Here is a 230686-nt window from a genome sequence, read left to right on the forward strand (position 1 = left end):
TATTAGCGTCGGCGTAATTTAACCACCTACGGGTCGGTCGTCATAGCCATTTCAGAGTCAGTCTAAAATGACCAATACAACAGTCAGCTTTGTTGACCAATAACCCAGCTTCGGCTGTTAGTTAGCCTTATCTAAACACTATTTATCTTCATTGTTCAGATTGTCAACCTGAACATTTACTACTTTGAGCTTCCGGCCACGGTAACTTTTTCCCTTAAGGTTAAAGACTATGGCGTTATCAAATATACGGTCCAGTGAGCAGAGAAGAGCATCTTCCTCCTCAAAGCACTCCTTCCACTGGGATGGCTGCTTATTACTTGTAAATACCGTATTGAACATGCCCTCTTTATTATACCGTCTGTCAATTACATCAAAGAATAGCATTGTATTTTCCTTGTCGAATTTACAATGGCCAATCTCATCTATAATTAGACATTGGTATCTAACAAGGGTATTAACACAGCTGGCTGTTGAACCGGATTTTCTTGCTCTGTTGAATTTATCCCTCAGCTCAGTTGCCTTAATAAAATATACTTTTATTCTGCGCTGCGCGCATTCATAACCATATGCTTGGGCAAGATGAGTTTTACCAATACCAGGTGGGCCTACAAATGTAATATTGGAGCCAGAGTAAAGTGTTGCCAAACTGCTTATGCCTTTTATACGCTCCACATCCTGTCCCCTTATACGTGTGAAGTCGAAGTTATCAAAGGTTTTCGGAGCACTTTTAGGCAATCTGCTTTTGTTTAATATATCCTGAACCATGGCTGCATCTTTTTTAGTCGAAAGATACGTGAAAAGATGTGACAAGGCTTCCATTGTTTCTGCTGTATAGTTTCCATCCACGGCAATCTTTGCAAGCTCAGCTCCGCAGAGATCAATCTTGAGGTTTACACAACAGTCATTAATATTTTCAAACATATCAGTCATTCCACATATCCTCCGTATCACCGAAATTGAATTTATCGAATGTTACAGAGCTTTCATGAGGAAGCTGACGTATAGTGGTTTTTACTTTTGCTGTAGGAAATTCTTCAGGTTGTTCAATATTTTCATACTGTCCAATACAAAATGAATCCTTACGGCTCCATGTAACATCATGAGTAGTAAGGTGCTGCTTTAAGTCATCTGAATAGATGTATAGCTTGTCACCCTGCCTCATCACCCTTGCAAGCCTCCTGGTATAGGTATATGGTACACCAAAGCGCCTGCTCTCATAGTTTACAAAGCCATCGAAGCTAATCGTTCGAAGCGGTGCTAAATAAAATTTAAGGTTATCGCTGAGCTCCAGTGCATGAAGAAAGCATGAACATTTTGTTGCATGTATATCAGCAGGTTTGCCCTCAAGAAATGTACGGTAAACGTTATTCTTGTTATCACACCAATTAAGTGCTGCCATATTGAGGTCAGTTATGTTCAGAAATTCCCTTCCTGCAAGGAAGTTATCCTTTACGAACCTGACTAGGCGCTCCACACGTCCCTTGGTAAATGGATGTCTGGGCTTACATAGCTTGGTCTTAAAGCCAACAGTATTCATAAAGTCTTCATAGTCATTGTTCCAGATAGGATGGCCTTCAATATCGCGTTTTAAAACAACACTTTTCATGTTGTCTGTAAGGATATATTCCGGAACCCCAAGCCGGTCAAATGCCCTTACCAGACCAATGAATAGATTCTCCTGTTTGGCACTGGAGAAAAACTCTATATAGGCTGAGCAGCAGTGGTGGCAAACAACGGCAAAGCATGCTACTTGGTATTCTTTGCCCAATGGATCAACAACCTTGGTAAAGCCCCAGTCCATCTGGAATGCTTCTCCTGGTTGTGTGTTATACCGTCTACCACGACTGCCTTGAGGGGCCACTAAAATACGTTTAGCAGGAACAAGGTCTTTATTGCTGGATATATAGTTTTTTACAATAGTAAGACCGCCAGTGAAACCTTCTTTCTTAAGCTCGGAGAAGATAACAGCTGAGTTTGTTACTCCTTGCTTCAAGTACGTATTAATAACTTCTTTAAACGCATCAAGTTTCCCTTTACGCTTAACACATGGTAATTTAGATTTGATACCGTTTTGGAAGCCATTCTTTTTTAGAGTACGCAGCTTGCTGCGAGATAATCCAGTTAATCTGCCAAGCTCTGCAAGATTTACCTTATCTAAAGGTATATTGTGGCCTGCTTTGGCTTCCATTACTTCTAAGGCTTGTGCTATAATTGGCACTAAGCCATTACCTTTTATATCATTCAAATTGTCTCCTTCCAGCTGGGTTAATTGGTCACTATCCAGTTTAGAGGAAACGAATGAAAAAAGGAATGGCTATTTATATACCGACTAAAATTGGTGAATTTTGACCGACCCTGAGTGGCTAATTTCGGCCGACTCTAACAATGGCTTTGGCTCCTTATCTTTAGGCGGTTTTACTTCCTTTTTATCATGGTCAATGTGTTGAGCTTCCGTCGAAATGTGATGTGCCGGTGTATTATCGTGGGGATGTGAAGTAGCTGCAAAGGCAGGAACCGTACTTAACATCATAATACTCATAATCCCAGCAACGATAGTTTTCTTGTTCATAAAATCCCTTCTTTCTTTTGATGGGTTTATTATATGGGGGGAATATAAACAAAATCTAAACTGAATCTAAAAAGAGTATAAAAAGGTGGTACTTGAAGCTAGGTGAATAATAGAAAAGCAGAGCCGCTGGGCTCTGCTTTTTGCTTGCTGACAATTATTTTATTGATAACCTATTTCCATAACAGTTTATTAATATATTTTGTAAGTTGTTTTCTGTCATAGAACTGGTCAGGAGTTGGTAATACGAAATCTGGTGTCACACCCTGATCTATGTCATAGAAGGAACCATTCTTTGTATAGGCCAGACGATACGGACCGGAAATATTAAACACGCAACCGTCAGCGGTGGTCATATTCTGTACTACGCAGGCGCCACCACCGGAGGTCTGTCCAAGAATAGTTACACGATGGGAATTTTTCAGCGCACTTGGCACCAAATTTCCGCAGGAGAAGCTATTCGGCGAGGTAAGGCAGAACAAATTATAGCCCAGCAAATTATCCCTTTCATCAAATAGTCTGTCCATATTCAGATCGGCTTTGAAGTTCTGGCAGACCATGGCCCCCGTCAAAGGATTGGCGATACTGATAGACCCTTCTCCCAAAAACATACTAATAGTGTAAGCAGCAGAAGGTGCTGTACCGCCCCCGTTATTTGAAAGATCCAGTACTACATTTTTGATTGGGCTGTTTGGCCGTTTGATTTGCCCAAGGGAATAAATCATCAATCCCATTGTATCTGACAGATGTTCTTCCGCCTTTTCCTCGTAATAATCTACGCCTTCAATCACAAACTGATCAAAAGTTATATATGCTGTATTGCCAATTTCTTCATAACCTGGGGTACCATTTGGATAGCGTATTGCCCGTGCATCAGCATATCTTTGCATATCTGCAATGCTCTGTCTGCATGATGGTCCATATCTGCGGGTTGGATTTTCCTTCATGCGGTAGGAACGGTTTGCAAAGGAGCTGTGAAGATCATCGAGATACATAAAGGTCAGATCCCATAATGCCTGCCCAGCTTCCTGTGGGTCTGCACTTAACAGCTGGTATTTTAATCCAGCCTGCTGGAACATGGTATCAAAGTTCTTGATGTTGTGTTGCTCTTTCAGGCCATAGAGGGAATCCAAAGCAAAACAAAGTTCATTATAGTTAAAATTAGCCAAGGCTTCACTTCTGCTTGATGGAAGCAGATTATTGTAGTAAAGCTCTTCAAATGGCTTTAGATTGCCACCCAGCAGCAAGAAAACATTTTCGCCATTATACAGTGTATTCATGCCATTTTGGGAGAGGATTATATCGCTGAAGAGCTGGAGTGGTAAATAATATTCCTCATCCTGATAAAACATATCTATGCCATAATCTCCGGGACGGAATGTAATAGCATTACCGTACAACTGGAAGGAAGTATCTGTTCGTTGAAACAGCTCAGCCTCACCCTTGTCATTGAAGCCTGACACCGCTACAAGATCCATCAGGGTAGCGTTGGGATTTGAAGTCATAAACGCATCATAATCCCAAAAAGTTATGGTATCTTCCTTGCAGTCAAAGGTAACAGGGTAATATGTTTCCCGGCTGAGGGTGATCTTTTCTCCCTCTTTTTTCACAGTGAGGTCATAGTTCGGGGCTTCAAGTTTTCTTACATTGTTGACAAGGATATTCTTGGCGGTTTCCACTGTAATATAAGGAACATCCTTCACCCCATCAACAAAAAACAGGTCTACTTCCCCTTTGTTCTCCGGCTCCATATCAGTATAATAAATAGGTGTTGTCTGTTTCTCTATTTGATGTGCAGATTCGGCGCAGCAGCATGCTGTAAACAACATCATACTTCCTGCCAGTAGCATAGATACGAGTTTTTTTCTTGCTTTCATGATACGCATTCCTCCTTAAGCATCAAAAATGTCACACAGAAACTATTTAGCCATAATTTCTATATTCATTATTTATTTTCCTGCAAAAGCAGATGCTTTTTTGGCCGTAAAAATCTGCTGAAAAACACTGTCTTTTGTTAGCAGGTTTTATTCCCTCGATAAGTCACCGGATAGGGGTTAAATGGATAAAAAAATGAACAGCACTTTGTTGGAAAAACTCATGTGTTATACTATTATTAACTCAACAGTAAATGAGTCGCTGGTGTTGCGAAGCTGGCTGCTATTATTTTTGGAGGGTATGTATGAAGATTTTACATTTGGGTGATTTGCATCTGGGCAAATCCTTGTTGGATTTTGATTTGATTAAGGACCAGGAATTTATTTTAAATAAAGTTATTGAGATTATTGAAAAGGAATCTGTTAGTGCGGTGTTGATTGCTGGTGATGTTTACGACAAATCTGTTCCCAGTGAGGCTGCCACCAGATTGCTTGATTATTTCCTCGGGGAGCTTGCTGCCCGAAGGGTAACAACCATTATGATAAGTGGTAACCATGATTCTGATGACAGACTGAATTTTGGCAGCTCTCTTTTTAAGCACAGCCATGTTTTTATTTCAGCCAAGTATAGCGGACAGTTGGACAGATGGGTGGCTGATGACGGGAAAACTAAGGTAAATGTGTATGCCCTGCCATTTGTAAAGGCTTCTCAGGTGAAGCATTATTTCCCTGATGCTGGTATAGAAAATTACGAAGATGCAGTACGGACCATTTTGGAAAATACAGAAATTGATGATACACAGACAAATATATTGGTGGCTCACCAGTTTGTGGCAGGAAAGAGCGGAGATCCTTCTCTGGGAGGCTCAGAGGGGGCAGGGACTCAAAGCGTTGGTCTGGTGGAAAAGATAGGCTGTGATCTCTTTGATAAGTTTGATTATGTAGCTCTGGGGCATATACACTCTCCGCAGAAAATCGGCAGGGAAACAGTACGTTATGCCGGTTCACCTCTGAAATATTCCTTAAGTGAAGTCAATAACAAGAAAACTGTTCCTATTATTTCCGTTAATGGGGTAAAGGATATTGACGTTCAGCTTTTTCCATTAACACCATTGCGGGAAATGAGGCATATAAGGGGCAATATGGCGGAGCTGTTAAAGGCATCGGCTGATTTTTCCAAGGAAGATTTTGTATATGCTACCTTGACAGATGAGGACATAGTAAATGACGCCATGGGGATTTTTCAGCAGATTTATCCCAATACAGTAAAGATTGATTATGATAATTCACGGACAAGGGCCGTGGAACAGGTGGACATTTCCCAAATAGCCCGTAACAAGTCCTTTGGTGAACTGATAAGCGAGTTTTACAGACTTATGTATAATTGTGAAATAAGTGATGAGGAAATGGATGTTATGCGAATGGCAGCCAGAGAGGCAGGTGTGCTGAATGAAGCCAATTAAGTTAATAATAAGTGCATTTGGACCTTATGCTGCTACCATGCCTGAAATAAATTTTGAGCAGTTCGAGGATAAAGGCTTATTTCTGATTTCCGGTGATACTGGCGCCGGGAAAACCACTATTTTTGATGCTATCAGCTTTGCTTTGTACGGAACCACCAGCGGCAGCTATCGGGATACCCAAAATCTTCGCAGCGAATATGCCAGGGATGACGTGGAAAGCTATGTGGATTTTTATTTTTCCCATCAGGGGAGCAACTACCATATTAAGAGAAATCCTTCATATCAGCGGAAAAAGATACGTGGAGAAGGGTATGCTACCGTGAAGGAGCAAGCTGTTTTGTATAAGGACGGGGAGCCACTTGTGGAGGGACTTACCAGGGTTAATGGCGCTGTCAGGGAGTTGCTGAAAATTGATGACAAGCAGTTTAAGCAGATAGCCATGATAGCACAGGGCGAGTTTTGGGCCCTGCTTAATGCCAAAACAGACCAGCGCACAGAAATTCTTCGTACGATTTTTATGACCGATGGATACAAAAATATAGAGTTTAAGCTAAAGGACAGGCTGGATTCTGTCAGGGCAGGTCTCACTGAGGGGAAAAGGAGTATTCTGCAGCATTTTAATGATGTGGCAGCCCCTGAGGAGGACGAGAATTTTACGGAATTGCAGGAGCTTAAGTCAAGGGCTGAAAAGGCTGACAGTGTTTGGAATCTGGATGAGATATTACAGATTATTGACAGAATAATCGACTCTGATAATAATAGGTCGGCAAATATTAAAGAGCAGCTTCAAAAGGCTGAGGCAGTGCTAAATGGTAATAAGACGGCTTTGGCAACGGCGGAAACCAATAATCAATTTATTAGGAGAGTAGGTCAGCTTGAGCAGGAAAGGGCCAAGTTGAAGGAGCAGGAGCCACGTATTAACGAGCTGAATGCCTTGCTGGAACGTCAAAAGGCGGCTACTCATGGGGTTTATCCTGCCTATGAAGCCTGGACGAAAAAGCATAAAGAGGTTACCTACACGGAAGAGCTGATTTCCAATAAAAAGACTGAACAGGAACAGGCGCAGAAGATAGCTGTTCAGGCGGCCAAAAAAATGGCAGAGGCAGAAAAAAGCAAGCCTGAGATGGAAAAACTCACTATTAGTGCCAATAAACTGAAAGAGGATGAGCCGAAATACAAGAAGCGGGATGAAGTGAACTGCCAAAAGACAGTCCTGGAGAAACAGCGGCTTCAGCTTGCTAAGGAAGAGGCTGCTCTTACTGAGTTGGATATTGAGCTGAAAAGGAAAATTGCTACATTAAAGGAGACTGTAGCTGACCTGAAGGAAAGCCCTAATGAGCTGCTTAAAATCCAGCAAAAGGGCAAAAAACTGTCTGATTTAGAAAATTCTATTAATGATATTTTGGAGAATCAGCTGGGGGAAAGAGCCCGTCGCCAGAAGGATTTGGCAAGCAAGCAGAAGGCCTATACAAAATCCTTTGAGGAATATGAAAAAGCCAATGCCACCAGAATAGAGGCTGAAAGAATTCTTGATGGCTGTAGGGCTGGTATTTTGGCCAAGGGTCTGGAAGAAGGAAAGAAGTGCCCCGTATGCGGTTCCACCTACCATCCGGAATTAGCTATTTTGCCAAAGGAATCCGTCAGTGAAGATGAATTTGAGTTACTGCGAAAGAAAGAGGAGGAGCTTCAGTCCAAAAAGTCCAAGGCAAGTACAGCTGCGGAAACAGCCAAAATTTCCCTTATGGAGTATGAAAACCAGATGAGAGGCGCACTTCTTGCTTGTCTGGAAAATGAGGAGCTGGGAGGTAAGTCTGACGGCAAGGAGCTGGATGAGCTGATTTCTGACATTCGGGAGGGTTACAGCCACTTAAAGGATGAAATTCAGTTGAATAGCCAGCAGCAGAAGGCTTTGGTCGAGAAATGTAAACTCTTATCGCAGTCAGAGAAGGATTTGGAAAAAGCTACTGGTCATGATAGTGAAGAGCTGACAGCCAAGCGGGAAAAAGTATTATCTGATAAACAGGAAACGGAGGCTGGATTGGCCGGAGCCATGGCAACCTTGGCCGGCCTTGAGGAGCTGAGCTTTGCAGATTGGAAACTGGCTTCTGTGGAGCTGGATAATACATTGAAGCGTATTAGTGATTTAAATCAATTGCTGGACAGTGTGACCCGTGCAAGGGAAGCAGCCGACAAAGGAGTGACTGCCATAGCGGCTGAGCTGAAAACACTTTCAGAAAGCCTTGAAAGCCAAAAAGCAGCGGAAAATTCCTTAAAGGAAGCTCTGGATAAAAAAATGGCAGAGAATAGGTTTAAGGACATTTCCGCTATGAATGAGCTGGTGGTATCAGAGGATGAGCTTTCCAGCAGGGAAAAGGAAATCAATGGATATAAACAGGCAGTGGCTACCAATGAAACTCAGCTGACTCAGGCCAAAGCCGATGCCAAGGGGAAAGAGCTCGTCGATGTGGCGGCGTTACAGGAGCTTTGTCAGCAACAGCAGCTTGCGGTTGATTCCATCAGAAAGCAGGAAAATGCTGTTTCAAATCGTTTGGGTACCAATCTTGATAAGAGGGAAAGTATTATTTCCAGAAGGGATGAGCTGGAAAGAGCCCAAAAGGAGTACGGCATTTGTGACAGGCTGTACAAATTGGTGCGGGGGACTACTGGTAATGGGAAAATTACCCTGGAGCAGTATATTCAGGCCGCGGGATTTGATGGAATTATTGCTGCAGCGAATCGGCGTCTGATTCCAATGAGTGATGGTCAGTTCGAATTGTATCGCCAGGAGGATACTCTAGGAAAGAAAAGCAATAATTTCCTGGATTTGGAGGTGCTGGATAATTCTACTGGGCATCGGCGCCCTGTGGGAAATCTGTCCGGCGGTGAGAGCTTTAAGGCTTCCATGAGTCTGGCTCTGGGCCTTTCTGATACAGTCTCCTCAAATCTTGGTGGCATTCAGATGGATGCTTTGTTTATTGATGAGGGCTTTGGTACTTTGGACCGTAAATCTATAGACAGTGCAATGGACATTTTGGTTAATTTGTCCGGTGCCAATAAGCTGGTGGGTGTTATCAGTCATCGTGAGGAGCTGGTGGAGAATATTCCACAGCAAATTCATGTTGCCAAAACCAAAGCAGGCAGTGAAATCACTGTAGATACCGGAATTTAATATTGTTAAAAAACCATTTTAAAAACGCTGGAATCAAATTTGATTCCAGCGTTTCTTAGTTGTGCAAGGTGTGTTAAGCTAACTTATAGTTTTTGTTTGATATCAGTGATATCAGCAATATAGACGAAGTAAACCAGCCTCTCGCCGTCAAATACCTTATAGCCAATATCTGCCAGGTGGCGAATGGCGCCGTCTTTTCTTATGATGTCATAGTCCACCAAATCAAGATTCAGAGAGGAGGACTCCTGCTGCTGATTGATGGCTTTTTGTACCTGCTCAATATCATTGGCATGGACCATTGTTTTAAAGGTACCTCCCACCAGATGCATAAAATCTGCTGCATTTTCACAGCCGAAGATTTCTGCTGTACCCTGATCTGCGTATGTGATTTTTTCGTCCCAATCCACGTTGTAAATGAAGAAGCCACATTTGCAGCCAAGGTTGGTATATTTTTTCCTGAAGGTTTCCAGACCGTCTGTCTGAATGTAATAATTTTTATGGGCCAGTACATTGAAAATAGTGGCATAGAGCTTATCCACATCAAATGGCTTTGCCACATGGGCATTCATGCCCACCAAGAGAGTTTCGCGTTTATCTCTATCCGATGCGTTGGCTGTCATGGCAATGATAGGGATGGTACTGTGTGCCGGGTTTCTCAATTTACGAATGATTTTTGTGGCCTGATGACCGTTTACATAAGGCATCTCAACATCCATGAGAACAATGTTATAATAGCCCGGCTCAGAAGCCTGCATCATATCCACACATTGCTTTCCGTCAGCAGCCCTTTCCACAGTAAAGCCTCTGTCCTCCAAAAGAGCAATAGCGATATCAGCATTTAGCTCATTATCCTCAGCCAAAAGAATACGCATATCCTTTGTAATCTGGGTATTTATGCGGTGAGGAATGGTGACGATGAAATTCGTTCCCTGGCCGTCACGGCTTTTTACATCGATGGTACCATTTAAAATAGTTACCAGCTCTTTTACGATATGCATGCCAAGTCCGGTGCTTAAAACTCCCCCTTGTGGCGCTGAACTACTAGTGGCGAAAGCATCAAAAATAAATGGCAGAATATCCTGGGGAATGCCTTTACCTGTATCTGAAATGGTGGTCTGATAAAGGGCATAATCTGGCTTATCATAGTCCAGTTCCTTTATAGTGACTGTTATTTGCCCTCCCTCAGGAGTGTATTTGTGGGCATTGCTGATAAGGTTTAATAGTATTCCTTTGACCTTGGTAAAATCCACCATAATATCCGGGTGCTTTACGTCAATATTGGTAGAGAACTGGATATTTTTTTTCTTCATCAACCCTTGGAATTCTTTTGCCACCGCTTTCATCAGGATATGGACATTGCCGTAGGCCTCTTCCACCATGGCGATACCGCTTTCCAGGCGGGCGGTTTCCAGAATATTGTTGATGAAGGAATGCATGAACTCGCTGGATTGTTTTATCTTTTTGATGCATTCCCTTGCCTGTTCTTCATCATCAAGATTGTTTTCCAGTAAGTTGGTGAACTCCGTCATGGCGTTCAGTGGAGTCAGCATTTTGTGGGCAATGTTGAAGATGAAGGAGGTGTTGGCACTATTCTTTTTCTTGCTCATAGTCTTTCTCCTGTGCTATGAAATTTTAGTCTTATTTAGTTATATTATATCAATAAAACATCCAAGCGCCAGTACTTTGGATATTGCTCATCATAACCTCTGTCAGTGCTGTCTGGAGCTGCTTGCTCAGGTCCTGGGCAAGCTGTGGATCCATGTTGTAGCTGTATAGCGGGTTGTTGAGCAGATTCAGCTTCAGTACGCCAGTGGTTATGGCCCCCATGGCTTCCTGGGTGTAGGCCCGTTGGTGGCGCTGAGTGTAGTTTCTCAGATACTTCATGGCATCGGCCTGGTCTGACCAGAAAGCGTCCTGCAAAGAGAGCTTGTACTGTGCCAAATCTACTTTATCCAAAATGTCCTGAAATTCCTGCTGCTCCTTTTGAATTTTACTCCAAATATCTGCAAAGGATTTGCTTTCTTCTGTTTCTTCTGTGGAGGTATTTTTTTTACTTTTGGTGATGCTGCCGACCTTGCTGTTGGCTATAAGACTATTTAGCTGCATCATTATGTCCATGCTGTTATCAATATAAGCCATAGTGCACCATCCTTTCCTACCTTATGTAATTATATCGTCAATAATTTCAGTTGACTTAATGGCTGTATATTATTACATTTAAAAGCCATTACAGTGAATTTTGTGGTATAATTAACAGAATATATTAATTATCATTTCCCAATGAGGATGAGTGTGTATAGGGGAGATTAATATCAACAAGGAGTGTACTATGGTAATGATACCAGATAAATTATTTGATCTGGCTTTTGAGTTTAAGTCTGCAAAGCCATGGAAGATGCTTCATCCGGCTCAGTTCTTTGCTGTTATTTTATCCGACGGCAAACCACGTTTTTGTCAGGTCTTTGGTGGGTCTTCCGGAAAGCCCGCGTTATGGATTCATAACAGTGAGCAGAGTGTACAGGCGTATTTGCGGATGGTACATTCAAAGCAGGTAAATTTTTATAGCAAGGTAGATTATCTGGTGGAGCAGGAGGCTTATATCCTTACCTTTGAAAATAAGGCCGCTATGGCACCATCTGAGCTTGAGACCATGCAGAAATATCTGAAAAAGAGGGAGCTGAAGCCAAGCGGCAGTGGCTTTTATCCTGTGTTCCGCGTCACCACGTCCCGTCATAGGACCTGGATGTATCGAGACAAGGCGGAAGCTGATAATACCTTGGCTTGTCTGGAGATTATTATGAAGCTCTTGGAGCACATAAAGTCCGGAGAGGAAATAGATAAGTTTGTGCTGGATTTGCGGCTGCATACCCACGATAAGCATTTATCCATTCCTGCTGTATCCTTCAATGGGCAGGAGCTTTCCAACGAAGTGGTGGACTTTACTGTTGGCAACAAGCCTAAATACTACCAGCCAAGGTGGAATGATTTGCAGGTTGCCCGCATGAAGAAGGCAAAGAAAACTGGTGCTATTTGGGTGGCGGATCAGGGGCCGTTACCAGAAGCACTCATTAACGAGGATGCTCAGATGAATGAGTATGGTGAGGCCATAAAGGCTCCGTATTTTCCAGAGATGATGGCGGTATTTGACGAGGCCAGCGGAGAGCTGCTTTTCATGGAAACTAGTACATCTGATAGGGATATTTATGGGAATATTGCCAAGTGCCTGATGAACACCATTATTGATATGGGCTGTCCTATGACCGTCAGAGTTCGTAACGATGCCACAGAGGCTATGTTTAAGGGCCTTTGCAGCAAGTTGCACATAAAGCTGGACCGTCGAGAGTCAATTCCGGAGCTGGATGATTTCCGCTGTGATATTCATGCCCAGTGGATGGAGGGCCAGGGGTTTACCGAGGAAGAGATAAATCAGGAGCTGGGCAAGGTCTTTGATGATCCTGATTCTGTACCGTCAAAGCGCAAAAGAGAGAATAATCGGACAGAAATGCTGACTTCCATTGCAGATAGCTTAGTGGAGGACCAGAGTGCTGCAGAGGAATTTATTAAATATGCGAGCAGCAAGGGCATTATGGACAAGGTGCCGGATATGGTTTTTGATAATCTGGTGGATGCGGTACTGCTTTTTGATATTGATCCGGCGCTGGAAAAGCTGGTAAAGGCAGAATTCAGACGTCGCTACTATGAGGACGATTTTGATGATGACTTCGATGATGGTGAAGACGAATACTAAAAGAAAACGTAGGCTTCTGTCATGCATTTGGTTGCTGACTGTGCTTTTTTTGGTGCTGGCACTCACCGGATGTAAGAGCAATCAGCCAAGAGATTTTAAGACAATAGCTGCTGACGGCAGTATGACCCAGGCCCAGAAGGTGGAGGAAATACTGTCGGGCATGAGTCTGGAGGAAAAGGTGGGACAGATGATACTTGCCGGTGTGACTGGCAAGGAGCTGGATCCCACAGCCCAGGGGCTTTTTGACAGGTATCACTTTGGCGGCGTGGTGGAATTTGATTTCAATATGGAAACGATTCCTCAGGTGCAGGCCCTCAATGAGCAGCTTCAGAAGGTAGGCGGTGAAAAGCTACCCCTTTTTATTGCTATAGACGAGGAAGGGGGACAGGTGGCCCGAATGCGACATGCCTTGACGCCACCACCATCACAGTTGTCAATTGCTCAGTCCGGGAAGCCTGAACTGGCCAAGGAATGGGCTATGAAGATTTCTCCTAAGCTAAAGGAGCTGGGCTTTAATACTAATTTTGCTCCTGTGGCGGATTTGGGTTCCTTCAAGGACCGCCATTACAGCAATAATCCTAAAATAGCTGCTGATTTTGTGGAGCAGGCGGCTATGGGGTATGAGGAAAGTGGTATGCTGTATTCATTGAAGCATTTTCCGGGCATTGGCCGTGGAAAGACTGATACCCACAAGGATACTGTGGTGGTGGATGCTACACTGGAGCAGCTGAACGACGCGGATGTTGCCCCATTTGTCAGGGTGATAAACAGAAATACCAATGATAAGCAGATGATTATGGTTTCCCACGTGGTATATTCGAAGGTCAGTGGTCAGATTCCTGCCAGCTTGTCGCCGGAAATTATGACAAAGCTGTTAAGGGAGAGGCTGGGCTATAAAGGAATTATTATTACGGATGACATGGGCATGGGAGCAGTTTCCAGACACTACAAGCCGGGTGAGGCGGCAGTGGCCTCTGTAATGGCCGGTGCGGACGTGGTGATGTCCTGTCATATATATGAAAATCAGAAGGAAACGGCTGAAGCCTTGTTATCAGCGGTGAGAAGCGGTAAAATATCAGAGGAGCGGATAAATGAGTCCCTCAGACGGATTATCCGTGCCAAGCTGAATTTGGCGGCTCCTAGAATGGGACTAATTATCAAGAGAAGTTTTGATGAATAAAGTGTATAATTAAAGAGTTATTTTTTAGTATGGAGATGATGTTATGTCGAAATTTTGCCCAAATTGTGGAGAGAAAGTGGAGGATACAGCAGTGTTCTGTCCTGAATGTGGACAGAATTTAAATACTCAGAGCCAGTCTGCAGCTCAGCCACAGCCAGTGGTACAGCCTCAGCAGCCTTTCCAGGCTCAGCCACAACAGCCTATGCAGCAGAATCCATATCAGCCTGCCCAGCCACAGCAGCCAATGAACGGCTACAATCAGGGACAGCCTAATGGCTACAATCCTTATGGACAGCAGGGTGGATATCAGCAGCCTGGCTACCAGCCACCTCAGTACGGTGGCTATAATGCTGGTCCAAAGCCAGAGAATATTATTCAGGCCTTTAAGTGGACCACCTATACTGGTCGCTTGAATCGACAGAGATATTTCCTTCGTGGTCTTGCCTTTGGACTTGCAGCCTTTGTTTTGGCAATGATAGGTGCTATGATTGCACTGGCTATGGATTTTACCGAGGATGCTGCAGAAGGATTTGGTTATATTGTTTGCTTGCCAGTATTTGTTCTTTCCTATATGAATGCCATGAAGCGTTGTCATGATTTGGATAAGTCGGGCTGGTTGGCAATTTGTACTTTGATTCCAGTTGTGAATTTAATTGTAGGTATCTATCTGCTGTTCTTCAAGGGTACCGAGGGACCTAACCAGTATGGTGACGATCCACTTATGTTCCCGTGATGATATGAGTGGAAATAATTGGTTATTTACGTTATAAGCTGGCTTATAGCGTTATGTGAAATAATAATTTATTGAATTATGTGGAGGTAAACATGTCAAAATTCTGTAAAAACTGTGGACAGACCGTGGAAGATAACAGTGCTTTTTGCCCAAATTGTGGCGCCAGTGTTCAGGACAATGTTCCATCTACTGATGTGAACAGCTCCAATGATTATCAGCAGAATAATCCTTATCAGCAGGGTGCTCAGTTTGATCAGGGAGATTATCAGCCTATGGGTAATGCTGGTACCGCCTGGGGACTGGGTGACAACAAGAAGCTGGTAAACAAGGTTGCCTATGGTATTTTGGCAATTCTGTTGGGTGGAATTGGTATTCATAAGTTTTATGCAGGTAAAACCTTGTGGGGCATTATTTATATTCTGCTCTGCTGGACTGGTATTCCTTCCATTCTGGCATTGGTAGAGGGCATTATTGGCCTTACCACCAAGGATGACGGCCAGGGCAACATTTATGCCTAATATATTCTGTTAAAATGTAAAGCTCCATCAAGTCATGGAAAGTGATTTGATGGAGCTTTTATTTGTGTATTAAATAATTGTGTTTTACCCGTGTTTCCTATATAATATACGGGTATATTTTTAATGACGAGATTTTTAAGACAGTGGAGGAATAGACTTTGTCACAGTTGACTGATGAAATAAAGAGACGGCGGACCTTCGCCATAATTTCCCATCCGGATGCAGGTAAAACCACCCTTACAGAGAAGCTGCTTTTATATGGAGGTGCTATCCATTTGGCTGGCTCTGTAAAGTCCAGAAAGACTGCCCATCATGCAGTATCTGACTGGATGGAAATCGAGAAGCAGCGTGGTATTTCCGTTACTTCATCCGTATTGCAGTTTAATTATGGCGATTATTGTATCAATATCCTTGATACCCCAGGCCATCAGGACTTTTCCGAGGATACATACCGTACTCTTATGGCCGTGGACAGCGCCGTAATGATTATCGACGTGGCAAAGGGTGTAGAGGCACAGACCAAGAAACTCTTTAAGGTCTGCAAGCAGCGTGGTATTCCAATTTTTACCTTTGTAAACAAGCTGGACCGTTTCGGCAAGGCTCCTATTGATTTGATGGATGAGCTGGAGAACGTGCTGGGCATACGTTCCTATCCTATGAACTGGCCAATCGGCACTGATGGCAAGTATTTCGGCGTTTATGACCGCCAGAAGAAGCAGATTGAGCTTTTCGAGGACGATACTACCCACGGCCAGAATACCCGTGCATCTGTTACCGGTTCACTGGATGATCCTGAGTTTGCCAAGATGCTGGGGGCAGAAGCTCATCAGACTCTCATGGATGATATTGAGCTTTTGGATATGGCTGGTGAGGATTTCGATTTGGAGAAGGTGGCCCGTGGTGAGCTGACTCCTATGTTCTTCGGCTCTGCCATGACCAACTTTGGCGTGCAGAATTTCCTTGAGGAGTATTTAAAGCTGGCTCCTGAACCACAGGCAAGACAGTCCTCTGATGGTCTCATTTCCCCTGAGGATGATAAGTTCTCCGCCTTTGTGTTCAAGATTCAGGCCAATATGAATCCTGCCCATCGTGACCGTTTGGCCTTTATCCGCATTTGCTCCGGCAAATTTGAGCGCGGTATGAGCGTTTATCACAAGCGCAGTGGCAAGGCCATTAAATTGGCTCAGCCACAGCAGTTCATGGCTCAGGACCGTCAGATTGTGGAGGAGGCATATCCTGGGGATATTGTGGGCCTCTTTGACCCGGGCATTTTTGGTATCGGCGATACCCTCTGCGATAACTCCAAGAAGTTTGAGTATGAAGCATTCCCAGTATTCCCACCGGAGAAGTTTGCCCGTGTAAGCGCCAAGGATACCATGAAGCGCAAGCAGTTTGTAAAGGGTATTGAGCAGCTGACCCAGGAGGGTGCTATTCAGCTTTTCAGACAGGCCGGAGCCGGCATGGACTCCTTTATTGTGGGGACTGTAGGTACTTTGCAGTTCGAGGTATTGGAATATCGTCTGAAGAACGAGTATGGTGTTGACATTGAAATGAACATGCAGCCTTATGAGGTGGCCCGCTGGATGACCTACGAGGATGGCCGTGAGGTTACTCCTGCCAGCCTTCGTGGTGCTGACCGTGGTATGTTCGTATATGACCGCCGTGAAAATCCAGTGCTTCTGGTAAGCAATGAGTGGGCTCTGGGCTGGATCACCGACAACAATCCTGATTTGGAGCTTCATACTGTGCCTGTTGACAGAAAAGAAGTTTAACATAGGTAGGTAAGAACGTGGCAAATTTTTATATTGATTATGAAAATGTTCATAATGAAGGACTGAAGGGCGTGGAAAGACTCACCCCTGATGACACTATGTATCTGTTTTACAGCGACAAGGCAGATACCCTTAAAATTGATGTGGTGCAAAAATTGCTGGCTACTCAGGGCAATATCCGTTTTATGAAAATAGAAAACGGTGTGGAAAATGCCTTGGATTTCCAGCTTATTACGGCCCTTATGTGCGATTATTCCGCAGATAACAATTATTACATTATTTCCAGGGATAAGGGCTATGATGCAGCCATTAATATGGCGCAGCAGCGTGACCGCAAGGAAATTTTCCGCTGCAAGGACATTAACTGGGCTTTGAAGCACATGAATAACGAGGCTATTGACGAAAGTGATCCTGAGGTAATTACAGAAATCACTGATGAAATTGAAATTATTCAGACCGTGGAGGAGCTCCTTTCGGACAATGATTACGGCGAGAATGTAAATGGTGCGGATGATAATTCCCAAAATGTGGAATCGGCTGAGGAAAATGTGAAGTCCGATGGCGCAACTGCTGAGATTCAGCCTGAAATTTCTGCGGAGGAAAAGGATAAGCGCTCTTATCAGTCCATCTGTACGAAGATTTTAAATACCATTAAAATCAACCATAAGGTTCCCCTTAACTACCATCAGGCGGAGCAGGTTTATAAGGCCTTGAAGCAGACATCTACCAAGATGGAGTTTTATCGCAGACTGAATAGTATCATGGGACGCAAGGAGGGCAGCGAGCTTTATCAGAAGATAAAGGCCATTTATAAAACTCTCCGTGGCATATACAAGGCATCGGTGGCTGCAGCGGAAATGGCAACGGCAACCCCTGAGGCCATGGCGGCAGCCATCGAGAAGGAGCCGGCTGTACGTGAGATAAATCTGGAGGGCATTGATTCCCAGCAGACCATGATGGAAATCGTCATGGAGGCATTGTCTGAGGAAGCTCTGGCCGGTGAGGATGTGGAGGCAGAGGCGGCTGCTATTGTGTCGGCTGTGATGCTGGCATCCAAGGGACAGCAGAGTCAGTCAGAAGAACAGGGGACTGAAGCGGCAGATAAATTGGCTGAGCCTTCAGCCAGACCAAAACGGACATATCGTCGCCCACGGTCAACCAGGAATTCTGCGCCAAAGCGGGAAGTAAAGCCTGCCAGCGAGCAGACTGAGGCACATACAAAAAACGAGGAGAAAACAGTACGTCCGCGCCGCACTTATCAGCGTCGTGGTACCCGTCGTACAGGTACTACTGCCCGCAGAAAACCGGCTCAGGGTAGTGAAAAAACATCCTCATCTAAAGAGTAATATTTTTTGCAGGTAATATTGCAAAAATATAACGAGCTTTAAGATGTCCCCTTCCTCTTTAGGTGGGGGAAAACAAACTACAACAGCTGGTGAGCATATCTCCCAGCTCGTTGAAACGCTAATTGGAAGATTTTTCTTCTAAAGAAGAAAAATTTGAACAATGGCGTTATCAAAAAACAAAAAATGGGGCCCGATGGAGGGAAATCTGTCGGGTTTTATTTTTCTTTAATAAAATGCAGGAATAATAGGTCTTTATAGAGAATTCAAAATTGTATTTATTTTTTGCAAGATTGGGGGACCTAAATATGGAAATTAATAAAATTAGCTTTATTGGTACCGGGGTAATGGGCAGCTCTATGGCCCGTCATCTGAAAAATGCCGGTTTTGATGTTTCAGTGTATAACAGAACCAAGGCAAAGGCCCAGCCTCTTATTGATGAAGGCATGAAATGGTGTGATACACCGGCAGAGGCCGCAAAAAATGCTGATGTGGTTATTTCCATAGTTGGCTACCCAAAGGATGTGGAAGAAGTATTCCTTGGGGATAAGGGTATTCTTTCCACAAAGGAGGGAGGCATTGTCATTGATATGACTACCTCCAGTCCTGCACTGGCCAAGAAAATATATGAAGCCGCCAAGGCCAAGGGGGTCAGCTCCCTTGATGCACCTGTATCAGGCGGTGATTTGGGGGCTAAGAATGGTACCCTTGCCATTATGGTTGGTGGCGATGAGGAGGCATTTAATACTGCCAAGCCTGTATTTGAGGCTATGGGAAAGACCATTAATTTCTTTGGCCCCGCTGGCTCCGGTCAGTATACCAAAATGGCCAATCAGATAGCTATTGCTTCTGGTATGCTGGGTGTGGCTGAGGCACTTTTCTATGCAAAGAAAATGGGCCTGGATCCACAGAAGGTACTGGAAACTATTGAAACTGGGGCCGCTGGTTCCTGGTCTTTGTCCAATCTCGGCCGTCGTATGCTTAAGGAGGATTACGCTCCGGGATTTTATATCAAGCATTTTATTAAAGATATGCGTATTGCCATTGAGTCGGCTGAGGAGGCTGGACTTGAGCTGCCGGGACTTTTGAAGACCAAGGAGCTTTATGATATTCTTTCCCAAAAGGGGATGGATGATAACGGCACTCAGGCGATTATCAAATGGTACCTTAATCAATAACTGGGAGGGAACCTAAACACATTGAATGTAGAAATTCAAATATGCAGTCTTATTGTTGTATTGCTGCTGTCTACACTTTACTTCAAGAATAGACGGCTGCAGCTGTATAAGGGACAGCTGTTTGTGGGCGTGCTGCTGATTTCCATCATAAATCTGTCATTGGATATTATTTCTCTGCTATCTATACATTTCAGGGATTATTTTACTTTGCCTGTCACGGAGCTGGTATGTAAAGCATATCTTGTGGTGCTTATGCTGGAAACCTGGATGGCTATGTGCTACACCACCTGTGATTTGATGACGGAGAGACAGCACAGGAGATTTTGCCGCAGACTTTTTGCTGCAACTCTGGTTTTTGGGGCAGTAGCTATGCTTCAGAATATTGGGATTTATGATGAACAGGGTGTGGTATATACCTATGGACCTGCGGTGTATGTGACGTATTTTTATGCCCTCATTATGCTGCCGGCAATTATACTCTGTACATTTATTTATAAAAAGAGGATGAACCGGAATCGCTGTACCGGGCTACGATATTGGATTACGGCCCTGGTGGTGGCGGCCATTATTCAGTTTGTCTATAACGATCTGCTGTTGGTGGGGTTTGCCACATCTTTGGGCATAATTGTATTGTTCGTGAGCCTGGAAAATCCAGAGCTGCAGCTGGACCGCCAGTACGGATGCTTTAATGGAACTGCCTTGTCTGAGTATTTGAACCAGCTTCTTGAGCGGGGAGAACAATTTGTTATTTGTGATATTTCTCTGGATAATGTAAGCATTCTGAAAAATAAAAGCGCAGATATTGCAAAAATCCGCAGGCTGGGCAATAAGGTTCTGGCGAAGAACCCTGATGTGCTGGTGTTTAATAATCTGGATATGAATATTATTCTTATTGCAAAGGATATTAATGCGATAAGAAGGCTTTTAAAGGATTATGTCAAATATTTCTCCGGCATGTCCCCTGGGGGCATGGAATCCATGATTAGTATTATGCCAAGGGGCAATCAGATTAATTCTGTGGATGACCTGTTAAAGCTCTTTAGCTATTGCCGCAACCAGAAGAGTATGTCTATCAGCAATAATGTACTTTTTGTCACGGAAAAGGACGTAAAGGAGTTTCATCTTATTGATGGAATGAAATCCGAGATTACTACGGCTTTGGTTGAGGACCGGGTGGAGATTTTCCTTCAGCCCATTTATGATATTAAGACTGGTAAATATTCGGCGGCTGAGGTCCTGGTGCGCATCAGAAAGCAAAATGGTGAATACCTTATGCCAAGCGCGTTTATACCGGTTGCTGAGGCCAACGGCATGATTATTGAGCTGGGAAAACGGGTGGTGGATAAGACCTGCTCCTTCCTGGCAGATGGCAAGGCAGTGGCCCTGGGCTTGGAAACTGTTGAGATTAACCTTTCCATTTTGCAGTGTGAACAGCCTGATTTGCTGGAGGATGTGCTGGCAGTCATTGCCCGCCACGGCATTGAGCCTAATTACCTTTGTATGGAGGTTACGGAAACAGCCTCTATCCGTTCCAAGAAGCTGATTCTCAGCAATATGGAGAGCTTTAAGAATATTGGTATTCGATTTGCATTGGATGATTTTGGCAGTGGCCAGTCAAACTTCACGTATTTGGCCGATATGCCATTTGATATTTTAAAGCTGGATATGAACCTTATTAAGTCATATCAGGTAAGTGAACGGGCTCGCCATGTTATACAGGCTGTGGAGCGTATGGCTCATGAAATGGGGCTTAGTGTTGTGGCAGAGGGCGTAGAAACCAAGGAAGAATTTGACAACATGCGTAAGTGTGGTGTAGACTCCATTCAGGGCTTCTATTTTTCCAAGCCGTTGCCTGTTTATGAATTTATGGACTTTATTCGGAGGCACAATAGCCCATAATTCCGTATCAGAAGTGGGATAGTACCATAAATGGACATTTTTTCCCATTTTTTTGATAAATATTTAGTCTTAATTGGACAAAACATCTTCACTATGCTATTATACTAGCAGTGTAAGTAACTGAGAGGAGAAATGAACACTATGACAAAAGCAGAATTAGTTGCAAAGATTGCAGAAAAGGCAGAGTTAACTCAGAAGGATGCAGGCGCTGCATTAAAGGCTACCATGGAAGCTATCCAGGAAGCTCTCGTTGCTGGCGACGCTGTACAGATGGTAGGCTTTGGTACCTTCAAGGTAAATGAGCGTGCTGCTCGTACCGGCCGCAATCCTCAGACTGGTGAGGAAATCAAGATTGCTGCCGCAAAGGTTCCTGCTTTCAAGGCTGGTAAGGCTCTGAAGGACGCAGTTAACAAGTAATTTCTTTACTACACTGTAAACATGGCATTTGCCGTGAAACCCCTGATTAATATCAGGGGTTTTTGTTTTGCTTTTTTGCAGGACTTTCCTACCTGTTGTCGAATTGTATTACGAGAGAATAATGTTCTTTAAGGACGGTGGTACCTGTGCAGGACACAGCTGAATATAAACATACTCTGTTAGTAGTGGAGGACAATGTTGTAAATAGGGAAATCCTCTGTAATATTTTGGAGGAGAACTTTAATATAATCACGGCTTCCAATGGTTTGGACGGTCTTAATTTTATGCGGGAGCATTACAAGGAAATTTCCGTCGTTATTCTGGATATTAATATGCCAGTTATGAACGGTTATGAGTTCATTGAGGTAGTGAAGGAGGATATTAAGCTATCCAAGATACCTATTGTGGTTACGACGGTACATAGCTCAATAAATGAGGAAATACGTTGCCTCGATATGGGAGTTTTTGATTTTATTGCCAAGCCATATATTCCAAAGCTGATTCTTACCCGTATCAACAATATTATTCGTCTTTTGGAAAGCGAAAAGTCCATAGTGGATTCTACCACTGATGCTCTTACAGGTGTGAAAAACCGAAAGGGTTATTACGAAGATCTTGAGCGCTTTGCTGCTTTGCCGGATGCCGCCAACAGGACTGTTGGCATTGTGTATATGGATATTAATGGGCTCAAGGAGGTAAATGACGAGGAGGACCACACTGCTGGTGATCTGCTCATTAAGAATGTGGTGGAAACCGCTAAACAGGTTTTTTATGATGCAGAGCTTTATCGTATGGGTGGAGATGAATTTATCATACTCTCCTTTGATGAAAGTGAAAGCTCTCTTGGGAAAAAGGTGATGAAATTAAAGACCTGCTGGACAGAGAACGTTTCCGCCTCATTGGGCATGGTGTTGACCAAGGGCATGGAAAATATTGAAGCTGGTGTGGCTGCTGCTGACAGGAATATGTACGAGGAAAAGACCAAATACTATGAGGAACGGGCAGACCATAATAAATTCTTCAGAAAAATCCTCAACAGTGATATGCTGCGGCTGGCAGGAGCCATGACGGAATTTCTGCCTGGCGGTTTTTTGGCCTTCCGTCTGGATACCGGCGAATTGATTCACTATAACAAGGATATAGTGAATATGCTGGGCTACAAGTCTTCAAAGGAAATGCGTCAGATGGTGAACAACAATATTAAGAATGTGGTTCATCCAGATGATTATAATCTCCTTAGAGCCGGGGTCAATGTGGTAAAGCACAGGGCCAGCGGGATAAATACTGTGGAGCTTAGGCTTACTATGAAGAATGGTAATCTTAGGCTGATAACAATGGGCATTAAGGCTGTAACCACCGTCACCTTTGGTGAAATGGCCTATGTTTTTATCATTACGGATAAGTATTAAAGGAGGTGCATGAAGGTGGAAATCGGTGGAATTAACGGATATATGTCTAACCCTTATGCTGCCCAGGGGCCTCAGGCGACTGATGGAAAGGGCGTTGGTCCTGAACACCAGATAAAGCCTGGCAAGAAGTCATCTCCGGCAGAGTGTCAGACCTGTAAAAATCGCAAATATACTGATGGCTCCGATGAAATGGTGTCCTTTAAGGCACCTGGTCACATTGATCCCAACAATGCGGCAGCGGTGGTGCTGGGCCATGAGCAGGAGCATGTTTCCAATGCCTATAATAAGGCCAGAAATAACAATGGCCATGTGGAAAGGGCTACGGTTCGCCTGAAGACGGATATTTGTCCGGAATGTGGCCGCTCCTATATTTCCGGTGGGGAGACCAATACCCAGATTAAGTATTACAATGAGGATAATCCTTATCAAAAGGATTTAAAGCAAACCGATGCCGTGAAGTATCGGGGAGCAAATGTGGATATTGCCGCATAATTATTTTAAATTTTTCACAAATTAAAAGAACAGCAATCTCAAGTGGTGGTATACCAGTCGGGATTCTGTTCTTTTTTATATTTTGATATGTTGCTAATCCACATGGAAAAATATGGAATCCAGTAGAGATACAGGCAGCTTTGGCAGCAGCAGGAAGATAGCCTTGCCGTTATCCTTTAGCCATTGACGATGCAATTTGTATTCAGGATCGTATTGGGCAACCAGCTTCCAAAAAGCGGAGGAGTGGTTCATTTCCTTTAAATGTGCCAGCTCATGGATAAGAAGATAATCTATCACCTCATCCGGTGCCATAATAATGCGCCAGTTAAAATTAAGATTTCTAAGTGACGAGCAGCTTCCCCAGCGGGAATCCTGGTCCTTGATAAAAATTTTATTGAAGGATAACCCCATTTCCTCAGACCAGTAGGCAGTGCGGCTTATGATGTAATGTTGCGCCCTGCGGCGATACCATTTCACCAAAGGCACCTGTACAGGCACTTCAGGATGTTCCCTATAAAAATTAACTGTAAGTTTGTCCCCATCTATTTTTACTTGTGGCTTGTCCAGTGTTTTCCTTATTTCCAGGGAATAGGTTACTCCCCGATATGGCATGGGGTGACCAGCGGCAAGATTGCGTATTGCTTTTCTCATTTTATTGAGGTGTCCATGAATTTATGGAGAAGTCTGTGAAGGGTCTGCAAATCTTCTAAATCCATGTCGATGCATTTTCCTATAGCCTCTGGAATATGAGCAGCCCTGTCCTGCAAGTCACTTCCCTCCGGGGTGAGGGAAATAATCAGACTGCGCTCATCATCCTTGGAACGCTGGCGTTCTACGAAGCCCTTTTTTTCCAGAGTCTTCAGCACAGGGGTCAGGGTACCGGAATCCAAATAGAGGATATTGCCCAGCTCCTTGGCAGAAAGCTGCTGGTGCTCCCACATGGCCATCATTGTAATGTATTGGGTATAGGTAAGGTCCAGTTCATCCAAAAGGGGCTTGTATTTGCGTACAACCTCTTTGGAACATACATATAATGGGAAGCATAGCTGATTGCGTAATCTAAGCTGTTCGTAGTTTGCCACGTTATTATCTCCTTAGGGTGATTGATATTCCTAAAATTTTATTTGCAAAGTTCAGGAGCATGCTCTGCCAAAAGCTCCGCCAGAATCTTGCCGTGATTCATTTCCTGAGCCATGAAGGTATCCAGCTCATCAGCAGCTTCATTAACTCCCAGCTTGCGGAGACCCTCAATCATTTCAGGCATCTTCTCATCGGCAGAGGCTTCCAGCTTCTGGATTTCTGCCACCAATGGCCAGAAATTCTGGTCATATTTTCCGTTTAATGCAGAGAAGAAACCGGAATGAATGGACTCCTGCATAGCAATATTGTAAAACTTTTTTGCTACTTCAGGCAAGCCCTGTTCTCTGGCCATACGGGCAAGGAACTGATACATCATTGCACCATCGCTCTCAGCCTTTGCCATATACTCAATAACCTGCTCCATCCCAGTACCCTTAGTTTTTCCGAAAATACTCATAATATACATCTCCTTGATTTAAATTTAATTGTGTACAATTTATCTGATGGGTTAATAATAACCGAAGGGGAAAATAATGTCAAGTATAAAATTTAATTTTGTACAATTTATTTTAAGAGTATTCGTATTTTCGGTCATAAAGCAGAGCTGCCAGTAGTACCACAAAGCAGGAACCAGCATTATGGACGAGGGCTCCGGTAGTTGGGTTTAATATACCAAGTACAGATAGTGTAACAGCAACGAAGTTTATGCACATGGAAAGGGTAATTGCGGTTTTTATAGTTTTGATGGTTGTATTGCTTAGCCACTTTAAATATGGTAGCTTGGAGGTGTTGTCATCCATTAGAGCCACATCAGCAGCATCTACTGCAATGTCACTGCCCATTGCTCCCATGGCAACACCCACATCGGCAATTTTGAGAGCCGGAGCGTCGTTTACGCCGTCTCCAATCATGCAAATTTTTCCATTACCCTTGAGAAGTGTAATATTTTCCACCTTTTCCTCTGGGAGGAGATCTGCCCTTATCTCGGTAATGCCAACCTGTGAAGCCAGGTATTCAGCAGCCTTCTGATTATCTCCCGTAAGTAGAACGGCATTTGTATTCATAGCACGGAGCTGTTTAATCATTTTCGCTGCTTCGGGGCGAATGGTATCTGACAAGGCAATAATTCCTATTATTTTTTTATCGCGGGCAGCAAGAACGGCTGCCTTTCCTTCACCTCTAAGCCGCTCCAAAATGTCCGCGGTGCTGCTATCAGCTTTTATACCAATTTCATTTATGTATTTTTCGTTTCCAAAGAAATATTCCATTCCCTTAATGCGGGTAGAGATACCTTTTCCGGGAACCATTTTGAATTTTTCAACTTCCTCAAGGGTTATTTCGGCAGAGGATGCTTTTTCTGTAATCGCCTTTCCAAGAGGGTGTTCACTTCTGCTTTCGGCAGATGCCGTCAGGGTCAGCAGCTCCTTTTCGGATAATTCGGACAATGGAATGATGTCACTTACCTGCAGCTTGCCATAGGTAAGGGTACCCGTCTTATCAAAGGCAATGGTATCCACTTTTCCCATCTTTTCCAGAGCTTCGCCGGATTTGATAATAACACCATGCTTTGTGGCCTGTCCGATTGCTGCCATAATGGCCGTCGGCGTGGCAAGGACGAGAGCACAAGGGCAGAAAACAACCATCACTGTTACGGCTCTGATAATATCATTTGTAACGATATACGCAATGATGGCAATAAGCAGCGCAAAAGGAACCAGCCAGCTTGCCCACTTGTCTGCAATACGCTGGGTCGGTGCCTGATTTTTTTCCGCATCCTCTACTATACGTATCAACCTCTGTAGGGAACTGTCTTCTCCGACTTTTGTGGCTTCAATGTCAATAGAGCCGAATCGGTTAATTGTGCCGCTAAAGACTACATCTCCCACCGATTTGTCCACTGGCAGGCTTTCGCCGGTCATAGCAGACTGATCAATAGAAGTTTCTCCGGAAATAATCACACCATCAACTGGAAGGGTTTCTCCAGGAAGGATGCGAAGGATATCGTGTTTCTTGATTTCGGATACGGGAATAACAGCTTCCACACTGTTTCTGATGATTCTTCCTGTATCAGGAGCAAGAGATATCAGCTTTTTTAGACCTTGCTTCGCCCGGTTAGTGGTCATATCCTCAAGCAGGGCACCAATTTCCATGATAAATGCAACTTCTCCTGCTGCAAAGAGATCGCCGATGCAAATTGCGGCAATCATTGCCATTGAAATTAAAAGAGCGGAAGAAATCTTGCTTATGCCTTTGTTGTATATGATTCGCCAAATGGCCAGGTAAAGCAGTGGAATGCCACAAATTATTACACAGACCCACGCCAGATTTTCTCCCCATGGCTGACCGCTTCTCGGCAGAATGAAGGATGCCAGCAGAAACACACCACCAACGATAGTCATAGGCCATCCGGCAAGAAAGTCATTGATTTTCTTAATCATAAAACGCCTCCTATTGATATGCACTTTTTAAAAGTGTATAATCTATATGATAATGAACAAAGTGTTCAGTTATGATTATACTGTTTTGTAATCCTAAGACAATAATCAGTTATGTTTAAATGTCCATTATCGAACAAGAAATTGTTGTTTGTTCAGGAGGCTTGACATGGATAGACGCCAGCAGAAAACAAGACAGGCTGTGTTTGATGCCTTTGCCAGATTACTTGAAAGAAAGAACTATACCAATATTACGGTGCAGGATATTATTGATGAGGCCAATATAGGTCGCAGTACATTTTACGCTCACTTTGAAACAAAGGACGAGCTGCTGAAGACTCTTTGTTCTGAGATATTTGACCACGTCTTTGCGGAAGAAATATATAGGGAAAAGACACACGACTTTTCAAAAAATGGCCATAATATAAAGGCTGAAATAACGCATATACTTTATCATCTTCAGGAAAGCAGCCGATATATAAAGCGCATTCTTTCCTGTGAAAGCGGTGAAATGTTTATGCGATATTTCAAGGAACGCATGACACTGGTTTTTGATGGAGAATTGGAAAAGCAGAAATCTGACATTCCAAAGGAATACATGCTGAATCACATGGTGTGCGATTTTGCAGAAACCGTTCGCTGGTGGATGAAAAACGATTATTATTCACCTGAAGAAATCAGCAGATTTTTCTTCAGCACTACACCCTTTGCATAAATTAAAAGGACGGCAATCTCAAAATTGAGACGGCTGTCCTTGTTTTATTTGCGTAAAATTAACGTCATAATTCGCAGGATAACGGAGATGAGCGACGAATATATACAGCAGTATAGAAAGGCATAGGAATGTGTGTAAGGAGGGTTTTCCTATGAAAAGTAAGATTGCCGAGGCCATTAAGCTAAAAAATCATCCTGTGGCGGTGATTCGTACAGACGAAAAGCCAGATGGGGCGTTAATGTTTAAGGAAGGTAGATGGGGTTGTGTAGTGGCCATGATTAATGCCGCGTCCAAAGGAAAGACAGTAGCCCTGAGCAATGCAACGGTTGTGTGTCAGGGAGGACACGCCGGCTGTGGCTTTGGGCCTTATGAAGAAGGCTTCGTGGACAAGTTTTTGGCAGATGGTGAAGGACTAAAGGTGGAAGGGGAGCGTTATAAGGCCTCCCAGGAGCTGGCACTGAAGTTTATGCGCTGGCAGGTGGTGCCTAAGGACCAAAAGGAATTTGTGGTAATGAAGCCACTTTCTGAGGTTACAGAAGCTGATAGCCCTGAAGCCGTAATATTTTTGGTAAATGCGGACAGACTATCGGGGCTTGCTACTCTGGCAAATTTTGATACGGAAAATCAGGACAACGTAAAGCATTATTTTGGCGCTGGCTGCGGCCAGTCCATAGGCAATGTGCTGGCTGCTTCGGAGCGTGGCAGCAGGGAGTGCTTTATCGGCATGACAGATCCGTCAGCCAGAAAGGTATTGCCGGCTGATATTATGTCCTTTAGTATTCCGTTTAAACGCTTTTTGGAAATGGAGGAGAATGCTGATAAGAGCTTCTTCCATACTGGTACTTGGCAAACCATTTGCAAGCGGCTGTAGTAGCAAATCTAGTTTATTTCACTTCAATAGACAATACTTCCTCAATGGCTCCTGGTTTTTCCTGGAAAAGCTCCAATACCAGCCCGTCTGGCAGCTGTATCCATTTTTCCGGCTTTCCTTCAATGTGGGTAACGCCATCATAGGTGAGCATTTCCTGTATGGTTGCCTTAAAATCCTGTACCACGATGCCTAAATGATGGCCCTGACCTGCTTTAGGGTTTTCCGGAGACGCAACCAGCTGCAAGCCGCCTTTTAGCCATATTTGTTGCAGCTTTCCGTCCTTTTCCTTGCGTCTGGTTTCTGTCATTCCCAGAACATTTTTAAAAAATTCGATGCTCCAGTCAATATCTGCCACTGTTACAGCGGCATGCTCCAGATAAGATTGCTTAGTTCCCATAATGTTCTCCTTTCTGTTGGTGGTGATTTACTGCCTGTTTTGTTCGGCAGTATTTATATCGTTAAGTAAATCGGCCAATGTTATCTTGGCAAAATCATTCAGCATGTGATTTTTGACTACGGATAATTTATTGCCCAGCACCTGCTGTATATTTCTTCCTACAGGGCATTGAGGATTAGGATTCTCCTGAATATGAAATAAGTCTTCATCTTCTTCCACAGCATTAAATATTTCCTGTAGTGTAATCTCACATGGCTCTTTTACAAGCCTTGCACCGCCTACACCAGCAGCAACTTCAACTAGTCCGGCAGCCTTTAGTTGGCCAAGGGTTTTGCGGATAATAACCGGATTAATATTTACGCTGGAAGCCAGAAAGGTAGAGGTGGTTTTGAAGACACCATCAAATTTGGCGATACACAACAATATTTGTACTGCTACTGGCATGCGAAATGAAAACTGCATAATAATTCTCCTTAAAACAAAAGACTCATTGTAAATCATGTTATTACAATGAGTCTTTATTGTCAATTGAGCTTATTTTTCAATAGCAGCATCATCAGCGGTATATTCCTCCAAGGAATTCTCCCTAACCTGAATGCAAACATAGCTGATACCTTCATCAGCAGCCGCAAAAAACTGACGGCGGGCAGCAGGGGAGATACGAAGCCAGTCACCGGCTGTCAGTTCAACAGCTTCACCGTCTATTACGGCCTTACCCTTGCCGTTGGTGATAAAGTAGATTTCTTCATTCTTTTTGTGATAGTGAACAAAAGGAACGCTGGCCCCGGCTGGAAGGTTATTTACGCTGATTTCAGCACCGGTAAGCTGTAAAGTGTCGTGTAATTCGGTTCTTGCATCATTTGCTACATTAGTTTTGTTGAAATTTCTCATTTTGTTTTCCTCCTAAAATGCTTTTATGTTGTAACTAACTTGATTACAATGAGATAGTAACATTAATTTGCTGTAACGTCAATAGTTACAACAAAAAATTTTTGCAGGACAATGGGGAAGTAAAAACGTTTAGGCCATAGTAATCTTAGTAAATAAGCAATATAATATTTCTGTATATATTAGTATAAAGATATCTATATGGGCAGAGAGGATAATAATTACAATGGTAATTGAAGGAAAGCATATATACATATATGGAGAAAAATCGGATTCAAAGACCTTGGTTATTATAAACACCTTTCAGGGGGATGGCAGCGGAATCTATTCGGCTCTAAAAGGTATGACAGATAGGGAAATATATCTGGGGGTTGTCAGTGATATAAATTGGGCTGATGAAATGTCTCCATGGGCATGTCCGCCTGTTGGCAAGGGGGAAGCACCATGCACAGGTGGAGCAGATAAGTATCTAAGCGCACTGACCAAGAGTATTGTACCGGCTATAAAGTGTAAAATATCCAGTGAACCTGAAGAAATAGTGATTGGTGGATATTCTTTGGCTGGGCTGTTTGCTGTCTATAGCCTGTACAAGACCGATATGTTTAGCAGGGCAATAAGTGCATCGGGTTCCATGTGGTTTCCGGGCTTCAAGGAATATACAGATACACATCTGTTTTGCAAAAAGCCAGATAGGGTATATTTTTCCCTTGGTGATAAGGAGGCAAAAACAAAAAATCCTATGTTAGGAACCGTCGAGGACAGGACACGGGAAATGGTGGAAAGCTATAGAGGCTTTGGTGTAGATACAGTGTTTGAAATGAATCCGGGAAATCATTTTAAAGATCCTGATATACGCCTTGCCAAGGGTATTTTGCGTTGTGTTACCTAATTTTTATTTAGAGGAGATATGATAATCGAGTTAATTTTTTATATACTAACAATTTGAAGTGTAGTATAATTATATAAAATATTTTAACGATAAGTTTATACATAAAATAATACATAAAATCAGGTGTCGTTAGACTTGATAGAGAAGCCGGAAAAAAACCGGCGCGGTCCCGCCACTGTATTGGGGAGCTAATTTGCAATTATGTCACTGAAGGGGGAAAAGCCTCTTTGGGAAGGCGCAATGCAGCTATGAACCAGAGCCAGGAGAACTGCCTGATTTATAATCACCGTTAGACCTACGAGAGATGGGGAGGGGATTTTCGCTTTGACAGGATAATTCTGCGCTCTTGATCTACGTGGTCAAGAGCTTTTATTTTTTTTATGGAGGTGCATTTTGCGGAAATCTGTTTTTGGTATAGCTGCCATATTGTTGGTTTTATTATGCATCACATTGCTTTTATCCTTGGGGGCTGGTTCTGTCATGATTCCATCTGATGTGGTTTGGCAGCAGGTGGTGAATGGATTTGAAGGCGAGAATGCCCAAGTGTCACGGATTTTATTTGATATCCGATTGCCACGGAGTTTGTTTGCTGCTATGGCTGGGGCGTCACTAGGATTGACGGGATTATTGATGCAGACCATATCCCAAAATGACTTGGCAGATCCATATATTTTGGGTGTTTCTTCAGGTGCCGGTGCCGGTGCTGTAATTTGTATAGTGACTGGTTTATCGACAATGCTACTGGGATATGGAGTTTATATTGGAGCCTTTGTGGGGGCGGCTTTAGCCACGGCTTCGGTGTTGTTGCTTTCTGGAAGAAATGATAATCCGCTACGTTTGGTACTTATGGGTATCGGTGTGTCAGCTATTTTTTCGGCATTGACCATGTTTGCTATATATGCGGCAAAGGACGAGGCCCAGGTCCGTAGCGCCATGTTTTGGTTGTTAGGTAGTTTGACAGGGATTCAATGGAAGGTTGTTCCTGTAATGATGATATCCCTGGCGGTTTTAATGCTTTTTTGCTGGCTTTACCGCCATGAGTTGGATATTATGCTTTTGGGAAGTGAGGAAGCTCGATCTCTGGGAATGTCGTATCAGCGGTTGCAGCGTATGTCGGTTATTATGGCCTCTGTATCCGCTGCTGTAGTGACATCTATTGCAGGCGTTATCGGATTTGTTGGTCTCATAGTACCCCACATGGCGCGGCGTATTGGGCGTCCGGACCATGCCTCCATGCTTTGGGTCACTGTTTTGTTGGGAGCACTGGTGATGGTAGTGGCAGACGCATTAGCGCGGAGCCTTTTCCGTCCGGAGGAATTACCTATAGGTATTCTCACCTCTTTTTTGGGAGCACCGGTTTTCTTGTGGATTATATGGAGGCAGTATGCACGATAAAGATATGTTGCTTGAGACAAGGAATTTGTCCCTTAATATCGGGGGTAAAAATGTATTATGTGAGGTTTCAGCCCATTTTGCTGAAAACCAGATTACTGCCATTATTGGTCCGAATGGTTCCGGCAAGAGTACCCTGCTGTCCTTTCTCACCAGAAAGCGTGTGGTGGGGGAGACCGGGGGTACCGCTGGTGAGGTGCTTTTTCGGGGAAATCCCTTGGCAGATATGAGCTCCCAAAGCTTTGCCAGGCTGGCGGCTGTGCTGCCACAATTTCACCACACCATTTTGGATTTTTATGTTGAAGATATTGTGCTGATGGGGCGTTTTCCCTTTAAGGAAAAATTTCAGGATTATACAAATGAAGATCGTGAAAAGGTTCGTATTGCCATGGAAAAGGCGGGGGTATCCCATCTGGCCCTACGCAAGGCAGGGGGCCTTTCAGGTGGGGAGCTGCAGCGTGTCATGATTGCCAGAACACTGGCTCAGGACACAGATCTGTTGTTTCTTGATGAGCCTACAAATCATCTTGATGTAAAGCATAAGCTGGCCTTGATGCACCTTTTACGGGGGTGTGACAAGACAGTTGTAGCTGTGCTTCATGATTTATCATTGGTGGCACAGTATACGGATTATGTTGTCGCTATGAAAGACGGTAAAGTCTATGCCAAAGGCAAAACAGAGGAGGTTTTAAAGCCAGACATTTTGGAAGAAATATTTGAAGTGCCGTTTTTACGTTTTGAGCAGGATGGAAAAATTTATTTGAATTACTGAAGGGAGCGATTGATTTGAAGATGAAGCATTGGCTGAAAAAAGGTGCGGTTGCTGGTATGCTGATGGCTGCATTGTTGAGTGTGGCCGGATGTGGCAATCAAAAAAATGAACAGGCGGCATCCTCCTCAGGATATCCTGTATCCTGGACAGAAACCTTGAATGGACAGGAGACCAAGGTGTCTGTTGACAAGGCACCGGCCCGTGTTATTTCCATGTCTCAGGCCACCAGCGAAATGCTGTTGACATTGGGGTTGGAGGACCGCATGGTTGGTACAGCCATGAAGGAGGAAGAAGTATTTGGTCCTGTAGCAGATGCCTATGGCAAAGTGAAGGTTTTGTCGGAAAAATGGCCTTCCTATGAGACATTTATGGCAGAGAAACCAGATTTTGCAACTGGCTGGGAGGTTGCTTTTACAAAGCGCGGCATTCCGTCAGATTCCATTACTTCCCAGGGAGTACCAATTTATATCCCTTCCTCCATGCAGAAAACGGATGCAGATCTGGAAACAGTTTTTACAGATATGCTGAAATTGGGCGACATTTTTGGCGTTCAGGATAAGGCTAAAGCATGGGTGGATTCCCAGAAGAAGGAATTGGAGCAGGTTCAGAAGGACTTGGGCAAGCAGCCGAAAAAACGTGTATTTGTATATGACGCTTCTGATGGCAAGCCATTTACAGCCTACAAGGGCTACACTACCAATATCCTGAAACTGATTGGCGCAGAAAATATTATGGAAAACGCAGGCGTTGACAAGACCTGGGCCGCAGCCAGCTGGGAATCTGTTGTAGCAGGTGATCCGGAATACATTATTATCTGCGATTACAGTAGTGGTGTTCGCAATGAGGATGATTTCAAGGAGAAGGTCGCAACAATCCGCAATAATCCACAGCTGAAGGATGTTAAGGCAGTTAAGGAAAATAAATTTATCAAGGTTCGCCTGTCTGAAATTACACCAGGCGTGCGTACAGTAGATGCATTGAAACGTCTTGCTGCTGAAATGAACAAATAAAAATTTTTAATATGAAATTAAAAAGGACAGCAATCTCAAATTTGAGACGGCTGTCCTTGTTTTTATTTACCTAGCAGCTCTGCCAAATCCTGTTCAGGAGTGGTAATTGGTGCAATACCATAATTTTCTACTAAGAAATTAAGAATATTAGGGGAAACAAAGGCTGGAAGGGATGGCCCCAGTTTAATATTCTTGATGCCAAGGTGGAGCAGGGTGAGGAGAATGCACACAGCCTTCTGCTCGTACCAGGAGAGTACGAAGGAGAGAGGAAGCTCGTTTACACTGCAGTTAAAGGCTTTTGCAAGGGCAACAGCCACCTGAATGGCTCCGTAGGCATCGTTGCACTGGCCCATATCCATAAGGCGTGGAAGTCCTCCAATTTCACCGAGGTTAAGATCATTGAAGCGATATTTGCCACAGGCCAAGGTAAGTACAATGCTGTCCTTTGGAGTCTGCTTAACAAATTCCGTATAGTAATTTCTGCCAGGCTTGGCACCATCGCAGCCAGCCACAAGGAAGAAATGCTTAAGGACGCCGGATTTTACGGCCTCTACCACAGTGCTTGCATGTGAAAGAATTGCAGCATGGCCAAAGCCGGTGGTTACCTCTTTTCCACCATTAATACCAGTGAACTCAGTATCTTTTGTAAAGCCTCCAAGTGCCAGGGACTTTTCAATTACAGGGGTGAAATTCTTGTTGTCATCAATATGAACTGCCCCAGGGAATGCAACCACCTCAGTGGTAAATACCCTGTCTTCATAGCTCTTTCTAGGCGGCATGAGGCAGTTGGTGGTGTAAAGAATAGGTGCAGGGAGGTTATCAAATTCCTTCTGCTGGTTCTGCCATGCAGTACCGAAGTTGCCCTTGAGATGAGGGAACTTCTTAAGCTGAGGATAGGCGTGGGCTGGCAGCATTTCACCGTGGGTGTAAATATTGATGCCCTTGCCCTCAGTCTGCTCCAATAAAAGCTGCAGATCCTTTAAATCATGGCCTGTAACTACGATGAAAGGCCCCTTTTCCACTGTAAGGGAAACAGTGGTAGGCTCTGGTGAACCATAGGTTTCAGTGTTGGCCTTATCGAGAAGGGCCATACACTTAAGATTGATTTCACCAACCTTTAAAACAACTGGCAGCAGAGTATCCTGATCTTCGCCGTAGCCAATCATAAAGAGAGCCTCACAGAAGAACTTATTTACTTCTTCATCAGTGTATCCCAGCACATTGGCATGATAAGCGTAGGCTGCCATGCCACGGATACCAAATAAAATCAGGGACTTCAGAGAGCGGATATCTTCATTGGCTGTCCACAGATCATCCATGTTGAATTCACTGTTCTTGCCGCATGGTGATGCACAGCTGCCACAATCTGGGGCGAGAGCCTGCTCAAGCTTGCGAACCTTGGCAATCATTTTTTCAAGTGATTCGTTGTCGAAGCTCACATTTGTAATTGTGGTAAAAAGTCCCTCAATTATAGTATTGTAAACTTCTTTGGTTGCTTCACCATTGCTGTCAACGGCTCTGGCCAAGCCAATCAGGGCACCCGTCAGCTCATCCTGCAGCTTTGCTGTATCGGATTTTTTGCCGCATACACCAGCCTTGCCGGTACATCCTGTACAGCCTGCAGTCTGCTCACACTGGAAACAAAACATTTCATTGCTCATAATTAAAATCCCCCTTGTAATACACACATTAAGAGTTTTCCTATTGTTTGATTTGCTTTTGCAAGTTTAATATAATACAATAAATCAAACTTGTATGTTGTAATTACAACATTTATAGAAAAGAAAAACCACAGAGAAGATTGGCGGTGTTATGACCAATCTTCTCTGTGGTTTGGATAATTTTGAATGTGTGTACGCCAATTAGTCACTTTACAAATTAACTAAGCAAATTGTAGGCAGCGTTAGGGTTATGCGTGTACAGCTCACCCAGGGAACCTACTTCTTTACTGAGGGCCTGCATACCCTGCTTTACGGCCCATAGGGCAACCTGACTTTGGGCATTGGCACTGGCATTGTTTACGGACTCAGCAGCAATATCAGTATCATCAATGGTAGATACTGCCTCATAGAGATTTTCCTCCATGGTGGTGTAGTTGGCAGATTGATATTCCAGACCCTTTTGGGCGGTACCAATGCTGGTAGCCTGGTCAAGGGCAGTGTTTAAAGCAGTGTCAACTGTATCAATTGCGGTGCCTAAATCAGACAAATCCCCCAGTGTGATGGTGCTGTTACCTTCACTGTCTGTAAGCCCAAGGCCGGCGGTACTCATATCCCCAAGATTAATGGTTTCATAGCCATTGTCACTTGCCACCTGAATGGATTGACTGCCGTCTAGAAGACTTTGCCCGTTATAGGTAATCTGGGCGTTGGAATCAATCTGGGAAAGGGTTTGATTTACTGATTCCTGCAGGGCGGCAACATCGGAGTTGCTGTTGGTTCCATTGGCGGCGCTTATCAGGGTCTGCTTTAGTGTGGAAAGGGAATTTATAGTGTTGCTTACGGCCCCGGCAGCCACATTCAGCATGGCATTGGTTGTCTGGGTATTGCTGTTGGACTGTGTTACACTGCCAATATTGTTATACATCCTCTGAACAATGGCATATTCTGAAGCACCATTGGAGGGACTATAATATTTTGTTCCTGTTGCAATTCGTTTTATGCTTTCTGCCTGTGAGCTTTGGGCCCGGTTTAAATCATTTAAAGAGGAATTGATTACACTCATTACACTGCCAATACTCATATTTTTGCTCCCATCTTTTTCTAATCTAAATTTACTACGAAATCTTAGTGAATCGAATTTGAAAGATGAAGATGAACTTTAGATTTCGTGTAAGGGCTGATGAAAGCCCGTATGCTTTCATCTTGCTTAATGGGCTCATTATATTGGCCAAATATAAATTTTTTATAAACTGGAAATTAAGAAATGATAAATAGTTGATATTGATATTCTTCATTTTAAGAAAAGTTTAGCATTATGCCTTCTTTGTTTAATGTATATTTAGATTTATGCTCTATTATGTGTTCATGAAATTCAAAGGAGGCATATTATTATGAAGAAATCTAAAATATTGGCCTGTATGTTGGCCACCTCGATAGCTATTGGCAGTTACGGTGCTATTAATTCTGCTTATGCAGCAGATACAGATAATACTCAAGTTATAATGTCTTCAGATCAGGACAGACCGGCTGGTCCGCCACCTGATGGGAAACCACCTATGGGGCCGCCACCTACTGGCTCTGCACATCATGGGGCACCACCAAATGGTATGCCGGGAGGCTTTGGCGGACATGGGAGCATGTCAGAAGTGAAGTATTCAGCTTCTACGGAGATAAACTCTGCCTCTAGTCAAAACGATAAAGCGTATGCCAGTGATACAGCGGAAAAGAGTGCTTTAATTATAAGCACTGCAGATAATGTAAATATTACTAATCCTACAATAACAAAAGCCGGTGATTCCGATGGACGGGATAACTGTAATTTTTATGGACAGAATGCCACTGTACTGGTAAAGGGCGGCTCTACCACAACCATTATCGGTGGCACCATAACCTCTGATGCTTCTGGCGCCAATGGGGTATTTTCCTATGGAGGTAACGGCGGACAGAATGGTGCAGAGGGTGACGGTACCAAGGTTATTATCAGGGATACAAAAATCACCACCTCCGGCAGCGGTTCAGGTGGTATTATGACCACAGGTGGCGGTATTACTGAGGCCTATAACCTTGATATTACAACAAATGGCCAGTCCTCAGCCCCAATCAGAAGTGATAGAGGCGGCGGAAAGGTTATAGTAGATGGTGGTACCTATGTATCCCATGGTTTGGGTTCACCTACTATTTATTCCACTGCGGATATCACCGTGTCCAATGCAACTTTGGAGTCCACTATGTCGGAGGGAGTGTGTATTGAGGGGTTAAATTCCATCACTTTGAATAATTGTGATATGACTGCCAACAATAGGGGCTGCAATGCCAATGCAACCTTTAATGATATGATCATGATCTATCAGTCATTTTCCGGGGATGCGGACAGCGGCACATCATTCTTTAATGTAAATGGTGGCAGTCTGACCAATAAAAATGGTCATGTATTCCATGTGACCAATACCAATGCGGTTATAAATCTTGATGGAGTTAAAATTGTAAATCAGGATGCAAATAATGTCCTTATGTCCGTATGCGATGATGGATGGAATGGAGGCTCAAATGTTGCAACTGTAAATGCAGCCCATCAGGTGATGGAAGGAAATATTTTGGTAGGTGAAAATTCCAAGCTGATCTTAAATATTAAGGATAATTCAACCTTTACTGGCTCTATCTGTGGCAATATTACCAATGTAAAGGGAGAAACTGTTTCCACTAATGTGGGAAATGTGTCAGTTTCCCTTGATAACACCAGTAAATGGATTTTGATGGATGATACCCATATTTCCAGCTTTACAGGGAATATCAGTCAGATAACCGCTAACGGACATAGCCTTTATGTAGATGGAGTCAAAGTTCTTTAAATAGCCCCAAATGTAAGATTTATTCTGTTAAATGGAATGATGTGTAAAAAATATTGGTAAGAAATGATTCATCATGGTATAATGAGCATAAGAAAAGAGGCAGTTGACGTTTGCTCCGCCAGCTTCCTTGAAGTTGATTCAACCCAAAGTATAGCCGACCATTGCAGTGGTCGGCTGTAGTTTTATATAAGAGGAGTTATCTCTTAATACTATATATGGTAACGGCAAGAGTTAAAAGGGCTATCAACAAGGATAGCTGCTCGTAAAGACTCATAGGCCATCACCTCCTCGAATGTGAGGAAGCCGACACATCAATGCCTCTCGCAGTACATTATACCAAAAATATGTTCCCAACTCAAACGAAAGAGGAGTGCCAATCAGGGCAATCGAGGAATTTAAAGACTTCTTTCAAGTGTATTTACAAATTACCCTCGCCCCATTTTTTCAATTCCAGAAGAATGGGGATGAGGGTTTTTGTTTTTTCTGTAAGGTTATATTCAACCCTTACAGGCATTTCATCGTACTGCTTTCTTTCCACTAAGCCGTCTGCTTCCAGCTCTTTCAGGGAATTGGCAAGCATGGTGTTGGTAATGCCGTGAATGGAGCGTCTGAGCTCCCCATAGCGCACGATTTCATTTCGGTCAATAACGCAAAGTATCATTATTTTCCATTTGCCCCCCACGGTGTCAATAACCCGCTTCAGACCGCAATCCTTTCCTGCAATATCGTCACATAATGGTTCTCTGTTTTCGTTTTTCTTCATGGTATCATTTTCCTTACTAGATAAATAAAAACTGCGTACTTGATATATTTTTTATACCACATATAATATAACTATCAGCTGATAAATGCAACATAATCAGAGTTAAAGATAACTAATAATTTATTATGATGAAAGGCATCCAGCAGGATGAAGTGGTGAATATTATGGAATACAAGTTTACTAAGGATAACTTTGACGCAGAGGTATTGAACAGCGATGTACCAGTGCTTATTGATTTTTATGCAGATTGGTGCGGCCCTTGTCAGATGATGGGACCGGTGGTGAAGGAGCTGGCCTCAGAGTATGACGGCAAGGTAAAGATTGGCAAGGTCAATGTGGATCAGCAGCCGGAGCTTGCCAGCAAGTACGGCGTAAGGAGTATTCCTTATTTTGCATTTATTAAAGAAGGCAATCTCTGTGATGATATAACGGGTTCAGTTCCAAAATCCAGACTTGTCAGCAAGTTAGAGGCAATGGTATAACTGAAAGTAAAGAATGTAAAAAGCAATAGAAGAAATTGAGGAATTTGCGCTTTAAAGGAGGTCCGGGAGATATGATATATGATGCAGCAATCGTTGGAAGCGGGCCGGCGGGGTTGTCGGCGGCTACTGTGCTAAAGGCAAGAGGAAAGAATATAATATGGTTTGGCCCTGAAGAAATGAGCTCCAAAATTGAAAAGGCTGAGAAAATCTCCAATTATCCCGGACTGGGTATTATCACCGGGCATGAGCTAAATGAGCATTTTCGTAAGCATATCAAGGAGCTGGATCTTGAGATTACCAATAAATTCGTTTCCAAGATTTCAGATTTTGGCGGTAAGTTTACCTTGTTGGCAGACAATGAGATGTTCGAGGCAAAGACTGTTCTGCTGACCACCGGAATAGCCGTTGCCAAGGGCTATGATGGGGAAAAGGAGCATCTGGGGAGAGGTGTAAGTTACTGCGCCACCTGTGACGGTATGTTTTACAAGGGAAAGACTTTGGCAGTGTATTGTGGTGACAAAAGCTTTATTCCCGAGGTTTCTTACCTTGCTAATATAGCTGAAAAGGTGTATCTGTTTTCCACTGATGGCAAATTGACAGTGCTGGAGAATAATGTGGAGCTGGTCGACGGCAGACTGGTGAAAATACTGGGTGAGCAAAGAGTGGAGGCCATAGAGCTAAGTAATGGGGACAAAATTGCCGTTGATGGTGTATTTATTTTGCGTAACGCCATTCCACCAGAGGAGCTTCTGCCAGGGCTGGAGCTTAATGGTCCCCATGTGACTGTTGACCGCCAGCTTCACACCAATATAGAAGGCTGCTTTGCTGCTGGGGACAACACAGGAAGACCGTACCAGATAGCCAAGGCCATAGGTGAGGGCAATGTGGCTGCCCATGAAATATTGGAGTATCTGGCAATTAGCTGTACATCTCGTGACAGGTGTTAATAAAAAGCTCCAAAGTAGATGTAATATATTTATTTACATGATGGACAATACGGAAATTTCGGCGAAAATTAATATGGGGGACGGATATTTCAATAAGAGATCCGTCAATTATTTCCTTTTCCACAATTTTTTTGGAAAGAACGGTTATACCAAGACCAGCCATAACTGCTTGCTTGATGGTGGAAGAATTGTTATAAACACCGGAGATACGCGGGGTTATATTATGTTCTCTCATAATCTGTTCAAAAAGATTGCGGGTACCGCTGCCCTCCTCCCGTACAATAAAGGAGCATTTCGCTATTTCTTTCTTGGACATAGTTTGCTTGCTGTCAGGTGAAGCTACGAATACCAGCTCATCTTCCATGAAGGGGATTTCACGCAGGTATTCTGATTCAAGGGTTCCCTCAACCAGCGCAATATCCAGTTCATCTTGAAGTAGGTATTGCTCCAAAGTGGTGGTATTGTGAATACGGGAAAAAATCACCTGCTCCGGCAGTTTTGCTTTAAAATGGCACAGCAGGGGAACGAAAACACTTTCGCCAACTGACAAGGTGGCACCAATGCGGAGCGGGGAGTGACTGGAAAAACCGCGTAGTGTTGATTCTGCCTTATTAGTCAGACTAAGTACATGGCGGGCATAGTGCATAAGCTCCTGTCCGGCTGGAGTAATAAACAATCTTTTTCCCAGTCTTTCAAACAATTTAACTTGGTAATGTTCCTCAAGTTCTTTGATGGCCTGGCTCACAGAAGGTTGTGAAATATGTAGCTTTTCAGCAGCTTTGGTCATTCCTTCCTCATCACAAACATTTAGAAATATAAGAAAATGTCTAAGCGTCATGGAAAAATCCTCCATCTATAGGTATATGCCTATGAAATCATTAAATAATAGTATTTTACATTTTTTAATTTAGTGATTAGAATTTTGGTTGTCAATCAAAAATACAATTACATATGTTTTTGGGTGCTCGCGAGAGCCTAACAGAGAAAACGGTGAAAAGCCGTTGCGATCCCGTCACTGTAATGTGGAGTTCCTTTCATGATGTCACTGGCTATTGGTAGCTGGGAAGGCGAATCGAACGATGAAACAGAGCCAGGAGAACTGCCCAAAAATGGATTTTACTTGCATCTTGCGAGCGACAGGAGAGCAGGCGACTACAATGCGTTGTTTTTGTGCCGTTTCGTATATTGCGAAGCGGTTTTTTTATTGCCAAGGTTTTCGGTTTGTGGGGAGATGATGGATAGCAGCCTAAAGTAAAGAATTTTAGATGTATGATTGTTGAAAGGATGGAACGATTATGAAGCAACGAAGTTTGTTTGTGGTATTATTGGTGCTATGTATGGCTTGCTTTACATTGTTAACGGGTTGTGGAAGTGAGAAAAATAATGCAGCCAAAGATGATAATGGAAAGATAACTATAGAAGATGTAAAGGGCAATGTTGTCGAGGTCCCAAAGGATATTAAGAAAATTGCCGTGGTACCATTGCCTTGGGCTTCAGTGGTTACCGCACTGGATGGCAATTCTGAGCGTATTGTTGCAATTCATCCGGGTGCTATGTCTGCGTATAAAGGCCATTTTTTGGCAACCAAGGATAGCCATTTTGGAACCCTGAATACTGAGCTTATCGGTCAGGATTTTTCCGTAAATGTTGAAGGAATGCTGCAACAGGGGGGTGAAGCTGCAATTATTTGGCAGCATCAGGAGGACGATGCCGCCAAGTTGAAGCAGGTTGGCATTGTTCCTATTATGATTAACAATACTACTGTTGAGGAGTTGCAGAAAAGCTTCCTTATTGTGGGCAAGCTGCTGGGCAAGGAGGATCGTGCTAAAAAGATAAATGACTACTATCAGAAGACTTATGACCAGATAAAGAGTAAGTCCAATGATGTGGCTAAGGCAGACAAGCCAAAGATTCTCTTCCTGCGTACCCAGAAGCTGCGTCTTCAGGGCAATGATAATTTCATGCGTGAAGCTATTGAGATTGCCGGCGGAGATAACCCTACGGAAAAAACTGATTTGAAGAGCAATCAGAACCAGAATCAGACCATTACTATGGAAGAGGTATTGAAGATTGATCCGGATATTATTTTGCTCAGCAACTTTGACAAATTTGTTCCGGATGATCTGTATGAGAACCGTATACCTGGACAGGACTGGAGTACTGTTAAGGCTGTTAGGGAACATAGGGTTTATAAGGTACCTCTCGGTATTTATCGTTGGGATGCCCCAGGCGTAGAAACTCCTTTGATGATGCGTTGGCTGGCCCATCTTTTACAGCCGGGGATTTTCAAGGATATCAATATTCGTCAGGATACAAGAGATTTCATGAAAGATTTTATGAATTATGATTTAAGTGATGAGGATTTGGCGGTTATATTTGCGGATGAGGCAAATAAAAACAGCGTAAAGGTGCAGTAATGAAGGTGCTGAAGCAATTTACAGCAGGGGGATATGCAGCTATAATGCTGCTATTCCTTTTTCTGCTGGCTGCCATGACGGTTTTTAGCATAGGTTCGGGGCGGTTTGATATTGGTCCGGGCGATGTAGTAAAGATATTGTGTCACTCACTTTTGGGGATTGAGAGAACTTGGAGCGAGCAGGCAGAGAATGTAATTTTTTCTCTTCGCCTGCCCCGGGTTTTGGCTGCTGTTATGATTGGTGCTGCGCTGTCTCTTTCCGGCGCAGCCTATCAGAGTGTGTTCAAAAATCCTTTGGTGGCCCCGGATATGCTTGGGGTGTCATCAGGAGCCTGTGTGGGTGCATCTGTATGCATATTGCTTGGTTTGTCCCAACTTGGAATTCAGGTTGGGGCTTTTTGTGGTGGTTTACTGGCTGTATCTGTGGCGGTAATGATTCCCCGTATAGTTGGTAGAAATACAGTAGTCATGCTGGTTCTAGCCGGCATTATAGTAGGGGGCTTTATGAGCTCATTACTGGGCATCATAAAGTATGTTGCTGATACAGAGACGGAATTACCACTTATTACATATTGGCAGCTTGGTTCCCTGACAAGCGTTATGTGGGGAAATCTATTGTATAATGGTCTGCCGATAATTGCCTGTGCAATGATAATGCTTTTTTTGCGCTGGCGCATGAATATCTTGATGTTGAGTGACGAAGAGGCTCATATGCTGGGACATAATGCTGTCCGAATTCGTTACGCAGTTATATTCTGTGCAACTGTACTTACGGTCAGTTCGGTATGTATGGAATCGAGCATATAGAATGGGATGGATACGGAGCCATGTTCCCGAAAGACAACCTCTTAAACAGTTGGGGCAATTTAAACAGTGTAAAAATGAATTGGGTGGTTTCTGCCCAGGGAGTCTTTTTGGCACAAAAAATTCAGGAAACGCAAGGAATTCCTTATATTGCCGCTATTCCTGTAGGCGCCCGTTCCATGAAATTGTGGCTGAATAAGATCAATGGATATATGAACAGCAATAAAGCATTGGCGGAAGTGCCGGAAAAGACTTCTCTTCGCCGTGAAGAGAAGGTGCTGCTTTTAGGAGATCCGGTGCTCACTCTTGGAATATATCGTTTCCTACGGGAAATGCTGGGTTTTCACCAGATTGAACTTGCTTTATATGCGCCTTTCCACTCATTACGGGAATGGTACAACCAGGCTGTGCCGTTGATTATGGCCAATGGACTTGGAGATTGTCAGAGGCCGGAGATACATTTATTTTCTGACCGTGAACAGTGGCTGGAATTAGCATCGGGGTGTGACATCATTATCGGTGACAGCACATTTAATATTTCCGGAGCACTGTCAGATAAAATTTGGATAAATATTACTGATCCTTCGCTGTATGCCGGTGAAAAGGAAATGAATGACAAATATTTGTTTTTCGGCAAGAAGGGTGCTGCCTGGCTGGAAACAAAATACATAGGCAAAAACCTATATAAATAATAAGACAATAGTATTTTCCATATAATGCCCTTAATGATAATATATTTCTTGTCAATTAAGAATTTATTCTGTGGAGGATAGTTGCATGAAACAAGAACACATTAAGGGTATTTTATTTGCGTTGATTTTCGCTATACCAGCTTGGTTTTTGGGGCAGGTGTTTCCCATAGTGGGGGGACCGGTGTTTGGAATACTATTGGGAATGATGTTTGCATCATTAAGGCGGCCTAAATCGATGGAAGTGGGCATAGCCTTTACCGGGAAGAAAATCCTTCAATATTCCATAATACTTCTTGGCTTTGAAATGAATCTTTTTCATGTACTTAATGTGGGCTCCAGGTCTTTATCTGTTATGATTTTTACACTGCTTACCGCCTTTGTTGTGGCTTGGGGGGCAGGAAAAATGCTGAAGCTGGAGAAAAATACCACTACCCTTATTGGTGCCGGTACAGCTATTTGCGGGGGATCAGCTATTGCAGCGGTGGCCCCGGTCATTGGTGCCAAGGATAAGGATATTGCTTTTTCTATTTCTACAATTTTTCTTTTCAATGTTTTGGCAGTATTCATTTTTCCATTTTTGGGTCATGTTATGAATATGTCGGATTTTGGTTTTGGAATGTGGGCCGGAACGGCAGTTAATGATACTTCTTCTGTGGTGGCGGCTGGGTATTCCTATAGTGAAGAGGCGGGGGCATTTGCCACTATCGTTAAACTCACAAGAGCATTAATGATAGTACCGGTGTGCCTCATTTTTGCGTGGCTCACTGCCCGTGAAAGAAACAGTCAGGGACAAGGATTTAAATTGGCTAAAATTTTTCCTTTTTTCATTATGTGGTTTGTGGTTGCTTCCATAGTGAATACCACCGGCATATTGCCCGAAGTTCTCTCCCACGCCTTGGGGACTGTGGGAAAATTCTGTATTGTGCTGGCTATGTGTGCCATAGGCCTCAATACAAAAATAATGGAACTTTTGCGTAACGGCGTGCGTCCAATTTTCCTAGGATTTTGCTGCTGGGTGGCTGTGGCCTGTATGTCTCTTGCCGTCCAATATGTGGTGGGGATCTTGTAATCCGTTTGTTGATTTTAAAAAGTTAGACAAATAAAAATAACACCTACCATCATATAAGTTTGATGATAGGTGTTATTTTAATGTTTTAATAATACTAAATATTACTGAAGGGCTTCCTTCAAGGTGTTCATGTTTTTGCGCATGGTTACCAGATAAGCGTCCATGGCATCTGCATTGGCCTCGCCAGTTACCACTGGGTCAAGGGCGTAAATTTTGGCTCCGGTTTCACGGGCAATGGTCTGGGCTGCATTAGGAGAATACTGTGGCTCTGTGAATAAAACCTTTGTGGAAAGAGGCTTTATCTGTTTGATTACCTCCTGCAGCTCGCTTGGTGTTGGTTCGCTGCCTGGTTCACGCTCCACAACGGCAATAATATTCAGACCAAATTCCTTGGCAAAGTAAGGGAATGCCTCATGGAAGGTGACAATATCCTTGTGTGGAACCTTATCAAGGGTATCGTGCATTTCCTTTTTCAGGGCCTCTAGCTTCTGAATATAAGCATCTGCATTGGCCTGATAAGCATCGGCATGCTTAGGATCAGCTTTTTTCAGCTGATCAGTGATGTTTTTCACCTGCTGAATGTCGGCAGTGACACTAAGCCAAAGATGTGGATTCTTTTCACCGTCAGTTTCCAACAGCTCCATGTCCTTGGACGCATCAATTACGGTGAGCTTTTTCTGCTCTTTGATAACCTTGTCCAAAAAGCTCTCCATACCGGCACCGTTGGCGATTAGAATATCAGCCTTTTCCAGAGTCTTCATGTCTTCAGTAGTCAGCTGATAGTCGTGAAGACAACCGGTTTGAGGCTTGGTCATGTTAGTTACAGTGACGCCATCTATTCCCTTGGCAATGTTGATAGCATCTATGTACATAGGATAAAAGGTGGTTACAATGCGTACAGAGCCATCCTTGTTATCGGATTTATCTGATGAGGTGTTGGCAGAGTTGGAACCACAGCCTGTAGCAATGAGGCACAAGACTGCGATCAGACATAATAAGAGCGATTTGATGTTCAATATGATTACCTCCTATAAAGAAAATGTGTAAATAGTAATATTACTATTTACGATTATACCACGATAAAGAAAAAAGACAAGAGTGAGTAATACAATAATTATTATCACATTTGTCTCTTATGGGTATTATTTTTTGGATTTTTTCTTTTGGCATTCGCTGCACAGTCCATACAGCTCGAAAACATGGCCAGTAATTTTAAAGCCCTTTTTATCTGCTTCCTGTTGATATGAATTGATCATGGGACATATGTCGATACATTCTGTGTGACCGCATTCCGTACATACTAGATGATGGTGATGGTGATCGGCGTCCACCAGCTCATAGACATTGCCTGAGCTGCGGAATATTTCGTGTACTATATCCAATTCTGTCAGCAGGGCAAGGTTTCTGTATACGGTGTCCAGAGATACATCAGGCTGCTGCTTTTGCACTTCATCACGAATTTGCTGTGCCGTGGTGAAGGGGGGGCAGACTGCTAATGCCTGTAGAACAGCGCGCCGTTGTGGTGTTATTTTGTAGCCCTTGGCCTTGAGCCGGTCCAGCGGCAGTTGCTTTGGTGTCATAGATAAATCACCTCGTAGAAACCGAAAACTTTTAAATCATCGTAAGTTATACTATTACAATAAATTTTCAATGTCAATGATGATATGATTTCGTTTATTTTCTTGCAAGCAAAAATACAGTCCCGATAATAAGTGCGGTGCCAATCATATCAATCAGACCAAAACTGGTATTTAGGAACAATATGGACAGAATTATAGCGGATAGTGGCTCGATGGAGCCTAATATACTGGCCTCTGATGGCTGGATGTGCTTTATGCTGCCCAGGTAGCAGCCAAAGGCCAGCACTGTGCCAAAAATAATAATATAAGCGTAGATGAGCCCGGCAATAATGTTCCATGTCCCCACAAACTGCCATGGGGGATTAATTGGCATTAGTACAATACCACCAATAAGCATGCCCCAGCCAATTATAAGGGTAGCCCGCCATTTTCGGATAAGCCTTTTGGGCTGTACTGTATAAAAAGCGGCAGCAACTGCCGATAGCAGACCCCAAACCAGAGCGGTAGGGGAAATTGACAAGTAGTCCAGTCTGCCGTGAGTCACCAGCAGAAAGGTTCCTGCCACAGCCATGATTACACAGATGATTTCTATTAATCTGGGGAGCTTTCGGGTGCTCAAGGTTATATACACAATGATAAATACAGGCATTAAGTATTGCAGCACAGTGGCCGCTGCCGCGTTACCATATTTTATACAGGCGAAATAAGTATATTGCACCGCCAGCATACCAAATGCAGCAAATAACAGTACCTCCAAAGCGTCTTTTTTGTCATGCCAGATGGAAAGGATGCTTTCTTTATACATAATTCTATCTGCCAAAAGGAGTATTAATCCTGCTAAAATCATGCGGGATACCACCAACCATTCCGTGGAAAATCCGCAGTCCTGCAGCAGATACTGTCCGGCTACACCGCTACCACCCCACATGGAGGCACCAAAGCTCACCATGAGCAGCCCTTTGTTTCTGTTTGTCATATCCACCACCCGCCAAACACTTTAAGACCAAATTCAAGGGGACAGCGAATTTCTTCTTCAATCTTTTTTACATACATAAAAAACTCCTTATACTTGCTCTAAGGTTATTTCATAAAAATTAATATAACACGCAGCTAACAAAAAGAATAGTACTGTATTCAAAACAATTTTTGCTTTGTCATGGCTCCTGTTTTGTTCTATTTGCTTTGTTTATTCCTTTACTTATACGGATAATGGGGCGTATAATTAAACATGTTGCCAAAGCAATAATATTTAACATATTAATAGTGTATTATAAATATTTAGGGGGATTATCTATATGTCAGAATCATGTAATCACGACTGCAGCTCCTGTGGTACAACCTGTGGGGAGGATACCCGTAAATCCGGGGATATGTTTGAAAAGCCAAATGACCTGAGCAATATCCGTCATACCATCGCTGTAGTCAGCGGCAAGGGGGGCGTTGGCAAATCCATGGTAACTGGTCTGCTTTCAGTAGCAATGGCCAGAAAAGGCCGTCATGTTGGTATCATGGATGCAGATATTACCGGCCCGTCCATTCCTAAAATGTTTGGGGTTACAGGTGAGGTTCGTGGCAGTCAGGCCGGAGCATTTCCAGTGGCTTCTGCCGGGGGAATTGATGTGGTCAGCATGAACCTTTTTCTCGAAAGCACTACAGATCCTGTAGTATGGCGTGGCCCGGTTATCAGCGGCGTTGTAAAGCAGTTCTGGTCTGATATTATCTGGAATGACGTGGATTTTCTCTTTATTGACATGCCACCGGGAACCGGTGATGTGCCATTGACAGTAATGCAGTCTATAAAGCTGGATGGTATTATTATTGTCACCAGTCCTCAGGAGCTGGTTTCCATGATCGTTGCCAAGGCTGTAAAGATGGCCTCCACCATGAAAGTGCCTATTTTGGGTCTGGTGGAGAATATGAGCTATTTTGAATGTCCTGATTGTGGTAAGCATCACCATATTTTTGGCGAAAGTCATCTGGATAACATTGCCAAGGAGTACAACCTTGATATTTTAGGCCGTATTCCAATGAAGCCTGAGCTGGCCGCAAAATGCGATGCTGGACAGATTGAAACAGTAGAAGATATATATTTACATGATGCTGCAGAAAAACTGCTGGCTTTGGAAAAATAAATCATTAAAAAAACACCTATTAGGGACAAGAAATCCTTAATAGGTGTTTTTGGTTGCATAAATTTAGTCAAAGGTAATAATTTCACCGGTGGCATTGGAGCCATGGGTGCCGTCTGCCACCTTTACCCCTTGAGCATTGAGCTTTTTACAGATATTAATAATGGTAGGGCAGCGCACCGGAATGCCATCATCATTTTTCTTGGCAGTGCAATGGGAAATGTGTACTGCATCAACTCCCTTGTCTGCCATACGGGCAATCTTCTTTTCAATGCCTTCCTGATTTTCCAGCATACTTTTTCCGCAGCCGTTGCAGGTCCACATACCGATTAGCTGAATATCCTCACCCTCATATTTTCTGAAGCCTTCACTTTTTTCATTGAAGGCCCGAAGACATCCTGTACCTGCACAGGCGGCAGAGGTTTTAAGACAGCGCAAAATAGCAATTTTCTTCATAATATTAGCTTCTCCTAAATTTTAAATATATTAATCTTAGTTAATTTTATAAAATAATAAATCAAATTTGTATGTTGTATTTACAACAAAGACACGCAATAATTTATTTTGCCTCCTTAAGGAAGAAGGTGGTAAGCAGTCCTGTAAGGGCAAATAGAGGCAGGATATAGAAGACATATTCTAATCCATGAGTATCTGCTACCCAGCCAAGCATTGGGGCAATGACACCGCCGGCACTGAAGCCTATGCCCAGTGTTACTCCTGAGGCCATACCAATATTTTTCTTTAGGTAGGTCTGACCCAATACCACCATTGGCCCCACACAGGCGTAAAGGGCAAAGCCGGCGCAGCCAACAATAATATAGAGCAGGGCCAGATTTTGGTTGAAATTGAAGGCCAACAGTGCCAGCCCCATAACGAGCATGCCGATTCTCAGCACAAAGCTATTGCCCCATTTGTCTGCGGCATAGCCTCCCATCCAGTTTGTAAAGATTCCAACCATGGCCAGAACAGTAATGGTAACACTGCCCACCGCTTCACTTTGGTTAAGAATGTTAACACAATACAGCGGCAAAAAAGTGGTAAGGGAGGTGTAAAGGGCAGCTCTTACAATAACAAAAACTGTAAGGCGGCTAAAGGCGTTCCAGTCATTTTCTTTATTTTCAGCGTCATCATTGGCTTGTTTTTTGGCAATATGCTTTACCATGCGTCTCATTTTTGGCATCAGAAAAGCTATTAATGAGCTCATAATGATACAGAAGCCACCGAAGAAAATAAGGGCATCCATTCCCCAAATGGTTGCCAAAGAGGCACCCAATATAGGTCCGATACAAAAGCCCGCACTGCCTCCAGTGGAGAAAATACTCATACTGAGGGCTTTATTTCCCTCTGATAGGCCGTTTACCATTCTGGCCGCTTCAGGGTGGAATATGGCATTGCCTATTCCCATAAGGGTTACGGCCACAAAAATAAGGGTATAGTCATGGATAAAAGCCACGGAACCCAGGGACAGACCACTGAGGAGAATTCCCAGGGGCATAAGATAGGCATAGGATTTTTTGTCAGAAATGTAGCCTATAAGCGGTTGAATTATGGAAGACAGGAAGCTGGAGGCGAACATAAGGCCAGCGGCCAGCTTGTAGTCCATGCCATATAATGTAACGAAAAATGGCAATAGCCCCGGCAGGGCACCTGTATTTATGTCACAGCTGAAGTGACCAGCTGATAAAACATAAAGATATTTTTTATTCATGAACGAGTCTTTCCTTTCATGTAACAGTATACTTTAAAGCATACGTCAATAATAATGTTATTTATATCAGATGTCAAAATAAGTGCTTGAAAGATAAAAAGCAGGAATAAGAATATTTGCTGTTGAATAATATGAATTATCCAACAACAAATATTTAAAAATGAAATTAAAACAATTAAGGGGTGTTTTTGATGGATAAGTCTATGAAGTTTAAAATATCAAGGCGAAATTTTTTAAAAATGGCTGGTGTTGCTACCACTGGCATTATGCTTTCTAATATACCTAATAAAAGTATTGCCCATGCCAAGGCAGTTGCAAAGGGCTCCTGTTCCTATGGTGGGCGGGATATTCCATTGCTTTATGAAGCTGATGTCTGTGTACTGGGAGGCGGGTCATCCGGTATGGCAGCTGCTGTAAGTGCCGGGAAAAAAGGCGCAGAGGTTTTGCTGGTGGAAAAGGGAATAACCTTGGGGGGACTTCAGACCATGGGCAATGTTATACCTTGTATGACCACCTGGGCCCCGAACAGTGATACCTCTTTTGTGACAGATTTGAAAAAGCATTTGGAAAAGTATGGCATAGATTATGATGACCATAACGAAAAAAGTGAAGTAGGAATATGGACCAATCCTGAGGCCCTTAGCTACATTTACGATGAAATGTGTCTGGAAGCTAATGTGGAGGTGCTGTATAACACCACTTTTGTTGATGTTTTAAAGAAAGGCTCTAGTATAACCCATTTAGTTGTTCAGACCATAGACGGCTTGAAGGCCATAAAAGCCAAAACCTTTATTGATTGCTCCGGGGATGCCATTTTGGCTCGTACTGCCGGTGTCCCAAGTGAGCATGGCTTTGAAAAAACCGGGAAAAATCAGCCTATGAGTTTTCGCTTTGAAATGGGCGGCATAGATTTGGAAAAAGTTTATCAGCATGTAACGGTGGAGCTGGGGGATGATTTCTGTCCTACCAAGCCACCTCATTATGAATTTGCAGAAGCCCGTCATCGTACCAGACAATTTGTGCTGGAAAAATTCATGGTGGACGGCATAGCCTCTGGGGAACTTACCGAGGAGGATGCAGAGTATATGCAGGCCTTTGCTATTGTGGGAAAGCCTGGTACTATATCCATGAACTGTCCTGAGCTGCCTTTGCAGTACAGTGCATCAGATCCCTTATCCTACAGTCGCGGCGTAATTGCAGGACGGCAGATGATACATCGTATTAGCCAGTATTTCATTAAACACATGCCAGGATTTGAAAAGGCTTATCTGGCCAAGGAGGCATCCATGCTGGGAGCAAGGGAATCCTGGAGAATTAAGGGGAAATATTATCTGGTAGAGGATGATTACCACAATCAGAGCCGATTTAAGGATGCGGTGGCTAGAACGGCGTGGTTTATTGATGCCCATGGGGAGAAGGTAAGTGAGAAGCTGCCAAAGGGGGCTTATTATGAAATCCCTTATCGGTCCCTTGTAGCTGATGAAATTTCCAACCTTATCGTGGCCGGTCGTTGTATAAGTGCCAGCTTTATATTACAGGCCTCAATGAGGATACAGCTTACCTGCATGAGCATTGGCGAAGCTGCCGGTATTGCAGCTGCTTGGGGTATACAGAACAATATAGCTGCCAATGACATAAAATGGGATGAAATACCAGCCAGCCTCCGCAGCTATGTAAGTAAATAAATCGTATGTTTACGGTCTAACGGCGTGCCGCGGCACGCCTTTTCGTATGCATATAATAGCAGAACGGACAAACTAAATGTCTTTTAATGACCAGTGTTCAAGCCATCTTGAAAAATCTTTTTCTATCCATTCTCCACTAGCCAGTGAATATACAGCCAATACAGCTTCCGCTTCTGGGGCATTGAGCTCATAGCCATTTAACCGTAAAAAAATGTAGGCCAACAAAAAGCCAGTGCGTTTGTTGCCATCGATAAAGGGATGATTTTTTATAATCCCGTAAGCGTATGCTGCCGCCAAATCAAATATATTAGGTTTTGGATTACCATAAGCCTCTATATTCTGTGGCCGCGCCAGGGCTGATTCAAGGAGTCCCTGATCCCGCACCCCACTGGTACCACCATGTTCAGCAAGCTGTTCTTCGTGAACAACATATACAAGACGAGGAATAATCCATTTTATCATTTTGCCAGCTCCCGCAAGGTATTTTTGTATTTTGACATGCCCTCAGCAGCAACTGCCAACTGTTCTTCAAAATCAGGTGAATATGCAGAAATCATAATGCCAGTTGGGGTTTCTGTTACAAATACTTCATCTCCGGCCTTTACCTTTAGTCGTTGTAAAATTTCTTTGGAAAAAATAACACCAGTTGAATTACCAACCTGTCTTACCTTTAATTTCATGTCCACATCTCCCTTCATTTTTCCTGTTATAACTAAAGTTATAACAGTTTGTTCCGTATGTCAACATCTTACCTACAGAAGGTGCAGAAAAAATTGGATTATTACATGATTGCTGGTTGTGGGGAATTGTCCTGATTGACATCAATTTCCTGACAATATACAATGAATATCAAAAAGGAGGCGATGTTATGGAGGTTGTACTTAACAAATGGGGCAATAGTTTAGGCCTTAGGATTCCCCGTGAGTTGGTGGAAAACTTTAAATTTCAGCCAGGGTCACGTGTTACTATTACTTCCGACGAGTCAAAAATCGTTATAAAACCGGCTAAAAGTATAGAAACTCTTTTCGAATCACATTATGGAAAACCAATGACTTCTATATGCCGTGAAGAGGTTGGCACCTATAATGAAGAAGCTTGGGGCTCTGATATTGGAGGAGAAATAATAGAATGAGGCAAGGAGATATTATTTTAGTTAATTTAAATCCGACTAAAGGGCATGAACAGGGAAATTATCGTCCAGCTATGATTATCGATCGCGATGATGTCCCTTTACCAAGCAATCTGCATATTGTGGTTCCTATAACTTCTAAAAATAAAGGCTATCCACTGGAGCTTCCGTTGCCTTCTGGGCTGAAAACTATTGGTTATGCTTTGCCGTTTCAGCTTAGGGTTTTGGATGTAAACTATCGAAATGCAAAGCTGGTAGAGCATGCACCACAAGAGTTTGTCGATCAATGTTGTGATATCGCTGTTCAGCTTATTAAAGCATAATATTCACACATAATGGAGGAATAGGAATGAATCTTCCCTTTAGTGTAACTCAATCGGAGCTGTTTGAATTGCTCCTAAATCTTGCGCCAAGCCGTCAAAAGAAACTACGCTAGGCCAAGTCGTAGGCAGGGAAGTACACCAGATATTCCAAGACCACGCTATGTCATTGTAGAAATGTTGGAACACGACCGGACTTTCGGCGTAGTGGTCGATACCTCAGGTTCAATGGACACAAAAATGCTTGGGTATGCCTTAGGGGCCATTGCCAGTTATTCTGCAGCCCGTGAAGTTCCTTATGCCAGAGTTGTTTTTTGCGATGCTAATGCCTATGACGCAGGATATATGGCACCTGAGGATATTGCAGGACGAGTTGCTGTTAAGGGGAGAGGCGGAACAATCCTTCAGCCTGGTGTAGATCTCCTGCTTGCTGCCAAGGATTTTCCAAAGGATGCCCCGATTTTGCTCATTACAGATGGTTATATTGAAAGTCAGATGAGGATTCCGCGGGAACACGCATTTTTAATACCAAAGGGGCATAGACTTCCTTTCAGGGCGAAAGGCAAAATGTTTTATTTTTCGGTTTAGAAATGATTTGGAGTTTGAATGTAATAGGTATAAAAAAGGTCGACAGAACAATCGCTGTCGACCAAAGAAATTTTATATTTTTTTACTGTCCTCTTTACGGGTAGCCTTGCGTTTGCAAGGTGCTGTTTCCTTCAAGTTGATTAATTTACAAAGTATTCCTTCATGGATTCCAATGTGATTTCGGATTGGTATTTTTCATTAGCCTGCTTCCAAGGATCCTGTCTGGTAATAATATCTCGTAACTGAGCCAAGGACTTCCTGTTGCACTGCTTTACAACTTCATCGATCAGGGAACTATCACCAATGTCAGGAATCTCCTCTCCATCATGTGGGATAAGTCCGCCTTCATATTCTTTATATTCATTGTAGACATCTGTAACTATTACGCCGGAGCTTGCAATCTCCATGGTCTGTTCAAAGCACGGCTTGTTGAGCTCCAATAAGTATTTCGCTTGTATGAAATACAAAACATTTTGCAGTTTATTGTTATTAATATAGTATTTATTTACAATGTAGTCCGCGACTTTCCTTGCGTCCATTGGAGAAAACCAATCCTTTCATTAATCACTGTCATTATTTAATTTCTATAATTGATGTTAATTATATCAAAAAATGCTTCATTTACAAGTTTTTGATAATTTGCAGAAAATATATTATAAAAATATTTGTCTGCTGTCAAGGGGATTGGCCCTATAGAATGCAACAATACTTAATAAATGATTTTTCAAAAAATGTGTTGAATTATTCAATTTAATATTGTATAATACATCTTGTTTGATTTCCTATGGGGGCGTAGCTCAGCTGGGAGAGCACATGCCTGGCAGGCATGGGGTCAGGGGTTCAAGCCCCCTCGTCTCCACCATAAGAAAAATAACCTCGAAACCTTTAGTGATAAGGGCTTCGAGGTTTTTTGTTTTACTGACGGGCTTGATATCCTTATTCTTCTCCCAGCTCAAGCATCATTCTGGTAACCATAGCCTCGCTGGTGAGCATACCACCGGAAACTACGCCGTGTTTTAGGGCAGTGATGCCTACCTCATAGCGGTCCATGTGAACGCCATCGTTTATACATTGGGTGGCACCGATGATTTTTACTCCCTTGGAGATGGCATAATCAATGGCTGGCAGAAGATTGCCAGGGGATTTTTCTCCTGGGATTCCACCAGAACCAAAGAGATTTAACACTATACCACGACAGCCCGCGTCCACAAGGGCCTTGAGATACTCCTGCTTGTAGCCGGGAACCAGGTCTACAATGACAACTCTGGTATCCATTTTATCCCGGACCTTTAATGCTTCCCCCGTAGCCGGGTGTGGATTATCTGTCAAATATTTGTCATACTCAGGATTAAATTCCAATTTTCCATTTTTTAGAACTGCAACTTCAGGGGCATTTATGCTCTTAAAGGCGTAGAACTCCTCTGTATGAAGTTTTTTTGCAGTGTTTCCCTGTATAAGTCTGCCGTAAAATGCCAAATATACACCAGGACGTCCCTGGGCGGCAGCAGTAAAAGCAGTAATGAGATTATCGGGGGCATCGGAGCCTTCCTCAGTCAGTGACAACTGTGAGCCGGTTATTATGACCGGCTTTTTTAAATTCTCCAGCATATAGTAGAGGGCTGAAGATGTAAAGGCCATGGTGTCAGTTCCGTGACTGATAACAAAGCCATCGTATTTATCGTATTGGGATTCCACTGTGCGGGCCATGCTTTTCCAATGCTCTGGCTGGATGTTGGTGCTGTCCAGCTGCATCAGCTCCATGGTATCAATTTCACAGATTTCTTTAAGGGCTGGTACCCGCTCAATAAGACCTTTTCCATCAAGTCCTGGCATCATGCCATCTGCAGTTTGTACGGAAGCAATGGTACCACCGGTTGCAATAAGTAAAATCTTCTTCATAGGGCAAAATATCCTCCTTCTCCATCTGGGGTATTCATTCCAATGAAAATTATACAGCTATTGTCCAAATTTTCCAAAAAATATATCTATAGGCAGGAATTATAGGTGTTCGTAGTGAATAATAGAAACATGCTGAGAGTGTGTCCCGTTTGAGTTTATCTACGTAATATATTAACTGCAATAATCTATAGATAGGAGTGATGTGTATGGCAGAACCTATGGTTGAGGTCTTCATATTTGAGACCAGGCAGTTCCTGGAACAGCTGGAACAAATTGCTCTTGGCAGTGAAGAGCAGGGCGGTTTCAGCGAGGAAGACGTCAACGAAATCTTCCGTGCCATGCATACTATTAAAGGCTCAGCGGCCATGATGATGTTCGATCAGGTATCGACACTGGCCCATTCCGTAGAGGATATTTTCTTTTACATAAGAGAGCTTAAGCCGGCGAAAGTGGATGCAACTGCCATTACCGACATTGTGCTCAATGCCGTTGATTTTATGCGCATTGAAATGGAAAAGCTGGATGCTGGCGGCACCCCTGACATGAGCTCTGAGGAGCTGCGTAATTATACCAAGGATTTTCTCAGGAATATGAAGCTGGATAACGGTCATGATCCTGATATTGATTTGCGTAAGGCGAAGAATGCCAAGAAAGCCAGTGAAGCAGGGGGAGATGCTGCAGCACCTGCGACCGAGCCGGAAAAAAAGCAATACTACATCGGTGCAGCAAAGCCTGCGACACCTGCGCCAGCGGCTACGGGAGCCACCAGCGGCGGACAGCATATATTTGAGGCAACAGTTTTCTTTCAGCAGGGATGTGAAATGGAAGAGGTTCGTGCCTTTGGCGTTGTAAACAGCTTGAAGGAAAAGGTTAAGGAGCTTCACTATCTGCCAGAAAAGATTTTGGAGGATGAATCCGCAACGGATACCATTCGTAATATGGGCTTTCGCCTTTTCTTTACAACGGATATGAATTTTGATGAGGCCAAGGCAGAGCTGGACCAGACCATATTCCTTGATCGTTTGGAGATAAAGGAAGTGGCCAATGTAGCTGAATTGGAGTATTGGCCTTCCCAGGAAACTATTGCTATCACAGCACTGGAAAATTCCGAGCCTATAAAGCCTGCTATGCCACCAGTACAGCGGGATCTGACACCTGCTGCCAGAAAGCCGGCTCCTGCTAAGGGCGGTGATGGGGCTCAGATGATTACAGTTCGTGTTGATAAGCTGGATAAGCTGATGGATCTGGTGGGGGAAATGGTCATAGCCGAAGCCATGGTTACCCAGAATCCGGATTTAAAGGGCATGGAGCTGGACAATTTCGCCAAGGCTGCCCGTCAGCTTCATAAGATTAACGGAGAGCTTCAGGACAGTGTAATGGCCCTGCGGATGGTTCCTTTGGAGGGTACCTTCAAGAAGATGAACCGTATTGTCCGTGATATGACCAAGAAGCTGGGGAAGAAGGCCCGTCTGGTGCTGGTGGGAGAGTCCACCGAGGTGGACAAGAACATCAACGAGCATATTTCCGATCCCCTTATGCATATAGTCAGAAACTCTGTCGACCACGGTATTGAGATGCCAGAGGTGAGAGTGGAGGCGGGGAAGGAAGAAACGGGGACAGTTATCCTTTCCGCAGAAAATGCCGGTGGTGAGGTAGTTATTAAGATCAAGGACGACGGTGGCGGCCTTAACAAGGAGAAAATTCTTGAGAGAGCCCGCAAAAACGGCATTCTTACAAAGCCGGAGTCAGAGCTTACAGATAGAGAAATTTATTCCTTTATATTCGCGCCGGGATTTTCCACCAAGGAAGCGGTTACAGAGTTTTCTGGCCGTGGTGTAGGTATGGACGTAGTGGTTTCCAACATAAAATCATTGGGTGGCAAGGTTATAGTGGACAGTGAGCCGGGACTTGGCAGCACCACCACAATTAAAATTCCGTTAACACTTGCTATTATTGAGGGTATGTCGGTTTCTGTTGGCGGTTCCCGTTTTACGATTCCAATAAATTATATCAGTCGATCCTTCCGTCCGGATGAGGGGGCCATTTTCAGGGATCCGGATGGTTCCGAAATGATAATGGTGCAGGGCACATGCTGCCCTGTGATAAGACTGTATGATATGTATGATATCCCTGATGCAATTCACGAGCCAACAGAGGGTATATTACTGCTTCTGGAGGCTGGTGATGCCCGGTTCGGGGTGCTGGCAGATGAGCTGCTTGGGGTGCAGGAGATCGTGGTTAAGCCTGTTCCAAAGTACATCAGTCGCATGATGAAAACTACCGGCATCAGTGGATGTACCTTGCTGGGTGATGGCAGTATCAGCCTGATTATTGATCCGCAGCAGGTGCATAATATTATTTTTGACTAACCGGGAGGGATAATCGTGGAAGATGATAAGCTGTTAATGGAAGACGAGGATACCCAAAAGGATAAATACCTCACTTTTACTCTGGGAAATGAAGTTTATGGCATCGATATAAAGGTAGTTATTGAGATTATTGGTATTCAGAAGATTACCGTGGTGCCAGAAGTGCCGGAATACGTTAAGGGCATCATAAATCTCAGAGGAAAGATTATCCCGGTGGTGGATATGCATCTTAGATTTAAACGGCCGGGGAAGGAATATAGCGACAGAACCTGTGTTATTGTCATTGACGTTAATGATGTGTTGATTGGCCTTATTGTGGATGGAGTTTCCGAGGTGCTCACAATTCCTGAAAAGAATGTGGTACCGCCTCCTGAGCTGAAGGCATCCCAGAACAAGTATATCCGCAGCATTGGCAAAATCGGTGAGGGCGTTGTGCTGCTCCTTGACTGGATGAAGCTCTTTAGTGAGGATGATCAGAGTCTGTTCGATGATATGAGTGCAGAGGAAGCAAGCGAGGAGGCAACTTGATATGATGTTTTTCAAAAATCTCACAATAGGTGCTAAACTAATAACGTTGGTGGTTGTCCTTGAACTGATGATCGTTGCTGTATCCTGGCATGGTATTTCCAATACTGTGAGTACAGCTGAACAGTATAACAACGTGATTAAGATGGATTCCAAGGCGGCAGTATGTGCAAATTCTTTGGGAATGCATCTGAATGCTGCCCGTATTAATTATCTTATTACATTGGGTAAAACGGACAATAGCGCAATAGAGGCTTCCTATGCTACAATGAAACAGGCCCTTGCTGACTGTGACAAGGACATGGTTGAGTTGAGTGCCATGGCCGAAAGTCCTGAGGGAAAACAGAAAATGGCTGCCGTTCAGAAGGATTATGATGACTATAAGAATGTAACGGCTGCCATTATAAAGAAAAAGCTGGATAATTCAGCAACCATTGACGAAGAAGCCATGAACAGCGACATGATCAAGCAGTCAAAGCTTGCGGAGAAGCTGTATGCTGATATAAAGGCTATTGCTGATATGGGTGAAGGAACTGCAGATCGGGAAGTGGCGCGAATTGCCGATGAGAACAGAAGTGGTATTGTTGCCAATATTGTGGTGGCTGCTATTTTGATAATTATTTCTCTGGCAGCAGGTGTTTATTTTTCCAGGGATTTGTCAGCTCGCCTGAAGGAGCTGGGGGCTGCCGCAGCACGTATTGCCGATGGTGACCTCGTTACTGAGGTGAAGACAAGTACCGGTGATGAGCTGGGGGATGCAGCGGCCAGCTTCGAGATTATGCGTCAGCGGGTTCATGAATCCGTTTCGGATATCCATAATGTGGCAGATCAGGTGGCTGCAGGGGCCAAAAATGTATCTGATGCCAGCATGGGACTTTCCCAGGGGGCTACTGAACAGGCGGCTTCTGTGGAGGAATTGTCTGCCTCCATCAGTGAGATTGCTTCCCAGACAGCCAGCAATGCTGAGAATGCTGAGCGGGCCAATTCTCTTACCCACAATTGCCGCAGTCATGCTGAGCAGGGTAATGAGGACATGAAGGCCATGCTGGATGCCATGGAGGAAATCAATAATTCTTCCAACAACATTTCCAAGATTATTAAGGTTATTGATGAAATAGCCTTCCAGACTAATATTTTGGCCCTTAACGCTGCCGTTGAAGCTGCCCGGGCAGGTCAGCACGGCAAGGGATTTGCAGTGGTGGCTGAGGAGGTTCGCAATTTGGCTGCTCGCAGTGCCAAGGCTGCCAAGGAAACCACTGATATGATTGAGGGCTCTATTGAAAAGGTTAATGTGGGCCGCTCCATTGCCAACAAGACAGCTGAGGTTCTTGGTGCCATTGTAGGCAATGTGGCTGATGTGGCTGATATTGTTGAAGGCATTGCCAAAGCCTCCAACGAGCAAAAACTGGCAATAGACCAGATAAATCAAGGTGTTAATCAGGTTTCCCAGGTGGTTCAGTCCAATTCTGCCACTTCTGAGGAAGCTGCATCTGCCAGTCAGCAGCTCAGTGCCCAGGCTGACCGTATGAGAGAGAGGGTAAGACACTTCAAGCTCAGCTCATCTGTGGTAAATTTCAGGACTACAGATATGCCAAAGGCTGTTCCTGTATACCCTGATAAACCGGCTGAGACGGAGGTACAGAGCAGTGCCCAGAAGGCTGAAGTAAGGCCAATGGTTAAGCCGGCGGCTCCTGGCGTAAAGCCAAAGACTATTGCTCTTACAGATGATGAAGGCTTCGGAAAATACTAACTCATAGGATAATTTGGAGAAGACCACGATATGAACCAGTCCTTGTTTCAGCAGTTTGCGGCTTTGGTGACACAGAATTTTGGTATTCAGCTGCCACCGGAGAAAAAGGCCCTTTTGGAGAGCCGATTATTTAAACTGAAAAATGATAACATGGGCAGACCGGAGCTGGCCAGTGATGAGGCCTTTCTGAAGTATATAAGGGAGGATAAAACCGGCAAGGGGCTGGCCATGCTGGCAGAGGCTATCACCACCCATCATACATTCTTCATGCGGGAGGCAGACCATTTCTCTTTCTACGAGAAGGAGGTCCTGCCATATCTGGAGAAGTCTATTCGTGATGGGGATGTGAGGACTTGGTGTGCCGCTTCTTCCACAGGAGAGGAGGCTTATACTCTGGCTATGATGCTGGAGGACTATTTCGGCTCCATGCCGGGCTGGGAGACTACCTTGTTGGCTACTGATTTATCAAAGGACGTGCTGGAAATCGGCAAAAATGGTGTTTATTCTGCCGAATCTGTGAAGACACTGCCCGCTTTATGGCAGAACAGTTACTTCCACCGCACTATTGATGGCAAATATCAGGTGGTGGACACGCTGCGCCAAAAGGTACTGTTTCGTCGGTTTAATCTTATGACGCCTGTTTTTCCTTTTAAAAGGCCTTTTCATGTAATTTTTTGCAGAAATGTTATGATATATTTTGATACTCCGACAAGGGATAATCTGGTAAGGAAATTCGCTGAATTTTTGGAACCAGGGGGTTATCTCTTTATTGGTCATTCCGAAGTTATTGACAGACATAAAAGTGATTTTGATTATGTTATGCCATCCATTTATAGAAAGAAGGGAGCGTTCACATGAGTGACTTAAAAATTCTGATTGTGGATGATTCCCTGTTTTTTAGGGAAGCACTGGCAAGGGGCCTGGCATCAAATATTTCAGGCACCATTGAGGTGGAAAAAGCTGAAAATCCATTTGAGGCAAGGGACAAGATTTTGTCATTTGACCCGGATGTTATGATACTTGATGTGGAAATGCCAAAGATGAACGGCATTGAATTTCTGCGGCGTCTTATTGTGCAGTACGCACTGCCTACGGTGGTGTTGAGCTCAAGGCCGGCTTATAAGAACCTTGCTCTGGAGGCGGGAGCCTTTTCCTTTATCGAAAAGCCTTCCATGACCCTGGGTAGCGGTGATTTTATGAAAAAGGTGGCTGAGGAGGTTTGTCGGGCCAAAGCCCATGGGGATAAGCTAATCGCGGAAAGCCAGGAGGTTGCTTCTACATCACCGGAGCCACCAAGACAATCAGTTCAGCCAACTACTGTTGCTGCTCCGCCTCCACCAAAGCCACAGCCAGCGCAGCAATTTACTGCTGCTTCGCCTTCAACGGCGCAGTCTGGTTCTCAGCAAGTGTCTGCATTCAAAAGCTATGGCAGTCACGAACAGGTTTCACAGCACCTTAGTAGGGTTGTATCCAATATGAACGCCATGAAGGCAATTGCCCAGCAAATGAAAAGTGACAAGCCGGAGCCTCAATCGGTGCCACTTAGCTCACTGAAGACACCTGTGCCCCCAAGGAAGGTGGAGCTTATTGCCATAGGCGCTTCTACTGGTGGAACTGAGGCATTGTCCAAGATATTAAGAGATTTAAAGCCACCGCTTCCGCCTATAGTCATTGTACAGCACATCCCACCGATGTTTTCCAAGCTCTTTTCTGACCGACTGGATAAAGAGTGTGTTATTCATGTAAAGGAAGCAGAGGATGGGGACAGACTGGAGCCTAATTCCGCTTATGTTGCCCCTGGCAACAAGCAGATGCGGGTAAAAAATGTGGGGGGCTTGATGTCTTTGGATGTCAATCCGGGGCCAAAATATGGTGGACATTGCCCTGCAGTTAATGTTCTGTTCAAGTCCGTGGCCGAAAATGTTGGTGATAGGGCCATGGGAGTTATTCTCACCGGTATGGGTGAGGATGGTGCCGAATATATGGTTAAAATGCGTGAGGCAGGCTGTGTGACACTGGGGCAGGACGAGGCCAGCAGTGTGGTTTACGGAATGCCAAGGGTTGCCTTTGAAAAGGGTGCTGTTATGCAGCAGGTGCCATTAAACGGCATGGCCATGATGATAACAGCTGTAGCTAATTATAAGTAAGGGGGGAGACCATTATGGAAAAATCAGATATGGTAATCGATTATGGCTCTCTCCAAAATTTGCTTGGTGGTCTTGGTGACAGTGTGATTATGACTGATGTAAAGGGTATGATCATATTTATGAACAAGGCCGCAGAGGAGCTTTTTGAATACAGCTATAACAGCGATGAGCCTGTCAGTGTCAGCGATGTTATGAGACTGGAAAATGTCGACACAAGGGAAAAAATTATAAGCCCTGTTATTAGGGCCATGCGCTCTAAAAAGACCATGGGCCTTTCCAAAAATATCGGCTTTACCCGTTCAGATGGTGCAGTGTACTTGTCTGCCACATGTTCACCGATTTTGGACAGCAATGGTGCTGTAAAGGGCTGTACGGCCATTATACGAGATGTTACCAGAATCCGTACTCTGGAGCGCAAGGTGGAAACGGACCACTATTATATGCGGTCTGTATTCGAGGCAGCAAAAATAGGTATCATTACCCTTAATGTCCGGGGAGAAATAATGGACATCAATGACCCTGCCCTGGAAACCCTAAATGAAGATTATATAGATATAATGGGAAAGCAGTTTGGGGATGCCATTCATTGTATCAACAGCATTGAGGGTGGCTGCGGCAAATCGGACAACTGCAAGTTTTGTGTTGTTCGTAATAATATTGAGTCAGCCATTTTGGATGACACTTTTACGGTGGATTTTGTGGTGGCTGTTCAGATTCAGGGGGTTAAGGAGCCAGTATGGCTTCAGATGTTTATTACCCAGCTATGGAACGGAAAACAAAAGCAGATAGTGCTTACAATGCTGAACATTTCCAAGCGGAAGCAGAAGGAGCACGAGCTTCAGGAGGCCCGCCGACATGCGGAGGTGGCCAGCACTACCAAAACTCAATTCCTGGCCAATATGAGCCATGAAATCCGAACTCCGATAAATGGTATGTCCGGTATGATTGATCTTACCCTAAAGACATCTCTCACTGATGAGCAGCGGGAGAATCTTACTGCCGCCAAGCAATGTTCCGAGGATCTTTTGAGGATTATCAACGATATTCTGGATTATGCCAAATTGGAAAATGGCAAGATGCGTCTGGAAAATATTGATTTGGATTTGCACGAGCTTCTTGACAGGGTATGTAATCTCCATGGGCAGACAGCAGAAAATAAGGGGCTTACCTTTACCCGACCAAATGTTGATGGCTTGCCGAGATTTGTTCGGGGAGATCCTCTCCGTATACGGCAGATACTCCATAATTTGCTTACCAATGCCTTGAAGTTTACCATGGAAGGCGGTATTACACTGGGGGCTTATGTTTATGACAGAGGGCAACAGCCATATTTGGAATTTTATGTTGAGGATACGGGTATCGGCATGACCATGGAGGAACAGGCTAAGCTGTTCAAGCCTTTCAGCCAGGTGGATGGTTCCACTACACGCCGGTTTGGCGGTACTGGTCTGGGGCTGATGATAGTAAAGGAGCTTGTTTCCAGTATGGGAGGCGAAATTGGTGTCAGCTCAAAACAAAACAACGGAAGCCGGTTTACGGTGCTGATTCCGCTGGTATTGGCTAAAAAGGCTGATATGGAGTTAAAAGATCAAACAGTGTTTATGAATCCTTATTCACCATCAACAACCAAGGACAGTAAGGAAGATGAAGAAGAAGCTTTACTGCCGGGGCTTGGCAATGATGATGAAGATGATATCAGCGAGCTTCTTAAATACTGTGAAGATAAATTGAATGACTAGGGGGGTATATATATGAGGATATTAATTGCGGAAGATGACAGAATCAGTCGTTCTTTTTTACAGAAATTCATGGTCACCTATGGTGAGGTTGAGGTTGCCGTGGATGGTATGGATGCCATTGACATTTACATGGATGCTATCAAGGAGGGCAAGCCATTTGATCTTCTTTGCCTGGATATTATGATGCCGAAGGTAGATGGTCTTAAGGTTCTGAAGGTAATTCGTCAGCTGGAGAATCAGAATGAAAAGGCTTCTAACAAGAAAATTAAGATTATTATGATGACAGCCCTAGCTGATATCGGCTATGTGGATGAAGCCTTCCGCCTTGGCTGTGATGCGTATGCTTCCAAGCCTGTAGATACAGAAAAGGTGGAGGAAGCCATGAGAAATCTGGGACTTATTACAGATGAAAAAAGTGAGTAAGTCTGAGCAAGTTTTATGTTGGGAGTTTGTAAGTTTATGCGTATTGTGACCGTTGAATTAGGAGAAAATAGCTACGATATTTATATAGGTAATGATTTACATTTAGAGATTGTGGAGTTTTGCAAAAAAAGTAGCTTTTCCCGTCAGGGGCTAATTATTACCGATACCAATGTAGGTCCAATTTATGGCAGGAGATTGAAGGATATGCTGGCTGAAGGCGGTCTGGAAGCCGATATATATGAGATCCCTGCTGGGGAAAGCTCCAAATCATTAAAGCAATTTGAGGCAATTATGACCCGTTGTATAGAGCTGGGCCTTGACAGAAAATCTCCTATATTTGCCCTGGGTGGCGGTGTGGTAGGTGATTTGGCAGGCTTTGCAGCAGCATCATATATGCGGGGGGTACCATTTGTACAGGTTCCTACCAGTCTTTTGGCACAGGTGGATTCCAGCGTAGGGGGCAAGGTCGCCGTCAATCACCCGTTGGGCAAGAACCTCATTGGTGCCTTTTATCAGCCAAAGGCGGTATTTATGGACCTTGACTGGCTCAGGACTCTTCCAAAGCGGGAGATTTATACCGGCCTTGGAGAAATCATCAAATATGGAATTATATATGATAGGGGATTTTTTAAATTCCTCAAAGAAAATACCAATGATATCCTCAATTTAAAGGATGAGGAGACAGCTTATATGATTGCCCGTTCCTGTGAAATTAAGGCAGCGGTGGTAAGCGAGGATGAAAAGGAATCTGGTCTGCGGGCTATTTTAAATTTCGGCCACACCATGGCCCATGCCATTGAGAAGAATACTGGCTACACCCGGTATAATCATGGGGAGGCAGTGGCTATTGGCATGGTTTGTGCGGCTCACATTAGCAGATCCATGGGACTTATAGATGAGGAATCCTTTGCTGAAGTAGAAAATTTAATTAGAATAATGCAGCTTCCGGTTAAAGCCCAGGGCTGTGATATAGATACATTGTATGAAGCCATTTTCCATGACAAGAAAACAGTTAACGGTCAAGTTAAATGGGTTTTGATGGATGGGGAAATCGGCAAAGTCAGAATTTCCAAAGAGGTTTCTGAGGAAGATGTGAAAAATGCCATGAAGTATTGTTTGGCATAAAAAAAGTGTTATTTTTTCCTTGCTTTTTGAAAAATAACATGATATTATATTCGGGTATCTGAGTGGTCCTCTGGACAAGGCTATATTAGAATTCAACACTTGCCAAGAACACTTGAATAGAGGAGGATATACAATGAACATTATTCAGGAATTAGAGAAAGAACAGCTCAGAAATGACATCCCAGCATTCCAGCAGGGTGACACTGTACGTTGCCATGTAAAGGTTGTCGAGGGTTCCCGTGAGCGTATCCAGGTATTCGAGGGCGTTGTTATTGCACGTTCCGGTTCTGGCGTTCGTGAGACTTTCACCGTTCGTCGTATCGCTAGCGGTGTTGGTGTAGAGCGTACATTCCCAGTACACTCCCCAAGACTCGATAAGATCGAAGTTAAGCGTCGCGGTGTTGTTCGTCGCGCTAAGCTGTACTATCTCCGTAACCTCACTGGTAAGGCTGCTCGTATCCGCGAGAAGCGCTAATGCAAGAATTAAAAAGGGACTGTTTTTTCAGTCCCTTTTTTTCTTCTCCCAGTAGAGAACTAATAAGAGGTGATTTATCATGGGTCAGTTGGGTACTGAAATTAGAGATTGGGTTATTTCCATAGCTGTTGCCGTGGCATTGGCTATGTTTATTCGTACATTTGTGGTGGAATTGTATCTTGTGGATGGTCCGTCAATGATGCCAACCCTGGAGCATCAGCAGCGCCTTGTAGTAAATAAATTCATTTACAAGATGCGTGCTCCTGAGCGTGGTGAGATACTTATATTCCAATATCCTAGAGATAAAAGCCGTGACTTTATCAAGCGTGTTATTGCTGTTCCTGGCGATACCATTGAGATTAAGGATCACAATGTTTATGTAAACGGTGAGCTGCAGAATGAGGATTACATTCTGGCTAAGAGCCGTATGGATTATCCTAAGACTACTATCCCAGAGGGACATGTCTTTGTTATGGGAGATAATCGTAACAATTCCGAGGATAGTCGCTTCCCAGATGTGGGCTTCGTGCCATACGAGCTGTTGAAGGGGAAGGCAATGCTGGTATTCTGGCCGTTATCTGCTTGGAAAACACTGCCTTAATGGGGAATTTTATACGGGATTGATACACCAGGCTTTCCCTGGTGTATTTTTTATTAAACTTGAATTTAGGACTATAAGACTAGATTTTATTGTGTTAATTAACAATGATTTTTGATAAAATATCGTTGTCGATAAAAGACTAATATACATGTGTACATATCTGTGGAGGGAAAAGGGTATGCATGATGCACAGGAGATGCGTCAACTCTTTGTAAAGAGAATTCTGGGGAGCTGTTATAATAAGGTCGTACATGTTAATTTGCGAAAAGATAGTTTTCATATTATAAAGCTTGATGATTTTGAGCGTGAATATACGACAATTGACCTAAAAAAAGCAACATTAAGTGAATGGTTTAATGATTTCGTAAACAGTGGAATGTGTCACGAAAGCGTTCGTCAACGATTCGTGGATTTTGCCAATCCTTCTAATTTAAAAAAGCTTTGTAAAAGATGTGAAAATGGCTCGGTGCAGATTGTTTACCTTCGCCTGATTGGCAGGGAGGGAAATTATCAGCCAGCTATTATGGAATTCTTCCCTGATGCGGATGATCGTTTTTCAGGGTTTGTTACAGTGCGTTCTTTTGTAGCCAATTCTTCCATTGGTCAGAGCAATACTCTGGAGGCAATAGAGGAAAGGATGAATGGTGATGATTCCCAAATTGATTGTCTTACAGGTCTTTTGAATCGTCGCGCTTTTTGTGAAAAGGCTGACCAGATTATGGCGGCCAACCCTGAGAAAAAATACGATATTGTAGTGTCTGACGTGGTGGATTTTAAGCTGGTTAATGAGCATTTTGGTTATGAGACCGGTGATAAGATTATTACTGAGATTAGTGAGTGGTTGCAGTGCAGTACAGGAAGCGACTTCCTTTTGGGGCGCTATGGAGGAGATCAGTTTGTAACCCTTATGGAGCATACCGGGATTCTCACTGACGAATTTATTCGCTATGTTCATCAGTCTGCCAAGGAAGTAATTTCCATAAAGGATCTTGTTTTCCGATTGGGCATTTATGAAAATATTGACAGCTCCATTTCAACTGCCATTGCCTGTGACCGTGCTATTATGGCACTGCAGCCTATTAAGCACAAGTATGGTAAACTTTACGCCTTCTATGAGGATAAGATGCTGGAGGAGCTGGAGCGTTATCGCCGCATGGAAAATGATATGCGTGAGTCTCTCCGTACGGGAGAATTTTATCTTGTTTTCCAGCCTAAGCATAATGCCTTTACAGGGGAGCTGGTAGGGGCAGAAACCCTTCTTCGATGGAATCATTCAGAGCTTGGGAGCCTGTATCCATCCGAATTTATTCCAATTATGGAGAACAGTGGCTTTATTGTGGAAGTGGATATGTATGTGTGGGAGGGAACCTGCAAGTGCATCAAGCGTTGGGAAACATTAGGAATAAAGCCATTCCCAATATCAGTGAATTTTTCCCGCTTGAATTTCCGCCAGCCGGATTTTGTCAAGAAAATATTAAGTATAACTAATAAATACAGAGTGGACCGTTCCTTGCTTCATCTGGAGGTTACGGAAAACATTTTTGAGTCAAGCCTTACGGAGATGCAGCATACCCTGCAGGAGTGCCAGAAGTATGGCTTCAAGATTGAGCTGGACGATTTTGGCTCCGGATATTCTTCCCTTAATATTTTAGGGGATTTACCACTTGATATTATTAAGCTGGATAAGTCCTTTATGAATGAAATCAGTGATAGGAAGCGCAGCAGTATTCTTCACGGCTGTATCAACCTTGCCAACAGTCTGGAGTTAAATACTGTGGTTGAGGGTGTTGAGTCAAAGGAACAGCTGGATGTTCTCAGAAAATATGGTGCTGACATGATTCAGGGATATTATTTTTCAGAACCTATAAAAGAAGAGGATTTTGTAAAGTACATACTGGATAACGGTTACTGCTCCAATATTTAACAGTACATTGGTTAATTTTGGAATTTTTAGACATATTGAGCCCTATGCTGCTGGTTATTAAATAGCAACCCGGCATAGGGTTTTCTTATACACATTTAATGAAGATAATTTCCATATATGGTATAATGTTTGACGTGTTAAAAGGATTTTTCAGAGGAGGTATTTTTATGCTGAGCAAGAAATTTTACACATTGATGCTGTGTTTTATGCTGTGTCTGGGTATTGCAGCTGTAGCCAGTGCTGCTCCGGTTGGACAGTATGCAGAGCCTTCTGTTATTTCCGTAAGTGGCCAAGGAAAGGTTGTCACCAGCCCAGATGTGGTAGATATCCGTATAGGTATTGAAACCACAGCCAGGGATGCCAAGGCAGCTCAAATGGAAAATGGCAATAAAATGTCCTCTGTGTTGACAGCTATAAAAGAGTTGGGGGTAAAGGAAAGTGATATTAAGACAGCCTTTTTTGACTTAACTCCAATATATAATTATCCTGAGGGAAAACCTGCTGAGATGGTAGGCTGTACCGCCACTAACTATATAGCAGTACGGGTAGATGAGGTGGTTAAGGCAGGCAATGTTATTGAAGCAGCGTTAAATAATGGTGCCAATCGCATTGACAGCCTCAGCTTTGATGTGAAGGAGCCTGAGTCCCTGCGCCGGGCAGCCTTAAAGGAGGCTGTAAGGGATGCCAGAAACAAGGCTGATATTCTGGCTGGAGCCCTTGGGGTGCGTATTACCGGTATTAAGCTAGTAACGGAAAATGTCGGTTCTGTTACCTCTAGAGATAATACCAGACTGGGAAAAAATGCTATGGATATGGTGGCCGTCAGTGCAATGGTTGCTCCTTTGGAGGCAGGTACCATAGATGTCAGCGCCACTGTTCATGTAGATTATATTGTAGAATAAATAATAATTTGGGAGTTTTTTGATGAAAAAGCCACGTTTAGAGGCCATAGAATTTATTCGGGGTATCTCCATGCTGGGAGTTATCGGTATCCATATTGGCTCAGCTTATTTGGGACAGCACCTGACACCGGAAGCACCGGGCAATGCCCATTTGGTGGCATTGCTGGAGATATTTACCAGATTCAGCGTACCTATTTTCTTCTTTATTTCTGCCTTTGGGCTGTTTTATAACATGGACATGACCAAGCCTTTTGTATATAAGGACTTCTTAAAGCGCCGCTACAAGGCTGTGGTTGTACCTTATGTGGTATGGTCCCTGTTTTATATCCTTCATTACTGTGTTTTGTGGAAGGATTACAGCCCGCTAAAGCCAATTACAATACTGTATGATTTGTTTTTTGGCCTTGCCAATTATCAGCTGTATTTCATGGTTCTACTAATCTGGTTCTATTTGCTGATGCCTCTTTGGGTGTGGGCAGTTAAGCGGTTGAATATCTCGAAGCTGGCTTTACTGCTGGTATTCCAGATAGCCGTTAACTATTATCTGTGCTTTATGTGGAATGCCTGGGCTGTTGATAATCCTTATCTCAGGCCATTTGCCATGTACCATTTGAATTATTGGGTGATTCACTATGTATTTATCTTCCTTTTGGGAGGGTATCTGGCAGTAAATATGGATAAATTCATGGGCTTTATGGTTAAGTACCGCAGCTCTATTGTGGCCTTTTTCTGGCTATCATTGGCGGCTCATTTAAGCTACTATTATTATTTGTTGCACAGCAAGGGCTATACACCGCTGGAGGGAGTAAATACAGCCCATCAGCTTTGCCCAACGGGAATAATTTATACGTTGGGAGCCTGCCTGTTTTTCTTTACGATTTTCACCATCTGGAGATTGCCGGATAAATTAAAGCCGGTGCTTTCCCTTTTGGGCAAGCATTCCTATTTTATGTATTTGGCCCATCCTGTGGCTATAACCTATATTTCACTATTTTATGAGAAAATTGATCTGAAGATTAACGCGGTGCCTGCCATAATCATGTATTTTGAAGTGGTTCTGGTGACCTTGGTGGTTGCTGTTGTTATGCGCCGACTTGGTGATATTTTACCATTTATTAATAAGGGAACTATTGGGGTATATCCAAAGAAAACACTGTGACACATGGCTCCCTGCGGGGAGCCTTTTATGTGGAGATTTTGAGGTAGAAATTTATGGAGAATTCATATATTATAATAGTGCTTTTGGTTATTATTATTGCCATGCTGGCAGTATTAATTATGAAAAAGCCTGATAATTCCAGGGCTGAACAGGTATTGTGGAATATGCAGAAGGCTCTTGGAGATGGCCAGCAGATGACCAAGGATGACATTTGCCGTAATATTATGCAGATGGACAATGCCAACAGCCAAAGCCTGAAGGAAATAAAGGATAGTGTGAATCAGGGGCTGGTATCGGTTCGTCATGAAACGGAAAAAGGCATTGCTGATTTGCGGGGAGAGCTGGATAAAAATCTAAAGGAAATAAAAGGGGCAGTGGATGAGCAGCTACAGACCGCTTTGGAAAAGCGCATTACGGCTTCCTTTAAGGCTGTAAGTTCCCAGCTGGAGCAGGTATATAAGGGGCTGGGGGAAATGCAGGCTCTGGCCAATGATGTAGGTAGTCTGAAGCAGGTTCTCAGTGGAGTGAAAACCCGTGGCGTGCTGGGAGAATACCAGCTGAAAAATATTCTGGTGGATATTTTAACAGCTGATCAGTTTGATGAAAATGTGGAGACGGTACCTGAAAGTGGGAAACGTGTAGAATTTGCTATTAAGATGCCGGGCATGGATGGGGATACGATATATCTTCCAATTGATGCAAAGTTTCCCATGGATTCCTACAACCATTTGCTGGATGCGCAAGCCGCCGGCGATAAGGCGCTTATTGAACAGGCACAGCGGGAGCTGGAAAAGCGTTTGGACAGTGAGGCCAAGGATATCGCAACAAAATATCTGAAGCCACCTTATACTACTAGCTTTGCCATTATGTTCCTGCCAACAGAGGGACTGTATGCTCATGCAGTGGACAGCGGTATGGTGGAGGGACTTCAGCATAAATACAAGGTTAATATTGCTGGTCCTAGCACTATGGCGGCCCTGCTGAACAGCCTGCAGATGGGCTTTAGAACCTTGGCAATTCAGAAGCGTTCCAACGAGGTCTGGAAAACACTTGGAGAGGTCAAGAGCGAGCTGATAAAATATAATGAGGCCATGGAGGCTATTTACAAGCAGTTTGGACAGGTTAGCAATAAATTTGAGGCTCTTGTTAATACCCGTACTAATGTGCTTATGCGAAAATTCCGTGATGTGGAAGCATTGCCGGAGCAGGAGGATTAATACTATATGTACGATATATTGGTAAATCTGGCCATAGTGCCTGGATTGGCATTCTTGTACTATATTTATACTTTGGATAAGATAGAGAAGGAACCACCGGAGCTTCTAATGAAGCTCGTTGGCTTTGGTGCTATTTGCTGTTTTCCTGCTGTATTATTGGAGTTTATTGCAGGAGGTATATTAGACCAGTTTCTTTATTCCGGTACTGTAGAGTATGCCTTTTTCGAAGCTCTGCTGGGGGTGGCCCTTATGGAGGAGGGCTGCAAGCTATTTGTACTGAAAAAATTGACATGGACCCATCCAAAGTTTAACTATCGGTTTGATGCTATTTTATATGCTGTATGTGTCAGCATGGGCTTTGCTATTTTGGAAAATATTATGTATGTGCTGGATGGGGGCATTGAAACTGCCGTTGGACGTGCTTTTACATCCATTCCGGGGCACGGAGTATTTGCCATATTCATGGGTATTTACTATGGGCAGGCCAAGGAATATCTTCATCGCATGGATAGGAAGGTAAAGGACAGGAGCCTGAAGCTGGCCCTGTTTATTCCAACAGTGTTGCATGGTTTCTACGATTTCTGCCTGCTTACTGAGGATGATATGATGGTAGTGGTGTTCTTTATCTTTATTTTGGCCCTGTATGCCCATGCTTTTTTCAAGGTTAGAAAGATGTCCAGGGAAGACCATCGAATTTATTATTAATATATATAAAGGGCAGGTAACTGTTGTATAGTGCAGTTACCTGCTTTTTTTATATAAAAAAACAGTATTGTGTATATATGGGCTGGGATGTTATACTTTAACTGTAGGTAATTATAATTACCTACAGTTAAAGTATAACTACCTACTCGAAATACATAACCATTAATACTTTACATACACACTAGGAGATCTCACCATGATAACTGAAGCAGAATTCATCCAAAACATTGAGCAATATATCATCCCATGCATTGCCAAAGGAAATCCCAGTCCGGATACCCTGGAATCCTATATGAAGCATATACGCATTTTTTTAAAATGGTGCCATAAAAATAACCGTCAGCCCTTGAAGATGACGGAGCAGCAAATTAGGATTTATTATCAGGAATTGCTGGACAATGGCTACAAGCCTTTGACCATTCATATAAAGATCTCAGCCCTAAAGGCTTTTTATAGGGCTGCCATTTATCAACACCTCATATTTGATAATCCATGCAGCAGCATACAAACCCAGGGTGGAAATCCGCCAACCCTGCGTTACTATCTGGATATGAACCAGCTGCAGGTGGTATGTAATGCCTATAATGATGAACCGGATGACTTTGTACGAAATCGCAACACATTAATATTATATCTTTTCAGCGTAGAGGGACTGCGCCCTGTTGATATATTCAGGCTTAACATGCAGGACATCAATTGGGAAAATTATACAATCGAAATTAGCTCATCTGATGTTAGTGATGTGACCCAGACGCAGCAGATTTATCCCTGCCAGGAAACTATTAATGTACTGATGGATTACATTAACAGTATTCCTGCGTCTATAGTTGATGAACTGATAGGCAAGCTGGCACCCTTAATTATTTCCAACTCCAAGAATAATTTTGCCGGCAGGCTTTCCAGAAACGGCATGCGGCTTATTATAAACAATGCCCTTGATAAAGCCGGATTAAAGGTTTCCGGATCATCAGCAAATCTTTTAAGAAACAGCTGCGGAACTAATCTTTTTAAGGCCACTAATGATATTAAGCTAGTGCAGCAAACCCTCAGACAGCAAAACATAATATCAGCCATGAAATATATGGAAGATAACCCGGTACTTAGCAAACGGGCAACAAATATTATAGCCCCAAAACGAAGCAAATGAACCCCATATATCCCCAAAATATATTGCGAAAATTTACTTCCGATAAATTTTAGTTATCGGAAGTAAAAATCAAAATAATAGCCTACTCCACAATGCAGGAAAAACATATATCAAGGTCGAATAATCACAAGAAGGAATTATTTGCCTATAAATTATTTGTTTGACGAGAATTATCTTTCTGTTTTTCACAGGGAGTGGTTATATATGAAATTCTATAATTTCAAATATATAAGAAAATCATTTCTCATTATAACAAGCCTTCTTTTGGTGGCTGTGCAGCTACTTTCCTATTGGATAATGCCTGCTTATGCCAACCAGGGAGAAGATAATAACCAGCGTAAGACCGTTAGGGTTGCGGCCTACGATGCTGATGAGCTTTTCATCTTAAATGACGGCAATGACAGAAAGAACGGCTATGCCTACGAATATATTGAAACCATTGCCCGATATTCTGGCTGGGATCTGGAATATAAAATCTATCCTGGCTTTACAGCCTGTATCAACGCAGTAAGAGATGGCGAGGCAGATTTGGCCTACGATGTAAGCTATACTGAAGAACGGGCCAAGTATGTGGCATTCCCTAATGAAGCAATGGGAGTAGAAAATTATTATCTCTATTTTCTGGACCATAACAAAGAGATTGTTTCTGGCAATCTTGATACACTCCAGCACAAGAAAATAGGCGTCTCCAAGGGTACAAAGCAAATTGGTCTTTTAAAGGAATGGCTGGCCAAAAATAATGTGGATGCTGAAATTGTAGAATACCCTAACAGTGCTGCCCGCCGGGCTGCTCTATGGTCCGGAGAAGTGGACCTGAATCTTATTGCCAACAGATACAATAAACCGCATTTTATCGCCTTTGGCAGTATAGGAGAAGACAACTTTTACCTTGTAGTAAATAAAGCCCGCCCTGATATTTTGAAGGAGCTTAATGATGCCCACCGCCTGATGATGTCCATCAATCCTTATTTTATTACTGACATCAGTAAACGGCACTTTGCCTATGCTTCCATCAGAAAGAGTCTGTCCACTTCGGAGATGCAATGGCTTGCCCAACATCCGGTTATTCATGTTGGTTGCCTAGCTAATGACCCTCCATTCATTTACCGCGATCCTAAAACCAATGAATTAAAAGGTGCTTCTATTGATACTATGAACCGCATATTTAAGGTTCTATATATCGATGACGTACAATTGGAATTTTCCATGTTCGACAGCCGGGAGGATATGCTGGAAGCGTTACGCAATGATGAAATAGACCTTATACAGTATTTCTTTGATTATGACCGGGCCGCTCGTGACAATGTTATTATTTCAACGGATATATATGATGTACAGCTTGGTCTGGTTAGAAAGGCTGGCACGTCCTACAATGATGCTTTTGAAAATCTTGCCTATCTAAAAAAATTAAATGTAAAAAACTATACCTTTAACAATAATAATATTAACAATTATGTACCTTGCAATAACCTCTCTGAATGTATGGAGGCAGTTCATAATGGTAAGGCCACAGGTGCCATTGGCTTAGGCTCCACCCTGGCCATCTATTCCCAGGCCTATCCTGACCTGGAATACACACCAATGATGGTAACTGTTCCCCTTTGCTTTGCCACCACCAAGGATAATGTTCCTTTAATTTCCATGATTGATAAGGGACGTGGACTAGTAAATAATGGTGAAATTGATGCCATGATAGGGGCTCACCAGCCAATAGCTCCATTTTCTATTAATAAATTCATTTCTACAAATCTGGCGACTTGTATTCTTGGTCTGGTGCTGGTAATGTCGGTAATACTTGTTGTTCTCTTTATGACCATTACAAACCGTCGCCTTAAGGCAAAGAATCAGCTTATTGATGAGCAAAATACTGCCTTGAAGGAATATCAGGGAAAGCTGACCCAATCACTGATAGATGTGAGAAAAGCCGATAAAGCAAAAACCTCCTTCCTTTTCAACATGTCCCATGACATAAGAACACCTATGAACGCCATTATCGGTTTTACCACCCTGCTGGAAAAAAATATCGATAATAAGGAGCTTGCCCTTAGTTATATTGAAAAAATCCAGTCCTCTAATAAATTCCTGCTTTCCTTAATAAATAACGTACTGGAAATGGCCCGTATTGAAAGTGGCAAGGCGACAGTAGAAGAATCCTGCATTAATCTGGAAAAAATAGTGCCGGAGGTTTATGCTGTTTTTGAGGCACAGATGAAGGAAAAGGGGCTGAATTTCACCTACTCACTTAATGTGGAACATAACCATATTATGGCTGATGCCACCAAAATCAGAGAAATATTGTTAAATCTCATAAGCAACGCCCTAAAATATACCCCTTCCGGCGGCAGTGTATCCTTCCATGTTTCCGAGGAATCTTCAGATAGTCCTGACACAAGCATCTTTAGGGTTGTTATTGCCGATACTGGTATTGGCATGCCAAAGGATTTCTTGGATACCATATTTGATGCCTTTACCCGAGAAAAAAATACCACCCAAAGTGGTATTATCGGTACCGGGCTGGGTATGCATATTGTAAAAAAATTAGTGGATCTATTGGGAGGCAGTATTACCGTAGAAAGTGAGCCTGGAAAGGGAACCAGCTTTACGCTCCTCATGCCAAACAAAATTGCGCCGGAACATCTGCACCACAGCTTGGATGATGATAAAAAGGAGATTGATACCTCAAAGTTCCATGGTATGCGAATCCTTCTGGCTGAGGATAACGAACTGAATGCCGAGATTGCCCAAACAGTTTTGGAGGCACAGGGCTTTAAGGTTGAACATGCAAAAAATGGTGTCGAAGCTGTAAATATGCTGGCTAATTCTGATCCCGGGTATTATAATTTGGTCCTGATGGATGTGCAAATGCCACAAATGGACGGCTACAAGGCCACCATCACCATTCGCGGTATGCAGGAGCCTGCCCACTCCGGCATACCTATTATTGCCATGACGGCCAACGCCTTTGACGAGGACAAACGCGCTGCCCTTTTGGCTGGAATGAATGCCCATATTCCAAAGCCTTTCGATATTCATAAGCTCTTTGGCACCATTGAAATGGTAATGGAACATAAGGATTATTACATCCGCAGCAACATAATGGACAGCTTTAAGGAAAAATATAAACGCATGGGGCTGGAATGCGGCTACTATATCTTCCGACCAAGCAAAAAGGCTGAAACCCTATACGCTGACGAAAAAGTCTTGGATATTCTTGGCTGTGACACCTTTGATCACTTCGCAGCCTTCTCCGATGGGTCCATTAAGAATATCGTTATCGTTAAGGAACGGGAAGATGTAGCCAGCAAGGTTGAGGACATGAACGCCAGCTCCTCCTATATTGGTTCCTTCAAATTCAGCATTACCCGTCGGGACGGTGAAACCCGTCATCTGGATTCCATTGGTTGCAGAGCCTATAACGGCGAAGAAGTCGTCTGCTTTGTATACGTCGTGGACATAACCGACATAATTGAGTAGAGTTCTAAGCAAAATAAAGGCATATACCCTTCATCAAACTGGGTATATGCCTTTTCTGTTGGTAAGCTTAAGTCTGCTTAATCAGCAAGAATGGATTTTAAGGTGGTAAACAATTCACGAGTATCAATAGGCTTGGATACATGACCATTCATACCTGCGTTCATAGCCTTCAGCTTATCCTCTGCAAATACATTTGCCGTCATAGCTATAATAGGTACTTTCTTGCAGTAATCATTGTCAAGTGCCCTTATTGCCTCAGTAGCCTCATAGCCATCCATTACTGGCATCTGAATATCCATAAGGATAACATCATATTGGCCATCCTTAGCTTGCTTTATCTTTTCCAATGCCTCGGAGCCATTGCCTGCTACATCCACCTTAAAGTTGACTCCCTCCAGCAGAGCGGTGGCAATTTCCTGATTTATCATATTATCCTCTACCAGGAGCACCGACTTGCCTGTAAAGTCATAATTATCCTTGGTCCTGACAGTGACATCCACATCCTGATGCATAATAGTCTTAAACTCTACAGAAACTATAAATTTAGTTCCTTTATTAGGCTCACTATCAACGGTAATGGTACCTCCCATAATATCCACAATACTCTTGGTAATGGACATGCCCAAGCCAGTTCCCTGAATACCGCTTACTGTACTATTACGGGCCCTTTCAAATGGAACAAAGAGTCTGTCAATAAAGTCCTTGTCAATGCCGATGCCTGTATCCTCCACATGGAACTCAAAGATTGAGCGATTAGCATCACTGGCAGGCTTCTGAAACAGCTTAATGGAAACCAGACCACCTACCGGAGTGAATTTCACCGCATTACTGAGAAGATTAAGGAGAACCTGCTTCAGACGCAGGCGGTCACAAAGTACAGTATCGTCCATAATTCCATTGGTATCCACCTGAAATTGCAGCTTTTTCGCTTCCACATCGGACTGGAGAATGGATTTAAGCTCATCAACAAGAGAAATCAAATTAGTAGGCTGCGGCTCCAGCTCAATACGTCCACTTTCAATCCGACTCATATCCAAAACGTCATTTATAAGACTAAGGAGATGCTTGCTTACCAGCTTAATTTTCTCCAGATATGTCTTTACCTCAGCCTCATTACTTATATTTTCCTCAGCCAGAGCTGTATACCCCATGATACCATTCATTGGAGTACGAATATCGTGTGACATATTATTAAGGAATATACTCTTGGCCTGATTTGCCTGCTGGGCCTTTAAAAGTGCCTCATCCTTCTGGGATATCATATCCTTGTATTCCGTAATATCCTGCAATACGCCATACAATCTCAGAGGCGTGCCATCACTTCGTCTGGACAGACGGGCATAGGCCCGGAACCACACATAATCCCTGTCCTTTGTCTTTATTCTTATTTCATGGTCAACAATATTAACGTCATTGTCATAGCCATGCAAAACTTCCCATAAATACTTGCCACCCTCCAGACGATCTTCCGGATGAATGAGACTAACCACAGCCTCCAGTGCATCAGGAAAATCATTAACATCCTTATATCCTAAAATATGACGCAAACCGTCACTCCAATTGACATTATCCACATTGCCAACCGGATCAAAATCAATAATCCAGTTAGCGGATTTCAAGGCCTCATGATTGTGTTCAATAATAGAAATAGCCTTACGCTGCTTATCCAACAGCTCCTTTACCTCATCATTTCTGGCCAGCAGCTCCTCATTGGCATACGCCTGATGCTCATTTGCCATCATCAGCTCGTCATTGGCTACCTTTAGCTGATCCGTCTGAACTCTCAGAACCTGATTTACCTTGGAAATACGCTTACGACTACGGTTCAAAATGTACATATTAATCAGAATCAGCAGGAATACAACGCCCAGAATAACCAAAATCCACCAATAATCCTGCAATAAATCATGCACATTGGAACGAACACTGGAGAAAACATTGGCTGAAAGCTCTTTTTCTATCTCGCGCTGATCAAGGTTGACAATACCCCTCTCGAAAATAGATAGCATGTGAGTATTGTTGCGATTTACAGACAAGCACACCCCTGCATCAGAAAAGGTATCCACCTCTTTCAGACCGCTATACACCTTATTCTTCTGAAGGAATTTTCGGGCCACATATTCATTGGATATGGTCGCATCCACTTTTCCCTGTTTTACCGCCTCATAACAGTCGGATACGGAATTATAATATACATATTCGTAATTTCCATTAAAAATTCCCGCCAACATAAGGGAGGTCGGAGTTGGCTTATTCTTGGCAATGGCAATCCTCTTGGCATTATTAACGTCAAAGTCATCCCTTATAATCATTCTGAGACCAACGGTAAAAATATCGTTAGTCTGGGATAGCCCCACCTTTTCTGCCCACCACAAATCCTTGTAGAAGCCAAAGGCAGCATCCACATCTCCCCAAATCAAAGCGTTTTTAAGACTATCGCTGTCATCAAAAGGTACATAGGTAATAATAGAAGGATCCACTTCAATATTCTTGCAAATGGCATTCATTACAGCAGTAATAACACCATCCGGAGTTTCACCGTTGGCACCTTTATCACACAACGGCAAATGATTGTTAAAATAACCAATACGAAGGTACTTCTTGTTATTCAGCCATTCCCTGTCATCAGGGGAAAGTCTTGGGTCCACCATGGCATCCTTGAAATACTTATATTCCATATCATTCCAAAAATAAGGATGAGATGCCATAATTTTAGGCTGAACAAGATTTAGCTCATCCAAAAGGTCCGTGCGTTTTTTGGAAGTGGCAAGATAATAATCGGAATCCCCCAACATCACAATATTGGATATTCCATTTACCTTCCCCCGGAAATGGGTTCTGACAAGTGCGTCAATCTTTCCCTCCATCAGAGCCTTGATTTTATTATCCGTTCCACTGCCCATAGGGACAATTTCGCAGTCAAGATTGTTATCTCTTATCCAATCTTCCAGGTACTTTATCTGAATGGATCTTTCCTCTACACCAATTTTCTTCCCATTAAAAGTGCTTAAATTCGTACCATCTATCTGATTATTGTCCGTTTTTACGGCAATATAATAGATTTCACGGCCCATGCCATCTTTAGGATAATTAATTAGCCCGGCCCGTTCCGGAGTATAGGAAACGTCAGTCATAAGGTCTATCTCACCGGAAAGGAGCTTCTTATATAACTCCGACCAGCTACCATAAACATACTCATAGCGCCATCCCGTATAATTTGACACCGCCTGAAGATATTCATAACCATAGCCGGATTTTACTGCACCCTGGGAGGCTCCACTCATAAAATTGCCATCATTAAAGTAACCCACCTTTACTACCTTGCCCGTTAAAGGTGCGCTACTGTCCATATCTGCTGGAGAAACTTCTACTGGCTGAGGACTACAACCGGTGAAAACACTCAACAGCAAAAAAACACATATTAAAAGAAGGTGTTTCATCATTTCTATCACCTTTATCATTGCAGCAATCCCTCTGGCTTTACGTTCATGAGGATTTCCTTAACCAGTTCCTCCTCCAGTTTGTTTTGGAATTCTGCCATGGCCTTTTCCTCTTCTGCCTTAAATTCCTTGCGTCCAATGACATTGCCATCCTTCAGCCCCTCATCGTAGCCACTGTTATAGCCCATAGAAAAACAGTCCTCCGCTACAGAACGTATAACATCCTTTAGACTAGCGCGAAAGACTTGCTGAAATTCGGCATCCACCTTGTTGTGCACGAAAAGACTGGAAAGCATCTTTGCCACCAGCTCCTGCTTACCCATGGTGTCCTCGGACAAAAGCTCCTTTAATGAAACCTTTTTAACATTCTTGGTCTTTACAATCTTTGATTTAGCAACCATAATAATCCCTCAATTCTGTGTGTACGGGTTGCCTTTCTCTACTATTCTTTTCCTATCTTCCTTAATGTGGTATAGTTTCGACACGAGGGCCCTTTTTTCCTGCAAAAATTGTATTTGTAAACTTGTATACCTATATGTTAAAATATTCAAGTATGATTGAATTTTTGTAGGGGGTCTTTGACTAATGGAGAGAGAATCCTTCCAGTCCAGACTGGGATTCCTGCTGGTAAGTGCTGGATGCGCTATCGGCATTGGTAATGTATGGCGTTTTCCATACATCTGTGGTGAGTACGGCGGCGGATTGTTTGTACTTATCTACTTATTATTCTTATTAATCATGGGTGTGCCTGTACTGGCTATGGAGCTGTCAGTAGGACGTGCAAGTCAGAAGTCTGCATACCTTGGCTTTAAGAAGCTGGAGCCTGAGGGCACCAAATGGCATATTCACGGTCTTACCAGTATCGTGGGTAACTATATCCTGATGATGTTTTATACTGTAGTTTCCGGCTGGATGCTGGACTACTTCTTTAAGTTCATCCGCGGTGAATTTACACCGGGTATGAGCACTGAACAGATTGGCAACGTATTTGGCAATATGCTGGCGGATCCTGTGGAGCTTGTTTTTTGGATGCTCCTTGAGGTTGCCCTCTGCTTTATTATCTTAAGTGCCGGTATTCAAGGCGGTCTTGAAAAGGTAACCAAGATTATGATGGGGGCTCTGCTGATTCTTATTATCGTTCTTGGACTTCACAGCTTGGTGCTGCCTGGCGGTATGGAGGGTCTTTCCTTCCTGCTCTTGCCAAGTCTTGACGGTATTCATCAGCATGGTTGGTGGACCGTTATCTCTGCTGCCATGAATCAGGCCTTCTTTACCCTTAGTGTTGGTATGGGTTCTATGGAAATCTTCGGCAGCTACATTGACAAGCACCATTCCCTGCCTGGTGAATCCGTTCGAATTGCAGCTTTAGATACTATCGTGGCTATTATGGCTGGTATGATTATCTTCCCTGCCTGCTTTGCGTACGGTCTTAGACCAGATGCTGGGCCTTCCCTGTTGTTTGTTACCCTGCCTAACGTATTTATGGATATGACCGGCGGTCTTATCTGGGGAGCCCTGTTCTTTCTCTTTATGACCTTTGCCAGCTTCTCCACTGTACTGGCAGTTTGCGAAAATATTATTTCCTTCTGCATGGATACCTTCAAATGGGGCCGAAAGAAGGCCGCTATTATCAACGGCTTCATGGTGGGCCTTTTGAGTATCCCATGTGCTTTGGGCTTTAACGTATGGGAGAACCTTACCATTATTGGCAATCGTGGTGTGCTGGATACTGAGGACTTCCTGGTAAGTAATCTGATTCTGCCAATCGGTTCCCTTATCTTCCTGCTATTCTGCGTTACCAAATACGGCTGGGGCTTCAAGAACTTCTTTGAAGAGGTGAACACCGGTGACGGCATGAAGTTCCCTACCTGGGTAAAGGGCTATTTCCAGTGGATTCTGCCAATTATGCTCTTTGTTATTATCGTACAGGGATTAATACAGTAAATAAAATGAAAACCTCGAAACCTTTTACTATGAAGATTTCGAGGTCTTTCTTTTTTTAAAGTATTCTTTTTTAAATTATTATAAGCGAGGTGTACCCCCATGAACAGAAACAAGGAAGCCTGTCATTGTAAAAATGTGACCTATGGCATGATTGAGGATGCTATAAAGGACGGCTGCACAAGCTATAAGGACCTTCAGGAGAAGCTGCGGTTTGGCACCTCCTGCGGCAAATGCAAGGAATTTATCCAGCATCTGATTAAAGAGCTAAGTGCCAAATCATAGGCTATTTAGTTCCTTGGGTCTGTCTTTTGTTACAATTATTTTCATGGTTGTATCAATTTGAGAATATTTTGTTTAATTAAATTCATTAATTTCAGTTTTAAGTTCATCGCTCTGCTTATGCACCTTTGGTTAACACATTATACTTAAATTCCTTTTGAAGCTCGTTATTGCCTTGAGAGAAACCGAAAAAAGGATTTTATAACGCCATTGTTCAAATTTTTCTTCTTTAGAAGAAAAATCTTCCAATTAGCGTTTCAACGAGCAGGGAGAGGAAGTGGACATCTTAAAGCTCGTTATATTTTTTTATAGAAGGTATATGTGCGTTAAGATTTGTCATGGAGGTGGATAGTTTGAATGTGGAAATATTTTTCTGTGTTGTTTTGCTATTATGGTTTATGTTTCCAACTACAGTGAAGGCTTCCGCCTCTGTTATGCTCCAAGGGGCCATGGCCTGCGAAACCGATAAAATGATTTCTTCCCTTAGAAATCCAAAAGAGGAGAAGATTGGTTCTTGGCGATTTATCAGTGGTGACTATCAAGGGGTCCCCCTGATAGTCGCCGTTACCCATGCAGGTGTTAGCTATGCTGCCGCTGCAACTGCTGTAGGTATTGAGCATTTTAATCCTGCTGCAGTTATTAACCAAGGAACCGGTGGAGGCCACGCCCCATCCATGCATACCTTTGATCTGGTGATTGGAGCTGATTCCTTTGATGCAAGTGCCTGGATCAGTAAAATCGAAAAAGATGGTGCCGACTGGCGGCATATACGCTTTTATGCCGTTAAGGACGATTATTATTTAACCGATGGTTATAGAATTTCAGCCGATGCCAATTTGTTGATGGTGGCGAAGGATATGTCCAAAGACTATCATAAAGGCAACACTGCCGTGGGCACTATTTCCACATCCAATAACTGGAACCGCCAAAAGGAAAGAATACTTTTTCTTAATAAGGAATACGGCTCATTGTGTGAGGACATGGAAACCCATGCCGTAGCTCAGATTTGCCGAAGCTATGGTGTACCATTTATAGGACTTCGGGTTTTGTCAAATACAGAGCTCCACGATGAAAAATTCAATCCTGAGGCTGGACACACCTGTCAGGAGTTTTCCCTTTCAGTAGCAAAGGCATATTATGAGAAATACTTGAAATTTATGGTAGAATAACCAACTTATTAGAATAATTACCTTTTTACTTAAAACAAAGCCGACCACACTAATGGTCGGCATCCATTTTTTAAGAGCTGATATTCCCTTTATTTCCCCTTAAACACCGGGGCACGTTTTTCTGAGAAGGCCTTTATACCCTCCTGGAAATCCTCTGTGCCCAGCAGCATGGCCATAGCCATGGCTTCGTAGGTCAGGGTTTCATCCAGTGAAGCCCCGTAGTTGTTTATTTCCTTTTTCATCATGGCCAGGGCCAATGGGGCTGCCCCTGCAATCTGCTTGGCTACAGCCATGGTTTTTTCACGTAATTCCTCCGGAGAAAATACATCATTGACCAATCCCAGAGAATGGGCTTCATCAGCCAACAATGGACGGGCCGTAAACATTAATTCCTTTGCCTTTGCCATTCCCACAGTTTTAGCCAGAAAATAATAACCGCCACAATCCGGAGCCAGTCCTATATTGGCAAAGCTCTGAATAAATTTTACCCCCTGAGCCGCATAACACAAATCACAGGCAATAGCAATATTGAACCCAGCCCCTGCAGCTACACCATTAACCATAGCTATAACAGGCTTTGACATACTGCTGATGAGCTTAACCACCATTCCCGCCTGGGCCACGAAATTACGCCGCTCCTCAGTGGTCTTTAAATTATCAAGGGAAGGCAAATCACCGCCAGCACAGAAGCCTCGCCCTTCACCTGTTATTACCACCACCCGCACATCCGGGTCATGCTCAGCAAAATGCAGCTTCGCCAGCCACCCGTTAATCAGCTCCAAGCTCATGGAGTTCAGGCTTTTTGGGCGGTTTAAGGTTAAAATTGCTACCCCATCACTCTTTTCATACTTTACGACGTCCTCTGACACATATACCCCTCCCATCAATGTATTGACAGTAAATATATCTGCCAATAAAAATATCTAATCTTTAAAATTTCTTCAATGCCGCACCGTTGAGATAATCACAGCAATCCCCCTGCTTAAAGCCCTGCTCCTCCATCTGCCGAATAATGCCGTCACGGATTTTGAACCAGCCCGTAGACCAGTTGCTGAATAGGGTATTTTCTGCCGGAGCACGGCCTATTACACGCTGTAAAACAATATTCGGGGATAAATGACGTAAAAATAGAATTACCCGCTTTTGGTATTCATCCCTGCCAATAAGCTCCAGTTCCCCCTTTTCGTACTGCTCCGCCATGACTGTACCCTTTACAATATAAAGGGCATGGAGCTTCACCTGATCCAGCTGGAGAGCAGACATTATATGGGCCGCCTCAATGGCATCCCTGTCCGTATCCCAAGGTAGATTTAAAATCAAATGGGCACAGGTTTGGAGCCCATATTTTTTTACCCTTAAAATAGCGTCAATAAATTCTGCCAGACTATGCCCCCGATTAATTTTATCCAAAGTATGGTAATTCACTGTCTGAAGCCCCAACTCCACACAAATATCTATACGATATTTTTTGGCTATATCCTGCATGGACTGCAAATAATCATCCCGAATACAGTCTGGTCGGGTGGCAATATATACCGCCACTACCCCCTCAGCCCTGGCTGCTTCTTCAAGATAGGCTGTAAATCTGTCCAAGGGCATATAGGTGTTGCTGAAATTCTGAAGATAGGGAATAAATTTTGTTGCCTTGTACTTGGGAACGATATGGGCCTTGTTGGCCACAATCTGCTCTGTTACGGTCATGTCAGCCGGCAAATTCTCATAGCCAGTACCAATTTCCCCACAAAATGTACAGCCATCTATTCCACAAGAACCATCCCTGTTTGGGCAGCTGACCGGAAGTGCAACAGGCAGCTTGTAGGTCTTCTCCCCATAGCGATTTATCAAGTATTCGGAAAATGTATTGTATACTGAGTTAGTCATAGGTTATTTTCTCTCCAAAGGAATTTTATAAATGACTTCGGTGCCTTCACCCTGCTTGGAGTTGAGCTCCAGAAGTCCCCTGCCTGAATACAGGTTGGCAATGCGTTGACGGACATTGGACAGACCGATACCACCAGTCTGCTCCCGCATCAGCTTTTCACATTCATCTGCCGTCATACCAATACCATTATCAGCCACCCGAACTACAAGCTTGTCATCCTCCGCCTTAATGCTGATATCCAGCTGACAATCTGCTGGTTTGGAAAACAGGCCATGAAGCAGGGCATTCTCTACTATGGGCTGCAGAGAAAAGGTTGGCAGCAAATACGAGTCGAGAGCCGGATTCACGTCAAGATTTACTGATAAGCGAGAGCCAAAGCGAACCTTTAAAATTTCAATATACGCAGCCACGCTGGAGAACTCTTCCTCCACCGTCACCTTGTCCTCATGCTTGGCAAAGCTGAAATGGAGCATTTCCGACAGCTCCTCCAGCAGCATCCTAGCTGTATCCGGAGCTGTGCGGCAAAAAGACATAATATTAGATAAAGTGTTAAACAAAAAATGAGGATTTATCTGGGCCCGCAAAGCCTTTAATTCTGCCCGTTCCGCCAGAGTCTGCTGCTGATCCAGCTCATGAATGGCCAACTGACGGGACAGAAGCTGTGCCAAATCCTTTACCAGCTGCACCTCAGATACTGAAAGACTGTTTTTGTGGCTCCGATACAGCTTTAAGGTACCCACAGCCTTATCCTTGGGCATTAAGGGTGCCACCACCCCACATACCAACGGACAATGTGGCTCCGGACATTGGGCCCCATCCTGAAATACCACAATTTCCCCTGTAGTAAGGGCTTCCGTGGTAGCTGACGATAAAATTTCCCCTCCTGGCAAATGATGGTCACTGCCTACGCCCACAAAGGCCAAAATTTTCTTGTCATCTGTTATGGAAACGGCATCTACCTTGGTCAAACGGTAAATCAGCTCCACCACCCTTTGGGCACTGTCCGTTGATAGTCCTGCCCGTAACCATTTTAATGTCTGCCCAGCTATAGTCAGGGCCAAATGAGCTGAACGGGCTCCACTCAGCTCGGATTGGAGCTGCATATCCTTTAAAATCATTACAAACAGGGTGGTTCCTACTATTGTTACCATGGTTGTGGGAATTGCAGCGGTTTTCTCAAAGGCCAGGGCAGCCTCAAAGGGCTTGGCAAAGGCCAAGGTCAGCCCCTTTTGAATAAGCTCTGCCATTAAAGCCATCCCTGCTGCCATACGCCAATCCAGACGATGAAATCCTACCTTCTGGCGTAGCAATCCGGCCAGGATACCCACCATAAAGGTAGCTACAGCACATGATGAGGCCGTAAAGCCCCCCAGACTGTAACGATGCAGGGCACCAATCAACCCCACGCTGGCTCCTACCCAAGGTCCGCCTATAATGCCTCCCATAAGGGTACCCACTATGCGGGTACTGGCCAGGGCTCCCTCCAGACGAGTACCATAATACGATGAAATAATTGATAACAGAGAAAATACTGCTGTGAATACCGCCCAGGACTTCCACGTCACTGGCGCCATGGCCATGGTCATGGCCTTGCGGTTGCGTCCCAATAAATAGGCAACTACCGTGGAAATGCACACATCCCCCAGCAAGTCAAACAACAACTCCATTATATCACTTCCAATCCCCCGGGAATTTCAATCTCACTTGATTCCCAAGACCTGTCGTACCTCTGATATATGCTTGCGACTAACTGGTATTTCCGTACCAGCTCCATCCCTCATGTTCAGAACGTAAGAGCCGTGGAACCACGGAATTACCTTGGCTATAGCCTCAGTGTTCACTATATATTGCCGATGCACCCGCAAAAACAGCTCAGGATCCAGTAGCTCCTCCAATTCCGCCAAGGTCATGGAAAGCTGAAAATCACCATCCTTGGTTCGCAGGAAAACCAGTTTTTCCTTAACATAGGCCAGCAGAATATCCCGCTGCTGAACAGGAATCAATGCCTCACCCTTTTGAACACTTATGGGGTGATAGTGATGTGCCTCTACTGCGGGCACGATCCTCCCCGTTGATTCATTATTTTCCACCAAAGAAAACAGAGACCTCACCTTTTTTAGGGCTTTGGTGAGCCTTGCCTGTCCCAGTGGCTTGGTAAGATAGGCCACTGCAGAGGTTTCAAAGGCCGGTAGGGCATATTCCTCATAAGCCGTAACAAAAATAATCATAACATTTAATTTTAAGGTGCTCAAACACTCGGCAAATTCCAAGCCGCTCATGCCCGGCATTTTTATATCCAAAAACAGGAGATCACAGGGATTTTGCTGCAGATAGGCCAAAGCCTGCTGGCTTTGCTGAAATGTGGCCACCACCTCAATATCCGGATGTGCCTCCAGCAAATACGCAATATCATCGCAAATAGGCTGCTCGTCATCAACTATCACTGTACGTAGCATCTATCCTCACCCTTTCCTGTACAAAAAAACTACCTTTGCACCCACTTCCATTCTATCACCTGACACAGTGCAATTCAATTAACTAAAGGGAGAAAGCCTAGCTTCCTCCCTTTAAAAATAAAACGTATTTTATCTTTATTTTGTATTGAATACCTATCAGAATATCCCCAAGAACTTCCAATAGGTCTGTGAAAACAGCAACAGCAGCAGGTAACCAATAATAGTAATTGGCAAACCTACCTTTATGCAATCCTTGGCCGTAAAGGTCTCAGTGGCAAAGGCCAGAATACCCTGTGGCGAATTAACCGGCAAAATAAATCCGAAGCTTACTACAAACTGCAGGACCATGGTAATGCCCACAATGTTCAACAGAGGATTATCCAATCCCTGCAGCACTGCAATCATTATTGGAATCATAGAGGAGGCTACAGCTGTGGCGCTGGCAAAGCCTATATGTACAACAATAAGGAATAGGGCCAAAATAGCAAATACCATAAATACACTCATACCGGCCAGACCAAAGCCCATGGAAAGCTGATTAGCCAACCAGGAGGCTGCCTGGGTTGATAGCAGAGCTGACCCCATGCTGATACCAATACCGAACAATACCAATGTGCCCCAGGAAATACGGGACTGTGCTTCCTTCCAGGTCATAATACCGATTCCCGGCATAAACATCAATGTAATGGCAATTACTGTGGATGTGGTGGTGTCCAACGGATGGACAATTTTTTCTGTTACCCAGAGGAACAGCAAACCGATGGAAATCAGCATCAGCTTCTTCTCTGAGGTCTTCATTGGACCCAATTCCTTCCGTGCTTCCTTAACTGTGGCATCCCCGCCAGCCACCTCGTTCATCTCCGGTGGTAAAATCTTCCAGCAAAGGAAATACAGAACCACTGACATAATAGCGGCATAAGGGGCCGCTGCTATGAACCACTCAGTCCAGGTGATATTAGCACCCAACTGCTTGTCGATAAAGCCAAGAGCTACCATGTTCTGGGCCGCCGCTGTCTTAATACCTATATTCCAGATACTGGCCGCGTGCACTGTGGCAATCATCAAAAGTGCTGCAAAGCGGCTGTTACGTTCCATCTTAAAGGCTGCGATTATGCCGAGAACGATTGGAACTATACACCCTACACGAGCTGTGGTACTTGGAACAAAAAATGCCAGGACAAAGCCTACAAAAATCATACCTGCTAAAATTCTGTTGGTTTTCGCTCCCACCTTGGACAAAACAAACAAGGCTATCCGCTTATCAAGTCCCGTGTGCATCATACCAGCTGCCAAGAACAGCGCCGCACCTACCAGAACCGTTCCACTGGCACTAATTCCTGTAAAAGCTGTCTTGATTGCATTAGAGGTCCCCATAAGAGTTGCTGGATCCTGAGGATTCGGTGACAAGCCCAAGCACAGAATCATTAACGTGGCAATAATAGTGGCACTAACTGGATATGATACCGTTTCTGTAATCCAGATAATAACCGCAAAAACCAATATACCCAGCATACGATGTCCCGCTGTAGTAAGATCTGCTGGTGTTGGCATCATAAATATACCGGCCATTGCCAAAAAGCCAATTAGCAGACCATACTTTTTAAATATTGATGACATAGAAACTGGCTGAAATGCCATCCCTCTCATTTCATGGGATAATTCCATACTACACACCTCCTAAACATAATTTAATTGATTCATTTCATAAATCAGTGCACTTTTCTTATGGTTAGTATAATATTCCGGTATAGCAGAAACGATAAATTTTCGCTCATTGGTCCAAATTCGCCCCTGAATAACAAAAAAGAGGTGCTGAATTTTCAGCAACCTCTTCAAAAATCCAATTATTAAGTTTGAAAACTAATCCGTTTTCTTGACTTGTAACTTCAAATTAATCTCCACTACCCTGTCAAATACCCTGTGTTCATACATAAACAATAGGGCCTGTTGATGGCACACAGCACTCAGTCCATCAGCCGGAACATCAACTACCACATCAAAGACCTCTATGTGATACTTTTTATTAAGCTCACGCCAGTTGGTGAATTTAAACCCATTAATGACATCAGATGCGCCTTGGCCGGCTGGCAGCTTATCCCGCCAAAAGGCCGCTGTCTGCTCCTGATACTTTTCCTTGTTCCAATTAAGAAATTCAGGCCTGTTCTGGCCACTATCCGCAGTAAGGGCATCATAGCGCATCAAATTATCCATAATGAGGCGGTGATTCTCTGCCGACCTATCCATTACATCATCCCTTGGACCATTGTCCACATTGGCATTTAAAACCATTTTAAAGAAATCCCACAAATATCCATAGAGATTTTTGGCACTGATGGCCCGCCTGTGGTTACCAAGCTTTTCCCAATAGTCAGTAAAGCGTGAATAAAACTCAAAGGCGTTACCACCAAAGAATTTTTCAATCATATACTCCATGGACTTCAGACAGCGTCCAGCGTTGTGATAAAGCTCAAACACCTGCTCAAAAATATGGAGCCAGCGAATCTCACCATAGTCCATCACATCATTGGACAATACCTCATAGGGGCCAATATCCATGTATTCATAATTATACCTCTCCACCATATCCATCATGGCAGAACCCTTTAAGAATTTCAAAAAGCCCAGCTGCAGCATATCGGTATGGAGAGCGTACAAATCATTAAAGGACTGGCCAAAGGAGTCCAAATCCTCTCCAGGTAGGCCAATAATCAAATCCGTGTGGATATGCATATTATGGTTTTTCTGCAGTGCCTTTATATTTCTGCAGATATCCTCCCAATGATTTACCCGGGAAATTCGCTTCAAAACCTCTTTATTGGTGGTCTGAACCCCTATTTCCAGCTGGACCCTGCCCTTTGGCATGGATTGCAGTACCTCTATGGTTTCCTCATCAAGATAATCCACTGCCACCTCAAAATGGAAATTGGTGCGACAGACCGCTGGCAAATCCCTAATATATTCAATTATTGGTAAAAAATGGGATTTTTTAGCGTTAAATGTACGGTCCACGAATTTCACCTGCCGCACATCATGGGAAACAAAGAAATACAGCTCTTTAAACACCTCCTCCAAGGGACGATAACGAACCCCGGCGGTGGCACAGGAAAGACAGTAGGCACAGGAAAAGGGACATCCACGGGAGGTTTCATAATAGAGAATCTTCTCCTTAATATCCTCCATTTCCTCATCAACATAAGGAAATGGCAGCTTCAATTTAGAAGGCTCCAGCCGATTCATAACCGTTACAGCCTTACCTGCGTGAATTACATCCTCATCTACAGCCTCCAATGTCCCTCCCCGCCAGGCAATTCCGGGATTTTGGGGCTCAACGATGAGCTTTCTTTCATTATTAACTGCCCGCCGATTAATAATAAGGTCCAGAAGCTCCATAACTGCTTCCTCTCCCTCACCCCGAACCACGAAATCCACAGCTGGATTGATCCTCATAAAATCAGTTACTTCATAGGAAACCTCCGGACCGCCGCAAATAATCAGTGTATTAGGCAAAACCTTCCTCACTAGTGGGAGAGTATGTTTTATTAATTCAATGTTCCATATATAGCAGGAAATGCCAATAATATCCGGCTTGTGCTCATATATTTCACTGAGAATATCCGGCACATAATTATTTATGGTAAGCTCCAAAATATCCGATTCAATATTAAGCTTCGCCGCCGCCTGACGCAGATAGCGAACTGTCAGGGATGTATGGGAAAATTTGGCATTGAATGCCAGCCAAAGAATTTTTTTCATAATCTTACTCCATTGGAAAAGCCCATCAGAAAAATTTTGCCTATAGCATATTTTCACCAGTTGGGTTATAATGTGAAAGGATATGTACCGTTGTGAACGAATACATACGACGGAATATGATAAAAAGGAATGTGATTAATAATGATACCTGAAAAGTTTATGCAGATTGGTGCTGCAATTATGCAGAACCCTGAGATGCTCCAGAAGCTCAGCGAGGCAAAGAGCCCTCAGGAGGCTTATGAAATCGTAAAGGGCCTGTTGGACGGCATGACCATGGAGGAATTCATGGCTACCGCTGCAACCCTGGCTCCACTTATCCCAGCTGACCTCACCGATGAGCAGCTGGCTGCTATGCCTGCCGGCAACATCATTAAGGCCTTCAAGGGCTGGGTAAAGGATTTGCCAACAGCATAATCCAATTGTAATTTTATCTGTCTATACTAAAGGGACTGCCTAAGCAGTCCCTTTTATTTTTTATTCCTTACCAGTCCAGCAATAGGTGCAGACCTTGTCTTTATCAATGCCGATGGCTTCAAGAGTGCCTTCCAACGACTGATAGCCCAGAGAATCAAACTTGAACATTTCACAGATACGCTTCAGCATACACTGCCCACGCTCTGTGTTGGCATCTGCATATTCATCAATATGCTTAACACCCTCATCCCCCTCCAGATCCTGGATAACCCGGCGGGCTAACAGCTCATGCTCCCCCTTGCTGGAGGAGAAGTTAAGATACTTACAGCCGTACATAATTGGTGGACAGGCACTGCGCATGTGTACCTCCTTGGCTCCGCTCTTATAAAGGAAATCTACAGTTTCCCGAAGCTGAGTTCCCCGCACAATGGAATCATCCACAAAGAGCAGCTTCTTTCCCTTAATAAGCTCGGGAACAGGAATCTGCTTCATCTTGGCCACCTGATTGCGAATCTTCTGGGTAGTTGGCATAAAGGAACGGGACCAGGTAGGAGTGTATTTTATAAAGGGACGGGCAAATTCATTGCCACTTTCGTTGGCATAGCCAATGGCATGGGGAATACCAGAATCCGGAACGCCAGCCACATAATCAAGTTCTGGCAATTTGCCCCGCTTTCTTTCCTCACGGGCCATAATTTTGCCATTATTTACACGCATAACCTCAACGTTCTTGCCCTCATAGGAGGAAGTAGGATAGCCATAATAGGTCCATAGGAAGGCACAAACCTTCATATCCTTGGATGCAGGCGAAATGGTGCCAATACCACAGGAATTCATGCGAACAATTTCCCTTGGCCCCAGCTCATAGAACTTGTCATAGCCCATTTTCTGGAAGGCGAAATCCTCAAAGGACACGCAATACCCATCATTGTTCTTGCCCAAAATAACTGGCAGACGCCCCACCTTGTCACGGGCAGCAATAATCTCACCATCCTCAGTGAGAATCAATATGGTTATGGAGCCCTCAATAATATCCTGGGCATGAAGAATGCCGGATACAATATCATCCTTTTCGTTAATAAGGGCCGCCACCAGCTCAGTGGAATTAATCTTTCCGGAGCTCATGGCCATAAACTGGTGATTCTTATCCTTGAAATAATGCTTCAAAATAGCATCCGTATTATTAATAATACCTACAGTGGTTATACCATAAAGGCCAATATGGGAGCGCACCAAAAGCGGCTGGGGATCCGTATCACTTATGCAGCCAATACCGCTGGTGCCATTAAAGGAGGAAAGTTCCTTTTCAAATTTGGTTCTAAAAGGAGTCTTGTCAATGGAATGAATCTGACGCTGGAAGCCCTTAACGGCATCATGAATTACCATACCACCACATTTTGTTCCCAAATGTGAATGATAATCCAGACCAAAGAAAAGGTCCACCACACAATCCCTATGGGACACTACACCAAAAAATCCACCCATCGATAACTCTCCTTCCGATGTAAAAAGCTAGACTATTTAGTTCTGGTCAAGACTTAATAAAAAATATCCAGAACCTGAGGTACAGTTTCTATTTTCAAAGGCAGCTTAGGCCCCACCTCACCATCAATATCGCTGGTAAGCTCCTCAGAGCACTCCACCTCAAAGGTAGAGGCCTGACGATAAATAACCTCCTTGCGCTGGGAAATATCCTTTCCCGCCAAAAGCTCTGTGGTAACAATCATCAAATCCGCCACGTTGCACTGCTTCATAATGATAAGATCCAGCACACCATCCTGGACACTGGCCTGTACAGCCGCATTTTTGAAGCTGGCTACCACACTGGAATTAACCACCAAAAAGAGAAAAGCCTTCTCGTTAAATTCTTCCTTTTCCGTACGTACCGTAAGGTCAAAGGCCCTAAACTGAGGCAGAGTTTTCAACCCATGCACATAATAGGCCATTTTACCAAAGGCATTTTTCAATCGTGTATCCACCTCATGGGCAATGGAAGTAACCATACCCGCACTGGCTACATTAATAAAGTAAGTATCTCCCACCTTGCCCAGATCTATTTTCATGGTCTTCCCGGAAGCAATACGGTCAAAGTATTCATCTGTGTCAAGGTGCAGGAAGGTGGCAAAATCGTTGGAGGTACCCGTGCCGATAATTCCCATAGGAATGTTCAGCTTCTCCCTCATTATGAGGTTCACAATCTCATGAACAGTACCATCTCCGCCGGCAGCTATAATACCATCTGGCGCCGCCAGCCTTATAAAATCAACTAAATCTGCATTTTCCGGGGTGGTTCTGTAAGGAATCACCATACAGCCACGGCTCTGGAGCTTATATATTATTTCATCAAGGCGCTTCTTGAAAACGGCCTTGCCGGAAACCGGATTATATACCAAAACCAGTTTTTTCATTATCTTAAACTCGGCCTTTCTATTCAAAACAAAAATTCGTCAAATTAATCAGCCCTTATATACACCCAGCTTGTGCATGGCCTTGATGCCAAAACGGCCAATCATCGGAATACGGGCCATATCCTCCTCCATCATACCGCCAATAAGGAGCAATACCGCCAAATAAACCACACAACCCAGCAAACAAGCACCAAAGGTGGAAATCACATTGCTGCCCCAGGCCGCCAGGGTATAATCGTAGAAATACCACACAGAAGCCGCCATAAACACAGAGGCCACAATGGTCTTTAAAAGCTGAGGAATTTCCATACGATAGCCTATGTATTTATATATAAAGAACATATTTATAACAGCCGCCACACCCATGTCGGCAGCAGTTGCCCAGGCTGCACCCATAATTCCCAGCCAAGGCTTGGCAACAAGTGTCCAGTTAAGAATAACCTTGGCCACAGCCGCCACAATCATATTAACCATTGGGATAGACGGATGGCCCAGCCCCTGAAGCACCGCAGTGGAAACCTGATGAAGGCCCAACAAAACAATGCTTACAGCGGAAACCATAATAGCTGGTCCCGCATTTGGTGCATTATAAATTAATGAAGCAATTGGAGTAGCCAGAACAAATACCACCACAAAGGCAGGGAAACAAACCGCATTGGAAATACGGATACCAGATGCAGTCTGACTAAATACCAGCTTGGCATCCTGGAGGGCCCTTGCCTTGGAAATGGCCGGCACAAGACTTACTGCCAGAGAAGCTGTGATAATAGTAGCCAAATTAACAAGCGGCACCGCCATACCAGTGAGATAACCGAACAGCTCTGTGGCTTCATTGACGCTGTAGCCTGCCACCTCAAGTCGCTGTGGCACAATGGCCAGATCCAGATTGGATACTACAGGCAGCATGATGCTGGCGGCAGATACAGGCAAGGACAGTGCGAAAATACGCTTGATGATTCCCCAGTTGGAGGTCTTTTCAGTATCCGGAAGTGGCTTCAGCTCATGGCCAAATTCACTTACAATATCCTTCTCCAGCTTCCAATGGAAATATACCAGCACGATAAGTCCCGTCACAGCACCGGCAAAGGCACCCAGACTGGCACCAGCCGCTGCATAATCCAAACCGTAAGGCAGGAACAGGCTGGCAAACATTATCATGGTAACTACGCGGAATATCTGCTCCACAATCTGGGATACAGCCGTTGGCGTCATGCGCTGCCAACCCTGTAAATAGCCACGGGAGCTGGCCAGCAGGGTTACGAAGAAAATAGCAGGCGCCAGTGCCACAACTGACCAGTAAGCACGGGCATCACGAATGAAATGGAAATCAATGAGCCACTGGGCGCCGAAATACGTCAGCAACGAGAACAAAATACCCGTTACAAACATCAATGACATGGATACCTTAAATACCCGCTTGGCCCCCAATATATCCTTTAGAGCTACTCTTTCAGCTGTAATGATTGAAATAGCCACCGGAACACCGGCTGTAGATACACTTAAGGCGAAAAAATAAATTGGGAAGGCCATCTGATAAAGTCCGATACCTTCACCGCCCAAAATTCGGGAAACGAAAATCCAGTTAAGGGAACCAATGACCTTTACCACAATACCGGCAACAGTCAAAATCAAGGTACCCTTAAGTAAAGATTCCCCTTTATTATTTTTATTGTTTTCAGAAGCTTCCTGATTACTAATCTTGCTCACACCCTCATAGGTTATAAAATAGTTGTATGCCACCCTAAAATTATGCTTTAATATTAGGTGTAGCTGTTTAATTCTTATGTTATGGCATAATAAGCCATGCTAAAAAATTATATCACTTACAGTCATAGACTGCAAGCACGCGAGGAGTCTATAACATGGAGATAAATATCATTAATTTCAACACAACCATAGGGGTAAAAAAACCGCGGACCATTCAGGGTATGGCCAATACCAGCGACTGCCCTTTCTGTGATGTAGAGCACCTGGTGGGTATTATCGAAACAGATGACAACATTATATTATTGAAGAATAAATATAATGTCATGGAGCCCTCAGACCAGCTGGTGCTTATTGAAACCGACCAATGTAAATCAGACATACCTGATTACTCCAGGGAGCAGATGCGCCGTGTTATACACATGGGCGTAAAGCACTGGATCAAAATGCTGAACTGCGGTAAATACCGCTCCGTTATTTTCTTTAAAAATTTTGGTCCCATGTCGGGAGGCACAATTCAGCATCCCCACATGCAGCTGGTGGGTTACCCGGAGCTTGATCCGGACCTGATGTTTGACCCAGTGGAATTTGAAGGTCTGAAAATCTTTGAAGACAAGGGCGTGGAGCTTAACACCTCTACGAATCCGCGCATTGGCTTTTCTGAGTACAATCTAGTGCTTCACCATGAGGCCTACACCGATAAGGACACTACTAATGCCGTAGCCCTTATGCCCAAGGATGAGAGCCTTAATTTGTTAGCTGACCTTATAAAAGAAACCGTTACCTTTATGAAGGGGTACTTTAAGCGACCAAATTTCAGCTATAACCTTTTCTTTTATAATGTTGAAAAAAAGATGCGGGTTAAGATTATGCCAAGATTTGCCACCCCGCCAATGTATGTAGGCTACAACATTCACCTGCGCCCCACCTCCATTCCTGACTTTGCTGAAAACTTGAGAGCACATCTGGAAAACCAGGGATACATAAAATAATTAAAGGCTAAATGTCTATTCGTATTAATCTAATGTCCACAATTCGCAATATATATTAAGATGGAACATATACATTTTTGTTCCATCTTTTTTATTTTTGCCCTAACTCGATTCATAAAATGCTGATAAATACTAGCTATTTTTAAATTGTTTGCTGTTTTAATTCATGTTACAAGTTTACACATTTTTATAGCAAAATGTCTTTCCTTTTTATTTTTTATGTGTTATAATTACGCTCGTATACTAAAAAGAAAAGAGGTTTTCATTATGGAATCAAGAAAATCCTTTGGCGGATCCTTTGGTTTTGTTCTGGCTGCCGCCGGATCTGCTGTAGGCCTTGGAAATATCTGGAGATTCCCTTATCTTGCTGCCAAGGACGGTGGCGGGCTGTTCCTGCTTATTTATCTTATTTTGCTGCTGACCTTCGGTTTTGCGTTGCTGACCACAGAAATTGCCATTGGTCGTAAGACAAAGCAGGGTCCTCTCACAGCATACTCCCGTATATGCAAGAAATGGCGCTGGCTTGGTCTTTTGGCCTGCTTAATTCCAGCCATCATCATGCCTTACTACAGTGCTATTGGAGGCTGGGTAATCAAATATTTCCTGGCGTTTACCACCGGAAGCTACGTGGAAGCAGCTCAGGATGGTTATTTTGTAGGCTTTATTACTGCCCAGCATGAGCCACTGGTTTATATGTTCCTGTTTTTAATGGCTTGTACAGCAATTATTCTTTTAGGCGTAAACAAGGGTATTGAGGCATCCTCAAAGATTATTATGCCAGCCTTGATTATACTTATTATCGCCATCGCTATTTATTCTCTGACCATCACCCATACTGATGCCAATGGTGTTACCAGAAGCGGTATGGATGGTCTGCTGATTTATCTTATTCCAAACTTTGAGGGTCTTACCTTCAGCCATTTTATGAGTGTATTGGTGGATGCCATGGGCCAGCTGTTCTTCTCACTGTCTGTTGCAATGGGTATTATGGTTGCCTACGGCTCCTACGTTAGTGATAAGGCTGATGCCGTCGCTTCCGTAAACCGCATTGAGTTCTTTGATACCCTGGTATCCTTCCTTGCAGGTCTGTTGATTATCCCTGCTGTATTTACCTTCATGGGCAGCGAGGGCTTATCTGCTTCCGGCCCGGGCCTCATGTTCATATCCCTGCCAAAGGTTTTTGAAAGCATGGGCACCGCCGGTATTATCGTGGGCATTATGTTCTTCCTGATGGTTCTTTTCGCAGCGGTAACCTCTGCTGTGTCCATTATGGAAGCAGTTGTATCCAGCTTTATGGACTACTTCCACATTACCCGTGTGAAGGCTGCTCTTGCTGAGTTTGCAATTGCACTGGTATTTGGTACTATCGTATGTCTTGGCTACAATGTATTCTACTTTGAGCTTCCATTGCCAACTGGCAGCACCGGTCAGGTCCTGGATGTTATGGATTACATTTCCAACAGTATTTTCATGCCAATTATTTCCATCGGAACCTGTATTATGATTGGCTGGGTTGTTGGTCCACAGGTTATTATTGACGAAATGGAAAAGAATGGCGAAACCTTCAGCCGTAAGTATATCTACATTGCAATGATTAAGTTCATTGCTCCTGTACTGCTGTTCATCCTGTTCCTGAAATCTTCCGGCATGATCAGCTTCTAAACTAAATATAAATAGTAGCGTAACTTAAAACACCGTCTGTCATTACTGGCAGGCGGTGTTTTTGCATTCATAGCATAAGCTCGTTATTTTTCTTCCTTCAAAATTTCCGATACCTTCTCAAAATCAAAATTGTCTATAGCCTGGGACAAAGCTGATATTTTCTCCTGTTCCACCTCCGGCAACCGGTAATTATTTAGCTCCCCAAGCACCTCTTCAATGCCAAAGCTGTCACAGCCAAGGGCATATTGCTCAATTTTCCCATAAGCCTTAGAAAGTACGGCCTCATCTATCATAGCCTTATCCTCGCCGACAGTCTCAGTGGTATTTTCCAGCAACGGATGCAGCTGTTCCCCCAATTTTCCACAGCGTTCCAATAATCCATCCACTTCTTTTTCCAGGGTATCCATGTCTCCGGCCTTGCCGGCAGTTTCCAAGGCCAATGCCTTTTCCCCAATGCTTTCTGCACCAATAATACGCGATGTACTCTTAAGAGCATGAATTTTGATAGTGGCATTTTCAATGTCCTTGTTCTGCATATATTGGGTGATTTCATCTATGTATGTACCAACCATAGAGGCATATACCTTCAAAGCCTCCAAATAAGATTCCTCATCTCCATTATTCTTAATGCCGGCTTCCACATTAACTTCTGGTAATTCGTAAATGAAGCGAGGCAGATGGAAATCCTCATCTGCAATAGCAGGTGCAGCTATATCTCCAATTTTGCCTATAGGAGTCCAGTCTTCCACCTTTTGCTCCAGTGCAAAATAGAAATTTGAACCCAATTTATAGACACTTTCCACCTCCAGATTTGAACCCATTAATCCCAGCAAACGCTGGGTAATGGTTACTCCTAAGCCTGTACCACCAACAGTTGGGCTTCTGCCCTCCTCAACCCGTTCAAATTCTACAAAGAGCCGCGTTTTATCCTCGTCTTTTATCCCCTGGCCTGTATCCTTTACTGAAACATGCAGCCCTATGTGCTCATCATCCAGCTTCTCTGAACTTATTGCCAATATTACCCGTCCCTTTGCAGTATATTTCACTGCGTTTGTTAGCAGGTTAATGAATATTTGCTTTATGCGGATATCATCACCGAACAGGATTTTAGGAATATTGCCATCGATATCCAAGACGAATGACAGCTTTTTCTCCTCTGCCTGTGGCCTTATCATTGCCACCAGCTCACTCAGCAATTCACGAAAATCGTACTCCCTTGGCATTATTTCTATCTTTCCGGCTTCAATATTGGAAAAATCAAGTATATCGTTGATTCTTCCCAAAAGGTCTACACTGGCATCCCGTATACTTTCCGAATAACGGACAGTTTGTGGCTCCTGAGTTTCCGCAAGAATCATTGAGTTAATGCCCAGTACAGCATCAATAGGTGCCCGCAATTCATTGGAAATAGTGGACAAAAAAGCCGTTTTGGCATTATTTGCCGCCGCCACTCTGTTGGAAACATCAATTAAAGCATCCCTTTGCTGTCTTTCTTCCGAAATATCCTCCAATATCCACAGGAAGGTGGCTACTTTTCCCGCCTGCGTCTGCTGGCATCTGACAACACGGGCCCGCAGCCACTTCCCCTGCTTGGTCATAAAGGTGGTAGTAGCAGCCACCCGATATTCCAACATAAGCCCAAGTATAGAAAAGTCAACGAATTCTTTCATTTGAAGGGTGAAGTGTTCCTCCACCTCTTCGTTTACATAATCCCAAAAATGCTGCTGGGCGTCAGCACCATCATCAACCTTTAATTCCCCATCATCATCCTCCCGGTCTATAACGGATCTGATGGTATTATTTATTATATCTACTTCCTTAAATTCATAGTATATCTGTGTAGCAGCCGCCAGCCGCTCATTGAGGCTCCGGGATTTCATCTCTTTTACCTCATACTTGTCCAGTAATTTTAGTAGTATAAAAAAAATGAACATTATAATAAAAAAGCACAAGGCAAGATTAAGGACAATTATCGTGGTATCATCCGTAATTGCTGAATTTAAGCCCAATACAGAAATCAGGGCAACCAGCACAATACAAAGGATAGCCCCGATAAATGATGTTCTGTTATCGCCCATTATACGCATAGCAATTCCCTGTCCCTTCGCCCCTAATCTATTCGATGAATTTTTCCAGTCGGGAGGTATTTCATTACCATTTGTTCCAGCTTGACAAAGTCTATAGGCTTTGTGAGATAGTCATCAAAGCCTTCATTTTTATACAGATCCCAAGCTCCTGATACTGCGTTGGCAGTGAAGCAAATAACCGGTGTTTCCCTGTTCATGCCCTTTTTCTGCTCCTTCATCTCATGGAGAGTAACAATACCATCCTTTTTAGGCATCATGTGATCCAGGAAAACTATATCATACTTTTTCTTATCAGTCAGAGCCAGAGCTTCATCGCCACTTTCAGCAGTATCAATCCTTACCTTGGTTTTCTTTAGCAGATTCCTGAATACCACCAGATTCATGGCTGTATCATCCACCACCAGCACCTCAGCCTCCGGAGCTGTAAACTGCTCATGATACTGATGAACAGCCGAAGTATTGGCAACAAGCACTTCATCCATATTTCCCAATGGCTCCCAATCCACAACCTCCTGCTCCAGAGTAAAGTAAAAGCGGGAACCCACTCCATAAATACTGCCAACCTCCAGCTTCGAACCCATCATACCAAGCAGGCGGGTGGTGATAGAGAGGCCAAGGCCAGTACCCTCAATGTGACGATTTTTCTCCTCACCGATTCTGTCAAACTTGGAAAATAGCTTGTCCATGTCCTCCTTCTTTATACCGCTTCCTGTATCCTTGACAGCCACCGTAAGCAGGACATGCTTTTCATCCTTTTTTTCGAAGTCAATACTAAATACCACACTGCCCTCTTTGGTATATTTCACCGCATTTGTAAGCAAATTGGTAATAATCTGTTTTAGGCGAATATCATCACCCCAAAGGCGTTTAGGTGTCTCCGGATCTACCTCCAATGAAAACTCCAGGCCCTTTTCTTCCGCCCGATACGAAATCATGTGAACCAAATCATTAATCACAGAAGACAAATCATATTCGGCTGGAATGATTTCCATTTTCCCTGCCTCAATCTTGGAAAAATCCAAAATATCATTTACCAGAGCCAATAGGGTATGCCCCGCCGCATCAATATTTTCCGCGTAGGAAAGTATGGGGCTGTCCTGACTGCATTCCCGCAAAATCATTTCATTCATGCCCAGTATGGCATTTATTGGCGTTCTTATTTCATGGGACATGTTCGACAAAAAAGCAGACTTGGCCTCACTTGCCGCCATCGCCCTATCGGAAATATCCCGCAGAGCCTCTCTGGCTTTTCTTTCCTCGTCAATTTCCTCCACCAGCCACAAAACTCTGGAAACCTTCCCCAATGAAGTACGCTGGGAAACGATGAAGCGGCAGCGGCACCAGATACCTTCACTGTTTAAAAACTCCATAGTGATGGCATTGCGGTCCCCCAGCCGTTCAGCCAGAGTGGAAAAATTCAAAAAATCCATTACCTGATTTTCCCAGGAAGGGTCTAGATGCTCCTTCATACGAAAAATCAAGGCCGCCTGGGCGCCACTATGTTCAGTTACCTTCGTGTCACTGGCATTTTCTTCATCCACTTCAATATCAATGTAGGTATCGTTGATAATATCAAATTCCTGCACGAAAACATACAGCTTGGTGGTGGCACTAAGCTGATGATACAGCTGCCTTGATACCTGATCCTTGCGTTTACTATATCTTATAGCCACATAGGATACAGCAATAATAGTCGCAATAATCAGCAAGAACGCTACAATGGTCAAATATGGCAAAATATCACCCCATATCACGCCTGAGAAGGATTAGCCCTCAATACATCGTCAATTTTACTTATCAAAGCCTCTTTAGTGGCCGACTTTAAAATATAGCCCTGAGGTTTAAGGGCAAGCACCTGACTAATGGATTCCTTGTTATCAATACCCGTAAGGAATGCCACTGGAATTTTTTTAGTCTCCTCATTGGAGCGCAACGCCTTCAGCACCTCAGGACCAGGCATCTCCGGCATATTATAATCAAGCAGCACAAGATCCACTTTATTTTGATGCAAAAATGTAATTGCCTGCTTACCAGAGGTTACAACACTCACCTGGAAGATTTCCATTAAATGGCTGCGAATCATCTTGCAAAATGCCGGGTCATCATCCACTACCAATATTTTTTCCTTTACATTTTTTTGTTCGTCAAAGGCCTCTACAACCCTTTCAAATTTATCCATATTTACCGGCTTATCAAACCATGGATAGGAGCCCAGCTCAGGCAAGAATTCCACCACATCATGATGAAAGGTTATTTCACCAACAATAATAATTTTACGCCGCTTTGCCCGCAGGTTTTTAACGATGTTTATCAATTCCTCCTGTTTACGTTCGCTGAACAGCACTCCCTCACCCAAATGGAGCACAAACACCGACGAGTCATTTATATACTGATACATATTCCAAGAGCCGGCTACTGCCGAATTTACAGTATAGCCCATATTCTCCAGACCCTGAATAATTGCCTGCACAGTGATGGTTTGACCAAAATCGAATAATACTATTTCCTTTTTAACTGCAGGTTGTACTTTTTTCATCATACTACACCTCCCCATGGGACACTGCACCACGGACCCATATTACTCAGCTATTCTATGATAGTATTCCACGTTTGAGGTGTCATTCCTGCTTTACGAGAATAATTATGCCCAACAAAAAAACTGCCGACCCTTCAGCCGACAGCTTTACTTACTCATCGTTTCCTGCTTCAAAAACATCTATACAATCATGATAATCACAGGCTGCTCCCTTTACGGACACGCGGTTGCCGTCCTCAAAAAAATGCTCCAGCCATACATAGAACATTTCTGTGGATCCAAATTCCCAGGATTTTGACTCCAGCCATTCACGAAGTCTGTGATTGCTGGTAAAGCTCTTTTCTATGCGCATCCTCATCACCTCCAGATAAATGCTTCACTTTCGTTGTTTATGTTTTCTACCATTTTACCAAAAATCCTGCCTAAAATGCAAAAACTAATACCATTTCACGTTATTTTAATCCTTGCACTAAGGGCATCTGCTTGTTAATATTAGTTTATCTAATATTAAAGGAGTCACTGTTTATGAATAAAGAAAGGGTTATCTCCATAGATGTTTTTCGTGGACTGACCATTTTTATAATGATTCTGGGAAATTTATCACCAGATTCCCAGTACACCTATCCAACCCTGCTTCACAGTGGCTGGACTGGGGTTAATATCATTGATTTTGCCTTCCCTGGCTTTATCTTTATCATGGGTGTATCCACTGTTTTCGCCCATTCTCTAAAATATACTGACTGGTTAGGAAAAGTTATAAAGCGCACTATTATTTTGTTTGTATTGGGGCTGCTGGTGAATCATTTGCCAATAGTGTTTACTGCCATTTTTTCTTCTGATTATACTTTTGCCCAGGCTGGCAATGATTTTCTGACTTATTTCCGCCCCTTTGGCGTATTGCAGCGCATTGCTTTAGTATACCTTATAGGTACTGTGATTTTTCAGGGTGTATCCCGTCCATGGCCACTTTTTGCTATTTCCCTGTTTCTGATGAGTATTTCCTCTTTGGGGTATTACCTTTATAACCCAGCAGAGCCCTACAGCGAGGTAAATAATATTAGCCTATATATAGACCAGCACCTTCAAGGAATCTCCCACAATTATATACAGGCCTTGTATGACCCTGAAGGACTTTATGGCACCATCAATGCTACTGCCACAATGCTCCTGGGGTGCTTTGCAGGGCAAACACTAAATTCCCGGCAGAGCTTCAGCCTTGCCGACACCAAGAATACCAAAGCTCTGTTTTCCTACGGCATTGTTTTGCTTCTTATATCCTGGGGCTGGTCCCAGTGGGAAATCATCAGCAAGCCCCTTTGGACTGCCCCTTATGTCCTTTCCATGGCAGGTATTGGCATGATAGTGCTGTCCTTACTTGATGGTCTGTCTCATAGTATTTTTTTCAGATTCATCCTTCATCCATTAAAAGCCTTGGGACAAAACCCTATTTTCGTCTATCTGTTATCAGAGTGGGGCCTAGCCCTGCTATTTGCCGTCCCACATAACGGGGAGCCACTATACCTCTGGCTCTACCACACCTATTTCTTCGCAGATACCTCGCCATTCACATCGACCTTTACCTACACTCTGCTATGGGATCTGGCCTTTGTGGTACTGGCAGAGGTACTGTATTGGAAGAATATTGTTATAAAGATATAAAAAAAATATTATGCCCAGTTAGACGAAAAAATCCTCATCCCATAAAAGAGATGAGGACTTTTTTATTTACAGAATTTCTACCAGTTCAATCTGGAAATTCAGTTCCTTACCTGCCAGCTCGTGGTTGGCATCAAAGGTAATTTCAGTATCTGTCTTTTCGGTTACAGTAACAGGGAAAGGCTGTCCCATTGGGTTTGTAAGGTAAACCCGCTGGCCCTTTTCCAGATTCTCGGCTCCTGGAACCTGGTTAATTTCCACGGTCATGATAGCATTAGGGTCTGTCTCACCATAGGCATCCTTTGGCTCCATGTGGGCATCCTTAATTTCGCCCACCTTCATATCAGCCACAGCCACATCAAAGCCGCGAATCATCATACCAGCACCGCATACGAATTCCAGTGGTTCGCCGCGATCATAGGAAGAATCAAACTGAGTTCCGTCATTAAGGGTACCCTTGTAATGAACACGAACCTTCTTGCCTACATTTGGTCCCTCAATTCCTGGTACAGTATGGGAACCACAACCACCGCAGCCCTCGTGGCCGCCACAGCCACCTTCCTCATGATGGCCGCAGTCATGACCCTCGCCATGATGATGATCACAATTAACACCGGAGTTTACCAGCTCACCAGCAAGATATGCCTCTACAGCTGCATCCACATCCCCGGAAGCACCGGCACACAGCTCAATACCAGCATTAGCCAATGCCTGCTGGGCACCGCCACCAATACCGCCACAAATAAGCACATCAATGGATTTATCAGCCAAAAGGCCAGCCAACGCACCATGGCCGCTGCCGTTTGACCCAATAATTTCACTGGATACTACCTTATTATCCTCAACCTCAAAAACCTTAAAATTCTCCGTTTTGCCAAAATGCTGGAAAACATTGCCATTATCATAGGTTACAGCAATTTTCATCTATTAAAGCACCTCTTTTTAAACTATCTAAGTAATCACATCTTTCCATATGATAATATAGGTGCTCTAAAAAGTCAATAAGTCAAATTTCTGAGTATTCTGATAATGATTCGCTGTTCCTATCCTTCCACCGTCTTCACAACAACCATTTTTGCATATCCCTCGGCGCTGATGGTGCCATCCTCCAGAATAATCTCCGACTTCATTTCCACCACGTTGCGCTTGCGGTTTTCCACCCAGCCACGGATAGTGATAGGCATTCCCACAGGTGTAGGCTTGCGATAACGGACTTCCAGCTTTCCCGTAAAGGCCGGCTCACCAGTTCTAAAAAGATAGCCACCCATGGCCTCATCCAGCATAGTGGAAATAATACCGCCATGGACTACCCCACCAAAGCTCTGGTAATTCTTGTCCACCGTGGTTTTAGCAATATATTGATTGGAAATAATCTTAAAATCCAGCTTCATTCCAATAGGATTATTCTGACCACAGGCAAAGCAGTTGCCCGTATCTTCCATTTTTCTAATTTCCTCATCTGTTGGCATTACAGTACCTCCGTAAGTTCTAAATTGGTTTTACCCCACCCCTATAAACTATAGATTACACAAGGTATTGTCAACTTTTTCCGGCGAGTTGGACGATTTTTTTCGGCGAGTTGGCATAACGACGAAAAAGCCGTCGGGCAAATGAAACCCGACGGCTTTTCTTTGTGTGTATGTATGGGGAGTTATATCTTAAGGAGAGTTACAGATGGGTAACCTTATATTCAATTTGATGTTATGTGTGCAAAATTTGAAATTACACTGCTGCAAAGGCCTGATCCAGGTCAGCGATGATATCATCAATATGCTCAGTACCGATGGAGAGGCGAATGGTGCTGCGACTGATACCTACATCAGCCAACTCCTCATCAGTGAGCTGGGAATGGGTGGTGGTAGCTGGATGAATAACCAGAGACTTCACATCAGCAACATTTGCAAGGAGGGAGAAAATCTTCAGATTATCAATGAACCTGAAGGCCTCCTCCTGGCCGCCCTTAATCTCAAATGTAAAGATAGAGCCGCCACCATTAGGGAAGTACTTCTGATAGAGAGCATGATCCGGATGCTCTGGCAGGCTTGGATGATTAACCTTCGTTACCTTAGGATTCTTTACGAGGTAATCAATAACCTTTTTGGTGTTTTCCGCGTGACGCTCCAGGCGGAGAGACAGAGTCTCAGTGCCCTGCAACAGCAAAAATGCTGCAAAAGGAGAGATAGTTGCGCCCTGATCACGGAGCAAAATAGCGCGAATGTAGATAGCGAATGCAGCCTTGCCGGCAGCCTCAGTAAACTTTACGCCGTGGTAACTAGGATTTGCCTCGGAAATCCAAGGATACTTACCACTCTTTGCCCAGTCAAAGTTACCGCTGTCCACGATAACACCGCCAAGAGTTGTACCATGACCGCCAATAAACTTGGTAGCAGAATGAACAACAATATCTGCGCCATGCTCAATAGGGCGGATAAGGTATGGAGTGCCGAAGGTGTTATCAATTACCAGAGGCAGGCCGTGCTTGTGAGCCAGCTTGGCAATGGCATCAATATCCGGAATATCGGAGTTTGGATTGCCCAGAGTCTCAATGTAGATAGCCTTGGTGTTTTCCTGAATAGCGCCCTCAATTTCCTTTAAATTATGAGCATCCACAAAGGTGGTCTCGATACCGTACAGTGGCAGGGTATGTGCCAGAAGGTTAGCGGAACCGCCGTAAATGGTCTTCTGGGCTACAATGTGCTCACCGGCCTTTGCCAGAGCCTGAATTGTATAGGTGATAGCCGCTGCGCCAGAAGCCAGAGCCAGACCAGCCACACCACCCTCCAATGCAGCGATTCTTTCCTCAAAAACGCCCTGAGTGGAATTGGTAAGGCGGCCATATATATTTCCTGCATCAGCAAGGCCGAAGCGATCAGCTGCGTGCTGGGAATTACGGAATACATAAGAGGTAGTTGCGTAAATTGGTACTGCTCTTGCATCAGATGCTGGATCTGGGTTCTCCTGACCTACGTGAAGCTGAAGTGTTTCAAATTTGTAGTTGCTCATAATAATTTCTCCTTTTGCTATAAAATCTTGAAATAATTTCTTACTTAATTTAATGAAGCGAAATCTGAGCCAGAAATAAAAAACCGGGGCTTTATCCAAGCTCCCGGGCAAATGGCAACACAATCAGCTGCAACTCAAAGAAGACGAATGCAACTGGCCATAATTACATGCCCGGGAGTTACACATTCGACAAACCCATGCTGCTGTCTTACAAGTGTTGTTTACTCCATACATAGCATTCATCTCCTTTCTTGAATCCTTAACTTTGTTTGCTCAATTTCGATGTCTATATATTAAACCTATATGCCTACTATGTCAATAGGTAAAATAAAAAATTATTTGAAATTCATTTTATATTTGAAAATGCCATTTACCTTGGGGTAAAATAGGTTTAAAGGAGGTTATCTTATGATTTCAACAAAAGGAAGATATGCCGTTCGCTTTATGATAGACATGGCCCAGCAGCCTGATGACAAACCCGTTACCCTTGATGAGGTTGCCCAGCGCCAGGAGGTTTCCAAGAAATATATGGAACGCGTAGTTAAAATGCTGGTCAGTGCCGGACTGGTGAAGGGAACCAGTGGCAAGGGCGGTGGTTATCGCCTCCTGCGCAAGCCCGAGGAATATAACGTTATGGAAATCCTTCAGGTCACCGAAGGCCGTCTCACCTCTGTTGCCTGTCTGCAGGAAGGCGCTGAGGAATGCCCACGGGAAGCAAAATGTCTCACCCTGCCAATGTGGAAGCTCTTTGATGAAATGGTGAAGGATTTTTTCACCAACATCACCATTGCTGACCTTCTCAAAGGGCACGAGCAAAACTTATAAGCAAAAGAAAAGCAGAAACCGCAATCAAGCGATTTCTGCTTTTTATATTACTTTTTCTTTGAAGCCTGATACTCTGGAATAATCCTGTTCTTGGCGATTTTTCCTGTGGAAGTTCTAGGCAGTGCCTCCACCTCATGGAATTCACGAGGAATCTTGTAAAGGGCCAGATTTTTCTGGAGATACTTCTTCAGCTCCCGATGATTAACACTTTCACCCTCATTTACAGCATAGAAGCAAGCTCCTGCATTGCCACGGAGCTTATCCGGAACCCCCACCACTGCACATTCAGTGATGCCGGGATAATGATAAACAAGCTCCTCTATCTCGCGGGGATACACATTTTCACCCATGGAAATAATAATATCCTTTATGCGATCCACTACATAGAGGAAGCCCTCCTCATCTTCACGCACCACATCACCGGTATGGAACCAGCCATCATGCAGGGCAGCTCCAGTTGCCTCAGGAAGATTCCAGTAGCCCAGCATTACATTGTCGCCCTTGACCACCAGCTCTCCGGCTTCACCCTTGGCTACCTCCTGGTTCTCTCCGCTCATTATCTTATATTCAATGCCCTGAACCACAGGACCAATGGAGCCAATCTTGGCTGTTGCAGGAGAATTCATGGTAACCACTGGAGATGTTTCAGAAAGGCCATAGCCCTCACAAAGGGTAATGCCAAAATTGTTCTTGAAATCCTCGGCAATCTTTAATGGCAATGTGGTACCACCACTGACCACCATACGCAGGCTCTTCATGTCCTCAGGCTTGGCCAGCTTATTTAAAAGGGCACAAATACTTGGAACCACATGGGTGTCAGTTATGCCATATTCACGTATTGTTTCAATGGTTTCCTTTGGCGTAAACTTATCCAAAATAACCATTTTGCCGCCCACATACAGCGGATACATAACTGACAGGGTCCAGCCAAAGCAATGATACATGGGCAATACGCAAAGCTCCACCAAATCACTGGTACCGTGGGCCACCTCGTGATACTGCTCATCATTGGCAATAATATTTCTGTGGCAAAGCACCGCTCCCTTTGGATTACCAGTGGTACCAGAGGTGTAAATAATTACACAAGGTTCAGTGTCCTTAAAATCATCAGGCAGCTTGGGAGCATCCGGACAGCTCTGCTCCTGATAGCAGTATCTGAGATCATGCTGCTGCACATTTTCCGTAAAATGCAATTCATCAAGAGCCTCTGCAATATCCAATTCCTTATATGTAAGTACATGGATAATGCCTGCATCCTTTACAATATATGCTATCTCACGATTGCTGAGCTGAAAATTGATAGGCACTGCCAAAGCACCCAGAGAAACAATGGCCATATATGCAAGGAGAATATCTGAGTTGTTCCGTGAAAAAATACCTACCCGATCTCCCCGGCGAACACCTATATTGTATAGGTAGTTTCGGTATTCCTTTACAGAATTCTGCAAATCCTTATATGTAAATGTACGTTCTTTGTCGATAACAGCAACTGCATCGTCTTTACCACGATAAACCAAATCATGTATTAACATATAGCTTTTACACTCATCCTTCTACTATAACGAGCTTTAAGATGTCCCCCACCTCTTTAGGTGGGGAAAACAAACTACAACAGCTGGCGAGCATATCTCCCAGCTCGTTGAAACGCTAATTGGAAGATTTTTCTTCTAAAGAAGAAAAATTTGAACAATGGCGTTATAATCACTCATTATCTCTTTTTGTCTAACTGATATAGTATAACAGAATTTCATCACATTGCAAATTAATTCATATCAAATATGAATGACAATTTCAAACATCAAAATAAAAAAATCCATAAAAATTATTAGCTACAAACGATAATAAAACAGCATAGATTGTGATATAATACTATAGAAAAAGGAGGGTTTTATTTGAATGATTTAACTATTCGCCAAAAGCTATATATGGTATTTGGTTTGTTGCTGCTTATTATCACTGCAACCAACCTCTTTTCCGGGTATAGTTTAAACAGCATTAACAATGGTGCCATGCGAATTGCTACAGAACATCTTAATGGTGTTATGGCTGCATCCAATAGTAACCAGACCTTGACCGACTACCGTCAGGGTGAATATGGCATTTTCACAGCAACTACTCTGCCAAATAGGATTTATGCCATGCAGCAGACCAAAAAACTGGGGGATCAGCTGGACATTGCCTTTAAGGATATTGAACCAACCCTTACTGGTGATAATGCAGCCCGCTTTCAGACCATTGTCAGCAACTGGCAGACCTATCGGAAAAACTCCGAAGCTATGATTAATCTGATTTCAGAGGGCAAGCAGGCTGAAGCTGCTGTTATGCTGGATAAATCAAAGCAGGACTATCAGGTTATCAGCAACGACCTTACAACTCTTCTGGATGCACAGAAGGATTTTATCCACGCTGAAACAGCAGATGCAGAAGCTAAGTATGCTGCTACCAGAAATACTTTAATCTTTACTTTCATAATAATCCTTGTTCTGTCCGCATTTATGGGCTGGTATCTCAGCTCCACTATTCAGAAGTCTATCACCTATCTGATGAATATCTCCAGGGAGATTGCTGGTGGTAATCTGACAGTGGATGTTTCTGCCAAAACCAACGACGAATTCGGTGAGCTGACAAATTCCTATAAGGATACAGTTCATAATCTCCGTACCCTTATTGGACATATTCATAAAACAGCGCAGGACGTTTCCGGATTTGCCAAGCAGCTTACGGAAAATGCTGAACAGTCTGCCCAGGCAACCAATCAGGTGGCTATGTCCATCACCAATGTGGCAGCCAATGCCAACATGCAGGAAAGTGCCGTAACCAATTCCTCAAATGATATTAACCTACTGGCTGAAAATCTTGAGGGCTTTGCAAATAAGGCTTCTGCCTCCAACGAGGCTGCCCATAATGTGCAGGACATTGCCAGCCATGGTGCAGAATCCATTGCCGACGCAGTCCGCCAGATGGAAGAAATCTCTGAGGCAGTTATCAAATCTGCTGAAGTTATCAAACAGCTGGCTGAACGCTCCAACGAAATTGGCACCATCAGTGATACCATTGCCAGTATTGCGTCCCAGACAAATCTGCTGGCTCTGAATGCTGCTATCGAGGCAGCTCGTGCCGGTGAAGCTGGCCGTGGCTTTGCGGTAGTAGCTGAGGAGGTTCGCAAGCTGGCTGAGGAATCCAACACCGCCGCTTTGCGTATAGCAGACCTGATTTCCGATATCCAGAAGGATACAGATCATGCTGTTAACCGTATGAATCGTGGCACCGAGGTTGTTAAGGCTGGTCAGGAGGTTGTCACCAACGCCGGTGATGCCTTCAATCAGATTGTCAGCGCTGTTGAGAACCTGGCAGAGCATTCCCGTGATATTCTTAACGAGGCCACCAGCTCCTCCTCCAACGCCGCTAACCTTGTTAGCAACATGGCTGCACTGGAAAAGACTGGCAGGGAAGTGGCCACTGAAACCGAATCCGTATCTGCAGCTACTGAAGAACAGGCAGCTTCTATGGACGAAATCGCCAATGCCAGCCGCAAGATGGCAGAGCTCTCTGTTGACCTGCAGAATGCTACTGACAAATTTAAGATTTGATTGTCAAAAGGAGAGAATATTAAGTGAAAAAAATAATCGCTTTAGCATCACTTTTACTTCTTGTAGCAGCCTTTCTGGTTAGCGGATGCGGTTCTGACAACGGTTCCAACAAGAAAGTTGCTATAAGCTTTGCCAATTCATCTGCCAGCTGGCAGAAAAACGGCAACAATGTTAAGGAAGATCTGGAAAAAGAGGGCTTTCAGGTAGATTTGCAGTTTGCTGATACAGAGGATCAGCAGATTGAACAGATTAAAAAGATGATTCAGGACCATCCTGGCTGCCTCGTTATTGGCGCAGTAAATGGTGAAAAGCTCACCGAGGTTTTAAAAGACGCAAAGGCTGAAAACATTCCTGTCATTGCCTATGACCGCCTGATTATGAACACTGATGCCGTATCCTACTATGCTTCCTTCGATAATGAGGCTGTTGGTAAAGCCATGAGTGAATATCTGGTGGCAGCCCTTAACCTCAAATCCGGTGCTGGTCCTTACAATATTGAGGTATTTGCCGGCGATCCAAAGGATAACAATGCTCACATGTTCTTTACCGGTTCCATGGAGGTGCTTAAGCCATACTTCGATAATGGTCAGCTTGTGAGCCGCAGTAATGAAACCAGCTTCGAGCAGGCTGCCACCAAGGATTGGGACGGCAAGAATGCTCAGGCCCGCATGGACAAGCTCATCAGCACCTACTACTCCGATGGTAATCTGGCAGCTGTACTTGCTCCAAATGACGGCTGTGCCGCTGGCATCCGTGCTTCCTTACAGGCAAATTTCCATGGTGCATGGCCACTTATCACTGGACAGGATGCCGAAGCCAGTGCCATTGAGGCCATCCGCTCCGGTACCCAGGCTATTACCATTTATAAATCCTCAGATGACCTTAATACCAAGTGTATCCGCATGATTAAGGCCGTAGTTGAGGGAACTCAGCCTGCCATCAACGACAAAACCACCTACAATAATGGTGTTATGACGGTTCCGGCTTATTTGTGTATTCCAATGATAATCGATAAGGACAACACAAATCTCGTAAAATAATAATCTGTTTTGTACGTAGAAAACGCCTTGACTCAAGTTTTGATATTGAGTCAAGGCGTTTTAAGTTTGTCATTGCTGTTTATTTTTGGAATCAGTCGCTGGCAACAGTATTTTCAATAGCCACATACTTCAACATGATATGACCGCTGGTTCTGTTGGTAGCCAATGGTACATTGTGAACATCACAAAGTCTGAGCAGAGCGTTAATATCAGGCTCGTGAGGCTGAGAGGTAAGCGGATCGCGAAGGAAGATTACATAATCAACCTCGCCAGTTGCAACCTTTGCACCAATCTGCTGGTCACCGCCCAGAGGACCAGACATCATGGTCTCAACATCTATACCAAACTTTTCCTTGATTCTGGTACCAGTGGTATTGGTAGCAATCAAGTGGCAGCCCTTCAGTAAATCAATATGCTGCTCTACAAATTCCAGCATTTCTTCCTTTTTCTTATCATGAGCAATCAGTGCAATAGTCTGCATTAAAATCGACCTCTTTTCTTTTTTCTTTTCCTATTATCGTACATCATGAAATATACCATTAATGAGTGAAAAAAACCTGTAAAAGTCAGATTTTATTCCCAACTTTGATTATACATCAGTTACAGCCTATTTAACACTGTTTTTTAACTCAATTCATCTTGAAATTCTCAACAGACTTCAGCATATCCTTGGCCATTTCAGCAAGTACACCACTGGAGCTTTCAATCTCGCTCATGGTAGCAGTCAGCTCTTCACTGGCAGCAGATACGCTCTCCGCCTCGGAGGAAACTGAGGAGCTCTTTACAGCCACTGACTGGATAGCTTCACCAATGGTTTTGGTATTTTCATTCAGGGCATTAACAATATTGTTCATTTCCTGAGACTCTTCCACTACCTTGCGAACCATTTCTGCAATTTCATTAAAGCTGGCACCGGAATCCTGTACCACCTTGGTACCAGATTCTACCCGATCTACACCCTCCTGCATTACAGCAACAGCCTTCTGGCTCTTGTCCTGAATGGAGGTAATCAGACCAGCAATTTCACCAGCGGACTCACTGGACTGCTCTGCCAGCTTTCTAACTTCATCAGCTACAACGGCAAAGCCACGACCATGCTCTCCTGCACGGGCCGCCTCAATAGCTGCATTAAGTGCCAGCAAATTGGTCTGGGCAGCAATGGAGGAAATAGTATCAACAATCTTGCCAATGCGATCAGATTCCTCACCCAATTCGGTGATTACATCTGCAGACTGCATTACAGAGGTCTGAATCAGCTTCATTTGCTCTACTGCCCCGTCAACTGTCTTTGCCTCAGCCACAGCCTTGTCCTGGGTGACCTTGACAACCTCACTGGAATGCTGAATGGTATTTACAAAGTTCATCATGTGTCTTCCCAAGGTCTCCACCTGACCGTTGGCAGTCTCAATTTCAGTAAACTGCTCTGAACAGTTGCCTGCCACATTTACCATGGAATTGGCCACAGAATTGGAAACCTCTGCAGACTGGCTGGCATTGGTATTAAGCTGTCCGGCGGAATCAGTAACCTGCTGGGCAGTGGCCATAACCTTTTTCATCATATTACTGATGTTGGACTGCAAAGTACGCATAGCCTGACGCATTTCACCGATCTCATCATTGGAATCATAGCGTGCATCATCACTGCTATCAGTGCGGAAATCACCGGTAGCAAAAACCTTCAGTCTATCAGTAACGCTAATGATAGGCTGGATAATTTTATTTGCGAATACATAACCTATAAAGATGAACAGGATCTGCAATACAAGTACGAAGGCGCCCATCTTGATAAGGCCGGACCATAATGCAGCATTAGCTTCTTCTTCCTGATGAGCCACCATGGAATCGATATAATCAATCCATACACCAGTACCCAAAACCCACTGATAAGGAGCAAAGGCTACAGTATAGTTACGCTTTGGAAGCGGAGTGTCCTCACCTGGCTTGGCAAACATCAGGTCAGTAAAGCCGCCACCTTCCTTGCGGCCATTTTTAATCATTTCCTCAATAAAGCGGGTACCATTTGGATCTACGGAATTTATACGGCTCTTTCCTTCGGTTGGACGGCCCAAAAGAACCACGTTAACACCTTCATAGGTATCAATCCAGAAATAGCCTGCACCATTATCATAGCGCATAGCTCTCACCCGATCCGCAGCCTCCTTTTTGGCCTGCTCTTCAGTAAGGGTTCCGTTCTGCTGAAGACTATATACATAATTAATAACAGAAACAGCACTTTCAGTCTGATCCTTAAGCTGTTTCTCAATATCCCGGGTCAGGGTCTCCCTATAGGTTTCTACCTGTCGCTTGGATTCATCCACCATACTATAGACCATCATAACGCCAATACATAAAGTAGTCAGCAATGATATGGCCACTACGACAAAAATCACTTTGTTTTTTAGTGACATCTTCATAAGACTTCCCCCTCTTGCATTTCCATAGGAATACTCATCCTACATCACAAAATAATCGCAATCTCTTATAATGACTTATGTTTTCTACATTCCCCGTGAAAATCCTTCTTTTTTATTTATAATTTCACACTTTTCCTATAATTTTTATTGATTATTCATAAAATATCATCCTGTCTGTTGTTTGACAAATTATTCGGAATACATCAATTGAACAAACTCTCAAGCCAATATGAAAACTTTGCCTCAGCCGATAAAATAAGCAAATTAGAGATAATATTTGCAAAATTGTGTAGATTTATTGTATCAAATTTTATATAATGGTCTTATAAATTTAACGAATTTTTACAGGCGACTAAAATTTAACAGCGAGGAGAATTAGTGTTATGGATGATATAAAGGAGGACAGCGGAAAAACGCTGGTCGAACTCACAACGGACAGGATTATTGACTATATCACTTCCAGACAGCTGAAGCCTGGTGACAAGGTTCCCACCGAAGCAGAGTTTCTTGACAGGTTTGCTGTAAGCCGTGGCACTTTGCGCGAGGCATTTAAGGTTTTGATTGCCCGCAACATCCTGGAAAGCCGTCAAGGGGCCGGCACCTTCATTTCCGAAAAGCAGGGTATTCCAGATGATCCACTAGGGCTCACCTTCATTTATGATGATCAGATGCTGGCATTGGATATGATTGACCTTCGACTGATGATTGAGCCAAAGGCCGCTCAGCTGGCTGCTGTAAATGCTACTGAGGAACAGAAGCAGGCTCTTATTGATATGATGAAGGTCCTTGAGGACCGCATCAGCAGGGGTGAATCTTATGTGGCCGAGGACGGCAAATTTCATCAGCTTATTGCTGAATCCACCGGAAACAGGATTATTGGAAACCTTACCTATATTCTCTTTTCTTCCATTGAAAAGAATATTGCACTGACACTTAACAATCTCAGTGTATCCAATACTCTCTATTATCATCGTCGCATTTTAAAGGCTATTCTGGAAGGCAAGATTTTCGACGCATACAACGCCATGACCAACCATCTTAGCCTGATTCGCGAATATATGTTAAAAGCCAGCGAGGAAGCACAAAATAAAGCAGAGGAGCAGAGCTAAGCTCAATCTATATGACTTTCCAAATTCCATTTAATTTCAACAACGTTATATTCGCACAAAATATTATCACCGGCATAGGTTATATGCCGGTGAATTTCCACTTTCCAGGGGTGAATCCCCATACGGATAGCTGTATCAGCTTTGGTGTAAAAAAATTCAACAGCTTCTCTGCCATAGAAGAACAGGTCATCCTTTTCTATGACGATGGAGATATGAAAGCCCCTAATAAAGGCTTTCTCCTTACTACCAAAGGCATGCACATCCTTGGCTACCCTTGGTTTATTCCCATGGAACGATTAATTGGCAGCAATATTCAGCTTACCAAGTCCCAGTTTGGCTTTGATTTGACAATGTATTATCCTGAGGGAGTCTCTCCGGTATCAGATACCTATAAGATATATGTGCCAAACGATATGCTGATTCCTGTACTGCGCATGGTAATGAAACAATTAGCGTCTGATGAGCCCATGGCTCCCGTGTTCAAGGAAAGACGCATAAAAAAATTCTGTACCAGCTGCGGCACCAAGCTGCTTCCAGGAGCGAAATTCTGCCAAAACTGTGGTATCAAGCTGTACGAATAATAAAAACAGTAAAAAATTAAGAGGTCGGCTACAATGATACGCCAACCTCTTTTTTAGTTTGTCTATTTTTATTAACCTATTTGTACTTTCCCCACCAGCTCGGATACATGGCTGAGGTTATGTTTTTCCAGATATGCGTTGATGCCTTCGGCTACGCGGACTACTGCGTCTGGATGAACGAAGTTTTCGGCACCTACGGCAACGGTTGATGCACCAGCCAACAGGAACTCGATGGCATCCTCAGCAGTGGCAATACCGCCCAAGCCTAAAATAGGGATATTCACCGCCTGGGCCACCTGATAAACCATGCGTACAGCAATGGGCTTAACTGCAGGGCCTGAAAGTCCCCCGGTTACATTGCCCAAAAGTGGCTTCCATGTATTGATATCAATCACCATGCCAGTAAGGGTATTAATCAAAGCCAAGGCATCTGCACCGGCTTCCTCAACGGCCTTGGCCATAACGGTGATATCAGTAACATTAGGTGACAGTTTAACAATAACGGGCTTGCTGGTATGGGTCTTCACCTCTTTGGTTACAGCCGCCGCAGCCTTGGGATCTGTGCCAAAGACTATTCCACCTTCCTTAACATTCGGGCAGGAAATATTGACCTCAATACCATCAACACCATCCACATCCAGCTTCTCAGCCATTATGCCATAGTCCTCCACGGAGCTGCCGGAGAAATTGGCAATAAAGGCAGTGTTAGGGGCTTCCTTTCGTACCTTTGGAAGGATATCCCTTAAAAATACATCAATACCGGGATTTTCCAGCCCGATACAATTCAGCATACCAGATGGAGTTTCTGCAATACGCACCCCTTCATTACCAGCCCTTGGCAATGGGGTCAGTCCCTTGGAAATGATGGCACCCACCTGATCCAAATCTAGGAAATCGCTGTATTCAACGCCAAAGCCGAAGGTTCCGGAGGCTCCCATAACAGGGGTAGCCATTCTGATACCGGCAAAATCAGTTGCCAATCTTGTTAAATTCATCAGCCAAATACCTCCTCTGCATCAAACACAGGCCCATCACCGCATACCTTCCAGCGCTTGCCGCTCTTACCCTCAAAGGTACAGCCAAGACACACCCCAAAGCCACAGGCCATGCGTTTTTCCAGAGAAACCTCACATTCAATGCCCTGCTTTATTGCCAGCTCAGCAATGCCCTTCATCATAATGGTAGGACCACAAACCTTGATATGCTTAATGTCCGGGTATTCCTTCAGTATGTCGGGAATGGCATCAATGGCAAAGCCCTTGCGGCCGTAAGAGCCATCATCTGTGGTATATACCAGCTTTTCAGCAAAATTCTCTACGAAATCGCTCCAAAACAGCTCCTTGTGATTGCGTACTCCCAAAAGAATAACAGGCTTAGGGCCATCCAGCTCCTTGCTCAAATGACGGGCAGTATAAATAATAGGGGCAATGCCTACGCCCCCGCCAATAAGGAGAGTTCTGCCTTCATTTTTAAAGGAAAATCCGTTGCCCAAAGGGCCCTCCACACTGATAGGTGCCCCGTCATCCAGCTGAGCCAGCTCCTGGGTTCCCTTACCAGCCTTACGGTATATAAGAAGCAACAGCCCCTGCTCTTTGTCCACATCGGCTACACCAAAGGGACGGCGCAGATAGGTACTGCCCATTTCATTTTTTATCATAACGAACTGGCCTGGCTTTGCCACAGATACAATATCTGGACACTCCAGTACCAGGGCATTAACATCGGCGGATAATTCCCAGTTGGAAACAATATTGCCTATTTCCACCAGTTTTTTGGTTTCATTCATTTCGCAATCACCTCATCTAATTATTAAACCATATTACCAGCTATTTTGCCACCTTATATAATACCTTCTGCAATAAGTCATCTTTAAAGGAAAAGCTGCCCGGAAATGAGCAGCTTTTATAGTGTAAAATAACCTTATTTTAACATTGTTTAATTATATTAGAACTTGATGTTGGCGCCAACAAGGAAGGTACGGCCCTGATTTGGATAGAAATTATTGTATGCGCCTCTAGGTATAGTTAAATATCTCTGATTAGTCAGATTATTTACCTTAAAGTAAATATCAACATTTTCTGTTGCCGCATAGGAAGTGTTGAAATCCCAAATTGCATAGCCACGACTATCATATCCCTGAGCACTATCATCGAGGCCACTACCAAAACGCCCCATAAGATTGGCCTTCCAACGGTCACAGTTATAATGAATTCCCAAACGGTAGCCATTTGGCTCATAGTAAGCAAATTTAATATCATTTGTCTCGCTAGCAATATATGAATATCCTACTTCATAGGACCACCGATCAGACAAAGCACCATTTAAAGAGATATTAATTCCGTGCTTCTTTTCTCTATCAAGATTGCGAGCAGCCCAAGTCTTTGGTGCAATTTGAGGCCACGCAATAACATTACTCAAATTACTCCAAAAATAATTTATATCAAGAACCGCTTTTTCAGAAAACTCATGGGTAACGCCAACAGTTTCCACATGACCAGATTCTGGTTTTAAATCTGGATTACCCTGCATAACAAATCCCCATTCATCCTCCGTATAATAGAACAAATCATCAGCAGTAGGAGCCTTAAATACACGGCCCCAAGAAGCGTACATTCTAGTTTGTTTAGTTGGCTGATAGTTAAGAGCTGCCTTAGGTGACCAATGGGTTCCAAACATACTGTGGTGATCCATACGAACCCCTGGTATAAATGTCCACTTATCATCTAGCTTTATTGTATCCTGCACAAACAGAGCCTGTGTTGTTATATTCTTTCCCTCATAATTTTTTGCCGTATTACTTGAAGAACTCTGATGCCACTCTGCACCAGCTACTACCTTATGATTCTTGCCTAACTGCCAACCATTCTGATATTCCAAACTATGACTATGGGTATCAAATTCTCCACCCCAGTCAACAGTTTTATAGTTAACAGCATAGCGCAAGAAACCCGGCACAGGCTGATCTTCCTTAAAATTGTAGGTTAATGAACCATAATTATAATTATATTTTTGACGGCCTGGAGCATTGTTCAGTACCCCCATATCCTCTTGCTTATGATTGTACATCAATTGCAAGGAATTATTAGAATCGAACGACTTACCAACCTTAAATGAAAAGCTATTATTACTATAATCACTATTGCCCATACGGGTGCTAACGCCATCGTTACCTCTGTATTTAAAATAGCTGCGCTTCTGAAGGCCAGCAGTTACAAACCAGTTCCAATCCCCATCACTACCCTGATTAGTCAGCTCATAGTTATGGGTACCAAAAGAACCAGTATTGATATCTAAAGTAGTTTCCAGCTTACTGCCCTTCTTGGTGATAATGTTTACCACACCACCTACAGCATCACTGCCGTAAAGGGCAGAACCTGCGCCCTTTACCACTTCAATGCGCTCAATATTCTTTACGGAAGGAATCATCCCCAAGTCTACACTGGCACGGCCCATGGAACCCTGATCATTATTAAGACGCTGACCATCAATCATAACTACAACTCGCTGATCGCCATTTATAACGACCTCCTGATTCCCATTAGAACCTCCATTATTTACAACTACACCATTAACATGCTGTAAAGCCTCAGCCACATCGCTATAATGATTGTCCTCAATCTGCTGGGCAGTTATTACAGTCACATCTGCAGGAGTGCTCATAATAGATGATGGCATACGCTCCGCCGTAACTACCACATCCACAATATCATCATCCTGGGCCACAGCTTCAGCCTGGCACACTGCCGTACCAGAGTACAGCATACCCAAAGCCAAAGAGGCCAACACCAGTTTCTTCAAATCCCTTTGCATTACATATTCCTCCTATTACCTCTCAACAGCAGACAGATGTTGTTGTGGCTCCAGCTTAAACTTGTCACCATATACCCGATAGGCAATCTCCTGAACCGCAAAAACAAAATCCTGTGAGCAATTATATATATAACCCTCATCTGGCATCAGCAGGGCACCATTTTTAATGGCTTTCATCCCCTGTAGCCCCGGGTCATTTATGTATTCAGACCGGATACGGTTGATATCCACCTCTCCATGATTGTTATAGGATGGCAGAAACAAAAAATCCGGATTTATAGCCACCATTTTTTCCTTGGTCATCACCTGTCCATTTTGGATACCCGCAGCAGCAGCACCATTTACTACCCCCGCCAGCTGACAGGCCTCATCAAAGGCACAGCCCGCACCGCCGTAATCCTTCATAAGGGATATGAGCAATACGCTTTTTCGCTCTGACTGAGGAATTTCTGCCACCTTGGCCTTGATTTCCCCCAGCTTTTCATCCATCTTCTTTAGCAAAATATCTCCGCGTTGGGATTCCCCCACCGCCTGAGCCAGTAAGGTAATGGTTTCCTTTATATCCTGCAAATTCTTTGGGCCCTTGCAGACCACAACCGGAATTCCAAGATCCCGCAGGGCTGCTACTCTGGACAAATCTCCCCAATCCGGTTCTATTACCAAATCCGGCTGAAGAGCAGCTATCTCCTCAACAGATGGATATTTTATCTTAGTAGGCACTTGCTTTCCCAACTCCACCATATTGGAGCTGGATGGGTCATCCAGCAGGCTATTAACTGCCACCATGCGCTCTGGCTCCACCAGACCAAGCATCATTTCATCGGTGCTCATGGACATGGTTAATATTCTCTTAGGCTTGGCAGGAACGGTAACAGTAGTGCCCTGAATATCTGTTACTGTATAGGACCCCGAAATATCAGCTTTTTCTCCCTCTGGCTTACAGCCTACTAAAGAAATAAGTACCAGCAATAAAATAAATATATAATTCCATCTGACAAATTTGCCCATTATAATCTCTCCCAAAGCAATATAAAAACCGCCCCAATGAAAAAAGGACGGCTAAAAATCTTGCTAATCCCCTTCCCATCTCTCGTAGGTCAAACGGTGATTGTTAATTAGGCAGTTCTCCTGGCTCCGGATCATGGCTCCTCTGCTCCTTCCCAGGTTTCCCCAGTGGCATTAACTGCAGATTCGCTTCCCGATACAGTGGCGTGACCGCGCCGGCATCTAACCGGCTTTTCTATTAAGTCTTGCGACACCTAACCCTTTATTCTGTTGTTTTCAAATACATTCCTCATGGTATCATCAGACGAATTTATTGTCAATGCAAAATATAATTAACAATTATATATCATAAAATATTATTTTATTTTGGTACAAAGGTCCCGTAATAAAAACAGAGCTATGATAAGATGTAAATTCATCTTATCATAGCTCTTTAATTAACTATCTAACTCATTTAAGTACAAATTCCCACTTAAACTGCCAGTTATACCCTAAACTTACCCATGGCAGTCTGCAAATCAGTAGCCAGGCTGGACAGGGCATTGGCGGCGGCAGCAATTTCTTCACTGGAGGCGGACTGTTCCTCAGCTGCAGCGGAAATAGTCTGGGTCTCCTCAGAGGTATCACGGCAAACCTTGTCAATATTGTCCATGGAACCTACTACATTCTGCATTCCATTGGAAACGGTCTGAACAGCGGAATTAATTTCTTCCATTTCAGTCTTGATGGAGGATACACGGGCTGTAATATCCTTAAACTGCTCACCCACATCACGGATAGCCTGTGTACCCATAGCAACCTCCTGGGTACCGGATTCCATAGCATCCACAGCTTCCTTGGTATCACCTTGAATAACGGAAATACGGTTCTTGATTTGCTCAGCAGACTCCTGGGACTGCTCTGCCAGCTTGCGAACCTCCTCAGCTACTACTGCAAAGCCACGACCGGCTTCACCAGCACGGGCTGCCTCGATAGCTGCATTAAGGGCCAGCAAATTGGTCTGGTCAGCAATGGAGGAAATACTGTCAACGATTTCACCGATCTGTGCGGAGTTCTCGCCCAGTTTTTTGACTACCTCAGCAGAATTAGCAACGCTCTTTTCGATATTGTTAATCTTTTCCATGGCGTTCTGCATCAGCTGAGCACCAGTATCTGCAGCTCCGGCCATCTGCTCTGTATTCTCCGTAACACTACCAGCCTTATCAGTCATTACACTAATATCTCCAAAGGCAGAATCTATACTATGTTTAGCCTCATCCATGCTGGACAGCTGCTTTTCCATACCTCCGGCCACGTCTACAACGGACTGTGCCACATGGGTTGCTGCCTCTGCTGCCTGCTGGGAGCTGGCTGTCAGCTCCTCACTGGATGCGGCCACCTGCTCTGCGGTATTCATGGTCTGAGTTATTATACCCTTCAAATTATGAAGCATGGTATTAAAGCCTTCTGCCATCTGCCCCAATTCATCCTTGGAATCTACATGCAAAGGATTCAGACGCAAATTACCCTTGGCCATTTCACTCATATTGGCACCGAGTGCATCGATTCTGGAAACCATGTTGTTTGCCTGATATACAATACTGCCTACGCAGAGAGCAATCATAACAACACAAACGAAAATCATAATTTTGGTAAGAGTTACTGCTGGTGCATTGATTTCTTCCTGTGGCATCTTAATTGCCAGCTTCCAGTTTACCCCTGGTACAGTGGCAAAATACAGATTATTATCATCAAATTCCGTCATACCACTTTCATTACTGAGCAAAGCCTGAGCTGAAGCAGCCAAGCTCTTATTTGCGTCCTCGGTAATTTTCACGCCATTTTCCACATCGGCAGGATTTTCTGAATATACATAGGTACCATCAGAGGTAACCAAAATTGCCTTGCCATTTTCACCAACCTTGATGCTGGCCATGAGCTCGCTGATTTCTTTGAGGGAGAAATCCACTGTTATACAACCAACATACTGGCCGGACAAGTCAAAAATAGGTGCGGAACAGGTGGACATAACTACCTTGGAGGTTGGATCATAGTATGGATCGGTGATTAAAGCACCCTCCTTACCTACCCCCTTGGCATTCTTGTAATATTCCTGAGTAAAATAATTGTACTCGGCATTGCTGTACTCATAGGTTTCCTTAATGGAGCCCCCATCCTTGTACCAATATGGACCCATATATTCCTGGGACGCATCAAAGGCAAAAGGCTCAAACCAGATACCACTTCCATAGAAGAAATCGTCCTTCTGGATGGTCTTGCCGATAACAGCCTTAAAGGTATCCATTGGAGCGTTCTTGTATGTGGCGCCGACGAAACGGGCCGTGTTCACTGCAGTGGAACGGGCCATATTAAGCTTTTCATTAATATAATTTACATTGGCCTTCAGCTCTGAATTCATAGTGTTCTCTATCTGAGTTCCCAAACTCCCACTAGAAGACACCACTGACACTATGGTAAGAATAAGCATACCCAAAATTACAACGGGCAGCGTCCCTACCAGCATTTTTCCTTTAATACCCATAGTAAAGCCTCCTTACATATTTGAAAACATGGTATTACTATTATTAACTAAAATTAACTAGCTTATTGTCAACCTTCATTGACAATAAAATACTATATATTTCATATTCCACACAAAAAAATAAACTCCTGCAAATATTACAGGAGTTTCAAAAATACTAATTTAGTCCCGGTATCATTTTTTCGCGCATGGAAGCCGGAATACTAGTGTATATTCAGGATTTAATTATTAGCTTAACAACAATGCATCGGAATTAAGCTCACTGCCTGCAGCCTTCTCAAACATAGCCAGCAGGTCCTTGATGGTGAGGCTTTTCTTCTCATCGCCGCTCACATCAATGAGGATTCTGCCCTCATGGAGCATAATCAGACGATTGCCACAGGACAATGCATCCCTCATATTGTGGGTAATCATCAGGGTGGTGAGCTTACGGCTATTTACAATGTTATTTGTAAGCTCCAGCACCTGAGCCGCAGTTTTTGGGTCCAGGGCTGCGGTATGCTCGTCTAAAAGCAATAGCTTTGGCTCCACCATGGTAGCCATAAGCAAGGTCAAGGCCTGACGCTGACCACCGGAAAGGAGTCCCACCTTGGATTCCAGACGATCCTCAAGGCCGAGATTCAAAGGCTTCAGCTGCTCCCGGAAATAGGCCCGCTGAGCCTCCGGGGCACTCCAACGCAGGGTTGGGAACTGGCCACGGCGTGAGGCAATGGCAAGATTTTCCTCTATCTGCATATTGGCAGCAGTACCCATCATAGGATCCTGGAATACACGCCCAATATACTTTGCCCGCTTATGCTCCGGCAGCTTGGTGATATCCTTGCCGTCAATAACAATTTTTCCAGCATCCACCTTGAAGGTGCCCGCAATTGCATTCATAAGGGTGGATTTTCCCGCACCATTACCGCCGATTACCGTTACGAAATCTCCTGGCTTCAGGTGCAGCGACACCCCTCGCAGGGCCACCTTTTCCGTAATAGTGCCCGGATTAAAGGTTTTCTTGATATTTTCAATATTAAGCATTACTCGGCCACCTTTCTCTTTTTCAGCTTAGCCTGACAAAGAGGCATGGACAGAGCAGCCGCAACCAGAATTGCCGTAAACAGCTTCAAATCGTTTGGTGGCATACCCATCTGCAAAACTATGGCAATAACAGCTCTATATACAATGGAGCCCAAAATTACGGAAATCAGGCAATTTTTAAAGCTGCGGGTGCCAAAGAGTACCTCACCGATAATAACGGAAGCAAGCCCGATAACGATGGTACCAACACCCATGCCCACATCGGCAAAGCCGTTGGCCTGAGCCACCAGAGCTCCGGACACGGCCACTAATGCATTGGAAATCAAAAGGCCCAAGATAATAGTTATATCAGTATTGATACCATTGGCGCGAATCATGTGGGGATTGCAGCCAGTGGCACGAATGGAGGCACCGATTTCTGTACCAAAGAACCAGTAGCACAATACACCGGTAAAAACTACCACCGCAGCACCAATTACCAAAACCATATTCCCAAGGGTCACATCGGGAATAGAATACAGGGTAAATACAGTGTCCACCTGTAATAGGGACAAATTTGCCTTGCCCATTACGTGAAGATTTACGGAATACAGGGCAATCATGGTAAGAATCCCCGCCAATAAAGCCGGGATTTTTAATTTGGTACACAAAAATCCAGTCACAACACCTGCCAGCATACCGGCAAAGGCTGCCACGAAAATGGCGAGAACGGGATTCATGCCTCCCAACATACAAGCAGCAGCCACAGCCGCCCCCAAGGGAAAGCTGCCCTCCACTGTCAAATCAGCAATATCCAGCACCCGAAATGTAATGTATACTCCGATGGCCAGCAGAGACCACAACAGCCCCTGTGATATAGTAGGAATAATCAGATCCACTTCAATAACCTCAATTCAGTACCTCGGCATCCTTCAGTACATCTGCAGGAATGGTGATGCCAAGTTTATCAGCATTTGTCTTGTTGACTACAGCCTTAAGAACCTTTGCAAACTCAATCTTCATATCAGCTGGCTTGGACTTACCGTCAAGGATGTCAGCAGCCATAAAGCCGGACTGACGGCCCAGCTCATAATAATCCACACCGTAGGTTGCAAGACCGCCGGCCTTAACCATGTTGGACTCACCGCAAATAACAGGCTTCTTGGCAGCCTCGGTTACGGAAATCAAGGTTGGCATGGAAGAAGCAATTACATTATCAGTAGGCAGATAGAAAGCATCCACCTTACCTACAAGGCTCTGAGCAGCCTGCTGAATATCATTTACATTGGAAATGGTAGCAGCCTCAACCTTAAGGCCCTTAGACTCAGCATATTCCTTCATGGCCTTAAACTGAATCTCGGAATTCACCTCACTGGAGGTATATACACAGCCAATAGTTTTAGCATTAGGACAGAGCTTAATCAGAAGGTCCACCTGATCCTTGATAGGATTCATATCGCTGGTGCCGGTTACATTGCCACCAGGAGCATCATTGGATTTAACCAGCTTTGCACCCACATAGTCGGTGATAGCAGAACCTACAATAGGAATATCCTTGGTCAAATTGGCCACAGTCTGAGCAGCCGGAGTTGCGATTGCGTAAATCAAATCCACATGATTACTTACAAAACGCTGTCCAATATTCTGCAGATTGGACTGATCGGCCTGAGCATTCTGATTATCTATTTTCAGATTCTTGCCCTCTTCATAGCCACGCTCCTTAAGGGCATCCCTAAATCCCTTGTTGGCAGCATCCAGCGCATCATGCTCCACCAGCTGAACAATACCAACCGTTTTCTGGCCAGATGACGCCTGATTATTGGAGCCACAGCCACCCAACAGGCCAAAGGAGAACAGTGCAGCCATTCCCAGGGCTGCCATTTTCATTTTCTTTGAAAAAACCATACATTATCACTCCTAATAGTATAAAAATAAGCAAGATGAAAGCATACTGGCTTTCATCAGCCCTTACACGAAATCTAAGTTCATCTTCAACTTGCAGATTTGATTCACTAAGATTCCATAGCAAAAAACCTAACACATATTATACATGATTGTTTCAGAAAAATAAATATTGTTCTCCCCATAAACACAAAATTATTTTTCATATAGATAGTTATTTTAAAATCCTCTTACTAAGAACAACTATAATTTCTCATTCAACCAATCAAAAAGGAGCAGCACCATGGCTGCCCCTATTGGGGTGAATAAATATTCAGATTATGCGATTTGCTGATATTCAGCTATACTATTGTAACAAGGATAGCACTGCACTACCGTTTTGGTTGGCCTGCCCCAGCATGGACTGGGCGGTCTGCATTAGCACATTAGCCTTGGTGTAGGCTGTAAAGCTCTTGGCCATATCCGCATCCCGAATTACAGACTCCGCAGATGTTACATTTTCAGTGGCAGTAGTAATATTGGCCGCCGTAAACTCCAGCCGGCTCTCAATGGAACCAATAATGGTCTGCTGTTTCAAGGCACGGCTAATGGCCCTGTCAATAACAGTTATGGCAGAAGTGGCCTTTTGCTGGGTAGCTACGCTGACAGCAGTACCGTCAGCTTTTGTAAGGCCCAAAGCCTCACAACGCATATCTGCCAAACCAATGCTGATGGTCTGGGAAGCCTTGGTGCCAATCTGGAAGTAGGCACTCTTTTCCGGCTCAGAGCTTGCTGCCTGCTTTGCCATGTAGCGAAGAACCATGTAGCCCGCTGCATAGGCACTGTCATCCGAAGGAGCCCCTGAATTCTCCAGTACACCCTTTAAAGTATCAGGGTCATTGGCCAAGGACTGGATTGTCACCTTGCGGTAATCATCTATGCCATGTACCAGCTCTGCCATGCCTTCCTTAACATATTTAGGCAATTCATTAAAATTTTTGATATTGGCAGCCATAATGGCATGGGTCATTTCATGGGCCAATGTACGGTCCAGGTAAAGCTGATTCGGGTTATCCTTTACCGCGCCATTTTTATCAGTGAGATCCAGGTTGTTATAGTAGTGCATATTAACGGTGAGTTTCAGTTTAGTAGTAACACCATCATTATAATAGTTTGTTACATACGCCAAGTTGTTGGAAGAAGCATCATCTTCAAAGTTTACATCCATAGATTTTACAGAAGTACCATTTTCCCAGAAATTAATGGCAAAGGACTCATCTACAAGCCACATACAGTTAGAGAGCCACTGGCTGTCCAGGGCACCGGCAATAGCCTTTTGCATGTCGTCACTAATATCATCGGGCCAATTCACAGTAAGTCCCCTGATAAAAGAACTGCCCTTGGTGTTGCCACCATAAGATGTCTTTTCTTCCGGCACAACAGATTCCGCGGTTTTTACCCGCTCACTGCCAGCATCAAGGCCAGTAATGGATCCCGTATCATCATTCTTCAGATTGATACCACAAACCTCCAAAAGGTCTCCATTACTATTTCTCATAGCCTCAACGAAGCTATTTATAAGGGATGCCTCATCCTTAAACATTCCTGAGGAGCCAAATTTTATAGCCCCATCCAAAAGCTCCTGGGGTGTACCAGATGTGCATGCATCCAAATAAGCCATGAAGGAAACAATGGAATCCTGCTGGTCCGCCACAATATTGCCACCCAAGGCTCCGTTTACCAAATACTTTCCATTAAAAGTAACCAGGGCATTATCATCGATCTGGTTCATAAGCTGGTCCAGCTCTTTTTGAATAATTGCCCGGTCACTGTCCGTATTTGTATCGTTAGCGGCATCAATAGCCTTGGCTTTAAAGGTTCTAAGTGCATCCACTGTGGAGGACACTGCCCCCTCTGCCACCTTCATCATGCTGGAGCCATTCTGGGTATTGACAAGGGTAGCATCCAAGCTCCTTATTTGTACCCGCATCCGCTCACTGATGGCATAGGAAGAAGCGTCATCCGCCGCACTATTGATCTTCATGCCAGAAGAAACCTGCTGAAGCTGCTTGGCAAATTCCTTGCTGTTCCGTCCAAGAACATTTAAGGTATTAATTGCCGACATATTATTCTTAACTACCATGGCCATAGCGTATCATCCTTTCTGCGCTTGCCCCGTGTTGCTGTAGGGAAATCATCCTTGTTTTAGCCATTGAATTTATAGCGGCGTACACCACTACTAATCATAGTATCGTTAAATTATTTTGTGAACTTAATATATAAAAGCAACACCTCCACAAGTAGTATATTTTACTTAACTTTTTGCAGGAAATCTTCGCTATATGGAGAATTACTACTTATGAATAACCTTTTTGTCCGAGTATGCAAATTTTATCAAGTGAATACTTAAATTAATATTTGAGGGATTTTGATTTTGTGTGAATGTGTTTGATGGGAGGGCTATTTATGGAAATTGCTTTGGGATTTATTATATTCCTGCTATGCCTTGTAATCGGTGTTCGTTTTGGTGGGCTCGGGCTGGCAGCAGTCAGTGGTGTAGGCCTGGTAATCTATGTATTTGGTTTTGGTTACAAGCCAGGTGTACCACCAAATGACGTAATGCTGACCATTCTGGCAGTTGTTACCTGTGCGGCATTCTTACAAACCTCCGGTGGCTTGACTGTATTGTTGAAGCTGGCCGAAAAAATTTTACGAAGAAATCCCAAAAATGTTACCATTTTAGCACCTATTACCACATGGTTCTTGACTGTTCTTTGCGGCACCGGCCATGTATGCTATACCATGTTTCCAATTATTTATGATGTAGCTATCAAGCAAAATATCCGCCCTGAGAGACCTATGGCAGTATCCTCTGTTGCTGCCCAGATGGGAATCTGCGGTTCACCGGTATCTGTGGCCATTGTTTCTATAGTGAGCTTCTTGACTATAGCCGGTTATGATATCAGCATTGCCAAGGTTTTGATGGTCTCCATTCCGTCCACCTTCTTCGGTGTGCTGGCAGCGGCTATCTGGTCCATGCGCCGAGGTAAAGAGCTGGAAGATGATCCTGAATTTCAGGCTCTGATTGCTGACCCTGAACAGAGGAAATATGTCTATGGCTCCACCGAGTCCCTTTTGGACAAGGAATTGCCTAGAAGCTACTATATTGCTGTTGGTATTTTCATCGCAGGCATTATTATAATCGCCTTAATGGGCAATCTGCCGGACTATCTGCCTCATTTCTCCGCTGGTACGGGCAAACCAGCCAAGCCAATTTCCATGACTTTGGTCATTCAGATGGTTATGCTGTGTATTGCCTCACTAATATTGTTCTTCTGCAAGGTAGATGCCAAAAAAGTAGCTGATTCCAACGTATTCCGGGCTGGAATGGTAGCCCTGGTATCCGTTTATGGTGTTGCTTGGACAGCCAACACCCTCTTCGCGCATCACATGGATTTTTTGAAGGGCGTATTGATTTCCGCCGTTGCAGTATATCCATGGGCTTATGCCATCATTGCCTTTTTCACCTCAAAGCTGGTTAACTCTCAGGCGGCAGCCATTGCAATAGTGGCTCCTCTAGCTTTGGAGGCAGGGATAGAACCCGTTATAGTTTTATCCTTTATTTCCGCCTGCTATGGTTATTTCTTCCTGCCAACGTACCCATCAGATTTGGCCTGTATCGGCTTTGACCGCTCTGGCACCACCAAGATTGGCAAGTACATTCTCAACCACAGCTTCATGATACCAGGCCTCATTGGCGTTATCACCGGCTGCTGTGTGGGTTATGTAATCGCTCATGCTATAATTTAAGCCCCATCCCATATAAAAACCACACCTAAGATTATTAAGTGAATTTAATATTTAAGGTAACAAAAGGGCCACCAGCTTTATGGAAATGCATCCATACAAGTCGGTGGCCTTTTTTACTTGTCAACATACTTTTTTGTCAGTAACTTACTTTTATTAACCAGTATATTACCCGTATTATTCTGCGATTTCCCCGTAGGCAATCTGCTCTTTATCAAATTTTCTGGAAAAAAGTATCCAGATAATCGTTATATAAATAAGGAACTGGCCAATGGTTACAGCGCAGTCGAAAAAGCCCGCTCCCCTAAATACGATGTCACGAATAAATTTAAACTCCCAAGTTAACGGGAATATCTGGTTAATCCAGTGAACCCAATCAGGCATCATAGTCATAGGCACACCATATCCGCCGAAAATAAATCCTCCTGGCACAAACAAAATCATTCTGCTGGAAGCCGCCCCTGGATTGGCTGCAGACCAGCCCATAAACACAGAAACCATCCCCAGCATTATTATGTACAGGGCCTGAACGGCAAAATACAGAATTATATTTCCCGAAAAATTAATATCACCCCAAAAGCGCAGTACCACAAGACCAATAAAATTGGCAATGAGCCAGCAAGCACAATAAGGCAATATGCGTTCTATAAGGTCATAGGCTGTGCCCAGCTTAAAATGAAGATCAAGCTTCCCCTCCTGCCTTAGCCGTGGCACCATGCCCAGGGTGGCAAAGGCAAAAAACATTGAAGAAAAAAATATCAAAAAGCCCGTTACCTCGCCATTACTGGCAGACTCTGCAGGATTAAAAAGAGAGCGGGAAACCAGCATTGTGCCTCCCCTTATGGTATCACCTGTACCAAGACTTGGATTGTTTAAGTCCGCAATAATCTCATTGAGGGCCTCCCTTACACCGCTTAAGGCTGAGGAGCTGGTATTATCATAAAATACACCGATGTCGGCCCGCTCCCCATTATAATGATTTTTCTCAAGTCCCTGAGGCAAATACACTACCGCATAGGCCTTATCACGATACATAAGCTCATTTGGCTCTGCAGGGGTATTTACAACCGCTGTAACAGAAATGAGCTGGGAATTATTAAGATAGTCAATAAGTTCATGACTGTAATGGGAATTGTCCAAATCAATAACCGTAATTGGAGTATCCTTGGCGTAATTCAGCCCCAGCATAACACTGAAAATCACCGTTATAACTAAGGAAACCATTATGGATACCTTTTCATAGGGCATACCATTGCCAGAGAGAAGATGTTTTAATTCGTCCCGAAAAGCCTTCATCTCATCTTCACTCCCATCGTCATGCCAGGAAGAATTTCTTCTGTAGGCTCAAGGTAAATACGCATCTGGAAGGATGTTAAATCCGCCTGGCCCTTTTCACGGGTCATACGCAAATCCGCAAAGCCAGGGGCCTGGGTGAGCAGGCGAATAGTACCCTTAACCTTTTTCTTGCCAGCTACGGAAACGGCTTCAATTTCATCTCCCTCCTTATATTTGTCAACCTTTTCCTCGCTTACATAAATGTCAAAATAGTAACGGTTGCTTTCCATAAGGAGTACCGGCGTATTTTGGGCAATCATTTCCCCCTCTTTTGCCAAAATCTTTATAATCTTGCCATCCTCAGGTGCTCTAAGAGTCAAACGCTCCTTTTTAACCTTTAATTCCTTAAGCTGAACCTCCAACCCTTTCAGCTGCTGGTTCAATGCCTCCACATCGTTTAACTTGTTGGCTGCTGTCTGACGCTCCAAAGCAATAGTTGGCAAATTAAGAGAATCTGTATCACCATTATCTGAGGTGCCTGCCAATAATTTACTTAAAAGCTGTTTTTGCTGAGCCACATTTGCAGTATTTACCTGCAATGAGGTCTGGGCTGCATCCAGATCTGCTTTGGAAATGGCTCCCACCTCAAAGAGCTGAACCTTACGGTTATAGTCCAAGGATGCATTGTTATAGTTGGCCTCTGCCGCATCCACCGCAGCTTTCTGCTGGTCAATCTGGCGGAAGCTCTGCTGTTCGTTGGTGTCCGCCTGGGACATGGCAATATTGACGCCGCCACCTGCCGACTTTATCTGAGACTTCATCTGGGCAATCTGGGCTTCCAATTTAGCAATGGACAAATCCACATCAGTGCTGTCAAGCACCATCAGCACATCACCCTTTTTTACTTGGTCAGCCTCTTTGACACACTCCTTTACCATCCTGCCGCCTACATTTTCAAAGGAGAGTTTAATTTGTTCGGCGGTTAATATTCCTTCTTTTTTCTCAGTGGCCAGTACCAACGCGTCATTACCCGTGTACATTAAAAGCAGTCCTGTAACCACCATTACCACTGCAAAAATCATACCAAATTTCTTTGCCCTTAATTTCTTATCCATTTCTTACCTCCATCATTTTATGCAAACAAAAAACGACCAATACATAACCGATGGTGACTACAATTTCCGTCCCTGCAGTCTCCTGGCATGTATTAGCCGTTGTCATTTCCCATAATGGGCGACGCCTAAAGCACTATATAGATTTATTTCTTGGTTATCTTACGATAATTTTTAAAAATAGTCAAGAATTTTTGTAGTTTGATAAAATTAACTATTCAGATGGAGTTTAAAACTCCGCCTGAATAAGTCTTTATTTTATCGGCAAGATAACTCCATAATATACAATATAAAACGCAATATATTTTGCCGTTTTATGATATAATTGAAATGAAACATGGAAAAGTATATATGGGGAGGGGAGAAACGATGAAATACATAAATGTCAGCGAGGCGGCTTCCAATTGGAAGGTATCGGAGAGAAGTGCAAGAAATTATTGCGCCACTGGCAAAGTGAGAGGCGCAGTATTGGATGGTAAAACCTGGAAAATACCTGATGATGCCCCTAAACCTCCTAGAAAACCACGGGCAGGCAAGATATCCGACGATTTGCTGACCAGACTACAACAGGAAAAAGAGGCTGGAATAAAGGGCGGTATCTATCACAAGGTCCAGATAGAATTAACCTATAATTCCAACCACATTGAGGGCAACAGCCTCACCCATGACCAAACCAGATTTATTTTTGAGACCAATACTATCGGTGTAGACAATGATGCGGTTAAAGTGGACGATATAGTTGAAACGGCCAATCACTTTAGTTGTATCAATATGATAATCGATGCCGCCAAATACAAGCTAAGTGAATCCTTTATAAAGCAGCTCCATTTATGCTTAAAATCGGGAACCTCTGACAGCCGAAAATCATGGTTTGTTGTTGGAGATTATAAAAGAATGCCAAACGAAGTAGGTGGTCTTGCCACCACTGCCCCGGAAAATGTGTCATTCGAAATAAAACAATTACTAAAAAAATATAATTTGGAGAAAGTGAAATCCTTTGAGGATATCGTGGCATTTCATCATCATTTTGAAATAATTCACCCATTTCAGGATGGCAACGGGCGTATAGGCAGACTGATAATGTTCAAGGAATGCTTAAGAAACGGCATTACACCATTTATTATCAGTGATGATTTAAAGGGGTATTATTATCGCGGATTAAAGGAATGGATAAAGGAACCAGGCTATTTGTTGGACACCTGCCGAACGGCCCAGGACAGATTTAAGGTTTGGTTGGACTATTTCAAAATAAAAAAATACAAAACATAAAGCGCTATTATCCACTCCACTGTTGCTACAGCAACAACCCTACAGAACGGATAATAACGCTTCTTCACACAATCCCCGGAGAGATTGACAAGCTCAATATAAATTTGTTTGTCATTATATAACAGTTTATAGTTCCTTCGGCGGGCTTCATTACTAATCCCTTTGTTACGGTTTAAAATTTCCCGTAATTTGCTTTTCATTTTTTTAGTGTTATTAGTTATGCAATAATAACGGAAAATTAAATTTCCCCTTCATCCATGATTCCCAGCTTCCTTTTCCAATAACGGGAATATATGGCCCCCAAAGGATTATGGGAAAGAAGACGATCCTTTACCACCAATGCCGTGACAGGCCCCGGGCAGGAGCCATTGAAAATAGCGTCATGGCCCACGCAAAGACCGCAGGAAATGAACAGCTCTGTACCCTTTTCCGCCAATATCTTGGCCTGAAATTTCGGATTGCACATGGCCTCATGGTCCAGCTCCGGCTTAACCTGCTTTAATCCAAGATTTTTCTTGTTAAAGCTGCAATTTTTACAGCAAACACTATAAAACTCAAAGCCTTCATTTTTAAAGAACTTGGCAATATATCTGGCCTCAGAATTTAAGCCAATACAAAAAGCCATTCCCAGCTTCTTATATCCCATGGTCTTAGCAAATTCCGCTGTTTCCTGCAAGCGGGTAATATTACTGTAGAAGGTGCCCTCCACATAGGCCGCCGCCTGCATTATTTTCTTTTCCTCATCACTGTAAGCGGATAAAATCTCCTGATCAGTGTAACCAGTGCAGTTTACCCCCTTTGTGTAGCAGGCATGGGAAGGACAATTGGCACAATCTGCTTTCATAAAGAAATCCCTCCGGATTAAATGTATTTTTCAACCAGCTCAATTACTTCCTTAATGAGAGCATCACAATGAGCCTTCTTCTCGATTCCCTTTTCCTTGCTGATTCGCAGGAGGTCTCCGCAGTCCAGCACATCATCATGGTTGGCCTTGATGGCATTATGATATTCATTGAGAATTTTCACATCATTTACCCCATGCATTCCCAGCACCATTAGTCCAGCCGTAACGGCACCACATACGGAGGCCCGCTTCATTCCGCCTCCAAAATTAAATCCAAGATTGAACGCCTGCTCCTTGGTAAGTCCCATTTCCTCTGCAAAAGGAATCAATACGGACTGGGCACAATTATAATGCAGGCTGGTATCATCCCGCAGGACCTGGGCTGCTTCTGTGTATCTGCTCATTAGTAACACTCCTTAAAATAAACACTATGATCCATTACAGCAAAAATGTTCCGCAATACATCAGTATTATACCGCAATATATCATTTTTTTACAAAGATGTCATATAGATGAATTATATACTATACTCCGCTCCGGAATACATCTGTGACACCTTATCTCCCAAAACTTTCTGCAAAATAGGATAGGCTTCATCACCGGTGCAATGCCCCGTTATAACCCTCTGAATTCCTGTAGCTTCAACGCGTTTTGCGAAGGCCTCCACCTCCTCAGGGGATGTTTTGTATAAATGGAAGCCGCCAATTATGGCATATATTAGAGCATCATTATACTGCTTTTGAACTTCATTGATAATATTATCTGCGCCGCCATGGGAGCAGCTGTTAAATATGACAAGACCTTTTTCAGTTTCAAAAACCAGACTTTGTTCATGGGCAAATAGCTCAGGAAAAAACAAATCATTTTCCATGGTAAACATTTTCGCCTTTTTACCAGGCTCTGTCATATCAAATAAGTGCGGCACCAAAGTTACACCCTTACAGATTTCATAGATGCCATCAACATATTTTATTCTGGATTTGAACTTTTCCAGCCATCCCTTGTGGATACCGATATATTCCATTCCCTCTTCCTTTTGGGAGTAACAATTTTCCTTGCAGGAGCTCCTTAGCAGCATGGATGCCTTTTGGTTTTCCTCGAAAAATTCTCCCATGCCATCTGAATGGTCATAATGGGCATGGGATAATACTGCCACATCCACCTTGGATAGGTCCACTCCTGCCACCTTTGCATTATTGGAAAATCCCTCCGAGGCTCCGGTATCCAACAAAATTTTCTTATCTTCATATTCAATATAAATTGAAAGGCCCCACTCATTTAAATAATTTACCGCTGGCAGATTGTCCATTAACACCTTAATTTTCATATATACACTTCTTTCTTCGCGCCACTCTTTCCATAATAATACATTCCTGTCCTTCGACAATCATATTGACAGTCGTATAAATATAGTTATATTATACCGCCATTGTTCAATTATTCCTAAAAATATATCTTTATATTAGTTGGCCATTTTTCCAACCAGCTCATCCTTCCCCCCCGTGAATTCTGATGATAAAATGCAGCTAAAGATAACTTAGGATATAATATTTACACCATGATGCATATATGATAAAATTAAAACAAAGAAAACCAAGAAATCAAAGAATTTTGTAAGGAGATGAAATCATGTCAACTATACCTTATGACAGAAAGATAGTAAGTATATCCTCTAAACGACAGATTACAATTCCCCAAAAATACTTTAAAATGCTTGGTTTTGAGAGCGAAGCAGAATGTATTTTGAGAGGAAATGAGCTGGTAATAAAACCTGTACAAATACTTTCAGATAGTGAATTTTCTGAGCAAATTTTAGCTGAGTTAATAGAGGCAGGATTATCCGGAAACGAATTGCTGGAAGCATTTAAGGCAAAACAGGCGGATGTTAAATACGCCGTTAAAAATATGATAGCTGAGGCTAAAAAGGTTGCAGAGGGTAAAGCAGAATACGCAACTATGGATGATGTTTTCAAGGAGTAAAATATGGCTGAAATCAGATTCCTACCTCCCGCAGCAAAGTTCTTTAAAAAGATTAAGGATAAAAAACTAAAGAAAATTTTTGAATCAACTATCAAATTAATAGCTGATGATCCTACGATTGGTGAAGCAAAATCGGAGATTTAGCGGGTATTTATTGCTATGATGTGTATTACGCACGAACAAATTATGAAATAGCATATACCATAGATGTAAATAAGTCCGGTGATATTGTAGTAATCATAATGTCTGGAACCAGAGAAAACTTCTATGAGCAACTTAAGAATTACATAAGGTCAAATTATAAGCATTAGGAAGCACATAATAAAACATCCGAAAAGGCCCTAGCCATCCCAAAAATAAGATGGTTAGGGCCCTTATAATATGGCCAAAGTTTTCGACTTCAACCGAATATCTGGTGGAGATGAATCATACATCACCCTTGGTACTCCATAGTAAACAACATCATCTCCAAATATTTGCCAGTGTCGGAATGTGCCAATCCTCAACATTTGCTCTTATCTTATCACACTTTTCTGGCACTCACTAGCTTAGGTGTTTAGCTTTGCAACCCTTCCTCGGAAGAAGCAAACCTCACTTCTACCCATAGAGTCACCAAACAGGAGAAATTTAGTCATCCAGGAAATTATTAATCAATTTCAATGCAGATCCTGCTTTTGAAGCTGCTTGTGAATTTGGATTTGCATTTGAAGATGATGTATTATCTATTGCTTTTTGTTCACCTAATTCATCAATAGGTGCTACAAGGATTTTACCTGTACCTCGATATACATTAACTACCCCTTCGCCAGTTGCCATACTGCTAATAAACGACTTATTGACTTTTTCTACAGTAAAGTCCAAATTGCCAGACCAAGCAACAGCATATGGACCATCAATTCTTGCTGTACTATTCTCAAGCGTAATTTCCATCAATTCATCATATGGTACGGAAGATTCCAATACGGCAACTCCATCACCAACTAATTTAGTATTAAATAATCCCTCTCCGCCTAGAATTGCCGAAGAAAAATTGGCTCTAGACTGCATATCAATATTAATATCACCAGAACTTGCAAGATACATACCATCATCCACAACTATTCCGCCATCCCAGTCTTTAGGATTAACTAAAATAATATGCTTATACGTTGGTTCAAGAATTAATGTACCGCTACCCGAATACAGTGGTTTCACAGCTGACTCGTTATTTACGACACTCTTAACCATTTTCCCCAAAAAATCTCCTGCACTCTTTACATCTGATTTAACAGAAATATTACCTATCATCATCTGCATAGCACCAGCTTGCAGTCTATATGAATCATCTTTTAATTCAATCCAGACTTGACGTTTGCGTATATTCATTTCAGATGCATAATACGCAAACATAGCTGAAAGTGGATTTGTTGATAAATCTTTTTTGTATTCATATACCTTTACTGCGCCTAACTCAGATACACAACATCTATTTGTTCCTTCCTCTTGCTTTACGGTAAAAGAACCATTATACATAGTGCCATTTTCTACCTGCCCAGTATTTGATGTTGTTGAACCAAGTTGTGTGCCACAACTAGTACAAAATCTAGACCCATCCGGCAATTTTTGTCCACAATTAGTGCAAAACATACTATTCCCCCCATAAATAAAGTCACATAAAAATATTTACCCATGACCATCTTACAATATTTATTTAACAATTACAATTTTTGCCCCATTGACTCACTGATTATTTTTTTCGAGAACTTCATCGAGAACTGCACATTTCCTTATTTCAAGTAGCTCAATAGCAAATTTGACCCACTTGACCCACCAGATATGAGCAGTAGATAGACATTTTTTCTTACAGCAAACATATCATATCTAATGTATGGCTGCTTGAACTCTTTTTATTTTGTCCAATTTAGTAGCCTCATTTTAAAAAAAATATACTTTTTCAAAAATCGAGCAGGAATGTCTCTCCCCCCACAGAATTGTATCCATATATACACATTCACTGACATTAGGGGTTATTGTTTTTCCATTAGCAATAATCAAATTTGTTCTCGCATCCATATAAGTAACCGCTCCTACGTTATAAAATAACCAGTTAGCAAAAAACTAACTGGTTAATATTTAACGATACACCATCACATAAGATCCATTATATCCTTTTCACTCAATAAGTCATTAAAAACCATAGGCTTTTTAATTTGCATACTCTCTGCTACCGTCAGGATATTCAAGATAAGCTCTCTTTGTCTCAACATCAAATTTTGCGATAGGCTTGTTGCAGACCTTCGCTTTCTCTATAGCTGAACGGACAGCCGCAATCGCCCGTCTGTCCATTTCCGCATCCTGATCGCTAATTATATCTTTGTAAGAGATTGAATCATCTTCGGAGACGACTTTGATTTTCATATCTCCTATTTGTTTAATACCCACACTCATTTGTATCACACCCCAATATTTTTACCAAGAACCACTGCAAACTTTAATCATACTGTTTTTAAATGTTTGTTGATGTGAACCTTTGTTCTTATAGTTAGTATAGCATAATGCATTAGAAATAACCAATAACCTACAAGAAAAGGCCAGAACCAATCTAGAAATGGTCCTGGCCTTCTTTATTGCAGGCGAATTTTCCATTTTCGCCTTAATTGATGGTGGAGATGAATCATACATCACCTTAGTAACTCCCTAGTAAACAACATCATCTCCAACTACTCACCAACTCTCTTTAAGCATTTGTCGATAAGTACCTGACTTATGTATATGTGATTATCTACCATTTTCTGCAATAGCGGTTTAAGCTCAGAAATATATCCCACACTCTTCGCTTTCATCAATACACCCAATGTACCAGTAACAGGCAACCCAAGATATTGAGCATGCTTCTTTGCATTATTATCATCAATAATCACTAAGTCAGCAGAGCTCTCTTTTGCTAAGATCATTACCTCAACTTCACCATCGTGTAGTTGCGTTTTATAATACGCTTTCGCATCCACATTGGAAATATCATCTATCTGTATCCAATCCGCATTTAACTTTAACTGCTTGGCACATTCAGAATCGGGCTTGGCGTTTATTTCTATATATACTGCTCGCGGAATAGTAATCTTCCCATAGAGACTCTGCAATACATCTAAACAGGCTATTCCAGCCAGAGCAATCAACGGTGTTGAATTTACAATCACCTTACGCATTTTTGAATTCATTTTCAAATTCCTCATCGTCATCAAAAGAGAATATGGATACTTCAAACTCCGCAAGGAAATGGATAAATTCTTCCTTTGACATTTCAGCCAAAGCTGCACAATACCCCAATGATACCTGCTTTTTCTTATATAAATCAACAGCGTAAAGTTGCTTCATGTATAATGCGACTTCAGCCTGGGTTTTATGAACATTCAGTAATACCTCATCAGGTATTTTTATTGCTAATGTACACATAAATATCATCTCCCTCAAAACATGATAACAGGGATAACTAGTGAACTTTTGTTCTTGTGGTAAGTATAGCATAATACCTTGAAAATAGCCAACGATCTAAAAAAATAGCCCAGATGGTTAATAAAACCTACTGGGCTAATTGAATAGAATATTGCAACTTCATTGCTTACAACCGCAAAGCTACATAACCATTTCCTCAGTTTCCCAGCCGTTTTCCATAGCTATCTGATGCCATGATGCGGCCAAGGTAACCTGTTGCAGCTTATCATCCTCATCTACAGGGTGAAGTGTATTGGCTGTTTCCATTTCTATCTCTCTATGTATTAGTTGGGGAGTTTCTGCATCTTCAGAATTGAGTCGCCGTAACAACTTGCTATCAGTCTTTGCCTGTTCAGCTAAATTATTCATACTCTTATTTAATAGGTACTCCCTCATATTATCTGGCTTTGATTCCTTGTCCGTACCCAGCATTTCATCCAGCAGCTTTTTATCCTCTTTCAAGGAGAACATTTCCAATTCCTCAAAGGAAAGCCCCTTGGTCTGCTGTGGTCCATTATGCTTATCATTTTTCTTAACATAAGCATTTTTGCTAGGAACAGTCATATCAAAATATTCCGTTACGGCTCTGGTTACATCTTCCTGATACTCGGCACTTCCCGTATCAATCCTTTCGCCGTTTGTTACAGTATTAAGCATATTACGGATTTGTCTTATAAGAGAATTTTGTCCGTTATCAATTTGATTTAGGGCACTGTCCAGCTTGGCAAAATAATCATTATCCTTGCCAAATACCTCTAAATAGTTATTCAGGTGGTTGGCCAGCTGACCAAACAGACCTCCGAACTGTTCACCGTTTTTATTCATTTGATAAACAAGGTTGTAATCATCGTCATAACTAACCCATGGCCCGGAGCCTACCTCCTGATAAAGAGCCTTTTCGGCTTCTTCCAGAGTATTATAAGGCTGGAGAATCTTACCGATTGTCTGACTGATAGCCCCACTCAAATCATTTTGAACGGCTTTTTCCGCCTTTTCCTTTCGCAGAGCAATTTCTTCTTCAATAGTCATCTTCTCGGTAATACCGGTTTCTTTGGTCCATGTATAATGGGCTGAATCCATAGAAGCTAATTCCGTCAAAGTAGCTGGGTCCAAAGAGGCATCCACGCCCGGAACAGCTTTCTTCTCAAAATAAAGGGCAAAGGCTTCATCACTGATTTCCACCTTGTATGGCTCGTTATTTTTCCAGACATTATCCTTATCCAGTTCCCCTGTGATAACATCCGGAATAATTCTCTTATTGCCATGGGTGGCCATATTCTGAATACTGTCCACTGCCCGCTGCATCATCTTCAGTTCTTCGTCCCGCGCCTGCTGCAGCTTGTCAGCCAGACTCCCCTGATACTTTGACAGATTTTCTCCCCCAAGAAATCTCGATACCATCATAATTTTCACCTACTCCGTCACACAACACCTTCATATTGTATATCGGTGTATAGTAGATTAATTATAAATATTCAGTTAAAAAATATCCTAAGCAAATTATATGAATTAACCGTCATATTCCAAAGCACAAGAAAAGGCCAAAACCAATCTAGAAATGGTCCTGGCCTTCTTTATTGCAGGCGAATTTTCCATTTTCGCCTTAATTGATGGTGGAGATGAATCATACATCACCCTTAGTACTTAATAGTAAACAACATCATCTCCAAATATTTGCCAGTGTAGGAATGTGCCAATCCTCAATATTTGCTCTCATCTTATCACACTTTTCTGACACTCACTAGCTTCGGAGTTTAGCTTTGCACCCTTCATCGGAAGAAGCATACCTCACTTCCCTACCTGATGAATTGCAGGGAATAATTGATTGCAACTTCTGTGCAGTACCCACTTTCTCTGACTATGGACTCACATTTTCAGACTATGGAGACCTTCATCGAGAACTGAGCAATTCCTTATTACAAGTAGGTCTATAGCAATTAGACTCACTGGCCCCACTGCTTCCTCAATCAGCAGAACAGAAGTAATTATTCTGATATCAGGTGAGACAGCAAGACAGAAGGAGTTTCGTAATTGTTCAGCGTCATCATGTATGGCTTGTCCTTGTTTTCCTTGAACAGTAGAAGCCCTATGGATGGGTCAAAACTTACAGACATAATCTTTGGTATTGGCATCGTGAAGTTTTTGGTTTGTGAGACAAATCCTACACGCTGATTTGATATGAAAAATACTCCGTTAGCTACATCATCCAGATAATTGGTTTTTTGTGTGCCGACATTCATTGAACCCCAACGATAGCGAACACCCTTGGCAATCTTAAAAGAACCAGTGAGGCCACCGAAATTGATTTTAGTGGTCTTGCTTTTCATTTCACGCAGAACTGCCCTATCAAAATAATGCAGCATTTCTCCCTTTTTGGGAATGATGCCGACATTAGCCCAATTCATTTGTGGAAGCATATTGTTGTTTATTTTCCATAGAAAATTAAGAAACTGAATCTTTTGATGGTCTGCCTGGGATACGGTTATAGACGGCGGATTCATTCTATCTGCAACATACCGCTCAACCAAAGTGTCATTTAGTTCTGGTTGGCTAAGCAAAAATTTCACATAATCTTTTTTTCGATTGATGATTTCTTGCTGCTGGGCACGTTCTTGTTGAACCATCTCATATTTTTCTTTGCCTTCGTCAATCTTCTTGTCTACCCAGTTTGTGATGTTGTCAAATAACCCCATGTACAAGCCCCCCAATTTAACTTAAATAAGATACAGTACTCTCTGTTTCTGACTATGGACTCACATTTTCAGACTTTAGAGAACTTCATCGAGAACTGCACGGTTTCTTATTTTTAGTCGTTCAAGAACAAATTATACTCATTAGACCCATTCAAAATAAATTTAAAATGATATTAGGTTAAATTATATCTTTTTAGTTAATGCTTCTTTGGAGGCGGGCCAATTATAGCAAATGCCTTCATCAAAACAGCAACAGTCCAATCATTCTCAGGTAAAAGTTCTAAACTGCCAAGATGATTGGGATTTTTTGAACAGGAATAATAATAATTTGTCGGAGTATCTAATACATAAATAAAACCTGCAAAGTGTAGAGGTCCGCCATTACTAGATGTAGCAGTATAGGCTAGGTAACCAGACTCCCCATATACCTCAGATGAGATGAGGTCTACATAGGTTGTAATATGGTTACCTGAAAGACAATTTAATTTTATAATACGTTCATCATCATCATGAAAATACGCATGTAGTTCTGGATTATAATGTCCTGCTTCAGCTATCTGGGGTGCCTGTACCATAAATAAGCAAGATGCTATGATAAAGCCTATTATTAGTATTATTTTTTTCATCGTATACCTCCATCACAAAATAATATCAATGGTACGAATTATTATTTATCTTAACTCAAAACTTATACTTTTTAATCCAATTAAAAACTGCCATTAAATCTGGGCGATCGTATATTTTTAAATTAGAAAGTTCAGGATTATATCTCGTACCACGAGCTATGGCTATCGTGTTTCTTAACACTTCATCGGTTGCCCATAGTATGCCTTCATCTCCGTAATAGCTCCAGCGTTCTGCACTTATAAGCTGGTTTCGTGAAGAAACTCTTTTAAATGATATGTATAGATGACCACCTTTTGTTTTTGAGTAACTTTGGTCTAAAACATATATACTCTCACCAGTTGGCGAAGTATAAACCCACACATCTTGTGCATTTACTGAATTGGTATGCACTATTGATACCAGAAACATCATAAGAAATATGATAAAGCATTTTTTTAACATAATAACCACTCCTTTATCACAACATATGAATCCACGTCCATATTGACATACCATCAGCAGTTAATGAATTACCAACTTTTACGGCTTCTGTAAAAGTATCTAGTTTTCCAGTACCACACAATATGAATGAATGCTTTTTGCTGACCATGCCAACTACATAGGCTTTATACTTGATACCTTTTTTTTCAGCATTAAAAGCAATATGTACACCATGCTTATTAATTTCTGTATCCGCCACACTGACATGATACCCTAAATTACCCAGCATATTTTTAAATAAATTAATCATTTCATTTCGCCAAATAATCCTATCCTCAGGTCGCATTTGAGAAAAATCATCATACGGTACCATATACATTCCATGATAAAACGTCACAGTAGTATCCCTATCAAAACCAGACATAGCAGCAAGTATACCATATGCATATGGACTGTCTGGACAAGGAATTGCGTACCAATGAGATGGAGCTGTAAATGCGAAACGCCCATCGTATGTACTTATTTCCTTCGCTGAACATACAGATATTGTTAACACTAAAAAAAGTAGACCTGCTACGATAGAACAATATTTATTTATCACAATGCTCCCTCCCAGCTCTACTTTTAACTCTTGACTCACTAATTCTAGATACTGATAATAAATCCTTCCAGAAAGTGAAAATTAATGAAAAAATATTTACTTTATTTCAGACAATGAAATAATTATTTGGTAACATAAAAAGGACTGGCAGAAGAAGTCTACCAGTCCAAGAAGTTTTTGTTATGGGTGCCAATTTCTCTTAAAAATATTACTAATCATATCTGTTAAAGCTCCGGCATCATCTGGTGTAATGTCACTCATGCTGCTGCATGATGTTGCACTCATTGAAACACCATATCTCCAAGGACCGTCGTCATACTGAGGTACACCAACATGGACGTATCCATTGTATCATATCCCATTCCTTGTAGGTGAGACCAGACAAGCAACATAAGCGTATGGCCCATCAGTTCCGGATGTTACATCAACGTAATACGCTTGTGCTGTGCCAGAAATTGACGGCAGAAATGCATATTTTTCTTCGTCATCATAGTAATATGCTTGTTTTGTAGAATTGTAGTGTCCCGCTTCTACAATATGATATGGTTGAATAAAAAATAAGCATAAAAAGAATAACAAAAAGAAGATAAGATATTTTTTTGAGGTCATTTAATTACATCTCCATTCAACTAAAATTTATTATTCTTAATCCAATAAAAAACTTCCATTGAAGTTATTTTGTTTTTACGACGCGATCTTTTAGTTTTTTATCTATATATTGCATCCACTCTTTTTCTTCTTCTTTTTCCTTCGCTAAATACTCTTTATCCCATGAAATTTCATCAACTATTTCATTAAATTTTAACTTGTCATAATTATCCCAATTTATCTTATTAGCAGTTTGTCCTGACATTTTAAATGTTGCCAGATATGAAGGAATTTCATTGCCATATTTATCCATAGATGTTGAGTATACTTTTATTTCAACTTTTTTTAATGATTTATCATTCTTAAAACAACTTTTAAATGTATTTTTTGCTGCTTTTATTACATTTGATGAATTATTAGCATAACCACTGATCTTTTTTATATAGAGTGTCACTAGTACTTTCTTCGAACCACCATCATTCTCTAGGTTTACATCGATTTTATTTACTTCCTGAATATCTGCTAGTGATTGTGTTATTTCGGAATGCAGTCTATTACTTGATAATCCACTAGAGCTACAACCAACACAAGCTACAATGAATAAAAAAATAGTTATTATAGTCATTAGCTTCAATACTTTATTAACCATATTTAATTCCTCCGTTTATACTAATTTTTATCATAGTTAGTTTGTATAACCTAAACATAACAATATCTTTACAACACCAATTCGACATTTAATATTTTTTCCCTTTAAAATATCATTTTTTGTTATTTTTTTTTTACAATAGTGAAGGATTTGTTATAAGGATATAGAAATAGGTAATTGATAACATAAGTGAGGGGAGGCAATTATTATTAAAAAATTATATATTTTTACGGCAATTATTTTTTCATTCATATTAGCAATGCCTATTTGTTCAGCACAATTAGTTCGTAGCAACGATAATCGTATTTCTGTAGATGTCCCAACTAATTGGACCATTATTAATAAGCCAAGTAATGATAAAATACATTGCATATTATGTATGCAAAAGAAAAATAACCCTAAACATCTAATTATGTTTACTGTTAATCATTTTTATGAAAAATATAGTACATTTCGAGACTATTCTGACTCTGAAAGAGATATGTTTGGAAGAAGAGTAACAGAAAAAATAATAGCTGACTTGAAAGCAAGGGGAGCTTCCGTTTCTGTAAACGGAATTGATATTAATGAACATTATTTGATGTTTGGTATTACTTGTTCTGACAAAAACACCAGTGTTGCCTATGTACAAATGTGTTTTATAAAAGGCCATCACGTTCATACTTTAATTTATATGTCACCAACAGGGTCCCAAAATGTGAAAGAATGTGTTGACATTATATCAACCATAACAATTGATGGAATGCCTATCATGGATTGGATTCCATAATATTTGTTATTATAATATGACTATTATAGAAAATGGTAAAAACCTAACTTCTTAATTGTTTTCACAATTTCTAACATTTTAAAAGCACTCCTGTTATTGAGAAAAAACTCTAATAATCATCTAGGCCTCTTTTCTGTTATTACCGCTTGTTTCCACCGTATCTAACATTTCCGCCGAAATACCGTTATTTTCTTTTTCGCCCTATTCGAAAGCATACGAAAAGGCCCTAACCATCAGTGGTTAGGGCCCTTATGCTATGGTCAAAGTTTTCGACTTCGACCGAATAACTGGTGGAGATGAATCATACATAACCCTTGGTACTTAATCGTAAACAACAACATCTCCAAATATTTGCTAGTGTAGGAATATGCCAATCCTCAATATTTGCTCTCATCTTATCACACTTTTCTGACACTCGCCAGCTTCGGAGTTTAGCTTTGCACCCTTCCTCGGAAGAAGCAAACCTCACTTCCCCACTCCATGAATCTCAGGGAATGATTGAACATCACTTCACTATTGGCCCCATTAGATCTGGCAATGGACTCACATTTTCAGACTTCAGAGAACTTCATCGAGAACTGCACATTTCCTTATTTCAAGTAGCTCAATAGCAGATTTGACCCACTTGACCCACATTTCATCAGCAACAACAGAAGAAATGAAATATTTTAGCAATGGAAATTCTTGAAAATCTTTTGTTATTGGCGTTTTTTTGACCAGACCTTTATAGACACTAACTCTAAACATTGTTAAAATTAATTAGAATGTGCAATTTATCTGAACGTATTTGTATGTTTGGGGTGTATGGATATGAGTACTGTTTTAACCAAAAAACAAATGTCAGAAGAAGATATCAAGTTTCATTTTATTACCCCTGCTATTACCTCCAAGTGGAATTCCAAGAAAATTACTATGGAGACCAAGATTACTGATGGCAGAGTGAATGTCAAAGGCAACCTGACCAGGCGTGAAAGTCCTAAACGGGTTGATTATTTATTGTACCTTTCTGACAACAAGCCTATTGCTGTTGTAGAAGCAAAAGATAACAACCATTCTGTTTCTTTTGGTTTGCAGCAGGCAATGACTTATGCTCTTATGCTGGATTTACCATTTGCCTATGCTTCAAATGGTGATGGCTTTATTGAACATGATTTCCTTACTGGCAAGGAAACTGAACTATCTCTTGATGAATTTCCAAGTGAGGAAGAACTGATTGCCAGATTCATGGCTGAGGAAAATGATGGCGAAGGCATCAGTGAAGCTGAAAAGGCGATTATTGAACAGCCTTACTATTCCAGCATGAATTCCTATCCTCCAAGATATTATCAGCGAATTGCCATCAATCGTACTGCAGAAGCCATTGCCAAGGGGCAGGATCGTTTATTGCTTGTTATGGCAACTGGTACTGGCAAAACATACACGGCATTCCAAATAGTGTATCGGTTGCTCAAATCTGGCATGAAGAAGAAGATTCTTTATTTAGCAGATCGCAATATGCTGGTGGATCAGACAATTCAGCAGGATTTTGCTCCATTAGCTAAGACCAGTCACAAGATAAACTTTGCCAAGGATGATAAGGTTACTATTGGTGCCTATGAGGTTTATTTTGCTCTTTATCAGCAGATGGTTGGTGACAATGATGAAGAAACCTTCAAGGACTGGTTTGATAAGGATTTCTTTGATCTGATTATCGTTGATGAGTGCCATCGTGGTTCTGCCAAGGAAGAAAGCCGTTGGCGGAAGGTTTTGGAATACTTCGAGGGTGCAACTCAGATTGGTATGACTGCTACTCCAAAGGAAACTAAATATGTTTCAAATATTGATTATTTTGGTGAACCTCTCTATGTGTACAGTCTCAATGATGGCATCAATGATGGTTTTTTGGCACCATTCAAAGTAATTAAGGTTACTACTGATATTTCTGATGGTTGGAGACCTACTATCGGTCAGCTGGATTTCTATGGAAATGAAATTGCAGACCGTGAATACAATAACCGTGATTATGATTATACTATCGTATTGCAGGACCGTATTGACCAAGTGGCAGCAACTATTACCAAGTATTTGAAGCAGACTGGCAGGATGCAGAAGACTATCGTTTTTTGTGCTACTGAGGAACATGCTGAACGTATGCGAATTGCTTTAGTGAACTGCAACTCTGATATGGTGCAGGAAAATCCTGATTATGTGGTCCGCATTACTGGCAGTGATGCCTATGGCAAAAGTAAGCTCAGTTATTTCATATCTGTTGGTTCTGATTATCCAGTCATTGCCACCACTTCTGAGCTCTTGACCACAGGTGCGGATTGCAAGATGACCAAGCTCATTGTCTTGGATAAGATGATAAATTCCATGACCACCTTCAAGCAGATTATTGGTCGTGGTACTCGCCTTCGTGAGAAGGAAGGCAAGATGAGCTTCATGGTTATGGATTTCAGAAACATTACTTCATTATTTGCTGATCCCGACTGGGATGGTCCAATAGAGCAGGATGAAGAATTTGGTGTAGGTGGCTCTGGTGGTGGAAAATCTGGTGGTGGCCACATTGTCGATCCCCCACTTCCAGAACCAGTGTATTATCTGAAGCAGGATGGTTGCAAGGTAACAGTCATTAATGAGGCTGTTGCTGTGTATGATGCAAACGGCAAGCTCTTGATTCAAGAGAACATTATCGATTACACCAAGGCAAATATTATTGGTGAATATGCTTCCTTACAGACTTTCATCCGCAAATGGAAGGGCGAAAAACGCAAGGCTGTTATTGCAGAACACTTAGCTGAATCTGGCATTGATATTGACAAGCTGAAACGTGAACAAGGCATGGCAGATGTAGATGATTTTGATTTTATCTGTTACATTGCTTATGGCAAGAAGCCTCTCACCCGTAGGGAAAGAGCCGAGAATATCCAAAAAAAGGATATTTTCTCAAAATATAGCGGTGCGGCCAAGGAAGTATTGGAAACACTGCTGGTGAAATACATGGATCTTGGCATCAAGGAAATCGAAAAGACTGAAATCTTGAAACTTTCCGATTTTGCCAAGTTTGGGGCCCCTAGTAAGATTGCCAAACTCTTTGGTGGCAACAATGAATACAAGGCGGCTGTTTTGGAACTCAAAGATGATTTATATGAGGACGAGGTAGGTTAGAATAAATGGCTATTAGCGGATTTGTGAAAAGAATTAGAGATATTATGCGGTTGGATGCAGGTATCAATGGTGATGCCCAGAGAATTGAACAGCTGGTTTGGATTTTATTCCTCAAGGTTTACGATGCCAAGGAAGAAAACTGGGAATTTGATGATGATAATTATGAGTCCATTATTCCAGAAGAATGCCGTTGGCGTAACTGGGCTGGGGACAGCTCATTAACTGGCGATAAGCTCTTGGATTTTGTCAACAACACCCTGTTTCCTACTTTGAAGGAACTGCCTGTTACTGCTGATACTCCAATGAAAAAAGCCATTGTCAAAACTACCTTTGAAGATGCCAACAACTATATGAAGGGTGGCGTGTATCTTCGTCAGGTCATTGATGTTGTGAATGAAATTGATTTGGAGGATACCTCTGAAACTCATGCCTTTGGTGATATTTATGAGTCCATTTTGAAAGAATTGCAGTCTGCTGGTTCCTCTGGTGAATTTTACACCCCTAGAGCCGTGACTGAATTCATGGCGGAAATGATTGAGCCAAAGATTGGTGAAACCATGGCTGATTTTGCCTGTGGTACTGGCGGTTTCTTGACTAGCTGGATCAAACAGCTTGAAAAGCAGAAATCAAACACTGCGGACATTGAAAAGATTAATGCCTCTTTTTATGGCATGGAAAAAAAGCCATTCCCTTACTTGCTCTGTATCACCAATATGCTCCTTCATGGAATGGAGAATCCAAACGTAGCCCACGGCAACTCTCTGACCAACAATCTCTTGGATTATACCGAGAAGGACCAGTTCGACAAAATCTTGATGAATCCTCCATACGGTGGGCACGAAAATGCCTCTGTCAAAGGTTACTTCCCGGATGATTTGGCAAGCAGTGAAACTGCCGATCTCTTTATGTCCGTAATCATGTACAGATTGAAAAAAAATGGTCGTGCTGCAGTTATTCTTCCCGATGGATTCTTATTTGGCAATGATAATGCCAAGACCAGCATCAAGGAAAAGCTGATTAAGGAATTCAATCTGCACACCATTATCCGTATGCCTGGAAGTGTGTTTGCACCATATACCAGTATCACAACCAATATTCTGTTCTTTGACAATACTACTCCTACTGAAGATGTATGGTTCTATCGTATGGATATGCCAGAAGGATACAAGCATTTCTCCAAGACAAAGCCAATGAAGCTCGAACATTTTGATAAGGTTAAGGCTTGGTGGAATGACAGACAGGAAATCATCATTGATGAATGGCCAAAGGCAAAGAAATTCTCTGCCAAGGAAATTGCTGAAAATGACTTCAACCTTGATTTATGTGGCTTCCCTCATGAAGAAGAAGAAATACTGGAGCCAATGGAGCTGATTAAGAGCTATCAGGAACACCGCCAAGCTCTGAATGCCAAGATTGACAAGGTACTGGAGACCATCACAGAAAAGTTGAACTGCAATGAAGGGAAATAATCTACATGATGACGGCACAACAGCTTAAGAACAGCATATTGCAACGGGCCATTGAAGGAAAGCTGGTGGAACAACGCGCTGAAGAAGGCACCGCCAAAGAACTTCTGAAAGAAATAAAACTCGAAAAAGAAAAACTCGTCAAAGAAGGGAAAATCAAGAAATCTAAGCCACTGCAAGCTATTACGGAGGATGAAATACCTTTTGAGATTCCTGATAGTTGGGAATGGTGTAAACTTGGGGAAATAGTTTTCAATAGGGGACAAAAAAAACCAGATACAACATTTTGTTATATTGATATAGGGTCGATAGATAATATTCATCAGCAACTAAATGTTACTGAAAATATTATTGAACCTACAAAAGCACCATCAAGAGCTCGCAAAATTGTTGAAATGGGTGATATTTTATATTCTACAGTTAGACCATATCTCCATAATATGTGTATTGTTAACAGAGATTTTTCCCATGAACCTATTGCCAGTACGGGATTTGCCACATTAACATGTACATCTGGAATATTCAATAAGTTTTTGTTTTACTACTTATTATCTCCAGAATTTGATAGATATGCGAATTCTAATGAAAATGCGAAAGGTGTAGCTTATCCAGCTATTAATGATGGTCGATTATATAATTCTTTAGTGCCTCTCCCACCACTATCCGAACAGCACCGCATTGTTGCCAAAATAGAGGAACTGTTGCCTCTTGTTGACCAATATGACAAGGCATATTCCCAGCTTACGGTCTTAAATGAAAAATTCCCTCAGGACATGAAGAAAAGCATTCTCCAATATGCCATTGAAGGGAAGCTGGTGGAACAACGAGCTGAGGAAGGTACTGCCAAAGATCTTCTGAAAGAAATTAACCTTGAGAAAGAAAAACTCATCAAAGAAGGGAAAATCAAGAAATCCAAGCCACTGCCACCAATTACTGAGGATGAAATTCCATTTGATATTCCTGAGGGGTGGGAGTGGGTAAGATTTGAAGATTATACGTTATACACTACGGACTATGTAGCAAATGGAAGCTTCAAATCTTTACGTGAGAATGTAAAGACATTTAAGAACAAAGAATATGCCATTTTGGTTAAGACTCAGGACTTTGCCAATAACTTTACAAATGATTTGACCTATACAAATAAAGAAGGATATGAATTTTTACAAAAATCGCGTCTTTATGGCGGAGAATTGATGTTAAGCAATATTGGTGCATCAATAGGAAAAGCCTTTATTGTTCCTAAGCTAGAACATCCGATGACTTTGGCCCCTAATTCAATAATGGTAAAATGTCTTGATGAAATAACTACGTTTTATTTGAGATATTTGATGTTGGCATATTATGGACAAAATATACTAAAAGAGTTTACTGCTGGAACAGCAATGCCTAAATTTAGTAAGACACAACTTCGTAGCTGTATTTTACCGATTCCTCCTTATCAAGAGCAAAAGCGCATCGTTACCAAAATAGAGGAACTTATGCCTCTATGTGATAAGCTGTCCAAAACCAAATAGAAACATATATTATAGAAAATGGTAAAAACCTAAAGGTTTTTACCATTTTCTTATTTATTTAGCAATCTTCTCAACATGACTTTACCGCATCCTGCCACCAGAAGGTTTTCTGATGAACAGCTGGCGAGAGTCACCGTATGTTGTCACCCCTTCTCTTAGTGTTGAGCAGTAGTAGCTGATTTTCCGCCCCATGTTCTGTAGTTTGGCTTTACAACTCAAATCAGATTGATTTCCTCTGATTTCAAAGAATTTCGGGAAAATGCTTACTTCAGCATCAGGAAATACCTTTTGAACACTGTACACGATAGTATTGGTGAAGTCGGTAAGATCAGTATTTTGTCTTGCCGTATAGTTTTTCAGATGATATTGCAAGGTCATGTTTTTTCACCACCTTTGTTCTGCATTGAATTCATGGCATATTGACATGCCTGGAATATGATTTGACTTATAGACCTTCCAGTTTCTTTGGACAATTCTCTGATGGGGTCCAAAATCTCATCTGGAAAACGCAATGTAATATTACTTGTTGTTTCTTTGGGGGTTAGCTGAAACATATATCATCATCCTTTCAGTATTTTGCTGTGATTACCTGCATTCTGCATTATTAATTTGTTTGCATTTTTTGCGAACAAATTTTTAAAAAATGGTGGATGCAAGAAAAATACCGGCATAGAATGCAGTACTTGGGGTTGTACTGTCATGCAATAAGCCTGTGATATTCAGATTGCAGTTTGCATGAAAAATGTTAGGACTGATAGCCCTTTGAGGTTCACAGCATACCCTGCTCCTTGAAGCTTAGGTACCCTTCTTCAGAAATGATGATGTGATCCAGAAGCGGTACGTCCAGTATGTTTCCCGACTCTCTGATGACATCAGTGATCATCTTATCCTCTTGGCTGGCAGACAGATTTCCACTGGGATGATTGTGCAGAAGTATTATTGCAGCAGCATTGTGCAGGAAAGCTGTTTTGAATACCTCTCTGGGGTGAACTATTGCTTTGGTGGCACTGCCACGACAGATTTCATGAACACCTACCAAACGATGGTGGATATTCAATGAAAGAAGCACCACTACCTCCTGTGCCTCGTTATCCAGATTGAACACTGCTTTTCCAACCTCTGAAGCATCTTTTGGATTTTTTATTAGTCGTGGCAAGTCGTATCTCTTTGTTGACTCCTTTACCAGCTGAATATGATTAAGTGTTATGTTAATGGCCATATTTCCTCCGTCCTTTTTCTGTGATCCAAAAAGAAAACTCCAGCAAATATTCTATGATTCGCTGGAGTAATTTCTTTATGAGGCATTATCTGCGTCTTTTCTTTGATTTAAGTTTGTGTACGGCAACCCCTGCAGTAGCTCCTGCAATAAACAGTTCAGAGGTTGTAACAATTGCTGCCGCTAATGGTGCCAAAAATACCATTACTGTCATCCTCAACAATCAAGAATCGCATCTGTCACTTCCATTATTGTGAAAGTACTGATGAATCCAACAACAAACCATCCCATGGTCATGCTCCCCTTTCCTTAGTTGCTTTGACTACCTTTGAGCCAAATTTGGTGTATAGCTCTTTTCTCGAAATTATAATTTGAAAATCCTGTCCCAAATATCCTGGAATATCCCTGTCATCTATCTCACCTGCCTTTAATGTGATCTGTACTTCATACGGAAATACCCTTACTTCCTTGATGAACCGCTGAAGTATGTTCCTGTATTCTTCTGTACCGTATTCTGCTCTTTGAAATTCTTCCATCACCTCCTCAGGGGACCATGCAATGTTGCTTACTGGGAATGCTGACAAAATATGAAGGTTTTGCTCCAATTCCTGTTTTCGTTTGTTCAGACTGTCCAGCTTGGCATAGATGTTTTCATTTATGATTCCCTTCTCTACTATTGAAACTATGGAGTCAATCTGATTATTGATGGAATTGACCTGTACCTTCAAATCACCAATATCTGATTCCCTTTTCATAGTTCTTTCCTTTATGGAAACATCATAGGCCGTCTTTATCCTTTTGAGGCTCTCCAAGGTGAAGATCTTCTCTTTCATGTACTGATTCACGAATTGGTCCAGATATATGCGGTTTATTTCCCTGTTGCCGCAAATCTGCCGAATCTTTTGGCATCTGTAGGTTGACTGGTAGTATTTCTTGTTTCCAGAATACCGACTGCTTCCTGACATTCTGTTGCCACATACACCGCATACTACTTTTCCCCGTAGCAAATAATATTCCCGTCCATTATTCCCACATTGATGATATTTTTTGGTTGCCAATCTCTTGCTGACACGCAGGAACTGTTCCTTGGGAATTATTGCAGGGCAACCATCTTCAATTCGGATGATCTGGTCTGCAGGTTTGTACTTATGGCCATTTCTTTTGTTGTCACTGCTTTTTGCGGCAGTACGGGAATAGAAATATGTGCCACAGTATTTCTCATTACGCAAAATCTCATGAAGGGAATTTTTGTTGAAATCATTGCCTCTACGGGTCTTATAGCCAAGGTCATATAGCTTCTTCATGATATATGTATATTGGAAGCCTTTGTCATACAGGTCAAAAATCAATCTTATGATCGGTGCCTCATCCTCATTTATCACCATCAGCTTTTCTTCATTAATACTATAGCCCAGAGGTGGCAAACCACCAGTATGCTTACATTTCAATGCATTCTCCTTTAACCCCTTCTGTACCTCACGGCTGAGGTTCTTACTGTAATACTCCGACATTCCTTCCAGCAGGGATTCCAAGATGATGCTTTCAGGACTGTCATTGAGATTTTCGAGGACACTGTAGACAGAAACATTATTTTTCCTCAGTTTTTTCCTGTAGTATGCTGAATCATATCTGTTACGGGCAAATCTATCCAGCTTGTGGCAGAGAATGATGTCAAATTCCTTTTTGGCCGAATCAGCGATCATCTGCTGAAATCCTGGCCTTTTATCTGTTGTTCCAGATTTGGCACTATCTGTGTAGGTTCTGACTATCAGATAGTGTTTTTCTCGGCAGTATTTCTTCATAGCCCTGATCTGAGCATCCAAGCTCTCTGTCCGTTGATTGTCACTTGAAAATCGGGCATACAAGGCTACTCTGTGTATTATGCCAGTATCCATGCGGTATTCACCCTTCCAGTCGTGTTATTAGGCAATTTCCTTCATCTCTGTATCAGCTTCCTCACTTCCATTCGCCGCCCCAGATGTACTGATATTGTCTGCTGAATTATTGCTACTTTCTTCTGTCACCAAATTATTCTTGGCCTTTTTCCCTGCTTTGGTTGGTCGATCCTGCTTTGTAGCAGCATCAGCTTCAGCTTTTTCCTCGGCATGATATGCGTTCATCCATGCCTTGTACGGGAATGCCTCCAAAAGCCACTCATTTCTCACAGAAGGTGTCAGTGGGTGAATTACCTTATGACCTCTATGGTCACAAATACACATCAGCTTATGGGCGTATGGTTCAAGAGCTTTTAGGATCTCATACTGCCGTTTACGAACCCTGCGATTGTTCTCTCCAATGGTTCCCCATGCAATTACCACAGCTTGTGCTGATTCCGCACTCTTGATTATATATTTGTCGTTTTCTTCATGGAGCAGTTCCTCATCACTGCTGAAGCGGAAAGAAATCTTGTTGGTTACTTCGCTGTACATGTTGGTGATTTCCACACTGCCATAATCCAGCTTCTCCAGATTGTTGAGAATGCAAAGTGTGGTCATATCTGTGTGTACCAAGGCACTGCTGGACGGATTAATCATCAGTACCATAGCCGTAGGTTTAGTTTTGTCCCACTCCCTGCGAAGCAGAACTCTGTGCTTCTGATCATCACTGAATACCGCTGAGCTCTTGATAGTTGCCTTAATTTCGTTCATATTAAACCTCCAAATTGTAGTCAATTTAATTTAATTCTGATTGATAGTCTTATGAAAACAGTCCGTTTTTAAAGGCCACATGGAGTTTAAGGCCATTTATGTCTGTGTATTCCCACAGCATTTTTATGTCCTCATCTGTCAATCCCAGTGTTTCCCCTTCTGGTCCAATTCTTGTAATCATCCAACTGCCACATATTGGCTGACATTGCCCTTTCTTCGGTTCTCCCAACAGAAATGTTGCTACCGGGGATTGTGTCAGCAGAAATTCCTCGTCAAACCAGATGCAGAAATTCTCACCATTTACTTCTATATCTCTGGCATCCACCAAATCACAGTGAAGTAAGCGGTACATTTCGTGCAGGGTATCCTCTGCATTTATTTCCTTTACAGACCTGCAAAAGCCGTCAAGGTGGTCAAGAACAAAGACCTTGATTACCTTACTATTAACTGAACATGAATTTTTCATACTCTGCCCGTTCCTCCTTTAAGTAGATTGGCTGATGGTAGTAGACTCTTGCCATTTAATTCAATCCCTCCATACTCATAATCTTCTCCAGCTGGTCAGGTCTCAGTATCGCTCTTGGCAGGAAGATAGAAAATTGGTACTCCGTTCCTGCAAGGATCGCCAGATTGAGGAACAACTGCCCATCATCCTCAATGACATCAACATATTCAATGTTGACAATATCCACGCCTGGGTGGGCTTTCAAGAATGCCTCAAGGTCGTCCAGATCCTTGATGATGATTACCGCTCCGCCATCAATTCCTTGGCTGGAATAATAGGTTTCGTAGATTTTGGTCACTTCTGATACTGCAGCAAAAAGGTTTTCCGACAAATGCTGCTGAAGGTGGGAAAGCTCGTTCATAGTGCGTACCTCCTGATACATAGTTGCTTACCTCCAAAATAAAAATCCCCTAATCTGCCGTGTCTGGTAGATTAGGGGTTGCTTTAAGAAAACTTAACCACAATTATGATATATGTCTGCAGGGGTGCAAAATACGAATTTTGTTTGGATCAAAGTAATTCAAATATTACTTCACAATACCTATAAATATTTATGATAAAATATGATTTGAAATACAACACATAACTATGAATGGAGAAAATACCATGTCACAAGAATATAATCACGATATTGAACCAGGAGATTTAGGAGTGGGAATTATTGCATCTCCACCTAAGTCCGGAAAAGACCTAATTCCTCTTAGCGCATATAACGGAAATAACGAAATCGTAGATTTTGATGTTAAATATTCTGATATTTGTTCTGGCAAAATTTTTAAGATATTAAAAGAAAAAGATATTACGATACCCATAGGGCAATCAAAAAAAGCTGCGATAAAAAAACTAAAGGATTTGATTAATAAGCAGGACGTACAAGGTTTCTATGGAACGCTTGGCTTTATCCGTGAAGTATTTCCACACGAATTGATATATCTCTCTGCCATAGATGGCGGCTTTCAATACGCAGGGGGATATGATATCTCCAAGCAGGGTGATTTAATAAAATGGCTAAGGATATATAAACAATGCAGATCAGAATGTCCTGAAATTAATACACTTTTCGCAATAGGGCTCATTCCTCCACTGCTTTACTTACTAAAGAACGAGCATCATCTGCAGAACGTGATTCTATCCTTAAGATTTGAAAAAGCAACAGATACCCCGCATGAAAGATATAGATCTCCTCGACTAGTTTTATTGAACTTCTTAGCAAGCATATATGGCTCTCCCTCCTCGACAGACAAACACTATGGTCTTGTTGAGCGGTTTGACAAATCATATAGTCCTATTTTCCAGATATGGGATAGCCGTGATGGTTTTTTAAATTGCTTGTTCAGAAATATGAACTCTTTTAAAAACAAAAAAACAAGTTCTTTTTGGAACCATAAAATATATGACTATGTAAGCGGTAAATCCGTTAAAGGTAAACATTCTCAGCCAATGAATGTTTTTGTATATAATAATAGGTATCCAATATATGATGCTTTGGGGGACAATATTTACAGTGATAAAATAGCTGTCTTAGAATTACCTGTTAAACCTACCATTAGCAAAAATGTAGGCACACAACTACAGAAAATTACCTCAAATAATTATGGAGCCTTTATCAAACTTTATTTTGATCAAATCAAGAAACTAATCATTACCGAGGAAAAAATCAATCTTGAAAAAATACAGAAAAGGTATAGGCAATGCAAAGATAAAGTCACCGATATTGCCAATCAAACTAACGAGCCTGGCAAAATGAAAGAACTGTTTGCTCTTATCTACCTTGCCGCCTGCATAGCAAACAAGGCTCTTAAGTCTTATTACGACACCAATGATTGTAAATTTAAAGCGCTCATACAACGCAAAGACATTTTGAAGCAATTACCCCAGTTTTGCATTCAACAAGGATCGGATGAATTGGATCCCAAAATTATTATTGATAGGCTGTGTCAAAAAATTGAAGCTAATGCCCGACTATTTGACCGTTGTGAAAGTAAAGAAGATAAGGAGCAAGCTCCTAAACGGTCTTTTATTGGGAAAAGGAGTAAAGTGGGTTCTCGTTCCAGATATTTTATTGAAGGAAAAACCTTTAGAAAATGGATAGAAGAAATAACGGGCCCCCAGAAGTCGCAAAAAGTCATTCGCCTTTTACAGTCGTTAAGCCATTCCAAAAATAAAAGCCGAGGTTACTTGGAAAAAGGAACTGATGATAGCAGGAAAGCGACCCGCGAAACAGTAAGGGGTAAAGGTCTTCCGAATTATATGAGAGGATATGCTTTAGTTGTTGATGATGGTGATACGTCTGTCTGGGATTGGGATAATTATTTAAAATAGCGTTATTTTAATGTGTATAAACAAGATGTTCGTTAGCAAAAAATGCCAGCGAACATCTTGTTTTTATTTTTTTTTAAAATTTTTGGCGAATTTTTTTCACCAGACACCCTCTAACCCCAGCAATTGAACGGGAAAAGTGTGTCCCGAAATCAAATGATTATTTACGGGATACTCCTTTGTTGTTGGTCATTGGAATATGCTGTAATATAAAGCATGTCGAAAGGAAATCCGCAATTCATGGTGGTTAATTTTTCGGCGTGTACCTTGACAACTAAATGGGGGTATGACCTAATCAGCTCCCTACATAATGTAAAGAAAAGGAGGCATGATACCAATGATTTGCTTCAAATGGTATTTACCTGGGGGAATATAAAAAGTGCCGCCCCTGCTTAGGGGCAGCACTTCAAGCAATCATTGGCATACAGGATGATAAAGGTTGGCGCCATTGTCCCTGTATGTCAATATGCCGTGGCTCTCCCCAGCTAAGAATTAACTGGGCAGAGTATATCATTTTTAAATGTGACCTAAGGCCATTCTAGCAGATGCTGGATTTATTGGCAATGAGGTCTTAGAAAAGGAGATTGTATACATATGAAAATGACTATAAAACACAGAGAAAAAAATTTGACAGAAGGTGTATTTTACAATATTGATGCTCCCTCCCAGTTTGAGAGTATCGAGCATCTTGATGATGGTAACTATCAGGGAACCATTATCGACGTTATCGACTACAAGAAGAAAGAACTCTCTGTTATTCAGATAGAGGTGGAAGGAGTAGATGAAGTCTTTACGACCTTCTTACACTGGGACCTCTCCAAGAGTTTCGCTTGGCGTGATCCTATCAAAGAGGCTCATATAAAATTGCCTTCAGATCTTAAGGGGATGGATATAATATTCTCCATTTCCAATAATGAGGTGAATGGGAAGATTTATTCAAATCTTCGCGCCATTGACCTCTTTCCTCCTTCAGATGGTGAAGATGGAGATGAGGAACTTTTAGAAGACGAATAAGTCTTCTGGGCAAGGGGCGGAGGCTACATGTTAGCTTCCGGCCCTAATCTCTAAATAGAAAGGAGAACAATGCCATGGCATTTAGAAAAATTATAGATTATAGACTTGATAAGGATGATCACATCATCTATGGAACCGTAGCGGAAAAAAATAACGAATACGAGGTACCATTATTTAATGAGATTGTCATCTCCCACATCTTCGTTGATAAAGCCACATCCGAGCAGACAGCAAGGATTGTCATGACCATCGGTGGTACTAAGTCATCCGCTGATATGCAGCTTGCTAACCTCACTGGCAAAGCCGTAATGAAAGAATTTAGGAAATATGGTTTCCAGTGTGTATCTTCTGTGGCTGAATATCTTGAGGAGTGGTTAATTAATTATTCTATGGATGATGCCGTTGTCACAACGGGATATCACAAATCAGGATTCATTACCCTTAAGGACGAAGGCAAGAAACAATTTTGTTATCCTGGGGTTGTTGAAGATGAATACCTCGGAGAAAAGGATATTGCACCCACAGGAAGCCACGATGATGCTATCCATTTGTTGGAGTCTTGGTATAAGGAAAACAAAAACATCGGCTTACTGTTAGCCACTGGATTATCTGCTCCAGTGGTAGCCAGATTGAGGCCACATACTGGTACAGAAAACCTGCTTGTCAGTTTATCTGGTCCTACCAGCACGGGCAAGACTACCTCTTTAAAGCTGATGGCATCTCTCTGGGGCAATCCAAAGTTGGGACAGGAAGGCTTGCTGGACAATCTCAACACCACTACTAATGCCCTGTACTCAAAGTTAAGCGGCATAAATGGTTTCCCTGTGTTTTTGGATGAAACGATCTCAAATGCTTCAATCAACTGGCAGCAGATGTGCTATGAATTGGCGGATGGCTTATCCAAAGCAAGAGCAGATACCAATGGCAATGCCAAAAAGCAGGCCAGTTGGAATACTACTATCATCCTCACCAGCGAAGGCACCATCATGCCCCACCTCAAAACTGACGGAAGCAAGTCCAGATTGATTGAACTGCCAATCAGTTTTTTCAATCGTAAGGAGACTGTGGAACATGTCAAATCATTTGTTTCCATGAATTATGGACATGTAGCTGGGAAGTTCATCACTACGCTGAGTGGCATCACAGACGAGAAACTGTTTGAAATGTACAATGAATCATCCGCCAAAATATCTGATACCTTCAAGGGAACATCAGGCCCAGAATATGGTCGCCTACTGGACAGAATTGCCCTTATTGATGTGACCGCAAAAGTCCTCATGGGCATGGATGAGTTTAAGTACTTGAACACGGATGACCTCTATCTGACATATGATGAAGTCACCAAGAACATAAAGCAAGTCATGGCTTCATCAGATGATGATATGCTCGAAATACTCACCAACAAGGTCGAAGCAAACATCAACCATTTTGTTTGCAACAATTTCCCTAAGGTGAAATTCAATGAGCAATGGTCCACTGGTGCAACCTATGGAAAGATTGATTATGTCAATGGCACCTATACGGCTTACATCATGACAGATATAGCACATTCATGGTTGGGCTTACAGAATGCAGAAGCCAAACAGGTCTTTGCACGATGGAAAAGAAAAGGTTTGCTCAGCTGTACTGACCACAACCGTACCAAATACAGAATCAGCCTCAATGGCCGTAAGGTTTACACCTATGCAATTAATCTTGAATCAGCTGGGGTGGATAATGCTACACTCAATACCCACAAAAATATGTTTCGGAAAAAAATAAATCAACCGTCATTATTCAAGGATAGTGATGGAGATGACAATTCCGCCATTTTAGATGAAGCTGAAGCTATTTAAGGAACATGAAAGGAGCAGTCAATGGAAAAATACATTGTAGACATAGATCTATCAGGCAACAAGCCACAGGATAATAATGCAGTCAACTACCAGAAGCAGGTGCCTCTCACACATGAGGCCAAGGTATGGTTGAATATGGTACTGGCTTCTGAAAGACATGAAGAAGTTTCCTCTGACACTGGAAAGGAGGTGAACTCCTGATGAAACAGGTTGTTGGCTATGCCAGATATTCAAGTGATAATCAGAAAGAATGTTCAATCGAAATTCAGAAGCAGTGGATTGAAAAATACTGCGAAGACAATGCCTTGAAATTAGTGAAGGTTTTTGCCGATTACGCCAAGAGCGGAAGCACAGAAGAAGGTCGTGATTCATTTATTGAAATGCGAAACGTCCTTATTGATGATGAGGATATTGATGGCGTGGTGGTCTACAAAATAGACCGCCTCAGCCGAAACAATGCTGATGCCGTGAAGTTCATAGATACGGTCACCAAATTTGGCAAATCTATCTACACAGACGGAGGGATACTTTCAGATAAGTCCAGTCCAATGGAAAAGCTGATTTTTTCCTTCGGGTCCTCCATTGCTGAATTTGAATGGGGAATGATCAGGCAAAGAACCCGCAATGGAAGTTTACACAAGGCATCTCTTGGTCCAGGTTCTCTAGGTGGCAGACCTCCACTGGGATATATACGTCCAGACCCTGATGGTCCATTGGTAATTGAACCAAGGAAGGCAGAAATCGTCAAGAAGATCTTTGACCTCTATGTTAACAAGCATAAGGGATATGGGGAAATCGCCAAAACTCTCAACAGCTATGGCTACTTGACTCAACGAAATGCCGAATTTGGGAAAAATTCCATTCGAGATATTCTTCTGAACGAGAAATATACGGGTGTTGATATTTACAACAAAACCTCAGCCAAAACCTTTGGTAAGGATGGTAAGTATCATAGAAATAGTCACATCAGAAAGCCCAACAGCGAAATTTACAGGCACCCAGATGCTCACCCGGCAATTATTTCCAAAGAGTTATTTGATAAGGCACAGGAACTTATGAAAAGCCGTTCCAGAAAAGGTGGACACAAGAGCAATGCCCTTTTCACTGGTATTATATGCTGTGGATTCTGCAAGAGCCCCATCCACCTAGATTCCCATTCTATGACTTGCAAAAATGGAATTAAGTATACTTATCGCAAGTATAGATGCAATCATTATAGTGACCCTGGAGACCATGCCAAGGTACGAGCTGAAGCTGTTGAGCACCATTTTCTGAATATGATGAAGTACAAACTATTTCACGAAATGAACAAAACAGACCTTCACAAGCAGCTTCAAATCTTCTTCTCCGACAATAGCTCTGGTCTCAAGCAGCTGAGTCTGCACAAAGTGAAGGCCCACGAGTGCGAAAAAAAGATGAACAGGCTCGCTAGGTCCTTAGAAGCAAGCGAGAATGAAAATGTTCAACAGAGAATCATTGCCAATCTGGATACCTTGTCTAATCGCCTCCAGAAGCTCAATCAGCGCATTGCAGAATTAGAGCAAGCGAATAGATGGGACTATACTGAAAATGAGCTGACTGCAATAATAGATAGCTTTGAGCCCTTAGTGCTGAAGTATGCCAAATGCCAAGAGACCAAAGACTTCATCAGGTCATATATTGACAAGGTTACGATATACGATGTTTCTATAAGCGTTAGCTTCAACTACAGTGAGGCTGGGTAATTGAACCACAGAGGTGATACCTACTTTGAAGGTATCGCCTCTTTTTTGTTCCTCAGTTCCAAGGCTCACTTTCCATCACGATTTTGGAAAAAGAGAACCTCACTGAGAACCGCTCAAGATCTTATGATTAGTAGTTCAAAGCGATTAAGACTCACTGGGCCCACAAAAATCCAATACAATACACAGAAAAATCCCTATACAGTTGACATCATCTGATATGACCCCTAAGAAAGACAATGAAAAAATAACCAGCAATAAAGTTGCGTGCTTTTTATCATAAAGTGCAGTACCAAAGTATCATCAGAATAACAGAAACGTAGTACAGCACTTATGGCAAGACAAAAAAATCGAGGTAATGAAAAAGGACAGACTAGTGCAAAATTTGTCATGGAGTAGCATCAGTTACTAAATAGGGATGAAATGCAGTGTTGACATATACTCATTGAAGCAGATGATTATGCCATGACTATTAATAAAATAATTAGTGTTGTCGATATTATTTATAGAATGAAGTATCGAAACCAAGGAGAGAATGGGAATTCAAGGATGATAAGATAAAATGATTCTTTGAATTCTTTTTTTGTGAATAAAAATCCTGGAGGTGCTAGTATGGATATCGGAAGTATTGAGAAAAGGTCAAACGCATATCAATATTCAAATCAGAACAAGGATAAGCACGTTTCAGCATCGATGTTTCAAAGCACACTATCAAAGTTTATTTCTTCTGAAAACATTGAAAAAACGAAGCAAAGTTTTGAGGAAATGTGGAAATCACGATTTCCAGGTGCAAAGTATCATGTTATGGATGCATCCTGTATTTCACAAGGAGTATGGGAACGAAATGATTATCCTTTTGAAAAGTTTTTTACTGATGAAGTGGACGCATCTGTTTTGAATTGGCAACCATCTGGTAAAAATCCCGATATGGCTGATGCATCAGTGCAGTCAAGATTAAACTCAACATTAGGAAAAAAAGCGATCGTGGTTCCTCCAGAATTGGAGGAAAAGATGAAAAATAATCCTGTATTAGCAAAAAAGGTTATGGAAAGAGTTGAAAGTTTTATTCAACATCATCCAACAAGACCGGGTAGGATACTGTCATACCTGATTTCATTAGATGAAGAAGGTGAAATTGCACATTTTCGTGTTACAGGCGGAGGGGGGCATATTTCGGGTCCATCAGAAGCAGAATTACGACAATTTGAGGAAGAACAAAAGTCTAAAAAAGAGAGGCAGTATCGTCAGGAAATTGAAAATAAAGAATACAGCTTAAAGGTTGCTGAGGAACATAGATATATTGACGAAGTCCAATACAAACAGTCGCTTAATAGAAACCTTAGTGGAACTGTCAATAATGATTTAGATTAGGTCGTCATTGGGAGAAGATGGTTCAATTAAATAATCACTCATTGACCAGCATACAAGAATAAAACATTTTCTAGACATACAAAAAGACCAGAACCACTCTAGATGGTTCTGGCCTTCTTTATTACAGGCGAAGTTTACATTTTCGCCTTAATTGATGGTGGAGATGAGGAGAATCGAACTCCTGTCCGAAAGCGTTGTCATATAGACTTCTCCGAGCGCAGTCAATGTTTAAGTTTAAGAGATGGGCAGACACAGACAACCGCCGTCCCTCCGATCCTGGAGAAAATTCCCCTCAGGCCTCCAGGAGTCAGCCCTTTGGGTATCCCGCTATTGGCCTCTTATCCGCTCACGCGGGAGATAAGCAGACAGAGGTTAGCATTAAGCTGCTAAAGCGTAGTTTTCGTTTGCTTTTATATTTAAAGCGTTTTCACCTTACTAACGGGGCTAGGTGACCCCCCGGCTCGCTATCCATACTCCAGCCACCCCCGTCGAAACCTTTACATCCCCCTGTACAGGGAAATCTCAGGTTGTTAGAGATTTCTGATATATGATAGTGTTTAATATTATAATGATATTCCGCAAAAAGTCAAGTTAATCCAGCACTTCCGTGAAATAAATAACCGTTACTGTATCCTCCATGGTAATGCGCTTTTTGTAAATCTGCTCGAAATCTGCAATAAGCTCCTCACGGGAATTGATTTCCGGATTTTGCACTCCCAGGTCCTCAGAGGTGAGGTTTGCCATGGTCTTTACCCGCACCTTGTCCAAAAATGCGGTATACAGCTTCTTTTTAGGAGTGAACTTCTTGCCTGTGGTAATCCAGACGATGGAATTTTCCGGGAATTGCTTGCTCACATCCCCCAGACGTACGGTACAGCGCTTGGTACGGGCCTCCAGCATTTTTGCGTGCTTCTCAGCCTGAAAATTTAATGACATCATAACTCTTCACTCCTAATATTATAATTTTAAGGTTTACACAAGTTCTGTCAGAGTCTACAAAAAATCTAACACAGATACAGTTTAACATATTTCTATGTCATAATAAAGAAAAGTTTACAGTTTTATTTTTCCATTAAAATACAATAGGAGGGAGGCTCCGGGCTTCCCTCCTTATTATTATATGTACTTACTTATCCTTTTCAGAAACCTTAGGGATTTCCTTCAAAACTGCATTATTGAGCACATCCTCCGGAATCACAATATTAGAGATTGTGCCGTAGTTGGTGGCAGAGAAATTCAACTCCACAGTGCTGGCATTAATTATACCATCCATTCCGCTGTCTTCCTTCATATTGCTCAACATAGCCTTGGCCGCGGCTCTCACCTGTGGGGTAAGGTCTGCATAAAGGTTGCGGAACTGATGCTGGACCTCATCAATGGTTATGGTACACTGAACATCCCCCATATTGCTCAGAATGTCCTCCAGCAGCTTGTTATCCTTCTCATTACTGCCCTTTTTAAAATTACCCAATTTGGACATTTTCAAAAAATAATCCTTCACCTTCTGACCATCCAGGGTAACAATATAATTCTGGTCTGGTCCCTGACGCTGCCCCAATGTTACGCTCTTTACAACATCTGGCAAATCTGTGCTAAGGCTCTTTTCGATTTCCTCATCAATAGCCTTGCTGTTTGCTTTGCCGTAAACGTACTTATCCCAGCTGCCGTTCTTGTTTTGTGAATAGAATTCCACATCCTTTTCTGTTTCACGGCTATAGAAATTATATCTGGTATTGCCATTTGGAATTCCACCCAAAGTCATTACCACTTCGCTATTTCCCTGACATACCACTGATGGCTTGGACACGAAATCAAATACGCCATTTACAGTCCCACCAAAGAATGGGCTTGCCAAATCCACTTTAAATGATAAGTTTCCATTCTCCATATTAGTAAGGCTGTTCATGGAATTAATCAGCTGTGCCTTGGCGTCCATTTCATTAACGAGGGCAGGCTGAATGTCCTCAGCAAATGCCTGGGAATCCATAAAGCCAGGAGTACCAACTGCCAATGCGCAAGCCAGTCCTGCTGCCAATAATTTTTCCTTTAATTTCATAGTGCTCATCCTTTCAAATATTTAATCACTTAAAGATTTAAATCCACAAATATATTAAAAAAATACTGCTTACTCCGTGTCTAAAGGCATCTTACATGATGGTGGCGCAAACTCCCCATCCAGGGCCTGTATATCAGCCAAAGTAAGCTCCAAATTAACAGAGTCTGCATTCTCCTTTATATGAACCGGAGATGAACTCTTTGGTATGGCTATAGTGTGTCCATTCCGTATATTCCAGGCTAAAAGCACCTGAGTTGGTGTAACACCATGGGCCTTTGCAATATCCATAACCACAGGATTTTCCCTCAGACCTTTACTGAGCCTGCCTCCCTGAGCTAATGGACAATACGACATCAGGGCAATATCGTGGTCGTTCATATAATCAATAAGGTCATATTCTATGCCTCTGGAGCCAAGATGATAAAGCACCTGATTAACCTGACACTTGTCTCCCCCTGGAATTTTTAACAGCTTCTCCATATCCTTGGTATCAAAATTGGAAACGCCCCAGCTACGGATAAGACCCTCATTCTGCAAAGCATTCAGTCCCTCCACAACTTCTTTCAAGGGAACATTGCCAATCCAATGATAGAGATACATATCAAGATATTTCAAGCCCAAGCGCTCAAGGCTATTTACACAGGATTTGCGCATATTACCCTTTCCCGCATTCCAGGGCAGCACCTTGGAAACCACAAAAACGTCATCCCGACTGCCTTCCACAAAATATTGCTTGAGAGCTTTACCCACCAATATTTCTGATCGTCCCTCACCATACATTTCAGCCGTATCTATTAAGGTCATACCAGCCCTTATGCCAGTAAGAATAGCCTCTATCTCCTGCGTTTCCCTGGTGGGTTCCTCCCCAATCATCCAGGTGCCAATTCCCAATGGGGGAACAGATTTACCGTTTTTAAGCTGAACCGTCTTGCTCATAGTTTCAACCTCCATTATGGACATTATACGCCAAATTTTCAGTTTTTCCTTTTGAAAAAGATAAAAAAATCCTTATTTCCATTAGAATTCTATTAAACCAATGAAACATCATTGAGTGTAAAGAATAAGCATGAAATAATAGTGAAAATCCACTGTGAAATTTTGCTCATCATCGTTATAACAAAATTGTTAGAAAACGTATATTAAAGTTCTATAGAGGTATAGCTCATTATAGGACCATAGTCCCTTTCGTGTTTTTATATCACGCAGTATAATAGGCACTGTGAGAAATGAGAACACAGTAAACCCTTGGTATTGCTGTGATTTCAACTATTCAGGAGGCGAAAACAACATGGATATGGCAATGATTGCTGACGGCATTCTCAAGGCTATCACTTTAGCTGGTGTATATGCTTTCATTAAGTAATTAAAGTATACATTCAAAAAGGTCAAACCCTTTGCTACGAGAGGGCTTGGCCTTTTTTATTTTTCCGCTTTGTCTTTTTGGGAGTTACAATCTTCGTACCAAAATGCTTTGCCCCATGCCGCCTGCTCCAGCAACAGACATTAGTCCCAAGTCGCCCCCCACAATTTCCAGAGCCTTCAGAAGATGGATCATTATAATCCCCCCGGAGGCTCCGTAGGGATGGCCATAGGCCAGGGCCCCTCCAAGCATATTATAGCGATCTATGAGATCAGGGTGCTGCCTTTGAAACAGCACATCTATAACTGCAAAGGCCTCATTAAACTCGATGGCATCCATATCCTCGTATAACAACCCCTGACGGGCCAGCAGCTTGTCCGCTGTCAGCATTGCTCCACGAGGGCTTTCCACCGGGCTTCCCCCAGCTGTACAGGTTCCCAAAAGCTCTGCCTTAGGGGTAAATTCAGGATGCTCCTTTAGCCAGCTTTCAGAAACCAGCACCACAAAGGCCGCTCCGTCATTAATAAGGCAGGAATTTCCCGCCGTCAACAAGGAATCCCCTCCCAGGAGCTTTGGCAATCTGTCCAAAAGGCGCTGACTCATCTTATAGCGAATACCGTCATCCTTTGATATGCCCTCAACGGGAATAATTTGGTCCTTTAAAAGCCCCTTATCGGCACATTCCGCCGCCAATCTATGAGAGCGCAAGGTCCAAAAATCCAGCTCCTCCTTGGTAACCTTTTCGGTAGCCATAGTCTTGTCTGCCCCTAATAGCATAGCATTTTCCGCCAGCTCCCCAGGAGAAAACTGGGCCGTCATGTATCGGCCGTCACCACCGGAAACCTTGGCAAAGCGTTCATCATTTTCGTTATAAATCCGCATTGGCTGCAGGGATGAGCTTTCCATGCCGCCACAGATGTACATATCACCATTTCCACTGGCAATCTGGGCATACCCCATGGCTATGGCCGTCGCCCCAGAGGCACACTGCATATCAACAGTAAAAGCAGGCACTTCCTCCGGAAGGCCTGCCGTAAGACACATTAAACGGGCTATATTGCCACCGGTTCCTACAGCATTTCCCGCAATGACCCCATCTGGCAACAAGCCCCTTCCTATTTTGTTCATAATTCCCTGCACCACAAAAGCCCCCAGCTTTTCCGCAGGGATGTACTTAAATTTGTTATTCTTCGTCACTATGGGAGTCCTAAAGCCCCACAAAACATAAACCCGCTCCACGAATGACCCCTCAGTCAACCTTACTCCACTTCGAAGGTACCGTTAATATATTCCTTGCCGTTACCCCTTAAAACCACTTTATTGCCTTCTATATCCAGCCACAAAGGCTCCCCGGCAAAAACGGCATTTCTATAAGAAACCTCAAATTTTACCACATTCTTTGGCAGGGTCTCCAAAATTCTTTCCATGATAAATATACCAGGCACCACAGGAATCTCCGTACGATGAATCTGGTTGGTATCTCCAACAGCAATTACAAAGTCCAAGGTCTCCTGACGGGTGAATACATGCCAGCAGCCCTCAGAATTCACTGCATTGTCACCGGTGAGTTCAGGAGCAATAAGCTCTGCCTTGGCAGCAGCCTCCTTTGGTGTCAGCAGCATGGTGGTAGTCAGGCTTTCCAACCCGGAACGGGCCTGACAAAGAAGCATTCTCTTGGTGGATTTCAGCATCTCCGGCTCGTAGGTGTCCCCCTTGTAGGAATCCGCACTTTCCTTTTGCCACAAATTCTTGATAATCATTACACCATCATAATCGCCGCCTCTCAGGCGACCTGCAATTACAGCTAATTCTCTATTCATAATAACTCCCTCAAGGCTTCCTTGTTTACCTTGCCTCTATCATTTAACGGCAGCATCTCTAAAAATATCAGCTTCTTTGGACGCTCCCGTTCATCCACATATTCTCCCACGTCATGACGGAATTTTTTGGAATCCGTATGGCCGTCCGTCACCACAAAGGCCGCTATGTCCTGGCCTCTGGTTGCATCATCAAAGGGCAGCACCGCCACGTCCTTGACGCAGTCCATATTGCGTATTTGCTGTTCCAGCTTCAGGCAACTGATTTTATAGCCACCCTTATTTATCCAGTCCGTCTTGCGGCCATTAAAGATGATTTCCCCATCATCATTAATGTAACCCGTGTCACCACAGCAATATGGAATCTTCACACCGCTCACATGGTATTTGGTGTCCACATACAAATCACCATTCACAGACTCCACCTTTACGCCGTCAAAGGGTTTGCCAAGATTTCTGGAATCCGTATCATCCAGCTTTAAGTGCTTGTAGGAAATATAATTAAGCTCTGAAGTCCCATAATACAGGATTATATCCGCTCTGGTAAAGGTTTGACGAAGGAACTGCTGTGCCTTTAGACTAATGAGCTGTGAACCGGCAATAATCTGTCGAACATAAGGATTCTCTGCCATAGCAGCACGGCCCAAAATCTGTAGCTTGGCGGGCACCATATAAATATGAGTGGCAAAATTACGCATAATCAGCATATTCCAGTAATTGCCGCTTATACGTCGGCAGGTAATCACAGAACCTCCCGCGGCCAGCACTGACATAAACATATTAAGATTTCCAGTAAAACTCATGCTTCCATGGAGGAACATAACAGTGTCTGCATCCACACAAAACACTCTGTTCTGCTCCTGAAAGAAATCCGCCCAGCTTTCAAAGCTACGATATAAAACCTTTGGCACACCGGTACTGCCAGAAGTAAGAGCCCCCATTACCTCCCACGGGTAATGATCCGCCACTGCTTCATCCAAACGCAGAAAGTTATTCTGCATGGCACCCACCTGCCACATTCCATAAATATTGTTCTCCTGCATAATGGTTTCCACCACATCAGAGGAACAATCCTGATGCATTAAAATGGGGACAGCCCCCAGCTTCTCCAACGCCAAAAAAGCCCCGACTTGATAGACAGGACCTTCAGCTATTATCAATATAGGTTTGTAGGATGTGATTCCCTTTTCAGACGCACTGATAGCCAGTCTGTCCACCAGCTCCAACAGGGAACCGTAGGTAAAACTCTCACCATCGCAGTCCAGCATTAATTTATCCGCCTTAACACCGCACTGCTGAACAAGCAGCTCATAGTAATTCTTCATACCGAAATTATTCACTCCCCAGAGCTCTATTTACTCTGACGCCAATGAACGCCCCTAAAATACATTTTACTACATCTCCAGGGATAAATGGAAGTACCGCCTGTACAATTGCAGCCTCCAAACCAATATTTAGGACTAACATCATAGAAATCAGTCCGCCAATATAGGTAATTGGCAAACTAATGATAATACTTATCAAACTATACCTTTTAAGACTAACCACATTGCCCTTAAAATACGACACCATGGTATATGCCACCACAAAGGCAAAATAAAAGCCACCAGTAGGGCCAAAGAGACGCCCCAGGCCACCAGTACCTCCAGGCAAGATAGGCAAGCCTGCAACCCCACCTAAAATAAGGTAGGCAACCAAAGTCATAAAGGTCTGCTTTGGCGTCAGGATGAAGGCTGTAAAGCACATAGCTGCTGTGGATGCAACCACCATGGCCGGCGTAAAGGGAAGTGGAAAAGCTATATATGCCGAAACACTGATGACTGCAAGGCACATGGCCATTTTGGCCAAATCCTTAACGGAAACATTTTGCTGAACTGCCACACTCTGACTCATTACAAACACTTGCCTTTCTTGCTCTGTGAGCTTAATCCTGTTTTCAAGTATACCCCTTTGTTACCCTTTCGTCAACTTAAAGTTTACCATTGGTTTACAAAACAGTTGACTGAAAAATTAATTTATTTTGGTTTCCTGTATCTACCATTTACTAAACATCGAAATTGTTTAACAAATTTCTTTTTTTAAATTATATTTTTAGCTAAGAGCTAATATTTTAATTTACATTTTTCCATGAATACTTTATAATAACAGAGAAATGGTGGTGATTGAAAAATGGATAAAATTGATAAGCAAATTTTAAAACGTTTACAGGAAAACGCCCGAGTAACAATTTCCGTCCTGAGCTCTGAAATTTCTCTTTCCATGCCTGCTATCAGTGAGCGTCTGAAAAAACTTGAGGCTTCTGGGGTTATCAAGCAGTATACTGCAATCCTCAATCCAGAATTGATGGATAAAAACCTTACCGCTCTTGTTAATTTAGGTTTTGATAATCCTTCCAAGGCTGATGCTTTCAAGCAATTTGTCCTTAATGAAGCTGATATCAAGGAGTGCTTCTACATTACCGGTGACTTTGATTATTGCCTAAAGGTTGTAACCCATAATACCCAGACACTTGAAAATCTCCTGACACGCATCAAGGAGCAGGCCGGAGTTACCAAGACTCAGACTATTGTGGTGCTGTCCTCCATTGTTGACAGACCGTCCGTTGTACTTGAGTGACAACTTAATTAAACTGCAAACAAAAACTGTGGATGTACCCTTTATGGGGTTATCCACAGTTTTTAAATTTGTCTGATATATTTTATGGCTGACGCCGGTCTTCTCCATCCGTCATAACCTTTTTCCAACCATAATACTGGGCGTACATAATATTATGACTGCCCTCCGGGCGAGGTTCCAAATCTGAGCCCCAGGCCAATATCCCCGTATTCCATGTATAGCAGCTTTCAGACCACTCTGCCATTTCATCAGCGATTGGCGGCGCATCTATCTGATGCACCACCACCAGCTCCTGATGGGCGCGGGCATTAATGTAATCTATACGCTGAGTCCACTGCTGGTACACGCTCCATTCCACGTGAAGAAGAATACCTGACACAACTAACCAAATAGCTGCTACAACGCAAAAGGCTCCCCTGCAGAGACCAATATGGTCCTTGGCAAACAGATTCAGCTCCGGCATTAGTTCCCGCAGTGCTGCCAATGAAAGGATTATGATACAGACCGTAGGGAAAAAGCCAGCCCGAGCCGAGGCCATTGGCACAAACATCATAATTATCATAACCACCATGGCAGCAGCCAAAAATACTCCCTGAAACAGAGTAACCTTGTTCAGTCTATGGCCTGCTGGGAGACGATAAATGTACAACGCCACAGGCACTAATAATGGCAACCAAAATTTAGTCACCGGCCAAAAGCATTCATCAAAATTGATGTAAAACATTAAGGAAGTCCAATACATTTCCGGTGGCAAGGCAGGATTATATTCAAATTCCCGCTGTAGCTCCAGCCGATGCATTTCTCCCGGGGCCTGGGTCAACATCAAGGTTCCCACGCAAAGGAAAATATACCCTACCACCATCCATCTTTCCAGCTGCCCCTGTCGCCAGAAATATATTAAGGCAAAAAAAGTAATAAAGGCAACTGCTGCTGCCCCGGTTTCCACTGACCAGCCAGCGGCCAAGCCACTTACAGCCATGACCGGAACACTCCACCTTGGGGGAGCCTCCCAAAAATCACTATGCCAATATTTTAGGCAATAGGGCAGAAGAAACAGGCATTCCAGCAGGGCCATCCAGAGATACACACAGCTGCCGCACATCCATAACACCGTTAAAAAAGGATCTGGCAGTAAAAACCACACGGCTATAATCAGCCATATCATGTAGGTTCTATTCATGTGCTTCAGAATTTCGCCGGTGCCCAAACGGAACATCAAAACAATCAGCGCTGCAAAAACAATAGTATTTAAAATATTGAAGGGCAGCTTACCCTGCCATGCGAAAAATTGGGTAAGGCCAATCCCCAGAATTCTGCCGCCCCAAGTAAAGTAATGGGACCACTGACTGACTACAATATCGTAAAATGACGTTATCCGTACCCGTTCGCCTACTCCGTCCAAAAGATTCCCCCGATCAGCCCCATCCCATATAAAGGCATAGGGTATATCGTCAGATACTAATGGAAGAAGCATATTACGCACAAAAAAGACAGCTGCCACCACCAATAAAATTGCCTGCCAGGACAACCAGGAGGGCAGTACAGTCGTATTTTTTTCTATCCTTACATCATCATGCTCTGCCATGTTATTCTTCTCCAACCCTTTCCCAGTCAAATTCCTTATCAATATGAATACATTTTAAGCCATAATATTGAGCAAACATATTGGAGCGGTTATCCTGGGGCTTGTATTCCAAATCCATTCCATAAATCAGGTGATATGTGGACACAGCCCGAAGCCCCATCCATTTATCCAAATCGTATGGTATATATAAGGCCGCAACGACAATTTCATCGTCATTGCGGTGCTGTTCCACGTACTCCATGCGACCTTGCAGCTGTTGGGCAACGGATGTTTCTACATATAATGCCCCTACCAAAGAGAAAACCACGTAGACAAGAGAAGCCATTCCCAACACCAAAAAGGACCTGCGCCACCACAGAGATGATTGATACTTCTCCTTCAGAAAGGGTATACACTCACGAAGAGCAGCCGTAGATGCTATTGTCAAAAAAAGGGTGGAATGAAAGCCGGTATGTAATTTAAATTCCGGCGCAAACATCATTAAAAACAGCACTTCCATACCAGCCCCGGTAAAGGCCATAATATAATACTTCACATCCCGGGTCTTTTTCCCCTTGATGAAATAAATTATAAGGGGCAAAAACAAAAAAGACTCCAAGAGGAAAATTGGCAGGAACCCCTCGGTGAAATTTCTGTAAAACATTTCAAAAGTAAATAGCTTATCCGCCGATAATACATATTCCGGTTCATATTGCAGCATGAATTCTTCACGCATAATAGAGCCCGGTGCCAGCATCAACAGCAGGCATCCTATAATGGCTCCCACTGCCCCGGCCACCATCCAATGCTTAAGATAACCCTCACGACGATAATAAGCCACCAATGACAGCCCCAGCAAAGACAGGGTAACCAGGCTGCCACCTTCCTCGGACCAGCCAGCCAACAGCCCCAAAAGGGCCATAGCCGGTATTGACCATTTAGACCATTGCCGCCCAAAATCCTCGTTTCTATAGGCCAAGGCGTATGGCAGCAAAAAGGCACACTCACACAGGCCAGTCCAGAGGTAAACGCAGGCCCCTGTCATCCAAATCATGGTGGTAATGTAATCAAAAATACCAAAGTTAATACCCAAAATGGCCCACAAAAAACACCCCTTTGCTTTGGTAGGTGATTCAATCCTTCCCAGGGCCAACCAATATATGAGCATCATCAATAACAGATATACTGCTGTATCAGCCATGTCAAAGCCTACGCCGTGCTGCCAGGCAAAAAACTGAATTATCAGCATGGATAAGGTGCGTCCACCCCAAGTAAAATAATGGGTCCATTGTGAGGAAATAATATCCCCAAGGCTTTCAATTTTCTGCCGAGGGCCTATACCATCCAGGAGATTGCCACCATGCTCCGGATCCCATATAAAAGCGTATGCGTAATCATCACCCACCATTGGCATTAAATGATTTCGCCATAAAAAAATCATGCCGAAAAATAGCAATATAACCTGCCACGGTATTTTTTCCCACACCTTAGCAATGCCTTGAAACATGCTTATGAACACCTCAAAAAAATTATTTCTGCTCTGTCCCCTTGTAGATACCACTAACCATCATAAACAGCAACGGAATAACAAATACGCCCAGGATAGTACCCACAGTCATACCACCTACCACGGCCACACCCATGCTGCAGCGTGATACACTGCCGGCCCCATCCGCAAAGGCCAAAGGCAAGCAGCCAACCACGAAGGCAAAGGAAGTCATAACTATAGGTCTGAACCTTAATTTGGCAGCCGTCATAACTCCCCGCAAAGGAGACATACCTGCATCCACACGGGTCTTGGCAAATTCCACTATCAAAATCGCATTTTTAACAGTAAGCCCCACTATCAGGAGAATACCTATCTGAGAAAAGATACTTACAGGCATACCCACCAGTGCCATGGCCAGCAATGTCCCGCCGATTCCCAGGGGTACAGACAGCAGAACTGCCACTGGCAGACTCCAGGACTCGTAAAGGGCCACCAGACAAAGGAACACAAACAAAATACCCAAAGCCAGAATATAGATAACCTCATGCTGGGCCTTTTTCTCCTGCTGGCTGTCCTTGGACCAGGCCAGGCGGAACCCTGTTCCGATTACCTTGTTGGCAGCCTCCTCCAAAGCATCCATGGCCTCACTGGAGGAATATCCTTCTGCAGCGGTAACCGTCACCTGCATACTGCGTATGCCATTATAGCGGCTAATATAGGCCGGCCCCACGCCCTTTGTGCATTGGACCAGACTGCTTATTGGCACCATTTCCCCATCCTCGCTACGGACAAACAAATAGCGCAAATCCTCCTCGGTTTCCCTAAAGCCCAGATCTGCCTGAATTACCGTCTTATATACTTGGCCAAAGCGGTTGAAATCGTTGACCTCCTCCCCACCAAACATGGCTTCCATGGTGGTGTAGATGTCATTAAGATTCACCTTTAATTCCTTGGCCCGATCTTCATTTACCGTAAAATCCACATAAGGGGTATTTATGGAAAAACCGATTTCCACCTCATCCAGCTCCTCAAGCTTTTGAGCCTCCAGATACAGAGATGTGGCCAAATCGTTAAGCTCCTCATCACTATGACCACTCACATCCATTATCTGCATAGAAATATCCTTGGACACGAATGGGGCCACCACCAGCCCGTTGGCCTCCGGCACAGCCTGTTCAATGGCTTTGTTGGCAGCATCCAAAATATCCCCGGTGTCAATGCCCAAATCCTTACGTACAGCCCAATCCTTCAGTGCCACGAACATTATGCCGGCATTTGATTTGGTGGTGTCACTGAGCAAATCCGCCCCAGTAACCCCCACAATACTGTCCAAAGCCTCATATTGCAGCATATTTTCAGTCAGTCTGTTGATTGAATCCACCGTGCGGTTCATGGAGGTACCCTCAGTAAGATTCAGGCCCACCATATAATAGCCCTGGTCCTCCCCCGGAATAAACTCCGTAGGCAGCAGCCGATAACATACAACAGTTGCCAATGTCATAATTGCCAGCCCTGCTAATATCTGTTTTGTGCGTCTTAGACACCATCCCAGTCCCTTTAAATATTTCTGCTGGCAGAGCCGGAAATATTTCTGGAACCAGGCCAGTATTCTGAGACTTTCCACCTTTTCATTCCATATAGGCAATATAAGCACGCAAAGGGCTGGTGTAAGGGAAAGGGCCACAAGGGCAGATATTCCCATGGACACAGCTATAGTCAGGGCAAACTGACGATACAAAATCCCTGTCATGCCTTCAAAAAAGGCTACTGGCAAAAATACCGCCAGCAATACAAAGGCTATGGCAATAACTGGCTTTTGAACCACTCCCATGGCTACTCTGGTGGCTTCCTTTATGTCCGTGACGCCTCTCTCCCGCTCCTGCATTACGCATTCCACAACTACTATGGCGTCATCCACCACAAGGCCGATGGCCAGAATAAGGGCAAACAGGGTAAGAAGATTCAAGGTAAAGCCCAACAGCTTAAAGGCGATAAAGGTGGCTATTAATGATACTGGTATGGTCAAAATAGAGATAATGGTCGCACCACGGCTCTGTAAAAACAGGAACATTATTATCATTACCAAGAAGAGGGCTTCAAAAAAGGTATAGGAAACCTCCTGCATGGATTCAGAAATATACTTGGAACGATCCACCACTATCTTGCATTCCATATCAGGGGGAAAGGCCCCCTCAGCCTCCTCCAGGATCTCACGTACCTTTTGAATAGTCTCCAAGGCATTGGCATTATCCGCCAAAGTGATACCGTAGGCAGCAGCTGGCTGGCCATTCACGAAGGACAAGTAACGTGTGTCCCGTGGTCCCTCATTTACCCTGGCCACATCTGACAGTCTGGTAATGCCACCATTATTTGACTGCAAAACTATTTTTCCAAAATCAGCTGGGGTCTTTTTACTGTTCATTACCCGGCCAATCATTTGCTTTTCCTGAAAATCCGTTGCCGGGAGCTTACCAAGGGAGCCCACTGCAGGACGGGTATTCTGCTCCTCAATGGCCTCTGAAACATCTTTAACGGTCAGTCCCCGCGCAACCATTTTATCCGGCTGAAGCCATATCCGCATGGCGTAATCCTCGGAGTATTCATCCACACCGCCTACACCAGAGACCCTTTTTATCTGGTCAAGAAAATATGTCTTGGCATAATTCTGCAAATACACGCTGTCATAGGTGCCATTTGGTGAACACAATGCCATAACAAAGATGGTATCCTTTGTACTACGGGATACCTGCAGCCCCTGGGTCTGAACTGCCTGGGGCAACCGGGGAAGAACGGCCTGTAAACGGTTCTGAACATTAACGGTGGCAATATCACCATTGATGCCATAATCAAAGACCACATTCAGCTGATAGCTTCCCGATGAATCAGCATAGGAGCTTAATGAGTCAATGCCTTCAATTCCCCGTATTTCGTTTTCGATAAGCTTTGCCACTGTATCCTGCAATACCTGGGAGTCTGCTCCCGGATACTCGGCTGTAACATTGACAGTGGGCTGATTCATATTGGGATATTCCTCTATTGGCAGTCTGATGACCGCCAATATTCCCAACAGTGTCAGCAAAATAGCCCCTACTACTGCCTGTAGTGGGTGTCTGATAAAATACTGTGCCAATATTATTCCCCCGCTATTTACCCCAAAATAAGGGGCAACTAATTCATCTCAAATACCAGCTTGTTCTCGTCTCCGGATGATAAATATCTACGTCTATAAAAATCATTCGTTACTGAATCAATAATATAATCCCTAAAAGAATATTTTCCTTCATTGACTATGGCAAGAACATCGTATGGTTCCCCATTATCCCTAGCAATGAGCTTAACCAACTGATGGGCCTCATCCTCCAGAAAAAGGGAAATTTCCAGCTGAACTGACTTGTTCCGGGCCCTTTCCACAGCATTCATCCCTAAATCCTCCACCAAAAGGCTAAGGCGCATTATCTTTGCCGAAGGCAGCTTCCAGCCCTTTAATTCAGCGCTGACAACACGTGATAAGGCTACTACTTCCTCCGTTACGGCATTTATATCATAAGAGCACTGTCTTGCCATTTTTTTCTTGTTAAACAGGAGAATATTATCCCGGTCCGGCCATAGCTTTATAACTAATAAATTAAATAAAAAGGCCAATAAATATCCCGTACCTGCCCCCAGCCATAAGCCATACATTCCCCAGGCTGACCCGAAGTACATTCCCAATACAGGAAAAACTATTAGCAAAAGGGTTTTAAGGATAAGGCCATAATTACGTTCTTCAATGTAAATGTAATAATTGGTATAAATCAGTGTTGTCCCCAAAAATACCAAAAAAATAAGGAAACAGCGCAAGGAAGTAACTATTTCCCCTATAAGATTCTCCTCCGCCACCCCAAAAAGCATTGGTAAAAGAAAGGCAAAGGCACCTGCCACAAGGGAAATAACCAAGCTCATAATTACTGTACACGATATCCCCAGCTCCATAGTCTTTTTAACGCTGGGGTAGCTGCCTTCAGAATGATACTGGCAAACCATGGGCTGCAGGCAATCCACCACTCCAGTATACAGGGCCACCGCCAACACCAAAACATTTGTAATAACGGTTACAATGATGATATGGCTCTCCCCCCACTGAGAGATAACATAAAAGGAAAAAATCAGTGGGAGCATGGATAAATAAAGGGTATCCACCGAATGATAAAAGCTATAGATGAACCCCCGCAGAATTTCACGAAAATTATAATACCACACAAAGGAGAGTCTGCTTTTATTTGAAAACAAAAAAGCACACTGCACAATACAGGATGTAATTGTTCCCAGCAAGGTGGCAAGGCCAATGCCGAAGGTTCCCAAGAGCTTACATAAGGCTATGTTAAGAATAATATTAGCCACAAAGGCAACGGCTGACGCCTTGACACATACCTGTTCCTCCCCATCCTGTATCAAAAAGGTATAGAACAAGATATTCAGAAAAACCACGGGAGGCAACCATTTCAGGCCATCATAATATCCTCTGGCATGGACCATATACTCCGGTGAAATTTTCCAAAAGGAAAGAAGCTGCTCCTGGAATATATTCAGCAATAAAACCAGCACCAGCCCCAGTCCCACAGACAGCATTATGCCCTGACTGAACAGGCGATTTACTTCATCCCTATCCTCCTGCCCCTGGGCATAGGCCGCCAACATTCCCAAACCATCTGCAATGAGATAGCTTAAGAAAAACAATATTGTCATTAAGGGAAAAACCAAGGACATGGCCGCCACTGCGTCGTCGTTTATAAACTGACCGGCTACGATATTATCCGACAGCATAAGAATATAGGATAACGTCATGGCTACCATGGCCGAAGTAAACACCGACCAAAATCTGGTAGAAATAACCGTTTTCTTCCGCAATACCGAGAAAAAACTCATGATAACAGCTCCAACACAGCTTTATCCTTATCCTGCAAGCCCTTAATCATTTCATCCACCGATTCGGCAAACCGGCCCATCATTCCCTCAGAATAACGGCTGGCATCATATTCCAGCTTTAAGCGGTAGGTGCCATCATCCTCGCACACCACATGGATATCCAAAGAATTTTCCACTGCCGACGCTTTGTTTTGCGGTAATTCCTGAATTGTAGCCACCGTACCACAAAGAGGGATTTCACCGCTGACATTGCCCATTATATTGCCCTTTTGCAAAATAAAGGTGGCACATTCATCCTCCAGCCCCTCGTCATATACGGTCTCAAGGCTGTCGCGATGCTGGAAGCCCTCTTCTACCCGTTGTTTCAAGTCTTCAAGGAAATCTCCAACACTTATGTCCTTATCGAAATCATATCTAACTGGTATCTGGGTAAGCATCAGACCCATCAATCGCATTTCCGCCCTGGTGGTGCGGCCATTATGTACATAGCTCATGATAGCACTGGAGCTGCCGGTGGATTTGGCGATGGCCAGCATCATGGCTCCCAGCAAAAATGTATGCTCAGGGTAATTCGTTTCCTTGAAAAAGTCCTTTTTAATATTCTGCAAGGTAGCAAAATGAGCATTAAAATTCCAAGCGCCTTCATTCCTGTCACTTGGTGGAAGATGCTTGCTTTCATCGAAGTCCGCCAGCATATTGCGCCAATAGGCTGCACCGGCTTCATTTTTTGGTTTGGAGCATTGCTCTCTTATATACTCGGCATAACTGTACCCTGTTTGTTTTACTGGTTTTCCCAAATAGCGGTTATCCACTTCCCGGAAAAACAGCAATGCCGTTGCCACACCATCCATTATTACATGGTAAAAATCCACATACAGATATTTTCCGGATGGGGCAATAATCAGATATATGCGGAACAATGGCCTGTCTATAATCTGATATGGCTTTTTCAGCTCCAGCTTGCGTTTTTCAAATTCCGCTTCTGACAGGGACTCAATACGTACCTTTGACAAAGTTCCATCAAAGCGCTGAGATATTTCACCGGTCTCCGGGTGGAATAATATACGGCAACGGAATATATCATGGGCCGCCAGGGTATCATTGATGGCTCCTGCCAAACGCTCCATATCGATGGAATCATCCAGCTTGGCCAGGCCACCTTCATTCATCATGGTAGATTTTGCCTTCTGAAAATGGGTATCCATCATCCAGCGCTGAATTGGGCTGAGGGGGTAAAACTCCCCAAGGCTGTCATCTGCGATTCCATCTTCTTTACCCTTATCGGTGTGAATAATTTCCACAAAACGATTGAAGCCCGTCATGGCAAAGACCTCGTCCACTTCTTCCTTGGGATCTACAACCTTGAATTTAATATTTTCCTTGTCCGTCCACTTTTTGGTCACCAGAACAGAACGCAATCCTGCCGATGACAGATAATCAAGCTGGGACAAGTCCATCTGCAGCTCATCAAAATCATTGGTTAAATTTTCCAATGTTTCATTGAACTCCGGTGATGTATTGGCATCAAGCCGCCCCACCAGCTTCACCACTATTACGCCATCATTGGATGGATCCTTTTTTATATCAATAACTAGCTTCATAATCTTATTTCCCCTTTACATTATCTGCTAGTATATACGACTATTCTTCATAATTATAACGCCATTGTTCAAATTTTTCCCATTTTTCCCATGGAATTTTTTGCATATGGATGTAACTAAAAAGGGCGACTGATGATTCAGCCGCCGATTTTTATGCTTCTCTACTTACCAGATTTCCTTCATCCAGCTTCGGTAATTTGCTTCCAAAAACTTTATGATTAAATCAAACATTCCGTAGATTTCATCACCCAGAGTTGCAAAATCCTTCTCCTTCTCACCGATTGTCGTCAGGCACGCATCCATAATCAATAAAGGCTTCCACTGCCCAATATAAGTGCCGTCAATATAAGACTGGTCAATTCCTTTTTGCTTTTCTTGTTTTTCATATTACTCCCCTCCCTGGGCTATTTACCGCTCAAAAACACAAAAAGCCTTCCCCCAGAGCACAGGCAAGCATTAAAACTTGCCCATCCCCTAAGGAAAGGCTTGCTAATTTCATTATTCCGCTGTGTATAAGTATCCGATTTTATTGGACAGATGTCCCCCCCGTAAGGACAGTATTAGGCACAAAAAAACCGCCCTGCACGTTGGTTGTCAATAGCTTCTGCGCTTTCATGCCCTGTCACTCCTTTCGGGGTAATTTTAAAATACACTTATTTTTGCACATCTTCGACATTGAAAACAAAAATCCTGCAAAGTTAATAACTATTATGTTTAATTATCGGAATAACGGCGGATTTTCTTAAAAAAGCTCCCAGCCAAAGCTGGGAGTCATTTGAAATCCAAATATTAAATTAGGGCATTTTTCTTGCCAATCTCTTTTACCTGTTCAACAGTGAGCTTGGTAGCACGGGCAATCATTTCTATAGATAGTTTTTCCTTGAGTAGCTCTATAGCTACTTCAGCTCTACCTTCAGCCCTGCCCTCAGCCAGTCCAAGGGCCATGCCTTTTTCTATACCACGTCTTTCAACGCCTTCGCTTAAATTACACATTTCCGTTACACCCCTTTCAAGTCCCGGTGTTATTCTTATGGAAAATTCCTCTGCCAATTTGTTTTTCTTTTCCTGCTGATTAAGGCTATTGTCAACCAACACAAGATTTAACAGCCTCAAAAGGCCCTCCAGCTCGGTATACTGTTTTTGCCCCAGACAAATCATCACCACTGACAACAAATCATAATGGGATTCTTTGGCCTTCGCCTTGCCAATAATATTTTCTTCTATTATACCATACCGGGCAATATTGTATTCCCATTCTTTGCTGGAATTAGTACAAACCCAAATGGAATATACCTTTTTGATTTTTTCATAATGGGATTTGGTGAACACCGTTCCATATTGGCTGGAGATCATGCGGCTGCAATAATATATGCCCCGCTTCAAAAGCGGATAGCCTGGATAAAAGTCGTTCTGGGCCTCAATATTAATTATCAGCTCAATAAGCTCCTCTGTATCCGGTACCACCGCAGTAAATCTAACATCGAAGAATACTGCATTATCCTCGCTTTTATCCTCTGTATGCTTACTTTCTATACGTAAAATATTATCATCAGGCTGAACCAGGGTCCTTTCCACCTCAGGAGTGCCTTGAATGTACTTATTCACTATATCCTCTACAGGAACATCTTTATATTCCTTGACACAGGTTTTTAGAATATGACCTATTATCCCCTTTTCAGATAAAACATCCTTGCAGGCCTTATCATATAGCATCTTCCGTCGCTTATCCGCATTATCCATATTTCTCTCCTCAACTTTATGCTTTTAAAATCTCTAATTATATTAATATAATATCATATATTACTTTATAAATCCATATAACATTAAGTTATTTATTAATATTATTTATATTACTTTCAGCTTGGTAATATGGAATTTAATGTAAAAATAAAAAGCTCCCAGCCGAAGCCGGGAGCCATAAAATATTAAATATCATGTCTACTGATAATTTATTGTCTATGATGCAGCTCCACCTTTTAGAGCTAAAGAACACCCCATAACACTTTTCCTGCCCCGTCACATCAATTACCCGCAGAGCCTTTTCTATATTCATAAGCTCGGTAAATTTCGTCATTTCAAAGATATCGTAAACATCCTTGGACACAAAATGATGCACTGGTTATTTTCCTTCGCCGTTCTCATAGCTGTCTTTCCTTTCTTGCATTGAACCATGATATATCAATTCCAGCATGGTAATATCATCTGACTGAGGCTCACTGCCGGCATATTCCTTTACAGCCTCATATACCCTCTGTATCTCCTGCTCAGCATTGTCGCCAGGCACATACAGAGTCCTTAGCAAAAGCTGGGTACCAAACATTTTGTTTTCATTATTTTTGGCTTCAGTAACACCATCCGTGTAAAGGAAAATGGCATCCCCTCTGTCTAATTGCATACGGGACACACCGAAGGTAAGGTCCTCCAATGCTCCCAATATAGGATAATGTCCCATTTCCAGATAACGGCATCTGCCATTCTGACGGATAACAGGTGGATTGTGTCCAGCATTCACATAGGTGAATTCTCCCGTAAGGGTATCCAGCACACCACAGAATACCGTCACAAACATATTTTCCTTGTTGCTCCTGATAAGAGCATTATTGGTCTTGGCAAATACCTCCCCAAGTCTTTCCGGATCACCGACAAACAGGAGATTTTCCTTCAACAAGGTCTTGGAAATAACCATAAAGAGAGCCGCGGGAACCCCCTTGTCCGACACATCTGCCACTGTCAGAACCAAATAACGGTCATCCAGAAAATAGAAATCATAAAAATCTCCACCCACTTCCCGGGCCGTCTGCATCATAGCCGCCAAGTCAAAATCTTGACGCTCCGGGAAAGGATTGTGTCCATCAGGCAGCATACCAGTCTGAATACGGGTGGCCACGGAAAGCTCCGTTTCAATGTGCTCCTTTTGGGCGGTAGTTTTGGCCAAGCTATCCATGTAGAGGGTTAGCTCCTCCGTCATGTGGTTAAAGCTCTCCGCCAAGGTTTCCAGCTCATCACCGGTTTTGATGGACAGCTTGCGGTTCAGATTACCCCCAGCAATTTCCTTGACTCCATCTATAAGGGTATTTATAGGCTCAGCAAAGCCCTGGGCCATTTTTACATTTCGCCGCAAAATCGGATACAGGGTTATAATAAACAGCACTATGGCTCCAATAACCTTAATCAGGAAATATTTCCCCAGCTCAGCATCGTACCTACGGAAAATCTCCTTTACATACGCCTCAGCATTGTCGCCGCTGGCGGTGATCTTTGTAGTATCAATAACTGTGCCAATACTCCAGCCTACTTCTGGCACAGGAGCATAAACCAAATAGTATTCATTTCCATCGGCATTGACCAGAGCAATCCCCTGTTCCCCTGCCATCATCCGCTCAGCAGTTTCAGCCAAAACCTTGTCCTCTGCCTGCCTCAGATTCAGATCCATATCTGTGGCAGCAAAGGCTCCATCCGGGCGTGGAGAAATTATGACATTCCCCTTACCATCCATAATAAAGCTGAAATCGGAACCATCAACATCAGAGCTTTCCAGCGACCGACATATATAGCTCGTATCAATATCCGCCACTGCCACACCGGCTACCCCTTTGTTATCATGATAGGGCGCGCAGATAGATATACAAGGCTGACCATAAGAGGCCATATATGGGCTGGTAAATATGAGCCTGTCTTCCTTAATGGTGGACTGAAACCATCCTTTATGTTGGTAATCATAGGTACTGCGCAGAGGTTCATGGCACAGCACCGCCCCTTTTCCATCAAAATCAAGCATATCCATGCGAATCATATAGCCTTTGGTGGATGCTACCAAAACACTGCCCTGATAACGACGGCTCATCCGCCTTATATCATCCTCCACGGAGGACACAAGGGCAACCTCCTGGCGCAGCTCTGAAGAAAGTCCCTGTTTTAACAGATCCGGACTATAGTACAAGTAAGGCACATAGTCATCCACTTCCTCAAAATTGGCCACTGGAAGTGATCTAACCCGGTATTCAGCATCATTTTGCAGGGTATCTGTCAAGGTATCAGCCAAATTTTCCACATTGAGGGAACAGTTCTTCAGCAGCCGTCCCACAATCTGGGCCCGCAATGCAGTTGTTTCCGTAAGCCTGACCTTTACTTCCTGCTGGAAATTTTCTTCCAGATAGTCCCCCATTCTTCCCGAAACATCCCTGCCCTGCTCATGCAATTCATTATGCAATATGAATATGCTGACGAGGAAAATTCCCCCCATAACCATAAAGGTAACGCAGCTGCCCCACAAAGCGGTTCGGAGAATGCGGCGATATATATTCATTTCACCCCGTTGGAAGATAAGCTCCAAAAGTGTGTGTATTTTCTCCATAGCAATACTCCCCAAAGCCAACTATACTCCCTTAAGGTCCATAAAATGCTGAAAACCAGCCATTCTGAAAATATCCAATACATAATCGGAAATATTAATGACGGAAATTTTGCCAGTCTGATTTTTTTGTATGGTCAAAAGAACCCGTAATCCGGCACTGGAATTATCGTTTTCACATTCGTTCCTTTAGCCACCGTTTTAGCAGGAATGTTAATGCATAAGGGAAAGTATAAAATTTACCATTCCAGCCAATATTAGTATCACCCAATTTTATTCCGTATGTAATGTCAGAATATTTATCATTGCCAACGAGAGCATTGAGTGACTTTGTAGCACCATTTGTTGCCTTTACCTCCAACGGTACTAAGCTATCAGCATCACGTAAGAAAAAATCCATTTCCACAGTGGCACTATCATTGCGATAAAAATACAAATTATAGCCCTGCTGTTTAAGCATTTGGGCTACAACATTTTCTATCAATGCGCCTTTATATACACCAAAATTACGGTTAGCCCTTAAATCCGTCTGAGCCTCTTCGTCTAAACTGGCAATCAGTAACCCCGTATCACCATAATACAAACGATAATTATCTGGATTGTAATTCCCCCGCAAAGGAAGTGACAAGGAATCCAGGCAATAACACACATTTACAATACCAGCATTTATAAGCCAATCGTTAACGCCAACGTACTCCCGGCTTCTTGCACCATGGGCAACCTTTGATATCTTAAACTTTTTATTATCCTGTCCAAGAAAAACCGGTATTATCCTGTAAACATTAAGAATTTTCCCCTTATCCAAACCACCAGCATATTTTGTAATATCTTCTTCATAATCAAGCAACAGCTGCCTTTGCATATTAAGGAGGCCACTATAGTTCTTTTGCTGAATAAAAAGCCAAACTACAGCCGGCATTCCACCTAGCATTAAGTATTCCTGAAAGTTTTGACGCAAGGAGGTCATCATACTGGCAGAAAGAGGCTGGAGAGCCTTCATGCACTTATAAAGGATATCAATTTGCTTTGACGAATATCCCTTGCCCCACAAGTATTCCTCAAAATCCAACGAATGCATATAATAATCCTGCTTATATCCTACGCTGTTAGATTCTATTTCCTGATAATTTAATCCCATCAAAGAGCCTGAACAAATTATGTCATATCGGCCATCAATTTTAAATGCTTTCAAACTGGTAGCACAGCTTGGACAAGCCTGCATCTCATCAAAGAAAATCAGTGTTTCATGCGCTTCCAAAGTAAAATCAGGATTTATAAATGTGATATTTTGAATGATTCTATCTATGTCAAACCCGTCAGCAAAAATCTGTTGGTACTCTGGCTGCAATATAAAATTTATTTCCACCACATATTTATAATTATTCTTGGCAAAATGCTCTATAGCTTCTGTTTTTCCTATCTGACGTGCTCCTCTTACGATGAGAGGCAAATGGCCAGCTGATTCCTTCCATTCAATCAAATATTGATCAATCTTACGTTTTAACCGGTCAATCACAGAAATCACCTCATTTCGCCTATATTATATCACATTTTTCTCAGGAATTTAGGCTTAAAAATCACATTTTTCTTATCAATTTGAGCTTTAAAATCACATTTTCTACATAAATAAAAAGATATGCGCCGCAACAATGACGCATACCCTTCATGGCTAAAATTTGTTCATATAGTTTGGGCACCCTTGCCTTTGCCCGCATTACCCAAGCACCTTTGCCACCCTGCTCTGCACCTCTTGGGCATTCCAAAACGGCTTTTTCCAAAATTCCACAGCCCCCATTTCCAGTGTGGTCTGCTCCATCTGGCCTTGGGCACTCATAACAATCACGGGTATTTCCTTAAGCTGGTCATTATCCTTCATAAAGCGAAGCAGCTCCAGACCATTCATATCCGGCAATACCAAATCCAGTATAATTAAATCCAGTCCTGTCCCATTTTCCTGCAAAAGCTCGAAGGCCTGCCCTCCATTATAAGCATTGAGGAGCTCATAATCCGCTAAAATTCTTGACAGCAACAGCTGGTTTACCTCTGCATCATCAATAATAAGAATCTTTTTTTTAGACTGGTCACTCATAATACCGCCCCCATATGCCCTATATTACAATTATAATATCACAATGCACATTTCGCTACAATTACTGTTATTAAAAATAATTCACATATAAATTTAATGGAATTATAACTGTTTTTTAAGAAGGAATACTCCCCAAAAAATCGAATATAGAGATATAAATAATTTTGATATTTCCCTTGAAAGGAGGGTTTCCCATGTTTCGGTTTTTAAACCCTGTTCTGAGCGGAGTGATGTTCCTGCTTTTGATGCTATGCCCACTGGCAACCCATGCAGAAAAGGTTCACTGGGAAGACAAAGCCTATGATTTTTCCTGTATCCAGCGGGCCATTGTCTACGACATAGAAATAGTTGACACCTCTGAAATACCAAGTGATCTGACGGAAAAGGTTGTGCAGGAGGAATATTGGAAGACCGCCTCAAAGCCGCCTTACAAGCTCATGCATCCAGACAAGGATGCAGTCCTCTATCCTCAGGATATGGCTGACATTTATGTAAAGGCAGCGATTTTAAAGTGGCATGACGATTACTACATCAAGCCGGCCTACACCGATTGGGAAACCAGATCCGCCACCCGAAAGGTGAAGCGTTCCGATGGCAGCTGGTACGATGAGACCTATTACTACACCGTTCCCGTTTATCACCCTGAAAAGACCATTTACACATCCACTGTACGGGTGAAGTTCGATGTGTATGACAACAAGACCAACAAACTGATTATGTCTCGGGATGAGCTGCGTGAACGGGATGATTCCTACCACGGACAGCAGGGTATCTTTGGTCGCATAAGCAAATCATTCTTTGATGATTTGGGCAAAAAAATAAAAACAAGCAAGGAAAGTAAGGAGAATTAAGCATGAAGAAAGTTTTACAGCTTGTCAGTGATGACTTTGAGGATTTGGAGTTATGGTGCCCAGTAATGAGGCTGAGAGAAGCTGGCGTTCAGGTGGATCTTGTGGCCGAAAAGGCTGGTGTATACCATGGCAAATACGGTGTTCCCTGCGAGGTAGCCATGTCATTTGATGAGGTAGATGCCAAGGATTATGACGGCATACTGGTACCTGGGGGCTGGGCACCAGACAAGCTCAGAAGATTTCCTAAGGTATTAAAGCTGGTAGCTGATATGGACCGGGAGGGTAAGCTCATCGGTCAAATATGCCATGCTGGCTGGGTGTTGGTATCAGCGAATGTCTTAAATGGACGAAAGGTTACCAGTACCCCAGGCATAAAGGACGATATGAAAAATGCCGGGGCCACCTGGCTGGATGAGCCATGCGTAGTAGACAAGAATATTGTCTCCGCCAGAAGACCACCGGATATTCCTGAATATATGAAGGCTTTGGTAGAGGTACTTAATAAACAATAAAAAAAGCCATTTTACACCATCAAATCAAAGGCATTCTGCATTTTTTGCAGGGTGCCTTATTAATTTTTTTACGTTCATATAGGCTATTCCACCAAAACATGGTATAATATGAGTGAATTATAGTCTAAATTTTTCTACAATTCATACATTTTTCCCATAAATAAAATTTTTATTAACTTTAGTGGTAAAATACGAGGGGGAAAAAAGGAGAGGTACAAGGAGGTGTTTTCAATGCTGGAAGCTATCGGGCGTGTTGGTACGAGCTCCAGGCAGCGCAATTATCAGTTGGTTGCCCAGTACCGTGCCAATTTAGGACGGAACCTGATGCCCTCAAATACATCACAGCTGCAACTATCCGTTAAGAAGAATCATACCAGTCATTCTTCCGGAATAAGCTCCAGTGATGCGATTGAAACTGCCAGCATCAGGTCCAAATTGCAGGAGGGACAAAGGCTTTCCTCTATTGAAATGGACCATCTCAGTTTAAAGAATCCCGCACTCCACCGCAAGGCAGAAGATGTGGAGGAAGCCAGAGTAAGCTTCGAAAATTCGCTGGCTGGCTGTCACACCAAGCAGGAGGCCCGGGATACTCTTATGAAGGCTCTCAACAGGGATGCCAATACCGCAATAAGGGCTTCTGCTACAGAGAGCTCTGAAGATAATGATATTATCGATGAGCAGGAGGCTGAGGCCTCAACAGTACAGCAGATGGTAACCAGCCTTATGACTCAGATTAAGGCAAGCCTTGGAAACAGCACAAAGGCCGGCAAAACTGCTGAAATCGCAGCATCCGCCAAGGCCATCAAGGCTGATGTGGAAACTGCCTCTGAGACATCAATGCCGTTACCACCATTAAAGGACACCAATCCTGGAGCCAATGATCAGGATATTTTGGAAACATTTCTCTTTAAGATTAGGGCATTACAAAATGCCTGGGATAAATTCGTTCATACACAAGATTATAAGACTATGCCGGAGGGTATTAAAGAAGCCGGAAAGCAGCAGCCAGATAGTCGTGTAATGGATATGATTAAGCGTTATAGTCCTTATAAAATTCAAGCACAGATGGCTACTGCGTCCAATGTGGATATTGCACAGTAACTAATATTCTGTAAAGCATTCTCCCGTAGAACTGGAAAAGCCGGGCGTCACTTATGTGGCGTCCGGCCTTTCTGCTTTTTTGCGTTTTATTATTTTATTAATCTATCTTGTGGCTATGCCTCTGCCTTCTTAAACAGATAGGTCAGAGTATCCATCATTTTCTTTACATCAATAGGCTTGGCCAGGTGGTCATTCATACCAACCTCCAGGGCTCTCTCCTTATCCTCCTTAAAGGCATTGGCCGTCATGGCAACGATAATGATACCAGCCTTTGCCTTGTCGTCCAGATTGCGGATTTTTCTGGTGGCCTCATAACCATTAAGATTTGGCATCTGTATATCCATAAGAATCATATCATAATAGCCAGCCTCGGCCTTGGTAAGCATATCAACACACTCAACGCCATCACAGGCATGCTCCACCTTAAAGCCGCTGTCCTCCAAAATAGCTGTGGCAATTTCTGCATTGAGTTCATTATCCTCAGCCAAAAGAATACGCTTGCCGGAAAAATCCGGTGCCGCCTCCTGAACATTGTTGTCCACTGCAGCAGACGGTTCCTCCCCAATTCTGTGAGGGGTCCGAAAAACTATTTCGGTGCCTTCTCCCAGTTTACTGTGGACTTCAATTTCACCATTCATCATCTCCACGAGATTCTTAACGATGGCCATACCAAGTCCAGTACCCTGGATACCGCTCTGTGATGTGTTACGGGCTCTGGAGAACTGCTCGAAAATCTCCGCCACAAACTCCTCTGACATACCGATGCCGGTGTCCCTGATGGATACCTCCACCAAACACTGCTCCGCCTTTTTTCCAGGCAATTCCTTAACCCGAATCTGAATCATACCGCCCTCAGGGGTATACTTCACAGAATTGCTTACAATGTTCATAACCACCTCAGACAAATGGGTTTTGTCAAGGTAAAGATAGCGATGCTGTAGGTCACAGGAAACCTCCAGCTTGAGATTCTTCTTCTTTATTTCTCCCTCAAATACTGCAACACAGGCATTTAACAGCTTTATGCCATCCTCCAGCTCTTCATCAATAACAACCTTTTTGTTTTCGATACGGGACATTTCCAAGACATTATTCAGTATGTCCAAAAGCTGATAGCTGGCCAGCTTAACCTTTTTGCGGTACTCCTTGTTCAGTTCAACATTATCAGGGTCCCTTTCCTCCAGCTCCGTAAAGCCAATAATAGCGTTGAGCGGTGTACGAATATCGTGGGACATATTAAACAGGAAGGAGGTTTTGGCCTGATTTGCCACATCGGCAGCTTCACGGGCTTCCTCCAGCTTTTTGTGCTGACTCTGAAGCATTTCGTTAAGCACCTGGGTTTTCTCCAGCTGAATATCCTGAGCAGCAGTAAGCTCCTCAAGACGTAATTGTCTGTCCTGCAAAATGCTATTAAGGGTGGTGATTTCCTGTATCTGCTTTTCCGACTCATCCAAATGCTCACGATTACGCCTGTTTTCTCTGGAAATAAAGAATAATATCAGGCTGAAAACCACAACAATGGCACCAATTGGAATCCATATATTTTGTTTCAAAAATTCACCGGGATTCATATCCAAATGGGGCATATAGGAATAGGACCGTGTCAGGGTAAAATCCTTGTCCATAAGAGTTATACCGTGATTCAACACGCTGATTCCTATAGCATCCACATTCATTCCGTCAAATCCAACAGCTGCATCATCCGGCAGCTGGACTGCGTGAAGAACATTATAGCTGGTTTTTTTGGGCAAAAGTGAATCTGTTCTCAGACCACTTACAATAGCTACATCCGCCTCTCCCTTAACGACTGCATCCATGGCCTCCTCGTCGGTATCGTAATAAATAACTGGATTATTAGGATAATAAACCGCCCTGAAGTCATCCAGCATCCCCAAACGACCGGCAACGGCAATTTTTACCTTGCTCATGTCTGGGTAATCCCCTTTATACAGTACATTAAAGTATGAGTTTATTACGGGATCACTTGGCAGCATATCATATTCCTCAGCAATCCAGTAGTTAGAAATTTCAGGAAATATAGAATCTACCTCATTTTCCTGCAGAGCCTTGACCAAGGCTTCAAATGTATCATAGCCCTTGTACTCTATATTAATTTCAGTGTACCCCAACGCCTTAAAAATTTCGGGAACAAGATCCTTTACAACACCGGTTACCTCACCATTGGAATCCGTATCACTATATGGCAAATAATTATTGAGATAACCCACCCTATAAGTATCATGAGTTTCCAGCCATTGGCACTCCTCCTGGGAAAGGGCAGTTGTAAAAACCGTACGTTTAAACCATTTTTTACTCAGATCGTTAATATAATTCTGATTTTCTTTATAAAGTCTGTGCTGGGCCCTATTCAAATCCTCAAGAATATCCGGACGGAACTTGCTGACCGTAAGATAGAAATCCGTTACGCCGGCTTCCATGCAAACCTCAAACCCCATATTGCGAAAAGTGTTGTACGCCTCCGCAATTATAACGTCTACATAGCCACTTTTAAGGGCATTATCCCGGTCTTTAATATCATCATAGATTACTAATGTCGCATTAATGTTATGCGTGGCGATATATTGCTCCGCCACCTTGGTATGGGCACCTGTCAACGTGCCTATCCGCTTTCCGTTCAGTGACTCCGGTTCCGTGGTCACATGAGGATTGGTAATGCGTTTGAAAAATAAATACTGGCTTTCCCCCATAGGATCCTTGGGATAGCTGATAACCGCCTCTCGCTCCGGTCTGTAGGCCAGCCCCCCCAGCATGTCGATCTCTCCACGCAACAGCTTCTCATACAGTTCTCCATAAGGGCCATAGACATATTCATATTTCCAGTTTGTATAGAGCTTTAATCGCTGCAAATAATCGTAGCCATAGCCACTTTTAACCGAGCCATCATGATCACCCAGCTGAAAGTTTTCTTCGGAAAAATAACCTACACGAACTACCTTTTCGGCATTAGCCTCCACAGGCACCGCAGAATATAACCTAAAAGCCCCCACAAGGCAAGCAAAAAACGCCACAAGGCAAAACAGCAGCTTTATTTTGTTTAAAAATATTCTTTGGTCACGTCGCATTCTCATGAGTCTCCCATATTTTTATACAAAGAAAAGAAATATTACTATCATAATCTCTGATTTGGATACATTATACGTTAGTATATTCGCTAATATTATATCAAAAATTAGCCTGCATATTAACTAAAAAATACCAAAATAGAGAATTTTTTGCCAATTTGCTTCAATAAAGAGAGGTTCCTATTGGACTATGTGACGCAAAAGTTGTATTATGAAAAAGAAAGTTTCACAGCAGGAGGATTCACAATGCTTAATAAAAACTACATGGCTGGCAATGCCCACCTCTCCTCAGAGGCAGCAGAGCCCTTTGAAGTACGAATCAAAAGAGATAAGCCTGAGCTGGCTCAGGGGGTAGACAAGCTACTGGAGCTTGTGCCGGAGGAAATATACAAACGGGCTTTCAAAAATATTCAAACCTTTAACAAACGGGGAGATACACTGCTCATAGTCAGCGGAGGCATATTGGAGCGCACATTTCTGGAGCGTGACTGTATTCCTGCATTGAAGGAAGCCTTTGGTGTGACCAAGGTTCAGATTATCGGATAATGGTGCTTTTTTAATTTTTCCTTGACTCAGGGCGTTTTTTGTAGTAGTATATTTCTTGTTCACGGCGCGTTGGTCAAGTGGTTAAGACTCCGCCCTCTCACGGCGGCTTCAGGGGTTCGAATCCCCTACGCGTCACCAGAAATCACAGCCCAGGATTTTGTCCTGGGCTTTTTTGTTAGCTTTGGGAGTTTTGTATAAATGGATAGGAAAAAAATAGGAACATATATTATCAACAGCATTATCTGCTGGGCACTTATGAACGTGTTGTTTTATGCCACCACAGGGGATAGCAGTATCAGCTTTAACTTGATATTTACCGCTGAATCATTAATATGTGGTTTGCTTATTTTTATTACCCAGTTCACCAGCGGATATCCTTTATTTCATAAGAAATGGGCGCCCTTCCTTTTTATCACCGGTTGGTGGTATATTTATGCCCTTTATAAATATATGTTCATCGATGCAGGGCCTGCTTCCCACGAAAGCGAAATAATTGCCGGCATGGGAGGTGCTGCCAGCTTTATGATGGTACAATTTCTGCTGGAAAAATATACCAACAAAAAAGCCCTTCTGTACCTTTTGGACGGCCTGCAATTCATCTATTGCCTGCCTCCTGTTTTGTCCCTTATACACTATCAGTTATATGGCACCCTCATAACCTACGAGGAAGCCACAGCCATACGTAACACAAATCTTAGGGAAACCCTTGAATGGATAATGACCTATATGGGGCCTCTTTACATTGGCCTTGTAGCAATAGCCCTTGCAGGACTTTTTCTTCTTATAAACAGGCTGAGGACCCTGCTTTCATCCCAGCAAAAAGAGGACAGAAAGCCTCCCGTATTGATTGCCTCCATAGGTATAACCCTGGCGGTTTCCCTTCTGCCATGGAATATGTGGAGCCAAACGGATTTTATGGGGCCATATATTAAGGCTGTCCGCTACAGTATGGGTTTAAGCCAATATTACAGAAATATTGAAGCCAAAAAAGACAGCATTGCCATTTCTGACGATACCCCTATTACCAGCTCTCCCCACACTATTATTATGGTTATTGGTGAATCTGCCACCCGTGACAAAATGAAGGCCTACACCCCTGATTACAAATACGATGATACACCATGGCTAAGCCGGCAGCTAAATAACCCTAATTTTATTATCTTCAATAACGCCTATGCTTGTCAGAGTCTCACCCAGCAGGTGCTGGAAAGCGCTCTTACGGAAAAGAGTGCCTACCATGAAAAGGATTTTCTGGACAGCATGAACATTATTGATATTGCCAAAAAGAAGGGCTACAAAACCTATTGGATCACCAATCTGGGGAAAAACAACAATGAATCCTCCTTCTTCAATGTGGCCTCCCGGGCAGATTACCTCCTGAATACGGGAAATGATGACGACCACAGTATGTTGGCAGAGCTAAGCCAGATTAATCCTCAGGAAAATAACCTTGTTATACTTCACGGCAACGGCAGCCATGCCGCCTACAAGGAGCGCTATCCAAAGGAAAAGGCTGTATTCACTGAGGATTCCAAGGAAGCAGAATACGCCAACAGCATCCGCTACACAGATGAATTTTTACAGTCCATATACGAATATGCAAAGGATAATCTGAATCTTCAGGTCATGCTGTATTTTTCCGACCATGGTGAGCACATGAGAACCGGCCATACTCCTAATGACCAGAATTATGTGAAGGTCCGCATCCCCATGTTTATTTATTTAGGTGATGAATACCTTAAAAATAATTCGTCAAAATCCAAAATTCTTATGGACAGGAAAAATACCTTCTTCACCAACGATATGATGTATAACACCCTTAGTGGAATTATGAACGCAGAATCCAATTATTATATTTCCAACGAGGATTTAACCAACCCTGCTTACGATTTTACTGCTGACACCCTATGGACCTTCGGCAACACCATAAAGGTCTCCGAAGACCCATTTTTAAAAGAATAATAACACGAAATCTAAAGTTCATCTTCATCTTTCAGATTTGATTCACTAAGATTTCATAATAAAAAGAGATTGCCCATTACGAGATATGGCTTGGCAAAGTCCCGTAGAATGCAATCTCTTTTTCGTATACATTTTTTAGTTTTCTTTTACCTACTAACCTACTAGTTCATAGCCAGCTTCTTCGATTACGGCCTTAAATTCTGCCTGTGGAATGTCACGACCTGCCTTTACCACTGCAGTTTTTGCCTCCAGATTCACATTAACCTCGGTAACCCCGTCCATTTTGGACAGCGCCTCAGTAACATGCTTCTGGCAATGCATACACATCATACCCTCAATTTTTAAAGTCTTTTCCATAATTTTTTCCTCCTTAAAATCTTCACTGGTTGTTTCAGCTGGTTTTTCTGATATATTTAATAGGGCTTCCGGCTTAAAAAATCTCAGCCGCAAAGCGTTTAAACAAACGCAAACACTGGACATACTCATGGCAGCTGCCCCCATTACCGGAGATAGCTTAATTCCAAAGGTGGTGTACAAAGCCCCTGCTGCCACCGGGATACATATCACATTATAAAAGAAGGCCCAAAAAAGATTTTCCTTAATATTGCGCATAACCGCCTTACTTAATTTAACGGCACTGACCGCATCCAGTAGGTCATTTCTTATCAATACTGCATCGGCACTTTCAATGGCGATATCAGTACCTGCCCCAATGGCAATACCCAAATCAGCCCGTGCCAATGCAGGCGCGTCGTTGATTCCGTCACCTATCATGGCCACCCGATGGCCATTGCCCTGAAGCGCAGCAATATGAGCCTCCTTATGCTCCGGCAAAACTCCCGCGATGGCCCTTGGTATATCCAGTCTGCGCCGTATGGCCTCGCCAGTCCGCTGATTATCCCCGGTAAGCATAACCACCTCAATACCCATTTCCTTAAAGAGTCCTATGGCCTCAGCACTGGTGGACTTTTCACTATCCGCCGCCCCCAGAATGCCAATTAATACATTATTCTGGGCAAATAACAACGGGGTACGGCCCTGATCCGCCAGCTCATCCAGATACTCCTGATATGGTGCAGTATTAATACCCTGTTCCTCCATGAAGCTCTGACTTCCGGCCAAATACTGGCCATCAGCCTCCAGTCCCCGACCAAATACAGCCTTAATATTTGTCATGGACATGGCCTCAATACCCTTGGCATCCGCATAATTCAAAACTGCCTCTGCCAAAGGATGCTCGCTGCCCTTTTCCATTCCTGCAGCTATGGAAATAAGCTCCCTTTCGGTTACGTCAATGGCCTTTACATCCGTAATCACAGGCTTTCCATCAGTAATGGTACCCGTTTTATCCATTACCACCGTATCAATATTGTGAGCAATTTCCAATGCTTCCCCGGATTTTATCAAAATTCCGTTTTCCGCCCCCTTGCCAGTGCCCACCATAATGGCCACAGGAGTTGCCAATCCCAAAGCACATGGGCAGGAAATAACCAGAATGGATATTACAATTGAAAAAACGAATTCCACACTGGCTCCCATAATCAGCCAAATAAGGCCGGCGGTACAGGCTATCATAATAACCACGGGAACGAAAATTCCCGCTATTTTATCCGCCATGCGGGCAATAGGGGCCTTGGAGGCACTGGCTTCATCCACCAGCCTGATTATCTGGCTAATGGTGGTATCCTCCCCCACCCGCAACGCCTTAAATTTAATGAATCCATTTTTATTGATGGTGGCGGAAATAACCTTATCCCCCACTGTCTTTTCCACAGGAATACTTTCCCCGGAAATAGCTGATTCGTCAATACTGGTGGAGCCTTCGGTAATCACACCATCCACAGGAATCCTTTCCCCTGGCCGCACCACCACAATATCGCCAATAACAAGGCTCTCCACAGCCACCAGCTGCTCAGCTCCGTCTCTTATAACAGTAGCCTGCTTTGGCGCCAAATCCATGAGCTTTTCCAGAGCTCGACTGGTCTGTCCCTTGGCCCGGGCCTCCAAATATTTTCCCAGGGTTATCAGGGTCACAATCATGCCCGCCGACTCAAAATACAAATTGGTACTGTACTCGGTCACCAAGGCCATATCACCATGTCCCAGACCATATCCCATACGGAAAATGGCAAAGGCACCAAACAGGGCTGACGCCATAGAGCCCATTCCCACAAGGGTATCCATATTTGGCGCTCCCTGGACCATGGTACGAAACCCCACAATATAGAAATGGCGATTAAGATACATAATCGGCAGCACCAAAAGCAGCTGGGCAAAGGCAAAGGTTATGGCATTTTCGGGCCCGTCAAAAAGCTCCTTTATAACCTCTGGAACCGGGATTCCCAGCATATTCTCCAGCATCCCATGCATGGCAATATACATAACGGGAATTAAAAAAGCAAAGGACAATATAAGCCGCTGTAAAATTTCTCTGGCCTGTTTATCCGCCACCTTTTCACTGTTGTCAGCCCGTTCTGCAGCCTTTTTTTGCTGTCCCTTTACGCTGGCTCCATAGCCGGCCTGCTCCACTGCGGCAATAATAGCCTCCGGATTCGTCACAGACTCATCGTATTCCAGCTGCATACTGTTGGTTAATAAATTAACGGCAACCTCCCGTGTACCAGCCACCTTTTCCACGGCCCGTTGCACCCGTGCCGAGCAGGCTGAGCAGGTCATGCCCGTTACATCAAACTTCTCTTTTTTCAAAATATACCCCCTGGTTATTTCATAACCTTCTGTAAAAGGCAGCAAAGCTCATCCACAACTGCGTCATTACCACTACGGATGTCCTCCACCACACAGCTATGAATATGTTGATTCAACAGCTCCTTGGTAAAGGCATTTAATGCGGACTGCACCGCACTGACCTGGGTAAGAATATCCACACAATACCTGTCCTCATCCACCATATTGTGAATCCCCCGGATCTGTCCTTCAATACGGTTGAGGCGACGAATCAGTCCCTTATATTCCTCCCCATCCTTATCCCGGAATTTATGCTTATGAATGCCATCAGCCTCTGCACTTCCACAGCAACAGCAATGCTTTTCCTCTGTATTTATATCACTCATTGTAAACTCTCCTCATCGCACACGGCATTAATATACCTTATGGGGGTATAATATACCTTATGGGGGTATATGTCAACATCCTTTTCCCTATTTTTCTATGTCATAAAATTATCCAAAAAAGTTTTCTATACCCTATTGACATAGTTTAAAAAATGAGTATACTATGAAGCAACAACATACATGGCAATGACGCCCTATGAAATCAGGTACCGGGTTTCGTGGGGTATTTTTGTTCTCCTGTAGGTTGTATTTCTCACAAAACCAAATAGAAAATGCCTATACTGTCACACAAGAAATAAGATCTCCTAGCTTTTTCTTCAGTATAGGTATAAGACAATGGCGTCTTATGGTTCTTCCTTTAAAAAAGGGGGGGATTATGAGACGCCATTCTATTTGGGAAACATTATTGGAATAATCTATTTTTTATTTAAAGTGGAAAGGACTGATTATTATGATTAATACCGGTGATACAGCCTGGGTCCTCATCAGTGCGGCCCTGGTATTTCTAATGACTCCCGGCCTTGCCTTCTTCTACGGTGGCATGGTCCGCAGCAAAAATGTACTTACCACAATAATGCAGAGTTTTTTTATAGTTGCATTAATTTCCGTTGAATGGGTACTTATCGGCTATGCCATGACCTTTGGCGCTGATATCAACGGCTTTATTGGCGCTTTGGATAAGGTGGGGCTCGTAGGTGTAGGCTACAATGTCCTTGAAAATGGCACCATCCCGGAGCTGGCCTTCGTAGCCTTCCAGTGTATGTTTGCCGTTATTACCCCTGCTCTTATTACAGGTGCTTTTGCTGAACGCATGAAGTTCGCAGCCTTCGCTCTCTTTATTCTCCTTTGGGCCATCTTCATTTATAATCCAATGGCTCACTGGGTATGGGGCGGTGGCTTCCTGGCTGAGCTTGGTGCCCTTGACTTTGCAGGAGGTCTGGTAATTCACATTCTCTCCGGTGTATCCGGCCTCACTCTTTGTATTCTCCTTGGCAAGCGCGCCGGCTATGGCCGTACTGCCATGATTCCTCATAATCTTCCAATGACCGTTCTTGGTGCAGCCCTTCTCTGGTTTGGCTGGTTTGGCTTTAATGCCGGCAGTGCCCTTGGTGCAAATGAGCTGGCTGCCAATGCCTTTGTTACCTCCCAGGCCGCAGCTGCCGCTGCAACCCTTTCCTGGGTAGTAACTGAATGGCGGATCAGTGGCAAACCAACCATCCTTGGAGCCGCCTCTGGCTGTATCGCCGGCTTGGTAGCCATTACCCCAGCCGCTGGCTTCGTGGCCCCTCTCCCATCCGTTATTATCGGCCTTGTAGGCGGTGTGGTTTGCTACTTTGCCGTTGCTGTTCTCAAGGAAAAGCTGGGCTACGACGATGCCCTTGATGCCTTTGGTGTTCACGGTATCGGCGGTATGTGGGGTGCTATTGCAACTGGTATTTGGGCCACTACAGAAATTAATCCTGATGGTGCCAACGGTCTTTTCTATGGTGAAAGCCATCTCTTTATTGCTCAGCTCATTTCCATTGGTGTTGCAGTCGTGCTGGCAGTGGTTGGTACCACTATTCTCTACATGCTGGTTACTTTGGTGACCGAAGCCCGTGCTTCCGAGGCCGAGGAGCTTACTGGCCTTGACATCATTGAACATGGTGAGCGGGGCTATGCCCGTTCCATTCTTGGTGGCAGCCCTATTATGGGCAGCTTTGAGGATTCCTCTGAAATGCTGGCCAACACTGTATTGAATGCCACCGCCAACAAGGCGTGAGAAAGGACAGGTGATATTATGAAAATGACCAAAATTGAAATTATTACCCGTTCCAATAAGCTGGATGACCTTATGGGTGCCCTTAATGACATTGGGGTTCTCGGCATGACCGTAAGTCAGGTCTTTGGCTGCGGCCTTCAGAAGGGCCACGAGGAGGTATATCGGGGCAAGAAATACGATATAAACCTTGTACCAAAAATCAAGTTGGAAACCGTGGTCTGCGAAGTGCCTGTGGACAAGGTTCTTGAAGCCGCCCAGAAGGTCCTGCGCACCGGCAACTACGGCGACGGCAAGATCTTTGTATATGAGCTTACTGATGCGGTCCGTATCCGCACCGGCCAGAGAGGCGCCACCGCCATCATGGACATTCCTGGTGAAAAGAAAGAAGGCAAGAAATAAATTCTTTAACAGCTAAATAATATTATATAAATATTATATAATTATTATTTAACAATTATTAAAATGTTATTCTAGATTGTGTTAACCTAAACAATCTCAATAAAAATGCTGGAGCCTCTTTTGAGATTCCAGTATTTTTATTTTTTAAGCAAGCTTCCCCGGGTTACTCCCAGCTTGCCAAATTTATTATTTATATCATCTATGGCCTGATAGAGCTTGTCCTTTTTCTCGTCATGGAACAGGGACACAGCCTCCATTTCCCCAAAGCCTGTGGTGGAAACACCCAACAGCCTTATATTATTAGTAATATTTAAATGTTTAAATAACTCTTTTATAGCTGTATAAATATCATTGTCGAAATTTGATGCCTCAAAAAGCTGCTTCTGCCTGGTGTAGGTGGTAAAATCCCTTGTCCGTAGCTTTAGCTGTATGGTCTTGGCCTTAAATCCAGCTTTTCTCAGCCGCCAGCCCACCTTTACGGACAGCTCCAATAACACCTGTAAAGCATCCTCAGCGGTCTGCAGATCCTCCCCAAAGGTTACCTCATTGCCAATGGATTTGGCTCTGCCCCTTGGTGCCACCGGCCGCTCATCCTTCCCCTGGGCCAGCATAAACAAATGGGAGGCTGTTTTATCACCGAAGGTTTTATGAAGCTCCTCATAGGTCATTTTTCTAAGGTCGGCAATGGTCTTAATACGAAGTCTGTCCATTACCATGGCTGTTTTGGCCCCTACACCCCATATTCTCCTTACGGGCAACGGATCCAGAAACTCCTGCACCCTATCCCTGTCCACCACCACCAGTCCATCCGGCTTATCCAGATCCGAGGCTATCTTTGCCAGAAACTTGTTGGGAGCAATGCCCACAGAGGCCACAATTCCCGTTTTTTCCTTTATCTCCTGCTTCAGCTTCATGGCATATTGGAGGGGATTTTCCATAAGGCGCTCCATGCCGCTGATATCCAAAAAGGCCTCATCGATGGATAATGGCTCAATAAGAGGGGAGTAATGTTCAAAAATATCAAAAATCTGCTGGGAAACCTCACTGTAGCGGGGATAATTGCCCCGAATAAAAATTCCCTGGGGGCACAGCTTCATGGCCTTGGCAGTGGGCATGGCAGAATGGACTCCAAATTTTCTGGCCTCGTATGAGCAGGTAGACACCACTCCCCGGCCTCCAATACCGCCAACTATCAGAGGCTTTCCACGGTATTCCTTATGATCCAGCTGCTCCACCGATGCAAAGAAAGCATCCATATCCACATGCATAATGAGTCTGTCCATAAAATTCTCCAGAAATAATTACAAACATATCTTCTAAATGTTAATTTTATATGCTTTTCCCCAAAAAGTCGACCAAAACAGCTAAATTTATGTATATACTACAATTCCAAAAAACTTTTTAGGTATAGCCTCCTCCTTCGCCAATCACCATGAGTTTTATATGAGCTTGGTTAATTTTTTGATAATCTTTTTCAATATTTTCTCTTTAAACTATTGTATTTGCATATTACTGTGATATAATATGATAAAAATGTTATACTAAGTTATGTTTAAGGGGTGTTTTTATTTGGCTACTGTAAACGAAAACTATTTGAAATTACCAGGAAGCTATCTCTTTGCAGAAATTGGCCGCCGCGTGGCTGCCTTTAAGGAGGCCCATCCTGAGGCTGATGTTATCCGTCTGGGTATTGGTGACGTTACCCAGCCTTTGCCTGCTGTCTGCATTGAGGCCATGCACAAGGCCGTAGACGAAATGGCCCAGGCCGAAACCTTCCGGGGCTATGGCCCGGAGCAGGGCTATGACTTCCTTATTGAGGCCATCAGACAGACCAATTATGTAGGTCGTGGCATTGATATTGCGGCAGATGAAATCTTTGTCAGCGATGGCTCCAAGAGTGACTGTGGCAATATTCAGGAGATTTTCGGCACTGATAACAAGGTAGCCATTACTGACCCTGTATATCCTGTATATCTGGATACCAATGTTATGGCAGGCCGTACCGGTGAAATTATGGAAGACGGTCATTTTGAAGGTATTACCTACCTTCCTTGTGATGCCAGCAACAATTTCTCCCCTGACCTACCAAACGAGCGGGTAGATATGATTTATCTCTGCTGCCCAAATAACCCTACTGGCACTACCCTTTCCAAGGAGGAACTGACCAAGTGGGTAAAATACGCCAAGGATAATAAATCCGTTATTCTCTTTGATGCGGCTTATGCGGCCTACATTACCGAGGAAGATGTGCCCCGCTCCATTTATGAAATTGAAGGTGCAAAAGAGGTGGCCATTGAGTTCCGCTCCTTCTCCAAGACTGCGGGCTTTACAGGCACCCGTTGCGGTTATACTGTAATTCCTAAGACAGTTAAAGGCTTTACAAAAGAAGGCAAGGCAGTGGAATTTAACAAGCTGTGGAACCGCCGTCACACCACCAAATTCAATGGTACTGCCTATATAATTCAGCGTGGTGCAGCTGCCATCTACACTCCTGAGGGCCAGAAGCAGGTGAAGGAGCTGGTGGGCTACTACATGGAAAATGCCCGCATTATCCGTGAAGGTCTTGAAGCCGCCGGCATTGAGGCCTACGGTGGCATAAATGCACCATATATCTGGCTGAAGACCCCAAATAATATGCCATCCTGGGACTTCTTTGACAAGCTCTTAACAGAGGTAAATATTGTGGGCACCCCAGGTGCAGGCTTCGGCCCATGCGGCGAAGGCTATTTCCGCCTAACCTCCTTCGGAGACAGGGAAAACACCCTCCGTGCCGTAGAACGCATAAAAAACAAGCTTCATTTTTAAATTCAATATATTAAAATGGGGGCTACATTCTGTAGCCCCATTTATTTAACGCTATTTTAATATTTATTAATCACTAAAATATTGTTTTAAAATTGTTATTTTGCTATTAAAACAGAGCATGGTGCCTGCTCAAGTACATTGCGGCTGACGCTGCCCATGAGGATACCTTCCACCAGACTCAGGCCGCGACTGCCCATAACAATCAAATCAGTGGCGTTATCCTTGGCATAATCCACAATCTTCTCATAAGGAATACCCACATCAAGGACAGTTTCACACTCCAGCCCCTCTGGCAGGCTTTCCTTGATTTCCCCAAGGATTCTGTTCCCCTCCTCTGTTAGAGAATCGATTATCTCCTGACAAAGGTGTACAGAAATAGCCGCCTGCTGAATATTCACCACATACATAAAAATCAACTTACCAGGCTCCAGCTTGGCCAAACGTACAGCCTGCTCTATGGCCTTCTCGGATTCTTCGGATCCATCTACTGGTACTAAAATCTTGCACATATTTATTCCCCCTTAAATTACCACAGAATTAATGGGTATTTATTCAAAATCCCTTACACTTAAATTTTTACCCTTCAGCAGCCCTACCCGGCCTGTTTCGCCACTTTCAGGATGAACCAGCAGCCACTTGTTGATGGCAAAAAGCATTGCCGACTCCCCCTTGGCCTCCGGCACCACATCCAAAGCCTCGTTGGTACCACCAGGAAGCACTACCCCACTACGGAATTCCTTCCCATCCACACCACACGGTGCGTAATGCAGGGTTGTGGCAAATATCTCCACCACTGTACCCTTGGGTACAAAGAAGGCCTCCACCTTTGAGGTATCGTATGAATTATCCTCATAATCAATATCCCAGCGGTGCCCCACCATCAATATCATATCCGTTCCTGCAATATTGATTTCCGAATCCCTGTGGTACTCCAGACCGTTCAGTTTATCGTTAAAGCCATGGCAGCAGCCAAACTCTATTGGCATTCCCCCATATATCTCATCCATGAACTTTAAGAACAGCTTTGTTTGCTCAAAGGATGGAATAGATGCCTCATAAAGCACCTGACCCTGGGGAGCCGCTGGCAGCTTCTGAACCTCATCCATGAATTCAGTTGCATCCACATCCAGCACCCGGCCATACATCTTGAAGCCTTCATCCAATACACTTTTCATTACGTAACTCCTCCGATTCTCTTTATGCCTTTAAAATTCGCCAAAATACTTTTCAAATCCTGCCAATCATATAAACTTTTGTTGCCAGAGGCCCTTCTTGGTTCTATACTTAAAAATGTATGTGCTTGGGATTTGAAACTTATCCCAGAGAGAGAGGGTTTATTATGCAATCTGTATTAACTATTGCCGGGTCGGATTCCAGCGGGGGAGCTGGTATTCAGGCCGATATCAAGACCATTACCGCCCACAAGCTCTATGCCACCAGTGCAATTACGGCCCTGACAGCCCAAAATACCACTGGGGTGCGGGCCATTCACAACGCGCCGGCGGAATTTGTAGGGCAGCAATTAGATGCTATTTTTGAGGATATTTCCCCTGATGCGGTAAAAATCGGCATGGTATCCTCTCCTGATATTATTCAGATTATTTCTGAAAAGCTGCGGAATTACGGGGCCATGAATATTGTGGTAGATCCTGTTATGGTATCCACCAGCGGTTCCAAGCTCCTTGAGGATGAGGCCCAGGATAATCTCTGTCGTTTGCTGCTTCCTATTGCCAGTGTCATTACTCCTAATATCCCGGAGGCTCAGGTGCTTTCGGGCATGGAAATCAATAGTCTGGAGGATATGGAGGAGGCTGCAAAAATAATCGGCTCCAAAATCTATGGTGGTGTTCTCATAAAGGGTGGCCATTTATCTTCTACTGCCACAGATCTTCTGTACTATGATGGAGAATTTAACTGGTACCGCCAGGAGCATATTGATAATCCAAACACCCACGGCACAGGCTGTACCCTGTCCTCGGCTATTGCCTGCAATCTGGCCATGGGCTATGATTTGCCAGAGGCCATTGCCAATGCCAAGAAGTATATTACCGGTGCATTAAAGGACGGGCTGAATCTAGGAAAAGGATCCGGGCCTCTTAATCATATGTATGCGCTTTAAAAGCATTTTTTAAATATTTAATTAGACTCAATATAATGTTATTTTAATATTGATTTAACATTTTATTAAAATTAAAAGGCAGTGACTATGTCTGTAGCGCCGCTCATGGGTCTAAAACTTTTTGTCCTAATTAAATAGTGAAAAAAATCATAACTCGCTCACCATTAAATGGTTCGCTCAAACAAATGATTTTTTCCACTAATATTAAGGTACGGACAAAAGAGTTTCTTAACGACCCATTCGCTAATTGCTACAGACATTAGCCCCTGCCTTTTTTATTGTTCTATAATGCCAATACTATTAATTGTAGTATCACTAGCGCTACAGCCATAGCCCCTGCTTTTATTTTATCTTATTGGCTTAAATTCCAGATTATGCCTTATGCCCCAGTCCACCACTGCATCCTTAATTTCGCCCTTCAATATATGATTATGGTCTCCCAGAGCCTGGGTAATAACACCCTTTACCACTTCAATGCAGGCCACAGGCTGGCCATTCTTTTCCAGATAATAAATGGCGCATTCCCTGTTGTTCATCTTCTCTGTATAGAGATAAAAAACGCAGTTATGGAAAATCTCCGACAGCTCAAAAAGCTCCTTGCCATTGCGGGCAATCTTAAAAGAGCCCTGTGGTGTATCCTCCTCCTTCATGAGGTCACCCTTGGCCAATGTAAATTCTATTTCCATATAATGCTTATGACGGGCATTTTTTTCACGGCGCATCTGCTCAATGTCCTGCTCATACCGACGGCGCTGCTCCGCTGTCCACACATCATGGGTTTCCTTGGAAAATCCCGTGCGATAAATGGCCTGAACAAACTCATCCGTGAGTTCATCACTGGTATAGCTGTTAAACCACATATTCAGGCAGTCACGAATATCAGATGAACCGCCCTCCATGGCACTGTGGAGGATTTCTGCCACCCGTACTGGCTCCCACTTGTCCATAAGCCAGCTGCAAAGCATCTGCCACCCCACATAGGCAGGATCATACTCAGATCGCACATCCTTCTCCTGCTTTTTCCACCACCATGATATTTCGAAATTGCTTACATCTCCCCACCAATATCGCTGCCAGGCCCCTTTACGCTTGTAAAAGGCTCCAACTCGGTCAATTCCAAGCCTATCCAGATTTTGCCCCAAAAGGTGGTTAATATTATAGAAATGGGGCCATAAATTTATATCCGTAATGCCAATTTTCTGCAAAAAGAAGCATATAGCCAGTGACCGTCCATTTTCCCGATAGGCTTTCTGAAGCCCCTTGGTTTTAGGAAGCTGGAGATAATCGCAAATTAGATCAAAGTTTGTATCATTGGTCCTTATGATTTTACGGGCAAAATCGTAGCCAAGCATATCCACATACCAGCCCACATTCACATCCAGAGGGAACTGGGTAAAATACTTCATGAGCTTGGCTGGAGGTATATCCTCCGGCACAGTGGGAATGAAGCCAAATTCCTCCTGTGAAAGCTCCTTCAAGAAGGTCATAACCCTGTCCGCAACGATTTGAGGAATTTCCACAGAAAAATCAAAGCCCTCATCGGTCCAGTCGTATTTGTAATTAAAAACACTGCCACCGGACTCCGCCTGCTCTGACTTGGACGGAATTGCAGTGTACTGCCACTTACCATAGTCCAGCCGCAATGAATACTGCTTGCTTCCCCTTCTATGAAGCTCCACCCCATCAGGAGTGCCCATAACACTAAAAACATCCACCAAAATAATGGCCGTTTTTTGGGGTCTATATAGCTGTAAACGCCATCTGGCCGCGGCCTTCTTATATACACAGCTGTATCGGTAATCAAAATCACCTATATCCACATAGGCCAGAAGATGATCTGGGGACTGCTGCTCTGCCAGGGCATCAAGCTGCCTTTCACCCATTCCCTTATCAACTATGCTTAATGAAAATTTCTCAATATCCTTTTCTATCCAAGGCTCCTGGCACTCCACCCAGGCCCTGGATTTCCCGTCAAAATAATAATAGCTCTGTTCCACAAATATCCCGCCCATATATATTACAAAGCGCACCTCAAAAGAAGTGCGCAATTTAACCTTGACAATCAAAACATTATTTTAACATTAATATAATATTAATAAATATTTTATTAAATACTAATAAAGCGATTATTAAATGTTTATGTAACTTTTATTAAAGCCAATGGTTCTTTATGGAAAGCTTATTCCGTAAATTCGATTTTCTCCAGCTCCAGTAAAAACTTTTTCTTATCAATACCACCGGAATAACCCGTTATAGCCTTGCCAGAACCCAAAACGCGATGACATGGCACCATTATAGGTATTGGATTATTACCTACAGCTCCCCCTACAGCCTGAGCCGACGCCCGCTTGCCACGCTTTTCGCTTACCAGCTTGGCAATTTCACCATAGGTCATGGTTTTTCCATAAGGGATTTCCTTAACAACATTCCATACATCCATACGAAAATCAGTGCCCTCCAGAGATAGGACAGGCATAAAATCCGGGTTGCAGCCACTAAAATATAGGCTTAACCACAATTTTGCATCCTGAATAATGGGCAAATCATCACTAAACTCAATATCCTTGACATTAATAGGGAGCTGATTGCCCTCCTCCTGTTCAAAGATGATGTTAGTCAAGCCGTCCTCATGGGCCATAATATAAAGTTTTCCCAAAGGTGAATCATAGTACGACATGTATTGCACGGTGGTTATCACCTCGATTGGCTTCAATAAAAAATCCCACGTTTATTTTATTATAACCCAAGCGTGGATTTTTTTCACTTGGTTATGAAATAATCGTGGGATATTTCAAAATATTCTTTTTAATGATTTGTCATGCCTAATTTCTTAAGCAGTCCCATATCTTCTTTTATGGTGGTGCCGGAGGTTGTCAGCATATTACCGGTGATGGAAGCGGATGCGCCCCCCTGAAATGCGGTTGCACCGTTTTCCGGCAACACCTTTCGTCCCGCAGCCATACGGATATTTGCTGATGGGTTTATAAATCTGAAAATAGCCAATGTCCTTAGTGCATCATCTGATGATATAGGGGCTTGATGCTCCATGCCTGTTCCCGGAATAGGTACCAAAATATTGATTGGAATGGACTGAATACCTAACTCCTGTAAGGCAAAGGCCATATCTATACGATCCTGCCAGCCTTCCCCCATGCCAATAATTCCCCCGGAGCAAACCTCCAAGCCTTCAGCCTGGGCCGCTTTGATAGTCCTTATCCTATCTTCATAGGTATGGGAGGTACAAATTTCCGGAAAATAACGCTCACTAGTTTCTATGTTATGGTGATAACGGGTCACTCCAGCTTCACGAAGTTTTTTGAACTGCTCTCTGGAAATTATCCCATGGGATGCACAGAGTTTAATCGTAAGCTTATCCTTCATCAATCTATAGGTGGCCAAGGCTTTTTCAAAGTCCTTACCGCTTAATGCCCTGCCAGAGGTTACCAAAGCAATTCTGTTTACTCCTACGGCTTCATTGGCTTTGGCATTTTCCAGAATTTCCTCAGTGGATAAAAAATCGTACTCATCTACACCAGTTTTATGGCATGCTGCCTGGGCACAATAACGGCAATTCTCGCCACAACGTCCGCTGCGGGCGTTTATTATTGTACAAAGATCTACGTGGTTGCCACAGAAATGCTGCTGAAGCTTCAATGCCCCCTGTTGTAATTTTTCTAATGGTGTATTTAAGAGGAAGGATGTATCATCTTCGTTTTTTATCCTTTTTCCCCCTATAATTTCTTCTACAATTCTATCTATGTTATCAAAATTAACCTCACCCATTATATGCCCCTCACTTTATTTCGACATTTAATTTAACCAACGTCAATATTGTATGCCTGTGTTATTTTATTGTCAACCAGATATTGGATACTGGTTAACATATATCCTTTTCTGCCAATGAAACCTTGATATTATTTAAACATTATTTTTATGTTATTTTATTGTTATTAATTTGTTATTTTATACTTTATTTATTGTTTTTTTTTTGTTAATTATCCACTATTTTAATACTGCCAAATAAAAAGCTGACCTTGACTGCGAACAATCAAAATCAGCTTTAAAAATTGCATTATTCTACATATTATTCAATACAGGCTTTTAACACCTTTCCTGCAGCATCGTGAATCACCAGATCGCACCACTCGTCAGCCGGGGTTGCGGTCTTGTTTATCACAATAAGGTTCATGCCACGGAAATATCTTACCAGACTGGCCGCAGGATAAACCATAAGAGAGGTGCCCCCTACTATCATGGTATCTGCCTTGGTAATTGCTTCCTCTGCATCAATAAGGTCCTGACGATTTAGGGCCTCCTCGTAAAGCACCACATCAGGCCTTACCATGCCACCACATTTCGGACAGGTAGGAATCCCATCACTGTTTACTATAAATTCTGCATCATAGGTGGCGTGGCATTTCACGCAGAAATTACGGTGAACAGAGCCGTGGAGCTCAATGACCCGCTTGGAGCCTGCCATCTGGTGCAGTCCATCAATATTCTGGGTAACCACAGCCTTCAGCTTTCCCATTTCCTCCAGCTTGGCCAGAGCTTTATGGGCATTATTTGGCTTGGCATCCAGATAAATAAGATTTTTCTTATAATAATCAAAGAATTCCTTTGGGTGATCCTCCAAAAATGTATGGGAAACCATTTCCTCAGGAGTGAATTTTTGCTTTAGTCTTCTGTTATATAAGCCCTTGGCGCTACGGAAATCCGGAATCCCGGACTCGGTGGAAATTCCGGCCCCACCCAAAAAGACCATGGAACGGCTCTTGTCTATTATTTCCTTCAATTTCTTTATCTCTACAGCACCCATCCAAAACCACCTCACATTCATTGGATATTTGCGTATGCTATTAGCTTTTTCCGGTGAATCTTAATTTTAGTTTATTCTGCAAAATATAATAAAAATCCTGCTGAAAATTTCGCAATATAAGGAATATAATTTTTACAACACTCGCAATTTCTAAAAAAGAAAACACCTGCTGGCAGGCAGCAGGTGCTTCCCTCTAGGAAGGTCTTATGGGTTTATCAAAAATGGGATTATCTTTTAATGATATTATTATAATGTTATTTAAACATTTTTACAACTTTTATATAACCATTATATATATTTATTTTAATTATTATTAAACAGCACGCTTATAATTTTCAAGCTGCTCTATTCCCCTTGGCAAAGGCAGGCTGTCATAGGTGCTCTTAATGGAAGTATAAAGCTCCGCCTTTCTTTCAGTAGAGGTCTCCGGATTTCTCCATTCCTCGTACATCTTATGGGTTGCACGACTGGCTGCCAGAGTTTCCTGGGAATGAACCTGTATTTCAAAGGCCTGCCCGGATGGGCTGGTAGCATTCAGATGAACTGCCTTGTAGCGGCCATCCTTGTTGAGATATTTATTGTCAATTTCATCCAAAGTGTAGCCCTTCTCCTCAAGGAGCGCCACAGTGTCACGAACCTTATCTGCCATTTCATCGTGGTTTACCACCTCAGTATATCTGAGGAGATCACCGGTTTCAGAAACATATTCAAAATCCTGCTTTGGGGTTTCCCCTGCTTCCAGGGCCTTGTTGGTCTTGCGATCAATTTTGCTCTTGATACTGGAGGCTGTCTTAACGGAATACTCCAGCCCCTCCATGGAGGTACCCAGTCTATTGGCAATATCCAGCATATCCATAGTAATACGTGGTTCATTGGCCCGTGCCATATTATACGCCACCTGAGCCCGCTGCTGACATCCTTCCAGAATATTATCCCCCTGGGATGCACTGCCGGAAATTACAACCTTGCCGTTTCTGTTACGATAAGGAATACCACCAAGGCGCATACTGTCTGTCAGGGCAGTTGCTGTGCTCATAAGGCCCAGCTGTGCCGCCGAGGCACTATTTACATTACCAAAGCTGCATGTAAATGCAGACCAGGCAACCACGCCGGCAACGAGAAATGCCTTCCCTCTGCCAAGGTTGTCCAGCTTGGTTATTTCAATCATCCGTGATAAATCGTTGAGCTTGGTATTTTTCAAATATCTTCTCACCTTTTTCATGTAATTATTAACATCGTTTGTATCCATACAGCTTCACTTCCCCTCTGTAATAAAATAGCTGAGATACATTGCAATAGCTTTAATGCTATTGTCTATGGTTATACTATAGCAATGAATTATGAATTTTAGTTGAAAGATATCACCAAATAAATAAATTTTTCATTGCATCTTATTTTACAAGAATTAAGAGTCTAACATTTTATTTTTAATTAATACAGTATTAATTTAAATATAATGTATCCCATATTTAATAGTGATATGATGTTTCATATATAATATGATGAGGTGATGGGATTGAAAAAAATGGATTTGAAGAAAAAGGTAATGTACACTCTGAGCACTGGTCTGCTGGCGTGTACCTTTTCATTTGCTCCCCTTTCTGCGCCTTCAGTAGCAGAGGCTGCAGACTGGGGTTTAATCGGCAACATCTTTGGCACTGTTTCACAGGCTGCCATGGAATACGATCAAGTACAGACCTATTTGCTGAATTGGGGCAACAGCCCTGAAACCCAGCAAAAGACCCTGAATGAAACCGTTGAAAAATATGGTCTTGATACCTCTGTAGAGCACAACGAGCGGGTATCCCGGGTTCTGAACCAGCTTATAGACCACGGCCATTACGCCATGGAGCCAAACAGCCTGCCATTCAGATGGCGTGTTATCAATAATGATGAGTGGAATGCGGCCTGCTATCCAAATGATTTTATTGAAGTAAATAGTGGCCTTCTGAATGATCTCCACAGTGATGACGCACTGGCAGCAGTAATGTCCCATGAGATGATTCATGGCCTTCATCAGCACATTGCAAAGGATGCCCCAAAGCAGGTCCTTTATAAATACGGTACAGCACTTCTCACCATGAAAGCAGATGTGCTCCAGGCTACTTTGGGATCTTATATTGGAAATTACATTTCCGTAAAAAACACCACCAACCTGTCTGAGGCTGATGCAGATGAATATGGCTTCTATCTCCACTGCAGTGCTGGCTTTAACCCTGGTGGCTTCTCTGCCATGACCCTAAATATGGCCAAGGGGGATAATACTGATCGCAACATTATAAAGGAAATTTTTACGGGAGCCTATAACCATCCAGCTTCTCAAAAGCGCTTTGAGCAAGCCCAGCAGCGTATGGAAGAATATGGCTACAACCATGTAAAGGTAAAAAATGGTACTGAAATTTTCATTGATGACAAGCATTTCATGACTGCAGGGGAAACACCTGAGCTGGCTGACTGGGAAAATGCTTATCTTATTGCCGGTGGTATCTGCAAGGGTATCCACGACTATTCCACCGTTGAGGCTTGGGGCTTTGGCACTCCTGATTTCCTCAGTGACATTGCCTATAAGGATCTGAAAAATGCCCTGAATGATCCTTCTCTTTCTGCCAGTCTTCAGACCATGCTTACTAATGCTTATGCCTTAGATATCCATGATAATGATTACAGGAGCACCAAGGCAAAGCTGAGAAAGGCTGAAAAGGAGCGCAATGACAAGATTACCAAGCGCCAAAAGGAGGTAATGTCCGCTGAAAATGCTTCCTCCTATGAAGGTCATTTTGAAGGTTACACCAAGCTTGGGCTTAATGTTTTGGCCTACAAGGAGGCTGAAAAGGCCTACAAGGCAGATCCAAACAGCTATATTCAAACTGGAAATATGTCCCGTGCCTTGAATGCCCTTAATGCCGAATACAGGGAAAAGCATAACACCTGGAATGATGATTATACCCAGAAGGCTATTGAATATACTGATAAGGCCCTTAAAATCTGCCAGGACAACTCCATTGATGATACCTACTGGCTTTACAGCAATATGGCTTACTATCAGATGCAGGCTCAGAACTACGCAACCTCCAACGAGGCAGCATTAAAAGCCATCAGCCTTAAGCCTGATGAAAAGAGCAACTATCGTTTTGTTGGTTACAATAGCTTAATGCTGGGGGATAAGGGCAGTGCAGTTAAGTATTATTCTCTCTATCTGAACCACGGTGGTGATAGGGAAATGGTGCCATCAGAGCTTTCCAATGAAGTTCAGGCAAATGCCAGAACCCTTGAAGAAATTTACGACGCCAACGAGTAAAATTTTATACACAGGCAACTTAAAAGGACGCAACTGAGTTTGCGTCCTTTTTTTGCTTTAAAATATTAAATTAATCCACAGTTTTCTTGGGAAATCCACAATTTATCAAAGGGTTATACAGAGTTATTCACAGGATATCTGTGGACTGTGTGGATTACTCAAGGATATCCGCTATGGATGTTTTACCAACGATGCTCTGAATCTCGGAAATATTCAGCTTGGCATCAAGACACTGCTGTAAAAATTCCTTGCTGATTTTCTGGCCATTAACCAGCACAGTAAGCACCAGCTGGTTTTTCAGAGCTTCCTTGACAGAGCTGCTGTGTTCCTCAACTGGAACCATTTCAGCCTCAGGCACATCCTCAACAGCATCAAGGATAGCTGCATCATCTGCCTCAAATGTATCATTATCCTCAGCATCTGGTGTTGCCTTAACTGCTTCAGCCTCAACCCTCTCCTGGGCTGCTGAAAATTCTGATACATTTTGGTCATATATAGACCCAACATTATCCATAAGGGAAGAAAAATCTCCCTTTTGATAGCATTTTATAAACTGGGCCTTGTCAATATCGCCCAATAATTTATCCACAACCTCGTCCATATCCCCAGCCTTGGCTTTGGCCATAATAACCTCCCGGGACATTTCACCAATGCCACGGGAAATAAGGAATTCCTCGCATGCCTTGTCGCTGCTGTCTTCCGCCATTTTATTCTGTTCGAACAAATCAAACTGCATGACAGCCTTCTTGGCATTACCAGCATAATCCTGCTCAATGGCCTTGCGCATATAGGCGGGAATATTCTTCACCCCGTGCTGGGTAAGGGTATACTGCACATTGTCCCTGATGCGTTTGGCGTCATAGTTCCTTATTAGACGGTTGGCCACGATTTTGCCAATACCATATTTAAGGAGAATATCCACCAGATCATCCTCAGCAACGGTAATATTGTCCTCAACATCCGGAGAATCGCTCTTTTTGCTGAGGTAGAACTTGAAGCCGGTAATGGTGCGGCTTGGCTTGATTTTATCATATTCGATATAATAGCCGGTATGGCTGTTTATATCATTAACGGAATAGTTTATAACGGACCTTATAAATACGGATACATTCTGGTATCTGTCTTCAACTCCCATATATTCACGCAGCTGTTCCAAAGAAAATTCACGCTCTATGACCCCAGAGTTTTTAAATTTCTCAAAGCCCTGGTACTGCAAAAGAAGCTCCAACAGCTTTATTGAATGGGTGGACTTCAGGGAAAAGATAGAGCTGGCTGAAATCTGGGTATAAGGCTTGCCCGCCAGTTCCAGTACATAAGGGGCAAAATCCTTATGCAGCTCAATGGAAAGCATACCCTTGGCCTTATCAAATTCAAATTTTGGAAAAGGCACCACAGATATGTATTTTCCTTCTTCCTCGTTGTCCTTCAGCACAGCCTGCATACCCTGAAGGTTACGACAAAAACCCTTCAGACGTGAATAGTACACGTTGTTGCCACCAAACATCTTGATGACCTCAACTGAAGGAATACTTACTACTTTGTTTTCAGTAGGCTCACCAGCCTTGAGCTGGGGCCTCAGACTGGCCAAGGCCAGATAGAATAGCCTGGCCTCCATGAGATTTGAAAAGATGGAGGGGGACTCTATCAGGGTGTTGGCCTGAAGTATTATTTGCTTGGTCTTTTTCTTATGACTGCTAAGTTTTGTATTCATCCCTTTGCTTTCCTTATATGTAAAGTTTAGGTAATCCGACCGTCTTGTATCAAACTTTTCATTTGGAAAAGGATACACGACCTCAATGTATCAATCTTACGCGACCATTATAACATTATATGAGTAAAATGTATAATACTTTTTGATATTTTTTTCATAAATGTTACATTTATGTCGTGTGTCGTATCGTCCCGTGTTGTGTGGCTTCGTGCAGCTTCGTGTCGTGTTGTTTCATGATTTTTCATTAATACATAACCTTATTGTATAAAAAACTTCTAAAATCTATGATACAATTAGGTCATATATGAACTAAAATGTAACAAAATTTCATATAGATGACTGAATTGTATCTTTAAATTTAATTACATGACTTGATTGTATCATAATCTTCAGCTTATAACACTAATATTTATGTTACAATTCAGTCATGTATTCTAAATTCATGATACAATACAGTCATATATAGGTTATACATTACCTAATTGTATCTTTTTTTAGTGATTTCATTTAAAACTAATGATACATTTCAGTAACCTATTGTTACAATTAGGTCATTTATACTCTTTTTTATCATTTTTCTTCTATATTATATGATACAATCCGGTCATGTTTTACTGATTTTAGCCTTGCAGCCAGTCTTTTCAGGCCGAGCCAGCTCTATATTACACAAAAAATGGTAACTATAACCTCCTTTTTTTCTGTCTGCTGAAATTATGCTACACTCTTAATACTAGAATAGGGGATGAAATTACATTTAAATAGATGACCATAATGTATCATCTGTTTAAATTTCCTTTTCTGAAAAGGACTATAGGAGACCAAATTGTATCTAAGCTTCACCTGTATCCCTGATAACTACTGACTTTTCCACAGATACATGACCTAATTGTATAGTTCATTGGTATTTTTCACAGTCAATTATGTTATATATGATACAATTCAGTCATGTAATACTACAATAAGGTAATCTTTAAGATACAATTCCGTCATCTATATGATACATTTTGGTACGGCTTATGATACAATTACATCAGCTAAAGTATACATTTCAGTCGCATATAATGGCTGTAACCCTTGATATATAAGGATTTACCGCCAGGTAAAAACTATAAAAACATATAAAATACATATAAAGAAATAAAACACACAGATATCAACAGAAATCTCTGGATAAGAAGATGGGGGAGTGGTTGCTGTGTGTTTTTTTTTATTATTTGTAGTAAGTAATGTAATTAGGGACTTGCTTTATTTTTAAAAAAATACTAATATAACAGTATTATAGTAATATTAAAGTTATAAATTAACATTTATCTAACATTATATAAATGTTTAATTACTGTAAAATGAGGTGTATAAATGGAAATAATTGCGTTTTCAAACAAGAAGGGTGGTACAGGAAAAACCACCTCTGCCATTAATTTTTGTGCAGCACTGGGAAGAAAAGGATATAAGGTATTGGCCATAGATCTCGATCCCCAGGCAAACTTCACAGCTGATTCCGGGGGAGAGGCTATTGGTACAGTAGCAGGAACCTTTGATTTTATTTTGGGAGCCCCTTTGGAGGATGTGGTACAGCACAATGAGTATTATGACTTTATGGGTGCCGATAAGCGCATTGAGAACCAGAGAAATAAGTTTGAGGAAAAGGGCTCAGATTTCTTATTAAAGAAAGCCTTGGCTAAGGTAGAGGGCTATGATTTCGTGGTTCTGGATACAGCTCCTAGTATGTCCGGTATCGTATTTTTGGCACTGGTGGCCTGCAACCGGGTTATTGGCGTATGTGATGCTGATCAGCGAAGTGTTACCGGGCTTGGTGATTTGTATTCTGCAATTCAAAGTGCAGCTGATTATAATCCAGGACTGAAAATTGACGGTATTCTTATTACGAGGGATGTTCCCCGGACCCAGGCAAACAAGTTTGCAGTGGATGTATTCCATCAGGCTGCAGCCCAAATCAACAGTATTGTTTTTAATACACATATAAAGGAGCGTACAGTATTCCATCAGTGTACTGCCCTTCATACCAATGTATTTAATGTGGACGCCAGATCTGATGGTGCCAAGGATTATGAGGCATTTACCGATGAGGTCCTGGAGCTGTTTAAAAAAGATTAAAAAAGCAATATATTAATTTTTAATAAATGTTAAAAAAATGCTAATTTAAAGATAGAATAACATTAAATTGAGGTGAAAATAATGGCAAAGAAATTAGACCTTAATAATACTGCAGCGGCATTGGGAGATTTTACCGGCAGAGCAAAACCAGTTGTTCCACTTCAGCAGGAAGAAGAAAAAATTACTGAACCAGTGGTGCAGGCTGCTTCTATAGCTACTATAAATGAAGAACAGACACATGACCAAAATGTATCAGAAAATAATGTGGCACCTAAAAGACGTGGACGGCCAACAAAGGCAATAAAAAAAGATTCCAGGCTGTCCGTCTATATGACTGAGGAATTAAAAGGACGTTTGGAAGCATTGGCAGATAAAAAGAGTATGAGCATGAATACCATAATAACAGCTGCTCTTATGGATTATTGTGAAAGCAATGGAATGTAATATCAATGCTATATAAAATGTAAATAAATATTAAAATAATGTTATTAAAATATTTATTTAAGAATAAAATAATGGTTTTATAGCAAAACAAAAGGCTCGTCCCCAACAGGGCGAGCCTTTTAAAATACCCACAATTTACTAATACTTTTTGCCATATACATCTTCTTCCTGTCCAATTTCTTCTTCTTCATCAGGAAAATGGCGATCATCAATATCAGGATGCAGAGGGTCTGCGTCCTGCCAGGCTTCCTTTTCCGAACCGTCATATTCCTGCCACCATTTCTTAGGCCCTTTCATATCGCTCCCCTCCTTTCCAAAATTTTTCTTATCTAATTATACCATTTTCAAAACAAAAAATATCAGAAGTTTTTGAAAATTCAGAGGTACTAAAAAAGAAGGATTTTGATAAGAAATGTAAAATATATTTAAAGTAAAGTATTAATGTGATTGAGTCCATCTTCCTTCTGTACAGGAGGCGAATATCATGGATAAAGCTGGTTCATTACAAAAGCAGGTAATGGCTTTTCTGATAATTACCCTGGTGCTTTTAACGGCATTGCTTAGTTTTGCCGCCTTTGAGATAGTGGGCAATGAAAAAGACAGGGATATCGCCATCGAGATGAACACCCTCACCGCCACCGAAGCTGAGAAACTTAATCATGACTATATCAGATTTGAAGATGCAGTAAACCACATGGTAGGAATCACGGATTTTTACATAACCAGTGTGGATGATGTTATGGATCCAGTAAAAAGGGAAGAAATTAACAAAAATCTTCAAAAAATATATGATATATTCTCCCAAACGACTAATATGTCGCTGAGCTATTATTGCGTATATAATCCGGATTTGGTAGGAAAGCAGCAGGGATTTTTTTATACCCGTAATGCAGCTGATAATATGGAAAAACGTGAGATGACGATTATCAGTGATTTTAATCCGGAGGATATTGAGCGGGTGGGGTGGTACACGGTTCCGATAAAGGAAAGGAAAGCTGTTTGGCTGCCACCTTATTACAACAAAAATACAAGGCGTTATACTATATCCTATTGCGTGCCATATTATAAAAATGATGTTTTGATAGCAGTAATAGGTATGGATTTTAATTTCGAAATATTGCTGAACATGGTGGATCAGATTCATTTCAGCAAGAATGGTTACGCTTATTTAAAGAGTGCTGATGGCACGGTTCATTATCATGCCCATGATTTTATGTTGGGAAATGTACATGGTGATGAAATTCTTAAGAAGGTTAAAAATTCTGATTTACTTTCCAATAATAATTCTGGAAATAATGTAATTCAGTATGAGATGAAGGGTAGTGAACGGGTACAGACCTTTGAAACTTTAAGATGCGGACTAAAGCTGGTACTTTGTGATGATTATGATGAAATATACAAGGACAGGTACGAGCTGGTGACCATGGATATTATAGTTATTGTTACCTGTGGATTTTTCATTATTATAATGATGGTGTATTATACCAACCGTATAATGCATCCCGTCAGAATGCTTACCAGAGCGGTGTATGCAATAAAGGATGGCAACTACGATGTGGAGCTTCCTAAAAATGCTCCGGGGGAGATTGGTGTACTTTCTCAGGGTGTGGCCATGGCAGCGGCAGCCCTTGAGGAGAAGCAACGTTTGAATGCCTCGGCCTTGGCGGCACAAAACAGAAAACTGGAGAAGGCCGTAAAAAAGGCAAAGGAAGCCAGCAGGGCAAAAAGTGATTTTTTGTCCCGGATGAGCCACGACATACGTACGCCAATGAATGCCATTGTGGGTATGGGGATGATAGCAGATTCCCATAAGGACGATCCGGAAAAGCTGTCGGAATGTTTGCGTAAAATATCCAATTCAAGCAAATATTTGCTTAATCTTATTAATGAAGTATTGGATATGAGCCGTATAGAAAGCGGTAATCTAAGTATCAATAAGGCAAATGTGAATCTTACGGACCTTATCGGAAGTATTGTTGCCATGTTAGCCCCTCAATTTGATGCCCATGATCATCATATCCAGACAAACCTGGATAACATCATACACGAAAATGTAATCAGTGACTCCCTGAGAATACAACAGGTGTTTATTAATATTTTAGGTAACTCAATTAAATACACTCCTGACGGAGGGGAGATAAGCCTTTCCGTTAGAGAAGAACACGTATCGGCCAATAGGAGCCTGTACATTTTTAGCTTCAAGGATAATGGAATAGGCATGTCAAAGGAATTCCAGGAAAAATTGTTCCAGCCTTTTGCCAGGGAGCAGGATGATCATGAAACTGAGGTAAAGGGCACTGGTCTGGGAATGTCTATTACCAAGGCCGTAGTGGATTTACTTGGGGGAACAATCCGAGTAAACAGTGCTCTGCAAAAGGGAACGGAAATTATTGTTCAGCTGGATCTGGAATTTGTTGAGGATGTTGTATCCGACAAGAAACAACATAGGCAGATGGATTTTTCAGAAATCAGATTGGATGGGAAGCGGATTCTCCTTGTTGATGATATATCCCTGAATCTGGAGATAGCAGAAAACCTTCTGGAAATGACGGGAGCTGTAATGGACAAGGCCATCAATGGCAAGGAAGCAGTGGATATATTCAAGGAAAAGGGAGAGGGCTACTATGATTTGATTTTCATGGATGCCAGAATGCCGATAATGGATGGTTATGAAGCCACAAGGACTATCAGAGGTTTGGGTTCTGAATATGCAGCAAAGCTTCCTATTATTGCCATGAGCGCTGATGCCTTTGCAGAGGATATTGAGAATTTCAAAAAGTGTGGCATGAATGACTATGTATCAAAGCCGATAGATCTTAAAAACCTGGCCAGAGTTTTACAGAAGTACTTGCTTTAAGAGTAAAAAAATACCAAATAAGTGGTATTTAAACATTTAATAAATATTTGATAAATACTAAAACAACAATAAAATAACATTAAAAAAGCACTGATTAAGCGGTAAAAATACCACCTAATCAGTGTTTTTATTTCATCCTATAAATCTGACTTATCCAGACATCATAGTAGACATAAAAAATGCCGCTAACACCATAAGGGGTAGTGTCGGCGGCCATGGGTGAAATGCTCTGGGGAAGAGCAAATCGAGAGAGGGGTTATGGGGGATATAATTGAATCCATATATCCACCTAGAAACAACATTAGCAGAATAACATTATTTCTTTAGAGCATTATATATTAAAATACAGTTTGTGTAAACAACCATTAACTTAAAATACTGTATACTTAATGAAACACCCTAAATTGTAAACCTACCTCCCTATTCACCGCTTGCGTCTGTCAATACCCGCTCTGTAGTAATAAGCAGCCTTGTCCTTATACATTTCCTGGTCTGCAACGGAAACCATATCGTTAAGACTATTATAAGAGCCTTCATGATTATTGGCATAACCAATGGCTACAGACAGGTTCTTTACGAGCTTACCGGACCATCCGTTAAATGATTCCTTAAGACGCTGCAGAATATCTGGCCAATCATCAATATCATGGTACAAAATGGCCATAAATTCATCGCCACCAACCCTGTAGACGTTGCCGTAAGGGTTCAGCACCTTCTTCATACAATCTGCGGCACCAATAATGAGCTCATCACCAGCCTCGTGCCCCTGCTCATCGTTGGCTTTTTTCAAACCATTAAGATCCATGGCTACAACAATTACATTTTTTTCTTTAAGCTCCGAGTTCATATTATCAACATCATCGTTAAAGCTGCGTCGGTTGAAAAGTCCCGTAAGCCCGTCGTGATGGGCAATATATTCCATTTGGGCACGATTTTTGTGGATGAGATATATATAAGCCAGAAGTCCACTTACGGTGGCAACAATAATGCCAACTATTATTGTAAAAAGAATAAAGTGCTGTAAAATAAAATCCTTAAGGGTCATGGAGGTCATTTGGCTGGTGTAGGTATAGGTGGAGGTAAAACCAAAATCTGAAGGCAGATTGGTAATTCCCCGATTAAGTATTGATAAAAGCTCATTGTTGCCCCGTTTTACTGCAAAACAACGACTGCTGTAATCCCTCATTGGAGCAGTCTGAAGCATACTGTAGCTTGGATGGATGAGGAAACCGTCTTTACGGAACTGGTTCAGGATACAGCCATCCACATCACCATTTTTTACAGCCTCCAGCATGTCATCAATTTTATCATAATACAGGATTTCCGAATCAGGGAAATGACTGCGAATATAAATATCAGCAATGGAATTGCCCTGCTTGGCGGCCAAACGTCTCAGCTGAAGATGTGAATAATCTCCCTTGTATACGAGATACATAGGGGTAGAAATAACCTCTGTGGTCAGGAATATATTGTTCTCCTCGGCCCGGGCCACATCATAATTAATAGGAAAAGCCATATCGATGGTACCGGCCTGAAGAGAAGCAACTAAGGCCTCATAGGTTTTATATGAGGTAAATTGAAACCTCACATCATCCTTTATTCTTATTTTTTTGCAAATCTCATTAAGCAAATCTGTGATGATACCGTATACTTGTCCTTCCGCATTTGTGTCAGAAAATGGCAGATAGTCGTCCAGATAGCCAACGGTTATTACGGGATGCTCCCTAAGCCAGATAATTTCATCTTCCTGGAGTTTACCGCTGACGGCCAGCTCAGAAAAATAGGTATTGGATAGCTTTTTTGTAAAATATGGATCTGTGGAGGTGATTTTACTAAGGGCAGAATTAAGCTCCTGTACCAGATCAGGTCTGCGATGGTTAAAGGCCAAATAATATTCGGTCTGTCCAATTCTGGTAATAGGAACCATGTAATTGTCACGATTTACATTGTTATCGGTATCCACCGTGGCATCTGTTTTGCGGGAGTCGAAATCCCTGTAACGGGAATCATTGCCACTGTAGGTGACAATGTTAACTTGATGGTTTCCATCATTATTCCACTGGTGCAGCATGTCCTCCATAACAGTATTGCGGTTGACACTGATGGTACGGTTCATAAGGCCGGCAATCCCTTTGGAGGCCAAAGGACTATCGGAATAAACGTAAATGTAATAATTTTCCAGCCCCATGGAATAATCAGGGAAAAGCAGCTTTTCCATACGTTCGGGAGTCTTGGATACTCCTGCCATAACGTCAATTTCCCCATTGTAGAGCTTTTGGAGCATAGTGTTCCAGTCACCATATACGTAGTCGTAATCCCAGTTGGTATAGTAGGAAACCTTTTGGAGATAATCGTAGGCAAGTCCTGATTTTACAGCATTATCATCCATGCCCTCCATAAAGTTTCGGCTTTCCACATAGCCCACTCTAACTATTTTTGAAGTGTGCAAATGTGGAATCTGGGCAGCAGAAGCAGTGCTGCCGGTAGATAGACAGGTATTGTTGGTTTCAGGAACACAGATCTGTACTAAAAAAAGGCACAAAAAAGTAACCAGAAAATAGCAGCTTCTGGTATAATTTTTTAGCCTTTTACGTGTATTTTTTATGGACAGATATTTCATGTCATATACCAGTCCTTTTTATGTGATAATTCGTCGTTATAATTTATTCTTATGATTATTATAAATGAATTTCTATTAAATTGTAAGCGTTATTAGGAAATATTTTTAAAATATTTTAACTGTTAATGAATGTGGTGATAGATAGAGGAATTTTCATTGTTAATGAAGAATAATACACCATTGAAGTGTTGGGAAAAACGATTTTTGTAATTATTTTTGTAGTTTTTAAGGCGGGTTTATTATGAAGAAAGATTCAAGCAGTATAGTGAAAATGCGTTCCGGAACATGGTATGGAGAATTGGATGAAAATGCCCGCGTGGAAAAAGCTACTTTTTCCGAAGAATTACGACAGATGCTGGGCTATGACCAAATTGATTTTCCAGGAACCTTTGACATCATGCTGGAAATAGTGCATCCAGATGACAGACAGAAAATGTTAGATGCAACAGGTGCCACCATTAGAGGCGAGGTCAGTTCCTTTGATACGGAATTTCGCCTAAAAAAACAGGATGGCAGCTATATGACGGTGAATGCTACTGGTACGGTCACTAAAAACGATGATGGTATCCCTTTTATTATGCATGGCACAATTTTTGATATATCAGCGCTAGTGGAAAACCGTATGGCTTATGAGCAAGCTATGCATCGTTTGGAAGCTTCCCAAAAATTGGAGAATGATTTAAAACAGTTTGGTCCTATAGCGGCCATTTATGAAACGGCCAGGTTCCGCCTCGAATATGATGAGCATGGAAGACGGGTATCAGTAAGCTGGAATGATGCTTATCGGGAGCTCTTGGGCTATGACAGTGATGAGGAGTTTCCTCAAACGCTACAGAGCTTTTATAATCGTATTGTGGCTGAGGATTTGGAGAATGTGGGCCATGCCATGGACCTGTTGGAAAATGATGTACATTCTGATTCAACCTATGATGTGGAATTTCGCATGTATAAAAAGGATCGGTCCATTGTATGGATACGGGCCGCGGCCAAGCGCATTATCGGGTCTGATGGCAAAGCGATGCATTCTATCGGCCTTTTGACGGATATTACAGCACAGAAAAATCTGGAGCTGCAAAAAACCATATATGAGGTCTTTTCCCAGGAGTTTCTGACGGTAGGTATTATCGATATTTTCCATAATCAAATATGGCTGTTACGGGATAATATGATAAATGATACCTTTATCCAGTCCTATGAAAAGGGTGCCCATAATTATGACAATTTCCTCAAGGAATATGTCAGCAAGCATGTGGCAGAGGAAGATCGGGACCGGGTGTATCGTGGTAGTCGGGTTTTCCATATAGTTATTGAGCTAAAGAAAAATGACGTATATCGTATCAGATATAAGTTCCAAAAAGAAAATGGGGCTATACAATATGTTCAGGGAACATATTTGTGGCTTAACAAGGATGGGGACAAGCGAAAGGTAATATGTGGCTTTCGTGATGTAACGGACCTTATACGCCGGGAGCAGGAAAAGCAGGAGGTATTGCGTAAGGCCCAGGAAGAAGCCGAACTGGCCCGCTATGAGGCTGAGTCAGCCAATCAGGCCAAGACCTCCTTCTTGTTCAACATGTCCCATGATATCAGGACTCCGATGAATGCCATTACGGGGTATAGGGAGCTGCTGGAACGGGAGCAGGAGGACCCGGAAAAGCGCCAGTATTATCTGGACAAGATGGACGATGCCTGTAAGGTACTGATATCAATCATAAATAATGTATTGGAAATGGCCCGTATAGAAAAGGGCGTATTGAAGCTGGATGAGATACTATGGAATACTGATCAGTTTAATGATGGCCTGTATTCAATTATAAAGCCAATGATGGACAAGAAGAATATCAAGTTTACCCAGGAAATGGTTGTTTATCACCAATATTTCTTTGGTGATGGGGATAAGCTACGTGATATATTCCTGAATATTTTGTCCAATAGCTACAAATACACTAAGCCAGGTGGTTCAGTTCATATGAAGCTGGAGGAGCTGCCTCATGAAAAGCTTGGTTGGGCTTGGTATAGAACCACGATTAGCGATACGGGAATCGGTATGAGTGAGGAATTTTTACCTCATATTTTTGACTCCTTTACCAGGGAAAACAATACCACCAGCAATAAAATTGAGGGAACTG

General features: G+C 42.8%; 201 protein-coding genes, 2 tRNA genes, 1 other RNA gene, 1 pseudogene and 3 riboswitches (1 of these 208 cut by a window edge). Of the genes and pseudogenes, 94 read left to right on the plus strand and 111 right to left on the minus strand.

Going from position 1 to position 230686, the window contains the following annotated elements; genetic code table 11:
- Positions 1-138: 138 nt before the first annotated feature.
- The 4 genes from T355_RS13335 to T355_RS0103120 form a co-directional block, all read right to left on the minus strand.
- Entirely contained in the window at positions 139-930 is a 792-nt protein-coding gene (locus T355_RS13335) for an ATP-binding protein (RefSeq protein WP_051555340.1), read from the minus strand.
- The gene (gene istA, locus T355_RS0103110) at positions 923-2245 is read right to left on the minus strand and encodes an IS21 family transposase (protein WP_027396481.1); all 1323 of its coding nucleotides are present in this window, start codon (positions 2243-2245) and stop codon (positions 923-925) included. Before istA ends, T355_RS13335 begins: the two co-directional genes overlap by 8 nt.
- Positions 2246-2329: 84 nt before the next feature.
- Complete coding sequence (locus T355_RS0103115) at positions 2330-2569, minus strand: hypothetical protein (protein WP_027396482.1); 240 nt, start codon at positions 2567-2569, stop codon at positions 2330-2332.
- Positions 2570-2739: 170 nt separating this feature from the next.
- Entirely contained in the window at positions 2740-4443 is a 1704-nt protein-coding gene (locus tag T355_RS0103120) for a S41 family peptidase (protein ID WP_027396483.1), read from the minus strand.
- Between the two features lie 302 nt (positions 4444-4745).
- Between T355_RS0103120 and T355_RS0103125 the strand changes: the two genes are divergently transcribed.
- Positions 4746-5903, plus strand: coding sequence for an exonuclease SbcCD subunit D (locus tag T355_RS0103125; protein ID WP_027396484.1), 1158 nt, complete (start codon positions 4746-4748; stop codon positions 5901-5903).
- Complete coding sequence (locus T355_RS0103130; protein WP_027396485.1) at positions 5890-9072, plus strand: SbcC/MukB-like Walker B domain-containing protein; 3183 nt, start codon at positions 5890-5892, stop codon at positions 9070-9072. Before T355_RS0103125 ends, T355_RS0103130 begins: the two co-directional genes overlap by 14 nt.
- Before the next feature lie 83 nt (positions 9073-9155).
- Here T355_RS0103130 and T355_RS13340 read toward each other — a convergent pair whose 3' ends face one another.
- Both T355_RS13340 and T355_RS0103140 read right to left on the minus strand, forming a co-directional pair.
- Positions 9156-10679 (minus strand): ATP-binding protein, encoded by a 1524-nt coding sequence (locus tag T355_RS13340; protein WP_051555341.1) that lies wholly within the window; start codon positions 10677-10679, stop codon positions 9156-9158.
- Between the two features lie 49 nt (positions 10680-10728).
- A complete protein-coding gene (locus T355_RS0103140; protein WP_027396486.1) occupies positions 10729-11211 on the minus strand; it encodes a hypothetical protein in 483 nt (160 codons plus the stop codon).
- Between the two features lie 190 nt (positions 11212-11401).
- Here T355_RS0103140 and T355_RS0103145 point away from each other — a divergent pair, with 190 nt between their 5' ends.
- The 11 genes from T355_RS0103145 to T355_RS0103195 all read left to right on the plus strand — a co-directional run bounded on the left by T355_RS0103145 (position 11402) and on the right by T355_RS0103195 (position 23761).
- Positions 11402-12820, plus strand: coding sequence for a DUF6930 domain-containing protein (locus T355_RS0103145; RefSeq protein WP_027396487.1), 1419 nt, complete (start codon positions 11402-11404; stop codon positions 12818-12820).
- Entirely contained in the window at positions 12786-14000 is a 1215-nt protein-coding gene (locus tag T355_RS13345; RefSeq protein WP_197019544.1) for a glycoside hydrolase family 3 protein, read from the plus strand. Before T355_RS0103145 ends, T355_RS13345 begins: the two co-directional genes overlap by 35 nt.
- Before the next feature lie 43 nt (positions 14001-14043).
- Positions 14044-14733, plus strand: coding sequence for a DUF805 domain-containing protein (locus T355_RS14620; protein WP_051555343.1), 690 nt, complete (start codon positions 14044-14046; stop codon positions 14731-14733).
- Between the two features lie 92 nt (positions 14734-14825).
- On the plus strand, positions 14826-15251 hold the full coding sequence (locus T355_RS0103160) for a TM2 domain-containing protein (RefSeq protein WP_037329757.1): 426 nt from the start codon (positions 14826-14828) through the stop codon (positions 15249-15251).
- A 158-nt stretch (positions 15252-15409) separates the two neighbouring features.
- Positions 15410-17023 carry a peptide chain release factor 3 gene (locus T355_RS0103165; protein WP_027396489.1) on the plus strand — a complete coding sequence of 538 codons (1614 nt, stop codon included), beginning with the start codon at positions 15410-15412 and terminating at the stop codon, positions 17021-17023.
- Between the two features lie 17 nt (positions 17024-17040).
- Positions 17041-18369 (plus strand): PIN domain-containing protein, encoded by a 1329-nt coding sequence (locus T355_RS0103170; RefSeq protein WP_027396490.1) that lies wholly within the window; start codon positions 17041-17043, stop codon positions 18367-18369.
- A 305-nt stretch (positions 18370-18674) separates the two neighbouring features.
- Complete coding sequence (locus T355_RS0103175) at positions 18675-19544, plus strand: NAD(P)-dependent oxidoreductase (RefSeq protein ID WP_027396491.1); 870 nt, start codon at positions 18675-18677, stop codon at positions 19542-19544.
- Between the two features lie 21 nt (positions 19545-19565).
- Positions 19566-21443, plus strand: a complete 1878-nt coding sequence (locus T355_RS0103180) for an EAL domain-containing protein (RefSeq protein WP_027396492.1) — start codon at positions 19566-19568, stop codon at positions 21441-21443.
- 141 nt (positions 21444-21584) lie between these two features.
- Positions 21585-21860: an HU family DNA-binding protein gene (locus tag T355_RS0103185; protein WP_027396493.1), complete on the plus strand. Its 276-nt coding sequence runs from the start codon at positions 21585-21587 to the stop codon at positions 21858-21860.
- 146 nt (positions 21861-22006) lie between these two features.
- Positions 22007-23269 carry a response regulator gene (locus T355_RS0103190; protein ID WP_027396494.1) on the plus strand — a complete coding sequence of 421 codons (1263 nt, stop codon included), beginning with the start codon at positions 22007-22009 and terminating at the stop codon, positions 23267-23269.
- Between the two features lie 15 nt (positions 23270-23284).
- Positions 23285-23761 (plus strand): hypothetical protein, encoded by a 477-nt coding sequence (locus T355_RS0103195; protein ID WP_155851657.1) that lies wholly within the window; start codon positions 23285-23287, stop codon positions 23759-23761.
- Between the two features lie 93 nt (positions 23762-23854).
- Here T355_RS0103195 and T355_RS13355 read toward each other — a convergent pair whose 3' ends face one another.
- The 4 genes from T355_RS13355 to T355_RS0103215 form a co-directional block, all read right to left on the minus strand.
- Positions 23855-24412 (minus strand): M48 family metallopeptidase, encoded by a 558-nt coding sequence (locus T355_RS13355; protein ID WP_071997155.1) that lies wholly within the window; start codon positions 24410-24412, stop codon positions 23855-23857.
- On the minus strand, positions 24409-24843 hold the full coding sequence (locus T355_RS0103205) for a MarR family winged helix-turn-helix transcriptional regulator (protein WP_027396496.1): 435 nt from the start codon (positions 24841-24843) through the stop codon (positions 24409-24411). Before T355_RS0103205 ends, T355_RS13355 begins: the two co-directional genes overlap by 4 nt.
- Before the next feature lie 38 nt (positions 24844-24881).
- Positions 24882-25298, minus strand: a complete 417-nt coding sequence (locus T355_RS13360; protein WP_037329758.1) for a ferritin family protein — start codon at positions 25296-25298, stop codon at positions 24882-24884.
- A 112-nt stretch (positions 25299-25410) separates the two neighbouring features.
- Complete coding sequence (locus T355_RS0103215; RefSeq protein ID WP_027396497.1) at positions 25411-27279, minus strand: heavy metal translocating P-type ATPase; 1869 nt, start codon at positions 27277-27279, stop codon at positions 25411-25413.
- A gap of 166 nt (positions 27280-27445) precedes the next feature.
- Between T355_RS0103215 and T355_RS0103220 the strand changes: the two genes are divergently transcribed.
- On the plus strand, positions 27446-27991 hold the full coding sequence (locus T355_RS0103220; RefSeq protein WP_027396498.1) for a TetR/AcrR family transcriptional regulator: 546 nt from the start codon (positions 27446-27448) through the stop codon (positions 27989-27991).
- Between the two features lie 151 nt (positions 27992-28142).
- Positions 28143-28862 (plus strand): DUF169 domain-containing protein, encoded by a 720-nt coding sequence (locus T355_RS0103225; RefSeq protein WP_027396499.1) that lies wholly within the window; start codon positions 28143-28145, stop codon positions 28860-28862.
- 13 nt (positions 28863-28875) lie between these two features.
- Here T355_RS0103225 and T355_RS0103230 read toward each other — a convergent pair whose 3' ends face one another.
- From T355_RS0103230 to T355_RS0103240, 3 genes are all read right to left on the minus strand, one after another.
- Positions 28876-29259: a VOC family protein gene (locus T355_RS0103230; protein WP_027396500.1), complete on the minus strand. Its 384-nt coding sequence runs from the start codon at positions 29257-29259 to the stop codon at positions 28876-28878.
- Positions 29260-29286: 27 nt separating this feature from the next.
- A complete protein-coding gene (locus tag T355_RS0103235; RefSeq protein ID WP_027396501.1) occupies positions 29287-29721 on the minus strand; it encodes an Rrf2 family transcriptional regulator in 435 nt (144 codons plus the stop codon).
- Between the two features lie 72 nt (positions 29722-29793).
- Positions 29794-30150 carry a cupin domain-containing protein gene (locus T355_RS0103240; protein ID WP_027396502.1) on the minus strand — a complete coding sequence of 119 codons (357 nt, stop codon included), beginning with the start codon at positions 30148-30150 and terminating at the stop codon, positions 29794-29796.
- 223 nt (positions 30151-30373) lie between these two features.
- Here T355_RS0103240 and T355_RS0103245 point away from each other — a divergent pair, with 223 nt between their 5' ends.
- The 4 genes from T355_RS0103245 to T355_RS0103260 all read left to right on the plus strand — a co-directional run bounded on the left by T355_RS0103245 (position 30374) and on the right by T355_RS0103260 (position 34210).
- Positions 30374-31036 (plus strand): alpha/beta hydrolase, encoded by a 663-nt coding sequence (locus T355_RS0103245; RefSeq protein WP_037329759.1) that lies wholly within the window; start codon positions 30374-30376, stop codon positions 31034-31036.
- 104 nt (positions 31037-31140) lie between these two features.
- A riboswitch (cobalamin riboswitch) is annotated at positions 31141-31327 on the plus strand.
- A 102-nt stretch (positions 31328-31429) separates the two neighbouring features.
- A complete protein-coding gene (locus tag T355_RS0103250; RefSeq protein ID WP_027396504.1) occupies positions 31430-32431 on the plus strand; it encodes a FecCD family ABC transporter permease in 1002 nt (333 codons plus the stop codon).
- The gene (locus T355_RS0103255; RefSeq protein ID WP_051555345.1) at positions 32421-33200 is read left to right on the plus strand and encodes an ABC transporter ATP-binding protein; all 780 of its coding nucleotides are present in this window, start codon (positions 32421-32423) and stop codon (positions 33198-33200) included. Before T355_RS0103250 ends, T355_RS0103255 begins: the two co-directional genes overlap by 11 nt.
- Positions 33201-33220: 20 nt before the next feature.
- On the plus strand, positions 33221-34210 hold the full coding sequence (locus tag T355_RS0103260; protein ID WP_027396506.1) for an ABC transporter substrate-binding protein: 990 nt from the start codon (positions 33221-33223) through the stop codon (positions 34208-34210).
- A 62-nt stretch (positions 34211-34272) separates the two neighbouring features.
- On the opposite strand, the gene hcp is transcribed toward T355_RS0103260, so the two are convergent.
- Complete coding sequence (gene hcp / locus T355_RS0103265; protein WP_027396507.1) at positions 34273-35871, minus strand: hydroxylamine reductase; 1599 nt, start codon at positions 35869-35871, stop codon at positions 34273-34275.
- Between the two features lie 217 nt (positions 35872-36088).
- Entirely contained in the window at positions 36089-36952 is an 864-nt protein-coding gene (locus tag T355_RS14625; RefSeq protein ID WP_051555346.1) for a flagellin, read from the minus strand.
- Positions 36953-37262: 310 nt separating this feature from the next.
- Here T355_RS14625 and T355_RS0103275 point away from each other — a divergent pair, with 310 nt between their 5' ends.
- Complete coding sequence (locus T355_RS0103275; RefSeq protein ID WP_027396508.1) at positions 37263-38720, plus strand: proline-rich domain-containing protein; 1458 nt, start codon at positions 37263-37265, stop codon at positions 38718-38720.
- Between the two features lie 418 nt (positions 38721-39138).
- On the opposite strand, the gene T355_RS0103280 is transcribed toward T355_RS0103275, so the two are convergent.
- Entirely contained in the window at positions 39139-39483 is a 345-nt protein-coding gene (locus T355_RS0103280) for a winged helix-turn-helix transcriptional regulator (protein WP_037329760.1), read from the minus strand.
- A gap of 164 nt (positions 39484-39647) precedes the next feature.
- Here T355_RS0103280 and trxA point away from each other — a divergent pair, with 164 nt between their 5' ends.
- Positions 39648-39965 (plus strand): thioredoxin, encoded by a 318-nt coding sequence (gene trxA / locus T355_RS0103285; protein ID WP_027396510.1) that lies wholly within the window; start codon positions 39648-39650, stop codon positions 39963-39965.
- Between the two features lie 71 nt (positions 39966-40036).
- Positions 40037-40912 (plus strand): NAD(P)/FAD-dependent oxidoreductase, encoded by an 876-nt coding sequence (locus tag T355_RS0103290; protein ID WP_037329761.1) that lies wholly within the window; start codon positions 40037-40039, stop codon positions 40910-40912.
- Here T355_RS0103290 and T355_RS0103295 read toward each other — a convergent pair.
- Entirely contained in the window at positions 40884-41750 is an 867-nt protein-coding gene (locus T355_RS0103295) for a LysR family transcriptional regulator (RefSeq protein ID WP_027396512.1), read from the minus strand. The two genes, T355_RS0103290 and T355_RS0103295, sit on opposite strands and share 29 nt — an antisense overlap.
- Before the next feature lie 104 nt (positions 41751-41854).
- Positions 41855-42034, plus strand: a riboswitch (cobalamin riboswitch).
- A 173-nt stretch (positions 42035-42207) separates the two neighbouring features.
- On the opposite strand from T355_RS0103295, the gene T355_RS0103305 reads away from it, so the two are divergent.
- The 4 genes from T355_RS0103305 (at position 42208) to T355_RS0103315 (ending at position 45893) form a co-directional block, all read left to right on the plus strand.
- Positions 42208-43329, plus strand: a complete 1122-nt coding sequence (locus tag T355_RS0103305; RefSeq protein WP_027396514.1) for an ABC transporter substrate-binding protein — start codon at positions 42208-42210, stop codon at positions 43327-43329.
- A complete protein-coding gene (locus T355_RS13370; RefSeq protein WP_051555347.1) occupies positions 43329-44135 on the plus strand; it encodes a FecCD family ABC transporter permease in 807 nt (268 codons plus the stop codon). The genes T355_RS0103305 and T355_RS13370 overlap by 1 nt, the downstream gene beginning before the upstream one ends.
- A 107-nt stretch (positions 44136-44242) precedes the next feature.
- On the plus strand, positions 44243-44824 hold the full coding sequence (locus T355_RS13375; RefSeq protein ID WP_155851658.1) for a hypothetical protein: 582 nt from the start codon (positions 44243-44245) through the stop codon (positions 44822-44824).
- An 85-nt stretch (positions 44825-44909) separates the two neighbouring features.
- A complete protein-coding gene (locus tag T355_RS0103315; RefSeq protein ID WP_027396515.1) occupies positions 44910-45893 on the plus strand; it encodes a YeiH family protein in 984 nt (327 codons plus the stop codon).
- A 101-nt stretch (positions 45894-45994) separates the two neighbouring features.
- Here T355_RS0103315 and T355_RS0103320 read toward each other — a convergent pair whose 3' ends face one another.
- From T355_RS0103320 to T355_RS0103330, 3 genes are all read right to left on the minus strand, one after another.
- Entirely contained in the window at positions 45995-46912 is a 918-nt protein-coding gene (locus T355_RS0103320; RefSeq protein ID WP_419670093.1) for a metal ABC transporter substrate-binding protein, read from the minus strand.
- A gap of 123 nt (positions 46913-47035) precedes the next feature.
- Entirely contained in the window at positions 47036-47473 is a 438-nt protein-coding gene (locus T355_RS0103325) for a Fur family transcriptional regulator (RefSeq protein ID WP_027396517.1), read from the minus strand.
- A gap of 94 nt (positions 47474-47567) precedes the next feature.
- Positions 47568-48449 (minus strand): DMT family transporter, encoded by an 882-nt coding sequence (locus T355_RS0103330; protein WP_027396518.1) that lies wholly within the window; start codon positions 48447-48449, stop codon positions 47568-47570.
- 319 nt (positions 48450-48768) lie between these two features.
- On the opposite strand from T355_RS0103330, the gene T355_RS0103340 reads away from it, so the two are divergent.
- A complete protein-coding gene (locus T355_RS0103340; RefSeq protein WP_027396519.1) occupies positions 48769-49605 on the plus strand; it encodes an Mrp/NBP35 family ATP-binding protein in 837 nt (278 codons plus the stop codon).
- A gap of 63 nt (positions 49606-49668) precedes the next feature.
- Here the strand turns inward: T355_RS0103340 and T355_RS13380 are convergent, their stop codons facing one another.
- Complete coding sequence (locus T355_RS13380; RefSeq protein WP_051555348.1) at positions 49669-50058, minus strand: CGGC domain-containing protein; 390 nt, start codon at positions 50056-50058, stop codon at positions 49669-49671.
- Between the two features lie 103 nt (positions 50059-50161).
- Entirely contained in the window at positions 50162-51310 is a 1149-nt protein-coding gene (locus tag T355_RS0103350) for an MFS transporter (protein WP_027396520.1), read from the minus strand.
- A gap of 191 nt (positions 51311-51501) precedes the next feature.
- Here T355_RS0103350 and T355_RS13385 point away from each other — a divergent pair, with 191 nt between their 5' ends.
- Positions 51502-52995: an FAD-dependent oxidoreductase gene (locus T355_RS13385; protein ID WP_051555349.1), complete on the plus strand. Its 1494-nt coding sequence runs from the start codon at positions 51502-51504 to the stop codon at positions 52993-52995.
- 72 nt (positions 52996-53067) lie between these two features.
- On the opposite strand, the gene T355_RS0103360 is transcribed toward T355_RS13385, so the two are convergent.
- Complete coding sequence (locus T355_RS0103360) at positions 53068-53457, minus strand: type II toxin-antitoxin system death-on-curing family toxin (protein WP_027396521.1); 390 nt, start codon at positions 53455-53457, stop codon at positions 53068-53070.
- Positions 53454-53675, minus strand: a complete 222-nt coding sequence (locus T355_RS0103365; RefSeq protein ID WP_027396522.1) for a hypothetical protein — start codon at positions 53673-53675, stop codon at positions 53454-53456. Before T355_RS0103365 ends, T355_RS0103360 begins: the two co-directional genes overlap by 4 nt.
- Before the next feature lie 188 nt (positions 53676-53863).
- On the opposite strand from T355_RS0103365, the gene T355_RS13390 reads away from it, so the two are divergent.
- The 3 genes from T355_RS13390 to T355_RS13395 all read left to right on the plus strand — a co-directional run bounded on the left by T355_RS13390 (position 53864) and on the right by T355_RS13395 (position 55032).
- Positions 53864-54127: an AbrB/MazE/SpoVT family DNA-binding domain-containing protein gene (locus T355_RS13390; RefSeq protein WP_037329764.1), complete on the plus strand. Its 264-nt coding sequence runs from the start codon at positions 53864-53866 to the stop codon at positions 54125-54127.
- Positions 54124-54447 (plus strand): type II toxin-antitoxin system PemK/MazF family toxin, encoded by a 324-nt coding sequence (locus T355_RS0103375; RefSeq protein WP_027396523.1) that lies wholly within the window; start codon positions 54124-54126, stop codon positions 54445-54447. Before T355_RS13390 ends, T355_RS0103375 begins: the two co-directional genes overlap by 4 nt.
- 174 nt (positions 54448-54621) lie before the next feature.
- Positions 54622-55032 (plus strand): VWA-like domain-containing protein, encoded by a 411-nt coding sequence (locus T355_RS13395; protein WP_155851659.1) that lies wholly within the window; start codon positions 54622-54624, stop codon positions 55030-55032.
- 140 nt (positions 55033-55172) lie between these two features.
- On the opposite strand, the gene T355_RS14630 is transcribed toward T355_RS13395, so the two are convergent.
- On the minus strand, positions 55173-55571 hold the full coding sequence (locus T355_RS14630; RefSeq protein WP_071997157.1) for a Panacea domain-containing protein: 399 nt from the start codon (positions 55569-55571) through the stop codon (positions 55173-55175).
- 247 nt (positions 55572-55818) lie between these two features.
- Here T355_RS14630 and T355_RS0103390 point away from each other — a divergent pair.
- Positions 55819-55894, plus strand: a tRNA-Ala gene (locus T355_RS0103390).
- 74 nt (positions 55895-55968) lie between these two features.
- On the opposite strand, the gene T355_RS0103395 is transcribed toward T355_RS0103390, so the two are convergent.
- Positions 55969-56931, minus strand: coding sequence for an asparaginase (locus tag T355_RS0103395; protein ID WP_027396524.1), 963 nt, complete (start codon positions 56929-56931; stop codon positions 55969-55971).
- 206 nt (positions 56932-57137) lie between these two features.
- On the opposite strand from T355_RS0103395, the gene T355_RS0103400 reads away from it, so the two are divergent.
- The 17 genes from T355_RS0103400 (at position 57138) to T355_RS0103480 (ending at position 78613) form a co-directional block, all read left to right on the plus strand.
- Positions 57138-59300 (plus strand): chemotaxis protein CheA, encoded by a 2163-nt coding sequence (locus T355_RS0103400; RefSeq protein WP_027396525.1) that lies wholly within the window; start codon positions 57138-57140, stop codon positions 59298-59300.
- Between the two features lie 15 nt (positions 59301-59315).
- On the plus strand, positions 59316-59828 hold the full coding sequence (locus T355_RS13405) for a chemotaxis protein CheW (protein ID WP_051555352.1): 513 nt from the start codon (positions 59316-59318) through the stop codon (positions 59826-59828).
- 1 nt (position 59829) lies between these two features.
- On the plus strand, positions 59830-61575 hold the full coding sequence (locus T355_RS0103410) for a methyl-accepting chemotaxis protein (RefSeq protein ID WP_027396526.1): 1746 nt from the start codon (positions 59830-59832) through the stop codon (positions 61573-61575).
- Between the two features lie 30 nt (positions 61576-61605).
- Entirely contained in the window at positions 61606-62433 is an 828-nt protein-coding gene (locus tag T355_RS0103415) for a CheR family methyltransferase (protein WP_027396527.1), read from the plus strand.
- On the plus strand, positions 62430-63722 hold the full coding sequence (gene cheB, locus T355_RS14930; RefSeq protein ID WP_071997158.1) for a chemotaxis-specific protein-glutamate methyltransferase CheB: 1293 nt from the start codon (positions 62430-62432) through the stop codon (positions 63720-63722). Before T355_RS0103415 ends, cheB begins: the two co-directional genes overlap by 4 nt.
- 14 nt (positions 63723-63736) lie before the next feature.
- On the plus strand, positions 63737-65461 hold the full coding sequence (locus T355_RS0103425) for a PAS domain-containing sensor histidine kinase (protein ID WP_027396529.1): 1725 nt from the start codon (positions 63737-63739) through the stop codon (positions 65459-65461).
- 12 nt (positions 65462-65473) lie between these two features.
- Positions 65474-65884 (plus strand): response regulator, encoded by a 411-nt coding sequence (locus T355_RS0103430; protein WP_027396530.1) that lies wholly within the window; start codon positions 65474-65476, stop codon positions 65882-65884.
- 36 nt (positions 65885-65920) lie between these two features.
- Positions 65921-67009 carry a 3-dehydroquinate synthase gene (gene aroB / locus T355_RS0103435; protein ID WP_027396531.1) on the plus strand — a complete coding sequence of 363 codons (1089 nt, stop codon included), beginning with the start codon at positions 65921-65923 and terminating at the stop codon, positions 67007-67009.
- Between the two features lie 133 nt (positions 67010-67142).
- Entirely contained in the window at positions 67143-67484 is a 342-nt protein-coding gene (rplS, locus tag T355_RS0103440) for a 50S ribosomal protein L19 (RefSeq protein WP_027396532.1), read from the plus strand.
- A gap of 79 nt (positions 67485-67563) precedes the next feature.
- Positions 67564-68085, plus strand: a complete 522-nt coding sequence (gene lepB / locus T355_RS0103445; protein ID WP_027396533.1) for a signal peptidase I — start codon at positions 67564-67566, stop codon at positions 68083-68085.
- Positions 68086-68263: 178 nt separating this feature from the next.
- A complete protein-coding gene (locus T355_RS0103450) occupies positions 68264-70009 on the plus strand; it encodes a putative bifunctional diguanylate cyclase/phosphodiesterase (RefSeq protein ID WP_027396534.1) in 1746 nt (581 codons plus the stop codon).
- 167 nt (positions 70010-70176) lie between these two features.
- Positions 70177-70911, plus strand: coding sequence for an SIMPL domain-containing protein (locus T355_RS0103455; RefSeq protein ID WP_051555353.1), 735 nt, complete (start codon positions 70177-70179; stop codon positions 70909-70911).
- Positions 70912-70933: 22 nt separating this feature from the next.
- A complete protein-coding gene (locus T355_RS0103460) occupies positions 70934-72070 on the plus strand; it encodes an acyltransferase (protein ID WP_027396536.1) in 1137 nt (378 codons plus the stop codon).
- Positions 72071-72123: 53 nt separating this feature from the next.
- On the plus strand, positions 72124-73287 hold the full coding sequence (locus T355_RS13410; RefSeq protein ID WP_037329765.1) for a DNA recombination protein RmuC: 1164 nt from the start codon (positions 72124-72126) through the stop codon (positions 73285-73287).
- A gap of 6 nt (positions 73288-73293) precedes the next feature.
- A complete protein-coding gene (locus T355_RS0103470) occupies positions 73294-73992 on the plus strand; it encodes a PrsW family intramembrane metalloprotease (RefSeq protein WP_027396537.1) in 699 nt (232 codons plus the stop codon).
- A 196-nt stretch (positions 73993-74188) separates the two neighbouring features.
- Positions 74189-75139, plus strand: coding sequence for a tyrosine-type recombinase/integrase (locus T355_RS13415; RefSeq protein ID WP_051555354.1), 951 nt, complete (start codon positions 74189-74191; stop codon positions 75137-75139).
- Positions 75140-75343: 204 nt separating this feature from the next.
- Positions 75344-78613 (plus strand): ATP-binding protein, encoded by a 3270-nt coding sequence (locus tag T355_RS0103480; RefSeq protein ID WP_027396538.1) that lies wholly within the window; start codon positions 75344-75346, stop codon positions 78611-78613.
- 77 nt (positions 78614-78690) lie between these two features.
- On the opposite strand, the gene T355_RS14635 is transcribed toward T355_RS0103480, so the two are convergent.
- Both T355_RS14635 and T355_RS0103490 read right to left on the minus strand, forming a co-directional pair.
- Complete coding sequence (locus T355_RS14635; protein ID WP_051555355.1) at positions 78691-82074, minus strand: ATP-binding protein; 3384 nt, start codon at positions 82072-82074, stop codon at positions 78691-78693.
- Positions 82071-82454: a hypothetical protein gene (locus tag T355_RS0103490; protein WP_027396539.1), complete on the minus strand. Its 384-nt coding sequence runs from the start codon at positions 82452-82454 to the stop codon at positions 82071-82073. Before T355_RS0103490 ends, T355_RS14635 begins: the two co-directional genes overlap by 4 nt.
- A gap of 184 nt (positions 82455-82638) precedes the next feature.
- Between T355_RS0103490 and T355_RS0103495 the strand changes: the two genes are divergently transcribed.
- From T355_RS0103495 to T355_RS13425, 3 genes are all read left to right on the plus strand, one after another.
- Entirely contained in the window at positions 82639-83997 is a 1359-nt protein-coding gene (locus T355_RS0103495; RefSeq protein ID WP_027396540.1) for a sodium-dependent transporter, read from the plus strand.
- A 99-nt stretch (positions 83998-84096) separates the two neighbouring features.
- Positions 84097-84279, plus strand: a complete 183-nt coding sequence (locus T355_RS0103500; RefSeq protein ID WP_027396541.1) for a (2Fe-2S)-binding protein — start codon at positions 84097-84099, stop codon at positions 84277-84279.
- A 356-nt stretch (positions 84280-84635) separates the two neighbouring features.
- Positions 84636-85445, plus strand: coding sequence for a 5'-methylthioadenosine/S-adenosylhomocysteine nucleosidase (locus T355_RS13425; RefSeq protein WP_231482974.1), 810 nt, complete (start codon positions 84636-84638; stop codon positions 85443-85445).
- Positions 85446-85534: 89 nt separating this feature from the next.
- Here T355_RS13425 and T355_RS0103510 read toward each other — a convergent pair whose 3' ends face one another.
- The 6 genes from T355_RS0103510 to T355_RS0103535 form a co-directional block, all read right to left on the minus strand.
- The gene (locus T355_RS0103510) at positions 85535-86314 is read right to left on the minus strand and encodes an enoyl-CoA hydratase/isomerase family protein (RefSeq protein WP_027396542.1); all 780 of its coding nucleotides are present in this window, start codon (positions 86312-86314) and stop codon (positions 85535-85537) included.
- A 61-nt stretch (positions 86315-86375) separates the two neighbouring features.
- A complete protein-coding gene (locus tag T355_RS0103515) occupies positions 86376-87326 on the minus strand; it encodes a TIGR01212 family radical SAM protein (protein WP_027396543.1) in 951 nt (316 codons plus the stop codon).
- A 3-nt stretch (positions 87327-87329) separates the two neighbouring features.
- Positions 87330-88994 (minus strand): LytS/YhcK type 5TM receptor domain-containing protein, encoded by a 1665-nt coding sequence (locus T355_RS0103520; protein ID WP_037329766.1) that lies wholly within the window; start codon positions 88992-88994, stop codon positions 87330-87332.
- Positions 88995-89027: 33 nt separating this feature from the next.
- Positions 89028-89783: a LytR/AlgR family response regulator transcription factor gene (locus T355_RS0103525; RefSeq protein WP_027396545.1), complete on the minus strand. Its 756-nt coding sequence runs from the start codon at positions 89781-89783 to the stop codon at positions 89028-89030.
- A 156-nt stretch (positions 89784-89939) separates the two neighbouring features.
- Entirely contained in the window at positions 89940-91448 is a 1509-nt protein-coding gene (locus tag T355_RS0103530) for a DASS family sodium-coupled anion symporter (protein WP_419670092.1), read from the minus strand.
- 195 nt (positions 91449-91643) lie between these two features.
- Entirely contained in the window at positions 91644-93536 is a 1893-nt protein-coding gene (locus T355_RS0103535; protein ID WP_037329769.1) for a B12-binding domain-containing radical SAM protein, read from the minus strand.
- A 141-nt stretch (positions 93537-93677) separates the two neighbouring features.
- Here T355_RS0103535 and T355_RS0103540 point away from each other — a divergent pair, with 141 nt between their 5' ends.
- Complete coding sequence (locus T355_RS0103540; protein WP_027396548.1) at positions 93678-93950, plus strand: hypothetical protein; 273 nt, start codon at positions 93678-93680, stop codon at positions 93948-93950.
- 60 nt (positions 93951-94010) lie between these two features.
- On the opposite strand, the gene T355_RS0103545 is transcribed toward T355_RS0103540, so the two are convergent.
- From T355_RS0103545 to T355_RS0103555, 3 genes are read right to left on the minus strand one after another with little or no spacing between them, the layout of a single operon-like run.
- The gene (locus T355_RS0103545) at positions 94011-95435 is read right to left on the minus strand and encodes an amidophosphoribosyltransferase (RefSeq protein ID WP_027396549.1); all 1425 of its coding nucleotides are present in this window, start codon (positions 95433-95435) and stop codon (positions 94011-94013) included.
- A 53-nt stretch (positions 95436-95488) separates the two neighbouring features.
- Entirely contained in the window at positions 95489-96358 is an 870-nt protein-coding gene (locus T355_RS0103550; RefSeq protein WP_027396550.1) for a diacylglycerol/lipid kinase family protein, read from the minus strand.
- Positions 96359-96406: 48 nt separating this feature from the next.
- Complete coding sequence (locus T355_RS0103555) at positions 96407-98065, minus strand: putative polysaccharide biosynthesis protein (protein ID WP_051555372.1); 1659 nt, start codon at positions 98063-98065, stop codon at positions 96407-96409.
- A 155-nt stretch (positions 98066-98220) separates the two neighbouring features.
- On the opposite strand from T355_RS0103555, the gene T355_RS0103560 reads away from it, so the two are divergent.
- Positions 98221-99054 carry a DUF4931 domain-containing protein gene (locus tag T355_RS0103560; protein ID WP_027396552.1) on the plus strand — a complete coding sequence of 278 codons (834 nt, stop codon included), beginning with the start codon at positions 98221-98223 and terminating at the stop codon, positions 99052-99054.
- A 267-nt stretch (positions 99055-99321) separates the two neighbouring features.
- The gene (locus T355_RS0103565; RefSeq protein WP_037329771.1) at positions 99322-100716 is read left to right on the plus strand and encodes a sodium-dependent transporter; all 1395 of its coding nucleotides are present in this window, start codon (positions 99322-99324) and stop codon (positions 100714-100716) included.
- An 83-nt stretch (positions 100717-100799) separates the two neighbouring features.
- Here the strand turns inward: T355_RS0103565 and T355_RS0103570 are convergent, their stop codons facing one another.
- The 4 genes from T355_RS0103570 to T355_RS0103585 all read right to left on the minus strand — a co-directional run bounded on the left by T355_RS0103570 (position 100800) and on the right by T355_RS0103585 (position 105691).
- On the minus strand, positions 100800-102596 hold the full coding sequence (locus T355_RS0103570) for an Hpt domain-containing protein (RefSeq protein ID WP_197019545.1): 1797 nt from the start codon (positions 102594-102596) through the stop codon (positions 100800-100802).
- 230 nt (positions 102597-102826) lie between these two features.
- A complete protein-coding gene (locus T355_RS13430) occupies positions 102827-104539 on the minus strand; it encodes an ATP-binding protein (protein ID WP_197019546.1) in 1713 nt (570 codons plus the stop codon).
- Positions 104540-104553: 14 nt separating this feature from the next.
- Positions 104554-105342: a response regulator gene (locus T355_RS0103580; protein WP_027396555.1), complete on the minus strand. Its 789-nt coding sequence runs from the start codon at positions 105340-105342 to the stop codon at positions 104554-104556.
- A gap of 148 nt (positions 105343-105490) precedes the next feature.
- Positions 105491-105691: a hypothetical protein gene (locus T355_RS0103585; RefSeq protein ID WP_027396556.1), complete on the minus strand. Its 201-nt coding sequence runs from the start codon at positions 105689-105691 to the stop codon at positions 105491-105493.
- 173 nt (positions 105692-105864) lie between these two features.
- Between T355_RS0103585 and T355_RS0103590 the strand changes: the two genes are divergently transcribed.
- The gene (locus T355_RS0103590) at positions 105865-106998 is read left to right on the plus strand and encodes an acyltransferase family protein (RefSeq protein WP_027396557.1); all 1134 of its coding nucleotides are present in this window, start codon (positions 105865-105867) and stop codon (positions 106996-106998) included.
- A gap of 66 nt (positions 106999-107064) precedes the next feature.
- Here T355_RS0103590 and T355_RS0103595 read toward each other — a convergent pair whose 3' ends face one another.
- The 3 genes from T355_RS0103595 to T355_RS0103605 all read right to left on the minus strand — a co-directional run bounded on the left by T355_RS0103595 (position 107065) and on the right by T355_RS0103605 (position 109998).
- The gene (locus tag T355_RS0103595; RefSeq protein ID WP_027396558.1) at positions 107065-107919 is read right to left on the minus strand and encodes an FKBP-type peptidyl-prolyl cis-trans isomerase; all 855 of its coding nucleotides are present in this window, start codon (positions 107917-107919) and stop codon (positions 107065-107067) included.
- Positions 107920-108038: 119 nt separating this feature from the next.
- The gene (locus tag T355_RS0103600) at positions 108039-108464 is read right to left on the minus strand and encodes a PaaI family thioesterase (RefSeq protein ID WP_027396559.1); all 426 of its coding nucleotides are present in this window, start codon (positions 108462-108464) and stop codon (positions 108039-108041) included.
- A gap of 253 nt (positions 108465-108717) precedes the next feature.
- Positions 108718-109998 carry an O-acetylhomoserine aminocarboxypropyltransferase/cysteine synthase family protein gene (locus tag T355_RS0103605; protein ID WP_027396560.1) on the minus strand — a complete coding sequence of 427 codons (1281 nt, stop codon included), beginning with the start codon at positions 109996-109998 and terminating at the stop codon, positions 108718-108720.
- 408 nt (positions 109999-110406) lie between these two features.
- Between T355_RS0103605 and T355_RS0103610 the strand changes: the two genes are divergently transcribed.
- Positions 110407-110823, plus strand: coding sequence for an RrF2 family transcriptional regulator (locus T355_RS0103610; protein WP_027396561.1), 417 nt, complete (start codon positions 110407-110409; stop codon positions 110821-110823).
- A 47-nt stretch (positions 110824-110870) separates the two neighbouring features.
- Here the strand turns inward: T355_RS0103610 and T355_RS0103615 are convergent, their stop codons facing one another.
- A complete protein-coding gene (locus tag T355_RS0103615; protein ID WP_027396562.1) occupies positions 110871-112355 on the minus strand; it encodes a class I adenylate-forming enzyme family protein in 1485 nt (494 codons plus the stop codon).
- A gap of 360 nt (positions 112356-112715) precedes the next feature.
- Between T355_RS0103615 and T355_RS13435 the strand changes: the two genes are divergently transcribed.
- Both T355_RS13435 and T355_RS13440 read left to right on the plus strand, forming a co-directional pair.
- The gene (locus T355_RS13435) at positions 112716-114413 is read left to right on the plus strand and encodes a methyl-accepting chemotaxis protein (RefSeq protein WP_051555358.1); all 1698 of its coding nucleotides are present in this window, start codon (positions 112716-112718) and stop codon (positions 114411-114413) included.
- 23 nt (positions 114414-114436) lie between these two features.
- A complete protein-coding gene (locus tag T355_RS13440; RefSeq protein ID WP_051555359.1) occupies positions 114437-115453 on the plus strand; it encodes a sugar-binding protein in 1017 nt (338 codons plus the stop codon).
- Between the two features lie 91 nt (positions 115454-115544).
- Here T355_RS13440 and T355_RS0103630 read toward each other — a convergent pair whose 3' ends face one another.
- Together T355_RS0103630 and T355_RS0103635 are read right to left on the minus strand one after the other, a co-directional pair.
- On the minus strand, positions 115545-115934 hold the full coding sequence (locus tag T355_RS0103630; protein ID WP_027396563.1) for a methylglyoxal synthase: 390 nt from the start codon (positions 115932-115934) through the stop codon (positions 115545-115547).
- Between the two features lie 148 nt (positions 115935-116082).
- Complete coding sequence (locus tag T355_RS0103635) at positions 116083-117867, minus strand: methyl-accepting chemotaxis protein (RefSeq protein ID WP_027396564.1); 1785 nt, start codon at positions 117865-117867, stop codon at positions 116083-116085.
- 383 nt (positions 117868-118250) lie between these two features.
- Here T355_RS0103635 and T355_RS13445 point away from each other — a divergent pair, with 383 nt between their 5' ends.
- Together T355_RS13445 and T355_RS0103645 are read left to right on the plus strand one after the other, a co-directional pair.
- Entirely contained in the window at positions 118251-118976 is a 726-nt protein-coding gene (locus T355_RS13445; protein WP_037329772.1) for a FadR/GntR family transcriptional regulator, read from the plus strand.
- A gap of 89 nt (positions 118977-119065) precedes the next feature.
- Positions 119066-119557: a zinc ribbon domain-containing protein gene (locus T355_RS0103645; RefSeq protein WP_197019547.1), complete on the plus strand. Its 492-nt coding sequence runs from the start codon at positions 119066-119068 to the stop codon at positions 119555-119557.
- Positions 119558-119628: 71 nt separating this feature from the next.
- Here T355_RS0103645 and T355_RS0103650 read toward each other — a convergent pair whose 3' ends face one another.
- The 10 genes and pseudogenes from T355_RS0103650 to T355_RS15565 all read right to left on the minus strand — a co-directional run.
- The gene (locus T355_RS0103650) at positions 119629-120552 is read right to left on the minus strand and encodes a dihydroorotate dehydrogenase (RefSeq protein WP_027396566.1); all 924 of its coding nucleotides are present in this window, start codon (positions 120550-120552) and stop codon (positions 119629-119631) included.
- Positions 120552-121343, minus strand: a complete 792-nt coding sequence (locus tag T355_RS0103655) for a dihydroorotate dehydrogenase electron transfer subunit (protein ID WP_037329773.1) — start codon at positions 121341-121343, stop codon at positions 120552-120554. Before T355_RS0103655 ends, T355_RS0103650 begins: the two co-directional genes overlap by 1 nt.
- Positions 121344-121501: 158 nt before the next feature.
- Complete coding sequence (locus tag T355_RS0103660; protein WP_027396568.1) at positions 121502-123367, minus strand: TonB-dependent receptor plug domain-containing protein; 1866 nt, start codon at positions 123365-123367, stop codon at positions 121502-121504.
- A gap of 15 nt (positions 123368-123382) precedes the next feature.
- The gene (locus tag T355_RS0103665; RefSeq protein WP_027396569.1) at positions 123383-124375 is read right to left on the minus strand and encodes an ABC transporter substrate-binding protein; all 993 of its coding nucleotides are present in this window, start codon (positions 124373-124375) and stop codon (positions 123383-123385) included.
- Between the two features lie 92 nt (positions 124376-124467).
- A riboswitch (cobalamin riboswitch) is annotated at positions 124468-124645 on the minus strand.
- A 211-nt stretch (positions 124646-124856) separates the two neighbouring features.
- A complete protein-coding gene (locus T355_RS13450) occupies positions 124857-126893 on the minus strand; it encodes a methyl-accepting chemotaxis protein (RefSeq protein WP_037329775.1) in 2037 nt (678 codons plus the stop codon).
- Between the two features lie 228 nt (positions 126894-127121).
- Positions 127122-127916 carry an ABC transporter ATP-binding protein gene (locus T355_RS0103675; protein WP_027396570.1) on the minus strand — a complete coding sequence of 265 codons (795 nt, stop codon included), beginning with the start codon at positions 127914-127916 and terminating at the stop codon, positions 127122-127124.
- A complete protein-coding gene (locus T355_RS0103680) occupies positions 127916-128794 on the minus strand; it encodes an ABC transporter permease (RefSeq protein ID WP_027396571.1) in 879 nt (292 codons plus the stop codon). Before T355_RS0103680 ends, T355_RS0103675 begins: the two co-directional genes overlap by 1 nt.
- A 10-nt stretch (positions 128795-128804) precedes the next feature.
- Positions 128805-129800, minus strand: coding sequence for an ABC transporter substrate-binding protein (locus T355_RS0103685; RefSeq protein WP_027396572.1), 996 nt, complete (start codon positions 129798-129800; stop codon positions 128805-128807).
- Between the two features lie 343 nt (positions 129801-130143).
- Positions 130144-131457: a flagellin gene (locus T355_RS14935; protein ID WP_081777614.1), complete on the minus strand. Its 1314-nt coding sequence runs from the start codon at positions 131455-131457 to the stop codon at positions 130144-130146.
- 48 nt (positions 131458-131505) lie between these two features.
- A pseudogene (locus T355_RS15565) lies at positions 131506-131925 on the minus strand (flagellin); the annotation flags it as partial.
- A gap of 317 nt (positions 131926-132242) precedes the next feature.
- Here T355_RS15565 and T355_RS0103695 point away from each other — a divergent pair.
- A complete protein-coding gene (locus T355_RS0103695; protein WP_027396574.1) occupies positions 132243-133586 on the plus strand; it encodes an anaerobic C4-dicarboxylate transporter in 1344 nt (447 codons plus the stop codon).
- 174 nt (positions 133587-133760) lie between these two features.
- Here T355_RS0103695 and T355_RS0103700 read toward each other — a convergent pair whose 3' ends face one another.
- Both T355_RS0103700 and T355_RS0103705 read right to left on the minus strand, forming a co-directional pair.
- A complete protein-coding gene (locus T355_RS0103700) occupies positions 133761-134879 on the minus strand; it encodes an ABC transporter permease (protein WP_027396575.1) in 1119 nt (372 codons plus the stop codon).
- Entirely contained in the window at positions 134876-135973 is a 1098-nt protein-coding gene (locus T355_RS0103705) for an HlyD family secretion protein (protein ID WP_027396576.1), read from the minus strand. Before T355_RS0103705 ends, T355_RS0103700 begins: the two co-directional genes overlap by 4 nt.
- Before the next feature lie 366 nt (positions 135974-136339).
- Here T355_RS0103705 and T355_RS0103710 point away from each other — a divergent pair, with 366 nt between their 5' ends.
- Positions 136340-137239 (plus strand): Fic family protein, encoded by a 900-nt coding sequence (locus T355_RS0103710; protein ID WP_027396577.1) that lies wholly within the window; start codon positions 136340-136342, stop codon positions 137237-137239.
- A gap of 238 nt (positions 137240-137477) precedes the next feature.
- Here the strand turns inward: T355_RS0103710 and T355_RS0103715 are convergent, their stop codons facing one another.
- The 3 genes from T355_RS0103715 to T355_RS0103725 all read right to left on the minus strand — a co-directional run bounded on the left by T355_RS0103715 (position 137478) and on the right by T355_RS0103725 (position 139410).
- A complete protein-coding gene (locus tag T355_RS0103715) occupies positions 137478-138083 on the minus strand; it encodes a DUF1847 domain-containing protein (RefSeq protein WP_027396578.1) in 606 nt (201 codons plus the stop codon).
- 17 nt (positions 138084-138100) lie between these two features.
- Complete coding sequence (locus T355_RS0103720; RefSeq protein ID WP_027396579.1) at positions 138101-138487, minus strand: C-GCAxxG-C-C family protein; 387 nt, start codon at positions 138485-138487, stop codon at positions 138101-138103.
- A gap of 113 nt (positions 138488-138600) precedes the next feature.
- Positions 138601-139410, minus strand: coding sequence for an MBL fold metallo-hydrolase (locus T355_RS0103725; protein ID WP_027396580.1), 810 nt, complete (start codon positions 139408-139410; stop codon positions 138601-138603).
- A gap of 302 nt (positions 139411-139712) precedes the next feature.
- Between T355_RS0103725 and T355_RS0103730 the strand changes: the two genes are divergently transcribed.
- The 3 genes from T355_RS0103730 to T355_RS15575 are packed head-to-tail and all read left to right on the plus strand — an operon-like array spanning position 139713 to position 140374.
- Entirely contained in the window at positions 139713-140063 is a 351-nt protein-coding gene (locus tag T355_RS0103730; protein ID WP_027396581.1) for an AbrB family transcriptional regulator, read from the plus strand.
- Positions 140064-140066: 3 nt separating this feature from the next.
- On the plus strand, positions 140067-140207 hold the full coding sequence (locus T355_RS15570) for a hypothetical protein (protein WP_331279575.1): 141 nt from the start codon (positions 140067-140069) through the stop codon (positions 140205-140207).
- Between the two features lie 20 nt (positions 140208-140227).
- Positions 140228-140374: a type II toxin-antitoxin system RelE/ParE family toxin gene (locus T355_RS15575; RefSeq protein ID WP_331279576.1), complete on the plus strand. Its 147-nt coding sequence runs from the start codon at positions 140228-140230 to the stop codon at positions 140372-140374.
- A 316-nt stretch (positions 140375-140690) separates the two neighbouring features.
- Here T355_RS15575 and T355_RS13470 read toward each other — a convergent pair whose 3' ends face one another.
- The 11 genes from T355_RS13470 to T355_RS0103795 all read right to left on the minus strand — a co-directional run bounded on the left by T355_RS13470 (position 140691) and on the right by T355_RS0103795 (position 149112).
- A complete protein-coding gene (locus T355_RS13470; protein WP_071997159.1) occupies positions 140691-141689 on the minus strand; it encodes an AIM24 family protein in 999 nt (332 codons plus the stop codon).
- Positions 141690-142247: 558 nt separating this feature from the next.
- Positions 142248-142490, minus strand: a complete 243-nt coding sequence (locus T355_RS13475) for a hypothetical protein (protein ID WP_037329777.1) — start codon at positions 142488-142490, stop codon at positions 142248-142250.
- Between the two features lie 272 nt (positions 142491-142762).
- Entirely contained in the window at positions 142763-143260 is a 498-nt protein-coding gene (locus T355_RS0103750; RefSeq protein ID WP_197019548.1) for a DUF3368 domain-containing protein, read from the minus strand.
- Positions 143241-143495: a UPF0175 family protein gene (locus T355_RS0103755; RefSeq protein WP_027396584.1), complete on the minus strand. Its 255-nt coding sequence runs from the start codon at positions 143493-143495 to the stop codon at positions 143241-143243. The genes T355_RS0103750 and T355_RS0103755 overlap by 20 nt, the downstream gene beginning before the upstream one ends.
- A gap of 180 nt (positions 143496-143675) precedes the next feature.
- Entirely contained in the window at positions 143676-144938 is a 1263-nt protein-coding gene (locus T355_RS0103760; protein ID WP_155851661.1) for a hypothetical protein, read from the minus strand.
- Between the two features lie 581 nt (positions 144939-145519).
- Positions 145520-146227 carry a hypothetical protein gene (locus T355_RS0103770; RefSeq protein WP_027396586.1) on the minus strand — a complete coding sequence of 236 codons (708 nt, stop codon included), beginning with the start codon at positions 146225-146227 and terminating at the stop codon, positions 145520-145522.
- Between the two features lie 197 nt (positions 146228-146424).
- Entirely contained in the window at positions 146425-146853 is a 429-nt protein-coding gene (locus tag T355_RS0103775) for a hypothetical protein (RefSeq protein ID WP_027396587.1), read from the minus strand.
- Between the two features lie 55 nt (positions 146854-146908).
- A complete protein-coding gene (locus tag T355_RS0103780; protein WP_027396588.1) occupies positions 146909-147295 on the minus strand; it encodes a hypothetical protein in 387 nt (128 codons plus the stop codon).
- 16 nt (positions 147296-147311) lie between these two features.
- The gene (locus T355_RS0103785; RefSeq protein ID WP_027396589.1) at positions 147312-147875 is read right to left on the minus strand and encodes a hypothetical protein; all 564 of its coding nucleotides are present in this window, start codon (positions 147873-147875) and stop codon (positions 147312-147314) included.
- A 351-nt stretch (positions 147876-148226) separates the two neighbouring features.
- Positions 148227-148484 carry a hypothetical protein gene (locus T355_RS0103790; protein WP_027396590.1) on the minus strand — a complete coding sequence of 86 codons (258 nt, stop codon included), beginning with the start codon at positions 148482-148484 and terminating at the stop codon, positions 148227-148229.
- Positions 148485-148548: 64 nt separating this feature from the next.
- Positions 148549-149112, minus strand: a complete 564-nt coding sequence (locus tag T355_RS0103795; RefSeq protein WP_027396591.1) for a hypothetical protein — start codon at positions 149110-149112, stop codon at positions 148549-148551.
- Between the two features lie 379 nt (positions 149113-149491).
- Here T355_RS0103795 and T355_RS0103800 point away from each other — a divergent pair, with 379 nt between their 5' ends.
- From T355_RS0103800 to T355_RS13480, 4 genes are all read left to right on the plus strand, one after another.
- The gene (locus tag T355_RS0103800; protein WP_155851662.1) at positions 149492-149881 is read left to right on the plus strand and encodes a hypothetical protein; all 390 of its coding nucleotides are present in this window, start codon (positions 149492-149494) and stop codon (positions 149879-149881) included.
- Positions 149882-150691: 810 nt separating this feature from the next.
- The gene (gene hsdR, locus T355_RS0103805; protein WP_027396593.1) at positions 150692-153028 is read left to right on the plus strand and encodes an EcoAI/FtnUII family type I restriction enzme subunit R; all 2337 of its coding nucleotides are present in this window, start codon (positions 150692-150694) and stop codon (positions 153026-153028) included.
- 5 nt (positions 153029-153033) lie between these two features.
- Positions 153034-154497 (plus strand): HsdM family class I SAM-dependent methyltransferase, encoded by a 1464-nt coding sequence (locus tag T355_RS0103810; protein ID WP_027396594.1) that lies wholly within the window; start codon positions 153034-153036, stop codon positions 154495-154497.
- A gap of 5 nt (positions 154498-154502) precedes the next feature.
- Positions 154503-156008, plus strand: coding sequence for a restriction endonuclease subunit S (locus T355_RS13480; RefSeq protein WP_051555360.1), 1506 nt, complete (start codon positions 154503-154505; stop codon positions 156006-156008).
- 81 nt (positions 156009-156089) lie between these two features.
- Here T355_RS13480 and T355_RS0103820 read toward each other — a convergent pair whose 3' ends face one another.
- Both T355_RS0103820 and T355_RS0103830 read right to left on the minus strand, forming a co-directional pair.
- Entirely contained in the window at positions 156090-156386 is a 297-nt protein-coding gene (locus T355_RS0103820) for a hypothetical protein (protein WP_027396595.1), read from the minus strand.
- A gap of 391 nt (positions 156387-156777) precedes the next feature.
- Positions 156778-157227 (minus strand): JAB domain-containing protein, encoded by a 450-nt coding sequence (locus T355_RS0103830; RefSeq protein ID WP_027396597.1) that lies wholly within the window; start codon positions 157225-157227, stop codon positions 156778-156780.
- Between the two features lie 77 nt (positions 157228-157304).
- On the opposite strand from T355_RS0103830, the gene T355_RS15405 reads away from it, so the two are divergent.
- Positions 157305-157481 carry a hypothetical protein gene (locus tag T355_RS15405; RefSeq protein WP_197019549.1) on the plus strand — a complete coding sequence of 59 codons (177 nt, stop codon included), beginning with the start codon at positions 157305-157307 and terminating at the stop codon, positions 157479-157481.
- A gap of 36 nt (positions 157482-157517) precedes the next feature.
- On the opposite strand, the gene T355_RS13485 is transcribed toward T355_RS15405, so the two are convergent.
- From T355_RS13485 to T355_RS0103855, 4 genes are read right to left on the minus strand one after another with little or no spacing between them, the layout of a single operon-like run.
- Complete coding sequence (locus T355_RS13485) at positions 157518-159119, minus strand: recombinase family protein (protein WP_051555361.1); 1602 nt, start codon at positions 159117-159119, stop codon at positions 157518-157520.
- Between the two features lie 27 nt (positions 159120-159146).
- A complete protein-coding gene (locus T355_RS13490) occupies positions 159147-159872 on the minus strand; it encodes a DUF1643 domain-containing protein (RefSeq protein ID WP_051555362.1) in 726 nt (241 codons plus the stop codon).
- Between the two features lie 49 nt (positions 159873-159921).
- Entirely contained in the window at positions 159922-160338 is a 417-nt protein-coding gene (locus tag T355_RS0103850) for a DUF3846 domain-containing protein (protein ID WP_027396598.1), read from the minus strand.
- A gap of 55 nt (positions 160339-160393) precedes the next feature.
- Positions 160394-160738, minus strand: coding sequence for a hypothetical protein (locus T355_RS0103855; protein WP_155851663.1), 345 nt, complete (start codon positions 160736-160738; stop codon positions 160394-160396).
- A gap of 245 nt (positions 160739-160983) precedes the next feature.
- On the opposite strand from T355_RS0103855, the gene T355_RS0103860 reads away from it, so the two are divergent.
- The 6 genes from T355_RS0103860 to T355_RS13495 all read left to right on the plus strand — a co-directional run bounded on the left by T355_RS0103860 (position 160984) and on the right by T355_RS13495 (position 168637).
- On the plus strand, positions 160984-162699 hold the full coding sequence (locus T355_RS0103860; protein WP_027396600.1) for a hypothetical protein: 1716 nt from the start codon (positions 160984-160986) through the stop codon (positions 162697-162699).
- A gap of 591 nt (positions 162700-163290) precedes the next feature.
- Positions 163291-163710, plus strand: a complete 420-nt coding sequence (locus T355_RS0103865) for a hypothetical protein (protein WP_027396601.1) — start codon at positions 163291-163293, stop codon at positions 163708-163710.
- Positions 163711-163784: 74 nt separating this feature from the next.
- Complete coding sequence (locus T355_RS0103870) at positions 163785-165545, plus strand: DUF927 domain-containing protein (protein ID WP_027396602.1); 1761 nt, start codon at positions 163785-163787, stop codon at positions 165543-165545.
- 21 nt (positions 165546-165566) lie between these two features.
- Positions 165567-165746 carry a hypothetical protein gene (locus T355_RS0103875; protein ID WP_027396603.1) on the plus strand — a complete coding sequence of 60 codons (180 nt, stop codon included), beginning with the start codon at positions 165567-165569 and terminating at the stop codon, positions 165744-165746.
- On the plus strand, positions 165746-167269 hold the full coding sequence (locus T355_RS0103880) for a recombinase family protein (RefSeq protein ID WP_027396604.1): 1524 nt from the start codon (positions 165746-165748) through the stop codon (positions 167267-167269). The genes T355_RS0103875 and T355_RS0103880 overlap by 1 nt, the downstream gene beginning before the upstream one ends.
- 609 nt (positions 167270-167878) lie before the next feature.
- Positions 167879-168637, plus strand: coding sequence for a hypothetical protein (locus T355_RS13495; RefSeq protein ID WP_051555363.1), 759 nt, complete (start codon positions 167879-167881; stop codon positions 168635-168637).
- 155 nt (positions 168638-168792) lie between these two features.
- On the opposite strand, the gene ssrA is transcribed toward T355_RS13495, so the two are convergent.
- From ssrA to T355_RS0103900, 4 genes are all read right to left on the minus strand, one after another.
- Positions 168793-169144: a transfer-messenger RNA gene (gene ssrA, locus T355_RS14940) on the minus strand.
- Positions 169145-169228: 84 nt separating this feature from the next.
- A complete protein-coding gene (locus T355_RS0103890) occupies positions 169229-169576 on the minus strand; it encodes an ASCH domain-containing protein (RefSeq protein ID WP_027396605.1) in 348 nt (115 codons plus the stop codon).
- Positions 169577-169763: 187 nt separating this feature from the next.
- Complete coding sequence (locus T355_RS0103895) at positions 169764-170693, minus strand: hypothetical protein (protein ID WP_027396606.1); 930 nt, start codon at positions 170691-170693, stop codon at positions 169764-169766.
- A gap of 69 nt (positions 170694-170762) precedes the next feature.
- Positions 170763-171629: an aldo/keto reductase gene (locus T355_RS0103900; RefSeq protein WP_027396607.1), complete on the minus strand. Its 867-nt coding sequence runs from the start codon at positions 171627-171629 to the stop codon at positions 170763-170765.
- Between the two features lie 283 nt (positions 171630-171912).
- Here T355_RS0103900 and T355_RS15225 point away from each other — a divergent pair, with 283 nt between their 5' ends.
- Positions 171913-172056: a hypothetical protein gene (locus T355_RS15225; protein ID WP_155851664.1), complete on the plus strand. Its 144-nt coding sequence runs from the start codon at positions 171913-171915 to the stop codon at positions 172054-172056.
- Positions 172057-172140: 84 nt separating this feature from the next.
- Here the strand turns inward: T355_RS15225 and T355_RS0103905 are convergent, their stop codons facing one another.
- Genes T355_RS0103905 through T355_RS0103920 form a run of 4 tightly spaced genes read right to left on the minus strand, consistent with a single transcriptional unit; the run spans position 172141 to position 175751 of the window.
- On the minus strand, positions 172141-173292 hold the full coding sequence (locus T355_RS0103905; protein WP_027396608.1) for a thiolase family protein: 1152 nt from the start codon (positions 173290-173292) through the stop codon (positions 172141-172143).
- A gap of 20 nt (positions 173293-173312) precedes the next feature.
- On the minus strand, positions 173313-173873 hold the full coding sequence (locus T355_RS14640) for a hypothetical protein (protein ID WP_027396609.1): 561 nt from the start codon (positions 173871-173873) through the stop codon (positions 173313-173315).
- Complete coding sequence (locus tag T355_RS13505; RefSeq protein ID WP_051555364.1) at positions 173870-175195, minus strand: AMP-binding protein; 1326 nt, start codon at positions 175193-175195, stop codon at positions 173870-173872. Before T355_RS13505 ends, T355_RS14640 begins: the two co-directional genes overlap by 4 nt.
- A gap of 7 nt (positions 175196-175202) precedes the next feature.
- Positions 175203-175751: a biotin transporter BioY gene (locus T355_RS0103920; protein WP_027396610.1), complete on the minus strand. Its 549-nt coding sequence runs from the start codon at positions 175749-175751 to the stop codon at positions 175203-175205.
- Between the two features lie 288 nt (positions 175752-176039).
- Here T355_RS0103920 and T355_RS0103925 point away from each other — a divergent pair, with 288 nt between their 5' ends.
- On the plus strand, positions 176040-176486 hold the full coding sequence (locus tag T355_RS0103925) for an Lrp/AsnC family transcriptional regulator (protein ID WP_027396611.1): 447 nt from the start codon (positions 176040-176042) through the stop codon (positions 176484-176486).
- 82 nt (positions 176487-176568) lie between these two features.
- On the opposite strand, the gene T355_RS0103930 is transcribed toward T355_RS0103925, so the two are convergent.
- The 10 genes from T355_RS0103930 to T355_RS0104000 form a co-directional block, all read right to left on the minus strand.
- Complete coding sequence (locus T355_RS0103930) at positions 176569-178071, minus strand: DUF3329 domain-containing protein (protein ID WP_027396612.1); 1503 nt, start codon at positions 178069-178071, stop codon at positions 176569-176571.
- 1 nt (position 178072) lies between these two features.
- Positions 178073-179557: a DUF3329 domain-containing protein gene (locus tag T355_RS0103935; RefSeq protein ID WP_027396613.1), complete on the minus strand. Its 1485-nt coding sequence runs from the start codon at positions 179555-179557 to the stop codon at positions 178073-178075.
- A 22-nt stretch (positions 179558-179579) separates the two neighbouring features.
- Positions 179580-182669: an efflux RND transporter permease subunit gene (locus T355_RS0103940; RefSeq protein WP_027396614.1), complete on the minus strand. Its 3090-nt coding sequence runs from the start codon at positions 182667-182669 to the stop codon at positions 179580-179582.
- 38 nt (positions 182670-182707) lie between these two features.
- On the minus strand, positions 182708-184444 hold the full coding sequence (locus T355_RS0103945) for an MATE family efflux transporter (protein WP_027396615.1): 1737 nt from the start codon (positions 184442-184444) through the stop codon (positions 182708-182710).
- A complete protein-coding gene (locus T355_RS0103950) occupies positions 184441-186045 on the minus strand; it encodes an anti-sigma factor antagonist (RefSeq protein ID WP_027396616.1) in 1605 nt (534 codons plus the stop codon). The genes T355_RS0103945 and T355_RS0103950 overlap by 4 nt, the downstream gene beginning before the upstream one ends.
- Before the next feature lie 165 nt (positions 186046-186210).
- Positions 186211-186354 carry a hypothetical protein gene (locus T355_RS15410; RefSeq protein ID WP_197019550.1) on the minus strand — a complete coding sequence of 48 codons (144 nt, stop codon included), beginning with the start codon at positions 186352-186354 and terminating at the stop codon, positions 186211-186213.
- Positions 186355-186834: 480 nt separating this feature from the next.
- Positions 186835-187785, minus strand: coding sequence for a hypothetical protein (locus T355_RS0103970; RefSeq protein ID WP_027396617.1), 951 nt, complete (start codon positions 187783-187785; stop codon positions 186835-186837).
- A gap of 379 nt (positions 187786-188164) precedes the next feature.
- Positions 188165-190399 carry a SpoIIE family protein phosphatase gene (locus T355_RS14645; RefSeq protein ID WP_027396619.1) on the minus strand — a complete coding sequence of 745 codons (2235 nt, stop codon included), beginning with the start codon at positions 190397-190399 and terminating at the stop codon, positions 188165-188167.
- 172 nt (positions 190400-190571) lie between these two features.
- The gene (locus T355_RS0103990; RefSeq protein ID WP_155851665.1) at positions 190572-191912 is read right to left on the minus strand and encodes an ATP-binding protein; all 1341 of its coding nucleotides are present in this window, start codon (positions 191910-191912) and stop codon (positions 190572-190574) included.
- A gap of 198 nt (positions 191913-192110) precedes the next feature.
- Positions 192111-192485: a response regulator gene (locus tag T355_RS0104000; RefSeq protein ID WP_027396621.1), complete on the minus strand. Its 375-nt coding sequence runs from the start codon at positions 192483-192485 to the stop codon at positions 192111-192113.
- 194 nt (positions 192486-192679) lie between these two features.
- On the opposite strand from T355_RS0104000, the gene T355_RS0104005 reads away from it, so the two are divergent.
- From T355_RS0104005 to T355_RS0104015, 3 genes are all read left to right on the plus strand, one after another.
- Complete coding sequence (locus T355_RS0104005) at positions 192680-193336, plus strand: hypothetical protein (protein ID WP_027396622.1); 657 nt, start codon at positions 192680-192682, stop codon at positions 193334-193336.
- 2 nt (positions 193337-193338) lie between these two features.
- Positions 193339-193848 (plus strand): type 1 glutamine amidotransferase domain-containing protein, encoded by a 510-nt coding sequence (locus T355_RS0104010; RefSeq protein WP_027396623.1) that lies wholly within the window; start codon positions 193339-193341, stop codon positions 193846-193848.
- A gap of 231 nt (positions 193849-194079) precedes the next feature.
- Positions 194080-194949: a hypothetical protein gene (locus T355_RS0104015; RefSeq protein ID WP_027396624.1), complete on the plus strand. Its 870-nt coding sequence runs from the start codon at positions 194080-194082 to the stop codon at positions 194947-194949.
- A gap of 113 nt (positions 194950-195062) precedes the next feature.
- On the opposite strand, the gene T355_RS14650 is transcribed toward T355_RS0104015, so the two are convergent.
- The gene (locus T355_RS14650; protein ID WP_051555366.1) at positions 195063-198029 is read right to left on the minus strand and encodes an ATP-binding protein; all 2967 of its coding nucleotides are present in this window, start codon (positions 198027-198029) and stop codon (positions 195063-195065) included.
- A gap of 246 nt (positions 198030-198275) precedes the next feature.
- Here T355_RS14650 and T355_RS0104025 point away from each other — a divergent pair, with 246 nt between their 5' ends.
- The 3 genes from T355_RS0104025 (at position 198276) to T355_RS0104035 (ending at position 200537) form a co-directional block, all read left to right on the plus strand.
- A complete protein-coding gene (locus tag T355_RS0104025) occupies positions 198276-198575 on the plus strand; it encodes a hypothetical protein (RefSeq protein WP_027396625.1) in 300 nt (99 codons plus the stop codon).
- A 63-nt stretch (positions 198576-198638) separates the two neighbouring features.
- Positions 198639-198713 (plus strand) — tRNA-Glu (locus tag T355_RS0104030).
- 60 nt (positions 198714-198773) lie between these two features.
- A complete protein-coding gene (locus tag T355_RS0104035; protein ID WP_027396626.1) occupies positions 198774-200537 on the plus strand; it encodes a phosphoethanolamine transferase in 1764 nt (587 codons plus the stop codon).
- Positions 200538-200690: 153 nt separating this feature from the next.
- Here the strand turns inward: T355_RS0104035 and T355_RS0104040 are convergent, their stop codons facing one another.
- Positions 200691-203243, minus strand: a complete 2553-nt coding sequence (locus T355_RS0104040) for a heavy metal translocating P-type ATPase (RefSeq protein WP_027396627.1) — start codon at positions 203241-203243, stop codon at positions 200691-200693.
- 14 nt (positions 203244-203257) lie between these two features.
- Entirely contained in the window at positions 203258-203497 is a 240-nt protein-coding gene (locus tag T355_RS0104045) for a metal-sensing transcriptional repressor (RefSeq protein ID WP_331279579.1), read from the minus strand.
- A gap of 562 nt (positions 203498-204059) precedes the next feature.
- Here T355_RS0104045 and T355_RS13520 point away from each other — a divergent pair.
- Positions 204060-205370 carry an ammonium transporter gene (locus tag T355_RS13520; RefSeq protein WP_037329780.1) on the plus strand — a complete coding sequence of 437 codons (1311 nt, stop codon included), beginning with the start codon at positions 204060-204062 and terminating at the stop codon, positions 205368-205370.
- An 18-nt stretch (positions 205371-205388) separates the two neighbouring features.
- A complete protein-coding gene (locus T355_RS0104055; protein ID WP_037329782.1) occupies positions 205389-205769 on the plus strand; it encodes a P-II family nitrogen regulator in 381 nt (126 codons plus the stop codon).
- A gap of 137 nt (positions 205770-205906) precedes the next feature.
- On the opposite strand, the gene T355_RS0104060 is transcribed toward T355_RS0104055, so the two are convergent.
- A complete protein-coding gene (locus tag T355_RS0104060) occupies positions 205907-207052 on the minus strand; it encodes a DNA polymerase IV (protein WP_027396630.1) in 1146 nt (381 codons plus the stop codon).
- Between the two features lie 286 nt (positions 207053-207338).
- Between T355_RS0104060 and T355_RS0104065 the strand changes: the two genes are divergently transcribed.
- A complete protein-coding gene (locus T355_RS0104065) occupies positions 207339-208574 on the plus strand; it encodes an LL-diaminopimelate aminotransferase (RefSeq protein ID WP_027396631.1) in 1236 nt (411 codons plus the stop codon).
- Between the two features lie 95 nt (positions 208575-208669).
- On the opposite strand, the gene T355_RS0104070 is transcribed toward T355_RS0104065, so the two are convergent.
- Both T355_RS0104070 and T355_RS0104075 read right to left on the minus strand, forming a co-directional pair.
- Positions 208670-209083, minus strand: coding sequence for a universal stress protein (locus tag T355_RS0104070; protein WP_027396632.1), 414 nt, complete (start codon positions 209081-209083; stop codon positions 208670-208672).
- Between the two features lie 39 nt (positions 209084-209122).
- Positions 209123-209749 (minus strand): DUF4867 family protein, encoded by a 627-nt coding sequence (locus tag T355_RS0104075; RefSeq protein ID WP_027396633.1) that lies wholly within the window; start codon positions 209747-209749, stop codon positions 209123-209125.
- Between the two features lie 164 nt (positions 209750-209913).
- On the opposite strand from T355_RS0104075, the gene thiD reads away from it, so the two are divergent.
- Positions 209914-210693: a bifunctional hydroxymethylpyrimidine kinase/phosphomethylpyrimidine kinase gene (gene thiD, locus T355_RS0104080; protein WP_027396634.1), complete on the plus strand. Its 780-nt coding sequence runs from the start codon at positions 209914-209916 to the stop codon at positions 210691-210693.
- Between the two features lie 347 nt (positions 210694-211040).
- Here the strand turns inward: thiD and T355_RS0104085 are convergent, their stop codons facing one another.
- From T355_RS0104085 to T355_RS0104110, 5 genes are all read right to left on the minus strand, one after another.
- Entirely contained in the window at positions 211041-212690 is a 1650-nt protein-coding gene (locus T355_RS0104085; protein ID WP_027396635.1) for a PcfJ domain-containing protein, read from the minus strand.
- A 182-nt stretch (positions 212691-212872) separates the two neighbouring features.
- The gene (locus T355_RS0104090) at positions 212873-213370 is read right to left on the minus strand and encodes a methylated-DNA--[protein]-cysteine S-methyltransferase (protein WP_231482980.1); all 498 of its coding nucleotides are present in this window, start codon (positions 213368-213370) and stop codon (positions 212873-212875) included.
- A 128-nt stretch (positions 213371-213498) separates the two neighbouring features.
- Entirely contained in the window at positions 213499-214476 is a 978-nt protein-coding gene (gene bioB / locus T355_RS0104095; RefSeq protein ID WP_027396637.1) for a biotin synthase BioB, read from the minus strand.
- Between the two features lie 301 nt (positions 214477-214777).
- Entirely contained in the window at positions 214778-215512 is a 735-nt protein-coding gene (locus tag T355_RS0104100; protein ID WP_037329786.1) for an NAD-dependent protein deacylase, read from the minus strand.
- Positions 215513-215825: 313 nt separating this feature from the next.
- Positions 215826-216761, minus strand: coding sequence for a hypothetical protein (locus T355_RS0104110; protein WP_027396639.1), 936 nt, complete (start codon positions 216759-216761; stop codon positions 215826-215828).
- Positions 216762-217037: 276 nt separating this feature from the next.
- Between T355_RS0104110 and T355_RS0104115 the strand changes: the two genes are divergently transcribed.
- A complete protein-coding gene (locus tag T355_RS0104115) occupies positions 217038-218810 on the plus strand; it encodes a M48 family metallopeptidase (protein WP_231482981.1) in 1773 nt (590 codons plus the stop codon).
- Positions 218811-218964: 154 nt separating this feature from the next.
- Here the strand turns inward: T355_RS0104115 and T355_RS0104120 are convergent, their stop codons facing one another.
- Complete coding sequence (locus T355_RS0104120) at positions 218965-220521, minus strand: replication initiation protein (protein ID WP_027396641.1); 1557 nt, start codon at positions 220519-220521, stop codon at positions 218965-218967.
- A 1356-nt stretch (positions 220522-221877) separates the two neighbouring features.
- On the opposite strand from T355_RS0104120, the gene T355_RS0104125 reads away from it, so the two are divergent.
- Positions 221878-222636 carry a ParA family protein gene (locus tag T355_RS0104125; RefSeq protein WP_027396642.1) on the plus strand — a complete coding sequence of 253 codons (759 nt, stop codon included), beginning with the start codon at positions 221878-221880 and terminating at the stop codon, positions 222634-222636.
- 81 nt (positions 222637-222717) lie between these two features.
- Entirely contained in the window at positions 222718-223080 is a 363-nt protein-coding gene (locus tag T355_RS0104130) for a hypothetical protein (protein ID WP_027396643.1), read from the plus strand.
- A gap of 138 nt (positions 223081-223218) precedes the next feature.
- On the opposite strand, the gene T355_RS15230 is transcribed toward T355_RS0104130, so the two are convergent.
- The gene (locus T355_RS15230) at positions 223219-223377 is read right to left on the minus strand and encodes a hypothetical protein (protein WP_155851666.1); all 159 of its coding nucleotides are present in this window, start codon (positions 223375-223377) and stop codon (positions 223219-223221) included.
- A 187-nt stretch (positions 223378-223564) separates the two neighbouring features.
- Between T355_RS15230 and T355_RS14655 the strand changes: the two genes are divergently transcribed.
- The gene (locus T355_RS14655) at positions 223565-225937 is read left to right on the plus strand and encodes an ATP-binding protein (RefSeq protein WP_051555368.1); all 2373 of its coding nucleotides are present in this window, start codon (positions 223565-223567) and stop codon (positions 225935-225937) included.
- A 424-nt stretch (positions 225938-226361) separates the two neighbouring features.
- On the opposite strand, the gene T355_RS0104145 is transcribed toward T355_RS14655, so the two are convergent.
- Positions 226362-228479, minus strand: coding sequence for a transporter substrate-binding domain-containing protein (locus T355_RS0104145; protein ID WP_197019551.1), 2118 nt, complete (start codon positions 228477-228479; stop codon positions 226362-226364).
- 319 nt (positions 228480-228798) lie between these two features.
- Between T355_RS0104145 and T355_RS14660 the strand changes: the two genes are divergently transcribed.
- Positions 228799-230686, plus strand: the 5' portion of a protein-coding gene (locus tag T355_RS14660; protein ID WP_051555369.1) for a PAS domain-containing hybrid sensor histidine kinase/response regulator. The gene runs 557 nt beyond the window's last position; only the first 1888 of its 2445 coding nucleotides appear in the window; its start codon is at positions 228799-228801; its stop codon lies beyond the right edge, outside the window.

It is taken from the genome of Anaerovibrio lipolyticus LB2005 (genome assembly GCF_000621545.1).
Taxonomy (GTDB): domain Bacteria; phylum Bacillota; class Negativicutes; order Selenomonadales; family Selenomonadaceae; genus Anaerovibrio; species Anaerovibrio lipolyticus_A.

Coding starts and splice junctions, on each gene's coding strand:
- T355_RS13335 (WP_051555340.1), bottom strand. CDS start 930: ATGACTGATATGTTTGAAAATATTAATGACTGTTGTGTAAACCTCAAG.
- T355_RS0103115 (WP_027396482.1), bottom strand. CDS start 2,569: ATGAACAAGAAAACTATCGTTGCTGGGATTATGAGTATTATGATGTTA.
- T355_RS0103120 (WP_027396483.1), bottom strand. CDS start 4,443: ATGAAAGCAAGAAAAAAACTCGTATCTATGCTACTGGCAGGAAGTATG.
- T355_RS0103125 (WP_027396484.1), top strand. CDS start 4,746: ATGAAGATTTTACATTTGGGTGATTTGCATCTGGGCAAATCCTTGTTG.
- T355_RS0103130 (WP_027396485.1), top strand. CDS start 5,890: ATGAAGCCAATTAAGTTAATAATAAGTGCATTTGGACCTTATGCTGCT.
- T355_RS13340 (WP_051555341.1), bottom strand. CDS start 10,679: ATGAGCAAGAAAAAGAATAGTGCCAACACCTCCTTCATCTTCAACATT.
- T355_RS0103140 (WP_027396486.1), bottom strand. CDS start 11,211: ATGGCTTATATTGATAACAGCATGGACATAATGATGCAGCTAAATAGT.
- T355_RS0103145 (WP_027396487.1), top strand. CDS start 11,402: ATGGTAATGATACCAGATAAATTATTTGATCTGGCTTTTGAGTTTAAG.
- T355_RS13345 (WP_197019544.1), top strand. CDS start 12,786: ATGATGACTTCGATGATGGTGAAGACGAATACTAAAAGAAAACGTAGG.
- T355_RS14620 (WP_051555343.1), top strand. CDS start 14,044: ATGTCGAAATTTTGCCCAAATTGTGGAGAGAAAGTGGAGGATACAGCA.
- T355_RS0103160 (WP_037329757.1), top strand. CDS start 14,826: ATGTCAAAATTCTGTAAAAACTGTGGACAGACCGTGGAAGATAACAGT.
- T355_RS0103175 (WP_027396491.1), top strand. CDS start 18,675: ATGGAAATTAATAAAATTAGCTTTATTGGTACCGGGGTAATGGGCAGC.
- T355_RS0103185 (WP_027396493.1), top strand. CDS start 21,585: ATGACAAAAGCAGAATTAGTTGCAAAGATTGCAGAAAAGGCAGAGTTA.
- T355_RS13355 (WP_071997155.1), bottom strand. CDS start 24,412: ATGAGAAAAGCAATACGCAATCTTGCCGCTGGTCACCCCATGCCATAT.
- T355_RS13360 (WP_037329758.1), bottom strand. CDS start 25,298: ATGAGTATTTTCGGAAAAACTAAGGGTACTGGGATGGAGCAGGTTATT.
- T355_RS0103215 (WP_027396497.1), bottom strand. CDS start 27,279: ATGATTAAGAAAATCAATGACTTTCTTGCCGGATGGCCTATGACTATC.
- T355_RS0103220 (WP_027396498.1), top strand. CDS start 27,446: ATGGATAGACGCCAGCAGAAAACAAGACAGGCTGTGTTTGATGCCTTT.
- T355_RS0103225 (WP_027396499.1), top strand. CDS start 28,143: ATGAAAAGTAAGATTGCCGAGGCCATTAAGCTAAAAAATCATCCTGTG.
- T355_RS0103230 (WP_027396500.1), bottom strand. CDS start 29,259: ATGGGAACTAAGCAATCTTATCTGGAGCATGCCGCTGTAACAGTGGCA.
- T355_RS0103235 (WP_027396501.1), bottom strand. CDS start 29,721: ATGCAGTTTTCATTTCGCATGCCAGTAGCAGTACAAATATTGTTGTGT.
- T355_RS0103240 (WP_027396502.1), bottom strand. CDS start 30,150: ATGAGAAATTTCAACAAAACTAATGTAGCAAATGATGCAAGAACCGAA.
- T355_RS0103245 (WP_037329759.1), top strand. CDS start 30,374: ATGGTAATTGAAGGAAAGCATATATACATATATGGAGAAAAATCGGAT.
- T355_RS0103255 (WP_051555345.1), top strand. CDS start 32,421: ATGCACGATAAAGATATGTTGCTTGAGACAAGGAATTTGTCCCTTAAT.
- T355_RS0103260 (WP_027396506.1), top strand. CDS start 33,221: ATGAAGCATTGGCTGAAAAAAGGTGCGGTTGCTGGTATGCTGATGGCT.
- hcp (WP_027396507.1), bottom strand. CDS start 35,871: ATGAGCAATGAAATGTTTTGTTTCCAGTGTGAGCAGACTGCAGGCTGT.
- T355_RS14625 (WP_051555346.1), bottom strand. CDS start 36,952: ATGAGTATTGGCAGTGTAATGAGTGTAATCAATTCCTCTTTAAATGAT.
- T355_RS0103275 (WP_027396508.1), top strand. CDS start 37,263: ATGAAGAAATCTAAAATATTGGCCTGTATGTTGGCCACCTCGATAGCT.
- T355_RS0103280 (WP_037329760.1), bottom strand. CDS start 39,483: ATGAAGAAAAACGAAAACAGAGAACCATTATGTGACGATATTGCAGGA.
- trxA (WP_027396510.1), top strand. CDS start 39,648: ATGGAATACAAGTTTACTAAGGATAACTTTGACGCAGAGGTATTGAAC.
- T355_RS0103290 (WP_037329761.1), top strand. CDS start 40,037: ATGATATATGATGCAGCAATCGTTGGAAGCGGGCCGGCGGGGTTGTCG.
- T355_RS0103295 (WP_027396512.1), bottom strand. CDS start 41,750: ATGACGCTTAGACATTTTCTTATATTTCTAAATGTTTGTGATGAGGAA.
- T355_RS0103305 (WP_027396514.1), top strand. CDS start 42,208: ATGAAGCAACGAAGTTTGTTTGTGGTATTATTGGTGCTATGTATGGCT.
- T355_RS13370 (WP_051555347.1), top strand. CDS start 43,329: ATGAAGGTGCTGAAGCAATTTACAGCAGGGGGATATGCAGCTATAATG.
- T355_RS0103315 (WP_027396515.1), top strand. CDS start 44,910: ATGAAACAAGAACACATTAAGGGTATTTTATTTGCGTTGATTTTCGCT.
- T355_RS0103325 (WP_027396517.1), bottom strand. CDS start 47,473: ATGACACCAAAGCAACTGCCGCTGGACCGGCTCAAGGCCAAGGGCTAC.
- T355_RS0103330 (WP_027396518.1), bottom strand. CDS start 48,449: ATGACAAACAGAAACAAAGGGCTGCTCATGGTGAGCTTTGGTGCCTCC.
- T355_RS0103340 (WP_027396519.1), top strand. CDS start 48,769: ATGTCAGAATCATGTAATCACGACTGCAGCTCCTGTGGTACAACCTGT.
- T355_RS13380 (WP_051555348.1), bottom strand. CDS start 50,058: ATGAAGAAAATTGCTATTTTGCGCTGTCTTAAAACCTCTGCCGCCTGT.
- T355_RS0103350 (WP_027396520.1), bottom strand. CDS start 51,310: ATGAATAAAAAATATCTTTATGTTTTATCAGCTGGTCACTTCAGCTGT.
- T355_RS13385 (WP_051555349.1), top strand. CDS start 51,502: ATGGATAAGTCTATGAAGTTTAAAATATCAAGGCGAAATTTTTTAAAA.
- T355_RS0103360 (WP_027396521.1), bottom strand. CDS start 53,457: ATGATAAAATGGATTATTCCTCGTCTTGTATATGTTGTTCACGAAGAA.
- T355_RS0103365 (WP_027396522.1), bottom strand. CDS start 53,675: ATGAAATTAAAGGTAAGACAGGTTGGTAATTCAACTGGTGTTATTTTT.
- T355_RS13390 (WP_037329764.1), top strand. CDS start 53,864: ATGGAGGTTGTACTTAACAAATGGGGCAATAGTTTAGGCCTTAGGATT.
- T355_RS0103375 (WP_027396523.1), top strand. CDS start 54,124: ATGAGGCAAGGAGATATTATTTTAGTTAATTTAAATCCGACTAAAGGG.
- T355_RS13395 (WP_155851659.1), top strand. CDS start 54,622: ATGTTGGAACACGACCGGACTTTCGGCGTAGTGGTCGATACCTCAGGT.
- T355_RS14630 (WP_071997157.1), bottom strand. CDS start 55,571: ATGGACGCAAGGAAAGTCGCGGACTACATTGTAAATAAATACTATATT.
- T355_RS0103395 (WP_027396524.1), bottom strand. CDS start 56,931: ATGAAGAAGATTTTACTTATTGCAACCGGTGGTACCATTGCTTCCGTA.
- T355_RS0103400 (WP_027396525.1), top strand. CDS start 57,138: ATGGCAGAACCTATGGTTGAGGTCTTCATATTTGAGACCAGGCAGTTC.
- T355_RS0103410 (WP_027396526.1), top strand. CDS start 59,830: ATGATGTTTTTCAAAAATCTCACAATAGGTGCTAAACTAATAACGTTG.
- T355_RS0103415 (WP_027396527.1), top strand. CDS start 61,606: ATGAACCAGTCCTTGTTTCAGCAGTTTGCGGCTTTGGTGACACAGAAT.
- cheB (WP_071997158.1), top strand. CDS start 62,430: ATGAGTGACTTAAAAATTCTGATTGTGGATGATTCCCTGTTTTTTAGG.
- T355_RS0103425 (WP_027396529.1), top strand. CDS start 63,737: ATGGAAAAATCAGATATGGTAATCGATTATGGCTCTCTCCAAAATTTG.
- T355_RS0103430 (WP_027396530.1), top strand. CDS start 65,474: ATGAGGATATTAATTGCGGAAGATGACAGAATCAGTCGTTCTTTTTTA.
- aroB (WP_027396531.1), top strand. CDS start 65,921: ATGCGTATTGTGACCGTTGAATTAGGAGAAAATAGCTACGATATTTAT.
- rplS (WP_027396532.1), top strand. CDS start 67,143: ATGAACATTATTCAGGAATTAGAGAAAGAACAGCTCAGAAATGACATC.
- lepB (WP_027396533.1), top strand. CDS start 67,564: ATGGGTCAGTTGGGTACTGAAATTAGAGATTGGGTTATTTCCATAGCT.
- T355_RS0103450 (WP_027396534.1), top strand. CDS start 68,264: ATGCATGATGCACAGGAGATGCGTCAACTCTTTGTAAAGAGAATTCTG.
- T355_RS0103455 (WP_051555353.1), top strand. CDS start 70,177: ATGCTGAGCAAGAAATTTTACACATTGATGCTGTGTTTTATGCTGTGT.
- T355_RS0103460 (WP_027396536.1), top strand. CDS start 70,934: ATGAAAAAGCCACGTTTAGAGGCCATAGAATTTATTCGGGGTATCTCC.
- T355_RS13410 (WP_037329765.1), top strand. CDS start 72,124: ATGGAGAATTCATATATTATAATAGTGCTTTTGGTTATTATTATTGCC.
- T355_RS0103470 (WP_027396537.1), top strand. CDS start 73,294: ATGTACGATATATTGGTAAATCTGGCCATAGTGCCTGGATTGGCATTC.
- T355_RS13415 (WP_051555354.1), top strand. CDS start 74,189: ATGATAACTGAAGCAGAATTCATCCAAAACATTGAGCAATATATCATC.
- T355_RS0103480 (WP_027396538.1), top strand. CDS start 75,344: ATGAAATTCTATAATTTCAAATATATAAGAAAATCATTTCTCATTATA.
- T355_RS14635 (WP_051555355.1), bottom strand. CDS start 82,074: ATGATAAAGGTGATAGAAATGATGAAACACCTTCTTTTAATATGTGTT.
- T355_RS0103490 (WP_027396539.1), bottom strand. CDS start 82,454: ATGGTTGCTAAATCAAAGATTGTAAAGACCAAGAATGTTAAAAAGGTT.
- T355_RS0103495 (WP_027396540.1), top strand. CDS start 82,639: ATGGAGAGAGAATCCTTCCAGTCCAGACTGGGATTCCTGCTGGTAAGT.
- T355_RS0103500 (WP_027396541.1), top strand. CDS start 84,097: ATGAACAGAAACAAGGAAGCCTGTCATTGTAAAAATGTGACCTATGGC.
- T355_RS0103515 (WP_027396543.1), bottom strand. CDS start 87,326: ATGACTAACTCAGTATACAATACATTTTCCGAATACTTGATAAATCGC.
- T355_RS0103520 (WP_037329766.1), bottom strand. CDS start 88,994: ATGGAGTTGTTGTTTGACTTGCTGGGGGATGTGTGCATTTCCACGGTA.
- T355_RS0103525 (WP_027396545.1), bottom strand. CDS start 89,783: ATGCTACGTACAGTGATAGTTGATGACGAGCAGCCTATTTGCGATGAT.
- T355_RS0103530 (WP_419670092.1), bottom strand. CDS start 91,448: ATGGAATTATCCCATGAAATGAGAGGGATGGCATTTCAGCCAGTTTCT.
- T355_RS0103535 (WP_037329769.1), bottom strand. CDS start 93,536: ATGAAAAAAATTCTTTGGCTGGCATTCAATGCCAAATTTTCCCATACA.
- T355_RS0103540 (WP_027396548.1), top strand. CDS start 93,678: ATGATACCTGAAAAGTTTATGCAGATTGGTGCTGCAATTATGCAGAAC.
- T355_RS0103545 (WP_027396549.1), bottom strand. CDS start 95,435: ATGGGTGGATTTTTTGGTGTAGTGTCCCATAGGGATTGTGTGGTGGAC.
- T355_RS0103550 (WP_027396550.1), bottom strand. CDS start 96,358: ATGAAAAAACTGGTTTTGGTATATAATCCGGTTTCCGGCAAGGCCGTT.
- T355_RS0103560 (WP_027396552.1), top strand. CDS start 98,221: ATGGAGATAAATATCATTAATTTCAACACAACCATAGGGGTAAAAAAA.
- T355_RS0103565 (WP_037329771.1), top strand. CDS start 99,322: ATGGAATCAAGAAAATCCTTTGGCGGATCCTTTGGTTTTGTTCTGGCT.
- T355_RS0103570 (WP_197019545.1), bottom strand. CDS start 102,596: ATGAAATCCCGGAGCCTCAATGAGCGGCTGGCGGCTGCTACACAGATA.
- T355_RS0103580 (WP_027396555.1), bottom strand. CDS start 105,342: ATGATGAAAAAAGTACAACCTGCAGTTAAAAAGGAAATAGTATTATTC.
- T355_RS0103585 (WP_027396556.1), bottom strand. CDS start 105,691: ATGCGCATAGAAAAGAGCTTTACCAGCAATCACAGACTTCGTGAATGG.
- T355_RS0103590 (WP_027396557.1), top strand. CDS start 105,865: ATGAATAAAGAAAGGGTTATCTCCATAGATGTTTTTCGTGGACTGACC.
- T355_RS0103595 (WP_027396558.1), bottom strand. CDS start 107,919: ATGAAAATTGCTGTAACCTATGATAATGGCAATGTTTTCCAGCATTTT.
- T355_RS0103600 (WP_027396559.1), bottom strand. CDS start 108,464: ATGCCAACAGATGAGGAAATTAGAAAAATGGAAGATACGGGCAACTGC.
- T355_RS0103605 (WP_027396560.1), bottom strand. CDS start 109,998: ATGAGCAACTACAAATTTGAAACACTTCAGCTTCACGTAGGTCAGGAG.
- T355_RS0103610 (WP_027396561.1), top strand. CDS start 110,407: ATGATTTCAACAAAAGGAAGATATGCCGTTCGCTTTATGATAGACATG.
- T355_RS0103615 (WP_027396562.1), bottom strand. CDS start 112,355: ATGTTAATACATGATTTGGTTTATCGTGGTAAAGACGATGCAGTTGCT.
- T355_RS0103630 (WP_027396563.1), bottom strand. CDS start 115,934: ATGCAGACTATTGCACTGATTGCTCATGATAAGAAAAAGGAAGAAATG.
- T355_RS0103635 (WP_027396564.1), bottom strand. CDS start 117,867: ATGAAGATGTCACTAAAAAACAAAGTGATTTTTGTCGTAGTGGCCATA.
- T355_RS13445 (WP_037329772.1), top strand. CDS start 118,251: ATGGATGATATAAAGGAGGACAGCGGAAAAACGCTGGTCGAACTCACA.
- T355_RS0103650 (WP_027396566.1), bottom strand. CDS start 120,552: ATGAATTTAACAAGATTGGCAACTGATTTTGCCGGTATCAGAATGGCT.
- T355_RS0103655 (WP_037329773.1), bottom strand. CDS start 121,343: ATGAATGAAACCAAAAAACTGGTGGAAATAGGCAATATTGTTTCCAAC.
- T355_RS0103660 (WP_027396568.1), bottom strand. CDS start 123,367: ATGCAAAGGGATTTGAAGAAACTGGTGTTGGCCTCTTTGGCTTTGGGT.
- T355_RS0103665 (WP_027396569.1), bottom strand. CDS start 124,375: ATGGGCAAATTTGTCAGATGGAATTATATATTTATTTTATTGCTGGTA.
- T355_RS13450 (WP_037329775.1), bottom strand. CDS start 126,893: ATGGGTATTAAAGGAAAAATGCTGGTAGGGACGCTGCCCGTTGTAATT.
- T355_RS0103675 (WP_027396570.1), bottom strand. CDS start 127,916: ATGCTTAATATTGAAAATATCAAGAAAACCTTTAATCCGGGCACTATT.
- T355_RS0103685 (WP_027396572.1), bottom strand. CDS start 129,800: ATGGTTTTTTCAAAGAAAATGAAAATGGCAGCCCTGGGAATGGCTGCA.
- T355_RS14935 (WP_081777614.1), bottom strand. CDS start 131,457: ATGGCTTATTTGGATGCATGCACATCTGGTACACCCCAGGAGCTTTTG.
- T355_RS0103695 (WP_027396574.1), top strand. CDS start 132,243: ATGGAAATTGCTTTGGGATTTATTATATTCCTGCTATGCCTTGTAATC.
- T355_RS0103700 (WP_027396575.1), bottom strand. CDS start 134,879: ATGAAGGCTTTTCGGGACGAATTAAAACATCTTCTCTCTGGCAATGGT.
- T355_RS0103705 (WP_027396576.1), bottom strand. CDS start 135,973: ATGGATAAGAAATTAAGGGCAAAGAAATTTGGTATGATTTTTGCAGTG.
- T355_RS0103710 (WP_027396577.1), top strand. CDS start 136,340: ATGAAATACATAAATGTCAGCGAGGCGGCTTCCAATTGGAAGGTATCG.
- T355_RS0103715 (WP_027396578.1), bottom strand. CDS start 138,083: ATGAAAGCAGATTGTGCCAATTGTCCTTCCCATGCCTGCTACACAAAG.
- T355_RS0103720 (WP_027396579.1), bottom strand. CDS start 138,487: ATGAGCAGATACACAGAAGCAGCCCAGGTCCTGCGGGATGATACCAGC.
- T355_RS0103725 (WP_027396580.1), bottom strand. CDS start 139,410: ATGAAAATTAAGGTGTTAATGGACAATCTGCCAGCGGTAAATTATTTA.
- T355_RS0103730 (WP_027396581.1), top strand. CDS start 139,713: ATGTCAACTATACCTTATGACAGAAAGATAGTAAGTATATCCTCTAAA.
- T355_RS15570 (WP_331279575.1), top strand. CDS start 140,067: ATGGCTGAAATCAGATTCCTACCTCCCGCAGCAAAGTTCTTTAAAAAG.
- T355_RS13470 (WP_071997159.1), bottom strand. CDS start 141,689: ATGTTTTGCACTAATTGTGGACAAAAATTGCCGGATGGGTCTAGATTT.
- T355_RS13475 (WP_037329777.1), bottom strand. CDS start 142,490: ATGAGTGTGGGTATTAAACAAATAGGAGATATGAAAATCAAAGTCGTC.
- T355_RS0103750 (WP_197019548.1), bottom strand. CDS start 143,260: ATGAATTCAAAAATGCGTAAGGTGATTGTAAATTCAACACCGTTGATT.
- T355_RS0103755 (WP_027396584.1), bottom strand. CDS start 143,495: ATGTGTACATTAGCAATAAAAATACCTGATGAGGTATTACTGAATGTT.
- T355_RS0103760 (WP_155851661.1), bottom strand. CDS start 144,938: ATGATGGTATCGAGATTTCTTGGGGGAGAAAATCTGTCAAAGTATCAG.
- T355_RS0103770 (WP_027396586.1), bottom strand. CDS start 146,227: ATGGGGTTATTTGACAACATCACAAACTGGGTAGACAAGAAGATTGAC.
- T355_RS0103775 (WP_027396587.1), bottom strand. CDS start 146,853: ATGAAAAAAATAATACTAATAATAGGCTTTATCATAGCATCTTGCTTA.
- T355_RS0103780 (WP_027396588.1), bottom strand. CDS start 147,295: ATGTTAAAAAAATGCTTTATCATATTTCTTATGATGTTTCTGGTATCA.
- T355_RS0103790 (WP_027396590.1), bottom strand. CDS start 148,484: ATGACCTCAAAAAAATATCTTATCTTCTTTTTGTTATTCTTTTTATGC.
- T355_RS0103795 (WP_027396591.1), bottom strand. CDS start 149,112: ATGGTTAATAAAGTATTGAAGCTAATGACTATAATAACTATTTTTTTA.
- T355_RS0103800 (WP_155851662.1), top strand. CDS start 149,492: ATGCAAAAGAAAAATAACCCTAAACATCTAATTATGTTTACTGTTAAT.
- hsdR (WP_027396593.1), top strand. CDS start 150,692: ATGAGTACTGTTTTAACCAAAAAACAAATGTCAGAAGAAGATATCAAG.
- T355_RS0103810 (WP_027396594.1), top strand. CDS start 153,034: ATGGCTATTAGCGGATTTGTGAAAAGAATTAGAGATATTATGCGGTTG.
- T355_RS13480 (WP_051555360.1), top strand. CDS start 154,503: ATGATGACGGCACAACAGCTTAAGAACAGCATATTGCAACGGGCCATT.
- T355_RS0103820 (WP_027396595.1), bottom strand. CDS start 156,386: ATGACCTTGCAATATCATCTGAAAAACTATACGGCAAGACAAAATACT.
- T355_RS0103830 (WP_027396597.1), bottom strand. CDS start 157,227: ATGGCCATTAACATAACACTTAATCATATTCAGCTGGTAAAGGAGTCA.
- T355_RS15405 (WP_197019549.1), top strand. CDS start 157,305: ATGAGGCATTATCTGCGTCTTTTCTTTGATTTAAGTTTGTGTACGGCA.
- T355_RS13485 (WP_051555361.1), bottom strand. CDS start 159,119: ATGGATACTGGCATAATACACAGAGTAGCCTTGTATGCCCGATTTTCA.
- T355_RS13490 (WP_051555362.1), bottom strand. CDS start 159,872: ATGAACGAAATTAAGGCAACTATCAAGAGCTCAGCGGTATTCAGTGAT.
- T355_RS0103850 (WP_027396598.1), bottom strand. CDS start 160,338: ATGAAAAATTCATGTTCAGTTAATAGTAAGGTAATCAAGGTCTTTGTT.
- T355_RS0103855 (WP_155851663.1), bottom strand. CDS start 160,738: ATGAACGAGCTTTCCCACCTTCAGCAGCATTTGTCGGAAAACCTTTTT.
- T355_RS0103860 (WP_027396600.1), top strand. CDS start 160,984: ATGTCACAAGAATATAATCACGATATTGAACCAGGAGATTTAGGAGTG.
- T355_RS0103865 (WP_027396601.1), top strand. CDS start 163,291: ATGAAAATGACTATAAAACACAGAGAAAAAAATTTGACAGAAGGTGTA.
- T355_RS0103870 (WP_027396602.1), top strand. CDS start 163,785: ATGGCATTTAGAAAAATTATAGATTATAGACTTGATAAGGATGATCAC.
- T355_RS0103875 (WP_027396603.1), top strand. CDS start 165,567: ATGGAAAAATACATTGTAGACATAGATCTATCAGGCAACAAGCCACAG.
- T355_RS0103880 (WP_027396604.1), top strand. CDS start 165,746: ATGAAACAGGTTGTTGGCTATGCCAGATATTCAAGTGATAATCAGAAA.
- T355_RS13495 (WP_051555363.1), top strand. CDS start 167,879: ATGGATATCGGAAGTATTGAGAAAAGGTCAAACGCATATCAATATTCA.
- T355_RS0103890 (WP_027396605.1), bottom strand. CDS start 169,576: ATGATGTCATTAAATTTTCAGGCTGAGAAGCACGCAAAAATGCTGGAG.
- T355_RS0103895 (WP_027396606.1), bottom strand. CDS start 170,693: ATGAAATTAAAGGAAAAATTATTGGCAGCAGGACTGGCTTGCGCATTG.
- T355_RS0103900 (WP_027396607.1), bottom strand. CDS start 171,629: ATGAGCAAGACGGTTCAGCTTAAAAACGGTAAATCTGTTCCCCCATTG.
- T355_RS14640 (WP_027396609.1), bottom strand. CDS start 173,873: ATGAATAGAGAATTAGCTGTAATTGCAGGTCGCCTGAGAGGCGGCGAT.
- T355_RS13505 (WP_051555364.1), bottom strand. CDS start 175,195: ATGAAGAATTACTATGAGCTGCTTGTTCAGCAGTGCGGTGTTAAGGCG.
- T355_RS0103925 (WP_027396611.1), top strand. CDS start 176,040: ATGGATAAAATTGATAAGCAAATTTTAAAACGTTTACAGGAAAACGCC.
- T355_RS0103930 (WP_027396612.1), bottom strand. CDS start 178,071: ATGGCAGAGCATGATGATGTAAGGATAGAAAAAAATACGACTGTACTG.
- T355_RS0103935 (WP_027396613.1), bottom strand. CDS start 179,557: ATGTTTCAAGGCATTGCTAAGGTGTGGGAAAAAATACCGTGGCAGGTT.
- T355_RS0103945 (WP_027396615.1), bottom strand. CDS start 184,444: ATGAGTTTTTTCTCGGTATTGCGGAAGAAAACGGTTATTTCTACCAGA.
- T355_RS0103950 (WP_027396616.1), bottom strand. CDS start 186,045: ATGAAGCTAGTTATTGATATAAAAAAGGATCCATCCAATGATGGCGTA.
- T355_RS0103970 (WP_027396617.1), bottom strand. CDS start 187,785: ATGGATAATGCGGATAAGCGACGGAAGATGCTATATGATAAGGCCTGC.
- T355_RS14645 (WP_027396619.1), bottom strand. CDS start 190,399: ATGGAGAAAATACACACACTTTTGGAGCTTATCTTCCAACGGGGTGAA.
- T355_RS0104000 (WP_027396621.1), bottom strand. CDS start 192,485: ATGAGTGACCAGTCTAAAAAAAAGATTCTTATTATTGATGATGCAGAG.
- T355_RS0104005 (WP_027396622.1), top strand. CDS start 192,680: ATGTTTCGGTTTTTAAACCCTGTTCTGAGCGGAGTGATGTTCCTGCTT.
- T355_RS0104010 (WP_027396623.1), top strand. CDS start 193,339: ATGAAGAAAGTTTTACAGCTTGTCAGTGATGACTTTGAGGATTTGGAG.
- T355_RS0104015 (WP_027396624.1), top strand. CDS start 194,080: ATGCTGGAAGCTATCGGGCGTGTTGGTACGAGCTCCAGGCAGCGCAAT.
- T355_RS14650 (WP_051555366.1), bottom strand. CDS start 198,029: ATGCGACGTGACCAAAGAATATTTTTAAACAAAATAAAGCTGCTGTTT.
- T355_RS0104025 (WP_027396625.1), top strand. CDS start 198,276: ATGCTTAATAAAAACTACATGGCTGGCAATGCCCACCTCTCCTCAGAG.
- T355_RS0104035 (WP_027396626.1), top strand. CDS start 198,774: ATGGATAGGAAAAAAATAGGAACATATATTATCAACAGCATTATCTGC.
- T355_RS13520 (WP_037329780.1), top strand. CDS start 204,060: ATGATTAATACCGGTGATACAGCCTGGGTCCTCATCAGTGCGGCCCTG.
- T355_RS0104055 (WP_037329782.1), top strand. CDS start 205,389: ATGAAAATGACCAAAATTGAAATTATTACCCGTTCCAATAAGCTGGAT.
- T355_RS0104060 (WP_027396630.1), bottom strand. CDS start 207,052: ATGGACAGACTCATTATGCATGTGGATATGGATGCTTTCTTTGCATCG.
- T355_RS0104070 (WP_027396632.1), bottom strand. CDS start 209,083: ATGTGCAAGATTTTAGTACCAGTAGATGGATCCGAAGAATCCGAGAAG.
- T355_RS0104075 (WP_027396633.1), bottom strand. CDS start 209,749: ATGAAAAGTGTATTGGATGAAGGCTTCAAGATGTATGGCCGGGTGCTG.
- thiD (WP_027396634.1), top strand. CDS start 209,914: ATGCAATCTGTATTAACTATTGCCGGGTCGGATTCCAGCGGGGGAGCT.
- T355_RS0104090 (WP_231482980.1), bottom strand. CDS start 213,370: ATGTCGTACTATGATTCACCTTTGGGAAAACTTTATATTATGGCCCAT.
- bioB (WP_027396637.1), bottom strand. CDS start 214,476: ATGGGTGAGGTTAATTTTGATAACATAGATAGAATTGTAGAAGAAATT.
- T355_RS0104100 (WP_037329786.1), bottom strand. CDS start 215,512: ATGGGTGCTGTAGAGATAAAGAAATTGAAGGAAATAATAGACAAGAGC.
- T355_RS0104110 (WP_027396639.1), bottom strand. CDS start 216,761: ATGGATACAAACGATGTTAATAATTACATGAAAAAGGTGAGAAGATAT.
- T355_RS0104115 (WP_231482981.1), top strand. CDS start 217,038: ATGGATTTGAAGAAAAAGGTAATGTACACTCTGAGCACTGGTCTGCTG.
- T355_RS0104120 (WP_027396641.1), bottom strand. CDS start 220,521: ATGAATACAAAACTTAGCAGTCATAAGAAAAAGACCAAGCAAATAATA.
- T355_RS0104125 (WP_027396642.1), top strand. CDS start 221,878: ATGGAAATAATTGCGTTTTCAAACAAGAAGGGTGGTACAGGAAAAACC.
- T355_RS0104130 (WP_027396643.1), top strand. CDS start 222,718: ATGGCAAAGAAATTAGACCTTAATAATACTGCAGCGGCATTGGGAGAT.
- T355_RS15230 (WP_155851666.1), bottom strand. CDS start 223,377: ATGAAAGGGCCTAAGAAATGGTGGCAGGAATATGACGGTTCGGAAAAG.
- T355_RS14655 (WP_051555368.1), top strand. CDS start 223,565: ATGGATAAAGCTGGTTCATTACAAAAGCAGGTAATGGCTTTTCTGATA.